This is a genomic window from Phyllobacterium sp. LjRoot231 (assembly GCF_964253365.1).
Classification (GTDB): domain Bacteria; phylum Pseudomonadota; class Alphaproteobacteria; order Rhizobiales; family Rhizobiaceae; genus Phyllobacterium.
Genome location: NZ_CAXUQT020000001.1, coordinates 2,040,458 through 2,266,440, shown reverse-complemented (window position 1 = coordinate 2,266,440; position 225,983 = coordinate 2,040,458). Strand labels below are relative to the sequence as shown.

General features: G+C 56.4%; 212 protein-coding genes, 2 tRNA genes, 2 other RNA genes, 4 pseudogenes and 1 riboswitch (2 of these 221 running past the window's edge). Of the genes and pseudogenes, 80 read left to right on the top strand and 140 right to left on the bottom strand.

Annotated elements, in window-relative coordinates:
* Window positions 1-1,386 carry the 3' portion of an ATP-binding protein gene (locus tag ACSQ3H_RS11110; protein ID WP_436117110.1) on the top strand. Its footprint begins 498 nt before the window's first position, so only the last 1,386 of its 1,884 coding nucleotides appear in the window; the start codon falls outside the window, past its left edge; the stop codon is at window positions 1,384-1,386.
* A 1-nt stretch (window position 1,387) separates the two neighbouring features.
* Here the strand turns inward: ACSQ3H_RS11110 and miaA are convergent, their stop codons facing one another.
* Window positions 1,388-2,284, bottom strand: coding sequence for a tRNA (adenosine(37)-N6)-dimethylallyltransferase MiaA (miaA, locus tag ACSQ3H_RS11105; RefSeq protein WP_436117109.1), 897 nt, complete (start codon window positions 2,282-2,284; stop codon window positions 1,388-1,390).
* Window positions 2,285-2,298: 14 nt separating this feature from the next.
* Here miaA and serB point away from each other — a divergent pair, with 14 nt between their 5' ends.
* Complete coding sequence (gene serB, locus ACSQ3H_RS11100; protein WP_436117108.1) at window positions 2,299-3,186, top strand: phosphoserine phosphatase SerB; 888 nt, start codon at window positions 2,299-2,301, stop codon at window positions 3,184-3,186.
* Between the two features lie 255 nt (window positions 3,187-3,441).
* On the opposite strand, the gene ACSQ3H_RS11095 is transcribed toward serB, so the two are convergent.
* The 3 genes from ACSQ3H_RS11095 to ACSQ3H_RS11085 all read right to left on the bottom strand — a co-directional run bounded on the left by ACSQ3H_RS11095 (window position 3,442) and on the right by ACSQ3H_RS11085 (window position 6,478).
* Window positions 3,442-4,989, bottom strand: a complete 1,548-nt coding sequence (locus ACSQ3H_RS11095; protein ID WP_436117107.1) for a DegQ family serine endoprotease — start codon at window positions 4,987-4,989, stop codon at window positions 3,442-3,444.
* Between the two features lie 144 nt (window positions 4,990-5,133).
* Window positions 5,134-5,511, bottom strand: coding sequence for a BBE domain-containing protein (locus tag ACSQ3H_RS11090; protein WP_436117106.1), 378 nt, complete (start codon window positions 5,509-5,511; stop codon window positions 5,134-5,136).
* 103 nt (window positions 5,512-5,614) lie between these two features.
* On the bottom strand, window positions 5,615-6,478 hold the full coding sequence (locus tag ACSQ3H_RS11085; RefSeq protein WP_436117105.1) for an FAD-binding oxidoreductase: 864 nt from the start codon (window positions 6,476-6,478) through the stop codon (window positions 5,615-5,617).
* Window positions 6,479-6,833: 355 nt separating this feature from the next.
* On the opposite strand from ACSQ3H_RS11085, the gene ACSQ3H_RS11080 reads away from it, so the two are divergent.
* Window positions 6,834-6,937 (top strand) — tRNA-OTHER (locus tag ACSQ3H_RS11080).
* A 195-nt stretch (window positions 6,938-7,132) separates the two neighbouring features.
* Here the strand turns inward: ACSQ3H_RS11080 and ACSQ3H_RS11075 are convergent.
* The 8 genes from ACSQ3H_RS11075 to ACSQ3H_RS11040 all read right to left on the bottom strand — a co-directional run bounded on the left by ACSQ3H_RS11075 (window position 7,133) and on the right by ACSQ3H_RS11040 (window position 12,141).
* A complete protein-coding gene (locus ACSQ3H_RS11075; RefSeq protein WP_436117104.1) occupies window positions 7,133-7,327 on the bottom strand; it encodes a DUF2065 domain-containing protein in 195 nt (64 codons plus the stop codon).
* 14 nt (window positions 7,328-7,341) lie between these two features.
* Window positions 7,342-8,301 (bottom strand): protease modulator HflC, encoded by a 960-nt coding sequence (hflC, locus tag ACSQ3H_RS11070; RefSeq protein ID WP_436119419.1) that lies wholly within the window; start codon window positions 8,299-8,301, stop codon window positions 7,342-7,344.
* Window positions 8,301-9,407: an FtsH protease activity modulator HflK gene (hflK, locus tag ACSQ3H_RS11065; RefSeq protein WP_436117103.1), complete on the bottom strand. Its 1,107-nt coding sequence runs from the start codon at window positions 9,405-9,407 to the stop codon at window positions 8,301-8,303. Before hflK ends, hflC begins: the two co-directional genes overlap by 1 nt.
* A gap of 192 nt (window positions 9,408-9,599) precedes the next feature.
* Window positions 9,600-10,100, bottom strand: coding sequence for a dihydrofolate reductase (locus ACSQ3H_RS11060; RefSeq protein WP_436117102.1), 501 nt, complete (start codon window positions 10,098-10,100; stop codon window positions 9,600-9,602).
* A gap of 5 nt (window positions 10,101-10,105) precedes the next feature.
* A complete protein-coding gene (locus ACSQ3H_RS11055; protein ID WP_436117101.1) occupies window positions 10,106-10,501 on the bottom strand; it encodes a hypothetical protein in 396 nt (131 codons plus the stop codon).
* Complete coding sequence (locus ACSQ3H_RS11050) at window positions 10,480-10,899, bottom strand: HEPN domain-containing protein (RefSeq protein ID WP_436117100.1); 420 nt, start codon at window positions 10,897-10,899, stop codon at window positions 10,480-10,482. The genes ACSQ3H_RS11055 and ACSQ3H_RS11050 overlap by 22 nt, the downstream gene beginning before the upstream one ends.
* The gene (locus ACSQ3H_RS11045; RefSeq protein ID WP_436117099.1) at window positions 10,896-11,690 is read right to left on the bottom strand and encodes a thymidylate synthase; all 795 of its coding nucleotides are present in this window, start codon (window positions 11,688-11,690) and stop codon (window positions 10,896-10,898) included. The genes ACSQ3H_RS11050 and ACSQ3H_RS11045 overlap by 4 nt, the downstream gene beginning before the upstream one ends.
* Before the next feature lie 139 nt (window positions 11,691-11,829).
* A complete protein-coding gene (locus ACSQ3H_RS11040; RefSeq protein WP_436117098.1) occupies window positions 11,830-12,141 on the bottom strand; it encodes a DUF2853 family protein in 312 nt (103 codons plus the stop codon).
* Between the two features lie 161 nt (window positions 12,142-12,302).
* Between ACSQ3H_RS11040 and ssrA the strand changes: the two genes are divergently transcribed.
* From ssrA to ACSQ3H_RS11015, 5 genes are all read left to right on the top strand, one after another.
* Window positions 12,303-12,660: a transfer-messenger RNA gene (ssrA, locus tag ACSQ3H_RS11035) on the top strand.
* Window positions 12,661-12,776: 116 nt separating this feature from the next.
* Window positions 12,777-13,130, top strand: a complete 354-nt coding sequence (locus ACSQ3H_RS11030; protein ID WP_436117097.1) for an ArsR/SmtB family transcription factor — start codon at window positions 12,777-12,779, stop codon at window positions 13,128-13,130.
* Complete coding sequence (locus tag ACSQ3H_RS11025) at window positions 13,111-13,584, top strand: SRPBCC family protein (RefSeq protein ID WP_436117096.1); 474 nt, start codon at window positions 13,111-13,113, stop codon at window positions 13,582-13,584. The genes ACSQ3H_RS11030 and ACSQ3H_RS11025 overlap by 20 nt, the downstream gene beginning before the upstream one ends.
* Window positions 13,585-13,624: 40 nt before the next feature.
* Window positions 13,625-14,395: a DUF899 domain-containing protein gene (locus tag ACSQ3H_RS11020; RefSeq protein WP_436117095.1), complete on the top strand. Its 771-nt coding sequence runs from the start codon at window positions 13,625-13,627 to the stop codon at window positions 14,393-14,395.
* Window positions 14,396-14,404: 9 nt separating this feature from the next.
* A complete protein-coding gene (locus ACSQ3H_RS11015) occupies window positions 14,405-14,650 on the top strand; it encodes a hypothetical protein (RefSeq protein ID WP_436117094.1) in 246 nt (81 codons plus the stop codon).
* Window positions 14,651-14,717: 67 nt separating this feature from the next.
* On the opposite strand, the gene ACSQ3H_RS11010 is transcribed toward ACSQ3H_RS11015, so the two are convergent.
* On the bottom strand, window positions 14,718-15,926 hold the full coding sequence (locus tag ACSQ3H_RS11010; RefSeq protein ID WP_436117093.1) for a multidrug effflux MFS transporter: 1,209 nt from the start codon (window positions 15,924-15,926) through the stop codon (window positions 14,718-14,720).
* Between the two features lie 219 nt (window positions 15,927-16,145).
* Here ACSQ3H_RS11010 and ACSQ3H_RS11005 point away from each other — a divergent pair, with 219 nt between their 5' ends.
* The 5 genes from ACSQ3H_RS11005 (at window position 16,146) to ACSQ3H_RS10985 (ending at window position 18,680) form a co-directional block, all read left to right on the top strand.
* On the top strand, window positions 16,146-16,841 hold the full coding sequence (locus tag ACSQ3H_RS11005; protein ID WP_436117092.1) for a TetR/AcrR family transcriptional regulator C-terminal domain-containing protein: 696 nt from the start codon (window positions 16,146-16,148) through the stop codon (window positions 16,839-16,841).
* 209 nt (window positions 16,842-17,050) lie between these two features.
* A complete protein-coding gene (locus tag ACSQ3H_RS11000; RefSeq protein WP_436117091.1) occupies window positions 17,051-17,632 on the top strand; it encodes an SspB family protein in 582 nt (193 codons plus the stop codon).
* Between the two features lie 7 nt (window positions 17,633-17,639).
* Complete coding sequence (locus ACSQ3H_RS10995; protein ID WP_436117090.1) at window positions 17,640-17,852, top strand: DUF4169 family protein; 213 nt, start codon at window positions 17,640-17,642, stop codon at window positions 17,850-17,852.
* Window positions 17,849-18,079: a ribbon-helix-helix domain-containing protein gene (locus tag ACSQ3H_RS10990; protein WP_436117089.1), complete on the top strand. Its 231-nt coding sequence runs from the start codon at window positions 17,849-17,851 to the stop codon at window positions 18,077-18,079. Before ACSQ3H_RS10995 ends, ACSQ3H_RS10990 begins: the two co-directional genes overlap by 4 nt.
* Window positions 18,080-18,194: 115 nt before the next feature.
* The gene (locus ACSQ3H_RS10985; protein ID WP_436117088.1) at window positions 18,195-18,680 is read left to right on the top strand and encodes a VOC family protein; all 486 of its coding nucleotides are present in this window, start codon (window positions 18,195-18,197) and stop codon (window positions 18,678-18,680) included.
* 21 nt (window positions 18,681-18,701) lie between these two features.
* Here ACSQ3H_RS10985 and ACSQ3H_RS10980 read toward each other — a convergent pair whose 3' ends face one another.
* The 6 genes from ACSQ3H_RS10980 to ACSQ3H_RS10955 form a co-directional block, all read right to left on the bottom strand.
* Entirely contained in the window at window positions 18,702-22,517 is a 3,816-nt protein-coding gene (locus tag ACSQ3H_RS10980; RefSeq protein ID WP_436119418.1) for an AsmA family protein, read from the bottom strand.
* A 130-nt stretch (window positions 22,518-22,647) separates the two neighbouring features.
* Window positions 22,648-24,057 carry an FAD-binding oxidoreductase gene (locus ACSQ3H_RS10975; protein WP_436117087.1) on the bottom strand — a complete coding sequence of 470 codons (1,410 nt, stop codon included), beginning with the start codon at window positions 24,055-24,057 and terminating at the stop codon, window positions 22,648-22,650.
* Between the two features lie 121 nt (window positions 24,058-24,178).
* On the bottom strand, window positions 24,179-24,550 hold the full coding sequence (locus ACSQ3H_RS10970) for a DUF2185 domain-containing protein (protein ID WP_436117086.1): 372 nt from the start codon (window positions 24,548-24,550) through the stop codon (window positions 24,179-24,181).
* Between the two features lie 8 nt (window positions 24,551-24,558).
* Entirely contained in the window at window positions 24,559-25,509 is a 951-nt protein-coding gene (locus ACSQ3H_RS10965) for a hypothetical protein (protein ID WP_436117085.1), read from the bottom strand.
* A 97-nt stretch (window positions 25,510-25,606) separates the two neighbouring features.
* Window positions 25,607-26,482, bottom strand: coding sequence for a dienelactone hydrolase family protein (locus tag ACSQ3H_RS10960; protein ID WP_436117084.1), 876 nt, complete (start codon window positions 26,480-26,482; stop codon window positions 25,607-25,609).
* Between the two features lie 46 nt (window positions 26,483-26,528).
* Entirely contained in the window at window positions 26,529-27,440 is a 912-nt protein-coding gene (locus ACSQ3H_RS10955) for a DMT family transporter (RefSeq protein WP_436117083.1), read from the bottom strand.
* Window positions 27,441-27,586: 146 nt separating this feature from the next.
* Here ACSQ3H_RS10955 and ACSQ3H_RS10950 point away from each other — a divergent pair, with 146 nt between their 5' ends.
* The gene (locus ACSQ3H_RS10950; RefSeq protein WP_436117082.1) at window positions 27,587-28,057 is read left to right on the top strand and encodes an Lrp/AsnC family transcriptional regulator; all 471 of its coding nucleotides are present in this window, start codon (window positions 27,587-27,589) and stop codon (window positions 28,055-28,057) included.
* A 172-nt stretch (window positions 28,058-28,229) separates the two neighbouring features.
* Here ACSQ3H_RS10950 and ACSQ3H_RS10945 read toward each other — a convergent pair whose 3' ends face one another.
* Window positions 28,230-30,563: a glucose/quinate/shikimate family membrane-bound PQQ-dependent dehydrogenase gene (locus ACSQ3H_RS10945; RefSeq protein ID WP_436117081.1), complete on the bottom strand. Its 2,334-nt coding sequence runs from the start codon at window positions 30,561-30,563 to the stop codon at window positions 28,230-28,232.
* A 248-nt stretch (window positions 30,564-30,811) separates the two neighbouring features.
* On the opposite strand from ACSQ3H_RS10945, the gene ACSQ3H_RS10940 reads away from it, so the two are divergent.
* A complete protein-coding gene (locus tag ACSQ3H_RS10940) occupies window positions 30,812-33,256 on the top strand; it encodes an ATP-dependent helicase (protein ID WP_436117080.1) in 2,445 nt (814 codons plus the stop codon).
* Between the two features lies 1 nt (window position 33,257).
* Here ACSQ3H_RS10940 and ACSQ3H_RS10935 read toward each other — a convergent pair whose 3' ends face one another.
* From ACSQ3H_RS10935 to ACSQ3H_RS10915, 5 genes are all read right to left on the bottom strand, one after another.
* The gene (locus ACSQ3H_RS10935) at window positions 33,258-33,680 is read right to left on the bottom strand and encodes a type II toxin-antitoxin system VapC family toxin (RefSeq protein WP_436117079.1); all 423 of its coding nucleotides are present in this window, start codon (window positions 33,678-33,680) and stop codon (window positions 33,258-33,260) included.
* Window positions 33,680-33,934 (bottom strand): type II toxin-antitoxin system prevent-host-death family antitoxin, encoded by a 255-nt coding sequence (locus ACSQ3H_RS10930; protein ID WP_436117078.1) that lies wholly within the window; start codon window positions 33,932-33,934, stop codon window positions 33,680-33,682. Before ACSQ3H_RS10930 ends, ACSQ3H_RS10935 begins: the two co-directional genes overlap by 1 nt.
* A gap of 79 nt (window positions 33,935-34,013) precedes the next feature.
* Complete coding sequence (locus tag ACSQ3H_RS10925) at window positions 34,014-34,859, bottom strand: N-acetylmuramoyl-L-alanine amidase (protein WP_436117077.1); 846 nt, start codon at window positions 34,857-34,859, stop codon at window positions 34,014-34,016.
* A gap of 112 nt (window positions 34,860-34,971) precedes the next feature.
* Window positions 34,972-35,454 (bottom strand): CreA family protein, encoded by a 483-nt coding sequence (locus ACSQ3H_RS10920; protein WP_436117076.1) that lies wholly within the window; start codon window positions 35,452-35,454, stop codon window positions 34,972-34,974.
* 85 nt (window positions 35,455-35,539) lie between these two features.
* Window positions 35,540-36,172 (bottom strand): DapH/DapD/GlmU-related protein, encoded by a 633-nt coding sequence (locus ACSQ3H_RS10915; protein ID WP_436117075.1) that lies wholly within the window; start codon window positions 36,170-36,172, stop codon window positions 35,540-35,542.
* A 68-nt stretch (window positions 36,173-36,240) separates the two neighbouring features.
* Between ACSQ3H_RS10915 and ACSQ3H_RS10910 the strand changes: the two genes are divergently transcribed.
* The 4 genes from ACSQ3H_RS10910 to ACSQ3H_RS10895 all read left to right on the top strand — a co-directional run bounded on the left by ACSQ3H_RS10910 (window position 36,241) and on the right by ACSQ3H_RS10895 (window position 39,840).
* Window positions 36,241-36,402 carry a hypothetical protein gene (locus ACSQ3H_RS10910; RefSeq protein ID WP_436117074.1) on the top strand — a complete coding sequence of 54 codons (162 nt, stop codon included), beginning with the start codon at window positions 36,241-36,243 and terminating at the stop codon, window positions 36,400-36,402.
* Window positions 36,403-36,430: 28 nt separating this feature from the next.
* Window positions 36,431-37,021 (top strand): SCO family protein, encoded by a 591-nt coding sequence (locus ACSQ3H_RS10905; RefSeq protein WP_436117073.1) that lies wholly within the window; start codon window positions 36,431-36,433, stop codon window positions 37,019-37,021.
* Between the two features lie 13 nt (window positions 37,022-37,034).
* The gene (locus tag ACSQ3H_RS10900) at window positions 37,035-37,919 is read left to right on the top strand and encodes a 50S ribosomal protein L11 methyltransferase (protein WP_436117072.1); all 885 of its coding nucleotides are present in this window, start codon (window positions 37,035-37,037) and stop codon (window positions 37,917-37,919) included.
* Between the two features lie 82 nt (window positions 37,920-38,001).
* The gene (locus tag ACSQ3H_RS10895) at window positions 38,002-39,840 is read left to right on the top strand and encodes an aminopeptidase P family protein (RefSeq protein ID WP_436119417.1); all 1,839 of its coding nucleotides are present in this window, start codon (window positions 38,002-38,004) and stop codon (window positions 39,838-39,840) included.
* A 27-nt stretch (window positions 39,841-39,867) separates the two neighbouring features.
* Here ACSQ3H_RS10895 and ACSQ3H_RS10890 read toward each other — a convergent pair whose 3' ends face one another.
* Window positions 39,868-40,161 (bottom strand): AzlD family protein, encoded by a 294-nt coding sequence (locus tag ACSQ3H_RS10890; protein ID WP_436117071.1) that lies wholly within the window; start codon window positions 40,159-40,161, stop codon window positions 39,868-39,870.
* On the bottom strand, window positions 40,161-40,907 hold the full coding sequence (locus tag ACSQ3H_RS10885) for an AzlC family ABC transporter permease (protein ID WP_436117070.1): 747 nt from the start codon (window positions 40,905-40,907) through the stop codon (window positions 40,161-40,163). The genes ACSQ3H_RS10890 and ACSQ3H_RS10885 overlap by 1 nt, the downstream gene beginning before the upstream one ends.
* 150 nt (window positions 40,908-41,057) lie before the next feature.
* Here ACSQ3H_RS10885 and ACSQ3H_RS10880 point away from each other — a divergent pair, with 150 nt between their 5' ends.
* A complete protein-coding gene (locus ACSQ3H_RS10880) occupies window positions 41,058-41,402 on the top strand; it encodes a cupin domain-containing protein (protein ID WP_436117069.1) in 345 nt (114 codons plus the stop codon).
* A 53-nt stretch (window positions 41,403-41,455) separates the two neighbouring features.
* Here the strand turns inward: ACSQ3H_RS10880 and ACSQ3H_RS10875 are convergent, their stop codons facing one another.
* The 3 genes from ACSQ3H_RS10875 to ligA all read right to left on the bottom strand — a co-directional run bounded on the left by ACSQ3H_RS10875 (window position 41,456) and on the right by ligA (window position 46,787).
* Window positions 41,456-43,726, bottom strand: a complete 2,271-nt coding sequence (locus tag ACSQ3H_RS10875) for a TonB-dependent hemoglobin/transferrin/lactoferrin family receptor (RefSeq protein ID WP_436117068.1) — start codon at window positions 43,724-43,726, stop codon at window positions 41,456-41,458.
* 215 nt (window positions 43,727-43,941) lie between these two features.
* A complete protein-coding gene (locus tag ACSQ3H_RS10870) occupies window positions 43,942-44,646 on the bottom strand; it encodes a DUF2461 domain-containing protein (protein ID WP_436117067.1) in 705 nt (234 codons plus the stop codon).
* A complete protein-coding gene (gene ligA / locus ACSQ3H_RS10865; protein WP_436117066.1) occupies window positions 44,643-46,787 on the bottom strand; it encodes an NAD-dependent DNA ligase LigA in 2,145 nt (714 codons plus the stop codon). Before ligA ends, ACSQ3H_RS10870 begins: the two co-directional genes overlap by 4 nt.
* A gap of 32 nt (window positions 46,788-46,819) precedes the next feature.
* On the opposite strand from ligA, the gene ACSQ3H_RS10860 reads away from it, so the two are divergent.
* Window positions 46,820-47,356, top strand: coding sequence for a hypothetical protein (locus tag ACSQ3H_RS10860; RefSeq protein ID WP_436117065.1), 537 nt, complete (start codon window positions 46,820-46,822; stop codon window positions 47,354-47,356).
* Here the strand turns inward: ACSQ3H_RS10860 and ACSQ3H_RS10855 are convergent.
* From ACSQ3H_RS10855 to ACSQ3H_RS10840, 4 genes are all read right to left on the bottom strand, one after another.
* A complete protein-coding gene (locus tag ACSQ3H_RS10855; RefSeq protein ID WP_436117064.1) occupies window positions 47,350-48,168 on the bottom strand; it encodes a phage minor head protein in 819 nt (272 codons plus the stop codon). The genes ACSQ3H_RS10860 and ACSQ3H_RS10855 overlap by 7 nt on opposite strands.
* Before the next feature lie 117 nt (window positions 48,169-48,285).
* The gene (gene recN / locus ACSQ3H_RS10850) at window positions 48,286-49,965 is read right to left on the bottom strand and encodes a DNA repair protein RecN (protein WP_436117063.1); all 1,680 of its coding nucleotides are present in this window, start codon (window positions 49,963-49,965) and stop codon (window positions 48,286-48,288) included.
* A 28-nt stretch (window positions 49,966-49,993) separates the two neighbouring features.
* Window positions 49,994-50,830, bottom strand: a complete 837-nt coding sequence (locus ACSQ3H_RS10845) for an outer membrane protein assembly factor BamD (RefSeq protein ID WP_436119416.1) — start codon at window positions 50,828-50,830, stop codon at window positions 49,994-49,996.
* Between the two features lie 267 nt (window positions 50,831-51,097).
* Window positions 51,098-51,487, bottom strand: a complete 390-nt coding sequence (locus tag ACSQ3H_RS10840; protein ID WP_436117062.1) for a tautomerase family protein — start codon at window positions 51,485-51,487, stop codon at window positions 51,098-51,100.
* 466 nt (window positions 51,488-51,953) lie between these two features.
* Here ACSQ3H_RS10840 and ACSQ3H_RS10835 point away from each other — a divergent pair.
* Window positions 51,954-52,211, top strand: a pseudogene (locus ACSQ3H_RS10835) (transposase); the annotation flags it as partial.
* Between the two features lie 12 nt (window positions 52,212-52,223).
* Here the strand turns inward: ACSQ3H_RS10835 and ACSQ3H_RS10830 are convergent.
* From ACSQ3H_RS10830 to ACSQ3H_RS10810, 5 genes are all read right to left on the bottom strand, one after another.
* The gene (locus ACSQ3H_RS10830) at window positions 52,224-53,387 is read right to left on the bottom strand and encodes an IS30 family transposase (protein ID WP_436116132.1); all 1,164 of its coding nucleotides are present in this window, start codon (window positions 53,385-53,387) and stop codon (window positions 52,224-52,226) included.
* Between the two features lie 184 nt (window positions 53,388-53,571).
* Window positions 53,572-53,967 carry a hypothetical protein gene (locus ACSQ3H_RS10825; protein ID WP_436117061.1) on the bottom strand — a complete coding sequence of 132 codons (396 nt, stop codon included), beginning with the start codon at window positions 53,965-53,967 and terminating at the stop codon, window positions 53,572-53,574.
* 77 nt (window positions 53,968-54,044) lie between these two features.
* Window positions 54,045-54,377, bottom strand: coding sequence for a hypothetical protein (locus ACSQ3H_RS10820; protein ID WP_436117060.1), 333 nt, complete (start codon window positions 54,375-54,377; stop codon window positions 54,045-54,047).
* Window positions 54,378-54,460: 83 nt separating this feature from the next.
* Window positions 54,461-54,604 carry a hypothetical protein gene (locus ACSQ3H_RS10815; protein ID WP_436117059.1) on the bottom strand — a complete coding sequence of 48 codons (144 nt, stop codon included), beginning with the start codon at window positions 54,602-54,604 and terminating at the stop codon, window positions 54,461-54,463.
* Window positions 54,591-54,713 carry a hypothetical protein gene (locus ACSQ3H_RS10810; RefSeq protein WP_436119552.1) on the bottom strand — a complete coding sequence of 41 codons (123 nt, stop codon included), beginning with the start codon at window positions 54,711-54,713 and terminating at the stop codon, window positions 54,591-54,593. Before ACSQ3H_RS10810 ends, ACSQ3H_RS10815 begins: the two co-directional genes overlap by 14 nt.
* A 115-nt stretch (window positions 54,714-54,828) precedes the next feature.
* On the opposite strand from ACSQ3H_RS10810, the gene ACSQ3H_RS10805 reads away from it, so the two are divergent.
* Together ACSQ3H_RS10805 and ACSQ3H_RS10800 are read left to right on the top strand one after the other, a co-directional pair.
* Window positions 54,829-55,251 (top strand): hypothetical protein, encoded by a 423-nt coding sequence (locus tag ACSQ3H_RS10805; protein WP_436117058.1) that lies wholly within the window; start codon window positions 54,829-54,831, stop codon window positions 55,249-55,251.
* Window positions 55,252-55,487: 236 nt separating this feature from the next.
* On the top strand, window positions 55,488-56,384 hold the full coding sequence (locus ACSQ3H_RS10800; RefSeq protein WP_436117057.1) for a LysR substrate-binding domain-containing protein: 897 nt from the start codon (window positions 55,488-55,490) through the stop codon (window positions 56,382-56,384).
* A 3-nt stretch (window positions 56,385-56,387) separates the two neighbouring features.
* On the opposite strand, the gene lpxC is transcribed toward ACSQ3H_RS10800, so the two are convergent.
* From lpxC to ACSQ3H_RS10765, 7 genes are all read right to left on the bottom strand, one after another.
* Window positions 56,388-57,329, bottom strand: coding sequence for a UDP-3-O-acyl-N-acetylglucosamine deacetylase (lpxC, locus tag ACSQ3H_RS10795; RefSeq protein ID WP_436117056.1), 942 nt, complete (start codon window positions 57,327-57,329; stop codon window positions 56,388-56,390).
* Between the two features lie 278 nt (window positions 57,330-57,607).
* Complete coding sequence (gene ftsZ / locus ACSQ3H_RS10790) at window positions 57,608-59,299, bottom strand: cell division protein FtsZ (protein WP_436117055.1); 1,692 nt, start codon at window positions 59,297-59,299, stop codon at window positions 57,608-57,610.
* Between the two features lie 167 nt (window positions 59,300-59,466).
* Window positions 59,467-60,789: a cell division protein FtsA gene (gene ftsA, locus ACSQ3H_RS10785; RefSeq protein ID WP_436117054.1), complete on the bottom strand. Its 1,323-nt coding sequence runs from the start codon at window positions 60,787-60,789 to the stop codon at window positions 59,467-59,469.
* Entirely contained in the window at window positions 60,786-61,727 is a 942-nt protein-coding gene (locus tag ACSQ3H_RS10780; RefSeq protein WP_436117053.1) for a cell division protein FtsQ/DivIB, read from the bottom strand. Before ACSQ3H_RS10780 ends, ftsA begins: the two co-directional genes overlap by 4 nt.
* The gene (locus tag ACSQ3H_RS10775) at window positions 61,715-62,641 is read right to left on the bottom strand and encodes a D-alanine--D-alanine ligase (protein WP_436117052.1); all 927 of its coding nucleotides are present in this window, start codon (window positions 62,639-62,641) and stop codon (window positions 61,715-61,717) included. Before ACSQ3H_RS10775 ends, ACSQ3H_RS10780 begins: the two co-directional genes overlap by 13 nt.
* A gap of 217 nt (window positions 62,642-62,858) precedes the next feature.
* A complete protein-coding gene (locus ACSQ3H_RS10770; protein WP_436117051.1) occupies window positions 62,859-63,197 on the bottom strand; it encodes a type II toxin-antitoxin system HicB family antitoxin in 339 nt (112 codons plus the stop codon).
* Complete coding sequence (locus ACSQ3H_RS10765) at window positions 63,194-63,340, bottom strand: type II toxin-antitoxin system HicA family toxin (protein ID WP_436119415.1); 147 nt, start codon at window positions 63,338-63,340, stop codon at window positions 63,194-63,196. The genes ACSQ3H_RS10770 and ACSQ3H_RS10765 overlap by 4 nt, the downstream gene beginning before the upstream one ends.
* Between ACSQ3H_RS10765 and ACSQ3H_RS10760 the strand changes: the two genes are divergently transcribed.
* Window positions 63,278-63,499, top strand: coding sequence for a hypothetical protein (locus ACSQ3H_RS10760; RefSeq protein ID WP_436119551.1), 222 nt, complete (start codon window positions 63,278-63,280; stop codon window positions 63,497-63,499). The genes ACSQ3H_RS10765 and ACSQ3H_RS10760 overlap by 63 nt on opposite strands.
* A 25-nt stretch (window positions 63,500-63,524) precedes the next feature.
* On the opposite strand, the gene murB is transcribed toward ACSQ3H_RS10760, so the two are convergent.
* From murB to ACSQ3H_RS10675, 17 genes are all read right to left on the bottom strand, one after another.
* Entirely contained in the window at window positions 63,525-64,499 is a 975-nt protein-coding gene (gene murB, locus ACSQ3H_RS10755) for a UDP-N-acetylmuramate dehydrogenase (RefSeq protein WP_436117050.1), read from the bottom strand.
* A gap of 46 nt (window positions 64,500-64,545) precedes the next feature.
* A complete protein-coding gene (murC, locus tag ACSQ3H_RS10750) occupies window positions 64,546-65,946 on the bottom strand; it encodes a UDP-N-acetylmuramate--L-alanine ligase (protein ID WP_436117049.1) in 1,401 nt (466 codons plus the stop codon).
* A complete protein-coding gene (gene murG / locus ACSQ3H_RS10745) occupies window positions 65,943-67,070 on the bottom strand; it encodes an undecaprenyldiphospho-muramoylpentapeptide beta-N-acetylglucosaminyltransferase (RefSeq protein WP_436117048.1) in 1,128 nt (375 codons plus the stop codon). Before murG ends, murC begins: the two co-directional genes overlap by 4 nt.
* Window positions 67,071-67,073: 3 nt before the next feature.
* Window positions 67,074-68,231 (bottom strand): putative lipid II flippase FtsW, encoded by a 1,158-nt coding sequence (gene ftsW / locus ACSQ3H_RS10740; protein WP_436117047.1) that lies wholly within the window; start codon window positions 68,229-68,231, stop codon window positions 67,074-67,076.
* Window positions 68,224-69,630: a UDP-N-acetylmuramoyl-L-alanine--D-glutamate ligase gene (gene murD, locus ACSQ3H_RS10735; RefSeq protein ID WP_436117046.1), complete on the bottom strand. Its 1,407-nt coding sequence runs from the start codon at window positions 69,628-69,630 to the stop codon at window positions 68,224-68,226. The genes ftsW and murD overlap by 8 nt, the downstream gene beginning before the upstream one ends.
* A gap of 8 nt (window positions 69,631-69,638) precedes the next feature.
* The gene (mraY, locus tag ACSQ3H_RS10730; RefSeq protein ID WP_436117045.1) at window positions 69,639-70,721 is read right to left on the bottom strand and encodes a phospho-N-acetylmuramoyl-pentapeptide-transferase; all 1,083 of its coding nucleotides are present in this window, start codon (window positions 70,719-70,721) and stop codon (window positions 69,639-69,641) included.
* 25 nt (window positions 70,722-70,746) lie between these two features.
* Window positions 70,747-72,180, bottom strand: coding sequence for a UDP-N-acetylmuramoylalanyl-D-glutamyl-2,6-diaminopimelate--D-alanyl-D-alanine ligase (locus ACSQ3H_RS10725; protein ID WP_436117044.1), 1,434 nt, complete (start codon window positions 72,178-72,180; stop codon window positions 70,747-70,749).
* Entirely contained in the window at window positions 72,177-73,646 is a 1,470-nt protein-coding gene (locus tag ACSQ3H_RS10720; RefSeq protein ID WP_436117043.1) for a UDP-N-acetylmuramoyl-L-alanyl-D-glutamate--2,6-diaminopimelate ligase, read from the bottom strand. Before ACSQ3H_RS10720 ends, ACSQ3H_RS10725 begins: the two co-directional genes overlap by 4 nt.
* Before the next feature lie 67 nt (window positions 73,647-73,713).
* Complete coding sequence (locus ACSQ3H_RS10715) at window positions 73,714-75,453, bottom strand: peptidoglycan D,D-transpeptidase FtsI family protein (RefSeq protein WP_436117042.1); 1,740 nt, start codon at window positions 75,451-75,453, stop codon at window positions 73,714-73,716.
* Complete coding sequence (gene ftsL, locus ACSQ3H_RS10710) at window positions 75,453-75,911, bottom strand: cell division protein FtsL (protein ID WP_436117041.1); 459 nt, start codon at window positions 75,909-75,911, stop codon at window positions 75,453-75,455. Before ftsL ends, ACSQ3H_RS10715 begins: the two co-directional genes overlap by 1 nt.
* Window positions 75,912-75,914: 3 nt before the next feature.
* Window positions 75,915-76,922, bottom strand: a complete 1,008-nt coding sequence (gene rsmH, locus ACSQ3H_RS10705; RefSeq protein ID WP_436117040.1) for a 16S rRNA (cytosine(1402)-N(4))-methyltransferase RsmH — start codon at window positions 76,920-76,922, stop codon at window positions 75,915-75,917.
* On the bottom strand, window positions 76,922-77,380 hold the full coding sequence (gene mraZ / locus ACSQ3H_RS10700; protein ID WP_436117039.1) for a division/cell wall cluster transcriptional repressor MraZ: 459 nt from the start codon (window positions 77,378-77,380) through the stop codon (window positions 76,922-76,924). The genes rsmH and mraZ overlap by 1 nt, the downstream gene beginning before the upstream one ends.
* Window positions 77,381-77,767: 387 nt before the next feature.
* Window positions 77,768-78,201: RNase P RNA component class A (gene rnpB, locus ACSQ3H_RS10695), an RNA gene on the bottom strand.
* Window positions 78,202-78,292: 91 nt separating this feature from the next.
* Entirely contained in the window at window positions 78,293-79,045 is a 753-nt protein-coding gene (locus ACSQ3H_RS10690) for a transglycosylase SLT domain-containing protein (RefSeq protein WP_436117038.1), read from the bottom strand.
* 213 nt (window positions 79,046-79,258) lie between these two features.
* Complete coding sequence (locus ACSQ3H_RS10685) at window positions 79,259-80,023, bottom strand: peptidoglycan recognition protein family protein (RefSeq protein ID WP_436117037.1); 765 nt, start codon at window positions 80,021-80,023, stop codon at window positions 79,259-79,261.
* Window positions 80,010-80,729, bottom strand: a complete 720-nt coding sequence (locus ACSQ3H_RS10680) for a TerB family tellurite resistance protein (RefSeq protein WP_436117036.1) — start codon at window positions 80,727-80,729, stop codon at window positions 80,010-80,012. The genes ACSQ3H_RS10685 and ACSQ3H_RS10680 overlap by 14 nt, the downstream gene beginning before the upstream one ends.
* 149 nt (window positions 80,730-80,878) lie before the next feature.
* The gene (locus tag ACSQ3H_RS10675) at window positions 80,879-81,253 is read right to left on the bottom strand and encodes a hypothetical protein (RefSeq protein WP_436117035.1); all 375 of its coding nucleotides are present in this window, start codon (window positions 81,251-81,253) and stop codon (window positions 80,879-80,881) included.
* A 238-nt stretch (window positions 81,254-81,491) separates the two neighbouring features.
* Between ACSQ3H_RS10675 and ACSQ3H_RS10670 the strand changes: the two genes are divergently transcribed.
* The 4 genes from ACSQ3H_RS10670 (at window position 81,492) to ACSQ3H_RS10655 (ending at window position 87,826) form a co-directional block, all read left to right on the top strand.
* Window positions 81,492-85,133 (top strand): hydantoinase B/oxoprolinase family protein, encoded by a 3,642-nt coding sequence (locus tag ACSQ3H_RS10670; RefSeq protein WP_436117034.1) that lies wholly within the window; start codon window positions 81,492-81,494, stop codon window positions 85,131-85,133.
* Between the two features lie 2 nt (window positions 85,134-85,135).
* The gene (locus tag ACSQ3H_RS10665; RefSeq protein WP_436117033.1) at window positions 85,136-85,648 is read left to right on the top strand and encodes an N-acetyltransferase family protein; all 513 of its coding nucleotides are present in this window, start codon (window positions 85,136-85,138) and stop codon (window positions 85,646-85,648) included.
* Window positions 85,649-85,911: 263 nt separating this feature from the next.
* Complete coding sequence (locus ACSQ3H_RS10660; RefSeq protein WP_436117032.1) at window positions 85,912-87,165, top strand: DUF3419 family protein; 1,254 nt, start codon at window positions 85,912-85,914, stop codon at window positions 87,163-87,165.
* 4 nt (window positions 87,166-87,169) lie between these two features.
* Window positions 87,170-87,826 carry a class I SAM-dependent methyltransferase gene (locus tag ACSQ3H_RS10655; RefSeq protein ID WP_436117031.1) on the top strand — a complete coding sequence of 219 codons (657 nt, stop codon included), beginning with the start codon at window positions 87,170-87,172 and terminating at the stop codon, window positions 87,824-87,826.
* A 7-nt stretch (window positions 87,827-87,833) separates the two neighbouring features.
* Here the strand turns inward: ACSQ3H_RS10655 and ACSQ3H_RS10650 are convergent, their stop codons facing one another.
* The gene (locus tag ACSQ3H_RS10650; RefSeq protein ID WP_436117030.1) at window positions 87,834-88,856 is read right to left on the bottom strand and encodes a hypothetical protein; all 1,023 of its coding nucleotides are present in this window, start codon (window positions 88,854-88,856) and stop codon (window positions 87,834-87,836) included.
* Between the two features lie 314 nt (window positions 88,857-89,170).
* Here ACSQ3H_RS10650 and ACSQ3H_RS10645 point away from each other — a divergent pair, with 314 nt between their 5' ends.
* The 5 genes from ACSQ3H_RS10645 to ACSQ3H_RS10625 all read left to right on the top strand — a co-directional run bounded on the left by ACSQ3H_RS10645 (window position 89,171) and on the right by ACSQ3H_RS10625 (window position 93,090).
* Complete coding sequence (locus ACSQ3H_RS10645; RefSeq protein ID WP_436117029.1) at window positions 89,171-89,293, top strand: hypothetical protein; 123 nt, start codon at window positions 89,171-89,173, stop codon at window positions 89,291-89,293.
* Window positions 89,294-89,422: 129 nt separating this feature from the next.
* Entirely contained in the window at window positions 89,423-89,719 is a 297-nt protein-coding gene (locus ACSQ3H_RS10640; RefSeq protein ID WP_436117028.1) for a hypothetical protein, read from the top strand.
* Between the two features lie 154 nt (window positions 89,720-89,873).
* Window positions 89,874-90,185: a hypothetical protein gene (locus ACSQ3H_RS10635; RefSeq protein WP_436117027.1), complete on the top strand. Its 312-nt coding sequence runs from the start codon at window positions 89,874-89,876 to the stop codon at window positions 90,183-90,185.
* Window positions 90,186-90,940: 755 nt separating this feature from the next.
* Window positions 90,941-91,759 (top strand): glycoside hydrolase family 25 protein, encoded by an 819-nt coding sequence (locus ACSQ3H_RS10630; RefSeq protein WP_436117026.1) that lies wholly within the window; start codon window positions 90,941-90,943, stop codon window positions 91,757-91,759.
* A 116-nt stretch (window positions 91,760-91,875) separates the two neighbouring features.
* A complete protein-coding gene (locus tag ACSQ3H_RS10625) occupies window positions 91,876-93,090 on the top strand; it encodes a lytic murein transglycosylase (RefSeq protein ID WP_436117025.1) in 1,215 nt (404 codons plus the stop codon).
* A 2-nt stretch (window positions 93,091-93,092) separates the two neighbouring features.
* Here the strand turns inward: ACSQ3H_RS10625 and ACSQ3H_RS10620 are convergent, their stop codons facing one another.
* Entirely contained in the window at window positions 93,093-94,319 is a 1,227-nt protein-coding gene (locus ACSQ3H_RS10620; protein ID WP_436119414.1) for an alanine racemase, read from the bottom strand.
* 182 nt (window positions 94,320-94,501) lie between these two features.
* On the opposite strand from ACSQ3H_RS10620, the gene ACSQ3H_RS10615 reads away from it, so the two are divergent.
* Window positions 94,502-95,401, top strand: a complete 900-nt coding sequence (locus ACSQ3H_RS10615) for a DMT family transporter (RefSeq protein ID WP_436119413.1) — start codon at window positions 94,502-94,504, stop codon at window positions 95,399-95,401.
* A gap of 854 nt (window positions 95,402-96,255) precedes the next feature.
* Here the strand turns inward: ACSQ3H_RS10615 and metF are convergent.
* Together metF and ACSQ3H_RS10605 are read right to left on the bottom strand one after the other, a co-directional pair.
* A complete protein-coding gene (metF, locus tag ACSQ3H_RS10610) occupies window positions 96,256-97,182 on the bottom strand; it encodes a methylenetetrahydrofolate reductase [NAD(P)H] (RefSeq protein WP_436119412.1) in 927 nt (308 codons plus the stop codon).
* A complete protein-coding gene (locus ACSQ3H_RS10605; RefSeq protein ID WP_436119411.1) occupies window positions 97,182-98,189 on the bottom strand; it encodes an ArsR/SmtB family transcription factor in 1,008 nt (335 codons plus the stop codon). The genes metF and ACSQ3H_RS10605 overlap by 1 nt, the downstream gene beginning before the upstream one ends.
* A 125-nt stretch (window positions 98,190-98,314) precedes the next feature.
* Here ACSQ3H_RS10605 and ACSQ3H_RS10600 point away from each other — a divergent pair, with 125 nt between their 5' ends.
* Entirely contained in the window at window positions 98,315-98,632 is a 318-nt protein-coding gene (locus tag ACSQ3H_RS10600) for a DUF2293 domain-containing protein (protein WP_436117024.1), read from the top strand.
* On the opposite strand, the gene bluB is transcribed toward ACSQ3H_RS10600, so the two are convergent.
* The 3 genes from bluB to ettA all read right to left on the bottom strand — a co-directional run bounded on the left by bluB (window position 98,565) and on the right by ettA (window position 101,944).
* The gene (gene bluB / locus ACSQ3H_RS10595; protein WP_436117023.1) at window positions 98,565-99,317 is read right to left on the bottom strand and encodes a 5,6-dimethylbenzimidazole synthase; all 753 of its coding nucleotides are present in this window, start codon (window positions 99,315-99,317) and stop codon (window positions 98,565-98,567) included. The two genes, ACSQ3H_RS10600 and bluB, sit on opposite strands and share 68 nt — an antisense overlap.
* 46 nt (window positions 99,318-99,363) lie before the next feature.
* A riboswitch (cobalamin riboswitch) is annotated at window positions 99,364-99,540 on the bottom strand.
* A gap of 26 nt (window positions 99,541-99,566) precedes the next feature.
* The gene (locus ACSQ3H_RS10590; RefSeq protein WP_436117022.1) at window positions 99,567-100,175 is read right to left on the bottom strand and encodes an MOSC domain-containing protein; all 609 of its coding nucleotides are present in this window, start codon (window positions 100,173-100,175) and stop codon (window positions 99,567-99,569) included.
* A 119-nt stretch (window positions 100,176-100,294) separates the two neighbouring features.
* Window positions 100,295-101,944 carry an energy-dependent translational throttle protein EttA gene (gene ettA, locus ACSQ3H_RS10585; RefSeq protein ID WP_436117021.1) on the bottom strand — a complete coding sequence of 550 codons (1,650 nt, stop codon included), beginning with the start codon at window positions 101,942-101,944 and terminating at the stop codon, window positions 100,295-100,297.
* Window positions 101,945-103,070: 1,126 nt separating this feature from the next.
* Between ettA and ACSQ3H_RS10580 the strand changes: the two genes are divergently transcribed.
* The 6 genes from ACSQ3H_RS10580 to ACSQ3H_RS10555 all read left to right on the top strand — a co-directional run bounded on the left by ACSQ3H_RS10580 (window position 103,071) and on the right by ACSQ3H_RS10555 (window position 109,699).
* Window positions 103,071-104,027 (top strand): alpha/beta fold hydrolase, encoded by a 957-nt coding sequence (locus ACSQ3H_RS10580; protein ID WP_436117020.1) that lies wholly within the window; start codon window positions 103,071-103,073, stop codon window positions 104,025-104,027.
* Window positions 104,028-104,030: 3 nt separating this feature from the next.
* Complete coding sequence (locus ACSQ3H_RS10575; protein ID WP_436117019.1) at window positions 104,031-105,218, top strand: CaiB/BaiF CoA transferase family protein; 1,188 nt, start codon at window positions 104,031-104,033, stop codon at window positions 105,216-105,218.
* Window positions 105,202-106,851, top strand: a complete 1,650-nt coding sequence (locus ACSQ3H_RS10570) for a thiamine pyrophosphate-binding protein (RefSeq protein WP_436117018.1) — start codon at window positions 105,202-105,204, stop codon at window positions 106,849-106,851. Before ACSQ3H_RS10575 ends, ACSQ3H_RS10570 begins: the two co-directional genes overlap by 17 nt.
* A 104-nt stretch (window positions 106,852-106,955) precedes the next feature.
* The gene (locus tag ACSQ3H_RS10565; protein ID WP_436117017.1) at window positions 106,956-107,687 is read left to right on the top strand and encodes a glycosyltransferase family 2 protein; all 732 of its coding nucleotides are present in this window, start codon (window positions 106,956-106,958) and stop codon (window positions 107,685-107,687) included.
* The gene (locus ACSQ3H_RS10560; RefSeq protein ID WP_436117016.1) at window positions 107,680-108,000 is read left to right on the top strand and encodes a lipid-A-disaccharide synthase N-terminal domain-containing protein; all 321 of its coding nucleotides are present in this window, start codon (window positions 107,680-107,682) and stop codon (window positions 107,998-108,000) included. Before ACSQ3H_RS10565 ends, ACSQ3H_RS10560 begins: the two co-directional genes overlap by 8 nt.
* Window positions 108,001-108,013: 13 nt before the next feature.
* Window positions 108,014-109,699, top strand: a complete 1,686-nt coding sequence (locus ACSQ3H_RS10555) for an ArnT family glycosyltransferase (protein WP_436117015.1) — start codon at window positions 108,014-108,016, stop codon at window positions 109,697-109,699.
* Between the two features lie 53 nt (window positions 109,700-109,752).
* Here ACSQ3H_RS10555 and ACSQ3H_RS10550 read toward each other — a convergent pair whose 3' ends face one another.
* From ACSQ3H_RS10550 to mgrA, 3 genes are all read right to left on the bottom strand, one after another.
* Window positions 109,753-110,385: an alpha/beta hydrolase gene (locus ACSQ3H_RS10550; RefSeq protein ID WP_436117014.1), complete on the bottom strand. Its 633-nt coding sequence runs from the start codon at window positions 110,383-110,385 to the stop codon at window positions 109,753-109,755.
* 87 nt (window positions 110,386-110,472) lie between these two features.
* Complete coding sequence (locus ACSQ3H_RS10545; protein ID WP_436117013.1) at window positions 110,473-111,819, bottom strand: UDP-glucose dehydrogenase family protein; 1,347 nt, start codon at window positions 111,817-111,819, stop codon at window positions 110,473-110,475.
* A 90-nt stretch (window positions 111,820-111,909) separates the two neighbouring features.
* The gene (gene mgrA, locus ACSQ3H_RS10540) at window positions 111,910-112,956 is read right to left on the bottom strand and encodes an L-glyceraldehyde 3-phosphate reductase (protein WP_436117012.1); all 1,047 of its coding nucleotides are present in this window, start codon (window positions 112,954-112,956) and stop codon (window positions 111,910-111,912) included.
* Between the two features lie 163 nt (window positions 112,957-113,119).
* On the opposite strand from mgrA, the gene ACSQ3H_RS10535 reads away from it, so the two are divergent.
* A complete protein-coding gene (locus ACSQ3H_RS10535) occupies window positions 113,120-113,368 on the top strand; it encodes a type II toxin-antitoxin system prevent-host-death family antitoxin (RefSeq protein WP_436117011.1) in 249 nt (82 codons plus the stop codon).
* Complete coding sequence (locus ACSQ3H_RS10530; protein WP_436117010.1) at window positions 113,361-113,756, top strand: hypothetical protein; 396 nt, start codon at window positions 113,361-113,363, stop codon at window positions 113,754-113,756. Before ACSQ3H_RS10535 ends, ACSQ3H_RS10530 begins: the two co-directional genes overlap by 8 nt.
* 4 nt (window positions 113,757-113,760) lie before the next feature.
* Here ACSQ3H_RS10530 and ACSQ3H_RS10525 read toward each other — a convergent pair whose 3' ends face one another.
* The 6 genes from ACSQ3H_RS10525 to ACSQ3H_RS10500 form a co-directional block, all read right to left on the bottom strand.
* Window positions 113,761-114,762, bottom strand: coding sequence for an ABC transporter ATP-binding protein (locus tag ACSQ3H_RS10525; protein ID WP_436117009.1), 1,002 nt, complete (start codon window positions 114,760-114,762; stop codon window positions 113,761-113,763).
* 28 nt (window positions 114,763-114,790) lie between these two features.
* Window positions 114,791-115,852 carry a Gfo/Idh/MocA family protein gene (locus ACSQ3H_RS10520; RefSeq protein WP_436117008.1) on the bottom strand — a complete coding sequence of 354 codons (1,062 nt, stop codon included), beginning with the start codon at window positions 115,850-115,852 and terminating at the stop codon, window positions 114,791-114,793.
* The gene (locus tag ACSQ3H_RS10515) at window positions 115,849-116,688 is read right to left on the bottom strand and encodes a carbohydrate ABC transporter permease (RefSeq protein ID WP_436117007.1); all 840 of its coding nucleotides are present in this window, start codon (window positions 116,686-116,688) and stop codon (window positions 115,849-115,851) included. Before ACSQ3H_RS10515 ends, ACSQ3H_RS10520 begins: the two co-directional genes overlap by 4 nt.
* A 10-nt stretch (window positions 116,689-116,698) precedes the next feature.
* Window positions 116,699-117,649 (bottom strand): carbohydrate ABC transporter permease, encoded by a 951-nt coding sequence (locus ACSQ3H_RS10510; protein WP_436117006.1) that lies wholly within the window; start codon window positions 117,647-117,649, stop codon window positions 116,699-116,701.
* 148 nt (window positions 117,650-117,797) lie between these two features.
* Window positions 117,798-119,057 (bottom strand): ABC transporter substrate-binding protein, encoded by a 1,260-nt coding sequence (locus ACSQ3H_RS10505; RefSeq protein ID WP_436117005.1) that lies wholly within the window; start codon window positions 119,055-119,057, stop codon window positions 117,798-117,800.
* A gap of 54 nt (window positions 119,058-119,111) precedes the next feature.
* The gene (locus ACSQ3H_RS10500) at window positions 119,112-120,023 is read right to left on the bottom strand and encodes an N-acetylmuramic acid 6-phosphate etherase (protein ID WP_436117004.1); all 912 of its coding nucleotides are present in this window, start codon (window positions 120,021-120,023) and stop codon (window positions 119,112-119,114) included.
* A gap of 199 nt (window positions 120,024-120,222) precedes the next feature.
* Here ACSQ3H_RS10500 and ACSQ3H_RS10495 point away from each other — a divergent pair, with 199 nt between their 5' ends.
* From ACSQ3H_RS10495 to ACSQ3H_RS10470, 6 genes are read left to right on the top strand one after another with little or no spacing between them, the layout of a single operon-like run.
* A complete protein-coding gene (locus ACSQ3H_RS10495; protein ID WP_436117003.1) occupies window positions 120,223-121,110 on the top strand; it encodes a BadF/BadG/BcrA/BcrD ATPase family protein in 888 nt (295 codons plus the stop codon).
* Entirely contained in the window at window positions 121,103-121,891 is a 789-nt protein-coding gene (locus ACSQ3H_RS10490; protein ID WP_436117002.1) for a GntR family transcriptional regulator, read from the top strand. Before ACSQ3H_RS10495 ends, ACSQ3H_RS10490 begins: the two co-directional genes overlap by 8 nt.
* A 17-nt stretch (window positions 121,892-121,908) precedes the next feature.
* A complete protein-coding gene (locus tag ACSQ3H_RS10485) occupies window positions 121,909-122,919 on the top strand; it encodes an SIS domain-containing protein (protein ID WP_436119410.1) in 1,011 nt (336 codons plus the stop codon).
* Window positions 122,916-124,076: an N-acetylglucosamine-6-phosphate deacetylase gene (gene nagA / locus ACSQ3H_RS10480; protein WP_436117001.1), complete on the top strand. Its 1,161-nt coding sequence runs from the start codon at window positions 122,916-122,918 to the stop codon at window positions 124,074-124,076. The genes ACSQ3H_RS10485 and nagA overlap by 4 nt, the downstream gene beginning before the upstream one ends.
* A 53-nt stretch (window positions 124,077-124,129) precedes the next feature.
* Window positions 124,130-124,729 carry a bifunctional nicotinamidase/pyrazinamidase gene (gene pncA / locus ACSQ3H_RS10475; protein WP_436117000.1) on the top strand — a complete coding sequence of 200 codons (600 nt, stop codon included), beginning with the start codon at window positions 124,130-124,132 and terminating at the stop codon, window positions 124,727-124,729.
* 9 nt (window positions 124,730-124,738) lie between these two features.
* Entirely contained in the window at window positions 124,739-124,921 is a 183-nt protein-coding gene (locus ACSQ3H_RS10470) for a hypothetical protein (protein ID WP_436116999.1), read from the top strand.
* Window positions 124,922-124,985: 64 nt separating this feature from the next.
* Here the strand turns inward: ACSQ3H_RS10470 and ACSQ3H_RS10465 are convergent, their stop codons facing one another.
* The 3 genes from ACSQ3H_RS10465 to ACSQ3H_RS10455 are packed head-to-tail and all read right to left on the bottom strand — an operon-like array spanning window position 124,986 to window position 127,489.
* Window positions 124,986-125,765 (bottom strand): MetQ/NlpA family ABC transporter substrate-binding protein, encoded by a 780-nt coding sequence (locus ACSQ3H_RS10465; RefSeq protein WP_436119409.1) that lies wholly within the window; start codon window positions 125,763-125,765, stop codon window positions 124,986-124,988.
* Window positions 125,766-125,793: 28 nt separating this feature from the next.
* Entirely contained in the window at window positions 125,794-126,459 is a 666-nt protein-coding gene (locus ACSQ3H_RS10460) for a methionine ABC transporter permease (protein WP_436116998.1), read from the bottom strand.
* Entirely contained in the window at window positions 126,449-127,489 is a 1,041-nt protein-coding gene (locus ACSQ3H_RS10455; protein ID WP_436119408.1) for a methionine ABC transporter ATP-binding protein, read from the bottom strand. Before ACSQ3H_RS10455 ends, ACSQ3H_RS10460 begins: the two co-directional genes overlap by 11 nt.
* 765 nt (window positions 127,490-128,254) lie before the next feature.
* Between ACSQ3H_RS10455 and ACSQ3H_RS10450 the strand changes: the two genes are divergently transcribed.
* On the top strand, window positions 128,255-130,597 hold the full coding sequence (locus ACSQ3H_RS10450) for a putative bifunctional diguanylate cyclase/phosphodiesterase (protein WP_436116997.1): 2,343 nt from the start codon (window positions 128,255-128,257) through the stop codon (window positions 130,595-130,597).
* 13 nt (window positions 130,598-130,610) lie between these two features.
* Here ACSQ3H_RS10450 and ACSQ3H_RS10445 read toward each other — a convergent pair whose 3' ends face one another.
* From ACSQ3H_RS10445 to ACSQ3H_RS10395, 11 genes are all read right to left on the bottom strand, one after another.
* Window positions 130,611-132,434 (bottom strand): acyl-CoA thioesterase, encoded by a 1,824-nt coding sequence (locus ACSQ3H_RS10445; RefSeq protein ID WP_436116996.1) that lies wholly within the window; start codon window positions 132,432-132,434, stop codon window positions 130,611-130,613.
* Between the two features lie 251 nt (window positions 132,435-132,685).
* On the bottom strand, window positions 132,686-134,098 hold the full coding sequence (locus ACSQ3H_RS10440; RefSeq protein ID WP_436116995.1) for a sensor domain-containing diguanylate cyclase: 1,413 nt from the start codon (window positions 134,096-134,098) through the stop codon (window positions 132,686-132,688).
* A 77-nt stretch (window positions 134,099-134,175) separates the two neighbouring features.
* Complete coding sequence (locus ACSQ3H_RS10435; protein WP_436116994.1) at window positions 134,176-135,651, bottom strand: HAL/PAL/TAL family ammonia-lyase; 1,476 nt, start codon at window positions 135,649-135,651, stop codon at window positions 134,176-134,178.
* Window positions 135,648-136,649 carry an ornithine cyclodeaminase family protein gene (locus ACSQ3H_RS10430; protein WP_436116993.1) on the bottom strand — a complete coding sequence of 334 codons (1,002 nt, stop codon included), beginning with the start codon at window positions 136,647-136,649 and terminating at the stop codon, window positions 135,648-135,650. The genes ACSQ3H_RS10435 and ACSQ3H_RS10430 overlap by 4 nt, the downstream gene beginning before the upstream one ends.
* A gap of 14 nt (window positions 136,650-136,663) precedes the next feature.
* A complete protein-coding gene (locus ACSQ3H_RS10425) occupies window positions 136,664-137,989 on the bottom strand; it encodes an LLM class flavin-dependent oxidoreductase (protein ID WP_436119407.1) in 1,326 nt (441 codons plus the stop codon).
* Complete coding sequence (locus ACSQ3H_RS10420; protein ID WP_436116992.1) at window positions 137,989-139,059, bottom strand: LLM class flavin-dependent oxidoreductase; 1,071 nt, start codon at window positions 139,057-139,059, stop codon at window positions 137,989-137,991. The genes ACSQ3H_RS10425 and ACSQ3H_RS10420 overlap by 1 nt, the downstream gene beginning before the upstream one ends.
* Complete coding sequence (locus ACSQ3H_RS10415; RefSeq protein ID WP_436116991.1) at window positions 139,059-139,805, bottom strand: DUF427 domain-containing protein; 747 nt, start codon at window positions 139,803-139,805, stop codon at window positions 139,059-139,061. The genes ACSQ3H_RS10420 and ACSQ3H_RS10415 overlap by 1 nt, the downstream gene beginning before the upstream one ends.
* A 39-nt stretch (window positions 139,806-139,844) precedes the next feature.
* The gene (locus ACSQ3H_RS10410) at window positions 139,845-140,777 is read right to left on the bottom strand and encodes an ABC transporter ATP-binding protein (RefSeq protein ID WP_436116990.1); all 933 of its coding nucleotides are present in this window, start codon (window positions 140,775-140,777) and stop codon (window positions 139,845-139,847) included.
* Complete coding sequence (locus ACSQ3H_RS10405; protein WP_436116989.1) at window positions 140,774-141,415, bottom strand: ABC transporter permease; 642 nt, start codon at window positions 141,413-141,415, stop codon at window positions 140,774-140,776. The genes ACSQ3H_RS10410 and ACSQ3H_RS10405 overlap by 4 nt, the downstream gene beginning before the upstream one ends.
* A 1-nt stretch (window position 141,416) precedes the next feature.
* On the bottom strand, window positions 141,417-142,037 hold the full coding sequence (locus tag ACSQ3H_RS10400) for an ABC transporter permease (RefSeq protein ID WP_436116988.1): 621 nt from the start codon (window positions 142,035-142,037) through the stop codon (window positions 141,417-141,419).
* Between the two features lie 113 nt (window positions 142,038-142,150).
* Window positions 142,151-143,032, bottom strand: coding sequence for a glycine betaine ABC transporter substrate-binding protein (locus tag ACSQ3H_RS10395; protein WP_436116987.1), 882 nt, complete (start codon window positions 143,030-143,032; stop codon window positions 142,151-142,153).
* Window positions 143,033-143,281: 249 nt separating this feature from the next.
* Between ACSQ3H_RS10395 and ACSQ3H_RS10390 the strand changes: the two genes are divergently transcribed.
* Window positions 143,282-143,776 (top strand): cupin domain-containing protein, encoded by a 495-nt coding sequence (locus ACSQ3H_RS10390; protein WP_436116986.1) that lies wholly within the window; start codon window positions 143,282-143,284, stop codon window positions 143,774-143,776.
* On the opposite strand, the gene ACSQ3H_RS10385 is transcribed toward ACSQ3H_RS10390, so the two are convergent.
* Window positions 143,767-144,270, bottom strand: coding sequence for a peptide deformylase (locus ACSQ3H_RS10385; protein WP_436116985.1), 504 nt, complete (start codon window positions 144,268-144,270; stop codon window positions 143,767-143,769). The genes ACSQ3H_RS10390 and ACSQ3H_RS10385 overlap by 10 nt on opposite strands.
* A gap of 122 nt (window positions 144,271-144,392) precedes the next feature.
* Here ACSQ3H_RS10385 and ACSQ3H_RS10380 point away from each other — a divergent pair, with 122 nt between their 5' ends.
* From ACSQ3H_RS10380 to ACSQ3H_RS10360, 5 genes are all read left to right on the top strand, one after another.
* Window positions 144,393-146,576 (top strand): ATP-binding protein, encoded by a 2,184-nt coding sequence (locus tag ACSQ3H_RS10380; protein ID WP_436116984.1) that lies wholly within the window; start codon window positions 144,393-144,395, stop codon window positions 146,574-146,576.
* Between the two features lie 980 nt (window positions 146,577-147,556).
* Window positions 147,557-148,720 (top strand): PAS domain S-box protein, encoded by a 1,164-nt coding sequence (locus tag ACSQ3H_RS10375; RefSeq protein WP_436116983.1) that lies wholly within the window; start codon window positions 147,557-147,559, stop codon window positions 148,718-148,720.
* Window positions 148,721-148,829: 109 nt separating this feature from the next.
* Window positions 148,830-149,228: a hypothetical protein gene (locus tag ACSQ3H_RS10370; protein ID WP_436116982.1), complete on the top strand. Its 399-nt coding sequence runs from the start codon at window positions 148,830-148,832 to the stop codon at window positions 149,226-149,228.
* Between the two features lie 69 nt (window positions 149,229-149,297).
* Window positions 149,298-149,438, top strand: a complete 141-nt coding sequence (locus ACSQ3H_RS10365; RefSeq protein WP_436116981.1) for a hypothetical protein — start codon at window positions 149,298-149,300, stop codon at window positions 149,436-149,438.
* Window positions 149,439-149,538: 100 nt separating this feature from the next.
* Window positions 149,539-151,425 carry a TPR end-of-group domain-containing protein gene (locus tag ACSQ3H_RS10360; protein WP_436116980.1) on the top strand — a complete coding sequence of 629 codons (1,887 nt, stop codon included), beginning with the start codon at window positions 149,539-149,541 and terminating at the stop codon, window positions 151,423-151,425.
* Here the strand turns inward: ACSQ3H_RS10360 and ACSQ3H_RS10355 are convergent.
* Window positions 151,364-152,281 (bottom strand): hypothetical protein, encoded by a 918-nt coding sequence (locus ACSQ3H_RS10355; protein WP_436116979.1) that lies wholly within the window; start codon window positions 152,279-152,281, stop codon window positions 151,364-151,366. The genes ACSQ3H_RS10360 and ACSQ3H_RS10355 overlap by 62 nt on opposite strands.
* A gap of 216 nt (window positions 152,282-152,497) precedes the next feature.
* On the opposite strand from ACSQ3H_RS10355, the gene ACSQ3H_RS10350 reads away from it, so the two are divergent.
* Together ACSQ3H_RS10350 and ACSQ3H_RS10345 are read left to right on the top strand one after the other, a co-directional pair.
* A tRNA-Ile gene (locus tag ACSQ3H_RS10350) sits at window positions 152,498-152,574 on the top strand.
* Window positions 152,575-152,639: 65 nt separating this feature from the next.
* A complete protein-coding gene (locus ACSQ3H_RS10345; protein WP_436116978.1) occupies window positions 152,640-154,283 on the top strand; it encodes a tyrosine-type recombinase/integrase in 1,644 nt (547 codons plus the stop codon).
* Here ACSQ3H_RS10345 and ACSQ3H_RS10340 read toward each other — a convergent pair.
* Window positions 154,252-154,494 (bottom strand): helix-turn-helix domain-containing protein, encoded by a 243-nt coding sequence (locus tag ACSQ3H_RS10340; protein WP_436116977.1) that lies wholly within the window; start codon window positions 154,492-154,494, stop codon window positions 154,252-154,254. The two genes, ACSQ3H_RS10345 and ACSQ3H_RS10340, sit on opposite strands and share 32 nt — an antisense overlap.
* A 96-nt stretch (window positions 154,495-154,590) precedes the next feature.
* On the opposite strand from ACSQ3H_RS10340, the gene ACSQ3H_RS10335 reads away from it, so the two are divergent.
* Window positions 154,591-155,223, top strand: a complete 633-nt coding sequence (locus tag ACSQ3H_RS10335; protein WP_436116976.1) for a hypothetical protein — start codon at window positions 154,591-154,593, stop codon at window positions 155,221-155,223.
* Window positions 155,224-155,317: 94 nt separating this feature from the next.
* Window positions 155,318-156,766, top strand: coding sequence for a hypothetical protein (locus tag ACSQ3H_RS10330; protein WP_436116975.1), 1,449 nt, complete (start codon window positions 155,318-155,320; stop codon window positions 156,764-156,766).
* A 128-nt stretch (window positions 156,767-156,894) separates the two neighbouring features.
* Here ACSQ3H_RS10330 and ACSQ3H_RS10325 read toward each other — a convergent pair whose 3' ends face one another.
* Entirely contained in the window at window positions 156,895-157,527 is a 633-nt protein-coding gene (locus ACSQ3H_RS10325; protein ID WP_436116974.1) for a recombinase family protein, read from the bottom strand.
* A 478-nt stretch (window positions 157,528-158,005) separates the two neighbouring features.
* Here ACSQ3H_RS10325 and ACSQ3H_RS10320 point away from each other — a divergent pair, with 478 nt between their 5' ends.
* Genes ACSQ3H_RS10320 through ACSQ3H_RS10310 form a run of 3 tightly spaced genes read left to right on the top strand, consistent with a single transcriptional unit; the run spans window position 158,006 to window position 162,260 of the window.
* Complete coding sequence (locus ACSQ3H_RS10320) at window positions 158,006-160,048, top strand: N-6 DNA methylase (RefSeq protein ID WP_436116973.1); 2,043 nt, start codon at window positions 158,006-158,008, stop codon at window positions 160,046-160,048.
* Window positions 160,045-161,463 carry a hypothetical protein gene (locus ACSQ3H_RS10315; RefSeq protein ID WP_436116972.1) on the top strand — a complete coding sequence of 473 codons (1,419 nt, stop codon included), beginning with the start codon at window positions 160,045-160,047 and terminating at the stop codon, window positions 161,461-161,463. Before ACSQ3H_RS10320 ends, ACSQ3H_RS10315 begins: the two co-directional genes overlap by 4 nt.
* Window positions 161,463-162,260 (top strand): hypothetical protein, encoded by a 798-nt coding sequence (locus tag ACSQ3H_RS10310; protein WP_436116971.1) that lies wholly within the window; start codon window positions 161,463-161,465, stop codon window positions 162,258-162,260. The genes ACSQ3H_RS10315 and ACSQ3H_RS10310 overlap by 1 nt, the downstream gene beginning before the upstream one ends.
* Before the next feature lie 266 nt (window positions 162,261-162,526).
* Here the strand turns inward: ACSQ3H_RS10310 and ACSQ3H_RS10305 are convergent, their stop codons facing one another.
* The 3 genes from ACSQ3H_RS10305 to ACSQ3H_RS10295 form a co-directional block, all read right to left on the bottom strand.
* On the bottom strand, window positions 162,527-163,027 hold the full coding sequence (locus ACSQ3H_RS10305; protein WP_436116970.1) for a hypothetical protein: 501 nt from the start codon (window positions 163,025-163,027) through the stop codon (window positions 162,527-162,529).
* A gap of 26 nt (window positions 163,028-163,053) precedes the next feature.
* The gene (locus ACSQ3H_RS10300; RefSeq protein WP_436116969.1) at window positions 163,054-163,830 is read right to left on the bottom strand and encodes a hypothetical protein; all 777 of its coding nucleotides are present in this window, start codon (window positions 163,828-163,830) and stop codon (window positions 163,054-163,056) included.
* A gap of 88 nt (window positions 163,831-163,918) precedes the next feature.
* Complete coding sequence (locus ACSQ3H_RS10295; RefSeq protein WP_436116968.1) at window positions 163,919-164,590, bottom strand: hypothetical protein; 672 nt, start codon at window positions 164,588-164,590, stop codon at window positions 163,919-163,921.
* 569 nt (window positions 164,591-165,159) lie between these two features.
* On the opposite strand from ACSQ3H_RS10295, the gene ACSQ3H_RS10290 reads away from it, so the two are divergent.
* A complete protein-coding gene (locus ACSQ3H_RS10290) occupies window positions 165,160-165,906 on the top strand; it encodes a competence protein CoiA (protein ID WP_436116967.1) in 747 nt (248 codons plus the stop codon).
* A gap of 1,387 nt (window positions 165,907-167,293) precedes the next feature.
* On the opposite strand, the gene ACSQ3H_RS10285 is transcribed toward ACSQ3H_RS10290, so the two are convergent.
* From ACSQ3H_RS10285 to ACSQ3H_RS10270, 4 genes are all read right to left on the bottom strand, one after another.
* Complete coding sequence (locus ACSQ3H_RS10285; protein WP_436119406.1) at window positions 167,294-167,443, bottom strand: helix-turn-helix domain-containing protein; 150 nt, start codon at window positions 167,441-167,443, stop codon at window positions 167,294-167,296.
* A 723-nt stretch (window positions 167,444-168,166) separates the two neighbouring features.
* A complete protein-coding gene (locus ACSQ3H_RS10280; protein WP_436116966.1) occupies window positions 168,167-169,555 on the bottom strand; it encodes a transposase in 1,389 nt (462 codons plus the stop codon).
* 392 nt (window positions 169,556-169,947) lie between these two features.
* Entirely contained in the window at window positions 169,948-171,468 is a 1,521-nt protein-coding gene (locus ACSQ3H_RS10275) for an FAD-dependent oxidoreductase (protein ID WP_436116965.1), read from the bottom strand.
* A gap of 514 nt (window positions 171,469-171,982) precedes the next feature.
* Window positions 171,983-173,764 (bottom strand): adenylate/guanylate cyclase domain-containing protein, encoded by a 1,782-nt coding sequence (locus tag ACSQ3H_RS10270; protein WP_436116964.1) that lies wholly within the window; start codon window positions 173,762-173,764, stop codon window positions 171,983-171,985.
* 186 nt (window positions 173,765-173,950) lie between these two features.
* On the opposite strand from ACSQ3H_RS10270, the gene nusG reads away from it, so the two are divergent.
* A complete protein-coding gene (nusG, locus tag ACSQ3H_RS10265; protein ID WP_436116963.1) occupies window positions 173,951-174,202 on the top strand; it encodes a transcription termination/antitermination protein NusG in 252 nt (83 codons plus the stop codon).
* 163 nt (window positions 174,203-174,365) lie between these two features.
* Here the strand turns inward: nusG and ACSQ3H_RS10260 are convergent.
* From ACSQ3H_RS10260 to ACSQ3H_RS10250, 3 genes and pseudogenes are all read right to left on the bottom strand, one after another.
* A pseudogene (locus ACSQ3H_RS10260) lies at window positions 174,366-175,753 on the bottom strand (transposase).
* A gap of 125 nt (window positions 175,754-175,878) precedes the next feature.
* Window positions 175,879-176,226, bottom strand: a complete 348-nt coding sequence (locus tag ACSQ3H_RS10255; RefSeq protein ID WP_436116962.1) for a hypothetical protein — start codon at window positions 176,224-176,226, stop codon at window positions 175,879-175,881.
* A 123-nt stretch (window positions 176,227-176,349) separates the two neighbouring features.
* Complete coding sequence (locus ACSQ3H_RS10250; protein ID WP_436116961.1) at window positions 176,350-176,817, bottom strand: DUF992 domain-containing protein; 468 nt, start codon at window positions 176,815-176,817, stop codon at window positions 176,350-176,352.
* A 284-nt stretch (window positions 176,818-177,101) separates the two neighbouring features.
* On the opposite strand from ACSQ3H_RS10250, the gene ACSQ3H_RS10245 reads away from it, so the two are divergent.
* The 4 genes from ACSQ3H_RS10245 to ACSQ3H_RS10230 all read left to right on the top strand — a co-directional run bounded on the left by ACSQ3H_RS10245 (window position 177,102) and on the right by ACSQ3H_RS10230 (window position 182,399).
* Complete coding sequence (locus ACSQ3H_RS10245; protein WP_436116960.1) at window positions 177,102-177,605, top strand: ion channel; 504 nt, start codon at window positions 177,102-177,104, stop codon at window positions 177,603-177,605.
* A 927-nt stretch (window positions 177,606-178,532) separates the two neighbouring features.
* Window positions 178,533-180,257 (top strand): arylsulfatase, encoded by a 1,725-nt coding sequence (locus ACSQ3H_RS10240; protein WP_436116959.1) that lies wholly within the window; start codon window positions 178,533-178,535, stop codon window positions 180,255-180,257.
* Between the two features lie 116 nt (window positions 180,258-180,373).
* Complete coding sequence (locus ACSQ3H_RS10235; RefSeq protein ID WP_436116958.1) at window positions 180,374-181,177, top strand: hypothetical protein; 804 nt, start codon at window positions 180,374-180,376, stop codon at window positions 181,175-181,177.
* Window positions 181,178-181,742: 565 nt separating this feature from the next.
* Complete coding sequence (locus ACSQ3H_RS10230; RefSeq protein WP_436116957.1) at window positions 181,743-182,399, top strand: hypothetical protein; 657 nt, start codon at window positions 181,743-181,745, stop codon at window positions 182,397-182,399.
* Window positions 182,400-182,593: 194 nt separating this feature from the next.
* Here ACSQ3H_RS10230 and ACSQ3H_RS10225 read toward each other — a convergent pair whose 3' ends face one another.
* The 3 genes from ACSQ3H_RS10225 to ACSQ3H_RS10215 all read right to left on the bottom strand — a co-directional run bounded on the left by ACSQ3H_RS10225 (window position 182,594) and on the right by ACSQ3H_RS10215 (window position 186,239).
* Window positions 182,594-182,989 (bottom strand): nuclear transport factor 2 family protein, encoded by a 396-nt coding sequence (locus ACSQ3H_RS10225; protein ID WP_436116956.1) that lies wholly within the window; start codon window positions 182,987-182,989, stop codon window positions 182,594-182,596.
* 434 nt (window positions 182,990-183,423) lie between these two features.
* The gene (locus ACSQ3H_RS10220; RefSeq protein ID WP_436116955.1) at window positions 183,424-185,505 is read right to left on the bottom strand and encodes a hypothetical protein; all 2,082 of its coding nucleotides are present in this window, start codon (window positions 185,503-185,505) and stop codon (window positions 183,424-183,426) included.
* Window positions 185,506-185,666: 161 nt separating this feature from the next.
* Window positions 185,667-186,239 (bottom strand): hypothetical protein, encoded by a 573-nt coding sequence (locus tag ACSQ3H_RS10215; RefSeq protein WP_436116954.1) that lies wholly within the window; start codon window positions 186,237-186,239, stop codon window positions 185,667-185,669.
* 293 nt (window positions 186,240-186,532) lie between these two features.
* Here ACSQ3H_RS10215 and ACSQ3H_RS10210 point away from each other — a divergent pair, with 293 nt between their 5' ends.
* A complete protein-coding gene (locus ACSQ3H_RS10210; RefSeq protein ID WP_436116953.1) occupies window positions 186,533-188,695 on the top strand; it encodes a mechanosensitive ion channel family protein in 2,163 nt (720 codons plus the stop codon).
* 130 nt (window positions 188,696-188,825) lie between these two features.
* On the top strand, window positions 188,826-189,167 hold the full coding sequence (locus ACSQ3H_RS10205; RefSeq protein WP_436116952.1) for a hypothetical protein: 342 nt from the start codon (window positions 188,826-188,828) through the stop codon (window positions 189,165-189,167).
* A 258-nt stretch (window positions 189,168-189,425) separates the two neighbouring features.
* Here ACSQ3H_RS10205 and ydiK read toward each other — a convergent pair whose 3' ends face one another.
* From ydiK to ACSQ3H_RS10170, 7 genes are all read right to left on the bottom strand, one after another.
* Window positions 189,426-190,502 (bottom strand): AI-2E family transporter YdiK, encoded by a 1,077-nt coding sequence (gene ydiK / locus ACSQ3H_RS10200; protein ID WP_436116951.1) that lies wholly within the window; start codon window positions 190,500-190,502, stop codon window positions 189,426-189,428.
* A gap of 285 nt (window positions 190,503-190,787) precedes the next feature.
* Window positions 190,788-191,696, bottom strand: coding sequence for a hypothetical protein (locus ACSQ3H_RS10195; protein ID WP_436116950.1), 909 nt, complete (start codon window positions 191,694-191,696; stop codon window positions 190,788-190,790).
* Window positions 191,693-193,120: a type I secretion system permease/ATPase gene (locus ACSQ3H_RS10190; protein WP_436116949.1), complete on the bottom strand. Its 1,428-nt coding sequence runs from the start codon at window positions 193,118-193,120 to the stop codon at window positions 191,693-191,695. The genes ACSQ3H_RS10195 and ACSQ3H_RS10190 overlap by 4 nt, the downstream gene beginning before the upstream one ends.
* Window positions 193,069-193,527 (bottom strand): hypothetical protein, encoded by a 459-nt coding sequence (locus ACSQ3H_RS10185; RefSeq protein WP_436116948.1) that lies wholly within the window; start codon window positions 193,525-193,527, stop codon window positions 193,069-193,071. Before ACSQ3H_RS10185 ends, ACSQ3H_RS10190 begins: the two co-directional genes overlap by 52 nt.
* Window positions 193,528-193,664: 137 nt before the next feature.
* Window positions 193,665-194,159: a hypothetical protein gene (locus ACSQ3H_RS10180; RefSeq protein ID WP_436116947.1), complete on the bottom strand. Its 495-nt coding sequence runs from the start codon at window positions 194,157-194,159 to the stop codon at window positions 193,665-193,667.
* Between the two features lie 320 nt (window positions 194,160-194,479).
* Window positions 194,480-195,127 (bottom strand): hypothetical protein, encoded by a 648-nt coding sequence (locus ACSQ3H_RS10175; RefSeq protein ID WP_436116946.1) that lies wholly within the window; start codon window positions 195,125-195,127, stop codon window positions 194,480-194,482.
* A gap of 561 nt (window positions 195,128-195,688) precedes the next feature.
* Window positions 195,689-196,153, bottom strand: coding sequence for a hypothetical protein (locus tag ACSQ3H_RS10170; RefSeq protein ID WP_436116945.1), 465 nt, complete (start codon window positions 196,151-196,153; stop codon window positions 195,689-195,691).
* Between the two features lie 742 nt (window positions 196,154-196,895).
* On the opposite strand from ACSQ3H_RS10170, the gene ACSQ3H_RS10165 reads away from it, so the two are divergent.
* Window positions 196,896-200,243 (top strand): PAS domain-containing protein, encoded by a 3,348-nt coding sequence (locus ACSQ3H_RS10165; RefSeq protein ID WP_436116944.1) that lies wholly within the window; start codon window positions 196,896-196,898, stop codon window positions 200,241-200,243.
* 183 nt (window positions 200,244-200,426) lie between these two features.
* Complete coding sequence (locus ACSQ3H_RS10160; RefSeq protein WP_436116943.1) at window positions 200,427-200,813, top strand: YciI family protein; 387 nt, start codon at window positions 200,427-200,429, stop codon at window positions 200,811-200,813.
* Between the two features lie 238 nt (window positions 200,814-201,051).
* Here the strand turns inward: ACSQ3H_RS10160 and arsH are convergent, their stop codons facing one another.
* From arsH to ACSQ3H_RS10125, 7 genes and pseudogenes are all read right to left on the bottom strand, one after another.
* Complete coding sequence (gene arsH / locus ACSQ3H_RS10155) at window positions 201,052-201,753, bottom strand: arsenical resistance protein ArsH (protein WP_436119405.1); 702 nt, start codon at window positions 201,751-201,753, stop codon at window positions 201,052-201,054.
* 1 nt (window position 201,754) lies between these two features.
* On the bottom strand, window positions 201,755-202,183 hold the full coding sequence (arsC, locus tag ACSQ3H_RS10150; protein WP_436119404.1) for an arsenate reductase (glutaredoxin): 429 nt from the start codon (window positions 202,181-202,183) through the stop codon (window positions 201,755-201,757).
* Complete coding sequence (locus tag ACSQ3H_RS10145; RefSeq protein WP_436116942.1) at window positions 202,180-202,887, bottom strand: aquaporin; 708 nt, start codon at window positions 202,885-202,887, stop codon at window positions 202,180-202,182. The genes arsC and ACSQ3H_RS10145 overlap by 4 nt, the downstream gene beginning before the upstream one ends.
* 11 nt (window positions 202,888-202,898) lie before the next feature.
* Window positions 202,899-203,006, bottom strand: a pseudogene (locus ACSQ3H_RS10140) (arsenical-resistance protein); the annotation flags it as partial.
* A gap of 9 nt (window positions 203,007-203,015) precedes the next feature.
* Entirely contained in the window at window positions 203,016-203,948 is a 933-nt protein-coding gene (gene arsN2 / locus ACSQ3H_RS10135; RefSeq protein WP_436116941.1) for an arsenic resistance N-acetyltransferase ArsN2, read from the bottom strand.
* Window positions 203,941-204,297, bottom strand: coding sequence for an ArsR/SmtB family transcription factor (locus ACSQ3H_RS10130; protein ID WP_436116940.1), 357 nt, complete (start codon window positions 204,295-204,297; stop codon window positions 203,941-203,943). The genes arsN2 and ACSQ3H_RS10130 overlap by 8 nt, the downstream gene beginning before the upstream one ends.
* A gap of 203 nt (window positions 204,298-204,500) precedes the next feature.
* Window positions 204,501-205,031, bottom strand: coding sequence for a DUF6428 family protein (locus ACSQ3H_RS10125; protein WP_436116939.1), 531 nt, complete (start codon window positions 205,029-205,031; stop codon window positions 204,501-204,503).
* 46 nt (window positions 205,032-205,077) lie between these two features.
* Here ACSQ3H_RS10125 and ACSQ3H_RS10120 point away from each other — a divergent pair, with 46 nt between their 5' ends.
* Entirely contained in the window at window positions 205,078-205,407 is a 330-nt protein-coding gene (locus tag ACSQ3H_RS10120; RefSeq protein WP_436116938.1) for an ArsR/SmtB family transcription factor, read from the top strand.
* 5 nt (window positions 205,408-205,412) lie between these two features.
* The gene (gene arsK, locus ACSQ3H_RS10115) at window positions 205,413-206,639 is read left to right on the top strand and encodes an arsenite efflux MFS transporter ArsK (RefSeq protein WP_436116937.1); all 1,227 of its coding nucleotides are present in this window, start codon (window positions 205,413-205,415) and stop codon (window positions 206,637-206,639) included.
* A gap of 148 nt (window positions 206,640-206,787) precedes the next feature.
* Here arsK and ACSQ3H_RS10110 read toward each other — a convergent pair whose 3' ends face one another.
* From ACSQ3H_RS10110 to ACSQ3H_RS10095, 4 genes are all read right to left on the bottom strand, one after another.
* Entirely contained in the window at window positions 206,788-207,660 is an 873-nt protein-coding gene (locus tag ACSQ3H_RS10110) for a LysR family transcriptional regulator (protein WP_436116936.1), read from the bottom strand.
* Window positions 207,661-208,120: 460 nt separating this feature from the next.
* Window positions 208,121-209,077 carry a S1C family serine protease gene (locus tag ACSQ3H_RS10105; RefSeq protein ID WP_436116935.1) on the bottom strand — a complete coding sequence of 319 codons (957 nt, stop codon included), beginning with the start codon at window positions 209,075-209,077 and terminating at the stop codon, window positions 208,121-208,123.
* A gap of 280 nt (window positions 209,078-209,357) precedes the next feature.
* Window positions 209,358-209,867, bottom strand: coding sequence for a peptide-methionine (S)-S-oxide reductase MsrA (gene msrA, locus ACSQ3H_RS10100; RefSeq protein ID WP_436116934.1), 510 nt, complete (start codon window positions 209,865-209,867; stop codon window positions 209,358-209,360).
* 107 nt (window positions 209,868-209,974) lie between these two features.
* Window positions 209,975-210,133: a hypothetical protein gene (locus ACSQ3H_RS10095; RefSeq protein ID WP_436116933.1), complete on the bottom strand. Its 159-nt coding sequence runs from the start codon at window positions 210,131-210,133 to the stop codon at window positions 209,975-209,977.
* Between the two features lie 111 nt (window positions 210,134-210,244).
* Here ACSQ3H_RS10095 and ACSQ3H_RS10090 point away from each other — a divergent pair, with 111 nt between their 5' ends.
* Window positions 210,245-210,712, top strand: coding sequence for a MarR family winged helix-turn-helix transcriptional regulator (locus ACSQ3H_RS10090; protein ID WP_436116932.1), 468 nt, complete (start codon window positions 210,245-210,247; stop codon window positions 210,710-210,712).
* 31 nt (window positions 210,713-210,743) lie between these two features.
* Here ACSQ3H_RS10090 and ACSQ3H_RS10085 read toward each other — a convergent pair.
* The 4 genes and pseudogenes from ACSQ3H_RS10085 to ACSQ3H_RS10070 form a co-directional block, all read right to left on the bottom strand.
* Window positions 210,744-212,042: pseudogene (locus ACSQ3H_RS10085) on the bottom strand (cytochrome c biogenesis protein DipZ); the annotation flags it as partial.
* Window positions 212,043-212,224: 182 nt separating this feature from the next.
* Window positions 212,225-213,544 (bottom strand): ATP-binding protein, encoded by a 1,320-nt coding sequence (locus ACSQ3H_RS10080; RefSeq protein ID WP_436116931.1) that lies wholly within the window; start codon window positions 213,542-213,544, stop codon window positions 212,225-212,227.
* On the bottom strand, window positions 213,541-214,281 hold the full coding sequence (locus ACSQ3H_RS10075) for a response regulator (RefSeq protein ID WP_436116930.1): 741 nt from the start codon (window positions 214,279-214,281) through the stop codon (window positions 213,541-213,543). The genes ACSQ3H_RS10080 and ACSQ3H_RS10075 overlap by 4 nt, the downstream gene beginning before the upstream one ends.
* A 213-nt stretch (window positions 214,282-214,494) precedes the next feature.
* Window positions 214,495-215,547 carry an alpha/beta fold hydrolase gene (locus ACSQ3H_RS10070; RefSeq protein ID WP_436116929.1) on the bottom strand — a complete coding sequence of 351 codons (1,053 nt, stop codon included), beginning with the start codon at window positions 215,545-215,547 and terminating at the stop codon, window positions 214,495-214,497.
* Window positions 215,548-216,067: 520 nt separating this feature from the next.
* On the opposite strand from ACSQ3H_RS10070, the gene ACSQ3H_RS10065 reads away from it, so the two are divergent.
* Window positions 216,068-216,487 (top strand): organic hydroperoxide resistance protein, encoded by a 420-nt coding sequence (locus ACSQ3H_RS10065; RefSeq protein WP_436116928.1) that lies wholly within the window; start codon window positions 216,068-216,070, stop codon window positions 216,485-216,487.
* A gap of 126 nt (window positions 216,488-216,613) precedes the next feature.
* Here the strand turns inward: ACSQ3H_RS10065 and ACSQ3H_RS10060 are convergent, their stop codons facing one another.
* Window positions 216,614-217,549 (bottom strand): sugar-binding transcriptional regulator, encoded by a 936-nt coding sequence (locus tag ACSQ3H_RS10060; RefSeq protein ID WP_436116927.1) that lies wholly within the window; start codon window positions 217,547-217,549, stop codon window positions 216,614-216,616.
* Here ACSQ3H_RS10060 and ACSQ3H_RS10055 point away from each other — a divergent pair.
* A complete protein-coding gene (locus ACSQ3H_RS10055) occupies window positions 217,542-218,552 on the top strand; it encodes a hypothetical protein (protein ID WP_436116926.1) in 1,011 nt (336 codons plus the stop codon). The two genes, ACSQ3H_RS10060 and ACSQ3H_RS10055, sit on opposite strands and share 8 nt — an antisense overlap.
* Here the strand turns inward: ACSQ3H_RS10055 and ptsP are convergent.
* Genes ptsP through ACSQ3H_RS10030 form a run of 5 tightly spaced genes read right to left on the bottom strand, consistent with a single transcriptional unit; the run spans window position 218,532 to window position 223,233 of the window.
* The gene (gene ptsP, locus ACSQ3H_RS10050) at window positions 218,532-220,514 is read right to left on the bottom strand and encodes a phosphoenolpyruvate--protein phosphotransferase (RefSeq protein WP_436116925.1); all 1,983 of its coding nucleotides are present in this window, start codon (window positions 220,512-220,514) and stop codon (window positions 218,532-218,534) included. The two genes, ACSQ3H_RS10055 and ptsP, sit on opposite strands and share 21 nt — an antisense overlap.
* Before the next feature lie 37 nt (window positions 220,515-220,551).
* On the bottom strand, window positions 220,552-220,929 hold the full coding sequence (locus ACSQ3H_RS10045) for a PTS glucitol/sorbitol transporter subunit IIA (protein ID WP_436116924.1): 378 nt from the start codon (window positions 220,927-220,929) through the stop codon (window positions 220,552-220,554).
* A gap of 30 nt (window positions 220,930-220,959) precedes the next feature.
* Window positions 220,960-221,976, bottom strand: a complete 1,017-nt coding sequence (gene srlE, locus ACSQ3H_RS10040; protein WP_436116923.1) for a PTS glucitol/sorbitol transporter subunit IIB — start codon at window positions 221,974-221,976, stop codon at window positions 220,960-220,962.
* A 22-nt stretch (window positions 221,977-221,998) separates the two neighbouring features.
* Window positions 221,999-222,757: a PTS glucitol/sorbitol transporter subunit IIC gene (gene srlA, locus ACSQ3H_RS10035; protein WP_340655502.1), complete on the bottom strand. Its 759-nt coding sequence runs from the start codon at window positions 222,755-222,757 to the stop codon at window positions 221,999-222,001.
* 41 nt (window positions 222,758-222,798) lie between these two features.
* Complete coding sequence (locus tag ACSQ3H_RS10030; protein ID WP_436116922.1) at window positions 222,799-223,233, bottom strand: transcriptional regulator GutM; 435 nt, start codon at window positions 223,231-223,233, stop codon at window positions 222,799-222,801.
* A 171-nt stretch (window positions 223,234-223,404) separates the two neighbouring features.
* On the opposite strand from ACSQ3H_RS10030, the gene ACSQ3H_RS10025 reads away from it, so the two are divergent.
* Window positions 223,405-224,043: a hypothetical protein gene (locus ACSQ3H_RS10025; protein ID WP_436116921.1), complete on the top strand. Its 639-nt coding sequence runs from the start codon at window positions 223,405-223,407 to the stop codon at window positions 224,041-224,043.
* On the opposite strand, the gene ACSQ3H_RS10020 is transcribed toward ACSQ3H_RS10025, so the two are convergent.
* Window positions 224,024-225,337 carry an acetoin dehydrogenase dihydrolipoyllysine-residue acetyltransferase subunit gene (locus tag ACSQ3H_RS10020; protein ID WP_436116920.1) on the bottom strand — a complete coding sequence of 438 codons (1,314 nt, stop codon included), beginning with the start codon at window positions 225,335-225,337 and terminating at the stop codon, window positions 224,024-224,026. The two genes, ACSQ3H_RS10025 and ACSQ3H_RS10020, sit on opposite strands and share 20 nt — an antisense overlap.
* A gap of 3 nt (window positions 225,338-225,340) precedes the next feature.
* Window positions 225,341-225,983, bottom strand: the 3' portion of a protein-coding gene (locus ACSQ3H_RS10015; protein WP_436116919.1) for an alpha-ketoacid dehydrogenase subunit beta. Its footprint extends 356 nt past the window's final position; 643 of the gene's 999 nt are visible here — the last part of the coding sequence; its start codon lies beyond the right edge, outside the window — the gene reads right to left on this strand; its stop codon occupies window positions 225,341-225,343.

The window sequence follows — 225,983 nt, the reverse complement described above, 5'->3', positions numbered from 1 at the left end:
CTCGGCAGCACCGGCGTCGGCAAATCGAGCGCCGTTTCCCTGCTTTTGCGCAAGATCATCGCCCAGCGACCCGATTTACGCGTGCTGATCCTTGACCCCCACAACGAATTTGCCAGCGCCTTTCCCCAGCACGCGATTTCAATCGATTACAACACGTTTGAATTGCCCTACTGGTTGTTCAGGCTAGAGGAATTTGCCGAAGCCGTCTTTCGGGGAAGGCCTACCGTACCCGCGGAAGTCGATGCTTTACGCGATTTGATCCCGATCGCCAGGGAACGTTTCGCCAGTTCCGAAGCCACAACCGCCGCGTCTCTTTTAAAAAAAGATCGCGATTATTCATCGATGACTGCCGATACGCCGACACCGTATCGTATGGCCGATCTTATCAAGCTGATCGACGAACGCATCGGCCAGTTGGAAGGCAAGACCGATCGGCCGACAATGAAAGCGTTGAGACAGCGTTTGCAAGCGCTGGTTGCCGATCCGCGCTATCGCTTCATGTTCTCCGCCCCGACGACAATGGACACGATGCGCCAGACGATCGGGCATATCTTCCGGATACCCAAGAACGATCGGCCCATTTGCGTCTTTCAACTGGCCGGATTGCCGTCGGAAGTGGTGAATTCCGTTGCCTCGGTGTTGTGCCGCATGGCTTTCGACCTTGCGGTTTCAAGCGATGGCCGGGTGCAGACACTCGTCGTTTGCGAGGAAGCGCATCGCTACATTCCAGCCGATACCAATGCAGGGTTCTGGCCAACGCGCCAGGCCATCGCCCGTATTGCCAAGGAAGGCCGCAAATACGGCGTTTATCTCGCTGTTATCACGCAGCGACCGGGCGAACTCGACGCGACGATCCTATCCCAATGCAGCACGGTTTTCGCCATGCGCCTCGGTAATGAGCGGGATCAGGAGATTATTCGCGGCGCTATTACCGGCGCATCCCAGAGTACTATCGGGTTCCTGTCGTCGATTGCCAACCGCGAAGCAATCGCCTTTGGTGAAGCCGTTCCGACGCCGATGCGTATGATATTCGAGACGATCGCGCCCGAGCAATTGCCAGCAGCGCATATGGCCAAACGCCAGGAAACAGTACGGCTCGGCGATTCTCATCTGTCTCTTGACACAATCCTGATGCGGATGCGTCAACTCAATGCTGCGGAAATCACCAGCAATGACGATGACACGTTTGACGCTATCGAAAGCATCAGCAAGCCCATCGCAGGTCAGCGCCCGACGGCTCCGTTGGCTCAGGAGCCTGTAAGGACACAGTGGCGCAATATCGATGCGGCAATTCGCAAAGAGGAGCCGTCAAAACCGCAACTGGAAAGTACCGATCGGTTCCGTGCCAGCGACCTGATCCGTACATTTCGCAACGACAAGACCTAAGTCACGGATAATACAGTCTTTCCCAATCGTCACCAAGTTGGTTACGGAACCATGTCATCTGCCGCTTGGCATACTGGCGAGTGGCGATGGTCGCGAGTTCCCCCGCCTCCTCCACACCGAGCCGATCAGCAAGGACCTCGGCAATCTCGCGCACTCCGATCGCTCTCATAGCCGGGAGTTCACTCGGTAGTCCCAATGATAACAATGACTTCACCTCGTCAATGGCACCGGTTTTCATCATGGCTTCGAAGCGCGATGCTATGCAGGCGCCCAGCCATTTCCGGTCGGGCTCGATGACGATCTTGCGGGCGGCTTCAGCGTCGACGAGTGCCCTGCCGGTTGCCTTTTGCCATTCGATGATCGACCGGCCCGATGCATCAATAACTTCGAGCGCCCGAATGATCCGCTGGCTGTCGGTCGGACGCAATGCAGACGCTGCCACCGGGTCTTTCTCATTGAGAATTGCGTGCAATTTCTCAGCGCCCAGCTCCGCATCCTGCTGACGCCAATACGTCCGGATATCCGCCGGAATGTCGGGCATTGCCGAAAGTCCTCCGAGAAGAGCACGAAAATACAACCCGGTACCGCCAACGAAAATCATAGTCTTTTCAGCTAGTTCAGACCTATTCAGAACCTCTTCGGCATCAGTAAGCCAGCGTCCGGTCGAATAGGCGATGCTCGGCGAAACATGCCCGTAGAGATAATGTGGCGCGGCCGTGAGATCATCCGGACCGGGACGTGCAGTCAACAAGTTCAACACGTCATAAACCTGCATCGAATCCGTGTTGACGATCACGCCGCCGGTTTCATCCGCCAAACGAAGCGCAAGCGCTGACTTGCCGCTGGCCGTCGGTCCGGCTATCAGGATTATCTGTCTTTTCGTCACGTCAACGCCCAATCGGAAATCGCCCTATGCCCTTGATGGCCACGCTCATCGCCAATCCCGCCACATCGAACCTCGCACCATCGCTCGGGATTAAAGCCTCGGCGGCGGTCAATGCAACAGGTCTTTATTGGTTGGCCGATGGGGTTGCCTGTGATTTGGCATTGAGAGAGGGCACCGATGCCGCTGAAGCGCATCGAGAACTGGCCCGTGCGATCGATGGCGCGCCCATAGATATTGTCGTGCAAAATCAAGACACTAGACGCAAAAAAATCCTGATCGCGGACATGGATTCCACCATGATCCAGCAAGAATGCATCGATGAACTGGCCGAAGAAGCCGGCCTGCGCGACAAAGTGGCGGCGATCACAGCACGGGCGATGAATGGCGAAATTGCCTTCGAACCTGCCCTGCGCGAACGAGTAGCGCTGCTGAAGGGCCTGCCCTATACGGTGATCGACAAAGTGATCGCCGGTCGCATCACCCTGATGCCCGGCGGGCCCGAACTGGTGCGTACGATGAAGAAACACGGCGCCTACACATCGCTCGTTTCGGGCGGTTTTACCGTGTTCACCCAGCGTATCGCCGACATGATCGGCTTTCATGAGAACAATGCCAACACATTGATTGATAACGGAAAAATCTTGACAGGCGAGGTCAAGGAACCGATCCTCGGCCGCGAGGCAAAGGTCGCAGCACTCACCTCGATCTGCCAACGTTTGGGCCTGTCACCCCTGGATGCGATCGCCGTGGGAGACGGCGCCAATGACCTCGGCATGTTGCAACTGGCGGGAACAGGTGTTGCCCTGCACGCAAAACCGATAGTTGCAGAACAGGCAAAGGTGCGGATTGACCACGGTGATCTGACCGCCCTCCTCTATATCCAGGGCTATCGAAAAACCGATTTCGTGGCTTGAACTCGCGTCGTTACACCAATTTTTCGCGCAATGGTTGAAAAACTTGAGCCAGAATCGACAACTCTTGCGTAAGATTCGCAAGTTCTTGTGCAAGATTGGATAGTTCTTGCGCAAACTTGCATGCGATCCTGAATCCTCTGAATGAAAAATGCCGGCTTATATGTGCCTGAGTTCATCCAAATAGTCTCTAGCCGTACCGTCCGGTACGGTTAGATCGTACTCTGCGGTACGGTTGCTTGCATCCATCCGTCTCAATCAGTCCATTTGAAGGGTGACGAAGCGGAGTTCCCCGGTTTTCGACGCCAACATCAGCAGCGCATTCTTGCGGCCTTCGTCGCGAAGCTTTTCGATCCGCGCCGCGACGTCGTTGGGCGTCGAGACGGTCTCCTGCGCAATGTCGACGATGACGTCACCTGCCGCGATACGCTTGCTGGCGGCGACCGACCCATTCTGCACTTCGGTCACGAGCACGCCCTCGACCTCCTTGGCAATGCCGAAGGTCTTGCGGGTGTTTTCATCGAGCTTTCCGAGGGTCATGCCCAGCACGTCGACACCCTGAACGGCTCCGTCCTCGCCGGTCGTCTGGTCGTCCTTCTTGGCAGCCTGTTGATCACCGTCTTCGAGACGGCCGAGCGTGACCTTGACAGTCTGCTCCTTGCCCTTGCGGATAACGACGACATCGACTTCCTTGCCGATCGGGCTCTCCGCGACGACGCGCGGCAGATCCTTGACGTTGTTGACTTCCCTGCCATCGAAACGGGTGATCACATCACCGGCCAGGATCGAGCCATTGGCGACAGGCCCGCCCTCGATGATCCCGGCAACCAGCGCGCCCTTGCTGGAGGTCATGCCGAGGCTTTCGGCAATATCGTCAGTCACTGGCTGGATGCGCACGCCCAGCCAGCCACGCCGTGCCTCGCCAAACTGGCGGATCTGCGCGATGACGCCCGAGGCAAGTTCGGCCGGAATAGCAAAACCGATGCCGATCGATCCACCGGTCGGCGAAATGATGGCGGTATTGATGCCGATGACCTGACCATACATGTCGAACAGCGGCCCACCGGAATTACCCCGGTTGATCGCGGCATCGGTCTGGATAAAATTGTCGTAAGGACCGGAATTGATATCGCGGTTGCGCGCCGAGACGATACCGACGGTCACGGTGCCGCCAAGGCCAAAGGGATTGCCGATCGCCATGACCCAATCGCCGATACGCGTCTTCGATGAATCGCCGAATTTGACCGCAACCAGCTTGTGTCTTTTCGGATCGACCTTGAGGACGGCAAGATCCGTCTTGGTATCCTTGCCAACGAGGGTCGCCTTCAGCTTTGAACCGTCATTGAAATTGACTTCGATCTCGTCGGCATCGGCGATGACATGATTGTTGGTGACAACGATGCCCTCAGCCGCATCGACCACGAAGCCGGAACCCAGGGATTGCACCTTGTGCGAGGGGTTGTTTTCGCCCGGTTTTTGCTTGCCAAAATATTCATCGAAGAATTCCTGGAAGGGCGAGCCTTCCGGAACCTTGGGCATCGGCACCGGGCCTGATTCCCCATCCTGTCCCTTGACTGTCTGCGAGGTCGAGATGTTGACCACGGCATCGAGGAGCCCTTCCGCGAGATCGGCCACGGAGGCCGGACCCTGCGCCCGGGGCTGCAGGCTGTTCGGCACGGCGGGAGCTTGCACCTGCGCTCGAGCGATGCCGACAAATGCCGGCGAGAGGCTTGTCGCGGTCAGCGCAATCAGCGCGGTAGCCGCGGTTGCGGAACGGAGAGCGAGGCGACCAGTCTTGAAAAGCATGCGTTCGGGCCCTTATCGAATTCAGAATAATACAACAGAACGGCGAGAGGTGACATAAATATGACCGAGTAGCTATTGCAGCACTTATTTCGGATCAGTCAATTCAAGAGTTGATGAATTGGCGGAACTCGGGTGCGTGGATAGCTACGGCTTCGGTTCAATATTCTGGTTTAGCCGGAAAAGGTTGGTAGGGTCGAAACGCGCCTTGAGCCTGGCCAGTTTGCGATACTTCTCGGCACCATAGGCGCTAAATGCAACATCCTTGCCCGCATCCGCCTGTTCATTGACGTAATTGCCGCTGAGTGAAAGTGCGGCCAAACGCGCGGCAGTTGATCGTGCCCATGCTATGCAGCGCGGATCATCGGTCTTGTCGTCCCATATTGAATCGGCGATCCAATAATACGATGCCTCCCGTCCGCTGTAGGCAGTGGCGCTTTCCGCAACGTCGGCTATGGCACCGCCAAGTTGCATCACATAAATTTCAGAGTCCGGCGAAGGGGATGACGCTATCGAGTCTTTCATACATTCGATCACGTTGCTGTTGATTTCGCTAAAATAGCCACCCTTGGCGTAGCAGCGCCGGCCCCAGCATAGATGGTCATCGTTCCGCTTCTGCAGGTCAACATTATGCCATGGAGCTGTGCGACCCCGACACGGCTCGGCCAAGGCGGCCAAACGGGGCGAGGATAGTGTCGGCCCGGTCAGACGACCCTGACCAAACTGCTGTCACAACAAGGCTGCTGGATGTCAATGTAAATGAAGTTGTCAGCTCGCGGGGTGCGTTGTGCGCTAGCTCCTGATATCCACGAAGAGCGCCCTGACAATCGCTGGTTTGATATTCCCAGATTCCAACGACAACCTGACCCAACGAATGCATGCGAAACCTGAATTTGGTCACAACACCGAAGTTGCCGCCCCCGCCGCGTATGCCCCAAAACAAGTCTGGCTCGGTATCCGCGCTGCTCTGAATCAATTGGCCATCAGCAGTAACAACATCGGCCGCCAACAAGTTATCGATTGTCAGGCCAAAGCGGCGGCTCAACCATCCCATGCCTCCGCCCAAGGTCAGCCCGGCAACGCCCGTATGCGACACCAGGCCCGCTGGGGTTGCGAGGCGAGCACGAGATCCGGCTGCATCCAGATGCTGCAGGAGTGCGCCACCACCCACTTCAGCAGTCCGTGCGATGGGATCAACGACAACTTCATTCATCGCAGACAGGTCGAGCACGATGCCATTGTCGCATGTCGACAGACCTGGCAGGCTATGGCCACCACTTCGGACGGCGAGCAAAACCTCGCGCTTCGCAGCAATTGCAATGGTTTTTGTTACGTCTCGCACATTTTGCGCACGCACGATGGCGGCGGGCCGCCTGTCCGCTATGGCATTCCATACTTTTCGGTGGTCATCATAGTCGACATGACCCGAACCCAGCACCGCGCCATCTATTCTCGTTTTTTCGAGTTCGCGAATCAGCAATGCTGCTTCCATGCCCAAGTCCCCCGCAGTAGCGCGAGGCAAAATCTGCACGAGAACTGGATCGATCGCGCAGTCCCCTAACCGCTGTGATCGAAACATCGCATAATTCTAGGTGATTGTCCCGATGACAAGGCGCATGGTCCGTTCATAATGTGGGCATCCCAAATAAAGATGGATTGGGATGGAAAAATGCGAGGGTATGAGGACCACGAAGCGAGAATGCTCCAGTTGGTCATAGAGTTCGGCTGTCGTCAGAGAGCCCAACGGACACAAAGTTGACGCCAATGAAGCGAATTTGGAGGATTCGCGTCAACAATGATCCGTTTGAACAGGGTAATTGGTACTCATCGATGCCGTTCGCATCGTGGACGTGGCGTAGCTCAATCGGAAGAGCAATTCGTTTTCTGCTCGGATGGCATCACATTCGAGGACGGATAGGTTGCGGGTTCGCGCCCCGCCGTCACGTCTCCAGCTCTTGGGCAAGAAACAAGCTTAGCGGTTATCTCCCCCTTGTGGGGGAGAAAGGATTTTTCCTGGAGGGGGATTTGGAAACTACTGCGCAAAATCCCCTCTCTTGCGATTTCTAGCATTTGAGCGAAGGGCTCAAGATGCTGAAATCGCTTTCTCTCCCGCAAGGGGAGAGATAACGCTGCATCAATGTTGACGTTAGATTGACGAGCCCCGCGCGAGCCACACTACCGCCACGCCGACAGCAACGGAAGCGACGCCGGCGATGCGCAGGAACCCGTCCGGCTGTTCGCTGACGTCACGCGCGACGCGTTTTGCGATGAGGGGGAAAAGGCCGTAGAGCAGTCCCTCGAATACGAGGAACAGCCCTACGGCATCGATGAAATCGATCATGCTTCGGCCCGCCCCTATTTAGGGGCAGGTGCAGGCGCTGCCGGAGCAGGCGTCCCGCTGACAGGCGGCGTCGCGCCGCTCACCGGAGGCAACTCGCCATTCGAATTCTGGAAATAACGGAAGAACTCGGAATTCGGTGAAAGCACCATCGTTGTTCCCGTATTTTCCAGAGCCGTGCCATAGGCGGTCATCGACCGGTAGAACGCAAAGAAATCCGGATCCTTCGAGAAGACATCAGCGAAGATGCGGCTGCGCTCGCCTTCACCCTGACCTCGGGCGATTTCCGATTCCTTGCGGGCTTCGGCGATGATCTCGACAACCTGACGGTCGGCGATCGCCTTGATGCGCTGTGCCGCTTCACGGCCGCGGGCACGCAGGCGCTCGGCTTCCGCCAGACGTTCGGCCTTCATGCGGTCGAAAGTCTGTTGCGAGACTTCCTGCGTCAGGTCCGTGCGCCGAATACGCACGTCGGTGATCTGCAGGCCGAGAGACTCCGCGTCGGGGCGTAGTTGCTCGCGCACTTCATGCATCATGCCTGCACGTTCGTCGGACAGGGCAGCTTCGAAGCCACGCAAACCATAAACACCACGCAACGCTGCATCGAGACGGGTACGCAGGCGTGCCTCGGCCAACGTCACGTCGCCTGAGACAGTCTGCCGGAACTTGCGCGGGTCGGTGATCTGGTAAACAAGGAAGGCATCGACCTCGTAGAACTTGCCGCCCGAAACCTGAACACGGATATTGTCGAGTTCGAAGCTCAAAAGACGATCTTCGATCATCTGGACATTATCGGCCTCAAGAAAGCCGAAAGGCAACTTGAAATAAATGCCGGGATTGGCCTTCACATCGACGATCTCGCCAAACCGCAGGACGATAGCCTGCTGGCCGGCCCTGACGACGAAGAGGGATGAATAGATCAGCAAGGCGAGGAACGCGATCAGGCCGACAATAAGAGGAACACGGTTCTGATTCATCATTTTGTCCCCTCTGTGGTGGTGGCGGGGGCAGGCTTAGCGGTCAAACCCGGCAATGGCAGATAAGGCACGACGCCCTGTCCGCTCTGATCGACAATCACCTTGTTCGAATCTTTCAGTACACGCTCCATTGTCTCGAGGAAGAGACGCTTGCGGGTGACTTCCGGCGCCTTGACATATTGATCGTAGACGGATGTGAAGCGCTGCGCCTCACCTTCTGCTTCCTGGACGATACGGTTCTTGTAGGCAGCTGCATCTTCGCGGATCTGCGCACCTTCACCGCGGGCCTGACCCAGCTTCTGGTTGGAATACTGGTTGGATTCCTCGACGAAACGATCTTCGTCCTGCTCGGCACGCTGAACTTCATCGAAGGCGTCGGCCACTTCGCGCGGCGGCGCCGCATCTTCGATCGACACGGCATTGATCGCAATACCGGCGCCATAATCATCGAGTGTCTTCTGGATGATCCCGCGCACATCATTGGCGATGCCAGCGCGGTTATCACGGAAAATGTCCTGGGCCGGGCTGCGACCGACGATTTCGCGCATGGCGCTTTCTGAGACCTGCTGCACGAGGTTCTCAGGATTCTCGACGTGGAACAGATAGGCGACGGGATCAGAGACGCGATAAAGCACGGAGAACTGCACATCGACGATGTTCTGGTCACCGGAAAGCATCAGGCCTTCCTTGGCGCCGCGGGCACCCTGCCCGCCAATGTTCTTCTGCTTCTCGACGATTTCGACCTTTTCGTAGGATTCGATCGGCCAGAAATGGAAATGCAGGCCTGGCTCGGCAATATCCGGCTTCGGCTTGCCGAAGCGCAGTTCCACAGCGCGCTCGTCCGGCTGGACTGTGTAAATGGACTGGAAGAGCCAGAAAGCCACCAGCGCCAGAGCAGCCAAGCCCCAGATCGCCGGACTGCCGCCCGTCCCACCCGGAAGCGCCTGACGCAAACGATCCTGACCACGGCGGAATATATCTTCGAGGTCTGGAGGATTTTTGCCTCCGCCCCCTTGCGGCTTTTGACCCCAAGGGCCACCGCCGCCGCTATTATTACCGCCGCCGCCCCATGGGCCGCCGCCGCCGTTCTGATTACTCCAGGGCATTCCTACCTCTTAATTTGAACGAAAAGCGCCACCCTGTGGCGTCCTCCCGCTAGTCCGATATCCCGTTTATAGGGATGGCGGGCCGCGCTTTCAACGCGTAGCGAAGCTTTTCAAGCGGAATTGGTAAAAAGCCAAACGATTATGGCTGTTTATCACGATATTTTCATACCGCTTGCGATCGAGCCGAGCATATCAACGGCGCTCGTAGATGACAAAACGCGTTGCATAATTGTCTTTTTCACCCGCCGGAAAATCTTCGCTGGAGATTTCCGCCCAGATTTTCGGATCGATTGGAGGAAAGTGAACGTCGCCCTCGACCTCGGCGAGAACCCAGGTGACATACAACCTATCGGCGCGGTTCAATGTCTGGCGAAAGATATCGCCGCCGCCAATGATGCAGATTTCGTTGACCTTGTCGGCGCCGGCATGGCTGCCGCCGATCATCAGCGCCTCATCGACGGAGCGGACGGCAATCACGCCTTCAACGGAAAAGGCCGGATCGCGAGTGATGACGATGTTGGTACGGCCCGGCAGCGGCCGGCCCAACGAATCCCATGTCTTGCGCCCCATGATGATGGGCTTGCCCATCGTGGTGGCCTTGAAACGCTTGAGGTCCGAAGACAGCCGCCACGGCAAGCCATTCTCACGGCCGATCACGCCATTTTCGGCAATCGCAACAACAAAACTGATCATATGAATTAGGCTGCCAGTCTATGGATAAGGGCATCCTCGACGTAGATACCATCGACTAGCCAGTTTTGAACCCGCACTTCGCCCGTCCCTTCGACATGGGTCTCCCGTTTCAAACCAGCGATGAGCGGATCAGTAGAATTGGTAACATGAAAAGTTGGAAAACGCAGGGCAGAATCATGGGGATGCGCTTTGCGCCATTCATGGACCAACGTATGAGCTTCCAAGGATTTCTTGCTAATATCTCTTCTCTCGCCCTCATAGGCAATGAGCAATTTCCATCTTTCATCGGTGGATAAATAGACCCAAAGTGCCGCGGCAACGCCGAAACCACCATGATCGAGAATCTCGATCAGTTTCAGTCCGGCATCCACATCCGATCTTACCAATGTTTCTGCAGCCACTGAAAAACTCCATCGTCTTGGTCCAACATTGCCCGACGCATGTCTGTAGCACGAAACACATCAATTGTATCGTATCTAGTCTCTTCAGACCATTCAGAAACAGCTGACCAATGGGTACCAAACCTTGGTCGCAGATTCCGCTCATCTTCGAGTACGACATTGAGCTTGGCGAGGCGCATGAGTCTGTCAAGATCATGACTGTAAATCTCATTGACAAATCGTTTGTCTGGAATTGTCTCAGGTGAGAAACTACGAGCGATGCAAGCTTTTAGGGCTATTTCAGCGGCATAGCCAAACAGATAATAGGAATTACTGAAACGTTCATGTTCGAATAAGAGCACGGCGTCATCAAGTTTCGTTTGCGCTATCTCCTGAAGATCACCACGGGATAACGTCATACCGCGATCGGTGCCTTGATGCTCGCCTCGGCGACATAATCTATCAGATGGAAATCGTCATATTTGAAGGCAAAGAGATCGGTAACATCCGGATTGATCTGCATCGTCGGCAGTGGGCCGGGCGTTCGGGTCAGTTGCTGCTTCGCCTGTTCGAAATGATTGGCATAGAGATGGGAATCGCCGAGAGTGTGGACGAATTCCCCCGGCTTGAGACCTGTCACTTGCGCCACCATCATCGTCAGCAGCGCGTAGGAGGCAATGTTAAACGGCACGCCGAGGAAGATGTCCGCCGAGCGCTGGTACATCTGGCAGGAGAGCTTGCCATCGGCCACGTAGAACTGGAACAGGCAGTGGCAGGGGGGCAGTGCCATCTCATCGACCAACGCCGGATTCCACGCTGAGACGATCAAACGTCTTGAATGAGGATTCTTGCGTATCTGACTCAAAAGATTCGCAATCTGGTCGATATGCCGGCCGTCGGGAGCTGGCCATGAGCGCCATTGAGCGCCATAGACCGGGCCAAGATCGCCGTTTTCATCCGCCCACTCATCCCAGATGGTAACGCCGTTTTCCTTGAGATAAGCGATGTTCGTATCGCCATTCAGGAACCACAGAAGCTCATGGATGATCGATTTCAGATGCAGTTTCTTCGTTGTCAGCACGGGAAAACCCGCTGCCAGATCGAATCGCATCTGATAGCCGAAAACGGACCGCGTACCGGTGCCGGTCCGGTCACCGCGATCGACGCCGGTATCGAGCACATGTTGGAGTAAATTTAGATAAGTGCGCATAATTTCTTTTAGCAGATTCGGCTAACGAAACACTAAAACTTGTCCGTGATCCACAGGGCCGCGCTGATCAAATCGATGCGCCCAATGAAAAATCCCCGGTGATTCGCCGGGGATGATTCGGATTGCCGGTTGAAAATGATCAGAGCTTGCCCAGCGCGCCGAGGGCCTTCGCGGTCAGGTAGTAAAAGGTAACACGGCTCTTGGTGTTGTCCGCCTTCATGGCCGTACAAACGGATTCAATCGCCGCATCGGCCTTTGCGGTGTCGGTGAAACCGAGCTTCTTTTCGACCCAATTGGTGCGAACACGCTTCAATTCGTCCGGATCCGTGCAGGAAACCAGCGAAGAATCCCTGTTGCGCAGAGCAATTCCGAGATGTTTGACGATTTTCGCGACAGTCGCCTCGTCGGCAGCCGCATCGTAATGACGAACATCCTTTAGATAGTCACTCATCGAAAAATCCCCTGATTGCTAGGCTCAATGCGTGGCATTGCAACCTCCCTGACAATGAAGACATCGCACAAATTGGCAGATGCAAGAGGCGATGGCTCTTTAGACACCTTGAAACATTCCCCAGCATAAGTTCCAAGTCAATCCACTGTTTCAATTCGGCCACTCTTTCAATTCGACTAAACAGCTCCTATATAAGGGCTGCTGGCTCCGGTCAGCTATGGTGATAAACGGACGATGCAATAAGCTCATTGGACCCGGGGGCGGTACCCGGCGCCTCCACCACAACGCAGCTGGTTTCGCTGCTTTGTGGCGGGGGCGAAATAGGATCGACAAGAGTGTAAAGATCGAACTTTTGCCCGGCATTGTACCACCGTTATCGGGCTAAATCTGTAGTTGCAAACGACAACTATGCGGAAGTACGTCTCGCCGCTTAATGCGGTGCGATAGCTTCAAATCAAGTCCTAGGGGTTCGCACTTCTAGGCGGGGTTCGGAGGCACCTGGCAACAGAAGCCTTCACTACTTTCCCCCTCCATTAGTCCCCTTCCCCGCATTCGGCCTCACTCAAGGCTTGACGTGCGCTTCATTGTGGCGTATCAAACCAAATAGTTAAATAACCGAATGGTTCAGCATTAAAATGACACCCGATCGTCTCGACAATATCTTCTCGGCACTGGCAGACCCGACACGCAGGGCAATCCTGGCACGGCTCGCGCTGGGCACTACTTCGGTGACGGAACTCGCCGAGCCCTTCCGCATGTCTGGACCGGCGGTATCCAAGCATCTCAAGGTGCTCGAACGCGCCGGGTTGATCATTCGCGGTCGCGAGGCGCAATGGCGGCCATGTAGTCTCGATGCGGCGCCGCTCAAGGAAGTGACGGACTGGCTCGAACATTACCGGCGCTTCTGGGAGACAAGTTTCGACCGGCTGGAAGAATATCTGCAGGAGGTTCAGACAAATGGAGACCACGATGGCCCAGACAAACATTGAAACGAACACCTCAGCCGGGCGCGTTCTGACCATAACGCGCATCTTCAATGCCCCGCCCACGCTGGTGTTCGATGCCTTCTCCGATCCAAAACGCATGCTGCAGTGGCTCGGACCCCGCGATTATCCGGCAAGCTACGTCGAAGCCGATCTTCGGCCGGGCGGCAAATGGCGCGCTTGCCTAGACTCCCAGGCCAGCGGCGAGAAGCTGTGGCATGGCGGCGTCTATCGCGAGATCGTGCCGGGCAAGCGCCTGGCATTCACCTTCGCCTGGGATCAGGCGGACGGCAGACCAGGCCTTGAAACGCTGGTCAACATCAATTTCGAAGGCCAGAACGGCAAGACGTTGATGACATTTCGCCAAAGCGAATTCGATACACCTGAAAATTGCGACGGTCATCGAATTGGTTGGAACAGCGCCTTCGATCGGCTGGAAGAGTTGCTCGCACAAGAATGAACCGATTTCCCAATGAAGCATTCCGCAACAGGAGGAAGCAATGCAACATGAGATCGTATCACGGGATGAGTGGCTAAAGGCGCGGGTCGCGCTGCTGGCCAGGGAAAAAGCCTTCACCCATGCCCAGGAGGAAATGAGCGCACAACGGCGCGCCCTGCCCTGGGTCAAGGTCGAGAAGGAATATACCTTCGATAGCCGATCGGGCAAAATGACGCTCTCCGATCTCTTCGACGGACGCAGCCAGCTTTTCATCAAGCATTTCATGATGGGACCGGGCCAGGAGCAGCAATGCGTCGGCTGTACGCTCGAGGTCGATCACGTCGAGGGCTTGCTAGAATATCTTCAAAACAATGACGTCTCCTACGTCGCTGTCGCGCGGGCGCCGATTGGAGAAATCGAAACACTACGCAAAGCCATGGGCTGGCGTTTTCCTTGGGTTTCATCGTTCCACAGCGATTTCAACTATGATTTCAACGTGTCCTTCACGCCGAAGGAAGTCGCGGAAAAGAACGCCTATTACAATTTCGAGCGCATAGATCCTGGCCTGGAAGACCTGTCCGGCGAGAGCGTCTTCTACAAGGACGATGACGGCCAGATCTATCACACCTATTCGGCCTTTAGCCGTGGCGGCGAACAGTTCCTCGGTATTTACGGATATCTCGATGTCATGCCGAAAGGCCGCAACGAAACCGGACCGCATTATAATCTCGTCGATTGGGCGCGGCCGAGGCCGATGTACGGCAAAGGCGGCATGGTCGGCAATAATGGCCGTTATCACGCGGCCGACTGCGCTTGTTCCGCCCATAAGTGAGACAGGCCGATGTGTTGCGCGCTCACGGCGTTGCTGATTGCCCTGATCACGGCGTGGCGAACCCGGTTCAAGACCGTGCTTGACTGGTGGCCGCGAGTCCGGACCGCTACAACCTTGGGCACCGCGACGATTGTTTTGATCGCGGGCTCAGCCCTGGCGGCAGAACATGTCTCCCATTACGTCGCTCGTGCCCATGCGAACGAACGGACAGTCCTCGCCGAATTCATGGCGCAGCCGATTTGCCGTGGGTACTGATTGAAGAGAAAGGCCCGGAACGATATCCCGGGCCTTTCTCTTCGTTTCTGATGGAGGATCAGAGCTCTTATTCTGCAGCGGCTTCCGCCCCTACAACGCGGCGACGGGCGATCGTTGTCTGCGTGACGATCAAAGCACCGACGGCGCAAAGGGCAATGCCCGCCGCCATTGGCAAGGCGGTGCCGTCAAAGAACACGCCGGCAATACCCATGGCGACAGCAGCGGTGACAAACTGCAGCGTTCCCATCAGTGCCGATGCCGTGCCGGCAATTTCGCCGTGGTCTTCAAGGGCAAGCACACCGGTTGTCGGAAGGACAAGTCCGAGGAAGCCATAGCCGATGAAGAGGAACGTCGCCATGACCGGCAATTGGTTGAAGCCGAGGCTCATGACAACGACCATCGAGGCCATGGCGAGCGAAAAGCCTGTCACAGCGGTGCGCATCACGCGAAGGAGGCCGAAACGAGCCCCGAGCCAACCCGTCAGCTGCGAGACGGCGAAGAACGATACCGCGTTGATCGAGAAGGCAAAACTGTACTGAGTGGGCGTCAGACCGTAATGGTTGATCAGCACAAAGGGCGAGTTCGCCAGATAGACCAGAAAGCTGGAGAGGCCAAGGCCGCCGATGAAGGTGAGCGTCAGGAAGTTACCGTCCTTTAACAGCAGACGATAGGCCGCCAACGCAGTGCCAAGACCGCTTTCCGAGCGTGCTTCCTTGGTCCGTGTTTCCGTCAACTGTGTCGACAGCAGGATCAGACCCAGAAACGCAGCGATCATCACCGCCCAAAACACGCCGCGCCAGCCAAAGAGCACAATGACGGCGCTGCCCGTCAGCGGAGCAAGGATTGGGGAGATACTGAAGACGAGCATCAACAGCGACATGAGCCGTGCGGCTTGTACGCCCGTATGCATGTCACGAACGATAGCGCGCGGAATAACCATGCCGGCAGCGCCGCCGATACCCTGGAGAAAGCGGAAAGCGATCAGGGTTTCGATATCGCTTGCCAGCGCACAGCCGATGCTTGCCACTGCAAACAGCCCGATGCCCATATAAAGCGGTGCCTTGCGGCCCCACATATCCGAGATCGGGCCATAGAAGAGCTGGGCGACGGCAAATGGAATGAAGAAGGCGAGCAGGCTCATCTGCACGGCATTATTCTCCGCGCCGAGATCCTGACCAATGGAAGGCATAGCCGGAAGATACATATCGATCGCGAAGGGACCGATGGCTGTCAGGAGACCGAGGATGAGGGCAGTACGAAAGAAGGAGCTCGTCATGATGGTGATCTTTCAGAAAACCGCGGCGCAAAAACCGGATTGTCTTCGCGCCACATCGCTCTCAAGAGGGGTTCAAACTGATTTCGGGAGCCGATATGAGTGCGCGAGCTTGGGAGGAAAGCACATCAACAAGGGCAAAACGCTGTGTCAACAAATTTGGACACAGCTGTAAAGTTAGACACTATTGTCTAAAACGTCAAGACGCATTATCTTCGCTCTATGAAAAATCGCAACGAACCGAAGGCAACCGGCCACACCCAGCGCGGTCAATGCTCAAAACGCATTTCAATATTGGATGCTGCCGCCGAGGTGTTTTGCCGTGAAGGCTTTTCAGGAGCGAGTATCGACGAAATTGCCGTAGAGGCCTGCGTTTCCCGCCAGACTATATACAACCACTACCGCGAAAAGGAAACTCTGTTCACGGCAGTGGTCGAGGATGTCATGGACCGTGCCAATGCCATGCTGTTTTCGATATTATCGACCTTTCCTGACAAGTCGGACCATCTTGAAGACGATCTGACCGCCTTTGCCGTTCGTCTCACAAAGAACTGCCTGTGCAATCAGGATGGTAAATTCCTCCGCAAGCTTGTGCAGTCCGAGGGCGAGCGCTATCCGCACCTCTTTGAAACATGGCGCCAGCATGGCCCCGGCAAGATTGGTACGGCTCTCGGCGCACTCTTTGCACGCCTCAGCCACAAGGGCGTTCTGCGGATCGACGATTTCGATCTGGCTGCCCGGCAGTTTCTTGCCCTGGTCAACGCCGATCTACAGATGATCATGCTGTTCGGTGGAACGCCGACTGATGAAGAACTCGAAAGCGCTGCACGCAACGCGGTGCAGACTTTCATCCGCGCCTATGCAGGGCCGGCAAGCGAAACCGCGCCGCGAACGGCGGCGCTCGCTGTCGTCAGCTGATACTCGCTGATATCGGTATTTTACCTTAAAATTTGCCGTAAACGAAACTTTAGATCGTATTTTACGTCCGTCAATTTTCTCGGGAAACGTTAAATTTTTTTGAGCGGCTGACAAGTGGTCGCAATTCCGCTAGCCATGCGCCATAATGGTTGAATGATGATCGCCATCTCCGCTTGACAGGGAGGGGTGAATCCATGGGATAAGAGTGCATGCCACAAGATATGATCCGCTACGATATACTTGCCCAAGAAGCGCTTCGCGGCGTTATCCGTAAGGTGCTTGGCGAAGTCGCCAAGGCAGGTCTTCCCGGCAATCATCATTTCTTCGTGACTTTTCTCACGGGTGCGCCGGGCGTTCGCATTTCGACACGCCTGCATGAAAAATATCCGGAACAAATGACGATCGTCTTGCAGCATCAGTTCTGGGACCTGCAGGTCACCGATATGCTGTTCGAAGTCGGGCTCTCGTTTGGCGATGTACCCGAACGCCTGGTCGTGCCCTTCTCCGCGATTCGCGGCTTTTACGACCCATCCGTGAATTTCGAACTTGAATTCGATGTCGAGGTCGAAGAGACCGTTGGCGACAATGATCAGGGCATCACCAGCATTGCTCCCGTCCCGCAGACCGACAAGCCCAAGCTTGCAACGCCCAGCGCCAAGCCGAAGCCACCGGTTAAAACCGTGAAGAAGCCCGCCAAGGCAGGCGAAAAACCGGAAGCGGGCACCGAGGAGAGCGGCGACAAATCCACCGCGTCGGTCGTATCGCTCGACTCCTTCCGCAAAAAGAAATAGCTCGACCATGGCCGAGATCGTCAATCTGCGACTGGTCAAGAAGCGCAAGGCCAAGGACGCCAGAGACAAGACCGCGGCTGAAAACAGGATCCTGTTCGGCCGGACCAGGGCCGAAAGGCAGTTCGAGCGCGAAACCAATCGCAAGACGGCGCGCTTTCTTGACGATAATCGCCTCGAAAAGAACCCTTCCCCAACGGAATCCGACACGGACGGCAAGTGAGCCGCGTCCGCAAACGATCTGTCACCATTCACGGACACCGCACGAGCTTTTCGCTCGAAGACCCTTTCTATGAAATCATTGCATCGATCGCGACAAGCCGCGGGGTGACGCTTGCGGGTCTGATCGCCGAAATCGATGAAGGCCGGGATCGCAATTCCAACCTGTCATCGGCGCTGCGCATCTATGCGCTGGACTGGGTGAGAAACGACAACAGTAATCGCGTCTAGGCGCCTGTTTTGACTCATCAATTGCTCATGCGATAAAAATTTGTCCTGCCGTGTCGGATCGGCAAATCCCCATTCGTCTTATAGATAGTGCAAACCGCTATGAAAGGGAAAAACGATGCCTGCCAAACAAAAGATCACCCCCTGCCTTTGGTTCAATGGAAACGCCGAGGAGGCAATGGATTTTTACATGCCCATTTTCGAGGACAGCAAAATTCTCAATACGACCAACTGGGGCAAAGAGGGGGGAACCAAGGAAGGCTCGCTGCTCGTCGCCACTTTCCAACTTGCGGGCCAGGAATATATTGCCTTGAATGGGGGGCCGGATTTCAAATTTTCCGAGGGTATTTCGCTCTCCATTGACTGCAGTACTCAGGAAGAAGTGGATAGCCTGACCGAAAAACTGACAGCCGATGGCGGGGAAGTTCGCCCCTGCAGTTGGGTTAAGGACAAATTTGGCCTGTCATGGCAGATCGTTCCTACTATTCTTCCCGAAATGCTGCGGGACAAGGACCAGGCGAAAGCTGACCGCGTCATGGCAGCAATGATGCAGATGAAAAAAATCGATATCCAGAAGCTCAAGGACGCATACAACCAGCAATAGCGACGTGGATCACTGCCGGCGTTACTGAATTTTCGGCTCCAGGGATTTGGGCTCGAGCGTTTTCAGGAATTCATCGACGGATTGCTTGTCGAGCGCACCGGCGCCTTGCGGTGCTGCTGCGGCTCCACCCGGCTGGGATGGGGTCTGCTGCGCTGGTGCAGGTGCCGGGGCTGGAGCCGGCTGGGATTGTTCGATCGCCTTTTGCGCCGCTTCTTCGGCTGCCCGCCTTTCTGCTTCAGCCCGCTGTTCTGCCGCAAGCCTTTCGGCTTCGGCGCGTTCAGCAGCTGCACGCGCTTCCTGCTCGGCCTTGAGCCGGGCTTCTTCCGCGAGCCGCACGCGCTCTTCCGCGCGAGCGTTATAGAGTTGCACCTCGCGGCGCAGCCGCTGCTTTTCGACGAGCGCGGCCTGCATGGTTTCCACGCGCTGTTGTTCGCGCTCCAGCGTGCGCTGTGTCAGGAACTGTTCCAGCGGCTGCCGGTTCAATGCCAATTTTGGATTTTCCAACGAACCGGCCAGACTGAATTCCACCACGGGATCCGCTCCTGCAACCACGGCCTTGCCGGGATCAAAGGCAAAACGCCCTTGCGACGCGACGCTCATATCCGAAAAATTGAGCCGCAGATCGGCGGCCAGTGTTGCAGCTTCGCTCCGGAGCTGGAACGTTGACGTCCGCGCCATACCCCCGGCAATCGTGAAGGCAAATTCCGCAGCGCCGGCATTAAACGTGCCTTCATGCAAATATTTGCCAATTGTGGCAGTCACCGCAGCAGCAGCTACCGGCCCCTCCATGGCATCCGCCTCTGCAAGAATTGGCTTCAGCGCGCCGGGATTAATTGCGTTGATTGCAAGATCGGCGACGGAAACCACGCCCGAACCGGCGACAGATTCCATCATCTCGGCAATTGACGTACCAGTCGCATTGACAGAGGCCGATATCTTCGCCTTGCCTTTCAGCGGCGTCCGGTCCTCATCGGGCTTGTAGAGCGACTCGAGAGCCGTCTGATCGAGCGTGAACTGTCCGGTTGCAAGACCTGTGCCGCTGGTGTTGCGCAACTCGAACATGCCGTGGACCTGGCCACCAAGCAGATCGCCTTTCGCATCGTCGAGACGAAGAGAGCCATCTTTCAAGACAGCATTCGTCTGGAATTTACCGATCGTGCCGAGAATCCCCGCAGGGGCTTCCGCGGCATTGATTTTCACATTGAAGTTGACCGGAAAAAGCGGTGCTGCCGCGAAGCTCTCCTTCGGCCAGGCATTGCGTCCGTCAGTATCGAGCGCATTCGTGCCCAGCATGAATTCCGCCAGCGACGGAAGATTGAGTTGCGCAAGTGTCAGGTCGCCTTGCGCCGCGGGTATACCGTTCTCGACATCGAAGCCCAATCGGCCTGCGATCTTCGTACCGCTCACTTCGCCGTTCAAATCGGGCAAGGTCAGTTTACCCTTCGAAAGCTGAAAACTGCTGGCGATGTCCACCGGCATGCCACTACCAAATCCGGGCAATGAATAGCCCGCAGTCGCGATATAGGATTCAAGATCCGCGGCCTTGATCGAGGCGCGGCCCTCGCCGCTCAACTCGCCACCGATGTTCCGAAAACTACCGTCGACGAGCGCCTGTCCATCGGAGGACTTCAGCGAAAGCTGTGTCTGCAGGCCGTCCTTCTCATTACCCTTCAACGCGAGATCACCCTCCAGTTCTCCTGCCATGCCGAGCGGCAATGCCGGAAGCCCTATCAACGCCATCAGCGTCTCCGCCTGTCCGCTGCGCGCATCCATCGTCAGCTCAAGCGTACGCAACTTGTCAGCGTTTTCCGTCATCGTGCCGGAAAGTGTCACATTCATTCCGCCAGTCTTCCCGGCCGCGCTCAGGGAGAATTCAGATCCACGTTTTCCATGCAAAGTGTTGGCGAGAACATTGAGATTGGTTTCTTCGAAAAGCCCCGGGAATCTGGTGGCGTTTTCACTGAGGGTCTTGATGAACGGAAAATCCGGAAACCGGGTAGCCATCGCCGTAACAAAGGGGGCGAGATTATCGGAGAGGATCGTCGAGTCGATCGAGCCGGAGGGTTCGGCCCTGAAAGGTTCAAGCTTGCCGGTTGCTGTGATGGTGGTACCTGCGACATTGCCGATAGTCAGCCGATCGATATCGAAAACGCCATCGCGCAAGCGGAAAGTTGTGTCCAGAGTTTCCGCAACCAGCCGATCATGCGTGACCGGTCCGGCCTTCAGATGCACGTCGAGATCCTGCCCGCGCAATTGCGGCGAACCGTCTGCGGATGGCTTTCCATTGTTGCCGAAGATCGCCGCGAAGGCCTCCAGCGCATCGGCGTCGAGCGCCCCACCCTCGAGCGTCAGCTGTGTCAGCGGCAGGGATTCGCCCTTGGCGCTACGCACCAGCGAACCTTTGAGCGATGCACCGCCAAGAGCCAGCTCGAGATTATCGACCTTCTGCAACTCGTCATGCAGGCTCACATCGCCAGAGAAACCCGCTCCGGGCAAGCGCCGGATCGACTCATCGACCGAATCCGTCAGCCATGCGGCGAGTCCGGAGGGCTGGCGCGAGGCAACGAGCAACCGCCCGTCAAAGCCAAAACCCTCGCCAACCTGCAACGTACCCTTGGCTTCGAACTGGGTCCGCCCCGGCAGTTCCGCCTTGACCTGATTGATCTGCCACGCTCCGTTCGACGGCGCCGCATCGATTGTTACCGAGCGGATCGTCGTATCACCGGCGACGATTGCTGGAAGTTTCAGATCGATCGTGCCAGGGACCGTCGGTATCGGCAGTTGATCCATCAGACGCCGGAAGACGCCCATCCGTTCTGACGCCGTGGCCGGTTTGGGTGTTGTGCCCTTGGATTGTTCATTCTGGTTGGCGAAGGTGACCTGCTGTCCGTCCGCCTTGATTTCGAAACGGGGATCATTGCCGTAGTCGAAGAGTGCGTTGCCGTTGACGATATAAGGATCATCGACGGTGCCCTGCTCCATACGGAATTCGGGAATGTTGATCTTCGCATGGTCGGCCTCAAAGCGGCCCGTCACGCGAACGCTGGAAAGCAGCGGCTTCTGGGTTTTCCCGGCAGACTTGGTACCGTCGGCAGCGGCCACTTCGTCGGCCGAACGAATGTCGATATTGCCCGCATATTTCAGCACACCTTCATTCACGGTCAATTCGCCGTCGGTTTCGAACGCCGCCGGGATGCGGTCCGGGGAAATTCGTGCATGCACGTTCAGCGTTCCATCAGGCTTCACAGCCCCCGTCGAAGCGGAAACAGCCGTCTTGGCACCGTTGAACAGCAGCGTGCCATCAAACTTCCACGGCCCGGAGAGATCCGTCGCTGACAATGATGCATCAAGATTGTCGATGGAGCGGGTGGTACCCGTAGAGGCATCGCGAATAATCACCGATCCGTTGGTGATCCGCATATCCTCAAGCCTGACCTGCGCCGAATGGAAAGGCGCGCGCGGACGGATCGCCCAGTCGATGATGCCGTTCTTGTCGATCGCCACCTTTGCCGTCGGCTTCTCGAGCCTCATGTCAAAGATGAGGATTTCGCCACGTACGAATGGCGCAAGTTCGGCATCCATCGAAAACTTCTCGATCGTCATTACCGGCTCGGAACCCGGATCGCCCACCTTGACATCCGAAAACGTCACCGACGGAAACGGCAGAAGCCGTGCGCTGGCGCTGCCTGCGACCGTCACGGGCCGCCCAAGCAGCGCCGAGGCTTCGCGTTCGAAGGAGGACCGGTAACCAGCCCAATCGACGAAGTAAGGCACGACCAGCGCTGCAGTCAGCACCAGTACCAGTATTCCGCCGATAAATACGAACAGGCGTGCCAGTGTCCTACTCCGATCGATACGTGCCGGGCACGATAAGCACCAGTTTTTGGCGACGACAAGACATGACAGTCTTTCTGGTCAATTTGCAACGTTGACACAATGGTTTAGTGCCCGGAATCAATCTGCGAGCCTAAATGCGTAAGATCTTGCCGGGATTCATGATATTGCCCGGATCGATTGCGCGCTTGATCGCTTCCATCACATCGACAGCGCCGCCGAGCTCTGCCCGCAGGAACTTGATCTTACCCTGGCCGATGCCATGTTCACCCGTGCAGGTTCCATCCATCGCGATCGCCCGGAGATTGAGGCGTTCGACAAACGCCTCGACCTTCTGGATTTCGGTTGGATCTTTCTCATCAAAGAGCACCAGCACGTGGAAATTACCGTCGCCGGCATGACCGACGATCGGCGCAATGAGGCCGCTTTCTTCGATGTCCTTCTCGGTCTCGACAATGCATTCCGCCAGCCGCGAAATCGGCACGCACACATCGGTCGAAAGTGATTGCTTCCCAGGCGCCAGCGTCATGCAGGCGAAATAGGAATTGTGCCGCGCCGACCAGAGCTTTTCCCGCTCTTCCGCATTGGCCGTCCATTTGAATTCGCCGCCGCCATTGGCAGCGGCAATTTCACCGAAGAGCTCCGCCTGTTCGGCCACACTGGTTTCACTGCCGTGGAACTCGAGAAAGAGATAGGGTGCAGGCTCATAATCCAGCTTGGAATAGACGATCATCGCCTGCATTTCCAGCTGATTGACCAGTTCGATACGCGCAACAGGAATGCCCATCTGGATCGTCTCGATCACCGCATTACAGGCACTTTCGAGATCGGGGAAAGCGCATATGCCACCGGAAATCGCCTGCGGAATGCCATAAAGCTTCAGCGTCAGTTCGGTGATGATCCCAAGCGTGCCTTCCGAGCCGACGAGCAGACGCGTCAGATCGTAACCCGCCGAGGTCTTCTTTACCCGCTTCGACGTGGTAATCAGGCGGCCATCCGGCATGACAGCTTTCAGCGCCAGCACGTTCTCACGCATCGTACCGTAACGCACAGCGTTGGTGCCCGAAGCACGCGTCGCCGCCATACCGCCGAGGCTGGCATTGGCACCCGGATCAATGGGGAAGAACAAGCCCGTATCGCGAAGGTATTCGTTGAGTTCCTTGCGGGTTACACCCGGTTCGATAACGACATTCAGGTCCTCGCTATAAACTTTGAGAATGCGATTCATACGCGAAAGATCAATGGAAATGCCGCCGGCGGGTGCGTTGACATGGCCTTCGAGGGAAGTGCCCGTTCCAAACGCGATAACCGGGACACCCCATTCACCGCACAGGCGCACGATCTCCTGAACATCTTCAACAGACTCAACGAAGACGACCAGATCCGGTGCCTGGTTCGGCACATAGCTCGTCGTGTGGGCATGCTGTTCGCGGATGGATTTGCCCGACTGCGCATTGTCACCAAAACGTTTCTTCAGGATCGAAACGACAGTTGCGATACCGTTCTCGTTGCGCAGCAAAGCTCCCGCGTCTACCAATGCCATTCCAGTCTCACCCCTTCAATATTCGTCTTCTACACATGCATTTTCGGGGAATGCACACGTCTTGTCCAGTTGTAACTCTATGTGATTAATTGAGGGCTTACCGCAAGCGAAATGGCCGGGCTTAATCGTCGTCATCGTCCTCATCAAACTCGCCCGGCTGCCAATCGGTGACGGCGATGAAGCGTTCCTGCTCGCCAGTCTTTTCGAATACGCTGCCGACCGGTGCATCCAGAAGCGGAATGATACTGGGATCGTAATTGGCGATGGTATTGACGTCGAAGATGCCGCTGTTTTCCGGGTCTTCCATATAGTCATCGCTCTCAAAACCAGAGAGAAAACGCCAGCCGCTATCCATCTCGTTGTCGGGATCTTCGCGGTACATGAAGCGGACCGGATAGCCATCGATCGTGATCGTATCCGTCGCGATACAGCCGCCATAGTTACGGATTAATGGCCGTATCTCATTCTTGGTGAGTCGGTAGCTTTTCTCCATAGCCAATTTTAGTTGATCGTCATGGATTTGGCTAGTTTTCGAAAGCGATCGGAGAACCTGTCTTTCTCGCTGTCCCGCACGATCAGGATTGCCCGCACGTAACGGCTTGTTTCAAAACGAGCAATCTGCGCGACGTAAAGCGGATCACCGCCGGCAGAATCCTTGGCGCTCCCGTCGATTTCGACCCACTCGGCGCCATCTGCTTCCGAACTCGTCTCGTTGTCCGACTGCACGTCCTTGATACCAGTCAATGAGGCGAAGGCCTGCTTGGCGAAATCCATCCGCGCGGAGGCTTGGGGCGCTGTATTAAGGTTCGACGCGATGATGATCATGGGCTGGGTCGAGTTTGTCGCCACATCATTCGGCCCCTCGGTGAGTAGGTAGGTTGCCCCCGCTATCACGCGCACTGGCCGGAAACCAGCCGTGTCGGACAGCTTGAATGGCAAGGCGGCAATCTGCTCGTCAAGGCTCGGCGGCGTGCGGATTGCAATCGTGCGCAGGGCCGTCTCGACATCCGCGTCGGATAAGCCTCCCGGGACGCCATCGGGAATTTGTACCGTCACCATCGCGGTTGTCGACTTGGCACCCACCAGCACGACCCACTTCCGGTATTTGATCCCGGCTGCGACCTGGCTGCCGCGAATGAGTTTCGATACGACAGCGCCTTCGACAGGCCAATCTTCCGGCGGCCCGGCCTCAATGCCTGTCTCACGCAACCCCTCCGGATTGAATTTTGCGGCAAGCGCAGCATAGGCATCCACCGGGAGTTCAGTCAGAACGATAGACGTACCCTTGGCGGCATCTTCGAACCCGCTGAAACTGGAAGACAGGGTCAGACCGGGCGGTGGCACGAGCCCAACGCCGGAGCCGCCCGGAAAGACCGGCTCCTGCGCAAAGCTCGACTGGACACCTGCCAGCAGATAAAGCGCAAAGCTCAAAGCGAGAGTAACAATTCGCATCGGGTCATTCCTTCTTTCAACCAGAAGTAATGGCCTTAGAACGATCCCGCAAGCAATTGGTTTCCCTTTTGTTTTTTGATGCTTCCAGGGTCAGGACCTATGCCAGATTCTTCTTGAAGAACGCTACCGTCCGGCTCCAGGCAAGATCTGCTGCTTTCTTGTCGTAGCGGGCTTCCGAAGTATCATTGTTGAAGGCGTGGTTCGCGCCGTCGTAAATATGGATCTCGAAGCTCTTGCCGTTGTCCTCAAGGGCTTTCTTGTAGGCATCGATACCCGCATTGATCCGCGTATCGAGGCCAGCATAGTGCAAGAGCAGTGGTGCCTTGATTTTGGTAACGTCTTCGGCTTTCGGCTGCTGGCCATAATACGCCACCCCGGCGTCAAGATCAGGCGCGTTGACGGCAAGGTCATTGACCACACCACCACCCCAGCAGAAACCGACGACGCCAACCTTGCCGTTCGTCCCTTTGTCCTGCTTGAGATATTCGATGGTGGCAACGCCTTCCGCGATCGCCGTTTTTCCGTCGAGCGCGCCGATCATATCCCGCGCCTTGTCCTCATCGCCCGGTGTACCGCCAGCAGATGACAGCAGGTCGGGTGCCAGCGCGACAAAACCTTCAAGCGCCATGCGCCGGGCAACGTCGCGAATATGCTCGTTCAGGCCGCGATTCTCATGGATAACGATGACAGCCGGGAGTTTTCCCGAACGTTCGGCCGGGCTCGCCCGGTAGCCTTTGATGTCACCTGAAGGTGACGAAAAAACGATATCCTTGGTGCGGAGCCTCGGATCATCGACCGCGATAATCCCGGCCTGTGCTGAATTTGCCGCCAACATCGGGGCGATGATGGCGGCAGCGGCTCCGGAGCCGGCAAGCCTTGTCAATTTGTCCATGAAGGCGCGGCGGTCGAGCGAAAGATGGGTGTATTCATCATAGGCTTCGACCATCGCCTGAGTGATTGTCGGCTTGTCCATTTGTTTCCTCCGGACCGGTGGAGGACGAGGCGCGCGTCCTTCCGCATCAGCCCCTGATGCGATGCGAAAGGATACCCGTTGAAAGGGCAACGCCAAGTCCGGTGATGAGTGCTGCCACAATCTCCCAGACACCGACCGGCTCGTCAAGGAATATGGCACCGCCAAGCGCAGCCAGCACCGGCGTCAGCGCGCTGAATGCGGCTGCCTGACTGCCACCGAGCGACCGGACGGCAATACCATAGGCAAGCATCGCGGCAAGACCCGACAGGACACCCTGGCTCAGGAACTGCAAACCGAGTTCGGGCAGCGGAACTTCGAGGATCGTGGTGCCGAAGGCAAGTGCCAGGCCAACATGGATGAGGAAAGACCAGACGGCGATCAGCGCACCACCCTGCAGTGCGGTCAGACCGGAGCGTTTGAACGCATGCGTATAGCCAGCCCAGAGCAGTGCACCAAGCGGCAGGAAGACGAAGCTGACCCATGTGATTTCATGATTGTTCAGCGCGAGCACGAGAAGGATGGCAAGACCGGCGACGGTGGAGGCAAGGCCCAGCCAGCGCGTGAAATCAGGCCGTTCACCGAACAGGAGAACACCGATCAGCGCGGCAGCAAGCGGCATGGAGCCACCCAGCAATACGCCAACCGCCGAGGCGGGTGTCGAATGAATGGCAAAGGTGGTGACCTGAAAGAACAGCGCACCAGCACCGCAGACCATGATCGTCAGCAGCGCGAGCGGAACGTCGCGAGGGATCAGGCCCGTCTTCAGCCAGACCGGCGCGAGGACCAGTGCAGGCAATCCATAGCGGATGAGGCCTAGATCGATCGTGCCAAGATGGGTGCCGCTACTGTGGCGGGTGGCAATGATCCACGTGGCCCAGATGAAAACGGTGACCAGTGCACCCGCGTAGCCTGTGGCGAGGGAATTGGATTTCCTGAATTCTGAGCTGAGAGCAACCATCGGAATTTCCTTTCAAAATTGCCCGAACATCTTCGGATGAAAGGCAGGATAGTCCTGATGGCACGAGCATGTCCTTGCAAGTTGATGCTACTCTGACTACTGTTACAGCAATATTCAGGAAGTTTAATAAAGATAAGAGGCGGTTTATGCCAAATCTGGATAAATTCGATATCGGGATCCTCGAAGCGCTGCAGGAGGATGCAAGGGCAACAAATGTCGAGATTGCCGAGAAGGTGAACCTTTCGCCCTCGCCTTGCCTGCGCCGCATCCGCAATCTGGAAAAAGCCGGCGTTATCCGTGGTTACCGTGCGGATATCGACCGAAAGGAAGTCGGACTGGGGCTAACTGTGTTCGTGGAAATCAAGGTCGGGCAGCACAGCCGCGAAAATTCGGACGCGCAACAGGCGGCGCTTATTGCCATGCCGGAAGTGACAGCCGCATTCCTCATCTCCGGAACGGCGGACTTTCTCGCCGAGGTGGTTGTCGAGGATCTAAGCGCCTATGAGCGGTTCCTGACCGAGAAACTGTTGGTTTTGCCGGGCGTTGCGGACATCCGCTCGAATTTCGCCATCCGAACCGTAAAAACGGCAGCTCCATTGAAGCTGCCGCAACGCTAAGAAACCTTTGCCAATCCACCCTGATGGGCATCTGATGCGGCTTTCTGCGCCTCCGGTGCTCATGGACGAAAATGTCCATTGCGCTCCGGTTCTCGAAAACCACACCATCTGCCTCATCAGGCTGAATTCTCAAAGGTTTCTGACAGCGGCGGCCCGACGCTGTCGAAGTTTTCTACTTCGGCAAGGTATAGGCAATGACATAATCACCGGGTTTGGTCCCAACCGAACCGTGCCCGCCGGCAACGATGACCACATACTGCTTGCCATTCAAAGCGAAGGACATCGGTGTCGACTGGCCCCCTGCCGGAAGGCGTGCTTCCCAAAGCTGTTTGCCGCTGGTCACATCATAGGCCCGCAGAAAATCATCCACGGCAGCACCGAGGAAGGCAACGCCGCCCGCAGTGATGATCGGACCGCCAATGCCCGGAACGCCGACCTTGAACGGTAATGGCAGCGGGGACGAGTCGCGCACGGTCCCGTTGCGATGCTTCCATGCAACCTTGCCGGTGCGCAGGTCAGCGCCGGCCACATAGCCCCATGGCGGAGCCTGGCAGGGAAGCCCAAGCGGCGACACGAACGGCCCCAAGAAAACCGCATAGGGCGCGCCCTCATTGCGATTGAGGCCTTGCTCACTGCCCTTGGTGCCAACGCCAGGAGCGGGAACATCGGCACGCGGCACGAGTCTTGAGGTAAAGGCCAGATAGGTCGGCATGCCGAACATGATCTGGCGCTCAGGATCGACAGCAACGCCGCCCCAGTTGAACACGCCGAAATTGCCCGGATAGATCAGCGAGCCCTGCAGCGATGGTGGCGTGTAACGGCCTTCATAGCGCAACTTCAGGAACTCGATGCGGCACGCTAGCTGGTCGAACATCGAGACGCCCCACATATCCTTGCCTGTCAAAGGCCCCGGCATGAAGCTGAGGTCCGAGACTGGCTGTGTCGGAGCGGTATGATCTCCCTCTATTGCACCTGTCGGCGCGGGCACTTCCTCTATCGGCAGGATTGGCTCGCCAGTGCGGCGGTCCAGAACATAGATATCACCCTGCTTGGTCGGACCGACCAGCGCCGGAACAGCGCCGGTCGCCGTATTGATATCTACAAGCGACGGCTGCGAGGGCACATCCATGTCCCAGAGATCATGGTGAACCGTCTGCCGCACCCAGCGCAACTGGCCGCTGTTGAGATCAAGTGCCACGATCGATGACGAGAACTTCTCGACATTCTCCGAGCGCCCTGCCCCAAGCTGGTCCGGCGTCTGGTTACCAAGCGGGACGTAGAGCAGACCGAGTTTCTCATCAACACTGGAAACTGACCAGCTATTGGGTGAATTGTGCGTGTAGGTTTGCCCCTCCGGCAGAGGCGTCGTCACAGCGGGATTGCCAGAATCCCAATTCCAGATGAGTGCGCCTGTATTGATATCGAAGGCGCGAATAACGCCGGATTGTTCGTGGATCGAGTAATTGTCATTGACCGCACCGCCGACAATGATCTTGCCCGCAGCAACAACCGGCGGCGATGTCGAATAATAGTAGCCCGCCGGATTATATGGCATGCCTTTTTCAAGATGCAGGGTGCCCTGGTCGGCAAAGGACGGACATATCTGGCCAGTAGCCGCATCGAGAGCGATCAACCGAGCATCGGAGGTCGGAAGATAGACCCGTTCGGCGCAGGGCTGGCCGGGACTAGCCGCCGGATCAGCATAGTAGGAAACCCCGCGGCATGTCTGATGCTGGCGATCGGGATTGAGACCGACATTCGGGTCGAATTTCCACTTTTCCTTGCCGGTTGCCGCATCGAGCGCGATCGCCCAATTGTGCGGCGTACAGAGATAAAGAGTGTCCCGCACCTTCAACGGTGTCACCTGGTAGGTGGTTTCGCCGATATCTTCGGGCAACTTCACATCGCCGGTCTGGTAGGTCCAGGCAACCTGCAGTGTACTGACATTATCCGGCGTGATTTGCTTCAGCGGCGAATAGCGCTGGCCATAGGGGGTGCGGCCATATTGGTGCCAATCGTCGGCGGGAACATTGCCGCCAAGGTCTGGTTCGGATGCGATGACCTCCTTGCTGAGTTCGCCCGTCGTCGCGAGCGGATCCTGTGTCATCGAATAACCGGCAACGGCCAACGCCGCCAACACGCTGATCAGCAAGGGGATCGCCGGACCCCAGGAGGACCGCTTGCCTGCGACTGTATTCAGTCCGCGCCGAATCCACGGTGTCAGTAACCATAGCCCGAGCAGCATGATAACACCGCCGCGCGGTGCAAGCTGCCACCAGTCGAGGCCGATTTCCCAGACGGCCCAGCCAAGCGTGCCGATCACCAGGATCGCGTAGACAAGCAACGCCGATGCGCGCCTTCGGAAGAGAAGATAGGAGGTGATCAGGAAAGCCAATGCAGCGAGAATATAGTACCAGCTGCCGCCAAGCACCGCGAGCCAGACACCACCGACACCAAGCGCCGCACCGATCAGGAGAAAAACAAGGGCGGTCGGAGTGATTGCCATGGGGTGGGAGTCCTTTTCCAAGCTCAATCAGGATCGAATGCGCTGGCATGCAGCCGCGAACGCGCTGGCGGTTGCCACAATCTTCTCTAATCAAAATGGGTATGCCCTAAATCAAAAGGACGCAATATCGGTGATTGAATATTTCAACTGCAAGTTTAGGTGCAAAAGATGCTGCCTAAACTTGGCCGTTCTCTTTTTGTATCGCATTTTTCTGGTTTTTCAGTACCGAATCACTACATTGGGGACAAATGTCCGGATTACCTGACGATATTCCTTTTTTTGACGAAGCTGATGTGCCGCGCCAGCCTTCGGGTATAGCCGCGCGCGCCATGCAGGCGCGTGGCGCACCACCCTATCTGAGTGGCCTCAATCCTGAACAACGACTGGCGGTTGAAACGACTGAAGGTCCGGTGCTCGTCCTGGCTGGTGCTGGTACCGGCAAGACCCGCGTTCTGACCTCGCGCATCGCGCATATCCTTTCGCTGGGCAAAGCCTGGCCAAGCCAGATTCTGGCGGTGACCTTTACCAACAAGGCTGCGCGCGAAATGAAAGAGCGCATCGGCGTTCTGGTCGGCGGCGCGGTGGAAGGCATGCCATGGCTCGGCACGTTCCACTCCATTGGCGTCAAGCTGCTGCGGCGTCATGCGGAACTGGTCGGCCTCAAATCCGATTTCACCATTCTCGATACGGATGATGTCGTCCGCCTGATCAAGCAGATCATCCAGGCCGAAGGCCTTGACGACAAGCGCTGGCCTGCCAAGCAGTTCGCACTGATGATCGACGGCTGGAAGAACAAGGGCCTTGGTCCTTCGGAAATACCTGAGGGTGATGCGCGCGCCTTTGCCAATGGCAAGGGCCGCGAACTCTACACCGCCTACCAGAACCGGCTGAAGACGCTCAATGCCTGCGATTTCGGCGATCTTCTCTGCCATCCGATCCGCATGTTCCGGGCCTATCCGGACGTGCTGAAAGAATACCACGCCAAATTCCGCTATATCCTCGTCGACGAGTATCAGGACACCAATACCGCGCAATATATGTGGTTGCGGCTGATCGCCCAGGGTTCGAAGAATGTTTGTTGTGTCGGCGATGACGACCAGTCGATCTATGGCTGGCGCGGCGCGGAAGTCGACAATATCCTGCGTTTCGAGAAGGATTTTCCTGGTGCTGTGGTCATCCGCCTCGAGCGGAACTACCGTTCCACGGCGCATATTCTCGGCACTGCCTCCTTCCTCATCTCGCACAACGAAGGGCGTCTAGGCAAAACCCTGTTCACCGATGCGCCCCATGCGGAAGATGCGAAGGTCAATGTGCATGCCGCCTGGGATTCCGAGGAGGAAGCCCGCGCCGTCGGCGAGGAAATCGAGCAAGCACAGCGCAAGGGCCACAAGCTCAACGATATGGCGATCCTGGTGCGCGCCTCGTTCCAGATGCGCGAATTCGAAGACCGTTTCGTCACGCTTGGTCTGAATTACCGGGTCGTCGGTGGTCCACGGTTTTACGAACGTCTCGAAATCCGCGATGCATTGGCCTATTTCCGTGTCGTGGCGCAGGGCGCCGACGATCTCGCGCTGGAGCGCATCATCAACACACCAAAGCGAGGACTCGGCGAAGCGGCAATAAGACAGGTGCATGATTATGCGCGGGCGCGCGATATCAGCATGCTCGACGCGGCCGCCGATCTCATCCAGACCGAAGAGCTAAAACCCAAGCCACGCTCAGCTTTGCGCGAAGTGGTGGAAAATTTCCAGCGCTGGCAATCGCTGATCGATTCGACGCCGCATACGGAACTCGCCGAGAAAATTCTCGACGAATCCGGCTATACGGCCATGTGGCAGGCGGATCGCTCGGCAGAAGCGCCGGGCCGGCTGGAAAACCTGAAAGAACTGATCCGCTCGATGGAGGAATATGAGTCGCTGCGCTCTTTCCTCGAACATGTCGCGCTGGTCATGGATGCCGAGCAGAACGAGAACCTCGATGCCGTCAACATCATGACACTGCACTCCGCCAAGGGCCTTGAGTTTGAAACTGTCATCCTTCCCGGCTGGGAAGAAGGACTTTTCCCGCATCAGCGAGCGCTGGATGAAGGTGGTCGCTCCGGCCTCGAAGAGGAACGCCGCCTCGCCTATGTCGGACTGACGCGCGCCAAGAAGAACCTGCACATCTGGTTCGTTTCCAATCGGCGCATTCATGGGCTTTGGCAATCGACGATTCCTTCCCGGTTTCTCGAAGAATTGCCCGAAGCGCATGTGGAAGTGGTAGCCGGCGGCGACTCCTACGGCGGCTATGGCGGCCGTGGCGGCGGTTATGGTCAATCGCGCTTCGACCGCGCCGACCCTTTCGAAAACACCTATTCGACACCCGGCTGGCAGCGTGCCCAGCAAAACCGCTCCGATGCAACCCGCAACAATTGGGGCTCGCGTTCCGGTGCAAAGGTGGAGCGCATCGGCTACGGCGAAACGGATTCTGTTCTTGGCGCAGGGCGTGGCTCAGTGAAGGGCCGAACCATCGATGGTGAACTCGTGGCGAAATCCGTCAGCGAGACGCCCTCGAATTTCGATGTGGGCGACCGCGTGTTCCACATCAAGTTCGGCAATGGCAATGTCTCATCGATTGAAGGTAACAAGCTGACGATCGATTTCGACAAGGCCGGCCAGAAGCGTGTGCTGGATAGTTTTGTGAAAGGGCTTTGAGTTACCGCTCAGTCCATGGGTTGAACGATCCGACACCGGTCGGCTCAAAATCCGACACATTCCGCGTAACAACAACCATGCCATGAACGAGTGCTGTTGCAGCGATAAGACCATCGCGAACTGGACGCGGGTTCGGCACATGAAGTCCGGCACTGCGTTGGGCGACCGTGGCATCGACGGCCAGAATGCGGTCCGCAAAGGCAGGCAGGACATGGTCGTCCAACCATGCGCGCAATATAGCCCCTTGTGATCTATCGCGGCGCTCGGTAAGCAATACGCCGATTTCGAGCTCCTGGATCGTAATTACCGAGAGATATAAATCGACAGCATCGACACTTTCTGCCCAAGCTGCAACGTTGGGGTCAGCTTTATTACTGCGGATTCTGCGCAATTCAGATACGACATTGGTATCAAGAATATACATCAGGAAAGATCAGCGGATTGTGCGAGATCGCGCATCTGAGGTATCTCGAGTTCAATGTCTTCGACCCCCGGCATCGCCAACAAGTCAGCGATTTTCATTCGAATACCACGGATTTTCTTATATTCCTCAAACGTCAACAAGACATGCGCCGGTCGCCCGCGATCCGTAATAAATACCGGCCCGGACTTAGCAGCTTTTTTCGCCTTGCTGGTATCCTGATTGAACTGGCGGCTCGAAAGGGTTGTGATCGTCATGATGGCACCTCGTATAGCAATGTAGTTACGTTACCACGAATATTCCAGTGGTTAAATATCTTGTTCGAAGCCGTCGCCCTCACCCCTCAAAGAGCCAATCGCCATGCACCCAACCGGAGAAGTCCGGCTGTCCCGAGTGCGTGAGCACCGACACATAACGCCATTTGCCGCTGGCTTCGTGCACCAGCACTTTTGTCCCATCGGCTAGCGGCGCAGGTCTGACCACCGGGAACGATGCACCGGCACCCGTGCGAATGTTAAGACCGCTGCTCGAGCGGACCACCATCACCGCGTCACCGCTATCGGCCTCGCCTTTTACTTTCGCCTTGAACGCCTCCATGTCCCACGCCGGACCAGGATCGGATTTCCGGCCCGGCGCGATATCGTCATGACCCATGATATCCTCGATGGCATATTCGCTGCAGATGGCTTGCGCAGCGGCAATCACTGTCTCGATCTGCGCCGTGGTGAAGACTTCCCAGCCGCAATTGGGTACCCCGAATTTGTGGCGGGCTTCGATGACCTTCGCTCCGTCGACAGCAGCGCCCGTCCACGACACCCAGCCTCCGGCACTCTTGTTAAGCGGTCCCCAATTTTCGATTTCTATGCCAATGGCCGAGCTGTTAAGCCCCGAATATTTCGCGCCGTTCTTGCCTGTCCACTGGCTCTTGCCCGCGTGCCAGGCGACGGTGTTGAAAGGCACGCATTGGGTGACCGACCCGTCGCGGCGGACGACGAGATGGGCCGAGACGTTGGCTGCTTTCTGTGAAAAATACTTGGCGATATCGGTGTCCGGTCCGCTCGCAGTGTAGTGGATGATCAGGAATCTGGGTTTCAATTCGCCACCGACATTGGGCGAACCGATGAAATCCACATTCGATGCACCGGCACCAAGCCTATGATTCTTTATGCGAAAATTCATCATCAAACCTTTGAAAAGCTTGATTTATTCTGCAACAGTGAAAATGAAATTGATATTCGTCAATAGTATAAGCGACCGCCCCTGGTTTAAGGGCAGCGCCGTGGATAGCGGCCTGTCATTCCGGCTTGCCCTTTGTCCAGCTGACATTTCCCGCAAAGAGCGGGATGGTCGAGATCGACGTCTTGGCCGAGCCATCCTGAACCTGCGTGGCATGGGCGAGATAGATCAGTGAATTGTTCGCCTTGTCGTAAATGCGGGTGATGACAAGTTTCTTCCAGATCAGACTGGTGCGCTCGGAAAAGACCCGCTCTCCACCTTCGCCTAGCTTGATATCGTCGATGGTAATCGGACCGGTCTGCTGACAGGAGATTGAAGCGTTGGACGGATCCTCGAACCAGTTGCCCTTCTGCAGCCTGTCGATAATACCCCGCGAGAACGATGCGAGATGACAGGTAACCCCCTGCACTTTTGGATCGGCAACTGCATCGATGACGATATCATTGCCGAGCCAGTCAACGCCGACCTTGCCGACTTCTTCGGCCTGAGCGGGCAGGATGGCTGCGCCCAAAAGGGCCAGTGCAACAAGCGTGCGCTTCATCAGAATAACTCCCGAGGGTTGAAATTGGGCAAGACAACAGTTGGATACTATGCGGAATGATTGCAAGCGAAACGGCGGCTAGTGGCTAACGTTCCCATTTGTCCAGGAAAGCCTCAATGCTCAGAGACTGGATATCCGGAATGGCTTCGAAGACAGTTTCCGGAGGCCAGTCCCACCAAGCGAGCCGCCGCAGCCGCACGGCAATCTCCTCGGGGAAGCGAAGGCGGATGAGCCGCGCCGGATTACCCGCGACGATCGTATAGGGCGCGACATTCTTGGTCACCACCGCATTGGCGCCAATGACAGCGCCGTGACCGATCTGAATTGCCGGCATGATCACCGCGCCATGGCCGATCCATACGTCGTGGCCGATGCTGACGCGCTTGGCCTGCCTGCGCGCACGGAAAGCGCTGTCGACGCCCTGATATTTGAAGAATTCATTCGGCCGATAGCTGATCTTGTGCGTCGTCAACCGCTCCATCGGATGTTCGAGCGCATTGATGCGAACATTCGCTGCAATCGAGCAAAACCGCCCGATATCGGCGTAAATGCCCTCACTGTGCCGTTCGAAGTAGGTAAAATCACCAGCCGTCACATCGCGCAGGATGACGCGCTCGCCCACTTCGGCATATTTGCCAAGCTTGACGCCTTTCAGCTGCGCGCTCGGATGGATGCGTGGTTGGTCGTTCTGGAAGCGCGGATCGTTGGTATCGGCCATGATGTTTTCTCTAATGTAACTCGGGCAATTCTTTTGCATAAACCCAGCCGAAATCCTATAATCAAGCGATGAAAACATCATCATCCATCAGCACACCGAGAATGATGCTCTACGCAGCACTTGCGCTCGCAGCATCCGTAGCCTCGGGGCTCACCTTTGCCGCGTGGTTCAACAAGGGCGATTCCATCTTCCTTTCCCTCATCAACGCGGGATTGGCCTGGTGCATGTAGACGCCTCGCCGTCCCTGAGTAATCATCCATGAACAAACGTCTGCTGCCTTTTTTGATCGTGGCGATTGCGCTTCTTGCTGCGGCTGCAGGCTGGATCACCTTCCAGTCGTCACGCCAAATGACGGCCAGCAATCAGGGGCCGTTCGGCACGTCCTTCCAGCTTACGACGATGAATGGCGAGCCAATCACGGAGGCGGCATTCCGGCAAAAGCCATCCGCCATATTCTTCGGCTTCACCCATTGCCCGGAAGTCTGTCCGACGACACTGTTCGAGCTAGACGGCTGGCTGAAGAAGCTCGGCACGGAGGGCGCGGACATCAATGCCTATTTCGTCACGGTGGACCCGGAGCGAGACACCGTCCCGGTCATGAAATCCTATGTCAGCAATGTGTCCGACCGCATCATGGGCGTGACGGGGGATCCTGATAAAATGGCTGCCATGCTGAAGGGCTATAGCGTCTTTGCGCGCAAGGTTCCCGTCGAAGGCAGCGACTATACGATGGACCACACCGCCTCGATCTTTCTTCTGGACAGCAAGGGCGGTTTCTTCGGCACCATTGCCTATGGCGAAAATCCTGATACGGCTGTCGAGAAATTGAAACGTCTCGCCAAGAGCTAGAGTACATTCCTGAATGACCACCCAGACCCGCCTTTTCGTCACTGCCGGCAAGATCGAAGCCGAGCGTGTCTTCACCATGCTCGAACGTGAATTCGAGGAGGACGGTCTGCCGGTCTCCAACGCCGAAATCGACGAAGATCGCGAAATATTCGAGGTTTCGGTCTACACATTCGAACCCGACGAGATTGAGCCCCGCATTCGCGATGTTCTCGGCAGCGACACCTTCAGCCTTGAATTGATGCGAGAACAGGTGCCGGATATCGATTGGGTAGCGCATTCGCTGGAAGGGCTGAGGCCGGTGCGCGCGGGACGCTTTTTCGTGCATGGCTCGCATGATCGCGACAAGCGCCGCGTCAACGAACTAGGCATCGAAATCGATGCGGGGCAAGCGTTTGGCACCGGCCATCATGGCACCACGTCCGGCTGTCTCGACATGATCAGCGAAGTGATCCGGCGCGAGCATCCGCGCAATGCGCTCGATCTTGGAACCGGCAGTGCCGTACTCGCCATCGGCATCGCCAAGCTTGCGCCTATCCCGGTTCTTGCAACGGATATCGATCCGGTCGCAGTCGCCGTGGCGCAGGAAAATGTGGTGAAGAACGGTGTTGCCGCCAGGGTGCAAACCGAAACCGCAACGGGGTTTCATCATCCATCGATGCGCTTTGCCGCACCGTTCGATCTCATCGTCGCCAATATTCTGGCGCGGCCGCTGATGCAGCTGGCACCCGAGATGCGCAAACACCTCGCGTGGGGCGGTTCACTCATCCTCTCAGGTATTCTGGAAACGCAACGGGAAAAGGTTCTCGCCTCGTACCGCGTCCAGGGATTGTTCCATCAGAAGACGCTGCGCCGCGAGGGCTGGGTTACGCTGCACCTAAAAGCTAAAGCGACGTATTAATCCGGTTGCTAAGACCACTCCTCCATTGCGCAGACGAACACAGAAAGATAGGTTTTGGCCTCTAACAGCAGAGGTCAAAGTCATCATGTTCCAGTCGTTTGAGGTCGCAAGCAATCCTGCCACCGGCGCACCCCGCGTTGCCAAGCTGCGAGCCGAACTCGAAAACCTTGGCCTTGACGGTTTTCTTGTACCGCGTGCCGATGAGCACCAAGGTGAATACGTGCCCGCCCGCGCCCGCCGTCTGGCATGGCTGACAGGTTTCACTGGCTCTGCGGGCGTTGCGCTGATCATGAAAAGCAAAGCCTATCTGTTCGTTGACGGGCGTTACACGCTGCAGGCAGCCGAGCAGACCGACCCGGAAGTCTTCACAATCGAAAGTCTGGTCGATACGCCGCCTCCAGTGTGGCTGCGCAATGTCGAGAAGAAGCTCAACATCGGTTTCGACCCTTGGCTGCACACGATCAGCGAGACCAAGTCGCTGCGCGAGGCTTTGGAGAAGAACGGCGGCAGTCTCGTTGCGGTCAAGGACAATCTTGTCGATCTGATCTGGGACGATCAACCGGCCCCACCGCTCGAAGCAGTGACAATCCAGCCCGAGAAATATGCGGGCAAGCTCGCCAGCCAGAAGCTGCACGAACTTGCCGAAGCCGTTGCCAAGGCAAAAGCCAACGCGACGATTCTCACCGATCCATCCTCTATTGCCTGGGCTTTCAATATTCGCGGCAATGACGTCAGCAATACGCCTCTTCCCCTCGCCTTCGCGCTGATTCCGGCATCGGGTGAGCCACTACTTTTCATCGACAAGCGCAAGCTGCCGATCGAGACCGAAGCTTACCTGACGCAGCTTTCGACATTGCGCGCCCCTTCAGCATTGGAAGGCGACGTTGCGGCCTTTGCCGCTGAGGGCAAGACCGTGATGCTCGATCCGGCGCTAACGGCGGAAAAACTGCGTCTGATCATTGAAAAGGCCGGTGGAAAGGTCGTGGACGGCCTTGATCCGGCGCGTCTGCCGCGCGCCGTCAAGAATGCAGTCGAGCTTGAAGGCGCACGCAAGTCGCACGAGCGCGACGGCGTGGCAATGGTTTCGTTCCTGTCGTGGATCGATGAGCAGGCGCCGGGCACGATTGATGAGATCATTGCGGCGACGAAACTGGAAGAAACCCGCCAGACTGTGGCGGAAAGCTTCCAGATGCCGCTGGAAAATCTCTCGTTCGACAGCATTTCCGGTGCGGGACCAAATGGCGCCTTTGCGCATTACCGGGTCAGCACGCAGTCTAACCGCAAATTGCAGGACGGCGAACTTTACCTGATCGACAGCGGCGGCCAATACCGCGATGGCACCACTGACATCACCCGCACGCTACCCGTCGGCAAGCCGACCGACGACATGAAGCGCAAATTCACACTGGTGCTGAAAGGCATGATCGCCATTTCAACTGCTCGCTTCCCGAAGGGAACACGCGGTATGGATATCGATGTGCTTGCGCGCATCGCTCTATGGAAGCAGGGATATGATTATGGCCATGGTACCGGGCACGGTGTCGGCTCATTCCTTTCGGTACATGAAGGGCCACAGAGCATATCGAAGCGTGGTGTACAGGAATTGCTGCCTGGCATGATCCTTTCCAACGAGCCCGGCTACTACAAGCCCGGCGCATATGGCATCCGCACCGAGAACCTGTTGATCGTCACCGAGCCGGAAGTGCCGGAAGGTGGCGACATCGCCATGATGGGCTTTGAAACGATCACGCTCTGCCCCATCGACAGGCGGCTGATCGACACCAGCCTGCTGGTACGGGAGGAGCTCATCTGGCTGGACGCCTATCACGCGCGGGTTCGCGAAGCGCTGCTGCCGCACACTAATGGCTCAGCACGCGAATGGCTGATCGCTGCGACAGAGCCTTTCGGTCACGGGAACTGAGACCACTTGATCTCTAACGGTCTGTAGTCAGGAGAACTGGCGCAGCAGGATGATCACGGCTGCGCCGGCGAGAAACATGGTCAGCGCGTTGAACCGCAGTGACACGAGACCGGCAAAGGCAAGCGCGATCAGTCCGCGCCAGTCGGCTTCCGCAGCTGCAGGAGCAACCAATGTCGTGAGCACGGCAGCGGGCACCGCATTGAGCGCGACTTCGACGCGAGGATGAATACGCTCAAAACGCGACAGCACCAGATGACCGCCGATACGTGTCAGGAAAGTCAGAACTGCGCCGGCGATAATGATCCATGTTATCGATGACATCAGCGTCGCTCCCGCGCTTTTTCCGGCTTGGCAACAATGACAGCCACCAGAATGCCAGCCAGGGCGCCGATACTGACGTGCCAAGGCGAGCCGATCGTTTTGTAGGCGATGATTGAAACAATGGCGCTGGCGATGACGATCGGTGCCCAGTTATCGCGCTTGCGAAACCCCATGACCAGGCCGAGGAAATAGATCGGCAGCAGCATATCGATACCGAGTGCATGCGGGTCCGAAATGAGATTGCCGAACAGTCCCCCTATCCCGGCTTCCGTCACCCACATTACGTAGATCGGCGTGGCCACGCCGAGATACCAGATGAATGTCACCGGTTTTCCAGATTCCGCGCGCTTTTCGGTTTCCGCATATTGCGGGTCGGTGAGCAGGAAATAGCTGAGAGCGCTCTGCAGCGGTTTGAAATGGCCGATGCGCCGCCCCACCGCAGCCGAATAGAGCACATGGCGAAAATTGACCGCAAAAATGGAAAAGACGATCAACCAGGCAGGAATATTGTGGCCGAACAGCTCAATACCGACCATCTGGCTCGCGCCGCCGAAAATCGCCGCGCTCATTAGCACTGCCTGGAATACGCTGAATCCGTTGTCGACAGCCAGCGCGCCGAACAGAAGGCCGAAAGGCGCCGAGGCGACCATGATGGGCAGGCCTTTGGCGAAACCTTCCCAGAATTGCGTGCTTGAACGGCCCGAATCGGCGGAAACCGATTCCCGTTGATATATTTGTTCGTCCATCGATTTGCTCTAGGACAGGATCGCCGGGCTGTCACGTCACATTTGTTGATTGATATCATCAATGTTGCTGCAATTGGCTATGGGACACCCATTCTTGTCACCGCTCTGCACCATGGCTACGCTGGATCAGAGGTAAGAAGGAGAGCATTCATGGCGCATGTGATCGATCGCGATGTCTGGGCGGAAGGACCGGAACACTGGCAAGGTGAAATCACCGGCAAGCCCTATGGCACCAACGTGTCGGTGGTCTTCTACAGCAGCGACAGGATTGGCGGCGGGCCGAAGCTTCACACCCATCCCTATACGGAAACGTTCATCGTCCGCAAAGGCAATGCCCGTTTTACTGTTGGCGACGAGATCATTGATGCGCATGAGGGCCAGATCGTCGTTTCACCCGCCAATACACCCCACAAGTTCGAGAACATCGGGCCGGGTAGGCTGGAAACAATCGATATTCACGCCAATGAGGTATTCATAACCGAGTGGCTTGAGTAGACAAAATTTCCCATCGGGCGATTTGCCCGACGGGATTGATGAGCCTGTTTTCTTTAAAACTTCTGCGTCAACGAAACACGGAAACTGCGGCCAACCTCCGTATAACGATCCGCGATCGCAGGAGAAATGCCATCCGGAACATCGAGCGCATTCCAGTATTTCGTGTCGAAGACATTGAAGATACCCGCCTGGAGTTTCATTCCGTTGGCGAATTTTGGTTCCCACCAGAAGGTGGTATCCACGACAGCATAGCCGGGAGCAACAAAGCCGCCATCGCTGACCTTGTCACGCCGTGAGGCCATGGTCAGCGAAACGTCACTGCCCCAATCCTCGACCGCGTATCCCAACCCGACGATGGCACGAACCGGTGGAACCGAATTCAGATATTCGTCATTTTCAGTATCTTTGCCTACTGTCCACGCCACTGAGGTCCAGGTGCGCCAATGTTCGGCGAAGTTCACATGGCCACGCAATTCCGCACCATAAATCTGCACGCGATCAAGATTGGCGTAGCCGGTGATGCCACCAACCGGATATTCGCCGCCTGGAGGGGCGATCGTTACTTCCTCGATAAAGTTGCGGTAATAATTGTTGAAGATGCTTCCGCCGAAACCATAGGTTTCGTTCTCGAATTTGGTACCGATTTCAAAGCCGTTGCTGGTCTCGGCTTTCAGATCAGGATTGCCGATTCTGGCGTAGGAGCCGGGCGCACCGTAGTTCTGGAAGAGTTCCAAAGCGGTCGGAGCACGGAAGCCCTGTGCCCACTGAGCGTAGAAGTCCAGGTCGGGAGCAGCATGCCACGTTGCCCGAAGCTTGGGAGAGAAGCGTGAATCGCTGTTGGAGGAAGGCAACGTACCGTCGAAATTGGGACCATCCTCGTAAGCGGCAGTCGACTGCGGCCGGTGCTCGTACCAGTCAAAACGCCCACCGGGTGTGAGTGTTACACGGCCGTTCAGGATATCGATATCGTCCTCAGCATAAAAACCAACCGCCAGGGATTCGACGTCGGGCATATCGGATGAATTGCTGTGCAGCATTCGGCATGATTGCGGACCGAACGGCTGCGGGATGATGGACCAATCGACATCCGGACAATTGTCGACGCCTGCTGAATATTGGTGGAGGTCCTGCCGATAGATTTCTCCGCCAACACGGAACGTGTGCGAGAGGTTGCCGATCTCGGTGCTTTTCAGAACATTGCCTGTGAAGCCGTAGCTGTCCTGCTTCAGCTCATTATCGCGCTGATAGATGCCCGACGGGTAACCGTAGAAGAATGGGTCTCCGCGGATTATTCGCGCTCGAGCATCAGGCACACGCACGCCATCAGTGGTTTTGGTCAGGATCTGCTGCTGCCAATAGGCTATGGCATGCGCCTCATCAATCCAGCCGGTCCTGTCCGGGGAAATGTAGTCATAGCTCGCGGATATCCGCTTGCGCTCGACATTGTCGCCCGATTCAAGACTGCCCGGTATATAGCTCGCGGTCGAACCGATCTTGTCGTCGATATTGGCATCGCGCTTGAAATATTCGCCGGTGATTCCAAAACGATGGCCGCCATCGAAATTCTGGTAGATTTTGGCGAGAAAGTTCCCCTGGTCGAAATCGACTGGATTGGCTTCGGTCCGCGTTGCACCGTAACCACCAACATCGCCCTGATTGTCTATCTCGTGGCCTTGCCGATACCCTCCCTGGATCAGGAATTCCGTGTCATTGGCGCGCGCTGCGACCGCGGCATTCGTACGCCAGCTCTGGTCAGCACTGTCATAGACACCCTTGGTTATAGCGCCGAAATTGCGTCCGTCAGTCAAAAGATCTTCCGGATCAAGCGTTTGCAGCTGCACGACGCCGCCCAATGCGCCTGAACCGTAGCGGCTGGAATCGGCGCCTTTTGTGATGTCGATCGCGGAAAGTCCGTCAAAATCCACAGCGTTCAGCCCGCCCGAATTGCTACGGGGGTCTGTCAGCCATGGAACGCGTATCCCATCGATCGTCGTCAGAACACGGGTTTGATCAAGGCCCCGCAGGTTGATGCTATTGTTCTGGGTATTGAAATTGACCCCGGCATCGACGCGGCGGCCAAAATCCTCGAAACTTTCGACCATGCGCTCCTGGATAACCTGCCGGTCGGTGGTTGTTGTCAGCGGAGATTTTTCTCCCTCGGCCGCCTTCGGTCTGGCGCCTTTTACAACGATCGTTTCGAGTTCGATATTATCGCCGGCGTTCGTTGTATTTTGCGCAATGGATGCGCCCGTGCTCAACCCAACCACCACCAACGTACCGGCGCCGCCACACATAAGGCGCGCAAGCAGAGTCTTCATAGCCATGTCCCAGTTCCCCAAACCCAAAAGAGAATGCCTGGCTGGCTTACGCCACACGAAAATATCGTGGTGGGTCAGTGGCTTGCTGAGCGAATGAAAAGCGTGTGTTCACGCTGTACAATTGTTCACTACTAAAAGTATACTATAAAAGTCAACATTAATTAAATGCGCGTTATCACAATCTGGCTCACGCGATTTTCCACCCACGCGAGCATAATGGATCAGGAGGTTGCAGTACCCTCGATCGCCCTGCCCCAATCGATCAGCGGCTTGGCCCGCACCGCAAAATCGAGGAGTTCATCGGCAAGCTTTGGCGAGGTGATATCAGCTGGATCGATCGGATGGCGGACGACGAAATTCCGGTTGCGCAAAGCTTCGATCAAATCGGGATCAGTTACCGTTTCAAACCCGCGCGGCGTCCGCTTCAAACAATTGGTATCCTTGAGTTCCAGCCCGTTCTTCTTGAGCGCCTTGACCATGGCACGGTAGTTCTCTGGCTTCTCCACAATAGCCTTGCGCATGGCGAGCAGGAGTTCCGGCTTCTGCTGCCACCAGGCGACGGCAGCATAGCAGCCGCGATAGTCCTCATGTCCAATGCAGACATAGAAACAGCCACTCTCGGCCCATTTGTTGCCATCGGGCGAAAGCAATGCCGAAAGATGCCGGTTATAGGGGCTCTTGTCCTTGGAAAAGCGCACATCGCGCTTGATACGAAACTGTGATTTCTTGCGGTCGCCCCGGAAAGGCAGGCCAGCTTTCTCAAAACGAGCCAACAGATCTTCGACCAGGTCGCCCAGCGGTTCGTAAAGATGAGCTTCAAAAATATCCTTGTTCTCCAGAAACCATTCGCGGTTCTGGTGGAAATCGAGCGCCTTGAGAAAGGGCAGTGCCTTGTCGCCAAAGCCTTTGAAAACAACCTCGGTCATGCGCCCACCAGTGTAAACCAGGAATCCTCATCGATCACTTCAATGCCGAGAGTCTGCGCCTGCGTCAGTTTCGATCCAGCGCCGGGTCCTGCAACCACGAGATCGGTTTTCTTCGAAACGGAACCTGCCGTCTTGGCGCCATAGCGTTCGGCCATGGCCTTGGCTTCGTCGCGCGACATTCTTTCCAGCGAGCCCGTGAAGACAATGGTCTTGCCGACCACCGGCGAGTCACTGACAGTTTTCACTTCCTCGTCGAGCGGTGTCACTTCGGCAAGAAGTGCGTCAAGCGCCTGGCGATTGTGCTCCTCGGCATAGAAATCGACCAGCGCCTCGGCAACGATACTGCCGATGCCCTCCACTTCATTCAGCTCGCGCCACGCGTCGTTACCCTTGTCGGCTTTATCCTTGGGTGGCACGGCCGCCATCGCTGCATTAGCGAGCGCATCATAGGAACGGTAGGCCTTTGCCAGCCGCTTGGCATTGACCTCGCCGACATGACGAATACCAAGCGCATAGATGAAACGGCTGAGCGAGACTTCGCGCCGGTCGTCGATGGCGTCATAAAGTTTCTTGACCGACGTCGCACCGAAACCATCGATATTTTCAAGCTTCGTCAGCGAACCGGCCTGACGCTTCTTCAAAGTGAAAATGTCGGCGGGCGTGCCAATATGCAGCGCGGGGTCGTCCGATTTGAAGAAGAACTCCACCTGTTTCTCGCCGAGCCCCTCGATATCAAAGGCATTGCGCGAGACGAAATGCCGGATGCGCTCGACAGCTTGCGCCGGGCAGATCAACCCACCGGTGCAGCGACGCACTGCCTCGCCTTCCTCGCGCACCGCGTGCGAACCGCAGGCAGGGCATGTGTTCGGGAAGACATAGGGCGAGGGTCCGCGCGGCTTGTCAGCAACGATATCGACGATCTGCGGGATGACATCGCCCGCACGCTGCATCACCACCGTATCGCCGACGCGCAGATCGCGTCCTTCGCGGATCGGCTGGCCATTCTGGCCGATACCCTTGATATAGTCCTCATTATGCAGCGTCACATTGGTGACGACCACACCGCCGACTGTGACAGGCTCAAGCCGGGCAACCGGGGTCAGCGCGCCGGTGCGGCCAACCTGAATGTCGATGCCCTTGAGGATCGTCATCGCCCGCTCAGCCGGAAATTTATGCGCGATCGCCCAGCGCGGACTGCGCGAGACAAAGCCGAGACGCTGCTGCAGCGCCAGATCATCTACCTTATAGACCACGCCATCGATATCGTAGCCCAGCAATGCCCGCTGTTCCTCAATCTGGTGATAGTGCTTCACCAGAGCTTCGACCGTCTCGAACCGCTGCATCAGAGGGTTGACGCGAAAGCCATAGGATTTGAACGCTTCGACCATGCCCATTTGCGTCTTGGCGGGCATGTCGCTGACCTCCCCCCAGGCATAGGCAAAGAATTGCAGCGGCCGTGAAGCAGTGATTGTAGGATCGAGCTGGCGCAGGGAACCCGCCGCTGCATTGCGCGGATTGGCAAAAATCTGCTTGCCATCCTTGGCCTGCCGCTCGTTCAGCGCAGCGAAATCCGCATGGCTCATATAGACCTCGCCGCGCACCTCCAGCACCTCGGGCGGTTTGCCGCTCAGCACATTTGGGATACTGGCAACTGTCCGGGCATTGAGCGTGACGTTTTCGCCAGTGGTGCCGTCGCCGCGGGTTGCCGCTGTCACCAGCCTGCCAAGCTCATAGCGCAGGGAGAGCGACAGGCCGTCGATCTTGGGTTCCGCCGTGATGCCGATCTTCGCGTCGGCACCGAGCTTGAGAAACCTGCGGATGCGGCCGACGAAATCCTCGACATCGCTGTCATGAAAGGCATTATCCAGCGACAGCATTGGAATTGAATGGGTGACCTTGCCGAACTTTTCCGATGCGACGGCACCGACTTTGTTCGACGGCGAGTCTTCGCGCTTCAGATGCGGAAAACGCTGTTCGATTGCGAGATTGCGGCGCCGCAGTGCATCGTACTCGGCATCCGAGATGATCGGCGCATCTTCCGTATTGTAGCGGTAATCGTGCTGGGCAATCTCGGCCGCAAGGCGGCCAAGCTCTTCGGCGGCATCCGCCTCGCTTAAGTGTTCTACGGGAGTATCTGCCATATCTAACGTCTAATTGTTGCGCATTGTCATCCGTGCAACGTTATCCATCCTTTGGCGGAAGAGAAAGCGATTCCAGCATCTTGGTGAATTATTGGTTCTGGCTTTTTATCATCCTGCCGCCTGCGCTGGTTTTCAGTGTCGGGCCTGAGGCGAAATCTTGGTTGCGTGCCGGGCGATTGGTGGCGGCCATTGGCCTTGGGTATGTGCTACTCGTTACTGCGATAGGCTGGTATCAAACCTTAGGATGGCACGCTTACAATTCCTGCCAATCACACTTTCGAGATGGTTTCGTTCAAGAGCATGTCGAATGCAAAGGTCTGGTCCCTCGCGGTCGCCCAGGTTTTTTCCTGCTGCTGGGTTGGATTCCGGTCATTGGATTTGTGGGAGGATTGGAATCACTATGGCGCATCTGGCACCGTCGCCGAATTCGAGAAACGGATGAATCAGTCGGTGAATGGATCAGCACTGTTCTGCTAGTGCTGAGCATTCCGACATGGGTATTAGGAATGTATATATTTTACCATTTTTTCATGGATATTTGGCTAAGTCCCAATCTGTCTAGCTATTGAAACATACTCTCGGCTGCATTCAACTTAACTTCACTTTTGAAGCTAGTGACCCAAGAACCAACGATCGGGAAATGTGTACCTCCTGCCTCTGTCCACTGCGAAGAGGAGGGTTTAAGGGTGGATGAGCCGAGTTCGACTTCGCGTATATCAAAAGGATCGGTAAATTCATCTGAATATTGGTATGATATCTCGCCTTCGATAATCATCACTCCATTCTCATGAAGAACATTTCCGGAAAAATCACCACTAACTACACTACCTCCAAAGACATAAAGATAACGCACGAAGTCATAGGAATTTGTAAAGCTCCAATGAAAATCACCCGACGAGACTTTTCTTGCCGCATCTGCAATTTGTGCATTGATACGATCATAGATATTTAATGTATAGAAGAAATAGTCGATTACGCCGGCCAAATGTCCTATTTCGGCCAACGTTAGTCCTCGGCCATGACCGAAATAATAGTGCCAAACCAAGTCTACGTCCGACCATTGATCCGGCCAGTCATTGATGTCGCTGGTGATTGTCTGATAGGCATATTCGCCTTCGCCGCGTTCATAGGGCTCAGCTATACAGCGGCAGCCATAATCTTCTCCCGGATGCCCGGTTTCGGGTGGATTGTCCCATTCGAATAGCTTCCCGTTATTTTCTATATGGGAGGGGCGTACCTGCGGATCTCCGCGCGTGCGCCAGATATAATGCGTGGTCTGATGGCCCAGGTCTTCCGCCTTTAGCGACAAGCGAATGGGAGTTCCCCGGCGCAGATAGTTGTTGAAGACCTTGCGGTATTCCAATGAATTGAGAGGGTTCATCGTGTCTTGTCCCGTTGCGTTGAGACAATGATACGGCCGCAAAAGTGAGTGTGGATAAGTGACCAGTGAGAAACCACTGGAATGCCGTCAATACCGCGCGCTCAGGGGCTTCGGCGCTTAAGGTGCGAGGGCAGCGTTTTCCCGAAGCAACCGCACCGCTGCGGCGCGCGCTTCTTCGGTGACACTCGCGCCGGCGAGCATGCGGGCGATTTCTTCCTGCCGATCATTGATTTCCATCGCGCGAATGGATGTCGCCACGCGGTCATTGCCGGCGGCTGCCTTGGCGATGAGGAAATGTGTCTGAGCCCGTGCTGCAACCTGCGGCGCGTGGGTGACGGAGAGAACCTGAACAGTACCCGCCAAGCGGCGCAGGCGTTGGCCGATGGCATCGGCTACCGCACCCCCGACACCTGTGTCGATCTCGTCGAACACCAGGGTCGGCGCCGAGCCGCGATCGGCAAGCGCCACTTTCAACGCCAGCAGGAAACGCGAGAGCTCACCGCCGGACGCGACCTTCATCATGGGCCCGGCGCGGGTGCCTGGATTGGTCCGCACCCAATATTCGACCGTATCGATGCCATCGGCTGTCCGATTCTGGGCATCCGTGGTCATTTCGACAATGAATTCTGCCCGCTCGAGTTTCAGAGCCGGCAGCTCCGCCATGACCGCCTGTTTCAAGTGATCGGCGGTCTCGTGGCGGTCGTTTGAAAGTGCCAGCGCCGCCAGATCATAGGCGTCGCGCGCTGCCAACGCCTCTTTTTCGAGCGCTGCCAGCCTCTCGGCCCCCGCGTCGATATCGGCAAGGTCTGCATCCATCCGGTCGCGCAATGCGGGAAGGTCATCGACAGCAACGGAATACTTGCGCGCGGCGGCACGCAACGCGAACAGCCGTTCCTCGGTTTGTTCAAGCACACGCGGGTCGAAATCGATGGCGCGGATCGCCTGTTCGATGCCGTTTTGTGCTTCCGCCAGCGCATTCAGCGCCTCATCGATGGCCTTGACGACCGGCTCCAGCAACTGCGGAGCCTCCGGCACCTTGCGCTCCAGCCTGCGGACGAGGCTGGCAAGTGACGGCACGGGAGAGGCGTTGCCTGATAACACCTCGTTAGCATCGTTGACATCGCCCGCTATCTTTTCGGATCGCATCATATCCGTGCGTTTGATCGCCAGCGTCTCTTCTTCCAGCGGTTCCGGATCGAGCTTGGCAAGTTCTTCGACTAAGGAGCGGAGATAGTCGGACTCGCGCGTCGCCGCTTCCACCTTGGCACGGTGACGGACCAGAGTGTGTTCCGTATCCCGCCAGGTCTTGTGAAGTGTCCGGACGAGCGTCGCCTTGGTTTCGAGCGCTCCAAAAGCATCGAGCAAGGTACGGTGGATATCGATATCGACAAGCGCGCGATCGTCGTGCTGGCCGTGGATTTCCACCAATCTGCCGCCAAGCTCTTTCAGCAGCGTCACACTTGCCGCCTGATCGTTGATGAAGACGCGGCTGCGGCCATCGGCATTCTGCACCCGGCGCAAGATGATATCGCCATCGTCGTCAATGTCGTTCTCGCGCAGCAGCGCACGCGCTGGATGGCCGCCCATCACATCGAAAACGGCGGTAACTTGCCCCTGCTCAGCGCCATGACGCACGAGCGAAGCATCGCCCCGCGACCCTAGCGCCAGCGACAAAGCATCGAGCAAAATGGATTTACCGGCACCTGTCTCGCCGGTCAGCACCGACAGACCTTCGCGAAACTCGATGTCGAGCCGTTCAATCAGAACTATATCGCGGATCGACAGATGCGAAAGCATGGTTGCTCAGGTTATGGGTTATTGTGGGTTAGACGCCGTCTTTACCACCAGTGATAGCCTCTGCAGCCTTCGATAGCCACGAGCCGGAATTCTGCCGCGGCTCAAGACCACCGCTCTGCAGCAGTTTGTAACTATCCTTGTACCACTCGCTATCCGGATAGTTCTGGCCAAGAACGGCCGCCGCTGCCTGCGCTTCGTTGGTTATGCCGAGAGCATAATAGGCTTCGGTCAGGCGAGCCAAGGCTTCTTCAACCTGACGCGTGTTCGAATATTGCTCGACAACGCCACGGAAGCGCTTGATCGCTGCCAGGTATTCCTTGCGCTCAAGATAGTAGCGGCCGACCTGCATTTCCTTGCCGGCGAGCTGGTCGCGGCCGAAACGGATCTTTTGCTTGGAATCCTCGACATATTCGGAGTCGGGGTAACGTTCGACCACCTCGTTGAACGCAGCAATCGAGCGGCGAGTCATGCTTTGCTCGCGTGTCACATCGGGGATCTGGCGGTAGTAGCAAAGGCCAGTGATATAGTAAGCGTAGGCTGCTTCCGGCTGCGTCGGATAAAGCGCAATGTAGCGCTTGGTCATCGCGATGGACTCATCATATTTGCCGGCACGGTAATTGGCGAAAGCGCCCATCACCAGCGATTTGCGGGCGAATTCCGAATAGGGATGCTGGCGATCGACGGCATCGAATTTCTTGGCAGCCTCATCGAGACGGCCGGAATTCAGATTAGCAAGAGCCTGATTGTAAAGGACATCTGCAGGTTCAATCGTGTCGACATAAGCATTGAGATCGATGTCATCGTCCTTCGAAGCACAACCGGAAATGGCGATAGCGCTGGCGACTGGAAGGAGAAGAAAGGCCATCCTGGCCTTGGCCCCAAAGCCTGTATTCATCGACATTCTGCTATTCGCCATGCTGTTTCCGGCCCCATATAATAATTTAAGAGCAATGATCGCAAACCCGATATCACGTTTGCGGCTCACACTCTAGGCATAGTCAATCTACCGTCGGTTGGGCGGTCATAAACCACAAGCGACGAGAATCAGCAATCTTATTGCCATGTAATCGTCCAATTTTGTGGCGGAGCCGAAAATGAGCCGGAAATCTCCAAGATTCGCTTATTTGTTCAACTAGGCGTTTTCAAGCAACTGGGCCTCACCATTACTGAAAGACCATTCATCCCGGGTTGAGGTGCTTATGATTATCATGACGTCCTCCGGTCTGACGCCGGGTGCCTCCCCAAGCAACGTGACCAGGCGTTTGTAGAATGCTTGCTTCGTTGCAGCATCACGGGGTCTGCCGATGGATATCGTGAACACAATGAAATCGTCCGAGCGCGGTCCGCCAAAATAATTCCGGTCGAAAATGAATTCGCCAGGACGATGCTGATGAATAGCCTGAAAGCGGTCATCAGCCGGAACATTGAAGGCTTCGACCATGGCTCTGTGCAGGCTATCGGAAACGGCTTTCAGGTATTCAGGGGATTTTCCTTCGAGAAGTGAAATGCGGATGAAGGGCATGGAACTATCCTTTTTCTATAGCGCCGAGTATGCAATCAGTTCAAATCGATTCAGCTAATCACCTGAAAAGTCTCGATTTGAAAAAAATTTGATTCACGAAGAGACAGAAAATCGATTCTCTGATCAAAAAACCGATTCACATAGATGTTGAGAGCCCGAAATGCTGTTCGGCCTCTAACCGCGGGAAATAATGACCGTGCAAGGGCTTAACGCCGGCTTTAATTAACTGGAAATATACGCGATTTACGTGGACGTATTCCCGTTGAATAAGGAGCCGGTCTGAAATCTCTCGAATGGATAATGATGTGCGATTGAAGTTGTAGACGTCCGTGAGGTTCATTCCCGCTGTAAGAGCGTTGGGTAAAAGTTGCCTTAGCTGTTTTCTCGAATAGTTGAGATAGAATGGCCTGCTGCCGGTTTCATAGACACTGAGTTAAGGTGTTCTGCATGAAACCGGAGAGTATGAATGCAAAGACGGAAGTTCAGCCGCGAATACAAGCTTGAAGCGGTGAAGTTGGTGAAGGAGCGTGGCGTGGCTGTTGCGCAGGCTGCCCGCGACCTTGAAGTTCACGAGAATATGCTGCGCAAATGGATCAGGGAGCACGGCTCCGATCCGGTCCAGTCCTTTCCAGGGCATGGACAGATGAAGCCGGAACAGCTTGAGATCGAGCGGCTACGTCGTGAGGTCGCGAAGCTGAAGGCGGAGCGCGATATCCTAAAAAAGGCCGCGGTGGGTTCAACCGGTCAACGCAACATCTTCGGCGAGTTTATCAGCGGGCGATCGAAAGCCAAGTGTCTTGCGAGGTCGAGTATTCAGTCGCATCGCGACCGCGTCCAGATCAGCCTGGCTATAACCTAACAAGCTGGTCCCCTTCGGAAAATATTGTCGCAGCAATCTGTTTGTATTCTCGTTGGTGCCGCGCTGCCACGGACTTTGAGGGTCGCAGAAGTAGACCTTCACATTCGTTGCCAGGCTAAATCGCTTGTGCTGCGCCAATTCGCTACCACGATCCCAAGTCAGACTCATCATCAAGTTCTCGGGAAGCTTTAACGCCTCTCTGGTCAAAGCGCCGACGACGCTGTCGGTGTCCTTTCCAGCCACATGCACAAGAACAATGTACCGGGATTTCCGCTCGACGAGAGTCGCAATATGGCTGTTGGCACTTCCAGAAAGAAGGTCTCCCTCCCAGTGGCCAGGAACTGCACGATCTTCAACGTCAGCAGGTCGCTCCCGGATCGAAACGGCGTCAATAATCTGACCGCGTGGCTGACCTTGTGTCGTCGATTTCCTGCTACGTCGCATCATGCGGTTCGTTCGCAAGTGCGCGAGCAGTTCTTTCTTCAGGACACCGCGAGCCTGAATGAAAAGGCTTTTATAGATCGTCTCATGAGACACGAGCATCGTCTCGTCGCAGTGGGAGAATTTTACTTTTAGCCATCCAGCGATCTGTTCAGGGGACCACTGGCACGCCAGTTTCCCGGCCACGATAGCACACAATGCCTGGTTCCGGGTCAGCAGGCAGGGTTTGGGACGGCAAGCCCGTTGCCAGGCGCGTTCGTCAGCTCTTACCGCTCGATAGTGCCTTCGTCCGTCATTACGGTTGATCTCACGGCTTACCGTGGATGCTGACCGTCGTAACCCTGCAGCTATGCTGCGAACGGACATGCCCGCAGCCAGCCCCCTGGAAATCTCTTCGCGTTCATATAAACGAAGTGACCGCGAGGATCGTTTACGATCCGTCGGCTGAATTCCACCTGTCGCGGACAAGACGCCGTGAACAGAGCCTGCATGTTTGCCGAGCGCACGCCCGATATCACTGAGAGACTGGCCATCTTTCCAGCGTTGCCAAAGCTCTTTCTTCTGTTGTTGCGTTAAACCTGGTCGACCTGTTCTCGCCATCGTGAGCCTCCGGATGCTTCATGAAATCAATCATGTTGCGTTGACCGGTTGAACCCACCGCAGCCGGCTTTAGCTTCGTCGAGATATTGACCGATATCGTCTATGGTTCGTCCGTAGGCTTCTCGCTCTCCGTTGAGAAATGCAATGAACACACACGTATCCCAATACAGATTGCTTGGAGGACTCAATTATTACCCCAATCATCATCCAAATCCGCACTCGTTATATTGAAAGTCCCCACCCAGCGGCTAAGGCGTTCTCCGGCCGTTATTTCGTCGAAGTGGAATATCTCAAACTTGGTCGGTAACGGAAATTCTGCTTTGTAATGTGCCAAGCCTTGAAATAGGCCACGTCGATCAAAAGCAGTTCTAAGCTGATCTACAGCCAACCGCCCTACATCACACTCTATCTCTAACGCTCCTGCGGTAAGAACTAGGACAGCCTTCTGGTGTCCACCACGCAAGTCAACGGCTTTCAAAACGCCATCAAAAGTTGTGTGCGCTGTTCCGGTAAAATATGTTTGCTGGTCTTTCTCTTCTCGTTCAATTTCTTCAAGAACGGTCTGGGCTCTTTGCGCCAAGAACGCGTCTATGAGAATAACATCTCCTGCTCCAATTTTTATTTCCCCAAACTTGAAGCTTGTGCCAATGCCATCGTTTAGCCGCGCAATAGTTCCACAACTTTTTTAGGTAGTATTTTCGCTTCGGGAGCACCTTCTCTAATTGCTCTCAAACCATCACGAAAATACACAATGCCGGATTGCGTTTGACCATCAGCAGTTACTTGTTCGCGAAAACTCGCTGTAGCGGTGTTCTTTTTCAATTCTGTAATGAAAAATTTGTGCTTACGTTTGCCATTCGTGGCGATGTCAGCCGCAGCCAAGCCAGCCATCAAAGCGGTGAGTTTTTTGGCAAAGACCTCCCCATCAACGTCTCGCTTGTTCTGATCGAGGCCGTGGATTGTCAGGGTAATTTGTTCGTTGTGCGCCATTCGCGCGATCCTAGCATTGTTGACCTGACCGATCAGTTAATCGATTGCAAGAAGCAGATTCTAACACGCGTGCGTTGCGTTCGCTACCCGAGGGCTTCCTTGATCTTCAGGGAGAGCACCCAGGCCGTCTTGTATTGCACGCCGAGTTCTCGTGAGAGCTGCAAGGCAGCCTTTCCTTTGACGGAGTTTGCCTTCCAGCGCTTCGTCTTTCCGCTAGAGAGACGCATGAAAGTGATGAATGCCCTTGGGCGTCGGCTCCCTGTCCTTGCCGGGAGATTCGTTCTGGACATAGAGCGTAAGGCCCCCGTCGGTGTCCTTCACCAATTGCCGCAGCATAGGCAAGGACGTCCTTCCATTGTAAAGGAACGCACAGCAAATAGCTGCCTCGGGGTCAAAAGCCGACTTTGGTGGCGGTTGCTACCTAATTCCGGAAATACGCCGCCGTCGATAAATGGAAAAATTGGGTGGAGGGCTTCGTCGCCGACAGCAACAGGCAGGAAGTTACCGCAAGCGTTTTTGGCAACTTCTCATAATGTTCTTCCTTGCATTCGACAGCATCTCTTTCGGGTCGATTGTTGGAAACAATCATCCCTTCCAACCCGAACGTTCTTCTAAAAACCGCAGAAGATGGGATGGACCAGACCGGCGCGAAATCCAGTCCGAAAAGAGAAAATATCGCGAGCGGATTTTTGGTATGCCGGAAAGATACGCATATACGATGCCGTTACGCCGCCTGGATCTCCGCGATAAGAGCAATCTATTCGAAGCACAGAGATTTCCGCTGTTATATTTCCCCAAGAAATTGATTCAGTTATGGCCAACCTCTTCCAAGTGCGCTTTATCGAGCACGCTATGTCGACAAATTAGCGAATAACCAATGTTCACTTTTTAACGCTTGAATGGAAAAATTGACTGATACATCCACTTAACTTTCAATGTGTTAGTTGGGAAAGTGGTGCTTATATTGAATTGAATAATTTCACATAAAATCGTTTCGAACTGAATGCATACCGAGGTTCAATGACTTGACGGCGTTTTTATAGAACGGCATGATCATCCTGAAAATCAGAAAATTATGGATCAATCATTCCAAAAATATGGATAATTAAAATGCGACGGATAACCTTCGATCTAGATGTGTTGCGCACTTTTTCCACCGGCATGGAACTTGGCAGTTTTGCCAAGGCAGCGAACCGGCTGGGCCGTTCCACCTCGGCGGTCAGCGCGCAATTGAAAAAGCTGGAACAGCAGGCGGAAACGCCGATCTTCGTCAAAGCAGGACGCGGGCTGGCCCTCACCGAAGCTGGTGAGACGATGCTGGCATATGCACGCAGGTTGCTCGATCTAAACGACGAAGCTGCCACGGCGATCCACGGCACCGAGCTTGAAGGCTGGGTGCGGCTCGGACTGCAGGAAGATTTCGGCGAGACCATTCTTCCGGAGGTCCTCGGACAGTTCGCCCGGGCTCATCCAAAGGTACGGATCGAGGCGCGGGTGGCACGCAATGCGGAATTGATCGATCGCGTAACCTCCGGCCGTCTCGACCTGGCATTGGCGTGGAGCGACGGATCTGTGACGACGCCTCACTATGAGCGGGTCATGGACGTGCCGATGTGCTGGGTTGGCCCGGCTGGGGAGACGCGGAACCGGCAAGCATCGGCGGACGAACCATTGCCGTTGGCGTCGTTGGAAGCACCATGCCTCTTGCGCACTGCGGCCACAAACGCGCTCGACCGCGCCGGCATTCCGTGGCGGCTGTCCTTTATTAGTCCAAGTCTTGCCGGACTGTGGGCTGCAACCGTCGCGGGCCTTGGCGTAACTATTCGCACCCCGATCGGGCTACCTGCAAGCGTACAACCCTTGGCGCCTACCGACAGCGGATTGCCGCCGCTACCTTCTCTCGGGCTTGTTCTTCATCGCTCGGAAGCACAATCAGAGCCGGCAACGGCGCGGCTTGCATCGATCATGCTGCAAGCGGTGCACAATGCGATACCGGCGTACCGGTAGAGGTTAGATCGCCCAGGGCGCGAAGACGGGAGCGTTCACGGCAACGAGCGAGGCGCCGCGAGACTGACCGCGCTTGCCTGCCATTTCGACAATCTCGAACGCCGTTTGATCTGAGAGCAGTGCGCGCAAGGCGGCTGCATTCAGCCGGTGCCCGCCGCGATAGGAGCGGAAACAGCCGATGAATGGCGCACCAGCCAGAGCCAGATCGCCGATTGCGTCGAGTGCCTTGTGACGGACGAACTCATCCTTGTAGCGCAGGCCGCCCGGGTTGATGACGGAATTATCATCACCGATGACCAGCGAGTTATCGAGCGATGACCCGAGCGCAAGACCTGCGGCCCAGAGCTTTTCCACGTCGCGCATGAAACCGAATGTGCGCGCCCGCGAAATTTCCTTGCGGAAGATCGCCTCATCCATATCGCTTGCGAATTTCTGACGGCCGATGACCGGCGTCTCGAAATCGATTTCGATCTCATAGCGGGTACCGTCATAGGGGCGGAATTCCGCCCAAGACGCGCCGGCCTCGATGCGTGAAGTCTTGAGAATGCGGATGAAACGGCGTTTTGCCGCCTGCCGTACAAAACCGGCCTGCTCGAATGCATCAAGGAACACGGATGATGTTCCGTCGAGGATCGGCACTTCCGGGCCGTCGATCTCGATGATCATATTGTCGATGCCGGAACCGGCAATGGCTGCCATTACATGCTCGACTGTGCTGATCGTCACCCCTGCCCTGTTGGCTAGAGTGGTCGACAGATCAGTCGTCCCGACCTCGGAGACAAGCGCCTTGATCTCGTGGCTCGTACCACTTCCGTCGAACCTGTGGAAAACGATGCCCGTATCAGGGTCGGCCGGCGTGAATGATATCGTCACCGGTGCACCGCTATGCACCCCCGCTCCTGAAAGCGATATCCGCTCGGCAATCGTTGTCTGGTAATCGCGCAATTAAAACCTCGTGCCCATGTACCGCCACGGATAATCTATCCGGTTTCGACATTTAACTTGCGGCGCTGCACGTTGTGGAATCAGCATCGCTCATCGTTGTTTTGCGGCGCAAGATACAGTCGGCATCCCCTGAAGCAAAATCACGGTTTTGCGACGTTTGTAACGAAACCACTACGCCACCAGCTAAGTCGTTTCTTTGGCCTTTCAATGGCTTGCAAGAAAAATTCCGCCATTGAGGCAATGGCGGAATTCATATCCGTTAACAATCCGTGATCAGATCAGTTGGCCTGGCGGCGAAGGAACGCCGGGATTTCAAGCTGATCGTCTTCAGAAGCCTGCCGTGCTTGCGGTTGTACCCGGCCCTGCTCATCGAGCTGTCCACGGCGCGGCGCATAGATCGACGCATCCTGCGAAAGCGGACGGCGCGGTTCGGCCGGGCGCATGGCGGGTTCCCGCGGCTGCGCTGGTTCGAGCCGGGCTGTCTCGTCTTCGCGGCGTGTCAGACCAGCGGTCAGGCGCTTCAGAAGACCCATCGGCCCACGGTCTTCCTGGCTTTCATAGGAAGGCTCGCGGCTGTTGTCACGCGCACCCATATCACGGGCATTGAGTTCCGCCTGAACGACTGGTGGGAAATCTGCGACATTCGGCATGCGTGGAGCGACCGCCTGCGGTGCAGGTGCAGCCTGCATCTGTGGTTGCGGTGCAGGCTGATGCACCGGAGCCTGAGGCGCGGCGAGCGGGGCATCGAAGACTTCTGGTGCAGGAGCCTGGAAAATGCGGCTCTGCGGGCGGAATTCCTGCTCAACCGGCTGTGGCGCACGCTGTACCATATCCTGCTCGGCAGCGCGGATCGCATCGGCTACCGGATCTGCCAAGCGAGCGGCCGGCTGCTGAACAACCGGACGGGCACCTGTCTCAACTCTTGCGGCGGCCTGATGTGCGGGCTTGGCAATGGGCTTCAGAGGCTGGCGAAATTCGATCGGCGCGGGCGCCGACTCTCCAATCTGCTTATCGATGCCAGTCGCCACGACAGAAACGCGGATGATGCCTTCGAGGCTTTCGTCGAAGGTTGCGCCGAGGATGATATTGGCATCCTGGTCAACTTCTTCGCGGATACGTGTTGCAGCCTCATCGACTTCAAACAGCGTCATGTCACGGCCACCGGTGATCGAAATCAGCAGACCCTTGGCGCCACGCATGGAGGTTTCATCAAGTAGAGGATTGGCAATTGCAGCTTCGGCGGCAGCCATCGCACGGCCATCGCCGGACGCTTCGCCGGTGCCCATCATCGCCTTGCCCATCTCGCGCATGACCGAACGAACGTCGGCGAAGTCGAGATTGATCAGGCCTTCCTTGACCATCAGATCGGTGATGCAGGCAACACCTGAGTAGAGAACCTGATCGGCCATCGCGAATGCATCGGCGAAGGTCGTCTTGTCATTGGCAATGCGGAAGAGGTTCTGGTTCGGAATGACGATGAGGGTATCGACGTTCTTCTGCAGGTCGGCGATACCCATATCGGCTGTGCGCATGCGGCGCTGGCCCTCGAAATGGAAAGGCTTGGTCACGACGCCAACGGTCAAAATGCCCTTTTCGCGGGCCGCCCGAGCAACGACAGGAGCAGCGCCGGTACCTGTGCCGCCACCCATACCGGCGGTGACGAAGCACATATGCGTCCCTTGCAGGTGATCATTGATCTCGTCGATGCATTCTTCGGCAGCAGCGCGGCCAACTTCCGGCTGCGAGCCTGCGCCAAGACCCTCGGTCACTGCAGCACCGAGCTGAACCAGACGTTCAGCCTTCGACTGCGACAGCGCCTGTGCGTCAGTATTGGCCACAACAAATTCAACACCGCGCAAACCGGCATTGATCATGTTATTGACCGCGTTGCCACCACCACCGCCAACACCAAATACGGTGATCCGGGGCTTAAGCTCGGTAATGTCCGGCTTTTGCAGATTGATACTCATTTGTTTCGTTCCTTTTCGTCTCTACCGCCTCGCCGCTGCGGTGTTTTTTTGGGTTTCCCCGATTGCGCATGACCCCAAAAATCATTTTCGATTTTTGGAAAGGTTCATGCGCCATTTAAAGTGCTACTGCGTCCTTTACGCGTCCCGGAGGACGCGTGGCGCAGTAGTCAAAAACTCTCTTTCAGCCATTGGCCGATACGCTGAAAACGCCCACCTGTGCCTGTCATCAGCGAAGATGAACCAGCCTTTACAGAACGCTCTTCAATTCCTGCCACTTGCGGATAAATCAGAAGACCAACCGCTGCAGAGAAAGCCGGACCCTTGGCGGCTTCGGGAAGCCCCGTGACACCGAGAGGACGGCCAATACGCACATTGCGAGCCAGGATGCGGCGCGCCGCTTCCGGCAATCCCGCCAACTGACTGGCACCGCCAGTGAGGACGACACGCTTGCCGACAATCTGGCCGTAGCCGGACTGGTTGAGGCGGTCACGCGCCAGTTCCAGCGTCTCCTCGACGCGGGCACGGATGATGCGGGTCAGCACAGCACGCGGATACTGGTTGGGAACATCCCGTGCGTCATTGCCGAGCGGCGATACGCTGATCATATCCCGGTCATCGGATGCGCTGGGGAGCGCTGAACCATGCATGACTTTCAGCCGCTCCGCATCGTCCATATGGGCCGAAAGGCCGCGTGCAACATCCATGGTCACGTGATTGCCGCCAATGGCGATGGCGTCGGCGTGAATGAACTTGCCTTCGGAGAAGACGGAAATCGTCGTCGTGCCACCACCCATGTCGATACAGGCTGCTCCCATTTCAGCTTCGTCATCGACAAGCGCCGAGAGACCGCTGGCATAGGGCGTTGCAATCATCGCCTCGACCGACAGATGGCAGCGATTGACGCAAAGCTCGAGATTGCGCAAAGGCGCTGCATCGGCCGTCAACACGTGCATTTCGACGCCGAGCGTATCGCCAATCATGCCAAGCGGATCGCGAATACCCCGTTCACCATCAAGACCATAGGCGATCGGGAGCGAATGCACGAGATGACGTTCGGTGGCCAGCGCCTGCTTGGCACCCGCCGCGAGCACGCGGCGGATATCGGATTGATCGACCTCATGACCGCCAAGGTTGATGCTGGCGGAAAAGCTCTCGCTCTTCAGACGGCCGGACGAAATATTGACGATCATCGAGTCGACTGTGAGGCCTGCCATGCGCTCGGCAGCATCGACTGCGAGACGGATTGCCTGCTCGGCGGCGTCCAGATTGACAATGACGCCGGACTTGATGCCGCGCGATTTCTGGTGACCAATCCCCAGAACCTCAATGCGATGCGTACGGCCGGGCAGATGTGCGCTTTCCTCACGCGGACGCAGACGCGCGATGATGCAGCAAACCTTGCTCGAACCGATGTCCAGAACTGTCAATGAGCGCGTCCGCTTGGCGGAGGGCGCTCCAGTCGACGTGCCTTTTCCGTTCAGAATACTCATGCACGCTTCTCCGAACGCTTGGGCGCCTTGTCACGGGCCTTCAAATACTCAACACGCTGTACCATTGCTTCTGGTGTCAGCCTCACAACCACGCGGTCTGTCAGACGCATATCAACGGACGCGATATCGCGGGACAGAAGCCCGGCCTTGCTGTCCATATTGGCGATGTCAGCCAAAGCTTCATCGATGCGATATTCCGGCAGCATCAGACTTACGCCGTTTTTCAGCAGCAGATCCCAGCGGCGATCTCCCACCCGCTGATACGCCTTGACCTCGCCAGCGATCTGCGGAAAAGCCGCCATTTGTGTCAGCAGCAGCTTCGCCTGCTTGTCGGCGCCTGCACCGATCACCAGCGGCAATGAAGCGCTGCGGCCACCGTTGAACGGTACGATTACGCGGCCATCGGCATCGATCACCGAAAGCTGGTCGCCATTCTGCCAGACCGCCATGGCGGTGCGCTCATGGATCGAAATCTGGATCGTGTTCGGATAGACCTTGAACACGTCGACGGATTCGACCCAAGGCAACCCCGCTACGGCCTTCTGCGCATCCGCAGCGCTCAAACCGACCAGCGATGTCTCACCATCGAGACCAAGCGCGCCAAGAACATCAATTTCCGAGGTCTCCATGTTCCCAACAACCTTCACGTCTTCAATAGCAAAGCCGAAGGTGGAGGTCGTGACTTTGACGACTTCGGGCGCATGACCGCCAAGGATCGCGCCATAGGCACCGGTCAAAGCCAAGAAAGCGATGGCACCGATTGTTCCCACATGGTTCGGAATGGAAACTTCGCCCTCCACCATGCGAGAGACGACGCGCACAGGCTTGCGCAGGAACTTCGGCAGGACAATGCGAAAGCGGCCAAAAGCAGCCGACCTGCCCGAAGACACCGGCTTTGCACCACGCGGGTGCGCATTTTTGCCCTTCAACGCAAACACGATGCGTCCTCCACCATCCAACTCAACAATTCACCGAAGGTATGCCCCGCAGCTTTGGCGATATCAGGCACGAGAGAGGTGGGAGTCATGCCTGGCTGGGTGTTGACTTCCAGCCAGATAAGCTCGCCATCCTCGGAAAAACGGTCGTCATAACGGAAGTCCGACCGGCTAATCCCTTTACATCCAATTGCCTGATGCGCCTTGAGTGTCAGTGTTTGTATTTTTTGGTAAATTTTTAGTGAAATTTTAGCGGGAACAACATGATTTGATCCGCCTGCAACATATTTTGAATCATAATCATAGAACTGATGCCCGACCGGGATGATTTCGCACACGCCAATGGCCACATCACCCATCACGGCACAGGTCAATTCACGCCCGTGGATGTAGCGCTCGACCATGACGGTGCCGCCGAATTTCCACTCTGCAGAGGTGATGATCTGCGGTGGATGCGATTGATCCTCCTTGACGATGACAACGCCAAAGCTGGAACCCTCGCTTACCGGCTTTACAACGTAAGGCGGCTTCATCGGGTGCTTCGAGGTAAAGTCCAGGCGGTTCATGACTTTGGCTTCAGCCACAGGAATGCCAGCAGCCTTAGCGACGATTTTCGCCTGCTCCTTGTTCATGGCGAGAGCCGACGCAAGCACACCGGAATGCGTATAGGGAATTTCGAGATATTCGAGAATGCCCTGGATGGTGCCGTCTTCGCCGAACGGACCATGCAAGGCGTTGAAGGCCACGTCGGGTTTAAGTTCATTGAGGACGCTGGCAATATCGCGGGTGACGTCGACGCGGGTCACCGCATAGCCTTCCGCTTCCAAAGCATCGGCGCAAGAGTTGCCGGAAGACAGCGACACCGGACGCTCCGATGAAAAGCCACCCATCAGCACCGCAACATGCTTTTTCGCCATGAAGGCAACCCCTCGTACACTTCCCCATCGAAGCCGAAAACAGACATGAGTCTCCACACATCCGGCGGCCAGGACCGCAGATACCCGAGACTGGTAAAAACCAGCCGACTCAAATCAGTTAACGCTTGTCCCTAAAGAATCAGAGAGTTGATTCGCTGACAAGTCCCCAATGATTCAACAATGGAAATTCAGGTAAAAAAATGTGTCAGGAGGGGAATTATTCGGCGCGAGCAGCTGCCTCGATTGCTTCAGCCACCCATTCATTCAGACTCTTGTTTTCTGCCGCTGCCGCTAGGACTGCTGCTTCGTGAATTTGCGCATCAAGTCGTACATTGAAACGTCCGGAAAATTCGCGAAATGGAGGAATGTCTCTTTCCGCGCACATCTCAAGAAAAACCTTAAGAGATTTGCGGCCCTCAATAATCAAATCATCAACACTTTTCACATAAAAATCCGCGCCACCGGATAGCCCGAGAAACTCTCCCCGGATCATACCAATCTCAGGATCAAGCGATACGATTGCTTTGTGCCCATCAATGTCGATGACATTCTTCATGGTTTCACTCCGTGGCTTTCCAGCCATTTTCTGATGCTTGCGATTGCGCCCTTGTCAGTATCCGGCGAAGGATGTGGGCGATGAAACACCCTGATTTCGCCGAACAGAAAAACGCCGATACGCGAACCTTCTCTTTCACTGATCTCAGCACCAAGACCAACAAACAACGCCTCGATATCCGCCCAGCGAACCGAACCACTCGTCGGACGGCTGAATATCTGGGACAAGGTAGCATGGTGCTTTCGCTTCATAAATTTAGTACCATATTTCAGTACCACTTAAAACTAAATATTGCGAGATGAAAATAATAAAATCGCCGGATCCAGTCTAAAGCAATTGGCCCATGAACTCGTGCACTTCCTGACCGGGGCGGAAAAGCCCGAGGCGCTTGATTTCCCAATGCAGGCGGATACCGGAATTCTGCACGACCCGCGAGCGGATCGTCTCGCCAAGCGTCTCAAGATCATGCCCTGAGGCCGTGCCGGTGTTGATCATGAAATTGCAGTGCATCGGTGACATCTGAGCGCCACCGATCATCAGACCGCGCCCGCCAGCTTTGTCGATCTCTTTCCAAGCCGATGAGCCTTCCGGGTTCTTGAAAGTGGAACCGCCGGTCTTTTCCCGTATGGGTTGCACTGTTTCACGGTGCTGCTGCACGGCATCCATCGCCGTCTGGATTTCGCCGCGATCACCCGGCACGCCCTCGAACAGAGCCGAGGTGAAGATCAGGTCGTTGGCCGCTCCCGAATGGCGATAGGCGTAGCCCATGTCGGCATTGGAAAGAATTCGAACCTCGCCCTTGCGATCGATCGCGCGCACTTCAACCACCCGCTCACAGGTCTCGACCCCATTGGCGCCGGCATTCATACGCAAGGCACCGCCAATGCCACCAGGAATGCCATGATAGAAATGGAAACCGGCAATGCCCGCTTCCAGCGCCGCGGCCGCCACACGTTTGTCGGGTGTAGCCGTTCCGGCCCGCAATTGTGTATCGCCAACGTGCTCGACTTCGCCGAAACCTTTGGCCGACAGGCGCACGACGAAGCCCCGAATGCCACCATCGCGGACCAGAAGATTGGAACCGATGCCGACTGTCAGTATCGGATATTCTTGCGGGACGGCTTTGAGGAACGCCGACAGATCTTCTTCATCCGCCGGCTGGAACATGACTTCAGCGGGGCCGCCGGCGCGGAACCATGTGACTTTTTCCATGCCCATATTGGGCGTCAGCCGTCCGCGCAGACCAGAGAACCGATTTCCCAGCTTTTTCAGCAGGGCTTCGCCATCGATAAGTGAAGACATTATATCCTTCCCGCCCGAACCATCCCCGTCGGAGCAACCGCCAAATCTAGAGCGCTGCGAGTTCCTTTGGCAAGGCATAGGCCCATTGGGTTATGTTGCCCGCGCCGAGAAAGATCACGAAATCATCCGGTTTGGCGATCTCGGCGATCAAGGGAGCCACCTCTTGCGGCCCGCCGATATAGCGTGCGTCGCGGTGTGCGGCAGTCTTGATACGCGAAACCAGCGCCTCCGAAGTAACGCCTTCGATCGAATCCTCGCCGGCCGCATAGACAGGAGCAAGGATAACCGTATCGGCGTCGTTGAAGCAGGCGGCAAATTCATCGAACAGGCTGGCAAGCCGTGTGAAGCGATGCGGCTGGACGACGGCGATAACGCGGCCCTTCGCAGAATCCCGCGCGGCCCTCAAAACTGCTTTGATCTCAACGGGATGATGGCCGTAATCGTCGAATATCTCAACACCGTTCCATGAACCAGTATGAGTGAACCGGCGTTTGACGCCGCCGAAAGAAGACAGGCCTTTCTTGATGTCTTCGGCCGATATGCCGAGTTCATGAGCCACGGCAATCGCTGCAGTGGCATTGGAAACGTTATGGCGCCCGGGCATTGGCAAACGCAGGCCTGCGATCTCGGTTATCTCCCCGGTCTTGCGCTTGGCAATATGAACATCGAAACGCGAGGCTGCGCCATCGACGACGAGATTGACGAAACGAACATCCGCTTGCGGATTTTCGCCATAGGTGATGACCCGGCGATCTTCGATACGCGATACGAGCGACTGTACTTCCGGATGGTCGAGGCACATGACGCCGAAACCGTAAAACGGCACGTTTTCAACGAATTGCCGGAAGGCTTCGCGAACCCGGTCGAAAGTGCCGTAGTGGTCAAGATGCTCGGGATCGATATTGGTAACGACGGCGACATCGGCAGGAAGTTTCAGGAACGTACCATCGCTCTCGTCCGCTTCGACGACCATCCAGTCGCCTTCGCCCATCCGCGCATTGGTGCCATAGGCATTGATGATGCCGCCATTGATGACCGTTGGATCAAGATTACCCGCATCGAGCAGAGTAGCAACCATGGAGGTCGTCGTCGTCTTGCCGTGGGTACCTCCAATGGCAACTGCTTTACGGAAGCGCATCAGCTCAGCCAGCATTTCTGCCCGGCGCACGACCGGGAGCAGCTTCTCACGAGCGGCTATCAGCTCAGGATTGGACTTCTTGATAGCAGTTGAGACGACGACGACTTCAGCGTCGTCTATGTTCTCAGCCTTGTGGCCCACGTAGATCTCAATGCCCTTTTCCCGCAGGCGCTGCACATTGGCGCTGTCCGCCTGGTCGGAGCCCTGAACCTTGTAGCCGAGATTATGCAAGACCTCGGCAATGCCGCTCATGCCGATACCGCCGATACCGATGAAATGAACAAGGCCGATGTTGAGCGGCATCTTCATGGACGCACTCCTTTTTTGAAATCTTCAATACGTTGACCGGACGCAATAGCTTCTGCGAGGTCCGCAAGCAACCTTGTGGCCTCAGGTTTGCCGGTGGTGCGGGCTTTTTCCGCAATAAATGCCAGACGGGTGGGTTCGTTCATAGCGCTCGTCAGGATCGCAACGATACGCTCCGGTGACAACTCCGACTGTTTGATGACGTCCGCTCCACCGGCAGCTTGTAGCGCCGCTGCATTCGCCGCCTGATCATGGTCAAGGGCATGCGGGAACGGCACAAGAATAGCCGGCCGGCCGATGGCCGCTATCTCGGAAACCGTGGATGCGCCTGAACGCGAAAGAACGAAATGGGATTCAGCGATGCGGCGCGGCATATCATTGAAGAAGGGGGCCACTTCCGCCTTGATACCAAGTGATTGATAGGCCGAGCGGACATATGACTCATCTTCCGCGCGAGCCTGCTGCGTCACGACGAGACGTGCGCGATCCTCCGGCCCCAGCAGCTTGACGGCAGCGGGAACGGCAGTGGAAAAGTACTGCGCGCCCTGGCTGCCGCCAAAAACCAGAAAATGAAATGGCTGGTGCGCCTGTGACGCCTTATAAGGCTTGCCGACTTCTGCCAAGACTGCCGGGCGCACGGGATTGCCGGTGACAATAATCTTTTGCGCGAATGGTCCAGTATCGTTGGCCAAAAAGCCGCCCGCGATTGCACTCACCCGCGCCGCCAGTGCCTTGTTGGCACGGCCCATAACCGCGTTCTGCTCGTGGATGAGTGTCGGTATTTTCATGCCGCTCGCTGCATAAAGCGGCGGCAGCGTTGGATAGCCGCCAAATCCGGCAACCAGTTTCGGCTTCAGTTCCCGGAAAAGCTTGCGGGAATCGAGATTTCCCAGCCACAAAGTCCAGAAGGTCTTCGCCAATGCAAGCGGATTGCGCCCGGCAATTGTGGCAGACCTCACGACATGTATCTGCTTGGCGGGAAATGCGCCCGTGAAGCGCTGGGCGCGATCATCGGTCGCCAGATGGATTTCCCACCCGCGCTCAATCAACTCATGTGCCAACGCCTCGGCCGGGAACAGATGACCGCCGGTTCCGCCGGCAGCGAGAAAGATAACCCCCTTGGACATCGGTCAGGTCGCACGAGCCATGGAATGCAACTTCGAATGGGCCAGTGTCGCCGATCGGCGACCTTCCGGGCGGCGGCGCGTCAGCGCCAGCAAAAGTCCTGTCGATATCGCCACTGCAATCAGGGACGAACCACCATAGGAGATGAACGGCAACGTCATACCCTTCGCAGGCATCAGGTGCAGATTGACCGACATATTGATGACCGACTGGAACCCAAACAGGATTACCAGACCCGAAACCGCAAGCCGGGTGAAATCATCGCGTTCTTTCAAGGCGATCGACAGGCCACGGATAACGATGAAGGCAAAAATCAGCACGATCAGAAGACAGAGCGCAATGCCGTATTCTTCGGCCGTCACAGAGAAGATGAAGTCGGTATGGCTGTCCGGAATGATGCGTTTGATCGTGCCCTCGCCCGGCCCCTGGCCGAACCAGCCACCCCGGACAATCGCTTCACGGCCCGCATCGACCTGGAAAGTATCACCTTCGCCAGTCAGAAAGCGGTCGATACGGCCAGCCACGTGCGGAAATACTGTATAGGCACCGAAGAACCCGCCAATTGCCAGGACACCGAGGAGAATAATCCAGAACCATGGCACACCGGCCATGAAGAACATCGCGCCCCAGGTAACAGCTGTCAGGATGGTCTGTCCAAGGTCCGGTTGCGCCACCAGCAATGCAGCAACAACCGCGAACAGCACCATCGCGAAGAAGTTGCCGGGGATATCCTTGCGGCGCTCGTTTTCGGCAAACAGCCATGCGCAGATGATGACAAACGCCGGCTTCATGAATTCGGATGGCTGAATGGATATGCCGGCAAGCGAGACCCAGCGCCGCGCGCCCTTGACCTCGATCCCGAAAAACAGGGCGCCAACCATCGCGACAAGCGAAATACCGAGCATGATCATGGCAAAGCGGCGAATGGTTTTTGGCGCCATGAAGGAGACAGCGAACATCACCATGACTGCCGGCACCATGAACAGCGCCTGCCGCTTGACGAAGTGAAAGCTGTCGAGGCCGATGCGTTCGGCGACTGCCGGGCTCGCCGCGAACGACAGCAGAATCCCGAGCCCCATCAGCGCCAGGCAGGCGGCAAGGAGAAAACGATCGATTGTCCACCACCAGTCGGCAACGGGACCACGGTCAACACGACTAACCATTCAAGAGCCCTCCAATAGGTGATGCGCCCGCAAGCGCGAGGACGGCGGAACGGAATGCCTCGCCGCGTTTTTCAAAATTCTGAAACTGATCGAAACTGGCACAGGCCGGCGACAGCAGGACCACGGGTTCACTCGAACCGTCCTTGGCTGCATCGCGGGCGGCATGATCCACCGCTGCGCCGATTGTTCCGGATATCTCGAAAGGTGCGGCGCCGCCTAGCGTTGCCGCAAATTGCGGTGCCGCCTCGCCGATCAGATAAGCCTTGGCGATACGCGGGAAAAAGGCGGATAACGAAGCGATGCCGCCTTCCTTGGGAAGGCCGCCTGCAATCCAGTAAATGCGCGGGAACGATGACAGAGCGGGGGCAGCAGCCTCGGCGTTTGTTGCCTTGGAATCATTGACGAACAAAGTCTTGCCGAGTCGCGCGACCTGCTCCATGCGGTGAGCCAGACCAGGAAACGTTCTCAACCCGGCGTTGATTTCTTCGGTAGAAAGGCCGACTGCACGGCAGGCGGCGAAAGCAGCCAATGCATTCTGCGCATTGTGCTCGCCGCGCAGGGATCCGATGCCCGCAAGCGATGCAACAACTTTTTTGTCACCATTTCGCGCAAAGATCAGGTCGACGCCTTCGGCGAAATAGCCATCGCGAATCGGCATGCGTTTCGAAATGCGGATGACGGGTTTCCCTGTCCGCTCCAGCCGGTCGGCCATTGTTGCTGAGAAGCTATCATCAACGCCGACGATAGCGGTGTCGCTCCCGGCAACCAGACGTTCCTTGATGTCGGTATAATGTTGCATCGTGCCGTGACGGTCGAGATGATCCGGCGTCAGGTTCAAGAGGATACCTGCCGTGGGATTGAGCGAAGGCGCGAGATCAATCTGGTAGGATGAGCATTCGACCACGTAATAACGTTCGACAGCCGGCGGATCGAGTGTCATCACTGCCGTACCGATATTGCCGCCAAGCTGCATGTCGCGGCCCGCACTGTTGATGATATGGGCGATCAGCGCCGTGGTCGTAGACTTGCCATTCGTACCTGTGATGGCGATGAACGGGCTGTTCTTATCCGCCAGATTGCGTTCGCGCACGAAAAGCTCGATATCGCCGATGATCTCGACGCCTGAAGCTCTTGCCAGGTCGACGGTCCAATGCGGACGCGGGTGAGTCAGCGGCACGCCGGGCGACAGGACGAATGACGAGAACTGCTTCCAGTCCACTTTCCGCAAATCAGCCGTCTCGATGCCTGCGTTCTGGGCGCGCGTTACACTCTCGGGATTGTCATCCCAAGCAATAACTTTCGCTCCGCCAGCGATAATCGCCTGCGCGGTCGCAACGCCCGAACCGCCGAGCCCGAAGAGCGCAACGGTCTGGTCCTTCATGGAGTGGGCAGCGATCATTAAAAAGCCTATCTCAGTTTAAGTGTCGAAAGGCCGATCAGCGCCAGGATCACGGCAATGATCCAAAAGCGGATCACGACCTGGCTCTCGGTCCAGCCCTTCTTTTCAAAATGGTGGTGGATAGGTGCCATGAGGAACACGCGTTTGCCGGTCATCTTGAACGATGCCACCTGGATGATCACGGACATTGCCTCCATGACGAAGACGCCGCCGATGATGGCAAGGACGATCTCATGCTTGGTAGCGACAGCAACGGCTCCTATAAGACCGCCGAGTGCGAGCGATCCCGTGTCGCCCATGAAGATAGCGGCAGGAGGCGCGTTGAACCAGAGGAAGCCAAGCCCGGCGCCGATAACCGAGCCAAGCACGACAGCGAGCTCACCTGTACCCGGAGTGAAGTGAATCTGCAGATAATCGGCAAAAATCGCGTTACCTGCAAGATAGGCGATGACGCCGAATGAGGCGGCCGCAATCATCACTGGCACCGTAGCCAGACCATCCAGCCCGTCGGTGAAATTTACCGCGTTACCTGCGCCGACCATGACGAAGGCGGCAAAGGGGATGAAGAATATGCCGAGATTGAGGATGAGTTCCTTGGCAAACGGGAACGTCAGCGACGAGGAAAAGGGCTCCTGCCCGGCCCGCATGATGGCAAGGCCGGCGATCGCGGCAACCAGGAATTCGATGCCGAGACGCGCCCGGGCGGAGAAGCCCTTGAACGACTGTTTGCTGACTTTGAGATAGTCATCGTAAAAGCCGATCGCTCCGAAGAACAAAGCCACCAGCAGAACGATCCAGACATAGACGTTCGACCAATTGGCCCAGAGCAAGGAAGAAAGAACGATGCCCGTCATGATCATCAAGCCGCCCATTGTCGGCGTACCTGCTTTCTTGAAATGCGTCTGCGGACCATCGGCGCGGATCGGCTGGCCGCGTCCCTGCCGGATACGCAGCGAGTCGATGATGCGCGGGCCAAACAGAAAAACGATCAGCGCCGATGTGATCAGCGCGCCGCCGGTCCTGAACGTGATATAGCGGAACACGTTGAGAAGCTGGATATGTTCCGCCAGACCGGCGAGATAGTAGAGCATTAGCTATTTCCCCATAAACCGCAGGCTACTCGGCAGGACCGAGCGGCTCTACGGTGTTGTATTTTTGCAAGAGCGTTTTCACGATCCGCGCGAATCCGGTCCCCTTGGATGACTTGACCATGATCACGTCACCCGCCCTGATCGTGTTCAGCAGTTGCGGCTGCAATTCGTCTACGCTCTGCCTGTATTCGGCATGAAATTCAACCGGCATGGCCGCTTTGAGCGCTGCCATCTCGAGTCCACCGAGAAAAACCATGTTGATAGGATTGGCAAGGATCACCGAAGAAAGGTCCGCGTGCAGCTTCGGTGCCTGCTTGCCCAGTTCCAGCATGTCGCCAAGTACCGCAATTCGTCGCCCCTTGCCTTGAGGCGTTGCAGCGGCCAGGAGTTCTATCGCAGCGCGCATCGATGCGGGATTGGCGTTGTAGCTCTCGTCGATCAGCGTGAACGTGCCATTGGCAACTTCAAGCGTATGGCGTGCACCGCGCCCGCTTTCCGGACGCAAGGACGCAAGTGCCAAGGTGACCTTGGCCATATCTGCACCGGTCAGGTGAGCGGCCCCAAGGACAGCAAGAACATTCTGTACGATATGCCTGCCGGGTGCACCGACCTTGACGACGGCCTCCTCGCCATCAAGACGCGCTGTCAGGCAAGAGCATTCACCGTGAAGCTTCAGTTTGATCAGGCGGTAGTCGGCTCGCGCGTTTTCGCCGAAGCTTTTGATGTGCTCGACCCCGGCGTCCCGCGCCATTTTCTCAAGCAACTTGAAATGCTTGTCGTCTCGATTGAGCAAAGCATAGCCGCCGGGCACGATTCCTTCGAAAATCTCGGCCTTGGCAATGGCAATTTCCTGGAGATTCTTGAAGTGTCCCAGATGGGCAGGTGCAATCAGGGTAATCATCGCAACATGCGGGCGAACCATTTTGACCAGCGGCCGGATTTCGTCCGGATGGTTCATTCCAATCTCGAAGATACCATAGTCGGTGTCCGCTGGCATGCGGGCCAGCGTGAGCGGCACACCCCAATGGTTGTTGAAAGAGGCCACCGATGCGTGCACCTTGCCGGCTTGAGAGAGAACATGCCTCAGCGCTTCCTTGGTGGTTGTTTTGCCAACCGATCCCGTGACAGCGATGATCTGTGCATGCGAGCGGTCGCGCGATGCGATGCCAAGCCGTGTCATTGCCGCCAGCACGTCATCAACGACGATCATCGGCGCTTTCAATTTGCCGAGCGCCGGCAGCTTTGCTTCTGCAACCACCAGTAACGCAGCACCAGCCGCTACGGCAGCCGTTGCATAGTCGTGGCCATCGAGGGCGTCTCCCTTGATGGCAAAGAACGCTTCACCAGATTGCAAGGTGCGCGTATCGATGGAAATCCCGGTGATCCCTTCGGGCAGTTTGCCGACGGGCCTGCCATTCATCGCTTCGACCATTGCATCGGAAGTCCAGAGCAGGCTCATGCACCTTTCTCCCGTGCGAGCCTGTCTTTAAGCGCCTGGGCGACTTCGACATGGTCCGAGAATGGGAGCACAACATCGCCAATGGTCTGGCCCTCTTCATGCCCCTTGCCCGCAACGATGAGCGTATCGCCAGTCTTCATCATGGCCACGGCTTCGTGAATTGCCTCGCGACGGTCAGCGATTTCCCGCGCACCAGGAGCCGCTGCAAGAATCTCCGAACGGATGGTGGCAGGCACTTCCGAACGTGGATTGTCGTCGGTCACAATGACGACATCGGCAAGCCTCGTGGCGATTTCGCCCATCATCGGGCGTTTGCCCTTGTCGCGATCACCACCGCAGCCAAACACCACAATGACCCGCCCCGTAGTAAACGGCCGAACCGAGGTCAGCACGTTTTCAAGAGCGTCGGGCTTATGGGCATAGTCAACATAGGCGGGAGCGCCATCCTCGGTTGCACCCACGAGATCAAGCCGTCCCGGCGCGCCCTTCAACCGTTCCAGGCCACGCATGGCGGCAGCAGCTGGAACGCCCGTCGCAATGGCAAGGCCCGCCGCGACCAGGCCATTGGCCACCTGGAAATCACCAGCCAGCGGCAAGGTGATCTCGTAGATTTCGCCAGCAATATGCACTTCAACGTGTTGGCGGAACCGTTCATGTTCCACCCGCTTCAAGGTAATGAAATCGCCCTTGCGGCCAACGGTCAAAACCGTGCAACCAGCCTCGGTAGCTGCGGCGATAGTCGGCTTGGAGAAGGGATCATCGGCGAAGATGATTGCAGGTGCGCCCTTTGGCAGAAGCTCTGTGAATAGCCGCAGTTTCGCCGCGTGATACTCTTCGACGGTCGCATGATAATCCATATGATCACGGCCGAGATTGGTGAAGGCGCCTGCCGAAAGCCTGACACCATCAAGCCGGCGCTGGTCGAGACCATGGGAAGATGCTTCCATCGCCGCGTGGGTCACGCCCTCTTCGACCAGTTCGCGCAGCAATTTATGGAGTTCGACCGGATCGGGTGTCGTTAGCGAACCATAATCATCGCGTTTCGGCGAGACGACGCCCGTCGTGCCAATGCTGGCAGAGGCAAAGCCCGCCTGCGCCCAGATCTGACGCGTAAACGAAGCGACGGAAGTTTTGCCGCTGGTGCCGGTAATGGCAACCATCACATCCGGCTGCAGCTTGTAGAAACTGGCGGCAGCCAATGCCAATGTCCGGCGCGGATCATCGACATAAATGATAGGTACGGAAATATTGCCGAGCTTTGCTCCCCGCGAAGTCACGATAATGGCTGCGCCACGCGCCACCGCATCGGCAGCATAGGCAGCTCCGTCTGCCTTCGAGCCTTTCAGCGCCGCAAACAGAAATCCGCGCTCGACCTGACGAGAATCCGACGTCAGGCCACGGATTGTCTTCTCTCCGAGTTCGGAGATAGCCAAGGCTGGAATGCCGTTCAGATCTTTCAGTTTCATGGCCGGACTGGACCCATCTTCATCTAGAACTCACCTAAAACGCATTGGTGATTCGCGTTTTATGGCTTTATTGATCAAAATTAACCATCAATGGAGCGGATTCTTGTTCTTCGCGGAAATCAGGCTGAACCCCCAGGAATGATGCCGATCTACGAATGATATCTGCAACCATTGGTGCTGCGTTAAAACCTGCCGTGGCGCCAACCTTGCCTTCCTCCGCTTTAGGCTCATCGATAATAGTCAGGACCACATATTCTGGCTTGTCGATCGGAAAGGCTGCGACAAAGGCGTTGAAGCGTACGTCGCTCGAGTAGCGGCCATTGATCACTTTTTCCGCGGTACCGGTCTTGCCGCCAACGCGATAACCTTTGACATTGGCGCGTGAACCCGAACCACCCGATCCTGTTTCACTGTTGAGACGATAGAGATAGCGCATATCCTCGCTGGTCTTTTCGCTCACCACCTGTTTTGCGACCTTGTCGGCCTCTTCGATCGTGCGTGGCAGGAAGGTAGGCTCAATGAGCTTGCCGCCATTCATCAAGGCGGCTGCACCAACCGCCGTCTGCAATGGCGTCGTAGCCATGCCGTGACCAAAGGCGATCGTAATGGAATGCACTTTCTTCCAAACCTTCGGTTCCATTGGGCGCGCGACTTCGGGCAATTCCGTCTGCATTCGATCAAGAAGACCCATGCGATGCAGGAATGCACGGTGTCCTTCGATACCAACAACGTCCGCTTCCTTGGCCGAGCCGATGTTCGAGGAGTAGATGAAGACTTCCGGCATGGTCAAGATGCGATTTTTCCCATGGAAATCGCGGATCGTCTGCCGGCCGATAGTGATCGGGCGTCTCGCATCGAACGTACTCTGCAGATTGACCTTGCCGGAATCGAGCGCCATCGCTGTGGTAAAACTCTTGATGGTGGAACCCATCTCGTATGTACCAGCGGACATACGATTGAGGTGGTCTTTATCCAGCGCGTTGAACGGATTGTTAGGATCGAAATCCGGCGCCGAGGCCATCGCAAGCACTTCGCCGGTATGGACATTGAGCACCACGGCGCCAGCTGCAATTGCCCGATACTTTTGCATCGCAGTCACGACGACATCGCGCACGACATGTTGGACACGCAGATCGATCGACAATTTCACCGGCTCAAGGGAGCGACTGTCGGCAAGACCAACATCGCGCAGGTCGGATAGCCCCTGTTCGTCGATGTATTTCTCCATGCCGGCAATACCCTGATTGTCGATATTGACGAGACCCAAAATATGCGAGGCGGTGGGGCCGCCGGGATAGAAACGGGATTTCTCCGTGCGGAAGCCAATGCCTGGAATGCCCAGAGCCATGATCTGGCTCTTCTGCTGAGGCGTCAATCCGCGCTTGAGCCAGGCAAAGCCCGTCCCGCTCTTGAGGCGGCTATAGGTCTGTTCGAAATTGAGATCCGGCAGAACCGTCGAAAGCAACTCAATGGCTTCATCCGGATCGACGATCTTGCGCGGCTCGGCATAGAGCGAGGCGGTCTTGATGTCGGTGGCCAGCACTTCGCCATTCCGGTCGAGTATATCAGGACGCGACGCAAGCACCGCCCCGGTCGGGCCGTTGTAGCCCGTCGTGTCTTCCTGCATCCCGTAATAAATGAGCCGTCCGCCGATGATCCCGTATATGCCGACGAAACAGGCTATGGCCATGACAACACGATTGCGGGCGCGATTGCCCGATTTCTTCTTCTTGGCATCCAGCGCGAAAACAGGCGCGATGCCCGTTACCAGTTCAGCCTTCTTCCGTTTGATCCAGATCGCAGCCATCAATAGAGCCCCGCTCCCTTTGGCGTTGCAATCGGAACAATTCGCTTGGGTGGCTTGGGCGCCACCTTCGGTTTGTTGATGCTGCCGGTCATGGTTGTGTCTGGTTTGATTTTTTCACCCGCATTTGCCTCGGTGATGATGTTCGCAACGTCGTCGAAATCTTGCGACACAGGTTTCGGCTGCGGCAACTCATTGATGTTGATGATCTGCTGCGCTTCCACCTGTTGCAGATCAAGCTGACCTTGAAACGTCTCAACCAGCTTTTGCAGACGGTTCGGCTGGGTCAGCAGGCTCCAATCAGCCTTGAGCAGGTCGATCGTGTCTCTCTCATCCGTGATCATGCGCTGGAGCTTGGTAACCTGCGTCATCTGCTTTTCAGCGTCGTGCTTGATCTTGTAGGTCACAGCGGCCGCCAGGATCATCAGCCCGATTAATATGATGTCAAAGGTACGCAGCACGGATCAGCTCCTCGCCGTTTCATGGAATGTGGGCAGATTGGGCAAACCATAGATCGAATGATCTTCGGCAAGCGGCGGATTACCCGTGCGGATTCCACCACGCAGCTTGGCCGAGCGCGCTCGCGGATTGCGGGCAGCCTCAGCCTCGGTCGGTGTGACGATGCCTTTGCCAACAGGGGTGAAGCTCGCCAGACGCCGTTCGAGTTGCGGCAGATGACGCGAGCCGCCGCCAGTACCTGAGCGGTCAGAGAAGAAGCGCTTGACGATACGGTCTTCGAGCGAATGGAACGTGACGACGACAAGCCGGCCGCCGGGTTTCAGGACCCGTTCAGCGGCATGCAACGCGCGTACCAGTTCGCCCAATTCGTCATTGACGAAAATACGCAGGGCCTGGAACACCCGTGTCGCCGGATGGATCGGCACTTTAGGGTTTCTGCCGACAAGCGCCTCGATGGCATTGGCAAGGTCCCGAGTGCGGTTGAATGGTTCAGTTGCGCGGCGCTTGTCGATCATGCGGGCGATGCGCCCCGCATGGCGCTCCTCGCCGAGAAAATTGAAGATACGCGCCAGATCACCGATCTTCAGACGATTGACGACATCCGCGGCGCTTGGGCCAGAGCTGGACATACGCATGTCCAGCGGGCCGTCCTTCTGGAATGAAAAGCCGCGTTCAGCCTCATCGATCTGCATGGACGAAACACCGATGTCGAGCACGATACCATCCGGCACCCCAAGCAAAGCCACTTGATCCAGTGTGGAAAACGTACCCTGCACAAGAGTCAGTCGCCCGGCATAGTCTTTTTCCATGGCGCGGCCGGCCTGGATAGCCGATGGGTCGCGATCGACAGCCGTGACGGAAGCCCCGGTTTCAAGGATGCGTCTGGTATAGCCGCCAGCGCCAAACGTGCCATCGATGATCAGCTGACCCTTTTCCGGCTGGAGGGCGGCAATCACCTCATCAAGCAGGACTGGAACGTGGCGGCCGTCACCGGCATCTGGCGAACCCGCCATCAGTTGTTCCTCGGGGGCAGGTTTTCCTGACGGCGCTTTTCCGCCAGTCGCTGCCGGACCTTTGCCCGATGCGCCTCGAACTGGTCCGGCTGCCACATCTGAAAATGCGTGTTGGCGCCCGCAAAGGTCACATCCGATGAGATGCCCGTATGCTCGCGGATGAAATCCGTAACCGTTATCCGCCCATCCCCGTCCAGCTTCAGAAAACCGCCATCCGCGTGGAGATAAAATGACATGTCGTCCGCTGTCTCCGCGAATGGATCCTCGCTGTCCAGCCGCTTGTCGAAGCGCGTCAAGAGCTCCGGCCCGCCTGCATCGAGCGCAGGCAGATGCAGAGAACGCAGAGCGTAGAGTTCCGTGTGACCGGCCGCCTGGATGATCGAACGAAAGTGCGCCGGAACGGACACCCGCCCCTTCGCATCGATCCTGTTCGTCACATGTCCGAGGAACCGGTTCAAAACGCAATACCGCCGTTTCCGCCCCTAGGGCTTCTGCCATCTCAACCTCTGCTCCGCCCTTCGATCGTTTCGAAGCGCGAGCCCCACCAATAGAAGTCCAAGCACCGGCAAACTGAGCCGAACGCCAGCCTTGGCATGCCAAATCGTATTTCGGGAAACACCGTGTCGACTGAACGCTACTGATGAAATCAATCGATATCATGGGGCACTATGGGCGTCAATGGGATTACAAGACACAGGGTGGGAATGAGCCGTGATTCCGGCACACTTCCGGCGATTCTGAATTTATCGCTCATTAAGCTTAATGAAGGGTTAGGACTCTCTGGGAAGTTGTAACCGAGCGCGCACGGCAGGACCGCACGAACGCAGCGAAATCAATGAATTGAAAATGCCAGCTGGCCTGTAAGCCGGGTTCTGTATGGCTGGACTTTCGTCCAACGCGGCAGCCATTCATCTTGGACGGATGTTGCCACCCGCCTCCTGCAACCCACCCGGACGACTGACCCGGAAACTGATCGCCAGACTTTCGCCCGGCACGCCGTCCCTATTCGGTTTTGCTCCCGGTGGGGTTTGCCATGCCGCCACTGTTACCAGTTGCGCGGTGGGCTCTTACCCCACCCTTTCACCCTTACCCCGTCATTCCTTGCGTCCTATACGAGCCGTATCCGGCGCAACGAAAGACGGGGCGGTTTCCTTTCTGTGGCACTTTCCCTGGGGTCGCCCCCGCCGGACGTTATCCGGCACCGTGTTTCCATGGAGCCCGGACTTTCCTCACATGCCGCCTTTCGGCTTATGACATGCGCGGCTGCCCGGCCAGCTGGCGATGCGTATAAATGCGCTTCGGAGCAAAAACGCAAATGAAAAAGGCCGGAGACTATCCGGCCTTTGGATTTAACAGGAAGATGGCCAACCTTACATGGAAGCCATTTGCAATTTCACCTTGCTGCAATAGTTGGCGGAAACCGGGTTCATCCGCGTCGCGCCGTGACCGGCATTGTATCGCAGGATCGTACCGCAGGTCGTGCCATTGCCGAGCTTGTGCGCTCCGGCAAGATACTTCATGCCCCAGCGAATATTGGTTTCCGGATTGTAGAGCGCCTGGCGCGAACCGGTATAACCAAGACCGCGGGCTGTCTCGAGCTTGATCTGCATCAACCCTATTTCACCTGCGCTGCCGGTCATGTCCGCCCGATAGTTGCTTTCGACCCTGACGACCGCATTCGCCAGAGCCACGGGAACGCCATAGGACGACGCGTAGGAGCTGATGATCGTCGAATAGTTCGTCGATCCCATCGCGGAGGCAACGCTGCCAGTGGTCATCGTATCGACACGGCCTATGGTCTGGTTGCGTACGACAGTTTTGACGCGGGCTTTTGCCTGAACCACCGGACGCTTGTGTGTTGAAACTTTTTTGCTCACCCGCTGCGGCTTGACCGCATTTTTCTTGACCGCCGGTGCCTTTGCTACATTGCGCTTGGCTGTGTCCGTTGCCTGCACTGACTTCGTAGACTTGTTAGCGGCTTTCTCTTTTTCCGCCTCGGCCCGCTTTGCCTTGAAGTAGTCGGAGAGGTTTGTGGGCTCCTTTGGGGCGCTGAGTGCTGAATTTGAGCCGTAGAAGGCCATCGCCCCAAGGAGGGCGAAAATCATACCAAATTTTTTTGTCATCTTTTTCCGTCTAGAAGCTTGGGCCGCACGAACGTGCGCGCCGGGATCGTTCCGTGCCAAAAAACACAAGGGCAAAAGCCGGAACACTGGGCAAGGATTTGACGGCCCAATGCAGCCGAATATTGATCGGCCAAATAACTTTGTGTAACCCATTGAAATATATATGCTGCAACGCACAAAGTCGGTCAGGAAAAGACTTTTTTGTTCAACGACTTATGCGACGAGCGTCGGTAGGGCAGAAAGTAGTTTATGCAGGGTTTCGATGGTTGACATGTCCGCGACTCCATCGACTTTTTCGGGGCGAAAGTGGCGCTGGAAGGCCAAAACGCCCAATTGTGTCGAAGGTCCAAACACGCCATCGATAGGAACACCATAGCCATAAAGCGCCAGCATCGACTGAAGCGCCTCGACTGGCTGACCCTGATCACCAAGCGAAATGAACCGTCCGCCGCGCACAGGCGAAGGGCTGACCCAATGTCCGACACCTGCGTCGTAAAGCACTGGCCATGGAAATTTTTCGCCCGGATCGATCTTGCGCGCCGGCGCGATATCCGAATGCGCCAGAACACTTTCCGGCCGTATGCCGTGGCGCGAAACAATGCCCTTGCAAAGATCGATCAGTGCGTCGATCTGCGGTCCGGGATAATCAGGAAACTCCAGCAGCGGACCGCCATTGACAATTTCGATACCGATTGAGCGGGAATTGATGTCGGTCTCGCCCTTCCATGAACTTTGCCCGGCGTGCCAGGCACGTTCGCTTTCCGGCACCATCTGAACGACGCGACCATTTTCATAAACGATGTAATGCGCTGAAACTTCACTTTTCGGATTGGCGAGCCAGCTTTCTGCCGCCTCGCCCGTCTCCATGCCGGTGTAATGCAGGATCAGGAAAGAAGGACGCTTGCCGTCCTTGCGCGGACCGAAATTCGGCGAGGCATGTACATCGGCGCGCAGATGGTCTGGATCAAACGCGCTCATATGCCTTGAGGTCTTTTTCGACTTTATCCCAAGCCGCGTTGATGGCTGCGATACGCTGGTTAGCGATGGCGATGAACTCTTCCGGCACGCCGCGTGCAATCAGCATGTCTGGGTGGTTCTCGCGAACCAGGGCCCGATATTGCTTGCGTGCAGTTTCAAAGCTGACATCACGCGGAAGGCCGAGAACGAGATAGGGATCCGCCTGACCGCGCCCGACGTGCCGCGCCAGGATGCGATCGAATTTTTCCTCATCAAGCGCAAAAATTTCAGCGACCGTGCCGAGAAATATCAATTCCTCGTCGTGCAGAGCACCATCCGACTTGGCAATGTGGAATAGCCCGTCGAGGATGTCTTCTAACATCTTGCAATTGGGCTTGCCCGAGCCGCACAGCGAAGCCAACTGGGCGGCATAAGCCTCATAGCCTGCCACATCCTGCTTGGCGAGGTTATAGAGGCGCGTCACCTGATCCTGATATTGTGGCGGCACGTGGAAAATGTCGTTAAAGGCATTGACTTCCACCTGCGTCACGACGCCGTCGGCCTTCGCCATCTTGGCCGACAGTGCAATCATGGCGATGGAAAATGCTACGCGCCGCCGCGTTTCCGGATCACCTTCGAACGCGGTTCGCACCGCTTCGATGATGCTCGAAAAGGCATCGATCGCAGTACTGGTAATGAAGTCGCTGATACGGCGCCAAATCGACATACCTTCGTTTTATTCAAATTCGTTCGCAATTGCGAGAGCGATATTGTGTCGAAAAACGCGTTTTGTCGGGACCGGTTGACGCAGCATTGCTTGCATTTGGCAAAAACGGCCAGCGCAAAGCTGGCCGCTTCATTGATGGGTATAATGCCTTACTGAACGCCGAGCGCGTCCTTGATGGCTTTTTCTGCAGAGTCCGCAGCCGCCTTGACCTGATCCGCCGTCTGACCAGCTGCTGTTGCAGCATCCTCAGCCGCCTTGCGTGCAGTCGCGATTGCAGCCTGCTTCTGTTCTGCTGTCATGGTCGCAGCCTGATCCTTGATCTTCTTCAAAGTCTCTTCTGCGTTCATTGGCGCTGCCGGCGCTTCCGTGGCCGCTGGAGCAGCGGGCGCTGGGGCCGGAGCTGGCGCGGGTGTCGGCTGTTCGGCTTTTGCCGGCGGCTGTTCCGATTTCTGCTCACTCTCGCCGCAACCGGCCAGCGCCAGAAGCGAAACCGCCGCCAGCGAAACAATCAATTTACTCTTCATGGTTTCCTCTCCGAAAATGCTAAATGGCCCCTCGATTCCACCTTATCGGAAACAAGGCAGATTTGGATTTTGTTTTCGCTTTCGGTTAATTCCTGTGTGGATAACGACACATACGCAGAAAATTTGTTCCAAATGCCACAGCCGATTGCACTTGCCAGCCGGGCCTGTCTATTGTCACCCCGCGGTACAAGACCGCCTAATTTTTGCAAATCACCAATTTTGAGATCGGACGAATATTATGAGCGACAAATGGGATTTCTGGATCGATCGCGGCGGCACGTTCACTGACGTCATCGCACGCGATCCTGAAGGCCGCCTGCGTGCACACAAACTTCTATCGGAAAACCCGGAAGCCTACCGCGATGCGGCTATTCAGGGCATTCGCGATCTGCTTGGCGTCAATAAGGGCGATGCCATTCCCTCGCAGCGGATTGGCGAAGTCAAAATGGGAACGACCGTGGCAACCAATGCGCTGCTTGAGCGCAAGGGTGACAGAACGGCGCTCGTCATCACCAAAGGATTTCGTGATGCGTTGAAGATCGCCTATCAGGCGCGGCCGGATATCTTTGCCAAGGAAATCATTCTTCCAGAACTACTTTACGAACGCGTGATCGAAATCGACGAACGCGTGCGAACAGACGGGGCGGTGGAAATCGTTCCCGACCCAGATCAAATCCGCACCGCATTAGCTGAAGTCAAGCAAGCGGGCATCGATGCGGTGGCGATCGTTTTCATGCATGCCTGGAATTACCCCGCACATGAGCAGACAGCAGCCAAAATCGCGCGGGATCTAGGTTTCGGCCAGGTTTCCGTTAGCCATGAAGTCTCGCCGCTCGCCAAACTCGTTGGTCGCGGCGATACGACAGTGGTCGATGCATATCTCTCGCCGATCCTCCGCCGGTACGTTGAACACGTTGCGCGCGAACTCGGCATAAGTGGCAAGTCCAACGACGGGTCTACGCCGCGTCTTTCCTTTATGATGTCTTCCGGTGGCTTGACCGCGGCAGATTTGTTTCAAGGCAAGGATGCGATCCTCTCTGGCCCGGCGGGCGGCGTCGTCGGCATGGTCGAGACGGCAAAGCTCGCCGGTTTCGACAAAGTGATCGGCTTCGACATGGGCGGCACCTCGACCGATGTCGCGCATTATGAAGGCGATTATGAGCGCGCTTTCGATACGGAAGTCGCGGGCGTTCGCATCCGCGCGCCGATGATGCGCATTCATACGGTAGCGGCGGGCGGTGGCTCCATCCTGCACTATAGCGCCAGGCGATTTCAGGCCGGTCCCGATTCCGCCGGAGCCAATCCAGGTCCTGCCTGTTATCGTCGCAGTGGCCCCCTGGCCGTGACCGATGCCAATGTCATGCTCGGCAAATTGCGGCCCGAGTACTTCCCCGCGATTTTCGGTCCCGGACAAAATGAGCGGCTCGACCGCGAGATCGTCGTCCAAAAATTTACCGCCCTCACCGCTGAGATTGGCGAAGGCAAGACACCGGAAGAGGTCGCCGAAGGTTTCATCACCATCGCCGTCGAAAACATGGCCAATGCGGTGAAGAAGATTTCCGTGCAGCGCGGCTATGACGTCACCCGGTATCTGCTGAATTGTTTCGGTGGTGCAGGAGGCCAGCATGCCTGTCTTGTCGCCGATGCACTTGGCATGGAAGCCGTGTTGATCCATCCCTTCTCTGGCCTGCTCTCCGCCTATGGTATCGGCTTGTCCTCCATTTTCGCCTCACGCCAGCAGGCGCTAGTGAAAGTCTTCTCCCCACAAACCGTGAGCGACATACGCCTGCTTTCCGACCGCCTCTCCGAAACCGTTGTCGCCGAGATTGCGGAACAGGGCGTGCCAAGAGAGCACATCACTTCACGCCCCATCCTGCATCTGCGCTATGACGGCACAGATACGACAATCCCGATCGATTTCAGCAGTTTCTCGATCGATGAAGCCCGTGCCGGCTTTGAAGCCGCGCACAAGGCTCAGTTTGGCTTCATCTACGATAATAAAGGCATCGTCGTCGAAGCCGTCGGTGTCGAGGGCTCCGACGGTCGCGGGCACAAGCAGGTTGAAAGCGAGCAACGCCAAGACAATTCGAAGCCTGAGCCGAGCGAAACCTGCATGCTCTATTCAGGTGGAGCCTTCCACAATGCTCTCACTTTCCCGCGCGCCAACCTCAAACCAGGACACAGGGTCAACGGTCCTGCACTGATCATCGAGACCCACCAGACGATCGTTGTGGAACCCGGCTGGCAGGCGGAAATCACCGCGCTCAACCACGTTTTGATGCGGCGGATCGAGAAGAAGGCGCGCGCTGCAGCGCTTGGCACGCAAGCTGATCCGATCATGCTGGAAGTGTTCAACAACCTGTTCATGTCGATTGCCGAACAGATGGGTCTGACGCTGCAGAACACCGCCTATTCGGTCAACATCAAGGAACGGCTGGATTTCTCCTGCGCGGTATTCGATCGCAATGGCGCGCTGGTAGCCAATGCACCGCATATGCCGGTTCACCTTGGGTCGATGGACCGTTCCGTCGAAACGATCATCAAGTTGAACGAAGGTGATATTCATCCCGGCGATGTTTTCGCGCTGAATGCGCCCTACAATGGCGGGACACACCTTCCCGATATCACCGTCGTTACGCCAGTCTTCGATGCAGCGGGTAAGAACATCCTGTTCTATTCGGCGTCCCGTGGCCATCACGCGGATATCGGCGGATCGGCGCCGGGCTCGATGACGCCGCTGGCGACGACTGTGGATGAAGAAGGCGTCTTGATCGACAATTTCCGTCTCGTTGAACGCGGCCGCTTCCGGGAAAAGGAACTGACCGAACTCTTGACCAACCATCCATGGCCCGTGCGCAATGTCCATCAGAACATCGCAGATTTGAAGGCCCAAATCGCCGCCAATGAAAAGGGCGTGAATGAACTAAAGAAAATGATAGCGCAGTTCGGACTCGATGTTGTCGAGGCCTATATGGGCCATGTGCAGGACAACGCAGCGGAAAGCGTACGGGGCGTCCTCGACCGGTTGCCGGAACATTCCGAATGTTCCTATGCGACCGACACGGGTCAGACGATCAAGGTCAAGATCACGGTCGAAAAGCAAGAGCGCCGGGCGACCGTCGATTTCACCGGCACCTCGCCGGTGATGAAGAACAACTTCAACGCGCCGGAACCGGTAGCACGCGCAGCGGTTCTCTATGCCTTCCGCGTCATGGTCGAGGGTGCGATTCCTATGAACGCAGGCTGTCTCCGGCCGATCGACATCATCATTCCCGACGGTTCGATGCTCAAGCCGGTCTATCCGGCAGCGGTTGTGGCCGGTAACGTCGAAACATCGCAGCACGTCACCAATGCGCTGTTCGGGGCTTTGGGTGCGATGGCCAATTCGCAAGGGACGATGAACAATCTGACCTTCGGCAATGATGAGTACCAGTATTACGAGACGATCTGTTCAGGCTCGCCTGCTGGCCATTTCAACGATGGGACGGGCTTTGCCGGAACATCCGGCGTCCACACTCATATGACGAATTCGCGCCTCACTGATCCGGAGATTCTGGAAATGCGGTTTCCCGTCTTGCTCGAGGATTTCCATATCCGGCCGAACTCAGGCGGCAGTGGCAAATACCCCGGCGGCGGCGGCACCAAGCGCACTATCCGGTTTCTAGAGCGCATGGATTGCTCGATCCTCTCATCGCATCGTAATCGTCCGCCGGAGGGCCTCGATGGCGGCGGTAACGGTGAAGTGGGTAAGACTGAAGTGCGCCGCAAAGATGGAACTGTCGAAACCTTGAAAGCCTGCGACCAGACGGTGCTTGAGGCAGGCGAAGCCGTTATCCTTACAACGCCAACGCCCGGTGGCTACGGCAAGATCGGAGCCTGACGATGGTGCGCGCCGTCATTCCTTCCATAAGGATTTTGGATGGCGCCGATGCCGAGGCCTTCCACGCACTGCGCCTGCATGGGTTGCGCAGTGCGCCCGAGGCTTTCGGTTCAAGCTACGAAGAGGAACGCGAGCTCGGTATCGAGGAGATCCGCCACCGCCTCGATGACCGGCCCAATGCCGCCTTTGGCGCCTTCGCCGACGATGTACTTCTCGGCGTTGCCGCGTTCGCCATGAACACCAAGGTCAAACAAAGGCACAAGGGCCTGCTCTGGGGTGTGTTCGTCGATCCCGATTGGCGCGGGCATAACCTCGGAAAGCGATTGACGGAGACCGTCATCGACTATGCTCGCCTGCATGTTGATACGTTACATGCAACGGTCATGGCGGCAAACGTATCGGCACGCACGCTTTATCTGGGGCTAGGCTTCACTGTCTTTGGCTTTGAAAAGGATGCCTTGCGCGTCAATGGACAATCCTATGACGACGAACTATTGCGGCTGGACCTGCGCTGACAGCATCACCCGGCCTAGTAATGAAATCGCCAGCACAAAATCGTCACATCAGTGTGGATTCGAGGAAAATCGGGAAATACAAGGAATTAGCCGAATTTGATCACTCATGCGGCAACGCTGTCACATAGCGCGAACGAGCAATCCCAATGAGTTGCTCCTAAAAGTTGAATCAACTTGGCAATTTGTTCCACCGGCACCGTCACGGGCCTGTTACATCGAAATGTTAGGCGGGCAGGAATTTCCAACAAAGGGGATTCGATTAGATGCCGTTTGCTAGACAATCCACAAGTGCCCCTCTCCCGCGCAACGCGAAGCTTAACAAGGCGGTCCGGCAAAACAGGTTTCTGTCGCGTGCGGGAATGTCCGAGCGGCTTTTCGCCCATGTCTTCAAGGGGCTTGTCTATCCGCAAATCTGGGAAGACCCGGAAGTCGATATGGAGGCGCTGCAGATTCGTCCCGGTCACCATATTGTCACCATTGCATCCGGCGGGTGCAATGCCATGTCCTACCTGACTGCTGATCCGGCCAGTGTCGAGGCCGTAGATTTGAATACGGCCCACGTCGCGTTCAACCGACTGAAGCTCGCCGCAGTGGCAAACCTGCCCAATTACGATGCGTTCTATCGCTTCTATGGCGCGGCAGACGACAAGGCCAACCTTGCTGCTTATGAGCGCTTCGTTCGCCACCATCTGGATCCAATCAGCCGTGCCTATTGGGAAAAGCGCATGTTGTCCGGGCGTCGCCGCATCACGATCTTCTCGCGCGACCTCTATCGCCACGGTCTGCTTGGCCTGTTTATCGGCATGGGGCATCGCATAGCAAAGCTCTACGGCATTGATCCGCGCGATATTCTGAAATCGGCGACCATGGAGGAGCAGCGCGCCTATTTCGACAGCGCCCTCGCCCCGCTTTTTGACAAGCGCATGATCCGCTGGGCAACGAAACGAAAATCGTCACTGTTCGGCCTTGGTATTCCGCCGCAGCAATATGATGCGCTGGCCACTGCCGGAAATGGCAACATGGCGCAGGTGCTGCGCGGCCGCCTCGAAAAACTAGCCTGCGGCTTTCCGCTTTCGGAGAACTATTTTGCCTGGCAGGCTTTCGGTCGTGGCTATAGCGACAATGCTGAAACCGGTCCGCTGCCTCCGTATCTCTCACGCAACAACTTCGCCACCCTGCGCGACCGCGCCGGGCGGATGAGCGTTGTCAACGCATCCCTGACGGAATTCCTTGCAGCCAAGCCCGCCTCATCCGTCGACCGCTTCATTCTCCTCGACGCGCAAGACTGGATGAACGACACCCAACTCAACGAACTTTGGCACGAAATCACTCGCACTGCTGCTCCCGCCGCGCGCGTTATCTTCCGCACCGCTGCCGAGCCAACCATTCTGCCAGGTCGTATCAGCGATGCCTTGCTTGATCGCTGGACCTATCAAGAGGAACAGTCGCTTGCACTTCACGCCCGCGACCGCTCGTCGATCTATGGCGGCTTTCATCTCTACACGCTCAAGGATTAGCCCGATGTTTGCCAAGATTGAACATGGACCGCTGATGGATCGGGTCTACCGGCATCAGCGTCATTTCTACGATGCCACACGCAAGTATTACCTTCTTGGTCGCGATCCCATGATCGCCGGCCTCAATCCTCCGGAGCGAGGCAGCATCCTCGAAATCGGCTGCGGCACCGGTCGCAACCTTGTTCTAACAGGCGAAGCCTATCCGAAGACTTCGCTCTACGGCATTGATATCTCAAATGAAATGCTGGCGACGGCCCGCAAGAAGATAGTTGCAGCCGGACTGGGTGAACGGGCGCGCCTCGCATACGCCGATGCTGCGGATTTCGATCCGGAAGCGCTTTTCGGACGGCATGAATTCGACCGGATTTTCATTTCCTATGCGGTTTCGATGATTCCACAGTGGCAGGCTGTGATGCGCGAGGCCGTGAGCCATCTGAAACCCGGCGGTGCCTTGCATATCGTCGACTTCGGCGATCTGAGAGACCTGCCCGGCTTTACCAGGACCGCGTTGTATAAATGGCTGGAGTGGTATCACGTCACACCGCGTAACGATCTGTTCGATGTGGCTGATACGATCGCTGTCGAAACCAAATGTGAAAGCGAAGCTGAGCGGCTTTACCGCGGCTTTGCCTGGATTTCGGTTATTCGCCGCAGGAAATGAACGAGCCCTACTTGCACAGATCGCTTTTGGAACCTTCCGAGTTAGGACCCGCAAGGCAATAGAGCATCGACATGTCCGCCGCCGAGCGTGTGCTTTGCGGATTTGCCTCCTGCGCATCGCCGCTGGTGGTCCTGTTCAACTCGCAATCGGGGCGAAGCAGGCACATAACGGATATCCGGGCCATCGCAACAGCAGCCTTTTGCATGCCTTGCTGACCGGCGAAGTCTCCAGCGTTGCGCACGCGGTACCATTGGTGGACGCGCGAAATCCGGAAGAATGCTCGCGGATTGGACAGGATTGCCAATCTTGACGGAAGAGCATTGTCGGCGAAAAGATCCACCACCTGCCCGTCATAAGGCTCCGCCAGACGGCGATTGTTGGATATAAAAGTCGAATTGAATACAATCGCAGCCGTACATGGGAACGCCGCAGCCATGTGGCGCGCGAGCCCGCCGCCAAGCCCATGCCCGACCATGATATATTCGACCGGCAGATCCGCCGCACTTTGTTGAGCTTCCCTGCGCACTCTGGCGAACTCCTTGCGTGCGGTGCGATATTGATCCCAGGGATTGATCATCTGCGTAAAATAAGTGTTTTCGCTGATGAGATCGGTAAAGCTCGTGGAACTGTCCTTGCCTCTAAAAACCATCATCACCGACAGGCGATCCGCGGCGCGGCGGTAATAGACTTCCGCGTAGAAACCACCCGGCCTCACGATCGGCTCGCCTTGCGGAGCCCAGCCGAAGTAGTCGGGCTGCAGTTTGAAGCGCTCGCGCGGGATCGGTTGATAAACATTCGACGCATAGGCAGCATAGATGCCGAAATAATCGGAAATGAGTTCATTGTCGTAGTCGGGAAAGCCGCGATAATTTCGCCAGAAGCTCGGGATGGTCGGGCGGATACAGCTTCCGGTCTGGCCGACGGAAACACCAAGGTCATTCCGGTCGATCGTTACCCAGGACCCCAAAAAGGCGTTTGCGAACGCGACGAGGCCAACGAGTAAAACCAGCAAGCCAAGTCTTCTGATCATTTCCTGTCCCCAAATGGCAATGCTGCAAGCCAATGCGTCTCAAACATAGGTTGCAACGAGTAACATGCGCCAAGAATTCGTGCAGCTAACAAAATGGCACATGATGTCTGCCAACAAACGCGTGACATGAGCGCATCCGGTCATGTTAAGCAGTGTGACTCTTTGCCAAAAACCCTATATTTGGCGGGCTTTTTGCCAGGTGATTTAAGCTTGTGCCAATATTGTGCCAATAAGAACTCAAGGCGCCCGGATCACATATGCGGCGGCCCTTTCTTCGCTCTGGCCGACGTTGCCTCACCGACGGTCCTTTTCTCATGCCAAGATTTGAAGTGCTTACCCACAAGCCGGACACTTACCAAGACCTGACGAACGACGAGCACCAGTCGATCAATTACGCCAACGCGAAGACTCTGTTCAAGCTGCTGGTTACGGCCTGAAATGTCCGCAGAGCGCTGAATGACACCCCTCTTATAGGGCTCCACACGTTCTCATGTCTTCAGTTATAGGTCTTAGAAAAGGAACGGGAAACATGCAGGACAAGACAAGAACCTGGCAGACTTCTCATCATGGATCCCGGCCATATCTTGGTTCGTGAGAGCCTGGCTTGGATAAACTTCCATTCTTGTTTCAACGGTTGGCTGAACGATCCCCTGCGCGGGTTTCGCGACGCTCGCGACCTGGCCATGACCGGGCACGAAGCCTTAGGGAACGCGCAAGCAGCCAAGGAGGATGTTTCATACGTCCGACAGAACGCGCTGATGCTGACAGGTCAATATCTCCAGCAACTGCTCCATGCGCGCAGCTCATTGTTCAAAGACGGACTATGGTTGCACCTCAGTGCAGCCGGCCTGCCATGGTCCTGATAAGAGAGGCGTTCTTGGATGAACACTCGTTCCTTACAACGGCACATAGATTTTTTATATAATTTGGACTGATTCCGTCTCGAATTCATATGCGGTCAGACATTATCTCAGTCACCTGCTTTGCGGGCTGACGCTTCGTTCTACAACCGCCCGCATGAATCCGATCGGTGATGAAATGGGTAAAAATCAGATTAGGCTAAAACTGGCTCCAAAAGTTAGCCGAAGTTTTCCAATAGAATACTTCATCCTTGCAGATCTTCAGTCAGAGGGCGGGATCATCGGCCACTTTGGCGGAAAGCCGATTGCGGAAACGGTGGTGGACCGAAACGGGTCGCGGTATCACTTTGCTGGTGTCGCACCGCGCTGCAGCGACGGACGTTTCGATGTCGAATCCCTTCGCACCGGGGAATGGATCGTTGAACCCGGACTGATCTATCTTATGGAGAATACAGCCAAGGCGGCCTAAACGCATGTTGCGCGCAGCAATACAGAGGCGAAGGCAACCGCAAGTGCCCCAGTTGCGTCCCGTCTCCCATCGCGAGGAGCACGGTCTCTCATTTTACCAGGCCGTTCCCCCAATTGTCCGGGTCGAGTCGTTATCTGGAATGCGAATCTACCTGAAAGGGTATTTGCCTGATGTCCTATGTTCCTGAAACCGGGCCCCGTTGCCCCAACTGCCACGCGTCATATTTCGCGCGAAAGCCTTTCCCTGCACCTGATGCTAACGAAAATGTGCAATGTCCTCTCTGCGATCATATGGCCCATCAAAGCGAATGGTTGGACACAGCGATTCCATGCACCGTCGATCGCTCGCCTTCCCCATGAACTTGGTACTTTCCACGGGGGACAATATGCCTGTCGTGGCTTCATGGTTATGACCGCTTAGGGCCAATGTGCGCGCTTCGAACGAGGAACGCGATCGCATCGCCTCCGACCTGATGGATGCGCGGCTGGCCGAATTCCTGCGCAAGATCGGCGAATGACCAGGGGGTTTGTGCCAATTTCGTGCCAATAAAATACTTGAAAAAATGGGAAATGGCCGAACTGGTGAAATTGCTAAATTCTAGCAATTCGCCGAAAAGCCCGGGAATATGGGGTATTTTACGGTTCCGCCTTTTTATTTTCTGCTGGTGAAAGTTGAAAAGCACTTTGTTAAGCATAATGACGCATCAGTATGGATGCATCAGTTGCCCCGCCACGATTCGATTACGGAACGCCTTTATGAAACGACTTGCAGCCAGCATGCTGACACTCCTTCTCGCCGGCTGCACCACGGTGGATTATGATTTCTCCGAAGCAAAGCGACCTGTGGCCGTTCAACAGATTGCCGCCCCATCCGGCAAAGTCAGCGCGCCACGTTTCGGCGATCGCGACCCGCATGAGTGGACGGGCAAGACGCCATGGCGTTACCCGATCCACGGAACTGACATTTCCAAATATCAATCCACGGTTGACTGGCAGGCTGTACGCGGAAATCGCATTTCCTTCACCTTCATCAAGGCGACCGAGGGCGGCAACCGGTTCGATGATCGTTTTGCCGAAAACTGGGCAGCGGCACGCGCTGCCGGTATTCCGCGCGGAGCCTATCATTTCTATTATTTCTGCCGCACGGCCAAGGAGCAAGCTCGCTGGTTCATCGAGCATGTCCCTAACGATCCTGGCGCGTTGCCTCCAGTTCTCGACATGGAGTGGAACGCCGCTTCTCCAACCTGCAAGCTCCGACCCAACGCCGCCGTCGTGCGCAGCGAAATGCGGACCTTCATGGATATTCTCGAGCGCCACTATGGCAAGAGCCCGATCATCTATACGACCGTCGATTTCTTCGACGATAACGATCTGAGGCAACTTGCCAATTATCCGTTCTGGCTGCGCTCGGTTGCGGGTCATCCCGATGAGAAGTACGGGCCGCATCCCTGGACGTTCTGGCAATATACCGGGACCGGAGCAGTCCCCGGCATCCGCGGCGATGCGGACATCAACGTTTTTGCGGGCAATGAAAGCGCCTGGAAACAGTGGCTGGTGCGCAACAAGGTGCGATAAAGCTCGGACTCGGTGTTTTCTCGCCATTCTTTGACTTCACGCCATCCATATATTCGTGCATTAGCAGGAAAAATCCGCGTGTACTGGATGCGCCCGTTATCAACGAGATTTCCCTGATGAACAAACTATCGATTGCTCTTGCCGCTAGCCTTCTTGTTATATCCAGCGCTGCCCATGCTCTGGATCAGGTGGCGCCGACGCAACCGGTAGTGGCAAAGCCCGCCTGCGGTGGTGAACTGGAGCCGTGGTTCAATGGATTGATTGTCGAGGCAAAAGCAGCAGGCGTCGCCGACAAGGGCATCAATGAGCTTTTCAAGGCTTCAATGGACGACAAGGTGCTGGAACGTGATCGCGCCCAAGGAGTCTTCAATCAGACTTTCCTGACCTTCTCCTCCCGCATGGTTTCCGACTATCGCTTGAAACAGGGCGCGGTGAACCTCAAGAAATACGCAGATACCTTTGCCAAGGCCGAAGCGGAATATGGTGTTCCCGGACCGGTGATAGCGGCCTTCTGGGGACTTGAGACGGATTTCGGTGCGGTTCAGGGTGATTTTGACACGCTCAACGCTCTCCTCACCCTCTCATTCGATTGCCGCAGGCCAGAGCTTTTCCGACCGCAGCTCATCGCTCTCTTGAAGCTTTTCGACGGCGGTGTCGTAGACGCGAAGACGACCGGCGCTTGGGCGGGTGAGATCGGCCAGATGCAGATGTTGCCGACCGATTATCTCGAGCGCGGCGTTGATGGCGATGGCGATGGCAAGGTCGATCTGAAGCATAGCGTGCCGGATGCGATCATGACCGCTGCGCGTGTGATGCACGATCTTGGCTGGCGCAAGGGTGAGCCGTGGCTGGAGGAAGTAAAGCTCACGGAGGAACTGCCTTGGGAGAACGCCATGCGCACCAACCGCCTGCCCCATTCCAAATGGGCCGCGTGGGGCGTTACCGGTATGAAGGGACCGCTCGGTCCCGACGATGGCGATGCATCACTGCTGCTGCCAATGGGCCGCAAGGGCCCCGCCTTCCTGTCCTACGCAAACTTCGACGTGTTTGTCGAATGGAACAAATCGATCATCTATGCAACGACAGCGGCCTATTTCGCCACCCGCCTGGCCGGCGCAGGCCCGCTCGAACCGACCAATCCTGAAGCCGGGCTCAATCCCGATCAAATGAAAGAACTGCAGAACAAGCTTGCGGCGCGCGGCCACGATATGGGCCCGAAGATCGATGGCGTGTTCGGCATTCTCACCCGCGATGCGGTGCGCGACGAACAGATTCGCCTTGGTCTGCCCGCCGATGCATGGCCAACACCGGAACTCCTCGGCAAGCTGTAACCCTATTGCGCCGGTGCCATCGTCTCGAGCGAGGCAAAACCTTCTGGCCGATCACCTTCATCGAAAGGCGTCTCAACCTCGACAAAAGTGTCGGGATAGAAGCCGTTGAAGCGGGTGCGCAGCGACAGGGAATAGGCGCCGATATGGCCGATCTCGATCCAGTCGCCAGTGTCGATCGTTTCCGGCAGCCAGAACGGGCGTGACAGGATATCGACGGAGTCGCACGTTGCGCCGCACACCCGGAACGGCACGATTTCCTTGGGATTGCCATTTCGATGCTTTTTGGCTGGATCGGGGATGAAGCGGGCAGGTAGCGTGATTTTGCCGGTCCATGAATCCGACAGGGAAGCCCAGATACCGTCATTGATGTAGAGCCGTCTGCCCTTGCGCAAAAGAACACGCACGATCAATGAAAACGCCCGAGCGACGATAACGCGGCCCGGCTCGGCCACCAAAGGTAAATCACCGAAACCGTACTCCGCGATATCGCCGCGCAGCCGCGACATCAGTTGGCCGAGTGATGGCATCTCGACATGTTTGCGCTTGGGATCATGGCCATACTCGGCGGGAAAACCGCCACCAACATCGAGACCCGCAAAGGGCATGCCCGCACGGTTCCGCACCCAATCCGCTGAACGCAATGCACGTTCATAGGTGTCAGGGTCTTCGATCTGGCTGCCGACGTGGAAACACAATCCGACTTTATAACCGATCTTGTCCGACCGTTGCAGAAGCTCCACCGCATGTGCCGGTGCTGCGCCGAACTTCTTCGACAATTCGTATGCGGCGTGTCCCTTGGTTTGCAACCGCACATAGAGAGTTATGCTGGCCGGATCGATGTCCAGCGCGCGCACGATACGCGTCACCTTGGCGATCTCATCTTCATGATCCACCGCCAGAACACGAATGCCATAGGTTTCGAGAGCAAGGCGAATGTCCGACTGCGCCTTGATTGGGTGCATATAAAGCATCTGCGCGTCTGGTGCGACCTTGCGCACCGCTTCGAACTCTCCCGGGGATGCCACATCGAAAATGCTGATGCCATTGCGTGCCAGAGTTTCGAGCACAAGATTTTCGCCATTGGTCTTGACCGCATAAGCCGTCTCGCCCGGGAACATCTTCATGAACTGGTGCGCGTCGTCGACCAGAACTTGCGGCCGGAAGCAATAGACGGGTTGATCTGGCCGCAGGATAAGCGCTGCATCACGGGCCGAGGCGAATCGTTGCATCTGTATGTTCTGCTTCATCCGGAAGTCTTAGCAACTGAAAGTGACGGGCGAAAGTCGGATATTGCTGCAAGAAACGGGTGGCTTTATATCGGCACGCGCGTAGAAGCGATTTCCACTGCACTTTACTTGAAAGGGTGAGATTTGTGTCCACTGCTGAAGTGACCCCGCGTGATCCCCTCGCCATGTCCGGTTTTGTCTGGTTCCAGCTGCTTCTGCTTGGCGCAATCTGGGGCGGTTCCTTTTTCTTTGCCCGTATCGCAGTTCAGGTTGTACCACCGCTGACGCTCGTCCTGTTTCGCGTGATCATAGCTGCCTTGGCATTGCACCTCTATCTCTTGGGTCGCGGCATCAAGTTTTGGGACTACCGCGAACATGCACTCGGCTTTGCTGGTCTGGGACTGCTGATGAACGTCATCCCCTTCTCGCTGCTTTTCATCGGCCAGACAGTCCTTGGCGCAGGCGTCGAGTCGATCCTCAACGCAATGACGCCAATCTGGACGGTGCTCATCGCGACAGTGCTTACGGTTGACGAGAAGGTCACGGCAAACAAGCTTGGCGGCATTCTCCTTGGCATATTCGGACTTGTGGTTATGATCGGGCCCGGCGTTCTGACCGGTTTGGGTGGTCCGCTTTGGGCGGAAATAGCGGTTATCGGCGCGACCCTCTCCTATGCCTTTGCCGGCATACTCGCCAAGCGGTTCAAGGGTGTGCCACCCACCGTAACATCCACCGGTCAGATGACCGCATCGACGCTAATCATGATTCCGGTCGTGCTCGTTTATGACGGAATTCCGGATGTGGCATCCATCGACAACGGCGTCTGGTCCGCCATCCTCGGCCTTGGCCTGCTATCGACTGCTTTCGCTTACATCCTGTATTTTTCAATCGTCCGAGCCGCAGGTGCGACCAACTCTTCGCTCGTCACGCTAATCGTCCCGGTCAGCGCCATTCTGCTTGGAACAATTTTTCTCGGCGAACATCTGGCCGCCCACGACTTCCTCGGTATGGCATTGATTGCTCTTGGATTGTTGACGATCGATGGCAGATTTCTCGCCGTCCTGCGAAAGCAGCAAAAAGCCTAAAGTTTTCAATATATCCTTAGTCCCATAGCTCGAAATCCGTGGCTTAATCCTGTCTTAAATGTGGCAGAATTTGGTAATGCTCATAGGGTGTGACCTTTTTGCTGCACTGCAAAAATATACCGAGTATGCGAACATTTTATCGTGATTTGAATATTTTTATGCCGCACTAAATGGGTTTAAATTCAAAAACTTAAGATTATTGGGCAAAAAATTTCTACGGGCCATGTCACAGGACCGTAATATTTGGGCTTTTTATGTGGCAAATTTGCGCTATGCTAGAGCGGTTAACTGCAGGAGACAAACGATGGGACTAACTCGATCGATGAATGTCCTTATGATCTGTGCAGCGTTCGCATTTATTGGTGCAATGGTCGTAGGACTAATACCCTGAATTTAAATAAGAGCGCTACGAAGATGGTCTCTGACCGTTAAGCGAGTGAAACAAAGTGGAGCGGCCCGGTTATAGCAACCGGGCCGTTTCCGTTGCTAGAGCCTTTCATGCCTAAATAGAAACAGTTCTGTTTCGCGGATGGCGAGACAATCCACGCGGAAGGTGGCGAGGCCGATGCTTTTCCATCGTCCGATGCCGCCTGACAAAGTGGTTGGCCGCCAGCCGGAAACCCAGCCGTTGGTTTGCATCCGCAAACCAACAAGCTTTCAAACCCACTGGTCGAATTATCCGCATTTCGAGAGAAATGCGGTTCGACCAGTGGGCCGGGTGAATTCGGGCCAAATCCGTCGGGCTCCGGCATCGTCCGATGGAAAGGCATCGGCCTCGCCAAATCCCTCGACCTTGTCCACGAATTCCCTCCGGCAGAACGATTCTATTTAGGCATGAAAGGCTCTAAATTCATTCAGGCAGCAGCACCAGCCAGATTGGCTTCCACCGCATTGCTACCCGGACGAATGCCGATCAAGTGGCAGATGGCAAAGGGTAGATCAGCCCGGTTCATCGTGTAGAAATGGAAATCCTGGATACCACGCTCGACCAGGTCGAGCACCTGCTCGGCGGCAACCGCTGACGAGACCAAGGCGTGCGTCTGTGGATCGTTTTCCAGCCCATCAAACCGTTCGGCAAGCCATGCGGGAATGTGCGTTCCAGCCTTCGAGCAGAAATTGGTAACCTGCGTGAAATTATGGATGGGCAGAATGCCGGGCAGGATCGGAATATAGATGCCAGCGCGGCGAACCTTTTCGACATAACGCTCATAGAGATCATTCTCGAAAAAGAATTGCGTGATCGCACGCGTCGCACCATTGTCGACCTTGCGCTTCAGCATGTCGATGTCGGTAGCAAAGTCTGGACTTTCCGGATGCTTTTCCGGATATGCGGAAACGGAGATGTCGAAATCGGCGAAGGCTTTGAGACCAGCAACGAGTTCAGCGCCGTTTTCATAACCACCTGGAGTTGGTTTATAGTAAGCGCCAACCCCATTGACCGGATCGCCGCGCAACGCCACAAAGCGCTTGACGCCCATGGCAGCAAATTCGCGCACAACGGTATCCACCTCTTCCTTCGTCGCATCGACGCAGGTCAAGTGGGCGGCGGCATTGACGTCGGTTTCCGTCAGGATGCGCTTGATCGTACGGGCAGTACGTTCGCGGGTGGAGCCGCCAGCACCATAGGTCACCGACACGAATTCAGGATGAAGCGGCGCAAGGCGCGTCACCGTTTCCCAAAGCCGCTCTTCCATCACCTCGGTCTTTGGCGGGAAGAATTCGAATGAAACCCGAATATTGGTGCCGAGATCGGAACGGCGGGATTGGCGGAAAAAACTCATCATGCACTCTCCGTGACGCGGGAGGATAAATCGGGATCAGCGATCAGCAGGCGTGGGTCGCGTGCCAGCCACAATTTGACGGTCAGTTTGTCCTTGTCCTTCGGCTCAAGTTCCTGGCTCTCTTCGAGCATCAAACCAGCTTCGGTAAGCCAGTCACGCATCTGCCCGTCGTTGAAGCCCAGACGCACGTGCGCATGATTGTCGCGCAGGAACTCAAGTTCATGCGGAGCAAAATCGACGATCAACATTCGCCCGCCTGCCCGCAATGCGCGCGCGGCTTCCCGAATTGCCTCGGCCGGATTGTCGAGAAAGTGCAAGACCTGGTGAATGGTCACCAGATCGAACGATTCCCGATCGACCGGCAGCGAATAGACGTCGCCGTGGCGAACCTGTGCGTTGGTAATTCCATCGCGGTCGAGGTTTGATCGGGCAATAGTCAACATGTCGCGATTGATGTCGATGCCGACACCCCGCACGTAAAGTGGTGCGAAGAGTTCGAGAAGACGGCCTGTGCCTGTCCCAACGTCGAGCATGGCCTGGAAGGGCTTGCGACCGACGATCTTGACAAGCGCGTCTTCTACCGCGCCATCCGGGACATGCAGCGAACGGATCGCGTCCCAGCTTGTGGCATTGGCACTGAAGTAGGCAGCCGCACGCTCGCGCCGCTGCAGTTTCACCGAGGAAAGTCGTTCAAGGTCACGATCCAGCAAAGGATCGGAATAATCGAGACGATCCAAAAGGGAGCGGGCAATGTCGCCGACGATCAGCGATTCCGCCAAACGGAAATAAGCCCAGGAACCCTCCTGATAGCGATTGATGAGGCTTGCTTCAAACAGCAGCTTGAGATGACGCGATACACGAGGCTGCGACTGGCCGAGAATAGTCGTAAGGTCTGAAACGGTCAGATCGCCGCGAGACAACAGCGCCAGAATGCGTAAACGGCTTGGCTCTGCCGCCGCTTTCAGCGTATCGACCATCAGATCAAGATTGAGATCACGTTTGTCCATCATTCACCTCAAAAGACATAAAGATATGTTTATGTGAGAAATAAAATTTTGGCAAGTTGTTTTTGCCGTTGACGACAAATTTTGCCGCGTCTGAAATAGGACCGAGAATCACGCAAGGAATCCGCATGAGCACAGGAACAAACCGCCAGCGTGCAATCAACAAGGCGCTGACGCTGCTTCTCCCGGCGGTACCCTATTCGGATTCGGAACCGATAAGAGCTGCCGCCGGCGCACCGCATATGAGAGGCCTGCCGCCCCCCATCGCCGTCTGGCTCGCGGCCGTGGCGCATGTCCGGCACCAGCATACGGATTACGATGCCTTGCGCGACGAGGGGTACGACAAGGACTCCGCGCGATTCTTCGTACTCGATGCCATCAATCGGAAGTTGACGGAATGGCGGGCAACACGCCTGCTGGACCCGGACGAGGAAGATCCGAGCTAATCTCGGCGGTTCCCTGCCACGCTTCTTCGAATATCAGTTCTTCCAGCTGTAGCCTGTTACGCCAGCCGCGCCTTTCCAGTTCCGGCGTGTCGTAGAGTTCATCGACATAACCGATACAGAGGTACGCAATGATCTCGACATGACCCGGAATGCCCAGGATACGGCGCATATCCTGATCGTGGTAAATGCTGACCCAACCGACGGCGATGCCCTCGGCGCGCGCTGCTAGCCAGAGGTTCTGTACGGCACAAACCGTGCTGTAGAGATCCATCTGGGGGTTATGTGTCCGGCCGAGAACGACCTTGCCGCCGCGGGTACGATCGCAGGTGATGCACAGATTGATCGGCGCTTTGAGAATACCTTCGAGCTTCAGCGAAGCATAAAGCGCTTGCCGTTCGTCACTGAACAGCGACTTAGCTTCCTCGTTGGCGCGAGAAAAAGCGCGATGAATTTCAACCTTTCGCGCCTCATCCCGGATAATGATGAAGTTCCACGGCTGCATGAACCCGACCGACGGCGCATGGTGCGCAGCGTCCAGCAGCCGCATCAGCACATCCTCGGGGACCGCTCGCGGCAGGAACTGGTCGCGCACGTCGCGCCTTGTATAGATGGCTTTATAGACCGCAGCGCGCTCATCATCGGAAAAGCAATCAGCGGTGACCGGACCATATGAAACATCGTGCATTGTTTACTCCCAACAACGCTTGAAACCCTCCCCGCCGTCCGCGCGGTTCGAGCTATAAGGTCCGGCCGGTCTTCTGACTGAGGTTCATCTGAACCGCGCGCCTTCCGGTATATCCGTGGCATCTGCGCGGCCCATCCCCTTTACAGCGTTGGGCACGTGCCGGATTCTCACCGGCTTCCCGATTCTCCCGCAAGCGGCAGGCACCGGACCTTCAATCTATTCGCCACAGAAAGTTTCCCGGCGCAAGCCTCAGGCCTGGTAAATCCATTGCTCGGGCACGCGCACATCGACCTTTTCACCGGCGCGAATGGTGCCCGGCTTCTCGACCCAGGCCACGATGCCGCGCAGGCGCCTCGATACCCGGACGAAATCAAGCGCCGTCGTCATATGATCCTCAGTTCGTGCATGTTCGCCGATAGAGCGTCCCGCGAGCTTGCAGGGCGCATTCTGCCCGTCGACCTTCAGTGTCACGCCACCTTCGAAGAACATCAACGTGCGCGGTGGCAGCATCGAAAGCGAGGCGATCCCGTCGATGACCATATTGCCACCGATCCATTCAGCTTTCAGTGCCGGCAGACCCATTCCAGCAGCAACTTCCGCCAATTCGTCCGAGGCGAGAATGGAAAGCTGGCGCTCATTGCGCATTTCTGTATCACGCGGATACCAAGGCTCACGCCCACCAGATTTACGCGTGGGGCCGGCATGGAAATCGCCAACGATCCCATCGAAAGTGAGCTCAAGCGAAGCTGCAGGCGTCGTGACGAAATCGCCTGCGAGAGCTTCGAACAGCCCGCCTACCCGGCCGCTAAGCTTGCGCGAGGGGAGTATTTCCGTTCTGGTTTCAAACAGGTCAGTCATTGCGCAACTCCATGAAATTCCCCGCATACTAGAAATTCAGGCCACGAAAACCAGCAAATAAGCCTGATGGGTTCGTCAAAAATGGTGATGGGAGGACGTCTCCACTCTCCCACGAACATCTAGCGTGTCAGCGGCTTGTAGCTCGGACGCTTTGGATTGACGCTGTCAGGGCCAAGGCGGCGGATCTTGTCGTTCTCATAGTCCTCGAAATTGCCTTCGAACCATTCTACATGGCTGTCGCCTTCGAATGCGAGGATATGCGTCGCCAGCCGGTCGAGGAACATGCGATCGTGGCTGATGATCACGGCGCAGCCTGCATATTTTTCCAAGGCATCTTCCAGCGCCGCCAGGGTTTCAGTATCGAGATCGTTGGTAGGCTCATCGAGAAGAAGAACATTGCCGCCAGCCTGCAGCATCTTGGCGAGATGCACGCGATTGCGCTGACCGCCGGAGAGATTGCCGACCTTCTGCTGCTGGTCGCCGCCCTTGAAGTTGAACGCCGAGACATAGGCACGCGAATTCATCTCGTACTTGCCGAGCTTGATAATTTCATTGCCGCCGGAAATTTCTTCCCAGACGTTCTTGTCCGCCTTCAGATGATCGCGGCTTTGATCGACATAGCCAAGATGCACGGTTTCACCAATACGGATGGAACCGGAATCAGGCTTTTCCTGCCCGGTGATCATCTTGAACAGGGTGGTTTTACCTGCACCGTTCGGGCCGATAATGCCGACAATGCCGCCGGGCGGCAGCTTGAACGTAAGGTTTTCGATGAGCAGACGATCCCCAAAGGATTTGGTGAGACCTTCCGCTTCGATCACGACCTGGCCGAGACGCTCACCCGCCGGAATGAGTATCTGCGCATCACCCGGACGCTGATCATTGGCCGCATCGACCAATGCGTCATAGGCTTTGATACGCGCCTTGGACTTTGCCTGCCGCGCCTTGGGGCTCGCCGAAATCCATTCGCGCTCGCGCTCCAAAGCCTTCTGGCGCGAGTCGTCTTCGCGGCCTTCCTGCTGCATGCGCTTGGACTTGGCGCCGAGATAGGCCGAGTAATTGCCTTCGTAGGGAATACCGCGACCACGATCGAGTTCGAGAATCCAGCCTGTCACGTTGTCGAGGAAGTAGCGATCGTGGGTAATCAGCAGGACTGAGCCCTTGTATTCGCGCAGGTGCTTTTCAAGCCAGGCCGTGGTTTCGGCATCCAGATGGTTGGTCGGCTCGTCAAGGAGCAGCAGGTCCGGCTGCGACAGGAGGAGCCTGCAGAGCGCCACGCGGCGGCGCTCACCGCCGGAAAGGTTGGTTACTTCGCTATCACCGGGCGGGCAGCGCAATGCCTCCATGGCCATTTCGACCTGCGATTCCAGATCCCAAAGGTTCTTGGAATCGATGATATCCTGCAACTTCGCGCCCTCGTCGGCGGTCTCGTCGGAATAATTCATCATGACTTCATTATAGCGGTCGAGGATCGCTTTCTTGTCGGCCACACCATCCATGACGTTGCCCATAACGTCCTTGGTGGGATCGAGAACGGGCTCCTGAGCGAGATAACCAACGGTCGCGCCATCAGCGAGCCAGGCCTCGCCGGTATATTCCTTGTCGAAGCCCGCCATGATCTTGAGGATCGTCGACTTACCTGCGCCGTTCGGTCCGAGGATACCGATCTTGGCATCGGGGTAGAAGGAAAGGTGAATGTTTTCAAGAACCTTCTTGGTTCCATATGCCTTGTTCAGGCCGGCCATATGATAAATGAATTGGCGTGCCATAACGCGCGTCACTCCGGTGTTCGGGATTTTAGGGACATGAATTTGCGCCGTATGTAGGCGAAAGGGGCTCCTGTGGCAATGGATGGGCGGAGTATTTCGGGCATCCGCTCAGGTTAAGCTACTCCTTTGCCACACCCGCTTTCGCGTCTGGCCATTGAATGGTGGTGGGAAGACGGGCGGTCGTCGAAGCGCGTCTTGGTAGAATAAAAATGCGATCCGAAGACCGCCCGTCCGGCGTTTTTTGATCCCGTCCGTTCCGCGTCGGAAACGCCAGCGGCCAGGACTGCGCCCAGCCAATCTGCCGCCCTCACAGTGCTCGTCCAGCACGCACCGGCCTTAGTACCGGCAGGGGAACCCTTGGACAGAACTTCCCCGGACGGCGGGTCCGTTACCCGCCATCGGAGGCGCCGATCCTCTCCCCACTTCGAACGGCTCCGGAAGCAGTTCCCCATGGAAAGGACCGGATTAGAATAACCGAGGTTTGGAGGTGTTGGATAAGTAGCCACGATTATTTTTGATCGGGTCGCTTTTAAGGGTGCTGATTTGCCGGATGGCAATGCTGCTGTGCGTGGTTCGACAAGCTCACCATGAGGGAGATTGAGGATTGCATGGATAGTCGCCGACCTTGCAGATCTTGACTCCCTGCCATGAACCACTTCCCTCATGGTGAGCTTGTCGAACCACGCACAGCAGCATTGCCATCCGGACAACAAGGATAGTGGAAAAGCGGGCGCCTTCCATCCGAAAGGGCGAGCCCAAAAACGAGCGAAACCGGGCGCGGATATTTCCGTCACCCGGTTTCCCCTCTGGTGCCGCATTTGGGGAGCGTCCTCTTCTCCCCTGAACGGCCATGTAACTTGCAGGAGCTCGATGCCATCCAATCATCGCCTTCCAGGCATTTGATAGCTTACCTGCGGTTGCAACAATCGTGCATTCAATCTCTTTCGGAGTGAAGTTCTGCGGCATGTTTTTATCGATTGCAAGAGGCTTTGCAAAATAAAATTGCATAGGTTTTTAAGTGATTATTTATTGTGCAGGAACGAAATAAATTAAGCGGATTTTATCGCGATTTATTCCGCATTGACTATTCGTGCGCCACCACTTCAACTGCGACGGGAGGCAGAGAATGGCATTCGAAGACGTAGGAACGGTTGTAAGCCCGACAGGGGCGGCACTTGCCATGCGGTTTTCCGCGGCCGAGGGTCAAGCGCGCGCCATCGTCCAGATCAGTCACGGCGTCAGCGAACATTCCCTGCGCTATAAGCGTTTTGCCCAATTCCTGAACGGGCAAGGCTTCAATGTCTATGCCCACGACCACCGGGGTCATGGACTGACCAAAGCGACTGGAGCACCAGCGGGACGTTTCGCGGAAAGCAGCGGATCTATCCATGTTCTAGGCGACGTCGATGCCGTTAACAGTGTTGCTCGCAACCGTCACCCAGGCCTTCCGCTCATTCTGTTCGGGCATTCGCTTGGTGGGTTGATCGCAATGAGTTACGTGTTGAAGCATCCGGACAAAGTGGACGCTGCGGCCGTCTGGAATGCCAATTTCTCCGCAGGGCTTCTAGGCCGGATCGCGCAGGGGGTTTTGCGCGCCGAGCGTATGTTTTTGGGATCCGACGTTCCGAGTATGCTCCTGCCGAAATTCACCTTCCAGCAATGGGGTCGCAGCATTGAGAATGCGCGCACGGCGTCTGACTGGTTGTCGCGCGACCCTGACGAAGTGGATGCCTATCTTGCCGACCCGCTATCGGGCTGGAACCCGACAGTGAGTATGTGGCGCGATATTTTCGGCTTCATATTCATGGGCGCGGATAATTCGTTGCTGGCCAAGGTGCCCCGCGAGCTGCCTTTCAATCTCGTCGGCGGTGCAGAAGATCCAGCTACTGCGAGGGGCAAAGCTGTCAGGGATCTTGGAAACAGAATGAGAAAACTCGGATTTACCAATGTCACGACAACGATTTACGAAGACACGCGGCATGAAAGCCTCAACGAGATCAATCGGGAGGTAATCATGCAGGATTTTGCGGATTGGGCGACGCAAACAGTTTCGAAACAAACAATAAATTTGGAGAGTGCTTGAAATATGCCTGATGCTCCTCTCAAGGGTGTGCGCGTCATCGAACTCGCTCGCGTCCTGGCCGGTCCATGGGCCGGACAGGTTCTCGCCGACCTCGGTGCTGACGTCATCAAGGTCGAAAATCCTGTTGGAGGTGACGAGACGCGTGGCTGGGGCCCGCCTTTCATCACCAGCAGCGAAGGCGAAAACCTTTCTGCCGCCTATTTCCACTCGTGCAATCGTGGCAAGCGCTCGATTACGGCCGATTTCACCACACCTGAGGGACAGGAAACCGTCAAGGCACTTTGCCGGACGGCTGATGTCGTGCTCGAAAATTTCAAGGTCGGGGGCCTGAAGAAATACGGGCTCGACTATGAATCCCTGAGCCCCGAAAATCCGCGCCTCGTCTATTGCTCGATCACCGGTTTCGGGCAGGACGGCCCTTACGCCGCGCAGGCGGGCTATGATTTCATCATTCAGGGCATGTCCGGGCTGATGTCCGTGACCGGAGAACCCGAGCGCGAGCCGCAAAAGGTCGGTCTTGCCGTCGCCGATGTCTTCACCGGGCTCTATTCTGTCATTGCAATTCAGGCGGCGCTCACACATGCGGCGAAGACTGGTGAAGGCCAGATGATCGACATGGCCCTGTTCGACGTGCAGTCGGCCGTGATGGCAAATCAGGCGATGAATTATCTGGCGACGGGCAAAAGCCCGCACCGCATGGGCAATGCACACCCGAATATTTCGCCCTACGAGGTCGTCCCGACATCTGACGGCCATATGATCCTTGCGGTCGGCAATGACGGGCAATTCGCCCGGTTTTGCGCGATCGTCGGCCTTGATAGTCTTGCCAGCGACCCGCGCTTCCTCACCAACAGGGCACGACTGGAAAACCGTAGCGAACTGACGGTATCGATCAGGGTCGAAACGCAGAAACGTACCCGTGCCGAATTGCTTGAAGCCTGTTCCCGAAACGCGGTTCCGGCAGGACCGATAAACCGGATCGGCGAGATGTTTGACGATCCGCAGATTATGTCACGGCAATTGCGGCTTGACCTCGAAGACAGTCATGGCAGCACCATACCTTCGGTGCGAACGCCGATCGTTATGTCGAAGACGCCGCTTTCCTATCAACGGCCTTCGCCACGTCTTGGCGAGCACAGCGTCGAAATTCTTGAAGAAATGAAGGACGTATCCAATGAAAACGGGCGGTGAATTGATTGTCGAGGCTTTGGCGGCTAATGGCGTCGAGCGGTTGTTCTGCGTGCCGGGTGAAAGCTATCTGGCCGTGCTCGACGCGCTTTACGACTCAAAGATAGGCGTCACCGTTTGCCGGGCCGAGGGCGGAGCCACGATGATGGCGGAGGCCTGGGGAAAGCTCACAGGCAAGCCAGGCATCTGCTTTGTCACACGTGGTCCAGGGGCAACCAATGCCGCCCCCGGAATCCACATCGCCAAGCAGGATTCAACGCCACTGATCCTTTTTATTGGCCAAGTGCAACGCGACGCACGTGAGCGCGAGGCCTTTCAGGAAGTCGAGTACCGCCGCTTCTTTGCCGATACAGCGAAATGGGTGGCAGAAATCGACGATGCGCGGCGCATTCCGGAATTCGTCACGCGAGCATTTTCGGTCGCGACCTCGGGGCGCCCAGGACCTGTCGTTCTGGCCTTGCCGGAAGACATGCTGACGGACAAGGTCGACACCGTGATTTCGCAAGTCTGGCAGCCGGTCGAGACGTGTCCTTCTCCGGCTAGTATCGAAAAGCTCGCCGATCTTCTTCAGGGCGCAAAACGGCCTTTCATGATCCTGGGTGGGTCGCGCTGGGATGAAAATGCCGTTCAGTCGATAGCGCGCTTTGCCGAAAAATGGCATCTGCCTGTCGGCTGCTCGTTCCGGCGCCAGATGTTGTTCGACCATCTGCATCCGAACTATGCTGGCGACGTCGGGATCGGCATCAATCCGGCTCTGGCGGCGCGCGTGAAAGAAGCAGACGTTCTACTGCTCGTCGGCGGGCGTTTCGGCGAAATGCCCTCTTCCGGCTACACGCTGATGGACAGCCCTTATCCCAAGCAGACGCTGATCCACGTGCACCCGGATGCGGACGAACTTGGACGGGTATATCGCCCAAGCCTCGCGATCAACTCAGCACCCGACATGTTTGCCGAAGCTGTCGAACACCTTGCGCCACCGTCCCACGTTAACTGGCCGGGGGAAGCGGAAACCGCGCATGCATCCTATCTCGCATGGTCGACGCCACCAAAAAGCGGCCCCGGAAAGGTGGCCATGGGGCCGATCATGTCTTTCCTCGAAGGTGTACTGCCTGAAGATGCGATTATGACCAACGGCGCCGGTAACTTTGCCACGTGGCAGCATCGCTTCCACCGCTTCCGCCGCTTCGGTACACAGGCGGCACCAACATCCGGCTCCATGGGTTATGGGCTCCCGGCAGCGGTTGCAGCCAAGCAGCTTTACCCTGGCAGAATGGTCGTGTGCTTTGCAGGAGACGGCTGCTTTTTGATGAATGGCCAGGATTTTGCCACAGCGGTCAAATACAGCCTGCCAATCGTAGTGCTTGTCATCAACAACAATATGTACGGGACAATCCGGATGCATCAGGAACGCGAATATCCCGGGCGAATATCTGCGACCGACCTGACCAATCCCGATTTTGCCATGCTTGCCCGCGCCTATGGCGGGCATGGTGAGACTGTCGAGGCAACTGAGGAATTTGAAGGTGCGTGGCAGCGGGCAATTGCAAGCGGCAAACCGGCGATCATCGAAATCCGTCTCGATCCCGAAGCGATTACGCCTGCCAAGACGCTCACCGACATTCGCAACAAGCGTTAATCAACAAGGTGACCATTACAGCTTCGTAACATAAATGAGGATGGCAAGGCGGCGCTTTCGATGTTATGCAGCGCGCCTGAAGAGACAATACGAAAGCTTGCAACTTGAGCAATCCGGCAATTACAATCGTTATTCCCTGCCGAAACGAGGCCGCCAATCTAGCCTTTCTCCTCGATGAAGTGGATGCAGCCATGGAAGGCCGCAGCTACGAAGTCATCGTGGTTGACGACGGCTCAACTGATATGACGGGCGAAGCGCTAGGCGAACGCATCAAGGCCGGGAAGCCGCTGCGCCATGTCCGCCACGACAAGTCCGCCGGGCAAAGCGCGGCTGTGCGTTCCGGTGTGTTTGCCGCCAAGGGCAAGGTCGTGGTCACCATGGATGGCGATGGGCAGAATAACCCGGCCTATCTTCCGCGTCTTGCCGATGCACTGTTGGACGCCGGTCCTGCAATCGGCATTGCAGCCGGGCAGCGCCTGAAGCGTACCGACACCAAGCTGAAGCAGATCGCGTCCAGATACGCCAACAAGCTGCGCAGCGCGATCCTCAAGGACAATACGCGCGACAGCGGCTGCGGTCTTAAGGCTATACACACCCAGCTTTTCCGCGAACTGCCTTTCTTCGACGGCTGGCATCGCTATCTGCCTGCACTGGTGCTCCGCGAAGGCTACGGCGTCGTTCATGTCGATGTCGTCGACCGCGAGCGCCGGCACGGCAAGTCGAACTACGGCATTCTCGACCGCGGCCTGCGCGGCATTCTCGACCTCTATGGTGTCTGGTGGCTGCGAAAACGCCGCAAGACCGTCCCAACGATTACGGAGATCAGTCATGGCTGATGCTATTACCAATTGGCTGCACTCGGTCTTCATCGCCCAGTTCGATGCCTGGATCCTGCTCGGATTTTTCGCGCAAGGCTGCTTTACCATGCGCTTCGTCGTGCAGTGGATCGCATCGGAGCGCGCCAAGCGCAGCGTCGTACCGGTGACATTCTGGTTCTTCTCGCTGTTCGGCGGTGTGCTGCTGTTCGTCTATGCGATCGTGCGCAAGGACCCGGTGTTCATTGCCGGCCAGGGGCTGGGCCTCATCGTCTATATTCGCAATCTCTGGCTGATCGCCAATGAAAAGAAGGCGATGACGCAGGACACGTGAGCAAGGGATGTTGATGACCTCTTCCGACCTGGCTCCCGGCGGCGGCACAAAACTTCGCGCCAGCCATTATTTGCTGCTGATTTTCATTTGCCTCGTCTCCTTCGTTCCCGGCATCGCTTCCATACCTCCGCTGGACCGCGATGAATCACGCTATGTCCAGGCCACACACCAGATGGCCGAGAGCGGCGACTATGTCGACATCCGCTTTCAGGATGCATCCCGCTACAAGAAGCCGGTCGGCATATACTGGTTGCAGAGTGCTGCGCTCAAGCTGATGGGCTACGACGACAACGCACCGGTCTGGGTCTATCGGCTCGTTTCAGTGACCGGCGCGACGATCGCCGTGCTGGGGACAGCTGCTCTCGGCGCATTCCTCTTTGGCCAGAGCGCCGGCTTCATGGCCGGGCTCGCCCTTGCCGCCATAGTCATGCTCGGCTTCGAGGCGCGCGTGGCCAAGACTGACGCGACGGTGCTGGCAACTGTCGTGATCGCGCAGGGTGCGCTTGCATCGATCTGGATGGCAAGCCGCAAACAGGCAGCCGAGAGATGGGCACCGGCCGTGATCTTCTGGGTGGCAACCGCAGTGGGCGTGCTGATAAAGGGACCGATCACGCCCTTTGTCAGCCTGCTTACGATGGGCTCGCTCAGCCTCTTTTACCGTGAATGGCGATGGCTCAAACGGTTGAAGCCACTAAGCGGCATTCTCATCCTGCTGGCGATTGTGCTGCCATGGCTCATCCTGATCACGATGAAAAGCGGCGGCGCGTTCTTCAATGAATCCGTCAACAAAGATTTCCTGTCGAAGGTTGGCGATGCACAGGAAAGCCATGGCGCACCGCCCGGCTACTTCGCCCTGATCTTCGTTGTCTTCATCTGGCCGTTCGGCGTTCTTGCCATTCGTGGCGGTCTGCAAGCCTTGAGCCGTCTGCGCGAGGATCCGCGCCTCGCCTTCCTCACCGCGTGGTATGTACCCTTCTGGCTGGTGACCGAGCTTATCCCAACCAAGCTCCCGCATTACATCCTGCCTGCCTATCCTGCCCTGTTACTGATGATGGCCTGGGCAGTCGACACCGGCATTGCCACGCAGCCGTATCGCGGACGTTGGCAAATATGGCTGGAGCGACTGACGCTTTTAGGCCTCGCTGCGGCAACGCTGGGCTTTATGGGAGCAGGACTTGTTCTGCCCTATGCCATGACGGGTTCATTCTCGCTCCCAGGGATCATCGCCTTCTTTACCGCCCTTGCCGCAGGCGTCTTTGCCAGCGGTCTGGTGTTGAATCACAATCTGAAACGGGCGCTGCAAGCCTCTGCAACCTTTGCGATTATTACTCTCGTCCTGTTGACATGGGGTGTCGTTCCGGCCCTCACGCCGATCTGGCTCAGTCCTGCCATCGCCAACGCGTTCAATGCCGCCAAGCAATGCGACAACAGCGTGCTTGCTTCGGCCAGCTATGCCGAGCCGAGCCTGGTATTTCTTGCGGGTACCCCGACGATCCTCACAGACGGTGCAGGGGCGGCCAAACATCTAGTTGACGACCCGGCCTGTGCGATTTCAGCCGTGGACGAACGCGAACACGATGCTTTCATCAAGGGCCTGCCGCAAGGCGAGAAGTCGGTTGCGGTCATCGCAACAGTATCCGGCATCAATTACAGCAAAGGCCGCAAGACGACCATAACGCTGTATAAGGCAACACAATAGTCAATTGACTTGCGAGTAGATGGCACTGTGAGGCGTTCGGAACAAGATTCAACCTAACGAGCCGCAAGGGGAAACTTCGTCTCAATCCAATTTCTAATCAGTTTTCGCTCGTCGTCATGCAAACCATGACCCGTGGGAAGTACGTGGGTTGTGACATCAGCCCCGCTTCTTTCTAATTGGACTGACATCAACTTCACATCGCCCGGAGAGCGCCGTATGTCTTTTTCGCCCGCGCTAATGAATACACGAAGACTAGCGAGCTCAGGGAAATCCTTGTCAGGTGCTGGAGAAAGAGGCCGTACTAAAATCGCACCTGCTACAAGAAATGGTGCATGAAAGAGGAGTGATGCCGCTGTGATCGCACCGTTGGAGAAACCTAGAAGAATAGGCTTGGATTTTAAGACGCCCGTTTCCAAGGCTGAAGCCAAGAATTCGCATAAACGGGACGTTTGATAGCTCAGATCAACGTAATCAAGGCTTCTGTCGGCGTTTCTTTTGAAAAAAGCATAGCCCGTCTCCCACTCGACACCTCCCCTCATGGAAATGTATGGTCTATTTTGAGCTATGGTCTCGGAAAGCAGAATTAGATCGTTCTCGTTGCCGCCGCTCCCGTGCATGAGAAGCAGCGGGGTGGCACCAGTCTGGTTGCCGGCATTCACATAGCGAAATCCGTTCAGCTCCTGCATAACCGTCTCCGCTTTCGATAGGACGGCCATTACGCTTGCCTCATGACATTAAAATGTCACATAACGCAGACCCTTTTACGGCGCGAACTATCGTCGAGAATTCTCGTCATATACTTGCGTGACGTCCCCCACCAGAGGCCGCCCGACCGAGTGGTATTCCAGGCCCGAGCCCTCGAGGTCCTGCGCGTTGAAGACATTACGCAGATCGAACAGGAGATTGCCGCTCATCAACGTTGAAACCCGTTTCAGATCCAGCGCGCGATAGACGTTCCATTCGGTCAGCAGCAGTGTGATCCCTGCCCCGTCAACAGCTTCATAGGCAGACTTGCACCAGGTAACGTCGTGCAGAACGGACTCTGCCGCTTCGCGTGCCTCCGGATCATGCGCCCGCACGGTCAGGCCAGCTTTTTGCAGCGCCGGAATAATGTCCAGCGCCGGCGACTCGCGAATGTCGTCTGTATTGGGCTTGAAGGCGATGCCCAGCACAGCAACGGATTTTGCGCCGCTCTGCTTTGCCGCTTCAATCACCCGCTCGGCCATGGAACGCTTGCGCTGTTCGTTGACGGTCACGACCTGTTCGATCAGGGTCTGCGGTGCATTCATCTTGCGCCCGGTAGCGGCATAAGCGCGGGTGTCCTTCGGGAAACACGATCCACCAAATCCTGGTCCAGCGTGCAGGAATTTCGAGCCTATGCGATTATCCATACCGATGGCTCGCGCCACATCCTGCACATTGCCTCCAGCCTTTTCGCAAAGGTCAGCCACCTCGTTAATGAAGGTGACTTTCATGGCCAGGAAGGCATTCGCCGCATATTTGATAATCTCGGCATTCTCCAGCGTTGTCACTATCATTGGCGTTTCACGCAGATAGAGCGGACGGTAGACACGTTTCATAGCCGCTGCGCCAGCATCATCATGAACGCCAACCACGACACGGTCTGGCCGGAGGAAATCTTCCACTGCAGAGCCTTCACGCAGGAATTCCGGATTGGAAACCATCGAAAACGGCACATCCGGCCGTGCCTTGGCGATGCGCGCCCGCACATCCGCATTGGTGCCGACGACCACGGTCGACTTGATGACGATGACCGCATTCGGCTTCATCGCGGCGGCGATCTCATCGGCAGCCGCGTGGATATATTGCAGGTCGGCCTCGCCGTCGCCGCGCCGCGAGGGTGTACCGACCGCAACGAAGATAACATCGGCATCGGCAACAGTTTCCGCCAATTCGGTCGTGAACGTCAGGCGCCCATCGCGCGCGTTGCGCACGAGCAGCTCATCAAGACCTGGTTCGTAGATCGTAACCTCGCCTGCCTGCAACCGCTCGATAATGGCTGGATTTTTATCGACACAGGTGACCTGAAAGCCAAACTCGGCAAAACAGACACCCGACACCAGACCGACATATCCGGTCCCGATCATCGCAATCTTCATTGAACGGTCCAATCCTTATCAGTTCTTGGCGAGACGTTTCGCATATAAGCCCCGCCATGCCAATCTCAGGTTTGCATTGAGGGTTGTGCCTTACTTGCGTTGCGGCCCCTTGCGTTCAGCTGATGCCGCCCAAAGATTGACGTTCGCGTCGCTTGCATAGCTATCGATTTCGGCAAGTTCCGCGTCGGTGAATTCGAGGTTGTCGAGCGATTTAACGCAATCGACGACCTGTTGCGGCTTGCTGGCGCCAATGAGCGCGGTCGTAATGCGTCCCTTCCGGAGGACCCAGGCGATCGCCATTTGCGCAAGCGTCTGGCCACGCCGGGATGCAATCTCGTTGAGCGCGCGAATATTGGCAACGTTACGCTCGTTGAGGAAATCCGGGTTGAGCGACTTTCCTTGTGCAGCACGGCTCTCTTCGGGCACCCCCTTGAGATATTTATCGGTCAGCATGCCCTGTGCCAGCGGCGAGAACACGATGGAGCCGATGCCGAGATCTTCCAGCGTATCGATCAATCCGTCTTCCTCGATCCAGCGATTGATCATCGAATAACTTGGTTGGTGGATAAGGCACGGCGTGCCGAGCTCTTCGAGAATAGCCGCGGCCTCGCGTGTGCGGTGGGAATTGTAGGATGAAATGCCGATATACTGAGCACGGCCTGATCGGACGATTTGATCCAGCGCCATCATCGTTTCTTCGAGCGGCGTGTCCGGATCAAAGCGATGGGAATAGAAAATGTCGACATAGTCGAGGCCCAGCCGCTTCAAGCTCTGATCGCAGCTGGCAATGACATATTTGCGGCTGCCCCATTCGCCGTAAGGCCCGGGCCACATATTATATCCGGCCTTGGAGGAGATGATCAGCTCGTCGCGATAACTTTTGAAGTCATTACGCAAAATCTCGCCGAAAGCTTCTTCCGCAGAACCCGGAGGCGGACCATAATTATTGGCAAGATCGAAGTGGGTGATGCCGAGATCAAAGGCCTGACGGCAAATCGCCTGTTTGACGTTGTGTGGCGTATCATGGCCGAAATTGTGCCAGAGCCCCAGGGAAATGGCCGGCAGATGGAGCCCGCTCCTGCCGCAGCGATTATATTTCATAGTGTCGTAGCGCTTGGAATCCGGTGTCCAGCTCATGGTATTCGTCCTGCTCTTGTCCATACATCAATAGCGCGGATACGACTCCGCGCGCGCCGGACTATGGCGCATACGCATGGTGATGTCATGACATGAATCGGTAAAACTAGTTGCCAACATACGTAATTTACGTATAATACGTATATTGAGAAGGGAGCCTGCGATGAAGCAATTTACTTTTTCCGATATTAATCGCCAGTCTGGCGAAATTCTCGAAGCAGCTTTGATTGAGCCCGTGGCCCTGACCAAACGAGGGAAAGAAAAACTCGTTATCATTACGGCCGAAAAATATCATCAATTGATCGGAAATTCTCGCGCAGTTGCATATACATTGGAGAAAGCGCCTGACGACATCCATAATGAGTTAATGGAAGGCTTGGACGCAATTATCGACGACAGCGACGATGCTTAAGCCGGGTGACGTGCTGCGATACTATTATCTCTGGGCACGCCAAGCGGATGATAGGGAAGAGTCAGGCCGAAAGGCGCGGCCTGTCTGTCTCGTGGTCAAGACCACAGCGGATCCCGCTAGCCTGTTTCTATTTCCTTTGACATCGCAGAGGCCGGACCGATCGCGTATTCATTTGGCAGTAAGCGAAATCGAGTGTCGCCGCGTTGGTCTCGATTTTCCTTCGTGGCTTATTCTCGATGAATACAATCGCGTCGATGTCGGTCAGGCCTATGATTTCATTTCAACCGAACCGATCGGAGCGTTTAGTCCCGCATTCCTTCGGAAGGTTGCCATTCTCATCAAGGAAGCGTCCACAAAACGTCGCGTCCGTGCCGTTCTGAGGACGTAAATCGTCACCCCTTCATAACCTGCCCGTCATTGTCGAACCGATACGTCCGCCCTGCGTCAGGAGTGACGTAGAGCACGCCATCCACATCATATCTATGCTCGCCGAAGAGGCGCACGGTCAGCGGGCCGAAATCGGTCTGGAGATAGATGATTGTATCGGCTCCGAGGTGCTCAACATGGATTACCGAGCCCTTCCATTGGCCGGAGGTCTTGCTGACCTGAATATGTTCCGGCCGGATGCCGATGGTCTTGGCGCCCGTTTGACCAAGCTTCGCCGCATCGATCAGGTTCATCTGCGGCGAGCCGATAAAACCAGCGACAAAGACGGTCTGCGGCGAATTATAGAGCTCCATCGGCGAGCCAACCTGTTCAATTTTGCCTTGGTTCAGCACAACGATCTTGTCGGCAAGTGTCATCGCCTCGACCTGATCATGCGTCACGTAGATCATGGTCGCCTTGAGTTGCCGGTGCAGGCGCGCAATCTCGATACGCGTGTTGACACGTAGCGCGGCATCGAGGTTCGACAGCGGCTCGTCGAAGAGGAACAATTGCGGTTCGCGCACAATGGCGCGGCCGATGGCGACGCGCTGGCGTTGACCACCGGAAAGCTCTGCCGGGCGGCGTTCGAGATAATCGTCCAGCGACAGCATGCTTGAGGCGATCCCGATGCGTTCCTTGATTTCCTCCGCTGGTTTTCCCGCCTGCTTGAGGCCGAGACCCATATTGTCGCGCACCGAGAGATGCGGATAAAGCGCGTAGGTCTGGAACACCATGGCAATGCCGCGCTTGGCCGGAGGGGTGTTGTTGACCTTCTTGCCATCGATCAGGATGTCACCCGAGGTGGCGTCCTCGAGCCCCGCAATAACCCGCAACAAGGTCGACTTGCCGCAACCCGACGGCCCGACAAAAATCACGAACTCGCCATCCTTGACCTCAAGGTCGATGCCTTTCAACACGTCCACATGGCCGAAGGACTTGCGGATATTTTCAATCTTCAAAGAACCCAATGTCTTGTTCCCGTTTCTTGATTCAAATTCATAGATTAACTGGCTTGCCGGTCCGTACGCTTTCATCTGCCGCGAGGCAGACGCTGAGCGAGCGCACAGCGTCCTGCATATGACGGTGCAGGTCGAGATCTTCGCGGATCGCCTTGAGGACAAACGCCTGTTCCAGATCGCAGAGCTCCTGATGCCCAGGTTCTCCAGCCATGTTCAAAAGTTCGTCGGGCTTGGCAAAGCGGCCATCCGGCCCGGTCTTGGCCGAGTGCAAACGAATGGTTGAAGTCTTGGTGTGCGAGTCGATATCGTCCGACTTGGCGTTTTGGTCCATGACGATGGAAACACAACCGTTAGGCGAAATCACATCTTTCACGAAGAAAGCGGTTTCCGACATCATCGGGCCCCACCCGGCCTCGTACCATCCGACCGTATTGTCATCGAACAGCACCTGAAGATGGCCGTAATTGTACATGTTCGGGTCGATCTCGTCGGTCAAACGCACGCCCATGCCGCGTACCTGCACCGGCTTGGCGTCGGTGATCTGCAGCATCACATCGAGGTAATGAACGCCGCAATCGACGATCGGCGATGTTGTCTTCATCAGCGACTTGTGGGTTTCCCATGTCGCACCGCTCGACTGCTGGTTGAGGTTCATGCGGAAGACATAAGGACCGCCGAGCTTGCGCGCTTCTTCGATCAGCCGCACCCAGGATGGGTGGTGGCGAAGGATATAGCCGATCACCAGCTTGCGTCCGTACTTCTTGGCCGCGGCGACGACACGCTCTGCATCGGCAACCGTCGTTGCCAGCGGCTTTTCGACGAAAACATCCGCGCCCGCCTCCATAGCGGCAACTGCGTAGTCGGCGTGGCTGTCGGAGTAGGTGTTGATGGAAACGAGTTCTGGCGTGAGTTCCGCCAAAGCCTTGGCGAACGACGGATGGATCGTGTAACCGCGTAACTCATCAGGCAGAGGAACGACCGAACGGTTGACCAGTCCGACAATCTCGAAACCCGGATTGTTGTGGTAGGCGAGTGCGTGGCTGCGGCCCATATTGCCGAGCCCCGCCACAAGAACCCGGATTGGCTTCTGTGCCGTCATTTAACTGCTCCCGACGTAATGCCGCGGATCAACTGCCGCGAGAAGATGAGATAGAGGACGAGGACCGGCACGATCGCCAGCGTCAGCGCCGCGAGTACCGCGTTCCAGTTGGTCACGAACTGGCCAATGAACACCTGTGAGCCGAGCGTTACCGTCTTGGTGGCATCGCTCGGCGCGAGGATCAACGGGAACCACAGATCATTCCAGATCGGAATCATGGTGAAGACAGCAACCGTCGCCATTGCCGGCCTTACCAGCGGCAACACCAGCCGGAAGAAGATGGAATATTCCGACAGGCCGTCGATACGTCCGGCATTCTTCAGATCGTCCGAAACCGTTCGCATGAACTCGGTTAGGATGAAGACCGCGAGCGGCAGGCCCTGTGCCGTGTAGACCAGGATGAGCGCGGTCAGCGTGTTGACCAATCCTGCCGCGACCATGCCCTGCAGGATCGCCACGGTGCCAAGACGGATAGGGATCATGATGCCGAGCGCGAGATAAAGCCCCATCAGAGTATTGCCGCGGAAGCGGTATTCCGACAGCGCGAAAGCAGCCATGGCTCCGAAAAGCAAAACAAAGAAGATTGAGACGCCGGTGACGATGAAACTGTTCTGGAAGTAAAGAGTGAAATCACCCTGTTTCAGGACGGTCTCATAACCAATGAGACTGAATGTGGCCGGCGTTGGCAGGCCGAGCGGGTCACGAAAGATTGACGCCCGATCCTTGAATGAGTTGATGACGGTCAGGAACACCGGAAAAAGCGCGATCAGCGTATAGATGATGAGCGCCAGATGGACGAGGCCGGTACGGACGGGCGATGCGGTTGCTTTTGCCATGATCTCGATCCTAGAACTGGTAGCGGCGCATGCGCCGCTGGATGGCAAAGAGATAAAGGCAAACACCGGACAGGATGATGAGGAACATCACTGTCGCGATCGTCGCGCCCATCGATTTATCGCCGATCTGCAACTGGAAGCCGAAGAACGTACGGTAGAGCAAGGTACCGAGAATATCGGTCGAGCCATCCGGTCCCGCCAGCGCACCCTGCACTGTATAAATCAGGTCGAACGCGTTGAAATTGCCAACGAAAGTCAGGATCGAGATAATGCCTATGGAAGGCAGGATCAGCGGCAGCTTGATTTTCCAGAACTGGCTCCAGCCGGTCACGCCATCGCATTCGGCAGCTTCGAGAACTTCGTCGGGAATATTCAGCATAGCGGCATAGATCAGCATCATAGGAATGCCGATATATTGCCAGACAGAGATCAGCGATACGGCGATCAGCGCACTGCCCGGCTTGCCAAGCCATGGCGAGAACAGCGCTTTCAGGCCGACCAGATCCATCAGGTAAGGCGAGACGCCCCAGATCGGCGACAGGATGAGTTTCCAGATGAAGCCGACAATCACGAAGGACAATAAGGTTGGCAGGAACATGGCAGTCCGGTAGAACGCGCCAAAACGCAGCTTCGGAACGGACAATAGCGCGGCGAGCGCGACACCGATCGGGTTCTGCACGAGCATGTGGATCAGGAAGAAAACGAAATTGTTGCGCAGCGCATTCCAGAAGCTGGCGGCCCAGCGCGGATCGCCAAAGAGCACACTGAAATTGCCGAGGCCAACGAATACGCTCTGGTTGTCCTTGACGTTGAACAGGGAAAGCCGCAGCGTTTCGATGAGCGGCAGGATCATCACAGCCGTATAGACGAGCAAGGCGGGAGCCAAAAACACCAGAATGTGCCAGCGCCGACGGGGTCTGTCCTCAGCTCGATCGATCGATACTTCTGCGACTGTGCTCATTAAATCCGGAACCCCTGCTTATGATTTTTGGTCGCTAATGGAGCGGCTTGCGACTGCCGTTTTTAGCAATGATAGCGCAACGGCGCGCCTTGCGCTCAGATAAAGAAATAGCCGGGGCGATCGTAAGAACGCCCCGGCTATCAATCACTTACTTGGCAGGCTTGTACCAGCTGTCGAGGCCATCCTGAAGCTTTTTGGCAGCAGCTTCCGGCGTATCGGTGCCGTTGATGACGTTGGCCGATTCAACCCAGGTTTCGTTCTCGAGGTTTGGCGTGCCGCGCGCCAGGATCTGATAGGTCGAACGGATCGTCGGCTTGCACTTCTCGCGCCATGAGACGAATTCCTGCGCCAACGGATCGGCCATCTTCACCGGCGTCGAGTTCAGGCTGAAGAAGCCTGGCAGAGCGTTCGCGTAGATTTCGGCGAAATCTGGCGACGCGACCCAGTCGAGGAACTTCTTGGCTTCTTCGGCATGCGCGCTCTTGGCATTGAGACCAACACCGATGTCGTTGTGGTCGGAGATGTAGCAAGCGTCACCGGCATTCTTTACCGGCGGCGGGAATGCACCCATCTTGAACTGTGCCTGCGTGTTGAACAGGCCTATTTCCCACGAACCGGCCGGATAGATCGCTGCACGCCCAAGTGTGAACAGATTCTGGCTGTCCGGGTAGGTCTGGGCTTCGAAACCGTCGCCGAGATAATCCTTCCACTTGGCAAGAACCTTGTAAGGCTCGACCCAATCAGCATCGGTCAGCTTCTCTTCACCCTTGATCAGCTTGGCGCGGCCTTCTTCGCCCTTCCAGTAGGTGGGTCCGATATTCTGGTAACCCATGGTTGCGGCTTCCCAGAGATCCTTTGTACCCATGGCCATCGGAATGTAGGTTCCGTCCGCCTTGATCTTGTCGAGTGCGGCGAAGAATTCGGCTTCCGTGGTAGGAATGGCGATGCCGAGCTTGTCGAAAGCGTCCTTGTTGTAGATGAAGCCATGGATAACCGAAGCCATTGGCACGCAGAAAGTGTCCTTTCCGTCGTCGGTCGTCCAGGCGGACTTTGCTACATCCGAGAAGTTCTTCATGCCCGGAAGGTCATTCAGGCTCGTCAGATTGCCGCGTTTGAACTGTTCCAGCGACTTGTCGAAAGGACGGCAGGTGATGATGTCACCGGCGCTGCCTGCATCGAAGCGCGCACCAAGGGCGGCATCATATTCCGTCGGAGGCGTCGGAGCGAACTTCACCTTTATGCCGGGGTTCTTGGCTTCGAAAGCTGGAATGAGCTTTTCCTGCCAGACGGCCAGATCGTCGGTGCGCCAGCTTTCGATCGTCAGCGTGGTATCGGCAGCATGAGCGAACCCGGCCGTAGCCAGAATGCTCGTCGCCATAAGCAGTGTTTTTAAAGTCGTGCTTCCCATTTTAGTCTCCTGTTGCACCCTTTTGAGCAGTGCCGTTAATGAGAGCCCGGATTCTTAACGAGAACCAAGACTCTCTTTCAGTTCCGAAAGCGCCGGGCGAAGCCTCTGTTGATTGCTTTCGAGAATTTTTGATGCATTTTCGGCGTTAGTCGCGCCAGCCGCGAGCAGGATCGCCGATTTGACCGAGCCGCCGCTCGCTTCGAGCAGGTTGGCCGCGTCCCTGATATCGCAAGCGCTGATAGCCGATACAATGCGCGCTGCGCGCTCGCGCAGCTTGATATTGTCCGCGACAAGATTGACCATATAGCCGTCATGCACGTGACCGAGCTGGATGGCCATCAACGTAGATAACAGATTGAGTGCGATTTTCTGCGCGGTTCCCGCCCCCATCCGTGTTGAGCCCGCGACCATCTCCGCCGGCGTCTCCAGCGTAATGGCGACATCCGCCTTTTCAAACATCGGAACGCCGGGATTATTGGCAATCGAGATGATTTTCAGGCCGCGTTTCTTCGCTTCGTCGATAGCGGTGAGTGCATAGGGCGTCGTGCCGCTGGCGGAAATCGCGATCAGGCAATCGCCCTTTACCAGACCCGCCGTTGCAATGTCGTTCGCAGCCTGGTTCGTGTCATCTTCGTAGGCGCCAGCGAGCCTGTTGAGACTGGCGATGCCGCCAGCAAGCAAGATGACGATACGGTCCGGGGCGATGCCATAGGTTCCGGGTAGTTCGAGTGCGTCGGCCATTGCCATCAGTCCCGAACTACCTGCGGCGGCGTAGGCAAGGCGTCCACCGGCGGCCAGCGTTTCGGCAGCAAGCAGGGAGGCTCTTGCGATGGAATCCGTGGCGTGCACAACCGAAGCGGCAGCTTCAAGCTGTGCTTCATGCAGCAACCGCAAAACATCTTCTGGCGACTTCTCGTCCAGTCCCAATGCCTTGTCGTTGCGCTGCTCGGTGCGGGTTAGTACCACTGCTCACTCCTCGTTGCGATAATTAATGCCAAAAAAATACCACTTGTCCAGCAATTCTTAAAATATTTCCGCAATGATTTAGTCTGATAGATTTTTATTCAATAAATTCAATAAGATTGAGAAAAGCACAGAAAGACAGAAATTAACGCTTGGCTATTGGTATTTTATTGGTATTCTGATTACTGGAGGACGATTGAACGTGACTTATCTCCTTGGAATTGATGGTGGCGGGACAGGCTGCAGGGCGGCATTGGCCGATTTGAGCGGCGAAGTTCTGGGCATCGGCAAGAGTGGTTCGGCTAATATCATGACCGACATGAATACGGCACGCCTCAACATCCTCGATGCAACAGAGGCAGCTTTCGCTGCTGCACAAATCGACTTCAAAGCAAGCAAATCAGTTCTCGCTGTGCTCGGCCTCGCCGGTGCCAATGTCGGCGGCAATGGCGCAAAGCTGGAGGCGATGCTGCCGTTTCAAAAATCGTTCGTCTATTCGGACGGTGTGATCGCACTTCAGGGCGCACTCGGCGATCATGATGGCACCGTGGTGATCCTTGGCACTGGTTCGGCCTATGTCACCCGGCTCGGAAACGACATTCGTTTTGCCGGCGGGTGGGGCTTCAAGGTAAGCGATCTCGGCGGTGGTGCACGGCTTGGCCGGGATCTGCTCGAAGAAACATTACTCGCCTATGACAAGTTCCATCCTGCTTCGCCCATGACAGAGGCAGTCATGGAACGGTTTGGCGGGAATCCGCACCGGATCGTCCAATTCGCACATTCGGCAGCTCCAAGTGATTTCGGCACGTTTGCTCCAATCGTGTTTGAGTATGCGTCACAGGACGATGCGGTCGCTCTTGCCCTTTTGCAGAAAACTGTCGGCCAGATCGAAGAAGGGCTTGACGCCATCATGTCTCCTGCCCCCATGCGGCTTTCCTTGTTGGGTGGCCTTGGTGCTTTTTATGGACCCCTTCTCTCGCCGCATTATCGGGCCATGCTGCAGGCACCGCTGAATGACGCGCTGACAGGCGCTGTCCAGCTTGCTGCACGCAATTTCGCCTCGACATCGGCGGAGGTTACCCATGGGTGACGGCCTGATCGATATCCTGCCCTCGCTCAACGACAGTACTGCTGCCGGTGGTCCGCTTTATGTGAAGCTGCAGCGGCTGATCGAAAATGCCGTGCGTGACGGAAAACTTCTGCCAGGAGATGCACTGCCGCCGGAGCGTGAACTTGCCGTCATGGCGGATATATCGCGGGTGACCGTACGCAAAGCCGTCCAGGGTCTTGTCAATGACGGCCTGCTCGTACAGCGGCATGGCTCGGGCACATTTGTTGCACCGCGTTCCGCACGCGTCGAGCAATCCTTGTCGCATCTCACTTCCTTTACCGAGGATATGGCAAGGCGCGGCATGATTGTCCGCTCGACGTGGCTCGACCGCGGCGTCTATGCACCTTCCCCCGAGGAAATGGTGACGCTCGGCCTGTCGTCCGGCGAAAAGGTGGCGCGGATCAGCCGATTGCGCGTTGCCAATGACACGCCAATGGCGATCGAACGTGCCGCCTTATCCGTTCATGTGCTGCCAAACCCGGAACTTGTCACGCTTTCGCTGTATGCGGTACTGGCAGAGAGCGGCAATCGCCCGGTCAGGGCGATCCAGCGCATTTCTGCGGCCATCTTGAAAGAGAATGATGCTAAACTGCTCCAGGTTCCGGCCGGCTCGGCCAGCCTGAACATCGAGCGCATTTCCTATCTCGAATCCGGGAAGGTGATCGAGTTTACCCGATCGATCTACCGTGCCGACGCCTACGAATTTGTCGCCGAGCTGAAACTCGGCGAATCTTCAGAAATTTCAGGAGCAGTGCTTTGACCACCAAGACGACCCTCATGCGGGAAGAAATCCTGTCCATTCCCGATGTGACGGCACGATTTCTCGACGCGTCGCGCGACACACTTGCTGCGGCCGGCGCGAAGTTGCGTGAAAAGAATCCGCCTTTCCTCGCGTCGATCGCTCGCGGATCATCCGACCACGTGAGTGCCTTCCTGAAATATTCGAGCGAGCTCACCGCTGGTATTCCCGTCGCCTCGCTCGGGCCTTCCGTGGCTTCGATCTACGGCGTGACGCTCAAGCTTGGCTCTGCTGCGACACTGTCCATCTCACAATCGGGCAAAAGTCCCGACATCGTCAGCATGACGAACGCAGCCCGCGAAAGTGGCGCGCTGACCATCGCCATCACCAATGTCATCAACTCCGATCTCGCTAGTGCCAGCGACTTTCCGATCGACATTCTGGCCGGGCCCGAGCGCAGTGTCGCCGCCACCAAATCATTCGTCAGCTCGGCCGTGGCCGGTCTTGCGCTGATCGGCCATTGGACCGAAGACAAGAAGTTGCTTGCCGCCATCGACGACCTTCCCGCCGCCCTGGCCAAGGCAGTCGCCTGTGACTGGTCGCCCTTTGCAAGCGCCGTGACCGATGAAAACTCACTGTTCGTTCTTGGACGCGGACCATCGCTCGCTATTGCCAACGAAATGGCGCTGAAATTCAAGGAAACCAGCGCAGTCCACGCCGAAGCCTACAGTGCTGCCGAAGTCATGCACGGGCCGAAGGCAATCGTCGGCAAGGGCTTCCCGATCCTCGTTCTCGCCGCGCGCGACGCAGCTGAGGACTCCCTCGTGGACGCTGCAAATCGCCTTGCCGAGCAGGGCGCCGCTGTGTTCCTCACGTCGGCCAAACCATCGAAAGCGATCGCCCTGCCCTTCGTGGCGACATCGCATCCTTTGACCGACCCGCTTGCGCTGCTTGTTTCCTTCTATGCTTTCGTGGAAGGCTTTGCACGCAGTCGCGGACTGAACCCCGATGAGCCGCCGCACTTACGAAAAGTGACTGAAACCATATGAGTACCGTTTATGCCCTCACCGGCGCCGAGATTTTCGACGGCGAAACCTGGCGCACCGATTCAGCGGTGGTTGTCGACGGTGATGTAATCAAGAGCATCACAGCATTATCAAGCTTGCCCAGCGATATTCGCCGGGTCGAGTTGAAAGGCGGCAAGCTTGTACCGGGTTTCATCGACATCCAGGTCAACGGCGGCGGCGGCGTGCTCCTCAATGATGGTCCGAGCATCGAGGCGATCCGCACCATATGCGATGCGCATTTCGCCTTCGGCACGACTGCCCTGCTGCCAACGCTGATCACCGACACGCCAGAAATAACAGCGGCTGCTATCGCTGCCGGCAAGGCTGCGGCGCAGGAAAAAGTTGCGGGATTCATTGGTCTGCACCTCGAAGGTCCGCATTTATCGCTGACACACAAAGGCACGCACGACCCAAAACTGATCCGGCCGATGGACGACGCCGATCTCCTTGCCATCATCGAGGCGGCGCAGGAATTGCCGGTTCTGCTTACCACCGTTGCACCGGAAACGGTCCCGGTGGACAAGATCAGGGCGATGGTCGATGCCGGCGTGATCGTCAGCCTCGGTCATAGCGGCGCTTCCTATGAAGTCGCTTTGGCGGCCAAGGATGCGGGCGCAACCATGGTGACTCATCTGTTCAATGCGATGAGCCAACTCGGTCATCGTAGCCCGGGCGTGGTCGGAGCGGTGTTGCAATCGGGCGAGTTGTCCGCTGGGTTGATTGCCGACGGCTTTCATGTCGATAAAGCCTCGATGGCGATCGCACTGCGTGCCAAGCAAGGTCCGGCGAAGATATTCCTCGTCACGGACGCCATGTCCACGATAGGCACTGACATTACCTCGTTCACGCTGAACGGCCGCAACATCACACGCGCGGGTGGACGTTTGACACTGGACGACGGCACACTGGCCGGTGCCGATCTCGACATGATTTCCGCCGTGCGTTTCGTTCATCGCGAACTTGGTCTGTCGCTCGACGAAGCGCTGCGCATGGCCTCGCTCTATCCGGCGCAGAGCATTCGCATCGATCACCATTATGGGCGCTTGGCGCAGGGCTATGCCGCCAATATCGTGCATCTCGACGACAACCTCGACGTCGATCATGTCTGGATCGACGGCGACGTTCACTACGCGTGTTGACGGAATAGTTCGACTGGTCATACTTATCGGCATCACCTCATTGGAGAACCGAGATGGCCAAGGACGCGCTGATCGTCATCGATGTGCAGAATGATTTCTGTCCGGGTGGCGCGCTAGCAGTGAACGGCGGTGATGAGATCGTCCCGATCATCAACAAGCTGATCCAACGTTTCGATCGCGTCGTCCTCACGCAAGATTGGCATACACCCGGACATTCGAGCTTTGCATCGTCGCATCCTGGCAAAGCGCCGTTCGAAACAATCATGATGCCCTATGGTGAGCAGTCGCTCTGGCCCGAACACTGCCTTCAGGGATCGGCTGGCGCGGATTTCCACCCGGATCTTGTATGGACGAAGGCCGAGCTGGTGATCCGCAAGGGCTTTCGGCCGCATGTCGACAGCTATTCCGCCTTCTACGAAAATGACCACACAACGCCGACAGGCCTTGCCGGTTATTTGCGCGAGCGCGAGATCACCAATGTAACCTTCGTCGGCCTCGCGACAGACTATTGCGTCGCCTATTCTGCACTGGACGCAGTGGAGCACGGTTTCGCCGCCGAGGTGTTGCTCGATGCATGCCGCGGCATCGATCTTGGCGGTTCGCTCGCTGCGATGACATCAAAGATGCGCAAGGCCGGTGTCACCCTCATCTGAACATCGAAAGTGAACAGCTGCGCATTTTTCGAGCCAGTTGGTGCGGAAAGCTATGTCTACGGTATTATCGGCGGCGAGCGTGTCGTGGTGCGGGTTCCGGGACGATCAAGTTCGCAGACCGACGATCCTTTGCGGGAGATCATCCCTAAGGACAAGCTGCATTTGTTCGGTGCAGACGGGAAGTGGGTTTAACTGCTTGTCCCCTCCCTGCAACGGGAGGGTTTGCTATAGTTTGCGCTCACCGCCTTCGACAAAATTACCAGCTCGGAACAGCAGCACCTTTGTACTTGTCCAGAATGAACTGCTTCACCGGATCCGAATGGTAGGATTCAATGAGTGTCTTGACCCACGGCTTGTCCTTGTCAGCAGTGCGAACAGCAATCAGGTTGACGTAAGGCGCCTTCTCGCCTTCCTTCAGAATCGTGCCGTTCATCGGATCAAGTCCTGCTTCGAGGGCATAATTGGTGTTGATCGCAGCCGCGTCCACGTCATCAATCGAGCGTGGTAGCTGGGCGGCATCAAGCTCGACGAATTTGAAATTCTTCTTGTTCTCCGTGATATCGGCTGGTGTGACCTTCAGGCCGGCACCATCCTTCAGCTTGATAGCCCCCTTGTCAGCCAGGATGAGCAAAGCACGCCCGCCATTGGTCGGGTCATTCGGAATCGCAATGGTAGCTCCATCCGCCAACTCATCGAAACTCTTCACTTTTTTCGAATAGACGCCCATCGGGAAATTGACCGTATAGGCGACGTCGACCAGATCGAACTTGCGGTCGGCGATCTGATTGTCGAGGTAAGGCTTGTGCTGAAAGGAATTGGCATCAAGCTCTCCATCGTTCAGCGCCTGATTGGGCACGACATAGTCCGAGAATTCAAGAATCTGGATATCGAGACCCTTCGGCTTGGCGACTTCAGCGACTTTTTCAAGAATCTGCGCGTGCTCGCCCGGCGTCACGCCGATCTTGATCGTTTCGGCCAGCGCACCGGTCGCGCTCAGAACTGCTGCCAACGCGGCAACACCAAGTATTTTCTTCAACATTTCAAACTCCTGCTTTCATAATAATTCAACGGGGACGGCTACGCTTGTCGAACTGCCGCGCCAGCCGGTCGCCAGCGCTCTGGACGAGTTGCACAAGCACGATGAGCACGACAACGACTATGGCCATGACGTCGGGCATGAAGCGCTGGTAGCCATAACGGATGCCAAGGTCGCCGAGACCACCGCCGCCGATCGCGCCGACCATGGCCGCATAGCCAATCAGGCTGACGATCGTCAGGGTCAGTGCCGAAGCAATGCCGGGCCGCGCCTCGGCAAGCAGGACCTTGAACACAATCTGCATAGGACTCGCGCCCATGGCGCGCGCTGCTTCGGTCAGGCCAGGATCGACCTCGCGGATTGCCGTTTCAACGAGACGAGCAACGAAAGGAATGGTCGCGATCGTCAACGGTACGATAGCGGCAGTGGTCCCGATCGACGTTCCTGCAACAAGCCGCGTGAATGGAATGATGGCAACGACCAGGATGATGAATGGCGTCGAACGCGTCGCATTGACGATGAGACCGAGCACCTTGTTGACCGAAGGTGCAGGAAAAAGCTCGCCGCGACCGCTCGTTGCAAGAAACACGCCAAGCGGAATACCGAACAGCGAACCGATCAATCCGGCAACGGCAACCATATATAGCGTCTGGCCTGTGGCCTTGATGATGAGAGCAACAATATCAGCGGACATAACCGACCACCTCCGATGACAGGCCATGATCGGCAAGGAACTGCCGGGCCTCGGCGATTTTTGCCTCATCAGCGCGCAACGAAACGACGAGCATGCCGAAGGGACGCCCGGCGATTTCATCCACGGCGCCAGCCAGAATATTGACCTCGATGCCAAGATCGCTGCCAAGACGAGCCAGCATCGGCTCTGTCGCATTCTCGCCCTTGAAGATGACGCGGAGAATGGTGCGAGAGCCGGGCTGCGGCTGGTCAGTCAGGCGGTTGGTCAGGAACTCCGGCAAATGCATGCCGGCGAGACCGCCGAGAAGCGCCCGGGTTGTGTCGTGCACATGGCCGGTGAAGACGTCGAATGTCGAGCCCTGCTCGACAATGCGGCCGCCATCGATCACCGCCACGTGATCGGCAATAGCCTTCACCACCTCCATCTCATGGGTGATCAGAAGCACTGTAAGACCCAGCTCCTTGTTGATTTTTCTGAGCAGAGCAAGGATCGAACGCGTCGTTTCAGGATCCAGTGCCGATGTCGCCTCATCGGAAAGCAGAAGCTTTGGCTCAGTGGCCAGCGCCCGTGCAATGCCGATACGCTGCTTCTGTCCGCCGGAGAGTTCGGAAGGATAGCGATCGCGCTTGTCGGAAAGGCCAACCAGATCAAGCAACGGCGTGACTCGCTTTTCGATGGCTTGCTTATCCATGCCGGCGATTTCCAGCGGCAGCGCAATATTGTTGAAGGCAGTGCGCGAGGACAGCAGATTAAAATGCTGGAAGATCATGCCGATCGAGCGGCGCACAGTGCGCAGACTTTTCTCGTCCAGTCCAGCGATATCCACGCCATCAACGAGGACACGGCCAGAACTCGGCTTTTCAAGCCCGTTGACGAGCCGGATCAGAGTTGATTTCCCCGCACCCGAACGGCCGATGATCCCGGTTACCGATCCACGCGGCACGACAAGGTCGATATTCTCTAACGCCACCACTTCGGCGCCAGTTTTCCCTGCCGCAAAGCGCTTGGCAACGCGTTCGAATACCACCATAGGATTGGCCGTCTCAGGTGCAGTCGCTTCATTGCTCGGAAGCACTTGCGGCGTGCTTGTTGCCGTATTTTTTAGAACAGTCATATTCATTTGCGGAGCTCGCACATCCGCCCTGTTGCCTTTTTAGGGTCGTCTATACAGACCATCTTCGATTTTCGATAGACCTTGACAACAGGCATGAACATTTCAGCTCGATTTGCGACAACATTTTGTGGTGGGGAGGCCCCTTAGACCGTACCGACAATAGAAAATGTTCTTCCGCACCGACACGCAGTACATTTCATATTTTGGCCAATTGCGGGAATGTCTTTCCAAAACAACTGCACCTGCTGCCTGGTTTCAATTCCAGGTCGCACCGCTTTGAATGAACCTTTCGATGCAGTGCTCCTCGGTTTCGAATCTGCGAGCTTGAATTCTAGGCAATTTGGGGTAATTCTAAAGAGCTACTATGCCCGTTCAATACTGAGCAAATTGCCGAATTGTCCGGATTGACCGGGCGAATACATTTAAATAAAAAAATGCTGTTTTGTGAAAAATACTTCGTGTTTGATTGCATAAATTGGTGATATACATACCGTTGAATAAAATTCTGGATTTTTTTGTCACTAATACCCTGTAGTCGCAAAACTCATCTTAACCACTGTAAGCCATTGGGACATAAAGACATTGGTAACTATTAGAAAAAATGCTAAGTATATTAACCAATGCCGAACGTAAAAAAACTAACATGGGTTAAAGATGAACTCACCTGCCTGAGGTCTGTGCGTGCGATTGTCCAATTTCCATACCTTTGACGCTATCCGGTCGATGTTCGGTATGCGGGGCGCGATCAACCCGGCAGTGAAGCGTCGTGTCTATGCCGAGCAAATGGACGTCGCACTGAGATTGGCGCCTTTTACGGTTCTCGTGGCGATGTGCGTTGTGTTTGTCGTCGCGTTCGTTTTCTGGGATCTCGGCCCCCGCCCCTATCTTGCCGGTGTGTCGATAATGGTCGCACTCATGACTGCGGGCTCACTTTTCGCCTGCTGGCAATGGTACAAGGTGCCCAAGGTCAAGGAGCTTGGCTTTGATGCGATCAAATACCTGATCATCATATCCGCACTCTATGGCATCTGCCTTGCCAGCATTCCCCTGATGCTGTTTCTCGATGCCGATCCCTACCACAGGCTTTTGATTGCCTGCACGGCGGCCGGGCTGATGGCGACCGGCATCGGCGTCGCCGTGGTGCCGCTTGCCGCGATTGCCTATTCAGGCACGATTATTACCGGTTCGTTTTTTGCACTCGCTTCAACCGGCGAGGATTTCTTTCTGTTCATAGCGATCCTGCTGGCGTTCTATGCGCTCTTCATTCTCTTCACCATTGTCCACATGAGCAATCTTATTGTCATGCGCACGTTGGACCAGATCAAGGTGGAGCAGCAGAAGGAAGTCATCAGCCTGCTGCTATATGACTTCGAAGAAAACGCCAGCGACTGGATTTGGGAAACCGACGCTGATCTCAAGCTTCAGCACACATCGCCGCGTCTGGCGCAGATTGCCGCAAAGACGACCAAAGAACTGCAAGGCATGCCCTTTGCGCAATTGTTCAAGATCGACCAGTCCCATGCGGAAGAAGCCGTCAAGGTCGGGTCGATCTGGCAAGCTATCGAAAACCGAACGACTTTCCGCAATCATATCCTGCCCATCAACATCAGGGGCGAGACCCGCTGGTGGTCGCTTACCGGCAAGGCCATTTTTGACAATGCAGGCCAGTTTGTCGGCTATCGCGGCGTCGGCTCCGATGTGACCGCTGCGAAGCAGTCGGACGACCAGCTGTCCTACCTTGCCCGCTATGATGTGCTGACCGATCTGCCAAACCGTACACTGTTCACCGACCAGCTTTCACAAGCTACCAAGGACCTCGAGAAGGGCCTGCGTAGCTTTGCCGTTTTCTGTATCGATCTCGATGAATTCAAGACGGTCAATGACAGTTTCGGCCACGGCATCGGCGACCAGCTGCTCAAACAGGTGGCGGATCGCTTGCGTGGTGCAGCACCCGCGACCTATGTGGTCGCCCGCCTGTCCGGCGACGAATTCGCCATTCTGGCGCGCGGCGCCGATCAGACCGCTGCCACCGAACTCGCCGAGCAGCTCGTCCAGAGCATCGCACAGCCCTTCTGGATCGACGGTATCCAGATCAACATTCATATCAGCGTCGGCATCGCAATTGCTCCGACCGACAGTGTCAATGACATCATGCGCTGCGCCGATCTGGCGCTTTACCGCACCAAGAACGAAGGCCGCAACAGCTTCCGTTTTTACGAGGTGGAAATGGATGCGCGCATCGAAGCCAAGCGCGCGCTTGCCATGGACCTGCGCGGCGCGCTGGCGCGGGACGAGTTCATCCTCCATTTCCAGCCGATCATCTCAGCGCAGACTTTGAAGACCGTCGGCTTCGAGACGCTGCTGCGGTGGAAGCATCCGGTGCACGGATTCATCTCGCCGACGATATTCATCCCGATTGCGGAAGAGACCGGCAATATCATTCCACTCGGCGAATGGATCATTCAGGAAGCGTGCCGCATCGCCGTGTCATGGCCGCAGGACATCCACGTCGCGATCAATATCTCGGCGATCCAGTTCCGGCATTCTGACCTTGCTTCGATCGTTCGCGATGCATTGACCAAGAACAAGTTGAAGCCGAACCGCCTGGAGCTCGAGATTACAGAATCGGTCTTCCTCGAAGCCAACGTCGCGGCAATTTCACTGTTGCGCCAGTTCCGTGCCATGGGCGTCAGCATCGCGCTCGATGATTTCGGCACCGGCTATTCCAGCTTGAGTTACCTGCGCAAGATGCCGTTCGACAAAATCAAGATCGATCAGTCCTTCGTGCGCGACCTCCCCCATAACAGGGGAAGCCTCGCAATCATTCGTGCAGTCATGGGTCTTGGAGCCAGTATGGGCATGAAGATCACTGCCGAGGGTGTCGAGACCCGCGAACAGCTTGCCTGCCTGCAGAAGGAAGGCTGTGACCAGGTGCAGGGCTTCCTGTTCAGCCCAGCCGAGCCCGTCGAGAAAACCTTCGAGCTACTCGCCTTCGACCGAGATCGTTATCAGGTCGCCAGCTAAACAAAGCAAAGCGTCAGGCCTGGCGCTTGACGGCTGCATCCTGAATGTTTGCTGGCCGGTAGCTCGGAGAGAGGCGCGAATCCTTGGGCCAATAGGCCAGGAAGCCTTTGATCACCTCACCCGGAATATCGAGCGGATTGTAGTGCTCGCGGTCGACGAACATCAGCGACTGCTCGCCATGCCCGAGCAGCCCCTGCGCAGCACTATGGATTTCATGCTGCAAGGTCACGAACTTCCGGTTGTGGCGCGCAATCTTGATGCGCACGGTGATCTGTTCGAATTCCTTCGACTCGCGCCGGTAATCATGGGTGAATGAGCGCGTGAGAATATAGAACCGCGTCGTTGCGAGGTCGAAGTCCGGCATGCAGACGTTGAAGAACAATTCGCGTGCCTTGCCCACCCAGCGGACATAATTGGCGAAGTAGACATTTCCGACCGAATTCGTATCGTCATAGGTCGGAACGAGCTGCATGACGAACCACTCGCCGTCGAAACCATGCGATGGTGTAATGTCGTCGCTTCCCGGGACACCAGCGAGCGGTGAAGGCGACATCATGCGAATAGGCTGGTCGACTATCTCGACGGGAATGGCCCTCGAGGCCGGTCCGAATAAGTCAATGATGACCGGCAAGGCACCAATCAAGCCGATGAACGGCGAGATGAGCAGGAAGCCCGGCACCGGCTGGATATAGCCGATTATGAATATGAGTGACGAGCCGCAACCGATCATAAAGCTGAGCACCGGATCAAACCTTGGCTTTGCACCCAGCGCCTCACACACCAGGTTGGCGGACGCACTGACGAACAAGGTCGCAAACGGCATCATGAAATACATCAGCGAAAAATTCGCAGGCACAGCGGTGAAGGCGATCCAGGCGGCACCGATCAACAGCCAAAGCGGTGATGAAGCAACGCTATCTGGAATCAGAGCCAGCAGTGGACTGTTGCTGCGCAGGTTTTTGCCCTTCAAGAACCACGATGTTGCGCAATAAAAGCTGTCCACGGTTGAAGCCAAGGCAATAACAGTCCAGATGACAAAGGCAACGGCCAGATATGGCTGGCCATTTTCTGCCGCCAGCACGGTGGCCGCGGACACAGATCCCTGTGCGCTCGGCAGGCCATCGATGGAAAGAATGCTGCCTATCGGGCCGACCGCCGAGGCCGTCAAGGCATTGAGAAACAGAAATCCGAAGAACATCAGGGCGCCGACCCCATAGGCCATGCCCACATCGCCACCTTCGCGCTTGATGGTAACAGCCCGTTGCCAATGCTGGATATCGAGCCAGGGTCCGAGCAGGAACCCGATCAGCGTTGGCATGATCAGCCCATAGAAGCGGCTATCGAACTGTTGAAGCGGCACACCCGGATAGTCCGACGTCTGACGCAATCCGACAAGCAAAACGATGCCGGCAGCGACGCCAATCACCGTATACACGATGTGCAATAGTTTCAGTTGCTGCAGCGAAAGCGCGTGGCCGATGGCACACGCAAACAACAGCAACAGGGCAACGCCGAGCGCCGAGCCCTCGCCGACGATAGGCTGCCAGAGATAGGCGACGAACCCGAAGATCGTGACGACCAGAGCGGCCATCTGAAACAGCAGGAACACACCGGCGTAACGGCCCTCAATCTCTTTTATGATCTGGTCAGGCGAGCGCTTGGTACGGCCGAGAATATAGCCGAACAGCCAGAGCCCGCCGACATTGGCTATGGCAAAACCGAAAAAACCAAGCCAGCCATAGGTCAGTGTGACGTGAATGGAGTAAAAGAACCCCAACCCCCACAGCCAGGATAAGCCTATTGTTGGCGCCCACAAAAGATTCCGCACGACCGTCATGACTATCCAGCTTTTCAAGAAACGCTGATTTACAGCACCCTACTTTAGTCGATGTTATTCGCTGAAATAAGTCAATGTTCCGCTCTTCGCACATCCGTAAAGAAATAGCGATTTTTTTACTGTAATCGCATTCTGGGTGTCAGGCGATGAGCGGGCCATGAACTTATCCGGTAACAAATATACAACTCGTTCACCATCATAGCGTGCAATGGTGTCCAAACCGTTGCGTTCTTCGATCAAACAATCGTTCCCTAAATGACATCGTGCGGATCGGCCCTGGTGGCAGCCCAGATGCTGAGCCTGCCGCGGCCGTTGCGTTTTGATTCATACAGCGCGCTGTCGGCAAGGTTGAGAAGATCATCGGGTCCCTTCACGGTCGCGCGACTTGCATCGTTGAGAGCTGCCATGCCGATACTGACCGAAATCATGCCAGTCGGACTGTCGCGATGTTCAAGCTGCATCGCGGAAATGGCATCGAGCATCTGCACAGCTATTTCGGACGCCTGGTCCGTGGCAACGCCGGATAGAAGGGCTGCGAATTCCTCACCGCCAAAACGGGCAACGGATCCATCGCTTTGTTTGATGACCTTGTTCAGAGCGCGTCCCACTTGGATGAGGCACTTGTCTCCAGCCAGATGCCCGTAGAAATCATTGTAGGCCTTGAAATGATCGATATCGACCATTAGCACCGTCAGCGTCTCCCCACTGTCGGTGGCGCGCACGAACTCGCGTTTCAGCAGGTGGCTGAACTTCCGGCGGTTCGGTAGATTGGTCAAATGATCGCGTTCGGACTGGTTCTTCAGTTTGCGGTTCGCTTCGAGCAATTTCTGTTCCAATTCCAGCCGCAACTGAACCGTCGTCGAGAGCTGTTCCTCGACAAGTTTCTGCGCACTAATATCGACGCTCGTCGCCAAGAGCCGCAGCGGTGAACCGTCTGGACCATATTCGACGATCTTGCCCCGGCTTAAAATCCATGCGTCGCCACCATCGCCACGCTGCACGCGGTAGACCGCTTCAAAGTGCGACTTGTGGCCGCTGACGACATCTTCAAACGCCTGAACGGCCTGGGCCTTGTCGTCGGGGTGAACGATATCCCAGGCAACACTGTCTTTTTCTCCGCCGTTCGGATCAAGGCCGAGCAGTGTTCTATATTGCGGCGAGCGCCAGACACGCATTGTCGCAATGTTCAAATCCCATATCCACTGCCCGGCGCTCTCCAGTGCGTAGGACGTGCGCTGCTCGATTTCCTGCAGCTTCTGGGCGATCTTCTTCAAATTAGAAATGTTGGTGTAGGCAACGGAAATACCGGTGAACTCATCCAGATCATTTGTCACGGGAGCGCCTGAAACCATGAAGGTTTCTTCGGCGCGCTGTACCTCCTGATCGGGAATCGTCGCTCCTGCCAGAGCCGCCTTCAGGCTCTCGCGCAAGAGAGGAGCATGATCGGGTAGAATGTCTTCGACGGGCTGGCCGATAGCTTTGTCGCTTGCAATACCAAGCATGCGCGAAAGCTGATCATTGATTGTAACGAAGATACCGTTGCGATTGATGTAGCAAAGGCCCACCGGAACCTTGTCATAGACCGCCTCGATTTGAAGCAGGCGATCACCTCCGCGCTCATTTCGAGTATCGAATGGTGATTCTCGCGACTTGCTGATTGGCATTACCCGATCTTCCGAATGGTCCTTCTACATTGGCGAGCGGATATCCAGATCGTCAAGCTAAATACTATGAGCTGAGGTTAACAATTCGTCGCTAAGCGGATGGCGAGTTCAGACACATCGCCCCCGAGCGCCCTGTCCTCTTCCAACCTGCCTGAAGTCTCGCGCACGTATTCATAGGTTTCCGTAGTTCCCTTGCCGCAACGATAGCCGGGCTTGAGATCAATTGCCTGCGCCGCAGCGAGCATCTCGCAGGCCACAAGATGTCGCCACAGATCGACAATGTCGGCGCATTTCGCCACCGCAAGCGGCGTCTGCGTCGCGTGGTCCTCGACCCCTTCGGACACAGCAAGGAAATCCAGCAGTACCGGATTCGCTTTGTGGCGGATGGCACCGACAAGTGCGGTCACCGTCTTTTGCAACGGCACGAAACCGGCCGAGGCTCCGCCGACTGGGCTGAGATAGCGCGGCAGGCCATTGCGCCCGGAGCCCGTCAGTTGGATGAAGCGCGCCGCACTGGCCAGCGCCGCTTGCGCGATGGCGAGCCCAAGCGTTTCGAAAGCCAACGCCAGCGACGGCGTGTGGAAATTGCCCGTCGACAGCACACGGTCTTCGTCGATGATTACAAGCGGATTGTCCGCCGCTGAATTTAGTTCGATTTCGACCGCTTCTGTTGCGGCTTTCAGGGCGTGAGCTAGCGCGCCTTGGATGGACGCAGCGCAGCGCAGGCTGAGCGGATCCTGAATGGCAGTCTTTGCCTCGAATAAAGGAGAGCCTTCCAGCAGGGCCAACAGCTTTTCCGCCTCTTCCACCTGACCGGCAGCGGGACGCGCAGACTGGATTGCAGGTGCCAGAATGAGCGGATTGCCGCCCAGCGCCTCGAAGCTCAAGGCCGCAGCCTGACGCTGAAACTGAAGCAGTGCGGTAGCATCCGCAGCAACCAGAGCGCCGTGGCCGACCGACACCGCCGATGCATTGAGCAGGGACAACCCATCTTTGGGGCCAAGCTGCGACGCTGCAAGACTGGCTTTTTTTAGCGCTTGAGCGGATGGGTAAACTTTACCCTGATACTCAGCAGCACCCTCGCCGATCAGCGTTTGTGCGATCGCTGATAGAAGGACAAGATCACCTGCGCCAATGGAGCCGATGGAAGGAACAACGGGATGAATCTGTTTGTTCAGCAATGCCAGCAAATCATTGAAAACAGGCGATGAAATACCCGACCCGCCGACGGCGAGCATCGAAAGCCGGGCGGCCATGATGGCGCGGGTGACATCGCGCGGCAATGACGGGCCAACGCCCATACCGCGTCCGCGCACCAGTTGCTGCTGGAATGCACCAATATCCTCGGTCACCGAGGTTTTCAGATTGGCGCCGAGCCCAGTATTCAAACCATATATCTGCTGTCCCGATGCTGCGGCCCTATCGAGGATCGTTCGCGCCTTTTCCAGCCTATCGTAGACATCGGGAGCGATTTCGACCTGCGCATCCTTGCGGGCGATCGCTGCGATATCAGCGACCGTGATATCGGATCCCTTGAGGACAATCGCGCTCATGCAAAACGCAGCCTCTGGCCAATATTGGATGCCTTGGCTTTTTCCAGCATCGCATAACCAAGCGCGATATCGCTCAATGATAGACCGCGGTGCCAGAACAGGATGGTCTCGCCATCATTCTCGCGGCCAGATTTGTGTCCGGCAACGATCTGTCCAAGCTCGGCATGCAAAGTCTGCTCCGACAGCTTGCCCGCCTCCACATGCGCGCGCAGCGAACCGAACTTGCCGCCCTTGCACTGGCCCCAATCATCGACCACCAGCTTGTCCATGATATCCGTCAACGACAGTTCTACTGCGCTCATCGTTCCGTATGGCACGACGAAAGCGCCGGGTTTGATCCATTCCGTCTTTAGCATTGGATGCGGCTCTGGCAAGCGCGACGCTTCAACGACGATATCAGTGCCCTCGACGCAGGAACGCCAGTCATCGGTCACGACGATCTTCTTGCCAAGGTCATGGGAGAGCTTCTCGGCAAAAGCGTTGCGGCTCTCGGGGCGACGCGAATGCACGCGAATTTCATCGAAATTGTAGAGATGGTCGAGCAGCCTTACGTTCCAATACGCCGTGCCGCGTGCGCCGATATGGCCGAGAATTTTCGAGTTCTTGCGCGCGAGATATTTCGCACCGAGCGCAGTAATCGCTCCGGTACGCATATCGGTGATTACCGTCGCATCGAGAATAGCGCGCGGTGCGCCGGTGCGCGGATCGAACAGATTGAGCACGCCAAATTCCGAGGGATAGTTCAGCTTGTAGTTGTCGACGAAGTCGCCAACTATCTTTACGCCAGCCAGATTCAAAGGCGCAACGTATCCGCGCAAGACGTTGAAATGGCCATGGAAAGAGGCATTCGGTTCAAGATGCACGCGCGGCTCTATAACAGTCTCACCATTGCCTTGTGCGGCAAGAGAGGTTTCGATTGCTGCGAGTATTTCGGCATCGGTCAACGCCAATGCGTCGATGTCCAGTGCGTTCAAATAGTCAATATAAATGGGTTTCATGCTGTTCTCTTTGCTCATGCTGCACGCGCCGGTATCGTGATTCCGAGATTCTCGCGCAATGTGCGCCCTTCATACTCTTCACGGAAGAGGCCACGGCGGCGCAGCTCAGGAACAACCAGTTCAATGAAATCCCGAAGAGCGCCGGGGAAATAAGCACCCATGACGTTGAAGCCGTCGGCCGCCTTGCTGCGGAAACGCTCCTCCAGCTCATCGACGATCTGCGCCGGTGTACCGATCAACTGCCAGTGCCCTCGTGCACCCGCGAAATGTCGCGCCAGTTGCCGGATGGACAGATTCTCACGCCGTCCGAGATCGATGATCAATTGCTGACGGCTCTGGATGCCATCGGTAGCCGGCATTTCCGGTAACGGTCCTTCGAGCGGGTACTGCGACAAATCCGTGACGCTCAGATAGCTTGCGAGCAACGCGACACCGACCTCGTCGGGGATGAGTTCCTGCAAGGCATCATATTTTGCCCGCGCTTCGCTTTCGGTTCGGCCGACGATCGGTGATACGCCCGGCAGGATCTTGAGATCGTCCGGATCACGCCCGAAGGCCGGCATGCGTGATTTCAAATCGGCATAATACGTCTGCGCCTCTTGCAAGGTTTGGGCCGCCACGAACACCACGTCGGCGGTTCGCGCCGCGAGGTTCTTGCCCGCGTCCGAGGCGCCCGCCTGCACCATCAAAGGACGTCCCTGCGGCGAACGCGGACTGTCGAGGAGACCCTTGACGGTGAAATGTGCGCCATGATGATCGACGGGATGCAGCTTGGCAGGGTCGGCATAGACCTGTCCGTCAACCAGATAGGCACCGGTATCAACACTGTCCCAGACGGCTCTGGCAGCGTGTTCGAATTCCTCGGCGCGTTCGTAACGTTGTGCGTGGGGCCGCAAGCCGCTCGAGACAAAGTTTTCCGCTTCAAGTTCACTCGCCGACGTCACCAGGTTCCAACCTGCCCGGCCACCGCTGAGGTTATCAATGGAAGCCAGCGTCCGCGCCAGACCATAGGGCTCGTTGTAGGTGGTGGAAGCAGTAGCGACCAGTCCGATATGCGAGGTATTGACCGCTAGCGCCGAGAGCAGGCTGAGTGGCTCGAACATTGTTGAACGTGCTGCCTGACTGGCTGTGTTGATGTTGCGTTCGCGAATTGCTGCAGCGTCCTCGAAGAAAACCATGTCGAATTTGGCGGCCTCGGCCATCTGCGTCAGCGCGATGAAATGATCGATATCGACACCGGCGTCTGCAACCGCGTCCGGATGCCGCCAGGCCGCAATGTGATGGCCGCCAGCCATGAGAAAGGCGCCGAGTTTCATCTGCGGAGATTTTGCCTTGCTCATCATGATTGCCCCGCTGCCTGACTGGCCGGATGTTGCGGTCGCTGTATTCCAAGGTGCTCGCGCAACGTGCTGCCCTCATAGGAACTCCGGAACAGTCCGCGCTCCCTCAATTCCGGTACGACGTGGTCGATAAATGCGTCGGTGCTTTCCGGCGCCAGCGGTGGCAGGACGGTAAAACCATCGACCACGCCTGACCAATTTTGCAAGGCATCTGCGATTTCGGCAGGCGCGCCGATCAGTTCCAGCCCAGCAGGCTTTTCTCCACCGGACGACAATGCATCAAGCCTGTCACGGAGTTGCTGCGCCCCAGCCCTGGTAGTGCTAATGAAGGGAATGACGTTTGCTAGGATTTTCACATCGGAACGTTGACGGCCATGGCGCTTAAGCCGCTGCATAAAGTCCGACACAAGCGCCTTCGCCTCATCCGTTGATGTCAGATCGATGAAAATCAGTTCAGCCGAGCGCGCGGCGATCTCCGCGGTATGCGGCGTCAACACGTGCGAAATAACCGGCTTGCCCTGAGGCGAACGATTGACGTTGAGCGGACCACGCACAGTAAAATGCTCGCCTTTGTGATCGAGCAAATGCATCTTTTCCGGCAGGAAAAAGCGCCCGGATGCTTTGTCATAGACAAAGGCGTCATCCTCCCAGCTGTCCCAAAGCCCGCTGACAACGTCGAGATATTCTTCGTCACGCGCAGACGCTTCCGGCGAAACCACCACATTCCAGCCTGCCCTGCCCTTGCTGATCGTATCGAGAGAGGCAAAGCGGCGGGCGAGGTTGTATGGTTCGTGCTGGCTGGTTGCAGCAGTCGCGATCAGTCCGATCCGGCGCGCAACAGTGGCGAGCGCCGCAACCAGCGTCGTTGGCTCGAACGGCACCGCCTGCGGGGACAGGTCACTGAGAGGGCGCTGGCCAAGCTGGTCGGAGAAGAATGCGAAATCAAACCCGCCTTCCTCTGCTTTCTTCACCTGTGCTGCCAATTGATTGAAATGAATCGCTTCTTTCGACTTTTTACGCCACGCGGCGGGATGATGACCGAATGGCGTGATCGAAATCCCGATATGCATTATACGGCACCGCCACTACTGACGCGGATTTCATCGATCTTCTCGTTGTAAAACGAGATCAGGCCTTTTATCTTGCCGCTTTCGGCAATCGGCTCGGGATAGTACCAGACGATATTTTCATGGCGTATGCCATCAAGATCGAAATGGTAATAGGACGCCGCGCCCTTGTAAGGGCAATAGGTAATCAGATCGCTTGGGATGAGCGCACCCGCCACCAGATCTTCGACCGGAAAATAATAGCGAGCGATCAGCCCCGTTTCGAACAGGAAGATTGCTCTTTCGGTCCGGGCCACCAGTTTGCCATCAACGAAGACTTCGACCAAACGCGAACTCGGTATGGTATCAATGCGCTTGTAGACATTGCGCGGATGACGGAAGATTTCCTCATCCTCCTCAAACCAGCGCACAGAACCCCAGTCCACAGTGACGTAATCACTCAGTTCAGACAGTCCGATCGCAGATCCGTCAAAGCCCCATGCCTGGTTCTCCTGTGCCGTGCCCTCCAGGGACCAGTACACCTTCGTTCCGAAAAGCGACGACGGCTCGGTCTTCGTCGAGGGTTTGAGTACACCAGCGATGAAGTCCGCTTTCGGCAGATAGTAGGTAGGGTGACCGCCATTCTCATAAATGACGATGGCCCCGGTCGTATCGGCAATGAAGCGGTCACCCAGCTTCAGACGTATCCTCCGATTGGTCGGTTCGATCAGAACGGCCGGTACTTCCGATGAACGATAGGCAATAGACATTGTAACTCTCCCAAGGTGAGCAACGTTTGTGGCGGTCGATCAGACCGAAAAGATGGCATCCCGCGTCAACTGGCCCTTTACTGTCCCGCCCTCGTCCACCACGGCGAGAACGTCGCTATTTGCGGCGACCATCAATGCCAGCGCGTCGCGCAGATTGCTTGCCGGCGAAACTGTACTGGCACCTGCGCGAGGTGCGTTGTTGTTCATCGCATCATTCACGGTGAACAGGCTGAGCCGCTTGATCGCACGGTCTATTCCAACAAAATTTTCGACAAAAGCGTCGGTCGGATGCGACAGCACCGTGTCCGGCGTATCATACTGGACAATCTTGCCGCTTTTCATGATGGCAATCCGATCGCCAAGCCGAATGGCCTCGTCGAGATCGTGGGTGACGAGCACGACAGTTTTGCGCACGCGCCGCAGTATCTGGCGAAATTCATCCTGTAGCCGTGATCGCGCAATCGGATCGATGGCACCAAAAGGTTCGTCCATGAGCAGCACCGGTGGATCCGCCGCCAGCGCGCGTGCCACGCCGATACGCTGGCGCTGCCCGCCCGAGAGTTGGCGCGGATAGCGCTTCAGCATTTCGTTTGGATCAAGCCCAACCAGATCCAGTAATTCTTCCGTCCGGCTTTTGATTTTCGATTCAGCCCAGCCGAGCAGTTTTGGCACGGCGGCAATGTTCTGAGCGATCGTCATATGCGGAAACAACCCGACTTGCTGGATCACATAACCGATATGGCGGCGGAGTTCGACAGGATCGACCTTGGTGACATCCTCGCCATTGACGATGATCTTGCCTTCCGTCGGGTCGATCAGGCGGTTGATCATGCGCATCGTCGTGGTCTTGCCGCAGCCGGACGGGCCGATCAGCGCCGTCGTCGTACCTTCCGGCACAACGAGCGACAGATCGTCAACCGAGGCAGGGCCGCCTTCCGCATAGCGCTTGGTAACATGTTCCATATTGATCATGCGGTAGATCTCTCTGCAAAAAAGACTTTTTCGGCCAGGCCGAGAATGAATTCGGTGGCGAGCGCCAGCAGCGCGATCGGAATGGCGCCGACGAGCAGACGCGACATGTCCATCATGCTGATGCCGACGGCGATGAAATCGCCAAGCCCACCGCCGCCAATGAAAGGGGCAAGCGTCGCACCGGCCAGCACCTGTACGGCGGCGGTACGCGCTCCGGCAAACATCGCCGGAGCTGCAAGCGGAATGCGAATCTTGCGCAGAACCTGACCCCGGCTCATGCCCATGCCGGTTGCAGCTTCCACAGCATCCGGATCGACATCGCGCAGCCCGATAAAGGCGTTGAGCAGGATCGGCGGCAAGGCGAGAATGGTCAGCGCCACGATCGACGGCCATAGCCCGATGCCGAGCAGCGGCATCATGATGGCGAGGATGGCGAGGCTCGGTATAGTGCGCAGAGCGTTGATCGTGTTGATCACCGCGAAGGCAAGGCCACCGCGATTGATGATAAGGATCGCCAACGGCAGACCAATGGCCAGAGCAAATGCCAAGGAAACGCCCGACATGACAAGGTGCCGGCCAAGCGCTTGGTAGAATTCAGCCTGGTGATTGATGATCCAAGTGAAGGCGGTAATCAACATTTCACACCCTCCCACGGACCAGAAGTTTTTCGGCCTGGCTCAGAAGGACATCGAAGAACGTCGCCATCAACGCCGTCAGAATTCCGCCGACGAGTATTTTTTCTGTGTAGCTCTGGTCGATTCCCATGAGGATGATCGTGCCCAGGCCGCCGCCATCGATGAACGCTGCAACGGTGGCAATACCGATGACCGTGACGAGTGCAATGCGAATACCGGAAACGATCAGCGGCAGCGCTAGGGGCAGTTCAATGCGAATGAGCCGCTGCCAGGCGTTATAACCCATGCCATCCGCCGCATCGAGCACGTCTGCGGGAACACCGCGTAAGCCGGTGACAACATTACGCAAAAGGATCAGCAGACAATAGGACGAAAGCCCGACAAGCGCCGGCTTTGTCCCTAGACCAAGCCAAGGGATCAAAAGCGCAAACAGCGCAAGGCTTGGAATGACGAAGATAATGCCGGTTATCGTCAGGACGACGGCGTATAGCTTTGGCCGGCGCGCGCAGATGATCCCCAGGATCAATGCAATCACCAGCCCGATCAGCACCGATGAAACCGAGAGCACCAGATGCTGCCACGTCGCGGTGAGTATTTCCGGAATGTTTTTGGGAGCCCAGTTCAAGGGTGCCGTCCTGCCTGCATGGTCGCTTCAGCAATGAAATAGCGGAGATGGGGTCATCTCCGCCATACACGTTCAAATGATCGGCGAAACGGTTGGGTTCCGCCAGGCTACAATCAAATACCTTTTTCTTTCAGGAACTCTGCAGCCACTTCTTTTGGCTCCTTCTTGTCCCGCTCGACTGCGGCGTTAAGGGCGCGCATGTTCTCATTGTTGAGCAGCGGACTGACTTTGTTGAGCACTTCCGCGATCTTCGGGTTCTTGGCCAAGGCATCCTGACGAACAACCGGTACGAGATAGTAGGGAGGGAACAAATGCTTGTCGTCATCAAGCACGACGAGATTGCTGTCAGCGATCTGCCAGTCGGTGCTGAAACCATAGGACACATCGATGTTCTTGCTCGTCAGCGCGCTGTAGCGGATACCGAGCTTGGCGAAAATGCGAAAATCCTTGAATTCGATGCCATAGACTTGCTTCAACCCCGGCAATCCATCCTTGCGTTCGCCAAAGCCACCTTCAGCACCGAAGGAAAGTTCCTTCGAAGCTGGACCAAGATCGGTCAGGGTCTTGAGTTTGTATTTCTCGGCAGTTTCCGGAAGCGTGATGATGGCATAGCCGTTATTGATCTGAGTCGGCTCCAGCAGTGTCAGCTGCAGGTTTTTCTCGTAGTAATCCTTGACGTCCTTGTAGATCTTGTCGGCCGATCCTGACAGGTCACCCTTGACGACTGCCGCCAGCGCAGTTCCCGTATACTCCGGATAGAGATCGATCTCACCGCTGGTCAGCGCCGAGTGCGCAATCAGCGTTGCTCCGAGGTTGAGCCTGCGCTCCACAGTAATACCAGCCTTCTCCAGCGCCTGCGCATAGATTTCGGCAACCACGAATTGTTCCGTAAAGTTCTTGCTGCCAATTTTCACGGTTTGCGCAAAGCCGGACGTCGCCGCCGTCAATGCCACCAACACGCCGAGCCCGATTGAGGCGACATTTTTCAAGATCATGATTTTCCCTGCAGCTACTGTAGGACCTCATCCGTATCCTACTGGTTTCGTTGTCGAATTCGCATGCTAGCAATCTCGGACGGCAAGTTCGCAGAAGAATTTGCCAATGTTTCCCGCAGAAGTAGAAATTATTTACTACGCGATTGCAACCGGCGATCCGCGCACATCCTGACAGCGGTTCGATCTCTGGCGTCATTCCGTCCTCCTCGCTACATTGCCCGTACAATCGCTAAGGTGCAGGAGGCATTCATGTCAGACGATCATCAACACGGCGACGCGCACGCTCATGACCATCCAATCGACTGGCGAGAGCATGGCGTCAAAATTATTCCAGGCGATGCCCTTGATCCGAACACGGCACAGACACCGGGCATGAACCGCGCAGCGGCGATCAATCGCGCCCGGGCAGGAGCCGAAAAAATCTGGGCGGGAACCGTAGTCATCGATGCCAATGCCAAGACCGGCGCGCATCATCACGGCGATCTGGAAAGCATCATCTACGTGGTCAAGGGCCGCGCGCGCATGCGCTGGGGTGAAAGGCTGGAATACGTCGCGGAAGCCGGTCCCGGCGATTTCATCTTCGTGCCACCCTACGTGCCGCATCAGGAGATCAACGCCAGTCGGGACGAAGCACTCGAATGTGTTGTTGTCCGCTCCGGTCAGGAGCCGATTGTCGTCAATCTCGATATCGAACCGGTCGAGAAGCCGGAAGGTGTTCTATGGAAGGACCCGATTCACCGCTGACTGCGCTGCAACTTCTCATAACGTTTGATCAGGCGGTCACGCTTGAGTTTCGACAAGCGGTCGATCCAGAATATCCCATTGAGCTGATCGATTTCGTGCTGCAGGCAGATGGACAGGAGGCCGGTCGCTTCCTCTGTCTGAGGCACGCCTGAAAGGTCCCGATAACCAACTCGGACGGAGGCAGCCCGCTCAATCTCATCCGACACACCAGGCATCGATACGCTGCCCTCCTCGTGCCTGATGGTCTCGCTCGAAGACCACTTGATCTCCGGATTGACGTAGAAGCGAGCTTCGTTGGTCGGATCAAGTTCAAGAACAACAAGGCGCTTCAAAACGCCAATATGCGCGGCCGTTATACCTATTCCCGGTGCCGCCCGCATTGTCTCCAAGAGGTCGTGAGCCAGCAGGCGAAGATCATCCCCAAACTCAGTAAGAGGTTCAGCCGGTGAACGGAGCGCGGGATGCGGAAATTTCAGGATTGGACGTACCGTCAAACTTGCACCTTTCAAATAAACACGTGGCACATCGGCAACGCTGAGGGACCCTGTTGCCTCAAACCACACTCGGAACGCAAGCTTCCTTTACAAGCAACGCTGTGACCGATAATCGACAGCAAATGAGCAAGACCATAGTCAAACCGCAGGTTCTGCCGAAAGGCGCGTTGATCATGACGCTCCTGGCGTTGGCGACGACGATCGTCTCGTTCATCATCATGATGGGCATCACCGACATCTCGCCCACGAAACGGACGACGCAGATCATTATTGCAGCCAATGCGGTTTCGATTCTGGTGCTGATCTATTTGTCCTACGCGACGCTCCGGAAGCTGTTTTTGTTCAAGAGCAAGGAAAAGCACCGGGATCTGCACACCAACATAACGATCATATTCGCGTTAATCGCGTCGATCCCTTCGATCATCGTCGCCTGTTTTTCACTCATTGTTCTCGACAATCGTTTGAACTCCTGGATCAATCCGGAGAACAACCAGATCATCGACATGTCGATCAAAGCCGCGCAGTCCTACACTGAGGACAATGCCCAGAGCCTTTTGACCACAACGCTTTCCATGGTGATAGATCTTGACCAGCGGCGAATGCTCTACAGTCTCGATCGCGGGGCCTTCGCCAATTGGCTGACTTACGACGCGGGCCGGAACAACCTGCTCGGCGCATCCCTGGTCAAATCCAACGGCGAGGTTGTCGTCAGCGCCCAGCTTTTCAACGATCATACCCTTCCCGAAGCGCCGCTAGAGGCGTTGAAAAGTGCGGCGGGCGACAAGCCGGTGCTGATACCGCCGGCAGCTACCAACCTTGTCGGCGCAATCATCAAAACGCAGGCGCTGCCGGATTTGTATCTCTATACGATCCGCGCTGTGGATTCTTCGGCGCTGGATAACATGCGCATCATGACCGACAATAATGCCGAATATCAGTCGCTGGCCAGCAACAGGAAAAATACCCAGATCGCCTATGCGCTGCTTTATATTGAGCTGACGCTGCTGCTGCTGCTGACCGCCGTCTGGACCGGCATTGCGGTCGCCAATCGCGTGGTTAAGCCCATTCGCCTGTTGATCAGTGCGGCGGGTGATGTTGCCACCGGCAATTTCGACGTGTCAGTGCCCGTCCGCGCATCGGATGGCGATATCGGTTCATTGTCCCACACGTTCAATAACATGGTTGAGCAGTTAAAAACCCAGCACAACGATCTAATCTCGGCAAAGGATGAAATCGATGAGCGCAGACGCTTTACGGAAGCAGTTCTGTCCGGCGTGACAGCCGGCGTTATCAGCGTCAACTCGCAAGGCGATATTGCGGGTCTGAATCGACCGGCCGAGCACATGCTGTCGATCGATGGTACACAAGCTATCGGCAAGAACCTTATTCATATCCTTCCGGAAATCGGTGCTGTATTCGAGGCGGCGCGTGAGAACGGCAGGTCTTCCAGCCGCCAACAGATCGGCATTACCCGTAATGGCATTGCGCGCTCTTTCAACGTGCAGATCACCCGGGAAGACGCCGATACACAGAACACCTCCTACGTGGTGACGGTCGACGATATCACCGATCTGGTCGCTGCCCACCGCTCATCCGCCTGGGCAGATGTGGCACGCCGCATTGCCCATGAAATCAAGAATCCGCTGACGCCGATCCAGCTCTCTGCCGAGCGCATTCGCCGCCGCTATGGCAAGGTCATCATCGAGGATCGCGAGGTTTTCGACCAATGCACCGAAACGATCATCCGCCAGGTCGGCGATATAGGTCGTATGGTCGATGAGTTTTCCGAATTCGCTCGTATGCCGAAGCCGCAACTCGCCGCAACCGACATCCGCGATGTGCTGCGCGACGCGTCCTTCCTCGTAGAAATCAGCAATAACCAGATCAAGTTCGAGCATGACTTTGCCGACGAGCCGCTCATCGGAAATTTCGACAACCGGCTCCTTGGCCAGGCTTTCGGCAACATTATCAAGAACGCTTCGGAGTCCATTGAGGCGGCGCTCCAGACAGGAGCGATCGAGGAGGGTTTCATTCTCGTTCGCGCTGCCAGCACCGGCTCGTCCATCATTGTCGAAGTGCTCGACAACGGCAAAGGATTGCCCGCTGAAAACCGTCATCAACTGCTCGAGCCTTATGTGACCACGCGTGAAAAGGGCACCGGCCTCGGCCTCGCCATCGTCAAGAAAATCATCGAAGATCATGGTGGACATCTCGAAATGCTCGATGCCCCTGAGAGCTTCCATACCGGTCGCGGCGCTATGGTGCGAATGACTTTTCCGAAGCTCGTCGAGGCAAGCGCGGCGTAAAACCATAACCCATATCGCTTTCCTTTCACTCGATATCAAAATGTGATGAAACCAAGGCACAGCGCAAATTGCAGTCTACATTGAAAGCGCTATAATCCTTTTCAGTGAAGCCGGGATGATGGGACTAAGCCTTCCATGGTTTTGGTTACGCACATGATCACGACAATTTGAATCGATCGCTGGCAAGTGAAATCAGCGACGGGTGTTCATGATTTTTTGAGAACGCGCCGGTCCTATCCGGCTACGCTCAGGAGGAGTCAGGCGATGCGACACACGAAAGAAAACGGCGATATCTCCAACTGGATGACATGCTCAATGATTTTGTTTGGCGCGCTGGCAGTTGCAGCCATCGTCTTTGCAGTTTGACTATCGGGTTTTGATCCGATCAAAGTAAAACTCGAAGAATTTATGTGCGTCTGACAGAACGCGCAACGGGTTGGTATGGGCTGGTTTCCAAGCGAAACCGGCCCATTGCATTTTGGACCTTTAATCTTCTCCCGGTACGAAGAGGGCAAGCGCGACCAAGAGCAGGCTGGCCAATCTTAAGGAATAAATCACAGCGATTCCTCCATCCACTAAGCTTGGAATGGAAACGCAAGAGCTGCTCCATTGATCCCTCATGAATTAGTGGAACCAAAATCATCGCAGACAGTTTGGAGTACGGGGTAAGTTGAAATGTTGTTGTCAACTGATGGCCTTGGTTCTAGAACCCCACTGGCAAGAAGTTACTTGAAGCAGGAAAAATAGTGGATATTGCGCAAAGCAACTTTAGTTCTTCACTTGCAGCTTTGCATAGCATGGACAGCTTCAGCCGTGACTCCTTGATCATGGCGCTTCCTATCCCCGTTTATACGACAGATAAATCCGGCATCATTACTTTCTACAATTGTGCGGCGGCAGAGTTTTGGGGGCGTGAACCGCGGATCGGCGAAGAGCAATGGTGCGGGTCATGGAAATTATATTGGCCTGACGGAACTCCCATGCGGCATGACGAATGCCCTATGGCGATGAGCCTGCGCGAAGGTCGGGATATTCGAGGGCTGGAAGCCATAGCCGAGCGACCCGATGGTAGCCGCGTCGCATTTCGTCCATTCCCCGTTTTGCTTCGGGACAACGTTGGCGAAATTGTTGGCGCCCTGAACATGCTTGTCGATCTCACAGATCAGAAACGCAATGAAGAGTCGGCGCAACACCTTGCGGCGATCGTGGAATCTTCCGACGATGCGATCGTCAGTAAAACCCTCGCAGGCGTCGTCCGGAGTTGGAACAAGGGTGCCGAACGTGTATTCGGTTACACATCCGAGGAGATGATCGGCCGTTCGATCACCACTGTCATTCCTCCTGAAAGATTGAGTGAAGAAGCGTCCATTGTCGGCAGAGTTCGCAAAGGCGAACGCATAGATCATTATGAAACAATTCGGTTGCGCAAGGACGGGGCGCGTATTCACGTCTCGCTAATGGTGTCACCAGTCAAGGATTTAACCGGTCGCATTGTTGGCGCGTCCAAGATTGCCCGCGACATTACCGAGAAAAAGGAAAAGGAAGAACGGATTGTGATGTTGATGCGCGAGGTAAACCACCGCGTCAAGAATCAATATGCCGTCATTCTGTCCATGATCCGAGAAACCGGCAATCGCACCGGAGATAACACCGAGTTCGAGCAGCAGGTACGGGAAAGGATCATGGCTCTCGCACGATCACATGATCTGCTTGTCCACGCCGAGTGGCGAGGAGCTACCATATCGGATCTGCTTTTGGCGCAAATCAAGCCGTTCGGTGATGAATCCAGTATCGCGATTTCAGGTCCCCTCATAGTCCTGCAACCCAATGCCGTTCAGTATCTGGGGATTGCTTTCCATGAATTGGCAACGAATTCGGCCAAATACGGTGTGTTTTCGGCGGAAAGCGGCAATATCACTGTCGATTGGCATGTCGGCGATGACGGCAGGACTTTTTATCTGGCATGGACCGAATCCAACGGGCCTCCTATAAAGCTCGGGCGCAACCAGGGGTTTGGCAAGATCGTCCTGGAACGCGTGACGCCGTTGTCCCTTGGTGGGGAAGGCATTCTTGAACAGACTCCCAAACACCTTGTCTGGACTGTGCGCGCACCAATGGAAAATATCGCCGCTTCCATCGTCTGACAAACCCTCTCCAACCTCATTCTTAATGTTTAATTCAGCTTGCTGGAAACCACTGCCGCTCGCGTGTATGGTGCGCGGCATAGTTGAATCCTGGTTCAGGGGGAGCCAAATGCCGCAGATTTCTCAGCTTTTCTTTAAGACGGCCATCATATGCCTCATCATCGGGCTGGCGATGGGCCTGCAAATGGGAATGTCCGGAAACCACACCGTGATTGCCGCTCACGCACATCTCAACCTTTTGGGTTGGGTTTCCAGTGCTGTATTCGGCGGCTATTACGCGCTTAACCCATCCAAGGCAGTCAAGAGATTGGCCATGGTTCACTACATCGTCTACACGCTCGGCCTTATCGCCATGCTGCCGGCGCTCTACTTCATGGAACTGGGCAATCCCCAGTTGGAACCGCTCGTCGGGATAGGATCGCTGATCGTTCTCGTTGGCGTACTGATCTTCGCGGTGGTGATGTTCTCGAAGGAGACAGCAGCCATTCCCGAAGCTACACGGGCCTGAACTGGCTCACCGTGTCAACTGAAACAATAGGCTCCGTCTCGTATTTAGTTACAAGACGGAGAGATACCCATGCCGAGACGAACAACGATTCTGATTGCGGCAATCATCGCGGTAGCAGCTATTGTTGCGGTTTTTCTAGTGGACAATCCGGCGGGGGACGCTGAGAACGCCGGGCAGCCCGCTCCGCACGCGCTGGATCAAACCAACTGAACATTTTCGACGTCCATACAGAAATGTAGTCAGGCGACGTTGTGAAAAGATTGAGATAGACTAGCCACATAATCAATAATTGTGATTGCCAGGGGGCCGCGTGGAACGTCGACTGACCACTATTCTTGTAGCCGATGTAGCGGGTTATAGCAGACTTATGAGTGCCGATGAGGCGGCGACCTTCGCCGCGCTCAATGGACATAGATCCGAATTGATCGATCTGAGAATTGCGGAAAATCAGGGCCGCATTGTCAAGATGACCGGAGATGGGCTGCTCGTCGAGTTTACCAGTGTCGTCAACGCCGTCTTCTGCGCCGCAGAGATTCAACGCGGCATGCGTGAGCGCAACGAAAACGTCCCGCCTGATCGCCGTATCGAGTTCCGCATCGGCATCAATCTCGGCGATGTCATTGTTCAGAATGGCGACATTTTCGGCAATGGTGTCAACGTCGCGGCGCGCTTGGAAGGCGTTGCTCCCCCGGGTGGCATTTCCGTCTCGGCATCAGTACGGGAGCACGTGGGCAGCCGGCTCGATCTTGCGTTCGAAGATCTGGGCGAACACGTCCTCAAGAACATCGAACGCCCTATCCGCATCTACAACATCGTCCTCAATCCTGGTTCGACGACGCGGCCCCGCCCGCCAGCGGCGGTTTCCGCCAAGGATATGAACGAATTTTCAATCGCGGTGCTGCCGTTCACCAATATGAGCGGCGATCCCGAACAGGAATATTTTTCCGACGGCATCACTGAAGACATCATTACGGATTTATCCAAGATTTCCGGCCTGCACGTCGTCGCTCGCAACACGGTGTTCACCTATAAGGGCAAGTCGGTCAAGGTGAAGCAGGTCGCGCAGGAACTCGGCATCCGTTTCGTTCTGGAGGGCAGCGTCCGCAAGGCGGGGCAGCGCATCCGCATCACTGGGCAACTCATCGACGCCAAGAACGGCGGACATATGTGGGCCGATCGCTACGACCGCAGCTTGACCGATATTTTTGCCATTCAGGATGAAATTACGCGTTCGATCGTCGATCAATTGAAGGTCAAGCTGCTTCCTGAAGAAAGCGCTGCTGTTGCACGCGCGCCAACAGAGAACGTTGAAGCCTACACTTATTATCTAAGGGGACGGCAGTTCTCGCATGAATGGACGAAAGCCTATCTGCTTTTGGCACGCCGCATGTTCAAGAAGGCAGTCGAACTCGATCCGCATTACGCCCGCGCCTATGCCGGCATCGCCAATTGCGACTCGGCTCTACACGGGTGGCATTCCGAGGAAGTCTCGCTTGACGACATTCTTGAGAATAGCGCGCGAGCCCTGGCACTTGATCCGGAGCTCGCCGAAGCGCACGCGGCCCGGGGGCTCGCCCTGCATAGCAACGATCGACATCTGGAGGCGATCACCGAATTCGAACGCGCACTTGAGCTCGAACCGGACCTCTACGAGGCAAATTATTTTTACGCCCGGCTCCTTTATACGCAGGGGGAAATGGAGGCCTGCGCTCAGTATTTCGTCAAGGCGGCAGAAATCCGGCCCGACGATTACGTCTCGCCGATCCTTCTGACGTCCGTCTACAGAAGACTGGGACTAGTCACCGAAACCGAAAACTGGGCGCAGCGTGGCATTGAACGAGCCGAACGCGCGCTTCTGTTGCACCCGGAAAACTCAAGTCCGGCACACCGGGGCGCACTCGCTTTGGCGCACCTTGGCGAAAGGGAACGGGCCCGTGACTGGGCCGCCCGTGCCCTGGCAATCGCGCCGGACGATATCTATGCCTATTACAATATCGCCTGTGCCTATTCGCTCCTCGGCGATGCCGAACAGGCACTTGATCTTCTCGAACATGTCGTCCCGCGCAATACAAGAGAGCAAATGCTGTGGTTCCACAATGATTCCGACCTTGACCCGCTCCGAAATCATCCGCGATTCAAGCAAATGTGTTCGATGAGAGCCAAAGAGCTGGGTCTTGAAACGGAAATGGACTGCTAGCAATCTTCGGTGGTTCGCCAGCAACAGAGATGCGCTCGATAAGTGTCTCCAGCAGAGTGGCCAGATCGTCGAGCTGAATGGTCTGGCCTAGAATGCGATGGTGACTGGAAAGCGTCTCATCGTGATTGAACAATTCGGTCAAAATCCGAAGGACATCCCGCAAGCTATCGGCATTCTCGGGCGATTGTGTGGTTTCGGGTGCCAGATAGTCCGCTGAATAGATGTTGAAATCCTTGATCATGGCACTCGAAACATTGGCGAGGCGATGATCCCGTTCGTCCGGGAGCGTACCAGGCTGAAAATTGATCATTGTCATCACGCCGCGCGGCGTATGAAATTCAAGCTTGCCGTTGATCCGGGTCAGCAGGGCGGTGTCCAATTGATCGAGCAACAGAGAGAAGTCTTCATCCAGATGGACTTTCCGTTGTGTTTCGAGCTGTTCTCGCAGGATATCGTTTTGTATCGCTACAGCTTGCGCCTGGGCATGTGCGGCCTTTGCCTGCGCCTCCGCAACGCTCTTGCTTTCAATGGCGACGTCGCGACTGAGTTCGAATTCAGTACGGGTAAGCTTGAGTTCCCTCCTCTGCTCCTGCAATTCTTGCGATTGGACGAGGACAGCCGCGACAAGCCAGAGAAAGGCCAGCGGCGCAAAAATTCCAGCGAGCGAGTCGCCGATTTCGCCGAGCGGCATGCAAGGGAGATAACCTCCAAGACATTTCGCATCTGCTGGAACGTCGACGAGAAATGCGATGATCAGAACAAGACATGCGCAGTAGAGAAGACTGATCACCGACATGATCGAGAGCCAGTTCCGGCTACTCCCTCCAGTTACGGTGTCAGCGTCATCATCCGCCATCGTCGTCCCGATCCGTTTCTTGATCCGGATGCTAATCCCGATTCTCGCCAATCAACAAGATGGCTGAGTCCGGTCATAGACGCAGACCTTATGCCTTTTCCATTGGAAATTAGTTTAAGAAAGCCAGATGAGCCAAGTCAGGGATTGCATTCGGGATTTTTCCCGTTATTGATCGCGGGCAGACTTGCGGGACCTTCCGCAGTCTGATTTCAGGTGGGGCCTGTAGCTCAATTGGTTAGAGCCGGCGGCTCATAACCGCTTGGTTGGGGGTTCGAGTCCCTCCGGGCCCACCATTCTCTTTAAAGTCAAAGACTTAACCCTTGGATTGCGCTGGTGGGACATCCAAGGGAGACATTAATTGTTAAATCCGGCCTATCTTGTGAAGTCGCGTAACGGCATTTTCTACCTGCGATGGCCTATACCCACTCAACTGCATCCACAGAACAAACAATCCACCCTCAAGCTGTCCCTACGTACCCGCGATCCACGAAAAGCATTGCGCTTGTCCCGTTCTCTAAGCCAGATAGGCGACCAGTTGAACGATCATGGAATTGTGCACGGAATGCAATACAGCGAAATACGGACTTTGCTTACGGATCATTTCCGCGAGCTATTAGAGCAGAGCCAAAACGAGATCGATGCGAAGGGTCGCCTCACGGAGGTGGATCGGCAGGTTCTCAAGAGCAGCATCATGGTCGCGAAGCAAGCGGCGAAAACAGATACGCCGCTCTCTCTCGTCAAATCGGATGACGACCTGCTTGATAGATTTATCGAAAAATACCGGCTTCCGATACAGACGGGCAGTGATGAATACGGATGGTTAGAACAGGAGATCAAACCATCCTACCGCGACTATCTGAAAGCTGTTCTGGCCTACGATAAATCATTGCAGAGCTACAGTTTTGAGAGCCGTGCTGCACCAAGCACGGGCGAACCAGTCAAGACAGCCACGCCAGCCGGGATGACGATCACCGAAATCGCCGACGCTTACACGAAGGAAAGACTTGTCGGGAAAGCGTGGGCTGCAAAAACCACCATCGAAAAAGCAGACCATATTCGCTTACTAAAGGAAATCCATGGCAGCGAAACCGATGTTCGCACGCTCACAGCCCTGCACGTGAAGCGGGTAAAGGAAACCTTGCTTGCCTATCCTCGCAATAGGAACAAGAACCCGTTGACCAGAGATAGGCAGCTTGAAGAGGTGTTGAGCCTACCGAACATTGAGACCATACGGGTGCCGACGATCAATAAGTACCTTCAGACCTACAGCGATTTGTTCGAATGGGCGAAACAGAACAATCATACAGACGCGAACCTTTTTTCCGGACTGACAGTCCGTCAGGGCAAGAAGGACAGGGAGGGAGCGCGAGACCCGTACACGGATGAGCAAATCCGCCTGATACTGACCACCATACTGCACAACGAAAGAGGGTTGGTAACGAAAGACTACCAAAAATGGGCCTCGCTTATCGGTATCTATACAGGTGCACGCCTTGGCGAAATCTCCCAGTTGCATTTGAAGGATATTCGTCAACAGGATGGTATCTGGTGTTTCGATATGAACGAGCAAGGTGACCGCAAGAGCCTCAAGTCATCTGCTGCTCGTCGTCTAGTTCCCATCCACAGCCAGTTGATACAGGCCGGATTATTGGATCATGTGAACAGCATGCGAGATAGAGGAGCACTGAAGTTGTTCCCCGACTTTAACTATGATCCAAAAAATGGATGGGGCAGGCACCAAAGCAGATGGTTCAACAACACACTGCTAGTGAAGCTAGGGCTAAAATCGAAAACACGTGTTTTTCATAGTCTACGGCACACAGTAAATACGCGACTGCTACAAGCCGGTGTGCCAGACCCTATCGTAAAGGCAATCATCGGCCACGAGCAGCAGGGCATGACGCAGCAACAGTACTTCAAGGAAGGTTACAAACTCCAACAGATCAACGCTGCGCTGCAACTACTGAATTTCAATCCGGAACTTGTTGCAGCCGCTCAATAATGGCGTGCACGTCCAGATCAATGATACGGGCTATCGTCAGCAGCTCAAGCACATCAACCCGCCGTTGGCCGCTCTCAATATTGGCAATAAAAGGCTGATGCCTTCCGAGAGTTTTGGCTACTTGAGCCTGCGACAGACCTTTGGCACGGCGTTGCTCAGCAATCGCCGCTACTAATAGTTCATGACGCTTTGAGTGCAGAGTTTTCGACATGACCAGTTGACTGTTCCTTCAATCGTGCGTTAATCCGAAAATCGGATTATCCAAAAATCGGATATTTCGCATTTGTCACGATACGGGGATGAAAGCATGGAACTGATACTGTTGGGGGTACTGGCGTTTGCTAGCTATAAGGCATTCCGTTTTGTTACGATCAGAATGGGAGCCGAAGCAGTCCGGGCATACGTCTATTTGGAACTACTAAACATTGGAGAGACTGCGGACGAGGCGAACTTTTATGCGGATCGCGCCGTTACGGACACTTCATCATCCTTGATGCGGAAAGCAATCGAGCAAGCCGATTATGCATACAGGATGGTTCATAGCGGAAAGAAACTACCAGTCATCGGGCGGGCCTACAGAGATGGGATGCAGTCCACCATGCCTGTTTGGTATCGCACCGTCGCCTTGGCAGCACCGGATACCTTATCGGTAGAAGTGTCCTACGGTCGGCTCCGGCCACCGCCTCAGGCAGGAGCGTTCGCACCGACAGCACATGCCGGACCAAGCAAGTACAATACGTACGAGGAATACCACGCTGCTTTTTTGATTGAGCTACAAAAGTCCTTTACAGACGACGAGGAAGTCCGGCGCGTAGTGAACGCAATGCACGACGACCGCATAAGAGCCGGTTACGACCAGAGCATATCTCCCGTAGCCATCGCAAACCAGTATCGGGATTTTCTCGGCAGTACCGTTCTTTACACAAGCTTGCGAGATTGATGAGTAGGCAACGCCTCTCACTCTTCGAGCCTTGATTTCAATATCCTAGTTTCCTAATACGGTCAGGAAGCAAACGCACAGAAACGAGCTCTTCATGACCGCTGCTGTAATCGCCGGGCAGCACAACGTTGGACCCGTCTCAAGGCCATTAGACGTTCACCGATGGTCCGATTATCGCGAATTGAATGACTGCCTCACAGAGCTTGTGACCGAATTAGAAGCCCGCGAGCAACGCCAGCGGAAGCGTAAGGGCGACGACGCCAAGCGTTTCCGCGAGGCAGTACGCTGCCTTGTTCTTGACCTTTACGTTGCATGGAAAACTGATCCGGAACTTGAAGTCAGCATCCATCTCGATAATGGCCACTACTCACGGCGGACCCGATATCGCTCCCTATTCATTAAATGGAGTAGTTTTACAGCAGCATATTACGCGCTGGTTGCTGTCGGCTACATACGAGTGGTCAGACCCGGTTTCCATGACCGCAAGACCGGTATAGGACGCGTCACTCGCATAGCAGCCACGGAACGCCTGATACAGTTGTTGACAGATCAAGCTTGCCTCAACATACCTGCTATCAGCAGCAGGCTTGATGACATGGAAGTCATCTTGCTGCGAGACAGTTCCAAGAAACCGATGGAATATCAGGATACCGATGCAACCCGGTCGATGCGCTCTGATTTGCAGCGGATCAATACACATCTGCAGAACCAATGGATCGACATTCGGCTATCCGATGCTGAGTTTCGCGATTTGCAGCTGAGGATGCAGCTGGATTACGAACACGACGATCGGGAACGCCCATTCATCGATTTTACGCAACGAGCACTTGTACGGATATTCAACAACGGTGATTGGGAACAGGGTGGTCGCTTCTACAGAGGTTGGTGGCAGAGCGTACCGAAGGAATACAGGCGGTTCATAACAATCAACGACAAACGAACCGTAGAAGTTGATTACTCCACCCTTCATCCGATCTTACTCTATGCGCAGGTTGGGCACCCGCTTCAAGGTGATGCCTATGACATCGGACTACCTCAGATACCACGCTCGCTAACCAAACAGACGTTCAACAAAATGATCAACGCAACGGGAAGGATGAACAAGCCGCCGGAGTTCGATGCATATGACATCGGGTTAGATTGGCAACAGTTCCGGGATGCAATTGCCGCGAGACATGAACCTATCAAACATTTTTTCAATACCGGTTACGGAATGGAATTACAGCGCATTGATGCCGACATCGCGCAACGGGTTATGCTCCGATTTATCGAAATGGGGTATGTCTGTCTTCCTGTGCACGACAGTTTCCTTGTCCACTATGCTCTTGCCGACGAACTGAAGTCAGTCATGGTTCAGGAATTTCAATCAGCTACCGGACAGCATATTACGGTCAAAGCGATTGAAGGACATGAAGTCATACAGAACACCGGGCTCGTTACTGCCGATATAGCCGATCTGCTAGATGAGACCGGTACGTATGCAGGCTATGAGAAGCGAATGCTTGATTGGTATCGGATTGCTAACCCGGCGGGATCGGCTTGAGGCCTCCCCCCGCCATTACTAGTGCAGATAAGATTGCCTGTTTTAAATATCGTTTATATTCAGTGAGATAGTCGGAAGTCATTGGGTGCTGGCAGAGCCGTAGTTTCGACAAACCTTGGTTCCTTCGCTTACATGCCCCACTTTCCCAAGGCCTTTTCCGCTCCGGCTTGGTCCGCTTTGATCCGCAGGACTGTCTGCCGGGTGAGGCCCGTCGCCTTGGAAATGGCTGATGCTCCTGCACCTGTTGCAAGCATGTCCGTCACAACAACCAAACCTTTCCGGTCATAACTGGGCTTCTTTCCCCGGTAGCGTTCGGCGTCACCTTTCCTTGCCTCGATACCGGCCCGTTGAGCCTCTTTCGTCGCTTCGGCCTGTGCTTGAGCCGTCGCAGCCATAAACGCTATCAGCGCGTCCCTGACGGCCTGCTGCATCGGATCAGTCGTTGCCCCGTCGAAAGTCATATTGTTGATGACTGTCTGAACGACGACGCCTTGACGCATGAAGTGCCGGATGGTGTCCGTCACGTCTTGATAGTTGCGGCCTAGCCTGTCCACCCAACGAACGACCAGCGTGTCGCCATGCCTTAGTCGGTCGAAGAGGCGTTTGCCCTGCGGCCTGTCGGCAAGTTTGGTACTGACCCCTGACACGCCATGGTCGGCAATCACCTCGTCAATGACAAAGCCTGCGGTCTCCGCTTGGCTCCGCTGATGATCAATGTTCTGGTCGATGGTTGACACACGCGCATAAAGGATTGTGGACATGACTTGCTTCCGTTCGTTAGGGTTATGTCCGTTAGAATACACGTACGTTCATTCGTGTCAACCCTTACGTACATCTGTAAACGCACCAATCAGAGTGTCCGTTGGCGTATACCTTTATGTACAGTCCTCCCCGTATCCGGCCTTATGCGTACCGCCATAGCAATGGGTTGTCCGGTTCGAATGCATTGAATGCCTGAGGTGGGATTTCTGTACTCGGCAATTGCGGCGGGGTGTGGGGGAAAGCGGCACGCAAAGTGTGTTAAATACCCCCTCGCAAAAATTTCTGGTTTCGCCACGGCCTGTCATCTGCTTCTCAAAGTTGCAGCTCTGGCTGCGGCTCCCGGCGGGTTTAGTTATTGTTACCTATTGCCATTTTCATCCTTGTTGGTTTTGTCCGGAGTGCGCTACAGAGTGAAAACAAATCACTGCCAATGTACGTACCACCTATCCGCGTGGATGCGCTTGAAGAAAGTAAATCATGAAGTCGAAGCTTGTCGCTGAGTTCAATGAATACGTCCTCTTCTCTGAGGCTGAGAACCAAGCCTTGGATACCAGAACTATTCAACGGGACGTGAAAGGTAGGCAGACAAGCTACATTACATGCTTAGTTCGCGACAAAGAGGTCCAGCTCAAATCGGAGGAGCGAACACGCCAACTGTGGCTGAGCCGCCTCATAAACGAGTACGGGTATGCACCGTCGCGAATAGCCGTAGAGTACCCTATTACTTTTGGACGCGACAGTTCCAAGCGTGCGGACATTGTGGTTTTCGACGCCGACCGCCCAACGGTTCCTTACATCATAATTGAAGTAAAGCAGGCCAAGTACAAAGACGGTAAGGAACAGCTTCGGTCCTACGCGCATGCCACCGGTGCACCCCTGGCATTGTGGAGTGATGGCATCCTCGCCGAAGTATGGCACCGTAAGAACCCCAACTACTTTATGCCAATCCACGAGTTGCCTCGTGCAGACCAGACAATCGAACAGGTCGTGGATCAACCGTGGACCGTCCAGACCCTGATCAACCTTGAGGACGAGCGGGTGAAGGAGGGTAAGTTCGCCCGCTCCCTTCGTGACCTCATTGAGGACATGGAGGACGAAGTTCTCGCCAATGCGGGAGTCGATGTCTTTGAGGAGGTCTTCAAGCTGATCTTTACGAAGCTCTACGACGAGATGACATCGCATCGCCGGGGTACCTCCCTGCGCTTCCGCAACCAGAACACGGCGGCCCAGCTTAAAACCGCGATCCAGAACCTGTTCGACGATGCCAAGAAGAAATGGCCCGGCGTTTTCCTTCAAGACGAACGTATTCGACTTTCGCCCGACCACTTGCAAGTCTGCGTTGGCTCGCTGGAGGAATGGAAGTTATTCAACTCCAACCTCGACGTGATTGACGACGCCTTTGAATACCTGGTGTCTAAGTCGTCGAAGGGCGAGAAGGGCCAGTATTTTACCCCCCGCTGGGTAATTGACATGTGCGTGCGCATGATGAATCCGAAGGAAGGCGAGACGGTAATCGACACCGCTTGCGGTTCGGCAGGCTTCACCGTGCATGCCATGTTCCACGTCTGGCGGCAGATCATTAGAGGCATGGGCAAGGGGGAAAGCCACCTCTTCACCATGGAGGAAAAGCCCGCGCGTTGCGTAGACTACGTCCGCGATAACGTGTTCGCCATCGACTTCGACGAAAAGAGCGTCCGCGTCTCTCGCTGCCTCAATCTGATCGCCGGAGACGGGGAAACCAACGTCCTGCACCTGAATACACTCGATTGGCCAAAGTGGGACGAGACCGCTAAACAGAACGAATGGTTAGATACCTATGGCGATGGATGGCGACGTTTGCGCAAGCTGCGTCTCAAAGCAAAGGGTGAGCCATCGGACAAGCCCAGCTACCGTAACTTTAGCTTCGACGTGCTTATGGCTAATCCGCCCTTTGCTGGTGACATTAAGCAGTCCGACATGCTGTCGCCCTATGAGTTGGCGCACAAGAAGGACGGCAAGCTTGAACGCTCCGTAGCACGCGACCTCTTGTTTATAGAGCGTAACCTCGACTTCCTAAAGCCCGGCGGGCGGATGGCAGTCGTGCTGCCGCAGGGACGGTTCAACAACTCTTCCGATCAGCGGCTACGCGGGTTCATCATGGAACGTTGCCGCATTCTCGCGGTCGTGGGCCTCCACCCGAATACGTTCAAGCCGCACACCGGCACCAAGACCAGCGTGCTCTTCGTCCAGAAGTGGAACGAGGATGCAAGCTCGCCCGACTACTGCCCGAAGGCCGATGACTACAATATCTTCTTCGCCACCCAGCAGGTCGAAAGCGTGGATAACTCGGGCCGCAAGGTGTATCGCAAGAACCCCGATGGCACGTTCCTCCGCGACACGCACGGACATTTCATTGTCGAGCACGACCTATTCAACCACGACGGGCTCACGCAGAATGGGATCGCCGAAGCTTTCGAGGAGTTTGCAAGGGGTGAGGGTCTAAGTTTTTTTCAGAAAGCCCCTTCGACGAAGGCCGCTTGAACGGTCTGTTGAAGGGGCTTGAAGCCACCGTCCTTACACTATCAGAGGTAATGACAGATAATGAGGTGGGCCGTCTCGACTCGACCTATTTCTTAAAGGACGATCTGGAACGGCTGCACCGGATTCAAGCACAGGATCACACGCGCATCGGTGACCTCTGCTATGTCACTGACGGGATTCACACCTCCATAGATTTTGAGGAAGGAAGCGGGATCAAGGTGATCTCGGCCAAGCACCCGAAGAACGGGTTCCTCGACTTGAGTTCAGTTGAAGAGATATCGTCTAGTTCCCACACCATGAACCCACGGACCGCACTCCGCGAGAACGACGTTCTAATCTCTACCGTTGGCACTATCGGAAATGCGGCGGTCATCCGCAATGAGGTCCTTCCCGCGAACTCCGACAGACACGTCGGGATCATACGAACGCTACCCTTAAAACGGCCGATATCGCCTGAATATCTTTCGGTCTTCCTGAACTCAACTTACGGACGAATGCAGTCACTGCGCGAGACTACTGGAAACGTTCAACCGAACTTGTTCCTCGTGAAGATCAGGGAGATGAAAGTCGTAAGGTTATCGGACCACGCCGAGGGGCGGGTCCATGAATGGTCGTTGCGTTCACTTACGGCGTTTCGGGCCGCAGGCCAAGCCTTCGAACAAGCCAAATCTCTGCTTTTGTCAGCTCTGGACCTTGTTGATTGGACTCCGCCCGAGCCATTGAGCTACACAGCCCGTGCCAGGGAGGCTTTCAGCTCTGGGCGCATCGACGCTCAGTATTTCCGGCCGCTCTTTGCCGACGTCCAAACTCGTCTGCGTAAGACCGGAAGTGCCCGCGAACTGGGTTCGATCCTTATAACTAACGCGCGAGGGCGGCAACCGAACTATGCAGACGACGGCCTGCCCGTCATCAACTCTAAGCATGTGCGCACCAATCGAGTGGTCCTGGGCGATAACAGAACAGCGATCGAGGCGGGATCGCCGGTCGTCATCCAAACCGGCGACGTTCTACTGAACGGAACCGGCGTCGGCACCATCGGCCGTGCTGCCCCGTACCTGCATGAGCAACGCTCCCTGCCTGACAACCACGTCACAGTCCTCCGCACAAGTCAGGTTGATCCAGTGTACCTTTCCGTCTTCTTAAATAGCCCATTGGGACAATGGCAGATTGAGCGGCACATCAAAGGTTCGTCTGGGCAAATCGAACTGTACCCTACCGACATCGCTCGGATCGTCGTGTGGGATGCGCCAGAGGATGTGCAAAAGGGAGTGCGGGATGCGGTTATGTCTGCCTTCGGTCAGGAGCGCCGCGCAAACGATCTACTAGAGGCAGCTAAGCGGGCCGTCGAGATCGCGATTGAAGACGGGGAAGCCGCTGCCATGGCCTACCTTGCTCAGACAGAAGAGGCTCGCTGATGGCTCTACCACCCCATGCCCAAGAATGGATGAAGCGGGCTGAGATCGACTACATTGGCCCCTTCGTCAAAGCCTGGGCTGCGTTCAATGCTTGGTACCGTCACGACAGCGGTCAAGCTACCGAACGCGCGATGCTGGATTTTGCCATTCGCCATCACAACAGCAGATTACGTAGGCACGCGCTACCCTTGCTGAACAACGGCAACGGCACAGCAGAAGCTGAACGCCTGAAGCTCGCCATATGTGACTTACAACAGAAGTTAGACGCTATTCAGTTCGAGGTGACACCCAAAGGTCGGCTAGAGCGTATTTCCCTGCGCGAAGTCTGTATCAAGCCGCTCATCAACTGGCAGCGTGACCAATTAGATCGAAGCGGCCAACGATATGTTGCTGCTAAAATACAGGGCGGTCAATACGAAATCACCGTCACCTCGATCAGAACAGCACAAGTCAAGTTCCAACATGTGCAGGCGCAATACGATGCAAACAATGTTTATGAGCATCCAAACTTCACCAACAATCTTTCGGAGCCACAACGCACCGCGCTTCGACAGTTCTACGACGCCTGCAACCCACGCCCGATGACTGACCTAGTGCAGGGCGGTGGACCTGCGTTGGACATCTCGATCATGCAGTTCCAGTGTACAGCACAAGACCTGTTGGCTGGGCTAGTCGAAACGCTCTACGCAATGCGCAACGCTTTGCTGCACGGTGAGGTCGATCCAGACCCACAGGTTCTCGCGTGCTATGAACCTGCTTACCGTATCGTGATGGCATTCCTTGCTCGCGTGGCATGAACAAGCTCCCAATTTGGTTGTGGTTTAGTTCTGGACGCTAAGGGGGAACATTGTGTTCCCCTGCTCTCTGGCAGATGCCCGGTTTTCAAGGCTTTGACAGGATGGTGGCAGCTCTCTCATCGCCCACCATTTATCCCAATAAAATCAATTACTTATACCAACAACCCTGCCCTGCCGTGTAGCAGTTTTGTGTGTGCACCATGTGTTGCAGTTTGAGATATCGGATATCTGGGATTTGAATCTAGCGCTCTTTAACGGCATATATTTCATTCGCTAATGTGTTTTTCGTTCTTGAATCCGGACAAAACCCAAGCCGATGCCACCCCAAACACCATCACAATCAAGGGAACGCCCAACGCTAAAGCGGCAATATTGGCTATTGTTTCGAAGAGGCTCGAAACGGCATTCTCGTTGAACTCCATATTCAGCCCTTTATGCGCCTCGACCATCAACTGCCGATCACTTAGTTGCTTCATTTCAGGATGGATAATTCGGAAATGCTCTATAGGTAAGAGACAGGTGGCAAATGGATTTGGATTGTTTGGATCAATCAATGATCCGTCCGCAAGACGTTGTCCCTCTATGACGAACGCATGGACTTTTTGGTCGCCGGTGGCTCCACAAAGCAACGGCACCATGACTACGGCACGCCCGCTCAAATAATCCCACTCACGATTTAGTGCTTGGTAATTCGAATAAATCACGAAGATTGCGAACAATGCGGAGCAGAACACCCACAAACGAAAAAAACCTCGACTAAAGCGCATTTGCCCCCCGGGTTACGATGCTCATACTACCAGATTACACCAAGTTGGTGTGCCCACGCGTTGGCTGAAGACGCTGCTTGATTTAGGGCGTGCTGTATCTCATTGGGGTGGTTATACGCCCAAACGACACCTGCTACCACACCCGCTTCAACTAGCGCGTCGGTGGCGACATTGGCCTTTTGAGCAATCCAGTTCCCGACAGCGCGAGCTATGCTGCTCAGAATAGACGCTTGAGCCGTGATATTGAGTGGATCAGGCTCGCCTTTTACCGCCTCGGCCCTCAACTGCACAACAGCCTCAATGATTTGTTGAATTTGCGGTTGCGTTAGGGGGTCGTCTTCTATCAATTCCGGCGGATTGTTGTGCCCTCTATGCGGCCGCGCTTGCTCGTAATTATTGACAACGCTTTCCAACTCATCCAACCGGCCCAACATTTCCGCCCGAAAGTCGCGTTCTTGCCTCCCAAGTACAATGCGATTGCCATTTTCGTCCGTTAGTGCGTTGCCCTGTTCATCGGTAAGAAAATCCCGAAAATCCTCATCCTCGGGCGGCGGGTTATTATGGTGCACCGGAGCCCAATCAAACAGCCCCTCCCTCGTAACTTCAGCGACTGCTCTTTGCATGGTTTCGTAGTCTGCAACTTCAGAAAACTCTTCTTGGATGACCTCGTCTGCATCGTAGGGGCCGCCCCAAATCCATTGATAGCCACCCTCGGCACTTTCATGGGGTGTTTGCACGGCGGGATCCTCATAATTTTCGTGAAACCATTGAACCATTACTTCGATTTTTTGCTGTTTTGACACTCTCCGGAGCGACGAAGGCGTAAACCGTCGATCCTCTAGGTAGTATTCCCGCGTCCTTGCCATTGCCCCTCACAGAATGATCCAAGCCTTAAGGTATCGAAACCTTGATCTTGGGAACATCATATCTTTTCTTCCATAGATCAAAATCTAAATGCTCGCCGGTCATTTCATAATGTGTGTAGGCGTCGAGCATTTGCCGTCGAATCGGATCGGTGTCGCCTGTTTTGTCCAAGAACTCTCGAACCCTCTCGGGCGATGGCACGGAATTGAAGTCTCGGAGCGATTTCCATTCAGCTTGCAGTGCGGCATCGCTACCTTCAGGCACGTAGCCGTTTCCAAGAACTGCCGACACATAGTCAAACAGGACGAACTTGTCCCAATACTGCCTTTTCATCGCGAGAATCTTCGCTTCGTTAAAGCCAGACTCCCTTAGCGTTGCCATGATCCTGTTTAGGAAATACTTCTTGTTATCATCATCGCCGCTCGACCACCGCCCTATAGATTGGAGCGAGTGCAATTGGAACTCGGATATGACTTCGAGCAAGTTTTGCAACTCGTTTATCTTCGTCTTCGCGTCCTTGATCTTGGCCGAGATTCCGCTCGTAGTCGCCGATACCTCAGTGAACCGATCCAAGTTAGCAATAAAGACACAACCAATTGCGGAGATTGAAAGTGGCCATGCGCCTTCCGGGCTATAAAATGCCGCAACCGCCATCGTAACGAGTAAAACAGCCGCAACTATGTGAAGAGCGATTTTCATATGCCAGCAAAGTCCTCTGTTTCGATCAGTCATCTGTAAACAAAAAGCGCCGGATCACTGCGGTGCTTTGGGTTCATCCCCTGTTGAATCACTTGCTTTATAATTGAAAGAGGCTTCGAAAGCCTGACTTACCCGAATCGCTTGGATTTAACGAACTATTCGCAAGAGTTGTAAAGATCGCCGGAGCCGTTATTCGCAGCTGTCGAGACAGTAAGGCCATCTCGAAGTGTTCCCCACCCAAAGCTTAATCATCGACCTAGCCGTTACCTTGCTCGACTGATTGGCAGTATCTCTCAAACACCAACAGACTCTGTTCGGTTGATGGCTGCGCATAAACGTCAGAGACACCAACGCCTTGGCCCACCACACGAAAACGCATATAGATCATCCACAGCAGATAATTGATTTCTGCCGTGAACTGAATATAGTCAACGCATCGTCACGACGGACCAGACGATCAAGGAAGCAATAAGAGCAGCAACTAACTGCCAAGAACCCCTAAGCGGTATCCAAGCCGCCCGTCAGATATCCTCAATTGTTGTTATTCCGCGTCGGTAAGGCGCGGCGATATGATGTCTTGGAGATCGAAAATGAAATTCGCAATAGTCGACGGGCTTCGCTGTGAAGCTCAACCAAAACTGCGTGGTCAATGCCCTTGCTGCAATGCCGAAGTGGTAGCCAAATGTGGCACCAGGAAGGTTTGGCACTGGGCTCATGTCAGCATTCGGAACTGCGACCACTGGTGGGAGCCGGAAACTGAATGGCATCGCGCTTGGAAAAACGAGTTCCCCGTACAGTGCCAAGAAGTTCGTCAGACTACGCCTGACGGAGAGTTACACATTGCCGATGTGAGAACAGAAGAAGGAACCGTGTTGGAGTTCCAACACTCGAACATTTCACCCAGCGAAAGGATGTCTAGGGAGCATTTCTACGGGCGCATGGTATGGGTGGTGGACGGTAACCGTTTGCGACGAGACTTACCATCGTTCCAGACGGCGCTTGTTGCTGCTTCACGTATAAATGTTGCGCCCCTGACACTGCTGCTGCAAGTTCTAGCCTGTCCCCTTCTGGAACGTTGGAGCGGTAGCCGCTGCCCAGTTTACGCAGATTTTGGCAATGCGGCATTCGGCAGATTACAACAAATCAATGAACCCGTTCTATGGCGGCTTGAATATCTCAAACAAAACAGCCGTGTGACTGCAACCCCGGTGTCGCGTAGGAGCTTTATCGAGCATCACCGTGATAACGGGCGGCTGCGTGGATACCGGCTACCCAGTTTGCGTGGGCAAGAGGCCCGTCGGAGAAGGAGATTTTGATTAGCTTCGGGCATCTCCGCCGAGATGCAGGTTGCTTATTGAACTCGAATAGGGAATTTATCAGGCATCAAAGGGGAACATTGTGTTCCCCTGCCTCTGGCTCAGCCCAAGGATTTCAAGGCTTTGACCGGATGGTGGACGCTCCCTCCGGGCCCACCACTTGCTTCCCGTCCGGCCAAGCCGGAATATGCAAGCAATTCACAAGTTTAACCGCGACGCTGCTGCCGACGCCCGCCGGAGCAGCCGGATTTGACGTGGCCGCTCCGGCCAGCCCATCCCGTACCGGTGCACCGAAATGTAGACCGTCGCGCTGCCGATACCCCGTCATCGTCTGGACCCCCAGCCGCGGGAGAGTGCGTCACGGTGGGCGTAGATTTCACGGCGTATCCACCGCAGCGTGCGCACCGACCACACCAACGGCCCCGGAAACTTCCCATCTTGCACCAACCGGCGCAGGTGGCGTTCGCTGAACGGCACCCCGAATTCTGTCTTCAGCTGCCGCAGCGTCACGTCGGCAATGTCCCGGTACCGTCGCCCTCTTCTCCGTCTTCCTCTCCGGTTCCGCATCATCGTCCGCTCCCTTCTTGTGCCGGTTCCCTGGTCGATTGGAAACGGGGAATATAGAAGGCAAGACAAATATTGTCAAGTAACAATTCTATATATTAAACAAATGATAGGAAATATGCGAGTCTATTCAAGCATAAATCCTGATATACATCGTGATCTGCAATAAGAATTCAAATTACACCGAAAAGTATTCGTTGATACGGACGTATAATTGTGGGCACTGTCTTTGAAAGAAACTCTTTACATACTCCGTTAGAGCAATTGTTGACATATATGGCGTATATAATTGTCGACATTACTTCAACAGAGTTCCAACGCTTGGCTCGCATCGGGGGCTCGCCGGGTGCATGCCGGCGACGGCTGGCCACCGCACGTGACCTGCCGCGTATGCCGGAAAAAGCTTGGCCGTCCGGCGGAGGATTCGCGGCGCGACAGGCACTGGAACCTGGCGTGACGAGCCTTGGCGAGTCCATCGGATAGATGCTGTTCTTTTACAAGGCGCTCGGTGACAGGAATTTAAATTACACAGGAAGGATTCAATGTTAGCGGCACATACGTTGAGAATAATCTGCCGTCCCAATTGTTGGCCTACTTTTTGTCGTCCGCGATTGCTGACATCACTTCGTCGCAAATCGACACGGTTGCATCCACAATTTAGCGGCGGACGCGCCCCATGCCGACGAATTCCGGAAGGCTTGGCCGTTTAATGAAGGGTTTGCTAAATTACACCGCCGGAGCGGGGTCTGGAGCCGACGCTATTCGCCGTCCGCAGGTTCGCTACGGAACGTTCCGACGTGCGGCCCGTACCATTCGGACGAGCCTATGAAATGCGCGCCGGCGCGCTCGAGCGCGGTGCGGACCTTCTCGATCTGCCGCACAGGGTGATCCCGTCGTCAGCGTTCTCGATACGGCTGATCGTCGCGCGGTTGATGCCGGCGCGCCGTGCCAGGTCATCTTGGCTCAGGGCCAGAAGCGCGCGCAGCCCGGAGAATCGCCCTCATCGCATGGTTCGTGTCCATAGGACAATACGGAAGGGCCCGGCGAGATTGTCAATTTTGTCGAAAATTGATGCATATGTGTACATTTTGAGTCGTATAGGTGACGTTTAGATCATTGGCGAATCGTGTGAGTCGATTCGCCGTATGCGGAGCCGCTGACCGCACCGGGCATGGTTCTGCCGCTTCAGTAGTCGGGCCGCGGTACGGTTCAAGTCCGCCACGAAGACGGTCTTCCCTAGGGCACCCCCCGGGAGCGAAGAAGGTGGGTACCCCCTTCAATCACCTACGCAATCGGTGACGTTCACGGCCGCGCTGATCTTCTCAAGCCTTTGCTCGCCGCAATTGGACATTATTGATCATGGACCCGACAGCCGACTGGCTATGAATCTTGTGTGTCTCACGCTGGAGGAATGGCCGACTCACGCCTGATCCTCGGCAACCGACAACTTTCTGCTTGATAACTGCCGAAGTGATCGATGTCGCGAGGTGCGACAACTGGGTGCAGCGTCACGTGCGGACATTCATCATGTCCGCCGCTTCGCGCCAAGAGGGGACATTTCATAGTGTCCGCTTAGCGCCGATATCGTTGAAAAACTCGGAGTTTGAGCATCCTCGACGCTCTGCGCGAGGTTTTTCAGGACGTTTGCAAGGCGGCCCTGGCTCTGACGCGGCTGATGGGAGTGTGCCGCAGGCCATCAAACTGCCATGGCGGCCGTTGGCAGGCGTGAAGGCCTGAGCTTTGCCAGCCTTCGGAGATTTTGTGCTGTTGCAGCGAGAAGGAATTCATCGCGTGCACCGCATGGGCCTCGCAGCCTCAGTCGCGCCATTTTTAGAATGCGCTTGAGGTGAGCAAAGAGCATTTCCACCTTTTTGCGCCGATGCCGCGAACGCTCGTAATCCGGTGTCTCTGTGATAGCTCTTGCGACATCGCGCGCATCCTCATTGCGATCGCGTGGGACTTTGCGAGCAACTGCATTCGGGCAGCAACGCTGTTTGAGTTCACAGGCATCGCAATCCTTCTTGCGGGCCCGGTAAAGCCGGGTGCCCTCGCTCGTGATCCCTGATCTGGCGGTCTCATAGGTTCGGTGGAACTGCTTCAGTTCCTTGCCTGCAGGGCAGATGTAGCGATCATTCTCGCCGTCCCAGACAAAATCGGCACGCGAGAAGGTCCCGTCCGTCCGGTGCGATTTGTCGAACACAGGAATGTGCGGCGCGATCTTCTTATCCTTGACCAGCCAGGCCAGATTGTCGGCAGAGCCGTAGGCGCTGTCCGCCACCACATAGTGTGGCTTCAGGCCAAAGCGGTTCTCGGTTCTGTCGATCATCGTGCGGGATGCGCCAACTTCCGCCTGGCGGATGGCACGGGTGGCTTCAACATCGAGAATGACGCCATGGTCGGTGTCGATCAGATAGTTGGTGGCGTAGGCGAAGAAGGCGTGGCCTTTATGTGCTCCGGTCCATTGGGCTGCCGGGTCCGACGGGGAAATGAACTTCGGCATCACCTGCGAAGCCGCGCCGAAGGCGGCATCATCGAGGACCGCCAGATATTCCTGCACGGAACGCCCAGCATTATCCTTCGCCTCCTGGACACTCCATTCCGAGCCGGGCACCGAGCGCTGCTTGTTGGCGTCGGCAGCAATCAAGCTGGCATCGACGGCAAAGCCCTCAGCACCAACCAGTCCCTGCGCCAGGCAGCGCTCCACCACCGTCTCGAACAGATGCCGAAGGATATCGCTTTGCCGGAAACGCCCGTGGCGGTTCTTCGAGAAGCTGGAATGGTCCGGTACCTTGCCGTCCAGTCCAAGCCGGCAGAACAAACGGTAGGCGAGATTGAGATGAACCTCCTCGCACAGCCGGCGCTCCGACCGGATACCCATGCTGTAGCCGATGATCAGCATTCGCATCATCAGTTCTGGATCAATCGAGGGCCGACCCGTGCTGCTGTAGTAGGGATTCAACTGCGTGCGGACGCTATCGAGGTCCAGGTGGTTGTCGATCCGGCGCAGAAGATGATCGGCCGGCACGTGCTCATCGAGGCAGAAATCGTAGAAGAGCTGCGCCGGAGCCGCCTGAAATCCCATCATCGCCTGATCCCCTGCCAAATCACTCAGAGGATTGAATCATGCGTCCCAAGCGCCTGCAACAACGAGTTTTTCAACAGTATCCGCCAGAAGCGAACATTTAGTGGCGGCAGGCAGGCTCGTACATCGAGGCCCCTCTCACCAATGCCAAAGGCTCCATCAATAGCCGACGTCAAATTCAATGGCGGCCACCACCAAAGCGAATGGTTGGACGCAGCGATTCCACGCACCGGCGATCGCTCGCCTTCCCCATGTCCGCTTTGCGCCACGACGCCATCCACATTGCAGAACAGATCGAACTGTGGGCTGAGACCGGTGGGGGAACCAGCGGTCGCTTTGCGCCAAAACCCGCCATCATCGCATAAGCAAAAGGATGACGGTCACTGAGTGGCACTTTAAGCGATTTCGCGCTCCATCCGGACTTCGGCCTCTAGACTTTCGAAATCCCGGTAAATGGTGACTGTGGCAAGAACCCGTCCACCGCTTTTGTATTGCAGCGTGCAGTCCTTCGCTTTGATATCGCCGTCGATGACAATCTCATCCCATGTTCCTGCATGACCAACGTAGTTGATCGGGATGTCATAGTGCTGGCTCCAGAAGAAAGGCACGGCCTCGAACTTTTCCTGCCGTCCAAGCATGTTGAGTGCAGCGATCTGCCCTTGGCGTTGCGCGACCACCCAATGCTCGACACGAATGCTTTGACCGGAATGCGGATCAGGCCAGCGCGCAATATCGCCTGCCGCATAAATTCCCGGCACGCTTGTTTCTAGATAGGCGTTGACCACGACACCGTCGTCGATAGCAAGGCCAGCCTGCTCGGCCAGTGCAAGGCGCGGCCGTACCCCGATGCCGGCAACAACGAAATCGGCTTCATGCACGGCTCCGCTCCGGAGCCGAACATTTGAGCCTTCAATTGCCACTACCGTGTCTTCGAGATGAAAAATGACGCCATGCTCTTCATGAAGTGCTCGGATGAAATCCCCCATCTCCGGCCCGAGAACTCGCTCCATCGGCCGTTTGTTCGGAGCGACGACGTGAACTTCGATATCGCGTGCGCGCAGGGCAGCGGCGACCTCGAGTCCGATAAAGCTGGCCCCTATCACGACGGTACGTCGAGCGCTCTTAGCGGCAGCGATGATGGCGCGGCTGTCATCGAGCGTGCGCAGCGTATGGACATTCGGCTGATCCGCGCCGGGTATGGTCAAGCGCACTGGTTCTGCGCCTGTTGCCAAGAGCAGTCGATCATAGGGAATCTTGTCTCCGCTGGCAGTCACGACATCTTGTGACAAAGTGTCGATGGAGGTGATCTCCGCCCGAAGGCGAAGGTCGATTTTCGCCTTGCTATAATACTTGTCCGACCGCAGCGGCACCCATTCTTCGGGCGCGCTGCCCGCTAGGTAATCCTTCGAAAGGTTCGGTCGATCGACGGGAGCGGCAGAGTCCGCGCTCAGCATAACAATGCTGCCTTGGAAATCCCGCCGGCGAAGCATTTCTGCCGCGGCAAAACCCGCTGCACCACCACCGATGATGACGATGCTTTCCGGCGCGGCCGATTGCGATGGCTGTGCCTGTTTTTGGTCATCGCGTTTGTGCTGAATGAAGATGTTCCCGTCTTGCTTGTCGACGCGCCAGCACGACAATGAGCTTAGAGCTGGCGCGCGGATAGCTTCGCCGCTGCTCAGATCGAAACATGCGTGGTGCCAGGGACAGCGCACCGTGCTTTCCACCACCAGCCCGTCGATGAGGGGTCCGTGATAGTGGCTGCAGTAAGCATCGATCGCGAATATCTCGTCCGCCACGCGCAAAAGGAGAACATCCTGTTGCCCGACATGACCGAGGAGCTTCCCTCCGTCGAGGGCAGTAACAGGAACGCCCTGTGTCAGGTCGGGGCCGCTTGGGGACTGGTTTTCAACCATGGGTGTCTCCTCGATAGCGAACAGGTGGCAGCCTTGAAGCCGATACAGATGGCTGTCAGTTAGGCCTTACCATATTACGACCTGTTATGCTGGGATAAAAGCGCCCCTACAATCGATCAACCGTCCGTGCTTTCCGATCGGAACAGTCGGTATCGGTACAGCATAAAGAATGAATGTCCGCTTTGCGCCGATAGTGTTGAAAAAGTCCCCAATCGGGGCTCGCCGAAAAGTCCGCCATTTCGCAGTCTAAGGGGACGTTGCCGCTCGATGCAGTCCCAATTTGGCTACGCGCCTCACACGCTGCTTGCTCGCAAAATTGGTGGGTCCCCCCGTCAATTTTCAGTATCAGCCTCTACGGCCCTCCAATAAATCAGACGCTATAGAAAATCGACTTTTTCAACAATATCCGCCACATGCGGACCTTCGGCGACGGAGGCCAACGCATGCGAATTCCAAACATCGGTCTGCAGTGGCTCGGCAAGGCCGGTCCGCCGGTGGACTGTCCGCCGCCGGGTTATTCGGGTAATCCCACGATGCGTGCGCCTTCTGCGAACCTGTCGGCGAGATTCTGCACCAATCCGACTTCGAAGATCATGCGGAGCCGAAATCCCGGTTCCAGTTCAAGCAGTCGCTGCGCGATCGGCCCCGCTTCTTCATAGCGTCCGGCCAGCGCCAGCGAAGCGGCCTCAAAGAAATAAAGTGTGCTGAAGCGGGGATTGGCTTGAACGGCCCTGGCGAAGTGCGGTGCCGCCTCGTTGTAACGCGTCTCCTCCACGGCCGCCGCTCCGAGCGCAAGATGCGCTCCATACGCCATCGGATCGAATGGACTGAGCCGCAGCGCTCGGTTGGCACTCGAGGTCGCCTGGGCGGGGTCGCCGGCGAAAGCGTAGATAACAGAGCCGAAATAGAGCGCCGTGGCGCACGAGGCGTTCAGCGACAAGGCGCGTTCGACGGCGCTCAGTGCCGCCTCGCGCTCCTTGCTGAGCATGGAAATTGCAAAGGCGGCAATGGCCAACGCCGTCGCGTCATCGGTGCCGCTCGCGACCACAGCGCGCGCGTGCTCCATCCCGGCGGCCTTGTCGGCCGCGCCGAACCCGCCGCGCGAGAAGAAAATCTCATGGCACCACGCAAGACGGGCGTGGGCGGCGGCGTAGTTCGGGTCCAGCCTGAGCGCGTCCTCCAGAAGCCCCGCTGCTATCTTGGCGTCCGCGGGCATCACCGTTGCCATGTGGGGGACAGCGCGCAGATAGAGGTCGTAGGCGTCGAGATTTTCCGGACGCTTTTGCCGCGCGCGCTCAATCTCCGACCTTTGCAGACTCGGCTCAACGATGCCGACGACCTTGTCGGTGATCTGGTCCTGCAGATCGAAAACATCCTCCAGCGCGCCGTCGTATCGCTCTGCCCACAGATGCGCGCCGGTCTCGGCTTCGATGAGCTGGGCGCTGATGCGCAATCGATCGCCCGCCTTGCGCACGCCCCCCTCCAACACATAGCGCACGCCGAGTTCGCGCCCGACCTGCCGTATATCGACGGCCTTCCCTTTGTAAACGAAGCTCGAATTGCGCGCGATCACGAACAGCCATTTGATCCGCGACAGCCCGGTGATTATGTCCTCGACCATGCCGTCGGCGAAATATTCCTGCTCAGTGTCGCCGCTCATGTTCTGGAACGGCAAGACCGCGATCGACGGTTTGTCGGGCAGCGCGAGACGCGGCAAAGGCTTTTCCCTCCCTGCGGGGTCCGCCGATGCCGCGGGCTGCTCCTGGGCGCGGACGCCGACTTGCAGCGAATAGACGTGAACCGGATCAGCGATGTTCTTGAGCTGCATTGCGCCGCGATCGTCGATCGCGAGATCGAGCCTTGCCTTGACCTGCCAGTACGCTTGCTCGGACAGACAGATACAGCCAGGCTCGCAAATGCCTTCGAGGCGCGCGGCGATATTGACACCGTCTCCCATGAGATCACCATCGCTCTCCTCGACCACATCGCCCAGATGGATGCCGACGCGAAACTCGATCCGGCGATCGGGCGGCAGACCGGCATTGCGCTCAACCATGCTTTTCTGCACTTCAATGGCGCAGCGCACGGCATCGACGACGCTGCGGAACTCGATGAGGCTTCCGTCTCCTGTGCGCTTGACCACGCGGCCATTGTGCACGGCGATCGTGGGATCGATCAGATCGCTGCGCAGCGCCCGCAGCCGCGCCAAGATGCGATCCTCGTCCGCGCCAGCGAGACGGCTGTAACCGACCACATCCGCGACCAGGATCGCCGCGATTTTCCGCATCTCGCTCATAGCGCCAGTCCACCTCGACCCAGATTACCATAAAGTCCCCGCCAATGCTTCCCGAGCTTGGTTTGGCTCGCTAAGAAAGTCGCCCAACAGCCATCGGCCGACGATCGCTTTGGGACTCCCGATCCACGGGAGAAAGGCCCGCTCATAACCGCGATAGTCGGAGCAATCTATCTCGCAGAAGTCGACATGCAGTTCGACGACACCCGAGCTGCTCGCATTCACCGCAAGGAAGGGGCCAAGTCGAAGAAGGCAACAACGGAGATGCGTTTTCCGAAAGGCGGAAGCATTTGGGTTGCCAATAGCATGAACCCGTTCGTGAGTTTCGGCGGTACGATTCAGGAGGTAACCAGATCAGGAAGGATCAAAGCACTTCTTGATATTTTCGGCCGCATGACCCCTGTGGAATTCGAAGCCGGACAATTGTGTCCCGCGGCTTGATTTCCAAATCTGTGAGTACGTTGCAGGATTGTGTCCGCTTTGCGCTGATATCGTTGAAAAACTCGGAGTTTGAGCATCCTCGACGCTCTGCGCGAGGTTTTTCAGGACGTTTGCAAGGCGGCCCTGGCTCTAACACGGCTGGATGGGAGTGTGCCGCAGGCCATCAAATTGCCATGGCGGCCGTTGGCAGGCGTGAAGGCCTGAGCTTTGCCAGCCTTCTGAGATTTTGTGCTGTTGCAGCGAGAAGGAATTCATCGCGTGCACCGCATGGGCCTCGCAGCCTCAGTCGCGTCATTTTTAGAATGCGCTTGAGGTGAGCAAAGAGCATTTCCACCTTTTTGCGCCGATGCCGCGAACGCTCGTAATCCGGTGTCTCGGCGATAGCTCTTGCGACATCGCGCGCATCCTCATTGAGATCGCGTGGGACTTTGCGAGCAAATGTATTCGGGCAGCAGCGCTGCTTGAGGTCGCAGGCATCGCAATCCTTCTTGCCGGCCCGGTAAAGCCGGGTGCCCTCGCTCGTGATGCCTGATCGCGGGGTTGCGTAGGTGCGCCGGAACTGCGCCAGTTCCTTGCCTGCCGGGCAGATGTAGCGATCATTCTCGCCATCCCAGACAAAATCGGCACGCGAGAAGGTCCCGTCCGTCCGGTTGGACTTGTCGAACACCGGAATATGCGGAGCAATCTTCTTGTGTTTGACGAGCCATGCAAGATTATCGGCAGAGCCGTAGGCGCTGTCCGCCACAACATAGTGTGGCTTCAGGCCAAAGCGGTTCTCGGTTCTGTCGATCATCGTGCGTGAAGCGCCAACTTCCGCTTGGCGGATGGCACGGGTGGCTTCAACATCGAGAATGACGCCATGGTCGGTGTCGATCAGATAGTTGGTGGCGTAGGCGAAGAAGGCGTGGCCTTTATGTGCTCCGGTCCATTGGGCTGCCGGGTCCGACGGGGAAATGAACTTCGGCATCACCTGCGAAGCCGCTCCGAAGGCGGCATCATCGAGGACCGCCAGATATTCCTGCACGGAACGCCCAGCATTATCCTTCGCCTCTTGGACACTCCATTCCAAGCCAGGCACTGAGCGCTGCTTGTTGGCATCGGCAGCAATCAAGCTGGCATCGACGGCAAAGCCTTCAGTCCCAACCAGCCCCTGCGCCAGGCAGCGCTCCACCACCGTCTCGAACAGATGCCGAAGGATATCGCTTTGCCGGAAACGCCCGTGGCGGTTCTTCGAGAAGCTGGAATGGTCCGGTACCTTGCCGTCCAGTCCAAGCCGACAGAACAAACGGTAGGCGAGATTGAGATGAACCTCCTCGCACGCCGGCGCTCCGACCGGATACCCATGCTGTATCCGATGATCAGCATTCGCATCATCAGTTCTGGATCGATCGAGGGCCGACCCGTGCTGCTGTAGTAGGGATTCAACTGCGTGCGGACGCTATCGAGGTCCAGGTGGTTGTCGATCCGGCGCAGAAGATGATCGGCCGGCACGTGCTCATCGAGGCTGAAATCGTAGAAGAGCTGCGCCGGAGCCGCCTGAAATCCCATCATCGCCTGATCCCCTGCCAAATCACTCAGAGGAGTGAATCATGCGTCCCAGGCGCCTGCAACAACGAGTTTTTCAACAGTATCCGCTAAAAGGGGACGTCCAGCTATATTCGATAGCGCAACTCTGATTATCGCTGGCCGCAGTAGCGCGCTGTTGCCGTTCCGATAGTTTGAAACTTCCCGTTGCTGGTTACCGTCGTTGCGCAGATTGTCGTTTTGGGATTCCACCAGTACGTGGTCGAACCTTGCTGCTGGGTGAACGCGTAACCGCGTGCCTGCATCTGGGCTTGAGCGCCGGCGGCAGAGGCATTTACCAGATCGGCAAGGTCGGCCGGCGCGCCCTCCGTCGTGGTAGCGGTCGCATCCATAGCGGGCGGCACGGCTGAAGCTGGCACGCCGTCAGCGTCGTTGCCAGTCGATTGACACCCTGCAAGTATTATTATCGCTAGTATCGGTATTGAAGTTGCAGTGCGCATTCTGTTTCCCCCATATGCATTGCCCGTTACTTGATCCTGCCGTTTGACCAGCTGCGCGCGCAGGTGCTCCACGGCTTTACCAACAAGCATTCGCTTCCCCCAGCTGAATGCGCCATGGTCACATCAAGGTGCCGGATTTAAAGTGACAGTCGTAACCCCTCCGGCGAAGTTAATGCCCTCCTGGCCCTCCACTGAAATGGGCTGCAAGGAAAACGCTTTGCCCGTGCCGCCTACAAGAATGTTTGCACCCGCGCCGGGGCCGACCGAGGCGTTTGCTCCAACACCGCCATAGGTACCTGCGAGCGCCCCTGCTGGAAGTCCGCTGGTCGCCGCAACGACGCCCCAGATCAAGTGCCCCGACGCGACTTCGCCGAGTGCGATCCCATATTCGTCGATCGATCCGGTGTAATTGTCGGTATCACCGCCCTTGTCCTGCTTGAACGTGCAGGAGAGTTTTTGCTTCTCCACGACAAACATTCCTATCCCTTTGGACACATCGCAGGCGAGCGTTCCAATTTGGGCAGATTCCGCACTTGCGTCAAAAGGAATGAACGCGGCGGCACACCCAAGAACCTTATGGAGAAAAGTCATTTGTAACTCCTATTCTTCTTCGATCAGCTGGGAACAACGTTGAGGCAGCTCCGGCGATACACTGAAAAACAACATAGGTTCGCTCCAGACCGAAGAAGGGAAGTACGTAACAGTTACAGGGGGATTGTCTGGAGTACGCTTGACACCAGAAATTCGCACCTGACTTTCAGCTTGGGACTGATTGGACCGGGCATTGCGAGTCGTCTAATTAGGACAAGCTGACTTCGTCACAGGCGGCATCGCACCAAGGCTGCAACTCTTCTTGAACTCATAAGGACAAAAGGATGGACGAACTTTCAACCCCCAAGCCTGTTCTGGAAATTGCGGTCGGCACGCTGATCTTGATCATTGTCATTTTCGTACATGGCGCGGGTATCAGAGTCATAAATCGACGCTTCAGCAAATCCTGGATTCATATGACAAGCAGCACGCCACATTGGCAGCCCAACCTATTGCTGGCGGTAACCATCGCCTCCCTGGCAACATTGCATTTCGCCGAAACCCTCATCTGGGCCATTCCGATATCTGCGCGAGGTTTGATACCCTCGATGCGCGACAGCTATTATTTCGTTTTGGAAAACTACACCACACTCGGCGAAGGCAACATCAGACTGCCTGATCAGTGGCGGTTGCTCGGACCAATCATAGCGATATCGGGTTTGTTCACCTTTGGTTGGACAGGCAGCGTGCTCGTGAGCATTATGACCGAGTTTGGTAGACTTGACAGGGCGCGGGCCAAGGAATCGGACGACTGCACTTTTTCAGACGATACCGACGCGGACCGATGATTGGTGCAGGCATGCTGTCAACCGAAATAGCTCCTGGCGGCCTGCCCGTATAGGTTGAACGCGGTGCAATGTCCGCTTTGCGCAACAGCGGGCATCCGCCAATCAATCCGGAATTAGGTAGCAAACCACCAAAGGTAATCTAATTGAGAAACAAGCATTTTACGGCTGTGTTCTTATATAGCGGTGAGGATAGCTACGAAACCGAAGGACCGCGGTGGTCGGAAGCGCTCGCCCGCCCGTCAAGCCAAGCCCATGTCGGTTCTACTGCGCCCGTCTGCGGACATTCGTGAAGGATAGGGGCCGGGAACTATGTGCGCGATCACCCGATCGCGACGGGTCCGTACCAAAAACCTAAAACCTTGTCATGTTCGCTGCTGGCGGGTTAGGCGATCGCACCAAGGTGGACTTGAATTCCTCCACGGCTTTTCAGCAGCGGCCCGAGCATCCAGTTGTACATCTCGCCGATATTGCGCTCTTCCTGTCGGTCGCATCATGCGGGACCAACGTCGATTCGATGAGTGCGTATTTCGTGCCCTTGATGCCTGTGGCAGATGCTTGTCGACTAGCATCCCTCAAGTGAAATGCCGACCAAGCGCGAGAACGAGAGTTCATCGGACTAAACTTGTAGGAGTTGAATAATTAAAACTTTACGGGTTTGTCGAAGATGTCCGTGCTTTGTAACTGTTACGTACTTCACTGGCAGCTGATCTACGAATAATTTGTAATAGCAGGCATACCCGCGAAGAAAATACTTAGGCGGTTTTTAAACGGACGGCACCTCACTGCCCGATTTGCGTACGCTGCGTACCATCGAACACTTAATCAGCAATTGCTCACATCGTTGTTTTATACAGCTGGGGAAGGACATTTCGAGCCGCCAAACGCGGTGCTTGTTTAACAATAAGTACTTAAACGGAGGAGCTAAAAATGACCGGGAGAACCCTGAAGTTCGGTCTTGGCGCTTTGGTAGCCGGGACGATGTTATGCGGTGCGCTCGCACCCGCCGAGGCGCAGGACGCGCAAAACAAGCCCAACATCCTGTTCATCATGGGCGACGACATCGGGTGGATGCAGCCCGGTATATATCATCGCGGTTTGATGGTCGGGGAAACACCCAACATTGATCGCATCGGTCAGGAAGGTGCGATGTTCACGACCTATTATGCCGAGCAGAGTTGCACGGCGGGGCGGAACGCATTCTTGACAGGGATGCACCCGCTTCGCACTGGCATGATCCCACCACAGCTGCCGGGCAGCCCCTCGTATTTGCGGCCTGGCACGCCGACGCTGGCGTGGTTCCTGCGTGACCTCGGCTATAACACTGGTGAGTTCGGCAAGAACCACCTTGGCGATCACACCGAGGCTTTGCCGACCGCTCACGGTTTTCACGAGTTCTGGGGATACCTTTATCACCTCGATGCCATGCAGGGAGTAAGCTTCCCCGACATCAACAAGACGCCGACAGAGCAGACGGTCGCACCGCCCTGCAAGAACACACCGATCCCTGGGCTTCAGGAAGATCCCGCTGCGGTCGACCCTGCGAAGACGACTTGCCTGACGCCGCCGCGTCCGATGCTGGCCTGCAAGTCCTCCGACGGGACTGCCGCCAACCAAAGCTGCAAGGACGAAGGCCCGCTGACGCTGGAACGCTCGAAGACGGTGGACGAGGAGATCTCCAGCCACGTCATCGACTTCCTCGACCGTAATGACCCGAAGAAGACCAACAAGCCGTTCTTCGTCTGGTACAACCCGGCGCGCATGCACGTCACCACCGTGCTGCCGGACAAATACATGGGCATGGTGGGCGAGCCCGGCGGCAAGGACTGGGGCGTCAATGAAGCCGGCATGAAGCAGATGGACGACAATATCGGCTACGTGCTGAAAAAACTCGATGAGATGGGGCAGCTTGACAATACTATCATCGCGTTCACGACCGACAACGGCGCTGAAACCATCACCTTCCCCGACGGCGGCACGACCCCGTTCAAGGGTGGCAAGCTGACTACTTGGGAAGGCGGCATGCGTGCTCCGCTGGTGGTACGCTGGCCCGGCCATATCGAGCCTGGAACGGTGAAGAACGACATATTCGCCTCGCTCGACTGGCTGCCTACCCTGGTCGACATAGCCGGCGGTCCGAAGGGTAACGAACTGAAGGCGGAAATCGAGAAGGGTGCCTATCCCGGGATAGTCAAGACCACACTCGATGGTGTCAACCAGCGTGACTATCTTGAAGGAAAATCGGAGAAATCCGCCCGCGATACGTTCTTCTACTATTCCGGCAAGGACCCGTCTGCCGTGCGCTATAAGAACTGGAAGATGTACTTCGCGATGGTGTCCGATGCGCCGGAAGGCTTCCTCAACGGGGTGGTTCCCTATCACTGGACCCAAGTCGTCAACATCAAGCGCGACCCGTTCGAAACCTCGGTCGGGCAGCAGATCAAGACCCTCTTTGGCCAGGGCGGGGCTCTTGCCGGGCCGGTGACAGCCTACATCTACGACTGGAACCTCCTGCCGATCGGCCAGGTGCTGTGGTTGAAGGAACTCCAGAGCTATGTCGACTTCCCGCCAATGCAGGACCCGGCCAGCTATAATCTGGAGCAGGTCGTCCAACAGGTTAAGCAAATGCGATCGGAGCGTCGAGCCGGCGAATAGCGAGCCATTGGGAGCGGATGCCCTTGGGGCGTCCGCTTCACTTCCGTCCGTGTGCCGAGGCACACGATGCTCAGGCGGCTTGCCCTTAGATCTCTAATTTTGGAAGGATAACTGACATGAATATCGATCGCATTGCAGGCTTTGTCGCTTTCGTCGGAGGCTTGGCGCTGGCGACATCGGGAGCACCAGCCCAGGAATCCGCCAAAAAGCCAAATGTACCCCTGCAAAAAACCATCGGGACGGTCACGCCGACTGGCCCGGTGCCCTCACTTGCAGTCATCAATTCGGCAGGGGCCAGGCTTGATGGTGGGAAGCTTGTTCTCACCGGGGTGTCGGCAAATTCCATCGTCTTTGCCGATCGCCCGGTGCGGGCCGCCGGGCATGTCACCACCGAGCAGTTCATCATGCAGTGGGATGACGGCAAGGACAACTTTGCCATTGATCCTCCAAATGCCACGGTATCCGTGCTGGGCGGCGACGGATCAGGGGTCAGTGACGCTGTGGTCACGCTCAAATCTCCCAAGTTGGAGGGCAACACTCTCACCTTCGACGTTGCCGTGCTTGAAGGAAGTCTGGATGGTGGGACTGGACCAGCAGCACTTTTCATCGATCATTTCGGTGGGGGCTTTGGTGGGGGCGGCTTCCGCGGCGGTGGATTTGCTGCAGGTGGATTCCAGGGTGGCGGATTCCGTGGTGGTGACTTTGGGGGCGGGTTCCACGGGAATTTCGCCCACGTCGATGACACCAATATCACCCGTGTCGGCGGGACCTACTGGCATGCTCCGGTCTACCACGGAGCCTGGTATGGCAGCGGTGCGGTAGCAGCCGGAGCGGTAGCGGGTGCGGCCATAGGTGCGGCAGCGGCCAATCCATACTACTACCCGCAATGCGGCTATTATCCGCTTCCACCTTGTTACTGAATTGATTGATCTAAAACATGGACGCAGTAGGTCATGACTTAGGGTGGGAAGCTCGCCCGATCCGGATGATTTCGGCCACGCTGCTTGGCACGGCGGCAGCGCCTGAACGAGGCGGAGAAACTGTTCCGCCAAGCGATTGTGCTCGATCTGGCGCTTTCACACCAGAGCCGCAACAGCGCCAAGTAGAAGTGCCAGCGCTACAGCGTGAGAGAGGGCATTTCCGAACTTGCCTGCTGCTATCCAAAAGTGGCTTGTCGACATCGAACATGCCACCGATTGATCATCTCGGCAAACAGGTGGCTGGCATCGGCTCAAGATAACTGGGCTTGTCCGCCAGGCCCAGCACAGCGGCCTTGTGACATCTCCGTGGCAGGTTTACGCTGCCGGTGCAGTTCTTCCGAGCAACGTATAGGTTTCTCATCAGATCTCACGTTGAGAACGGCTAGGCGACGAGAGGAAATATGGAACCAAGGATCACACTTGAAGCCGACCTAGCCGGTCGTGTGAGCTTGCGATTCGCCCGCCGTGAGACGGAATATATCGTCGCTGAACCGATCCAATGCCCATGAACGAGCGCGCCCAATCTGTTCGCGACGAACCACGATGGGCTCCCGCTCTCGCGATACTGGTCGTGCTTGGTCTTTTGGCAGTGCTGCCCCACCATGTGCAGGTCATGCCGGTGTGGGTTTCCTACGTCGTAGCGCTTGTGGTTATTGTGCCCATGATTGTGGTCACACTAACTGCAAACACTTTGTGGATGCGTATTGAGCGGACCGTAATCATGCTTCTTGGTGCGGCCTACATCGCCAACACGGCAGCGGAGTTGGCAGACATGATCGGGATCATCACGCTTCACCCACCGGAAACCCGCGCTGTCTCACTGCTCTCCTCATCGCTTGCGATCTGGGTCACCAATGTTTTGACCTTCTCATTGCTTTACTGGCAAATCGATCGTGACGGCCCATCCGCTCGGGCGAGTGGGGCGACAACAAAGCCGGACTGGCTCTTTCCACAGACGGCGGCACCCGAAGTCGCATCACCGGATTGGCAGCCAGTGTTCCTCGACTACCTGTTCCTTGGGTACAACACGGCGACGGCGTTCAGTCCTACCGACGTACTTCCGCTCACTAGACGTGCAAAGATGCTGATGATGCTGGAGAGCACGATCTCGCTGTTGACGCTCGTCATCGTCGCCGCTCGCGCGGTCAACGTTATCCCGTAGCGGTGCACAAACTCAGCGGCCGCTTCAAGATATAGTTTACGTGGAAGGGCTGGATGCAACAACGAGAGGTGCGTAAACGAACTGGCTCAAATGACCGCTTAGGGCCGCAAAGCAGTCGTCGAAGACAGGGGGGCCAAGCCGTACTGAAATCTCATCTACATCAACCCCGATCCCGGTTCTCCTCGGCGGTGTATTTACAATGACGTGTTTTCACCCACCCGCTCAACAAGATGCGCACGCGAGGGTGCCGGGTCAAACCGATCGGCGAAATATTGCGTTTCGTTGACCACCAGTCCTTCGCGGAATTCCATGATGCTCACCGAATAAGATGGTACGCCGTCATAGGTAAGTACGAATTCAGTGACCCAGAGATCGCCGCTACCGATAATTCGCCGGACCGTAAAACGCTTTTTGTTTGGCTGGACGAAACGGCTCGCTTGAATGTTGTGCCGGCCGCGAATCCGTTCGCCCGACTGCGGATAATAAAGGACAGCATCCTCGCGGTAGATTTCATGTTCGACCTTGAAATCGCTCGCGTCCGAAGCATCCCAATGGCGCTCCAGCGCCATCCGCACGGTTCGATCATCCATCTCAATCTCCCACCTACGCTTCCGGCTATCATTTCGAAACCACTGAATTCATTGTGCTGTACGCTATTCTGAAACGTGGGGCGCTATTGCCGATCGCGCCAGTCGTGTGTCGCCTCACGATGCGGGCGATTGCAGTTTGGTTTAAGGATACGCCTGTGGGGAACCCCCGACAATGTGCGATTTCGTCGGCCAGTGGCGCGAAGAACCTCTCGCCTCGATTTGGACAAGTGGCCTAACCGAATGTCACCTTCGGGCCAACTCGCGACGCCAGCAGAGGTCGCAAACGCGCCAACAGTGGCCATCATTGCGCTACAAGCTTCCGTGGAGACCAACCCGACCAAGGCAAACACTTTCGTAGTGTTCTTCATCGATCTCGTGTTGAATTTCCGAGCCCCTGTCGTCCTGCACAAAACGCTGTTTCGAAAGCGTCTTAGTCAAAAGAGGTCGCGCAACGTTTCTATCGGATTGTTCGTGGGACCGGGAGTAGGCGGTAGAGGGGACGGTATATTCGGAATTGCGGGACCGGGAGTAGGCGATATTGGGGATGGTATATTCGGAATTGTGGGATCGGGAGTGGGCGGTAGAGGGGACGGTATATTCGGAATTGCGGGACCGGGAGTAGGCGATATTGGGGATGGTATAGTAGGACCTGTGCCGGGAATGCCGGGCAATCCACCTAGTATCTGCGGCAAAGGCAGTCCTCGTTCCCGGAAGAATTTCACAAGCTCGTCGTTGCTGCCGAACTCGAGATCGCCGATCGTCAGGGCAAAGCCGGGTTCGCCCGGGCAGTTGACCCTGACCTGTCCTTCGGTCGCCGAGGCAGCCAGTTTCTTTTCGGCAGCAGCGCGATCGTAGCCTGCCGTCTCGGAGTCAAGGAATTTGGTGATCAGTTTGGCCGCTATCCAGAGACCCGCATCGTCACCTTCGACCCGCTTCGGGACGAGTGCGTACTGTACCTCGGTCCAAGCTGGTGTGAATAGGAAATGGTCGGCCCCATTTTTGACCTTGAGGGGTTTGCCATCCGGCCCGCGACCCTGTCTTTGAAAAGGCAAATCACTGAAGAGCAGGATATCGGGAGCAGTCCGCAGGCCGACCGGTAGGGTGATGTTTGCTCCGACTGACGGAACCGATACCCAAGCTTCCTCAAACTTCGCTTTTCCGTCTGTCTTAAGCGCCAGCTTGACGTCGCGGCAACCGATGTCGGGCTTTAGCATCACGACTGTATTGCCACCCACCTCCCTTATTTCGATGCCTGCATCGACCCCGGACTCTATGCCTGTATTTCCGGGCAGGCCGACCGTCGTGCCGATGCCTCTTCCTATCAAGGGGTCGACATGCAGATGTACGGATGCCTTGGCGTCGGCCTGGGCATTGAGCGAAACCTTCAAGCGTCTTCCTTTAGTCCAAGACATGCGGACTGCATTCACCACTACCGTTGCCGCGACCGCGCCTGGGTTAGCAAGCTCGGCGAAAACCCCACCCTCGCCGAGAACTTCGTCTCTCCATTTTTGGTCAGCAAGCCGGCCTTTGATTTGCACCGATTTGACGGTTGCGGTCCTGTTCGCAGCAGGGAGTCGGTTGAACCTATCCTGAAGCAGGTGAGCAACGGTCCCGTTTATCCAAAGGGCTATATCGGCGTCGTTCAATTTGGGAATCCGGATTTGCTCCAGATTTTTTCGCATCCTGACGATGTCATCCTGAATTTCGGAGGGAGGCTCATCGATACTGGTTGCCATAGGCTTTTCGTTGAAATCAGTCAGTAGCCATATTCCGCCGTCGAGGACGACAGCGTTGGCGGCTTGAATTTTTTGCGACAGCTCATATGGCGGGACGGTGATCTGAACCTTGATCCAGTTTTCATCTTTCGGATCGCGGACCGGAAAAGTCCTCGTGAGAACTTGCTTCAAATCATAAGTGAACGTGTTTTTGAAGGGGAGCTTCATGTTGAAAGCTTCAGTGAACTTCAGCATGAGACCCGTTTCGATGAGGTCGCTAGCATACCCCCTCAACTTGATATTGAACCATCCCCATCCGAATTGGGGATCGAGTTTCAACAGAGAGATCGCGAAGACGGCTTGCCCGTTCCCATTCTCCCCTTCTTCTATGCCTTTGAAAACGAGGGAGGCTTGGCCATCAAACTTTACAGTCAGATCGCGTTTCTTCGAATAGGCGTCGAGGCGAAGGTTTGCCAAGGCAATACCCGGTTGAAAGTAGACTGTAACGGCCCGCAGGGTTACGACGGTGTCCTCATCTGCCCTAAATTCGGGGTCGTAGGCAATTTGTGCATCTTTTAGGCTTTCCAGTGCGGTGTTTAATCCCCGTTCCGAAACAAACACGCCCGCTGACCACGCTTCTGGAATAGGCTTCTGCTTCAGGAGGTTTTCCGTCTCGGACAGCGATCTCCACTCCGATATGGTGCGGTCTCGCTCGAAATTTGAATGTTGAAGCGCCAGCCATCCGACACCGATGGCCGCAAATAAAGCAATTGCAATAATGACCCGTGCGCCCGTTCCCATGGCATGATCCCAACGCCAGATGAATGCAGTGTCAAATTAATGATAACACTATTGTCGGTGCGGATAGTCTACTACTTTGATCCGGCAGCTAAGTGCGCGGTGGAAAATAGCCCTGGGGAATTTCTCCGTTGTAGCCCGGTAGAGTGAAGAGATACATGCCGTCAGGCTGCACCTGTCATATGCATTCTGACGACATCGTTGCCTACTGGGCTGGACGCGAATTTCTGCTTTGGGTGGAAAGCGGACATAGCTGAGGCTGCCCAAGATGGCGCATATGCGCCAACATCGGACATCGAGCTGGAAAAGCGAGTTTCATCTAAGGGAATTTTGCGTTGAGGGTTCGCGTTGACATGCACGCGACGCACCAGGCGGCTAGTCCAACATGGGCCAAGGCAGCAGGCCAAAGAGCGATGCCGAACAGCCCAAGGCGCAACCACGCAAGGACAAGGACCGCTGCCACCCCAATGTTGTAGAGAAACATTGCCACGACCAAGACCTTTCGCGGCATGGCTCGCCGCGTCCGCTCGGGCCAGCCAGCACGCAACGCCAAGGGCAAGCAGCGCCACGCCGGCCACGCGACTGACCGTCACGCCGGCAGGCGTACCGGGCGCGGCACCGAGCAGCAGCTCGACCAGTACCGAAGGCGTCACCAGCAGCACCAACCCGGTCGCTGCCTCAAGCGCACCCATGACCGAAAGCAGCAGCTTCGGATTCGGTCCTATCGTCCCGGGCATTTCGGCTCCTTTATTCCTGCAAGGTCGGCCGAACTCATCTATACTAGTACTCGGCCGCCCGCTTGCGCTTAAGGTCGCGAAGGTTGTAGACGCGTACAACTTGCAGGAGTATTTCTGATTAGGGGCCACCGGTGAAGTAGGTTACAGTAACATACAGTGCGCTGCGGTCGTGGGTATTCAGTTAGGCACGCCAACAACATCAGCCACCCGCCAATGTCTGCTTAGGGCCGCCAAAAGGAGACTTCGCAGAAGCTCCGGCGTATAGTGTTAAAACTGCATGTCAGGGGATTTGAATGCACATTGCTGCAACCCGGGACTTGACCGCCAAGGTAAGCATCCTGCTCGTATTGAGCCTCGCTTTATTGTGGGCGTTTCTCACGCCTTCGGAAGCGCAGAGCGCAGCTACGCCGCCCCCTCCGGCCAAGGTTGAGGAACTGATCAAACTCCTGGATGATCCGGAAGTCAAAGCGTGGATCAACAAAAAGGGTGCGCCGCCAGCGGAAGAGATTTCTGTTGCGCCTTCAGCGAGCGACTTCATGCTCTGGTCGAACGCCATTCGAGCGCACTTGCGCGGTATCGGACAAGCCATTCCGGCAGTTCCCGGTGAATTTTCGGGCGCGCGCTCTACGATCATGACCGAAATCAACGGTCGAGGGCCGGGAGCGATCCTGGTGCTCTTCGCCGCATTTGCTGCACTCGGCTTCGGGGCCGAACTTGTCTTTCGGCGTGTACTGAGCCAAGCAAGCCGACAAAACGCGCCCGCCACGACTGAGGCAGGTTCGCCCGCACGGCATCACCTGATCGGCCGCTCGATTTTCGTCGCCATCGCGCCGCTGGTGGTCTTTGCGTTAGCCAGTATCGGGGCTTTCCACGCCTTCACATGGCCGCCACTGCTGGCCATGCTTGTCCTTCCCATGCTCGTCGCCCTTATCGCCTGGCGCGTGATCATGCGAATGACAGCTATTCTGCTCGGAATAAACCGTCGGCAGTTGAATGATGGCAGCCAGGGCACCATGCGTCTCATTCCGATGGATGACGTGAAGGCCGCCTTCTGGTATCACCGTGTTGCCTTGTTCACAGGTATCTTCTTTACGGGATGGGCGGTGGCGCGAGTGATGACGGCGCTCAATTTTACACCCAACGTCAAGAGCCTGATCGTTTACATACTCGGCCTCGGTCTTCTGGCCGTCGCACTCGAAACCGGGTGGCGCCGCCCCGAAGCCCCTGTTGCTTCCCGGGCCTATCGCGTCAAGGAATGGCTGCTCACACTCTATCTGTGCCTGCTCTGGCTGTTGTGGGTTGCCGGCATGAGCCTTGCTTTGTGGGTCGGCATATACGCCCTGATCCTCCCACCGATCTTGAGAACGACCAGCACAATCGTGAAGTCGTTCTTCTCCGGCCCCGACGATGCGCCAAAGGCCGGGAATCCCGTATTTGAAGTGCTCATCGAGCGGGGTGCGAGGGTAGTTATCATCATCCTTGCAGTCGCCTGGCTCGCCACGGTCGTTCGGCTTCGCGCAAGCGGACTGATGGACGACGAGGCCGCCAGTCGCATGATCCGCGGCGTCTTGAGCGGCATAGTTATCCTGCTGGGAGCTGACCTGATCTGGCACATGGTCAAGGGCCTCATCAACCTGCGCATTGAACGTGCCCGCATTGAAGGCGGCGATGAAGCTGCGCTGGCCCGCAGCGGACGGCTGATGACGCTGCTGCCGATCCTGCGCAACTTCCTCGCCGTGCTCATCGCGACTGTTGCGGTTATGATGGTTCTGTCAGGACTAGGCGTGGCAATCGGCCCATTGATCGCGGGCGCAGGCATTTTTGGCGTCGCGATCGGTTTCGGCTCGCAGTCGCTGGTCAGGGACATTATCAGCGGCGTCTTCTACATGACCGATGATGCTTTCCGGGTGGGTGAATATATCCAGAGCGGCAGCTACATGGGCACCGTTGAATCCTTCGGCATCCGCTCGGTCAAACTGCGCCACCATCGCGGTCCCATTTTCACCGTTCCGTTCGGTACGCTGGGAGCGGTGCAGAACATGAGCCGGGATTGGGTCATCGACAAGTTCCTTCTATCGGTGAACTATGACACGGATATCGCCAAGGTCAAAAAGCTGGTGAAGGGTGTCGGTGCGGCGCTGCTCGAAGATGAGGAATTCGGCCCGCAGATCATCGAAACGGTCAAGATGAAGGGCGTGGAGGCCTTCGGCGACTATGGCATCAACCTCAGCTTCGCCGTGATGACCAAACCCGGCCACCAATCCTCCATTCGTCGTCGCGCCTATGCGATGATCCGGGAAGCCTTTGCGTTGAACGGCGTCGGCTTTGCTTCACCGACCGTGCAGGTCGCAGGCGGCGAGGATCACTCGGCAGGTGCCGTGGCGGCTGCAACAGATACCATTGCACGCAAGAAGGCTACTGAAGCAAAATTGAAATTGGTGGAGGGCGAAGGTTGAGATGAGCGCAACACATGGTGCGAAGTGTGCTGGAAACAAGACTTCTGAACCCAGACCTAAAGGCGCTGGCTTTGCACTGTACGTTTTCAGCCATCGGAGGCCCATAAACCCAGCTCTGAGAGGATCAAAGATGACCTTATACGTGGCCGAGATTTCAGGACGAGGGATTGTCGCTTTTGACGCGGCAACTGAAGATGATGCCAGGGCGCGTCTGTCGGACAAGGCGTTACGGCGGGACCTGCATGTGTTCCAAAACCAAGGCCGTTCCCTCTGGGACGGTGTCTCGGAAATCAATTTGCGTGGAGCGCTCCCGAAGGAGGCCGAAACCTGGCAAGCTAGCCGAGCGACGGCTGGCCAGTCGGGCGAGCCTGGTGGTCACGAGGACTGGCGTGTCTTCCTGCTCCCGGTCGTCGATCCTTCGAGATTCGACGATGACGATGATGATGATGATGACCGAGACGATGGAGACTGAAGCTCAGACGTTCACAATACGATTCTTGGTCTTCTTTGATCTGTTCCGCTGGGTCATCGACGTGAATTCGTGGATTGCGTCATCGCCAGCGCGAGGCTCTATTTGCTGATGTACGTTGCGCAAGCGCGGCGATCATGGCGTTAATTGCCACACTGGTGGCCACCATAGCGGTTGTTCCGCGCGGTTCAGTGGAGTGCTGATGCTGAAAGTATACCTTACTTTCGCCATGACACTTTATACGTTTCCACCTCCACCGAATCAGGTGCCTACGGACGACGACTGTTCGTCATCGGTTTCCGCCATCCATGCTTGCAAAAGGGTATAGGCGGTCGCCAGAAGCGTCGGGCCAACAAAAATTCCCAACATCCCAAATGCCACCAAACCGCCGATGACGCCCGCAAAAATAAGCAATAACGGCAAGTCTGCTCCCTTGCGAATTAGAAAAGGGCGGAGAAAGCCATCCATCGTCCCGGCGACAACTGTGAACGCCAGAAGTACCGTTGCCCATGTCGCATCGCCAGAGTAGTACATCCAAATGACCGCCGGGACTAATACCAACCCCGGACCAATCTGGATCAGGCACAAGATAAACATAACTGCGGTCAGCACCGAAGCAAATGGCATACCGACAACAAGCAGCCCGATACCGCCCAACGCGCTCTGCGCAACGGCGGTAACCACCACGCCGAGTGCCACGCCACGAATGGCTTGTCCGGCCAGGCGCACTGCCATCTCTCCGCGATCGCCAGCCAGACGACGACCGAACCGAATTGCTGTAGCAGCTCCTTGTTCGCCACGTGCGTACATCACCGCGGCTATTGCGGTTGTTAGTAGAAAGTGTACGAACATGCCGCCCAGACTTCCTGCTGCGGATACGAACCATTGAGCCACCGCGCCAGCATAGGGATCAAGCTTTGGTGCCAGCTCGTGCATACTGGCAGCGGCTAGTTTACTCCAAGCTTCACCCACGCGTGCCCCGACAAGTGGCACCCGATCCAACCATTCCGGAGCGGGAGGTAGCCTAAGCGTGAGGGCGCTTTGTATGAGACCTTTGATATCGTCGATGTTGTCGACGATCATAGTGATGGCAAGCCAGAATGGCACAATCAACACCAACAACAGAACGATTGTCATCACCAGGACGGCAACACCGCGCCGATTGCCAGCACGACGTTCCACCCAAATCATTAATGGCCAAGTGGCAATAACCAAAGTCAAAGCCCAAATGATGGCGGGGAGGAATGGAGACATTACCCAAGCACTACTAACAAGCAGGCCACCTATGAAAAGCACCGCGAGAGTCACCCGAGTAATATCTTGACGCGGTTGGACCATTTCTTCCCCCCTCATTCAAATGCATCCAGGATCGATGCAAACAGAACTGATGTGGTTCAATTGTTGCGGAAACGTTATCCTGCCTTGTCGATCCAAAGGTAATTTATTTGATCAATACGCGCCATAAGCCAGAAGCGTTATTAAGACTGGACCGTTATGGGCTACATCACAAAGAATCTCTCCCCCACCTGCCATGGAGGTTGCAGGGAAGCCATCGATGGGAACTCGATCTGAGGCGCAGTGATGCGGCATTTGGGGTTGCGCTCATACCCTTCCTCTGCAAGATTATCGAGCATTTGGGGGGACTGGCATGAATGGAGAGTTGCGGCGTGTATCGAAGATCTTGACCTGCCCGGCCATGATTGTCGCAAATTCCGGATTGCTCTCGGTAATAGGGCCGGAGGGTCGAGGAAACTGGATCGCCTGTTGGCCATCGCGTTCCGCCAGCAGTCGCGCCTCCAGCGCCTGTGCTTCCCAGAGCTGCATCTGGAGTACGAGGACGTTTGCCTGGGCCCGCATGTCGTCGAGGTTTATGAGTGGTTGCCCCGCTGTGACCTCATCGCCATCCTTTACCAGAATGCGCCCGACAATGCCACCTTCCAGATGTTGTATGGTCTTGCGGCTCGACTCGGCCACGATCGCACCGCCCGCTATCGCGGCGCTCTCCAACGGGGCGTAGATTGCCCAAACGCCAAGCCCGATCACAAATATGCCCACAAGCGCGAAAGCACCAATGGCAAGGAAGCGCAGCTGGTGGAATGGTGTCAGGCTGGGCTTCGGTTTGGTCGCCTGACGAGACGCGACCTGGGCGGCGGGGCCGCTTGCAAACGTGCCAGAGGCATAAAACGCGCTCCCGGGAAGAAGACGCAGACGATCGGGCGGTATTTCCGCTGACGGAGACAGGATCAGCGCGAAGCGGTGTCTGACGGCGATGCCACAGCCTTTCGCGAAAGGGCCAACGGCAGCAACGGCTTGTTTGGCAAGGAGGCGGAGAGGATCAAACAGCTTCATGCGGAGCTTTGCCATGATACTTGCAAGGCGCCGTTTGACGGCGATGCCGGAACGCCATGCAATTGCTCCGGTTGCAGAGAAGGTTCGACTGGCGAAGCGGTGCAGACGATAAAAGGGCCTCATACGCGGCCTTGCCGCGACTACTGCAAGATGGCGCACCACGGCGTGATTGGAAGTAGTCATGGCGCGTTCCCCCCGGATTTCTCCCCCGCAACGGCACCCTTTGTCATCGTTTCCGACTGTTCTGACCGCCCTTTGGAGCCCAGTCGCTTGACGCTCCGCGCAGCTGCTGTGATCCGCGGCCGCCTGACCGGAATGCTGGTACGTCCGTTCCTGATCTTTTCTGCAATGTCACGGCGGTTGCCGAAGGCATTGATGGTGCCGTTGTCGAGCACCAGAACCTTGTCTGCCATGTTGAGAATGCCAAGGCGCTGGGCGATGACAATGACGGTTGAACCCCGGTTGCGCATCTCCTGGATCGCCTGTCGCAAGGCATCTTCGCCCTCCGCATCAAGGCTGGCGTTGGGCTCGTCCAGCACGAGCAGGCGCGGTTGACCGAAGAACGCCCGCGCCAGCCCAAGCCGTTGCCGCAGTCCGCCCGACAGCCGCATGCCGCCATCGCCGATATCGGTCTCGTAGCCCCGGGGAAGCCCCATGATCATGTCATGCATTCCCACCATCGAAGCAGCGGCAATCACGTCATCCGGCTGCGCCTCCTGCAGGCGGGCGATGTTTTCACGGACCGTGCCACCGATCAGTTCGATATCCTGGGGAAGATAGCCAAAATAGCGGTGACCGCCAGAGGCAAGCCAGATGCCGACGTCCGCATTGTCGAGACGGACATGCCCTGCCGTGGGGGCGATCGTGCCTGCGATGAGACGCCCGAGCGTCGATTTTCCGGCTCCCGACGAACCGACCACGCCAAGAACCTCGCCGGGATTGATAACGAAGGTGAGCCGGCGCAGCGCCGGAGCCTCCGCGCCGGGCGGCAGGAACGTCAATTGCTCGACCGAAAGCTGTCCATTGGGACGCGGCAACTGCATCGACTTTCGAGACTTCGGGGCAGTCGCCAATATTCTCCTGAGACGATCATAGCTCAGGCGTGCACTGGTAACCGCCTTCCAGGTGTTGATTGCACCTTCGACCGGCCCGAGCGAGCGGCCAAGAAGGATCGAGGTCGCAAAGATAGCCGCCGGATTGATGTCGTGAAGGATGACAAGCCAGGCAGCGCAGGCCATGACAATGACCTGGGCGAGAAGCCGCACAAAGCGGGCGACGGCCTGGATCACCGTCGCACGGCCCGAGGCGGCGAGTTGTGCCTCCTTGGCTTGAAACTGGTCGTCGTGCAGCAGGCGAGCCACACCCGGGAGCATACCCATGGCGCTGATGGCTTCGACGTTGCGCAGGAGCGATCCAAACCGGTGCTGGCTCTGGACCCAGGCGGCGCTCGAACGGGCAAAAAGCTTGCGGGTCACCATTTCGTTGAGCAGCGCCAGCGCAATCAGGACAACCGATGCCGCAAGCCCGATCATGCCGAGGAGCGGATGCACGAGAATCATCGCGAGAAGGAAAATCGGTGTCCAGGGAAGATCGAACAGGCCGTGCACGCGGTGCCGGCGAAGAAGGCGCGCAGTCCACCGATATCGCGCCAGGCTTGCGCCGCCGCCGCTGAATCGCCGCGCAGCGCCGATTGTACGGCTGCAATGAGAACCGGAGCCTGAAGACGATCGTCCAGCCATGAACCAACCCGGCTGAGCATGGAACGTCGCAGCGCGTCGAGAGTGGCGTTCACCGCCAGCGCTACGATGACGATCAATGTCAGCATTGTCAAAGTGTCGAGACTGCGGCTCGACAGGACATGATCATAAATCTGCAGGAGATAGAGTGGAACGGTGAGCGCTAGAAGATTCACGAAGAAACTCAATACAAACACCAGAAGCAATGACGGTTTGCAGAGATCGAATGCGCGCTCTATCTCGGTCGTTGCGCGCGTTTTCATCCAGGTGAGAGCCATGGGCAAAGTGTCTCCATGCAGTGTCACAACGATAGAATGTGCCCAAGCTGCATAATTCCAGCACGGCTGGAATCCGCCGAAAGGGTCATCCGAGCCGACGCCCGGACACGTCCGGGCGCCGCAATTCAGCGAAGCGATCAACCGAAGTCGAAATCGAAATCGATGTCTATATCGGCATTCTGTTCGGCTTCTTGTACCTGATCGACATCCACGTCGACGTTCTGTTCCTGATCGACGTCTACGTCATTGTCGTTGGATTGGTCGACGGTGTTGTCGGTATCATTGTCGTTGCTGGCATCACCATCGGCGTCCGCATCAGCGGTAGCCTCTGAATCAGCATCACCATCGGCATCAGCGTCGGCATCAGCGTCGCTGTCATCGTCCGCATCTGCGTCTGCATCAGCGTCGTTGTCAGTATCCGCATCTGAATCAGCGTCCGCGTCAGCGTCGTTGTCCGTGTCTGCATCCTGATCGGAGTCATTGTCGATATCCGAGTCATTGTTATTGTCGATACCGACATCAGAATCCTGGTCGGTATCCACGTCAACGTCTTGATCCTGATCTTGGTCGAGGTCCTGATCGATGTCAGCATTGATGTCTATCTCAAAGTCATTGTCTTCAAATTCGTCCATGAGATTGCACTCCCACATTAGAGGAACCCCGCTCCATCAATCCAACACCAGGAGCGGATCGATGGCTTGACGCCGATCCATGCGGTACAACGTACCCATCGATGCGCCGAAGCATGTCTTTTCAGGGTGGTGGAAAATAGCTGCCAATTGGCATGCAACCGAAACGGTGATGCCCTGTGCTGCTTGGCTTATCTGAATGGGTGATGCTCACCTCAACTGGTGAGCCACTTTGGGTAGTCCGGCACCGAAATGGTCAGGCGGATCGCAACCGGCGCCGAGCACGCTCTCCTTCCAGCTTGCTTGTTCCGGCGAATGGAACTTCAGGCGACGAGCTCGCCGAGATCAACGATCACATCGACATCGCCATCAATAGTGGCGGCCTCATCAAGGTCGACATAGAGTGCAGTCAGGTCATCATCATCCTCCAGATCGACGATACCTGCCACTAAGGTCCCGATGAGCGAGGCGATATCGACATCGACATCGGCTTCGATATCATCGCGAATTTCCACGTCGACATCGATGTTACTATCACTTTCCGTGTCCTGATCGATCGCGGCATCAATGCTGTCTTCGTCATCATCACCCACATCGACATCCGCATCGCTTTCAATTTCGATATCATCTTCCACATCGATACCGATCTCTACGAGGATAGTTCCGTCATCCCCTTCGCTGACCTCGATATCCACGTCGATTCTCTCGTCGACCTCAGGTCTCTGATTGACATCGACGTCGATGTCCCGGCCGCCCGAGCCGTCCGTATCTGTTTCCACGTCGGCATCCTGATCCATTTCCCCTGCCTGATCGATCTCCGAATCGAGTTCGACGGTGACGGGCCGTGAACCGATGACGGCCACGTCTGTGTCGACGTCGTCGTCGATTTCCGAATTCTGGCCGACGTCGATATCAAGATCGTCGTTCTCGGTTTCGGTTTGATCTTCGGTGTCTACATCATCGGGTTCCATCGTGCGTCTCCCTTGCTGGCCGCCAGCCTTGCAAACAGAATCCCACCTTTCGGACATCAAACATAGACGCCAAGACGGGCGATAATTTGTGGCCACAATCGCCGGGTAGAAGCGCTATGAATTAATTGGAATGGGTGAAATCAAGCGGCCTATCGGTATGAGCTTCTGCATGCGGAGATCGTCGATGACGCCATTGAAGCAGTCCAGCGTGCCGGCCGGTGCGCGGTTGCACGATCAGGGAACGGAAGGTTCTGTCGTTTACGAGCCTCCCTTGCGCCAACATCTTCGCTGCGGTCACGCCCTCACCGCCCGAATGGATCAGTCCGTAGGGCATGGAGCGAGGCGTAAGGACGCTCGTCGAACTCGCGAGAATCTGAGAGGAGCGCACCGAGTCGCGCTCCACCACAATTATCCGAATGCCATATTAACATTGAAGCGCGTCCACTTTGCGCCAATAGCGCCGGTTGGCTGAACCTGCGTAGCTTCCTGTGGACCCACCTCTCAGACAGCATAATCCGCGTCAGCAAGCCATGTTGCGAACAATGGCAAATATAAGCGTCGTTATTTTGACCTGTTGTTATCGTTCGACTTTATTGTACTGAAACGTTGCAACGTGTTGTAGCGTAAATTCCTGATTTCGACGATGCCACCTTCTAGAACGGTGTAAATAACTTCCCCGTTCTTAGCTGTAGCGGTTTCACCGGGCTTTCCCTCACCTCTTATGATCTTGTTGATGGTTGCGCGCTGCGATGCACTGTCCTCTTCGGCAAATGCAAACGGGGAATGCAAACCGATAGTTAAGACCAAAGGAAGAAGAGCCGTTGTTGGTCTGTTCATGATTATTCCTTCAGCAGAGTTAGCGGAAAACAAAGCGTACCAATCTAACTCGATTGGTGCTCTCATGGCGAATTTCATGTTCCAAAACGACAATGTGATGCGACTTTCAGAGCCGGTGTGAAGGAAAACGAACGGGATCGACAGGCTACGAGCCATCCGCCCGGTCGCCTCAGCGGCAGCTATGTTCAAAGCGCGCTCGTGGTCCAGCAAAGGTTCAGCAAATATTTTTTACTGGAGCGGAAGAATCGGCTTGCCCGACAGTTCAAAATCGAAGCTCCAGCCATTGTCTGCTGCAAAGTCCACGACGTGTCAGTTTAGGCTCGAAGAACGAAGCCTGACCTCACCCCACGAATGCTGATCGATCCCCCGCAGGTCCTCCATCGCTGTGTTCCGGTGTAGCCCTTATGCAACTTTCTAAGCACATAAGGAGAACGACGCTTGTGTGATGAAGGTGAAGGTCTGCTTTGCGCCGATACTGTTGAAAAAGTCGGTTTTCTACAACGTCTGATATTTTGGAGGGCCGTAGAGGCCGACACAGAAAATTTACGTGGGGGACTCCCAATTTTGCGAGAAAGCAGCGTGTGAGCCGTGTAGCGGAATTGGGGCAGCATCGAACGGCAACATTCGCTCAGATCGCGAAATGGCCGACTTTTCGGTAAGCCCCGATTTTGGACTTTTTCAACTGTATCCGCCGCAAGCGGACATTCGCCTGCAATGTATAGGTTCCGCGGAGCTGATGGAGCACTCGGTTATTTCTTGGAAAAGAAGGGATCGGTTGCGTTGGCGCAGATGGTGTGAAGCGTCCATCTTTGAAGAAAATATTTAAAGTATACCCGTGGGCACTTGAGCTAACCACTTCGCGCTAAAGACTAACACGAACCGCGTGTGCTAGAATTAAGCCCAACGCCTCATTTGAATGGGGGTCCACACCATGATGACCGCGAGGGAATACGCCAAGAACGCGACGGCCGTTCTGCATCATATCCTACACATCCCGGCGGACGAGTTCGATAACGACGGCACCGCCGCCGTCATCGAGCAGGCCATAAGAGACGCCACGCGCGACCGCGACAGCAGGGTCGGCGAACAATTGAAGGAAGCGCATGCGGCTGCGCAGCATCGTTTGGCGCGGCTGCTGAGTTCGTCACCCGCCGTGATCTACAGCTTCAAGGCGACCGGTGATTTCGCGCCCACGTTCGTAAGCGAAAACATCAACGCCGTGTTTGGCTATGCGCCGGGCGAGTACCTCGAGCACCCGTCATTCTGGCGCGACCGGGTCCACCCCGACGACCTGACCCGCGTCGAGGAGGCGATTTCCAAATTCTTCCAGAACGGAATCCACACGGTGGAGTATCGCTTTCGCCGCAAGGATGGCTCTTATTGCTGGGTGAATGACGAGCAGCAGCTGATCCGTGACAAGCAGGGCCAGCCGCTGGAGATCGTCGGATCATGGAGCGATATAACGGCGCGCAAGGCGGCGGAGGAAGCGCAGGCGGCTGCGCAGCAGCGTTTGGCCCGGCTGCTGAGTTCGTCACCTGCCGTGATCTACAGCTTCAAGGCGACAGATGATTTCGCGCCCACGTTCGTAAGCGAGAACATCAGAACCGTGTTCGGCTATGCGCCGGGCGAGTACCTGGAGGACCCGTCATTCTGGCGCGACCGGGTCCACCCCGACGACCTGACCCGCGTCGAGGAGGCGATTTCCAAATTCTTCCAGAATGGAATCCACACGGTGGAGTATCGCTTTCGCCGCAAGGATGGCTCCTATTGCTGGGTGAATGACGAGCAGCAACTGATCCGTGACAAGCAGGGCCAGCCGCTGGAGATCGTCGGATCATGGAGCGATATTACGGCGCGCAAGGCGGCGGAGGAAGCGAAGGCGGCTGCGCATGCCCGCCTGTCCCAGTTGCTGATCAGCTCGCCGGCCGTGATCTACAGTTACAGGGCGACAGGAGATTTCGCGCCGACCTTTGTCAGTCAGAACATCAAGGACTTGTTGGGCTACGAGCCGCAGGAATACCTGGAGAACGCGGATTTCTGGCGGCGCTGCGTGCACCCCGATGAGCTTGCCGCGGTGGAGGCCGAGTCTGTCCACTTGTTCAAGGAAGGCCACCATACGGTCGAGTATCGATTTCTCAAGAAGGATGGCTCCTATTGCTGGGTAAATGACGCACAGCACTTGATCCGGGACGCAGACAGTCAACCGGTGGAAATCGTCGGCTCGTGGAGCGACATCACCGATCGCAAGCGGGCGCAAGAAGCCGCGGCGGCGGCCCAGGATCGCGTCTCATATCTACTCACCTGTGTGCCGGCGGTGATCTACAGCTTCAAAGCAACGGGCGACTTTTGGCCGACGTTCATCAGCCCGAACGTAAAGGACCTGCTCGGATACGAGCGTGAGGAATATCTCGAGAGCCCGGATTTCTGGCGCAGCCGTGTGCATCCCGGGGATCTGCCGCGCATCGAGAAAGATTATGCGAGGCTTTTCGAGGAAGGTCGTATCGCCAACGAGTACCGGTTCCGCAAGAAGGACGGCAACTATTGCTGGATCAGTGACGATCTGCAGCTGCAGCGTAACGCTGCAGGCGATCCGATCGAGGTGGTCGGTGCGTGGAACGACATTACAGCCCGCAAGCAAATCAGCGAAGCTTTGGTTGCCTCCCAGGACCGCCTCGTGCGCGTGTTATCGTCTGCGCCTGCGGTCATCTACAGCTTCAAGGCGACCGGCGACTACGCGCCCATCATCATCAGCGAGAATATCAAGAGCTTGCTCGGATATGAGCCGAGCGAGTACCTGGAGAACGCCGATTTCTGGCGCGACCGGGTGCACCCCGACGACCTGGCCTGGGTGGAGTCCGAATCCGTCCACTTGTACAAAAAAGGCCGCCACACGGTCGAGTATCGATTCCGCAAGAAGGACGGCAGCTTTTGCTGGGTGAACGACGAACAGCAATTGATCCGCGACAAGGATGGCCAGCCGCTTGAAGTCATCGGCTCGTGGAGCGACGTGACCGCGCGCAAGCACGCGGAGATCGTTTCCCAGCGCAGCGAGCAGCGCCTGACGGACGCGATCGAATCAATCTCGGAGGGGTTTTCGCTGTACGACGCGGAGGACCGGCTGATCGTCTGCAACAGCGCCTATGGTGAACTCCTCTATCCGGGACTGGGCACGCCAGCGCCGGGTACACCGTACGAAATGCTCATCCGCAACGCGGCGGAACAAGGCCTTGTCGAGGACGCGAAAGGACGCGTTGACGAGTGGATCGACGAGCGACTGGCGAGACACAGGCAACCGGGCCAACCCCATGTACAACAGCGAGCCAATGGCCGCTGGATTCAAATCAACGAGCGCAAGACGACAGAGGGCGGAACCGTTGCCGTGTACACGAACATCACCGCAATCAAGCAGGCCGAAGCAAAGATCCGTAAGGCCAAGTCCAAGGTTGAGCTGGCGAATGCGCTCGTGACCGAGAAGAACGAGACGCTGGAGGCTTTGTCGAACAAGCTGTCGAAATATTTGTCACCCCAAGTCTATTCATCGATATTCGCGGGTACACAGGAAGTAAGGATAGCCTCGAGCCGCAAGAAGCTCACCATATTCTTTTCTGACATCGCCGATTTCACCGAGACGACAGATGATCTGGAATCCGAGGAACTGACGGCTCTGCTCAACCACTATCTGACGGAGATGACGAAGATCGCTTTGGCGCACGGCGCGACCGTTGACAAGTATATCGGCGATGCGATCCTGGCTTTTTTTGGCGATCCTGAGACGCGGGGCGTCAAGGAGGATGCGATGGCCTGCGTCAACATGGCGATCGCGATGCAGCGGCGGATGTGGGACTTGCAGACAGAATGGCGTGACAGGGGATTACAGAAGCCGTTCCAGTTGCGGATCGGCATCAACACGGGCTATTGCACGGTCGGCAATTTCGGCAGCGAAGACCGCATGGAGTACACCATCATCGGCGGTGAAGTGAATCTGGCCGCCAGGCTGCAGTCCCATGCCGAGCTTGGCGGCATTCTTTTGAGCCACGCGGCCTATTCGTTAGTCAAGGACAGGGTCCTGGCCGAGGAGCGGGAACCCATAAAGGCCAAGGGCATCGCCAAGCCAGTGCGAAACTACAGGGTGCTCCAGCGGATCGACGACATGGTCGAAGATGGCAAAGCGATCCGGGAAGAGCAAGACGGGCTGAAAATCCTCATAGACTTGCAGAAGCTTGACAAGGCAAGCGCCGTCAAGACGTTGGAAGGCATCCTCTCGCGCCTCAAGACCTGATTTTAATCGGGACGCGGTCGTTCGACGAATATTGCCAGTGCTTGCTCGTCGACTATCGAACCTATCCAATCAACCGAATCCAACGAGTTGCCACGTTTCGGTCGAGTCAACCTGGACTCTGCGGAGTATATGCAATGAGGTTCGATTCGCGGAATTTGATTGATGCACAAGGAGGGACAATCCATGTTCTACGCCATCTTGGCCTATCACGAAGAGCAAGTGGTCGAATCGTGGACCAAAGAGGAGGACGCGGCGCTGATGGCCGAACTGCTCCAGGTCAATGATCGCCTCGTCGGGGAAAAGTGTTTGGGCCCGGCCGCACGGCTTGGTCCGACGCGCCGCGCCGTGACCTTGCGTGGGAAGGATGCCGGCATGGTCACCGACGGCCCCTTTGCCGAGACCAAGGAGCAGTTGCTCGGCTTCTATGTTGTGGATTGCCCAACGCTCGAGGCAGCAGTGGCGGCCGCGCGCGACCTGCGTCGTGCCAATCCGACCGCGGTGTATGAAATCCGACCAATTTCGCTCTATCGCCCTGGTGCGCCGCTGGCGGCCCAAGAGGAGAGCTATTAAGGCTTTCATACACGAGGAACGTCGGCACAGTAGGTCCAAATGTCCCGGCTCAGACTGGGCTTTCTGACTCATCAGAAGATTTCATGCCGTACCCGGCATCCGGCCAGAGACGTGAAACCGTAAGCATGGAGTCCCCTTACGAACTCAGAATCCTCAATGGGCTGACTGTCACTGTTCCGCGGGAGGATTGCTCTCGGGCAGACCAGTGGCTGCTTAGCGCCAAAACCGGACAAGAAGTTCAGACCGCGGACTTCAGGTTCACACGTTTTTCGAGCTCGGCTGCACTCTCTTTGCGTTCGCTGTACCTGTCTGTGAGATATCCGGAAACATCCCGGGTCAGCAACGTGAACTTGACCAACTCCTCCATCACGTCAACGACGCGATCATAGTAGGAGGAAGGTCTCATGCGGCCGTGCTCATCGAACTCCTGGTAGGCTTTCGCCACCGAAGACTGGTTGGGTATCGTGATCATCCGCATCCAGCGTCCGAGCACCCGCATCTGATTGACGGCGTTGAACGATTGCGAACCGCCAGACACCTGCATGACGGCAAGCGTGCGTCCCTGCGTTGGCCGAATCGAACCCATTGCGAGCGGTATCCAGTCGATCTGCGACTTCATAACGCCGGTCATCGCGCCGTGCCGTTCGGGGCTGGTCCAAACCTGACCTTCCGACCACAGTGACAGTTCGCGGAGCTCCCGTACCTTCGGATGATCAATCGGCGCATCGTCGGGAAGCGGCAGTCCGGCTGGATCGTAAATGCGGGTTTCCGCGCCAAAATGCTCCAGCAGCCGCGCCGCCTCCTGGGTCAGAAGGCGACTATAAGAGACCTTCCGCAACGAGCCATGGAGCAGCAGGATACGCGGAGGGTGGGTCGAACGTGGACCCGAAAGCTTCGAAGGGTCCAGTGCTTGCAGCGCGTCCGGGAGAACATTAGGCAGATCAGACAACACGTTTTCCTTCGGAGTCGATAACAACTTCGCCGTCTTCCTTGGCGAACGCTCCCTGTTGCGGCGTGGGCAGAATGTCGAGGACCAGTTCCGATGGCCGGCTCAGCCGTACACCCAACTCGCTTACAACAAAGGGGCGGTTGATGAGGATCGGATGGGCCTCCATGGCGTCGAGAAGTTGGTCGTCCGTCAACGACCGATCATCGAGGCCGAGCTCAGCGTAGGGCGTTCCCTTTTCCCGCATTGCCTCGCGCACCGTCAGTCCTGCCCGCCGGATCAGATCTTTAAGTTTCTGGCGAGCGGGGGGTGATTTCAGGTATTCGATGATTGTCGGCTCGATGCCGGCATTGCGGATCAGCGCAAGCGTGTTGCGTGACGTGCCGCAAGACGGATTGTGATAGATGGTGACATCCATGGTTATTCAATACCCTTCAGATTGTTAAGCGCTTGGGACGCGGGTTTCTGATCCGCCAGCATCCAGCTGGCCAGCGCCATTGCGAGCAATGCGCCGAGAAACTCTGCAATGATAAAGCCGGGTAGGTCGACGGGCCGGATTCCTGCGAAAGTGTTCGACAGTGCACGCGCGATCGCGACGGCCGGATTGGCAAACGATGTCGAGGCGGTGAACCAGTAAGCGGCGGTGATGTAGAGTCCGACCAGCCAGGGAATTGCATCCGGCCGGAAGCGCAGGCCGGCGAGGATGGTAAAGACCAGCCCGAAGGCTGCCACGGCTTCCGCGATCCACTGTCCCGTTCCGGTGCGAACCGTCGTCGAAATTTCGACGATGGGGAGCTCGAACATCGCGTGAGCCGTGAGCGATCCGGCTATACCGCCCGCGATCTGCGCAACGATGTATGAGAGTGCTGCGTTCGCCTCGATGTCCCGCCGGAGCGCGAAGACCATCGTCATTGCCGGATTGAAGTGTGCGCCTGAGATTGGTCCCAGAATGGTGATGAGCACCACCAGGATCGCGCCAGTGGGGATCGTATTGCCGAGCAGGGAAAGCGCCACATCGTTGGTCAGTCGGTCGGCCATGATTCCCGAACCGACGACGGTAGCAACGAGCATCGCCGTTCCGAGTGCTTCTGCCGCGAGGCGGCGGGACAGGTCTGGTATCACAGCCATCAACCCACCGTCGGTAGATTGCGGCCAATTTCGGCGGAATCGATGGCCCGGAACGCACCCGGGCTGAGGGTGATGCACAAAGCCACCCAAAGGGTGAGAGAACGCTCAAAAATGGACATAGCTTTTCCTTAGATGGAAACCGACCGCGACAGGACAGACGCCGTTGCAGGGCAAAGGCTCGTGGCCTGCGGCGTTGCCAGGATCGCGGCGGGCACAGCGGTTCGTTCAACTGGATGGAAGCCGAGCCTACCGAAAAACGGAGCGGCATTCGTTGTCAGTAGATAGCCCGTTTCCGCTCCCTGAATGTCGGCGTAGCGTAGCAACAGACGTGTGATGGCGCTGCCATGCCCATGCTTTTGCACCTCGGCTGCCACTGCGATCGATCGAATGAGCGCATCCTTTCCGTAGAATTCGATACCGCCGTATCCGACGGGATTGCCCTGGCGGTCGGAGAAACGGAAGAACTTCCCTTTTGAGTGGGCCAGATCCTCTGTCGGAAGCGATGCCGCCTGAAGGGCCGTCTCAAATTCTGTGTCGACCGGATTGATTTCTTCTGCTTCCAGTCCCTCGCGGCGACCGATGGCCTGTAACTTCGTCGTCAACCACAGTCGGTCGACGGAATCGTGCGACAGGTTGAGGAATGCCATGATCCTGTTCTTCATATAGCGGGCAGCCAGCGAGAACGCCCTTTCCTTTTCGATATCCGTACCTTCCACGGTTGCGGGGTCTTCGATACCCCAGTGTGCGGTCATGGGATGGCCGGGCCAAATCGGACACGCCTCCCCGGTCGCGCTGTCGCAGACCGTGAAAATAAAATCCATCTGCGGTGCGCCTGCAACCGCGAATTCGTCCCAGCTCTTGGAGTGAAATCCTTCCGTGGGGTATCCAAGCGCCTCAAGAACCTTCAAGGCAAAGGGGTTGACGTCGCCCTTGGGCTGGCTGCCTGCGGAAAATGCCTGGAAGCGACCTTTACCTTCGGCATTGAGGATGGATTCAGCCAGAATAGACCGTGCAGAATTTCCGGTGCAGAGAAAGAGGACGTTGTAGACACGATCATGCATTGAAGTTCTCCTTGGGTGAACAGCATGGGACGATGTCGGCGATGAGCGGCGCACAGATGTCGGGATGCCCCGCACAGCAATCCTTCAGGAGGAAATTGATCGCCTCGCGCAGGTTTTCGAAGCTCGCCCGGTAAATGATCGAACGGCTTTGTCGCTCCGACGAAATCAGCCCGGCCCGCGTCATGATGGCGAGGTGGGTCGACATCGTATTCTGAGGAATGTCGAGTATCCGGGACACCTCACCTGCGGCGATGCCATCGGGTTCGTGCATGACGATGAGTTTGAACGCGTCCATGCGCGTTGGCTGCGCAAGAGCCGAAAAGGCTTCAATAGTTTTATCTTTTTCCATATATCGGGATTTACAGATATTTTAATGTCTTGTCAACGTTACCTCGGCCGATTTCCCCTCGGTCCGATCAAACATCAACCCGGCGATTCGCATTACGAAGCTGCGGTCGGCGACGGATGCCGTATGTTCAGAAGAAACGGAGAGTCAGAGCTGCTGAGAGATCCGTAAAACCACAGGCGTGCGACGCCAGCCGCAGAGCCATCTCAGGCACAACATCCTGTCTGGTTTCGCGCCGCGATGCCGCAGCATGAACTCTTTTCCGCAATAAGCACTGCCCGATGCCTCGGCTTGCAGATGGCAGGACGCGCTGCGAGGCGCAAGACGGCGCGTTCGCCGTCGACCTCGAGCGCGTGTACGTCGAAGACCTGCATAGGTGTACCTGGGACGCCGACCTCAAAGGTCAATCGGGCCCCAGCGTCAAGTTCGATCCTGGTTGCCACTTGGGCGAGGATCTTGCGGAATTTTTCTACTTTCATGAAATCGCTGCCATCCTGCGAAGGAATGTCTTCAACCTGCAGAATCGTTTCGTGCCATTGGTCGGGATTGCCGCCGCAGTCGAGCGTGACGAAGGACCCCGCCTTGACTTCGGTGACGTGATAGCCGGGTTGAATGGTGCGCCCTCCGTATTCGATGACAAGGGATTTGTCAGCGTGCGGCTCCAGTTCCGCAAGCACAACTCCAAGGGAACCGTCGTCATAAAAATCGGTGACAGATGGGCTGGTCATAGCGTCCATGTTGGTCTATCCTTATTTCAACATCTTTTGAGATATTGAGGTAATTATGAACGAAATGCAAGCCCTCGATGCATTTGCGTCGCTCTCCCAGGAAACCCGGCTGCGCATCGTCCGTCTGCTGGTCATGGCCGGACCCGACGGCATGCCCGCTGGCGCGGTCGGTGAAGCAATGGGGGCGTCCTCGTCGAAAATCTCCTTCCATCTGAGCCACCTCGAGCGTGCCGGACTGGTCCAGTCACGCCGGGAAGCGCGCTCGATCATCTACAGCGCCGTCTATCCCGCCCTTTCCGGCTTGATCGAGTTCCTCATGAAGGACTGCTGTCAGGGACGCTGCGATCCGGTGGTCGATACCTGCGCCGAAACCTGCGAGGCATAGGACAAGTGACGACATCAACCATCTCTGCAACCGGCAGCCGCCTCGCCGTGACCGCGCTCGGCCTGACCCAGATCATCGGATATGGCACCCTGTACTACAGCTTCAGCGCTCTTGCAGACTCCATGGCGAAGGACGTGGGGTGGTCCTCGGAATGGGTGTTTGCAGCGTTCTCAATTTCGCTCCTTGCGGGGGGCTTTGCCGCGCCGATCGCAGGAAGCTGGATCGACAAGTATGGAGCCGGACGGGTGATGGCGCTCGGCTCGATCGGCGCGGCCTTGGCTCTCGCCTGTTGTGCGCTCGCCCCTACCCCATTCACGTTTGGGATAGGACTGATGGCCGTCGAACTGGCCTCGACGTTCGTCCTCTATAATGCTGCGTTCGCGCTTCTGGTACAGATCAATCCGAAGACGGCACAGCGGAGCATAACCCACCTGACGCTGATCGCGGGGTTTGCCTCGACTATTTTTTGGCCGCTGACGTCGGAGCTCCATCAAGACCTGACTTGGCAAGAAGTCTACTTTGTCTTCGCCGCCGCCCATCTGTTTGTATGCTTGCCGGTCCATTTTTGGCTGTCGCGCATGTCGGGAAATTCGAGCTCCTCTGCAGAAGTCACTGCCGCGGCAGGCCATGTCGTCGTGGGAAGCGTTCCTGTAGAACGAACCAGATCGGCCTTCGTCTTGATGGTGTCCGGCCTTGCCCTGATCAGCTTCATCGACGCAGCCATCTTGATTCACATGCTGCCGATGCTTGGAGCTCTTGGACTTGGAAGCGTGAGCGTTCTTGTTGGAACTCTATTCGGGCCCGCCCAGGTCACAAGCCGCCTGCTCAGCATGTTGACCGGAAACCGGATTCAGCCGCTTGGCCTGGCGCTGACTTCCAGCTTGTTGGTTCCAGTGTCGATCGCCGTGCTGCTTTGGAATGGCACATGGATGGTCGGCGCTGTGGGATTTGCGATCCTGTTCGGTTTGGGCGTTGGACTTTCAAGCATCGTCCAAGGCACGTTGCCCCTCGCTCTTTTCGGCAGCAACGGTTACGGAAAGCGCATGGGTAAGGTCACCTCGGCACGGTTAGTGTCGTCTGCGGCCGCTCCGTTTGCCTTTGCGTTCATGATGCAACACGTTGGCACGGTCGTCACATTGGTGATCTTTGCCGCCCTCGGATTTGTTGGGCTGGTTTCGTTTGCAGCCATCGGCCGCCCGATGCAGCGAACCTTGGTACGCGAACCATCATAAGCTTCCGAGTGAGCTACGCCGTCAACCCCTCCCGAGGCAATGTGTTCAATCTCATACCTGTATTCGGGGGGCTCTCCTTTTACTTCCTCGGCGAAACGCTCTCCCATTCAATGGCTTGGCCCAGCATGTGGACAAACGTCGTTTCCATTCACAGGGCTTCAGCATTAATGGGCCGAAAGGCGTCACGTATCATTGTGGCCATACCGTCGATGGCAGCGCTGTTCATCCGGGGATTGCGTCTGAGCACCACATTCGAGGAATCAATCTGGGGGAAACCGTCTGCTTCCGTCAGGGCGCAACAACCTGCCGGGATATTGCTGCTGGCAAGCGGCGCGATCGCCAGACCCGAAACGGCGGCGATTTTTAGTCCGCCGCTGGTGTCACAGCTATAGGCGATGCGGTAGTTGATCTTGGCTTTTTCCAATGATCCGACAGCAAATTTCTTGCACCAGCTGGAGCGCTCATAGATCGCAACCGGTACAACGTCGTTCTCATGGACGCAGTGCACTTCCGAGGTCACCCAAACCGTCGGGTCGACAAACAGCACCTCACCGGTCGTCGGCTCTTCCTGATCGAAAATTACCGCGAGGTCGAGTTCGTCTGCGTCGATCGCCGCCAACTGAGCAGCCGAATATCCGCATTTCACGGTGACCTCCACATGCGGGTGCTGGCTCGCGAAGGCCGCCAGGGCACGCGGCAAGACGGTGTAACCATACTCTTCCGGAATACCAATCCGCACAGGACCGCCGAGCGGTTTCGCCCTTATCGTAGCTGCGGTCTCATCCAGCAAACCAATAATCCTGTTGGCGCTGACAAGCAGGATCCTTCCTTGTGGCGTCAGTGTCACGCCACGTGAACCGCGCTCGAAAAGGCTTTCGCCCAGGGTCTCTTCTAACCTCTTGATCTGAATGCTGACTGCCGACTGCGTCCTGCCGACTTGTTCAGCGGCGCGGGTGACATTTCCGGTCGCTGCCACGGCCACAAACGTACGTAGCAGTTCACTGTCCAACGGCAGGTGCACGATGAAGGCTTCCGATAAAAATTTCAGATGGCAGGCATGATTTCTATTCGTTTGTTAAATGTCAAGTTCTGGCGAATCCTGTCTCCTTGTCCGGGAGCGCCAGATGAAGAAGGTCCGACATCGTTTGATACAATTCTTTCGTGCTTGGCGGGCCGCGAGACAGGAGCACGAATTGTTGTTGGATATCTTGAGCAAGCCGAGCGACCGATTACTCCTCGACGCAGGCATCACCAGGGAGGAGGCAGTTCACATCATTGGCAGCCATAAGACGTGGCTTTGGTGGAATGTGCCTGAACCATTGGACCGGAAAGATCACTTTGAATGGTCCGCTTCTGCGTATCCGCGCAATGTGTTGTACTGATCTATCTGACTCGCAGTCAGCAACGCCGTTGTTTCCAGATACGCTGACAAATGGACCATTGTTTCAGAGACTTATGTACTCCGGCCTCGTGTTGATGTCCTATGGTCGGGCAATCGGCAGCAACGTCTTTTTCTCAATCCGCCCAGCGACCGAAAATACAAGAAGTTCAGTGTTATGTCCGATCTTGTCGCCATCCATCAATCTTACGATATCGTCAACACCACCGACGGGCTTGCCATCGATCGCAAGAATGTAATCGCCGTCCCGCAGGCCACCGCGCTCGGCCGGTCCGCCGGGTTCCACGCGCCTGACGCGCACTGATGTCGTCTGGGCAGTGCCTGCCTCGAGAGCGATCCTTCGCGGTAGCTCAATTGTGTCACCGGCAATTCCGATGAACGCACGTCTGACCCGGCCATAGCGGAGTATTTCCGAAATCACAAAGTTCGCGGTATTGGAAGCCACCGCAAATGCGATGCTCTGCGCACCCTGGATAACGGCCGTATTGACCCCGATGACCTCGCCGTTTGAAGAGACCAGCGGCCCTCCCGAGTTGCCGGGGTTGAGTGCAGCATCGGTCTGAATGACGTCGTCCATGAGGCGGCCGCTCGCAGATCGCATCGAGCGACCCAGCGCCGACACGATACCAGCGGTCACTGTCCATTCAAAGCCGAGCGGATTCCCGATCGCGATCGCGATATGACCCCTGCGCAGACGCTTGGAATCTCCGAGGCGAGCCCAGGCTCCGACACTCGAGTTTGCCCGGATGAGCGCTATATCAGTGTCGACATCACGACCGAGTACCCGCCCTTCTGTAACGAAACCATCTGGTGTAGCGATGCGGACGACCTTGGCGTCATCGACAACGTGGTTGTTTGTTACAATCAGCCCGTCCGGCGAGACCGCAAAGCCAGACCCATGCCCGGCTCTGCCTCCCACGCGCTCAATTCGGCTGACCGCCGGCCCGACAATATCGACCGCACTTGCAATGGATTGCGAATATGCATCCATCAGCGCGCCGTCATCAACGGGCACTATGTCCTTGTCTATGAAACCCATCGTTTGATCCTCAAACAGCCGCGCCCTCGCTGCTGCCGCCAGCGCGCCGGCGACAGTCGTCCCGGCTCTGCCATGACACTTTGTTAAGAGTTAAATGGATTGGCATCGATTTGCTTTCAAGTCTCGTGCAGAACGTAGTCGTCGCTCTGGCAGACTTCTTGAACCGCTGCAGAAATTGCTCGGGCCCGAGGCGTCCGAAATGAAAGAGCCGGTGGAGACACCGGCCCTTTATAGCAATCACCACCAATAAGGTGGTTCTCGCCGTGCCGTGTCCGATTGCTCAGATGGTCTTTTCCCGAACCGGGAGCTTCCAGCCCGGACGGATGAAGTGGCACGTGTAGCCGTTCGGAATGCGCTCCAGGTAATCCTGATGTTCAGGCTCTGCTTCCCAGAAATCTCCGGCTGGCGTGACTTCGGTCACGACCTTGCCAGGCCACAGTCCAGACGCATCGACATCTGCAATTGTCTCCTTTGCAACGCGCTCTTGCTCATCTGACGTGTAGAAGATTGCCGAGCGATAGCTCAGTCCAACGTCGTTGCCCTGGCGATTACGCGTGCTCGGGTCGTGGATCTGGAAGAACAACTCGAGAATTTGCCGATAGCTGATACGGGCGGGATCGAAGATGATCTCGATAGCTTCTGCATGGGTCCCATGGTTGCGGTAAGTCGCATTCGGCACGTCGCCGCCAGTGTAGCCGACGCGCGTTGAAATCACGCCGTCATAGCGGCGAATAAGGTCCTGCATGCCCCAGAAGCAACCACCGGCAAGGACTGCACGTTCTTCGGTCATTGGATGTCCTCCATTTGATTGAGATAGGCTTTGTAACAGTTTCCAGCTGTGAGACACATTCTGTTACGCTCTGATTTCGATAAAATGAGGTGATGTACTAAGTCACGTTATTGGATTTCCGCGGCTACGAGCTCGGTCGAGCCCTGCGGCGAATACGCTTTGGCGATTATTGCAGCCACCGCCGACGGTTCGCGAGGATCGGTGTCATAGGTGCATGGCGATACCAGCACTGCGATGCCGATCAGGCATATCGTGACAAACTGCATGACAAGTCTCCTTTGTTCAATAACGATTATTATAATAATTGTATGATGAGCCACTTACAAGTACGATAATCATTCGTGTCATAATCATTGTGCTTGCTGCCGGAGAATCCGATGAACAAAAGAGCCCTTCCCCGTACCGAAGCTGCGAAGCTCGCAGACTTCATGTGCTTCTCGATCTACTCGGCCAATCTCGCCTACTCCCGGGTGTACAAACCCGTCCTCGATGAACTCGGCCTCACCTATCCCCAATACATAACAATCATCTCTCTGTGGGAAGAGGACCAGCAAACAGTCAAAGGCTTGAGCGAGAAGCTGTTTCTGGAACCAAGCACCATGACACCCATGCTCAAACGGCTTGAAGTCATGGGTTATCTCACGCGCACAAGAGACACCGAAGACGAGCGCAACGTGCGGATTTCGCTGACCGATGCTGGCCGTCGGCTTCGCGAGAAGGGTTTAGGCTTTGGCGAGGTGACGGTGAAAGCCTCGGGCCTGACGCCCGAGGAATTCCCGATCCTGCAGAAGGCTATCGCGAACCTTCGCGACAATCTCATCAAGGCAAGCAAGGGAGAACTTTGATCCTCCGTCAGCCTTGGTTTGCGACCGGTCGCGCACTCTTGCCGTCCGGGGTTATCGCCTGATTATCAGCCTGCTGGCTTTTCGCTTCGGCCAATAGATCCTGAATGACCTTTTCGGACGTGTCATAATCGCCCTCGCCGAAATGGTGGTACCTGATCTGCCCCTTCGCATCGATGAAGTAGTGGGCTGGCCAATAGCTGTTTTGGAACGCCTTCCAGATTTCGAAGTTGTTATCGACTGCAACCGGATAGCCGATCTTGAAATCGCTGATCGCTTGTCTGACGTTGTCGATCTTGCGTTCGAAGGCGAATTCGGGCGCGTGCACGCCAATTACCACGAGGCCCTGATCCTTATATTTTTCCGCCCAGGCCCGAACATAGGGAACGGTGTGAATGCAATTGATGCAGGAGAAAGTCCAGAAATCGACCAGCACGACCTTGCCGCGAAGCTGTTCGGTGGTTAGCGGCGGCGAGTTCAGCCATTCAACTGCCCCATCGAGCGAAGGAAACTGACCCTCAACCGGAAGATCGCTTCGGAAACCTTGGGGGGCCTTGACCGCCATTACCCCGCTGTCGCTTGCAATCGCGGCAACCGGTGCCAACTTCTTCGCGTTGAACTCATCGAGAAGTGCCTGCTCGATCTTGCCCGCGCCAACGCTGGAGAGGCGCGCGAGAAAACCGGTATCGGCACCAAGTCCGATGGCAACGACCCCTGCAAGGACGGCGATGCCGAGGCCACGGCGTACCCATTCACCGGCACCCAGCGTTTGCTTCATTGCCGCAAAGACCCGGCCGCCAACCAGAAGAGCCAAGGCGAGCGAGGTCGCAGCACCCGCCGAATAGGCCAGAAGAAGCAGCGTTGTCTGAACGTTCGCACCCTGAAGAGCGGCTCCCGTCAGCACCAATCCCAGAATCGGCCCAGCGCAGGGCGCCCAGAGCAGACCAGTCGCGATACCGAGAACAAGCGAACTGCCGGCAGTCGGAACCGAGCGCGGTCCGCCGGTCGCGTTCAGCAGCCTGTTTGCAAACGCAACGACCGGCCTCGTCAGTACTGTGGCAAGCTGCGGCGAAACAAGCGTCAAACCGAAGACTGCGAGCAGCCCGATTGCAGCGTAGCGGCCATATTCATTGGCATGAACAGCCCAGTTGCCGCCGACCGCAGCAAGCGTGGCTACCACGGCAAAGGTAATTGCCATGCCGGCGAGCATCGGCAGTGTGCTTTTGATGAAAGGCTGCTCGGCGCGTGCAAAGACGAACGGAAGGACGGGCAGGATGCACGGACTGAGGATCGTCAGCACACCTGCGAGGTAAGCAATAACCGAAAGGGTCATTATCATATCCTTTGAGGTGATTGATGGAGCGCCGGGGCGCAGCGGCTGATGACCAGCCGTTGCCGGAATAAGGCTTCACCGACGTATCCCGCATGTGTCTGGAATGGCGCGAAACGTAACGAAGTGTCGAAGGCAAGCTGCCCGTTACACTGCGATACAAGTCGAGCGCACATCCCCTCGCATCAAGGGAGCGAGATTTCCGCCGAGAGCCCGCCGCCATCGCGATTGCGCAATGTAAGCGTGGCGCCTGTCGCAAGCGCAAGCTGATGTGCGATAGCCAATCCCAGTCCAGTCCCGCCGGTTCCCCGGTTTCGCGACTGCTCGAGCCGGAAGAATGGTTGGAGAACTGCTTCAAGCTGGTCTTCCGGAATGCCGGGGCCACGGTCCTGCACCTTTATGATGACCGAGCCTCGGAGATCCTGTTCCAGATGGACTTCTGCGCTTCCGCCGAATTTGAGGGCATTGTCGATGAGGTTGGTGAATATGCGCCGCAAGGCGTGCGGCCGCGTCTCGATTGCTGCGTTGATCTTACCGATTATCGTGACGCCCTTGCCGGTGTCCTGATAATCGTAGACGAGACTTTCCATGAAGGACGCGATGTCTATCCTTGAGGATTTCTCGGTATTTCCATGGGCGCTGCGGGCATAGGCTACACCTTCGTGAACAAGGCGCTCGATCTCGGTCAGATCCTGGACCAGCTTGTCCTTCTCGACCGAGTCTTCGGCAAATTCGGCGCGAAGCTTCATGCGTGTGATCGGCGTTTGGAGGTCGTGAGAAATAGCCGCGAGTATCTGCACCCTCTCTTCAAGATAATGTGCGATCCGGTCGCGCATCGCATTGAATGCGGTCGCGGCATAGGCAACTTCAGTCGGCCCGGTTTCGCTCAGCCGGGGCGCTTTCTTGTTGGGGTCAAGCGCATCGGCGGCATTGGCAAGATTGACCAGGGGACGTATCGCTTGGCGAACGGCCAGCCAGCTGCAGAGAATAAGAAGAATAAGTTGTGCCACGAGAACGTATGGCAACCACTCGGCCAGCGGCATCAGCGCCGGGTTCACATCGATCGTCACCGGATTGCCGTCGCTCAAGGTCAGGTGGGCCTGAAGGCGTTTGCCATCCCCCGGTATCGATTCGACCCGGATAGGAAAACGCTGGCCGCCCGCGTCCTGTATTTTTGCGGCGATCTCGGCACCCCGGTTGCTCATATCGGGAACGCCGGCCAAGCCTGGGCCGAGTACAAACCGGTACGTTCCCCGATCGAGCCGCGTAAGCCAATCTCCTCGCTCAGCGGCCGGCAGGCGATCCAGTATGGCGATCGAGGTTGCCACATCGCTTTCGAGCGTGTTCAGCATCACGGTCTTTGTCGCCATATAGCGTTCAAGAAACAGGACGCTGAAGGAAAGTCCATGGGCTATCGTCAAGCCAGCCAGAAGGATCAGGAACAACCTCCATCCCAAGGTTCGGGGCCAGAGCCGAAAACGCCGGGTTGCCGCGATGCCGGTCATTGCCGGAGCTCGGCAATCTCGACGGGCATCGAGAATACATAACCCTCGCTGCGAACAGTCTTGATGTAGGCCGGTTCGCGCGCATCGTCGCAAAGCCGCTGGCGAAGCCGGCTCACCAAAAGGTCGATAGACCTGTCGAACAGCTCGGCTTCGCGTCCTTGAGTGAGATTCAACAGTTGATCGCGATTGAGGACACGTTGCGGATGATCGACGAACACACGAAGCAAGCGATATTCGGCACCGCTGAGCGCAATAGCGGTCCCATCGCGGTCAAGCAGATGCCGGCCGGACGTATCGAGCTGCCAATCGCCAAAGCTCAACAGTTGGCCGACCTCGCTTATCTGCAGGTTCGGTGGAAGCATGCGGGTCCGGCGCAGGACTGCCTTGATCCGCGCCAGCAATTCCCGCGCAGCGAAGGGCTTTGCAAGATAGTCATCCGCACCCATCTCCAGGCCGACAATCCGGTCGGTTTCGTCGTTGCGGGCCGTCAGCATGAGGACAGGAATCGCCTTGTGCTTGCCGGCTCGCAACTCGCGGCACAAAACCAGGCCATCATCCCCCGGCATCATCACATCGAGAACAATGAGATCGACCGCATCTGTATCGAGAAATGCCCGCATGTGGCGCCCGTCTTGCACAACAGTGACGCGCAGGCCGTTCTTCTTGAGATAGCTCGAAACCAGCTCGCGGATTTCGCGATCGTCATCGACGATCAGGATGTGATCGATATGATCCATCGCAGGTGCCTTTCCATATAGCGGGTCGACTTCACCAGAAGCGCTCGATGTTCAAATTAATTATCACAATAATGATTATGACAAAATTCATAATTTAATTCGTTGCCCGGCTGTGGCAAGCCTTTACGGCGCAATGGGAAACTCCGTTGATCATGTTCCGGTAGTTCCAGCCTGCGGATAAGCCATCCGCAGGGTTACGCAGATCGAGGCCAATCAATAGGTATCCACATCGACTACGGCTTGGGCAAAGTCCCGGGGTGCTTCCTGTGGCAGATTGTGGCCAACACCGCCCGTGATGGTCCGGTGCATGTATTTCCCCGAGAACTTGTTGCTGTAGGATTTGGGATCCGGGTGCGGGGCACCGTTGGCATCACCCTCCATCGTGATCGTGGGCACGGTGATCACCGGAGCTTTGGCGAGCCTTTTTTCCAGATCGTCATATTGCGGCTCACCCTCGGCCAGGCTTAGTCGCCAGCGATAATTATGGATCACGACCGCGACATGATCCGGGTTGTTGAAAGCTTCAGCGGATCGGTCAAACGTGGCATCGTCGAAGTTCCATTTCGGCGATGCGAGTTGCCAGATGAGCTTTGCAAAGTCGTGCCGGTTGTTTTCATAGCCTTGGCGGCCACGTTCGGTGGCAAAGTAGAACTGGTACCACCAGGCGAGCTCCGCCTTGGGCGGCAGCGGTTTCTTGTTCGCTTCCTGGCTGCCAATCAGATAGCCACTCACCGAGACCATCGCTTTGCAGCGCTCTGGCCAAAGCGCCGCCATGATATTCGCCGTGCGCGCGCCCCAGTCATAGCCAGCAACGATTGCCTTGGGTATCTTCAGCGCATCCATCAACGCAATGATATCGGCAGCGACCACGGATTGTTGGCCATTGCGGATAGTATCGCTCGAAAGGAACCGCGTGGTGCCGTAGCCGCGTAGATACGGGATGATCACCCGGTAGCCTGCGCCGGCAAGCAGGGGAGCGACGTCGGCGAAGCTGTAGATATCGTACGGCCAACCGTGCAGAAGAATGACTGGGGAGCCATCGGCGGGGCCCGCTTCTGCATAACCGATATTGAGAACGCCGGCGTCGATCTGCTTCAGGGGTCCGAAGGAGATGTTCGTCCCGGGCCTGATCGAGGGCAAGGCCGCGGCCTTCGTCTCTTTCGCCTGTGCGTTCGCAGCACCGATCATGCCGAGTTCAGTTGCAGCAATGGCTACCGCTGCAATACCGAGAAATCCGCGACGATGGTGGTTGATTTCTTCTGACATACCATTCCCTCTCAATTGAATTTCGATAGCCGGGATAGAACGTCCCTCATGTATCGGCCATGTGTCCCGATCCGTCCAAATTGCATGTTGATGTAACTTTCAGGTGTGCGGACACATTAGCTTACAAACAGCTCTGCCGGGAAAGATCGGGCTCTCGATCCACCATTCTCAGCCAATTTTTGGCGGATTCAGATAGATTGGCAATTCATTGGACAAGCTATTGGCTGCCAGTCTGCTCCAATTCGCATCCATAAACTTGCCTTGGACCTTTCAACGATTTGCACGGTCTTACAGAACTAAACTCGCATGCCAATCGACTTGGCGGGATACTCCTCCCGGTAAGCGGGGCGCGCCGCTTTGTATCGTAATGTACCGGTTCGGCTTTCTTACACAGTTCGTTTCAATTCCCGTCAATCCAGACACATGCGGGATACGTCTTTACCGCCTTATGCGGCGCAAATGGCTGGTCTTCAGTCATTGCGCCGCCCCGGCGCCACAACCACGCAAAGGGACCAATACGATGACCCAAGTCGAAAATGTGCTTTATACAGGCAAAACCCATACAACCGGCGGCCGGGACGGCGGCTCTGGCCGCAGCGATGACGGCCATCTTGACGTCAAGTTTTCGGCTCCCGGCAGCTCGGGCAGCGGTACCAATCCAGAGCAGATGTTCGCTGCCGGTTGGTCAGCATGTTTCATCGGAGCCATTGGGCTTGCAGCGCGCAAGATGAAGGTGACTATGCCGGCGGACACTGCCGTCGACGCCGAAGTGGACCTGTGCCAGGTTGATGGCGCTTACTTCCTCCAAGCTCGCCTCAACGTCAGCCTGCCCGGTTTGGAGCGCGAAGCCGCCCAGGCCCTGGTGGACGCTGCGCACCAGACGTGTCCGTATTCCAAAGCCACACGCGGCAATATCGACGTCGTCATCAACCTCGTCTAGGCCGCATCTATTGCAGATCTGACCTGCCCGCTTCGGATTGGGGTTCTGTCGTCTCGGACAAGATGGCGCGTCAGTCCCTGAGGGACTGCTCGGCATCCAAGTCAATATGCAGGCGACTGTGCCAGCCTAGCCGCCTTCCTTCTCCGCCATGATCAACAACTGCCGGGCGCTTTCCTCGTCAGTGATGAATACGGTCGGGCGGATGAGCTTCATGGCTCCATACAAGGCGTTGATCTTTTCCTTGCCGCCCGAAGTCAGCACCCGGACAGGCACGCGCTGAACGGTGTCGATGCCAACCGACATCACCAGATCATGGATCGGATGATCGACGAGGCGGCCCTGCTTATCATAGAAATGGAACAGGAGGTCGCCGACGGCGCCGCGTTCCGCCAGGGAAGACTGGTGACCCTCGTTGAGAAAACCGATGCGGTACGGCGTGCTCGATGCCGTTTCGATAGCGCCGACACTAAGCAGAACGAGATCGAGATCCTCGGCCATCTCAAATACGCTTTTCAAACCGCAGCGCTCGATCAACGCTGTTTTTGTTTCGATGCTATCCACCATGGCCGGCGCAGGAATGAGGTAACCGTCCCCCTGGAACAGTTGGGCAAACTGCCAGGCGAATTCCGCCGGGTTGAACCGGCGCGGCTGGCTGATGCCGCCGAGCAGCGAAATCACCGTGAAATCCTCGAGAGCCCGCGCCTCAAGATAGGACAGTGTGCTGAGAAGCGTCCGTCCCCAGCCAACACCGACCCGCATACCATTGCCAACGACCCCGGAGAGATAGTCGCCGGTCGCCGCGCTGATTGCCGGGATCGGATCGTTATCCGGGTGGGACAACGGCGCTATTATCACCTTGTCCAGGTTGAATTGCTGTTCAACCTGCCGTTCCAGTGCAATGAGATCCGACAAATAGCCCTGGATACCGATCTTGACCTCGTTGCGTGCCCGAGCTTCGGCCAGCATGCGCACGATCGTCACACGCCCGACACCAAGAATCTCGGCGATCTCGTTCTGCGTCATCTGCTCGATATAATACATCCAGGCGGCGCGCATGCGCATCCGGCTGATCTTGGTATCTGGCTGTCCCACATCCAACCCAGCCTTTTTGGTGTTGTTCGTCGTGCTGTTGGTTCGCTTGCGTCGGTCGCTCAATCGTCCCCCCCTTTGCTCGCTCCGTTCTCCCGCGGCGGCAAATGCCGCATCGATGACGGCGCGACTTACACACTACACCTCACGAGAATGTTGTTTAGCAAGCCAAGAAAAAAAGGTACAACGATTATCCACTTGCGCGCAGAGGTTTGCCACTATGATCCGGGACATTTCGAGCGAGATCGTCGTCAGTCTGAAGGACCGGTTGCGCGATGTGCGCCACCTGATCAGGGCAAGCCGACAGGATAGCAAGCCTGCCCCTCAGGACTTGCCAGATATTCTGTTTGGCAAGGCCGCCCGCGTTATGGACAAGGCTTTGACCGCTGCCGAGACAATCTCGATCTCTCTGGTTTCGCAAGATCCGGCTGCCCATTCGACGACCATCGAAGCGCGCAGCCTCGATGTCTATTTTCCTGCTGACACCAGCAAAGGCGAAGCGTTGTTCCGACGCGATGTCTATTACCTGACGAAACGCCTGTTGAACGTTTTGGGATCGCGCAATGCGCTCATCCACGAATCAACATTCGCATCCGTGCACGCCACAATGATTCGCCGCCACGCTAATTTGCTGTTAGCCGCAAAGAAAGATGGCGATCTGAACGACATCGCGGAAGCGTCTGCGAACCTCGCGACAGAGTTGCAATCGCAATACCAATCGGCGCATTTACCGCTGCCGGGCTATAGTGGGCAATTGCCGGACCGGGATACGCAGTATCTGTGCTTTTCCGCCATCGCGCTCGCGATCGGCCTTGCTAGCTACGCTGATAATGAACCGGGCGAGGAAAAACTCATCGAGAGCGCGCTCCTGGCGCTGCAGGCCCGCCAGGATAAGTTCGATCAAGCGTTCGAAACATCGGATAAGGTCAAAGCCCTGTCAGATCTTTTCGCCTTCTTAATTCCCCACCTGCCCTAAATCGAGAACGCATTTCTTGGCGCGCTGGATGGATGACGGACTCATGCTGAGTTCGGTCAGACCCATCTTGACGAATGCCGGAATGAGGTCGGCGCGACCGGCTGCCTCACCGCACATGCCCACCATGATGCCGGCCTCGACGCCGGCTTTTGCCGTCAGTTCGATCGCCGCCATCACGGCCGGATGCGTTACGTCGTTCAACTTTGCGACGGTCGGATTCAGCCGGTCCGCCGCCATGATATATTGCGTCAGATCATTGGTGCCGATGGAGAAGAATGCCACTTCCTTGGCGAGAGCTGGCGCTATCATCACGGCTGCTGGCGTCTCGACCATGACACCGAGATCGAAGTTCGAGTATTCCTTGCCCTCTGCCTTTAGTTCTGCCGCGCATTCGTCGATCAGCACTCGTGTTGCGCGGACTTCGCCAAGGTCGGAGACCATCGGCAGCATGACCTTGATGTTGCCGTGAACGGCGGCACGCAGCAGCGCGCGCAGTTGCGGTTTGAACACGTCCGGCCGGTCGAGGCACATGCGAATACCGCGCCAACCGAGGAAGGGATTTTCCTCGTCAGGAAAATCGACGCCGGAGATCGGTTTGTCGCCGCCGATATCCAGCGTGCGGACAATCACCGGATGGGGTGCAAAGGCTTTGGCAAGCGTTGCATAGGTTTCGGCCTGCAAATCTTCCGATGGCAGATGAATATGGCGCATAAACAGAAGCTCGGTGCGAAACAAGCCGACGCCCATGGCCCCCGCTTCCTGTGCCGCTTCAATTTCTTCCAGCGAGCCAAGATTGGCAGCAATCTCGATGACCGTGCCATCGGCGCGTTTGGGTACTATGTCCTTATATGCCTTCAGCGCCTGCTTTTCAGTTTCTGCCTTGCCGATTTGCTCATGGAAGCGATCAGCCGTCCTTTGATCAGGATCGGCGAAGACATCGCCACTATTACCGTCAAGCGCCACAGCCTTGACTTGCTGCAATTCGTGCACAGCACGGCCGAGCCCGAGAACAGCCGGAATACCGTGCGCGCGGGCAATGATCGCGACATGCGACGTAGCGCCACCATGGCCGCATATGACACCAGCAATATGCTTCAGGGGCGCGCGAGCCAGATCCCATGCGCCGATATCGTCGGCGATCAGAATTGCACCCGGTGGAATGGCATCGAGTTTGGCATCATCTTGCCCCAGCAGCGCAAGGCAGATCTGCCGCCCCACCGCGTTCACATCGTCAGCGCGGGCATTGAGGTAAGGATCATCCATCGACGCAAAATCGGCCGAAATCCTGGATGTGGCGCCAATGACGGCTGACACTGCATCGATCCCCTCCTTCACCAGCGCTTCCGCCGCGCTGGTCAATTCGTCGTCAGAAGCGATGTCCTTTAAAGCGGCGATGATACCGCGATCACTTTCTGCGAGGTCCGTCGCAGCCAGTGAGGTGTCCATGCGATACTGTACGGTGGCAAAAGCTCGTGTCAGCCGTGCCGTTTCGGCCGGGATTTCTTCTGCTGCGAGCAGGCGGTGTTCGTGCTTGATTTCTGCGGGGAAAAATCCGAATGCCGGTCCGATGGCAAAGCCTTCACTCGCGGCAACGCCGCGCAATTTGCCTGCATTCGACGTAATGGACGGCGTAGAAGGCGTTTGAGGCTTGACCGGTGCAGATTCGGCGGAGGACGCTTTTGCAGCGCCACCCTCTTCAGCTGTACCAGCATGCGGATTTTCGAGATAACCAATTAGCGCCTCGATGGCTTCAATCTCGTCGGCGCCGGTCGCACGGACGGTGACTTCCTCGTTCTCCTTAACACCAAGCAGCATCAATTTGACCGAGCTTTTGGCACTGACGGACCTATCCGCCTTGATCAGCTCGATATCCGATTCGAAACCCTTGGCGAGTTTGACAAATCGGGTGGCTGGCCGTGCATGCAATCCGTCATGCACCCGCACTATAGTCGAGCGTTCCATTTAGGTCTCTTTCGGTAGTTCATTCTGTTTCGGATCATTACCCGATGGTAATCATCGTTCCAACCTTCAACGCCGACACCAATTTGGCCGTATCGATTTCAGAGGCGCAAATCTCGCCCGGCCGTTCGACCTGTTCGGAACCGTTGAACGTAATGACCACATGCCCAATATCTTTGACCTTCTGCCAGGCATAATCGCCGATACCGGTGATGCTGGCAGACACATCACCGATGCGGATTGCCGATCCTACCGGAGGCGTTGCGTCGGAAGGCTTGCCCTCCACGGCATGCAGGATCGAAACTTCCGCAAGTTCAGGCGGCGCGCCATCCGCAAACAGGATGACGACGCCTCCCTCAGCAAGATCCGCCACCTCAGGCCCGACGGCTGTTACCCGTGTTTTCAATAGGACTGACATAATGGCGAACCTCTTTTCTTTTCGTTGAACTCAAAATACGATCAGACTGACAACCCAGGCGATCAGCACCGAGACCGGTCCCATGATCTGGCGGCTGATCAACACCGCCGGAACACCGATCTCGATGGTCTTGGGCTTGGCTTCACCGAGGGCCAGGCCCACCGGGACGAAGTCACAACCTACCTGTGTATTATAGGCAAACAGAGCAGGGAGGGCCATTGCCGGCGAGATCGTGCCATTGGCAATCTGCGGACCGATAATCGCGACACCAATGACCTGCGCGATAACCGCACCAGGTCCCAGGATCGGCGACAGGAACGGCAGGCCGCAGATGGCCGAGATGATCAGCAAACCGACAATGTTGTTGGCAAGCGGCCCCATGGGCTGGGCCAGCACATCACCGATCCCGGTATAAAGGATAAAGCCGATGAGCATGGTAACGAACGCCATGAACGGCAGAACGTTACGCACGACCTGGTCGATGGTACGGCGACCGGCATTGAAGAAAATGCCCACCACACGGCCCATAGCACGCCCAATTGTGCTGATGAAGCCTATCAACCCACCCTCACCTGCATCAGAAGATGCCTGCGTGCGACTCGCCATGGAGGCCGCTAATTCCGCCGGTGTCGGATCTGACCTTGTTCCGGCGACAACTGCGGGCTGTGATCCGTCGGCGAGCTCGATATTGCCCTCCTTGACGCCGGAAACATAGATGTCCTCGGTGATGAACTGAGCAAGGGGACCCGCCTGACCGACGGGCGTCAGATTGACAGTCGGGATACGCTTGCGCGGATAGACACCGCAACGCGCCGTACCGCCGCAATCGACGACGACGACGCCCATTTCACCTTCGACCGGCGGTGCCTTGAAGCCGTCTACTGCCTCCCCGCCAGTGAGTTCGGCAATGCGGCGTGCAACGGGATGGATGCCACCACCGGTGACGGATACAACCTTGTTGCGCTGAGGCGTCAACTGGATGACGAGCGGGCCGCCCCAACCGTTGGAGCCCCTGGAGATTTTGACCGGTTTGTATGTCTTTGACATTTTACTGTTCCCCACCCTTAAATTAAAGCTCGATGCCCTGACGGCGCGCCATAATGGCAGTGATGCGCTCAGTCAGCATGCCCTTGAGCAGGATGACGACCAGACCAACAAGCGCATACCAGATCGCGACATTGATGTGATAACCGGTGGGAACAGCACCCTTCTTCTCCAATTCGAGAAGCGCGACGAGAATACCACCCCAAACGAAATATTCGCCGGGATTGATGTGTGGAAAAAGGCCGAGCGGCGGATGTACGTAGGAGACTGCAGCATCATAGAAGGCTGGCTTGTACTTTTCTTCGAGGAACGAACCGAATGTGTAAGCCATCGGGTTGGTCAGGAAGAATACCGAAAGCACGGGGAGAACCGTGTAGCGCGTCAGCGCAATGCGCCCTGCACCTCGTGCGATACCATGCACACGCTCTTCGCCGACAAGCTCGGTCAAAGCGTAGAATGCGGTCATCAGCACGACAAGCGTTGGGATGATGCCCGTAACGAAACCGGCGAAAACCTCGCCACCCTTCTGGAAGATACCGATAAAATATTTACCCGCGCTGGTCAGCCAGCCGAGTTGCTCTTCCTGCTGGACGTTCTTCAGCTTATTTTTGAATTCCTCGACGGAAATATCGCCCGTCGACTGAGCGAGCACCACGAGATCATTGCCCGCATGAGTTATGGCCTGTTTGCCATGAAGCGCAGCATCCGAAACCATCGATCCGGCCACCGAAATATGGTGTGCGGCGATGTCGGCATGTTGTGCCAACATTGTTAGAATTGACATGTTCCCTCCTCCTTATCGACCGTCTTCCAAAACGGTCGTCCCTATGCGTTGACTGCCTTAATCCCGACTAGACCCGGCTGCTTCGGCTCTGCCCTGGCCTTGTCTATCTGTTCAATTGCCCGCTCCACCGCCTTGGCGATATTCGGCTCTTCCACACCCGTCATCACCGGATCGGTGCGCAATGCACTGAGGGAGATGCCCTCGAATTCCGTGCGCCGCTTGAATTTTGCAAAGACCGATCGGCCGCTCATCACGAGGAAACGTTGAACCACAAGGTCCGGCGTAACGAGAATGAGAACGATCACGCCTTTGCCAAAACGGCCGCGAACATTGCCCGCGCCAACAAATCCGTCATTATATTTGGAAGTGATGCCCTTCATCACATCGCTGTAGTGGCGCATCTGGTACCAGACGCCCAGTGATTGCAGCGCCCACAAAAATCCAAGGGCCAGCAATCCCCATTGCCACATTGCCATGTCTTCAACCTCCCAACGCCCGATCGCAAACATATGCTATGATCGAACGAAAAAATATAGAACATTTGTTTTTCGCAATGTCAATATGTATGATTTCCAAGGCCATTAAAACTTGGCTTGTGCTGCATCACAGCGTATGACGTGATACAATGAATTTGAAGGTGAGAAGGCATGGATTTTCTGTTCAGAGACGAATTGGTCCACATGCCGGATTTAAGGCACCGGCTACGCCAACTGCGTTGGTTTCGCATGGCTTTTCGCAAGAATGCTGCGCTGATTGCGGAGCATTATGGCTATCGCTTTACCATCGATGAAACCAGGCTGACGCGGGCTTTCCTCAACTGGGTCGAGACGGTCGAGCAGCAGAAATCCTACGCGCAGGTCGATCGTAAGGATTTCATTATCTTTGCCGCGGGCCTTGTGCTGAAGGAACTGATCACCGAAGCACCGGCAAAGGTGCGAAGCCAGCCGAAACAGAGCGATTCGCAGCTAACAGAAATGCAGAATATTATCGCATTCTGGCCTGAGGGTTTCTTGTATACCAATTACTGCGTTGGGGCGATCGCCGCGATCTGCGAACAGGAATTCGGCACGGCACCACAGATCGACAAATGCGCGGATGATCTGCGCACATGGTGGTCGTATCGCGAGAACGTTGGTGAAATGCCGGACTATGCCATCGCATTTCTCGACAAGTTCCTCGGTGCCGAGCCCAACTGGATCATGCCCAACCTGGCTTCCGCCCGCAGCGCCATCCAGCGGGCGATGGTTTCCTCGAAGTCAGGTAACGCTACGCTACCGACCGGCTGACTTCGCGCAGGATTCGGATAATCTTTTCCCGCTGTTCGAGCTGCGGCATATGCCCGGTCCCGGCAAAGAAATGCACAGCAATCTCGCCCGGCAGCCCGGCTGCATGCGCTGCCGGGATAACGCGATCGGCCGCTCCGAAAATAACACGAACAGGAATGGTCAGATTGGCCAGGCTCTGCCTGATATCGATGACCTGCGTTCCATCGGCGAAGAAGCGGTCGACAACCAGTTGTTGTGCGTCACGCAGTGCCACGTCCTGCGATTGCGCCAACGTGGCGTTGACAAATGGCTTGGTCAGCAGACTTTCTTCCTGAACCAGCTGCTTCATCCAGGCGACGAGGCTCGGCTCAGTTCGTGCGCGGATAAAACCCGAAAGAAATGCACCATTGATTTCCGGACCGAGCCCGGCCGGTGCGATCAAGACCAGCGCGCGAATGTCGAGATGACTGCGGGCAGCCACTTCCGTTGCGACCGCGCCGCCAAAGGAGTGCGCGACCAATATGATTGGCCCGGAATGATAAGCCGCAACTGTTTGTTCTACCTGGCTGGCGATCGCATGGAGATCATCCGGAATAGTGTGCGTCGAAGCGCCATGGCCTGGCAGATCGATAGCAAGGATCGGATTGTCCAGTGTTCCACCGCCAAGCATTGGCCTCCAGCTATTGAGATCGGCGCCAAAGCCGTGGATCAGAACAAGCGGCGCAAGTTCTGAATTCTTGCCTTCACGCAACCACGTCGCGTAAAGCGGGGCGTCGGCTTGAACGGCCGGCGAGCGAACCTGCACAACTGGCTTAGACTTGGAAACCCCGGCTTCGACGTCTTTCTTCTGGATACGTCCCTTTGGTCCGGACCCTGAAACGGATGACAAATCAATACCGGCTTCCTTGGCGATGCGTCGTGCAAGGGGCGTTGCGCGGACACCATTGGTTTCTCCAGCGGCAGGAGCCTGCTCTGCCGATTTGACCTCAACCGGTTGGGCCACTGACTTCGCTTGGTCGGCGGCAGCTGCCGTTTCCGTTTCGGCCTTGGCCGGCGCGGTTTCACCATATGCCTCGCCCTCGGCATAAATCCACGCCACCGCCTGCCCGACAGGCACAGTCGCGCCTTCCTGTGCCTTCACGTCGCGCAGGATACCAGACGATGGCGCATCCACTTCCATGGCGGCCTTGTCTGTTTCGATTTCGAAGAGCACCTGGCCCTTCGTGACCGTATCTCCGTCCTTGGCGTACCAGCGCGAAATCTGGCCGCTCTCCATATCCATATCGACCTTGGGCAGGATCACTTCGACGGGCATGGCTTAACGGATCCCTTTAACGAGATCGCGGGCGCTCTTCAGAATTCCCGGCACTTGCGGCACGGTAGCTTTCTCGAGCTCCGGATTATAAGGGATCGGCGTCTCTGCACCGCCAAGGCGCACGATCGGCGCATCGAGATAATCGAAAGCCTCGCTTTCGGCGATCATCGCGCTGACTTCCGCACCGATTCCGAGGGTTTTGACGCCTTCGTAGACGCACATCAACTTCGATGTTTTCTTGACGCTGGCGATGATCGTGTCCTTGTCCATCGGGCGCACTGTGCGGAGGTCGACCACCTCGACATTGATGCCTTCTTTTTCAAGCTCGCGCGCCGCTTCCAGTGCCTTGTGCACCATGATTGCAGACGCAACGATGGTCAGGTCTGTGCCTTCCCGTACCACCGCCGCCTTGCCGATCGGCACCGTGTAGTGGCCCTCAGGAACTGGGCCCTTCATCTTGTAGAGCAGCTTGTGCTCGAAGATCATCACCGGATCCGGGTCTTCGATAGCGGCGAGCAACATGCCTTTGGCATCGTAAGGGGTCGAAGGCTGGATCACTTTCAGGCCGGGAACATGACCAAACCAGGCTTCCAGGCTTTGGCTATGCTGTGCAGCGGCGCCTGTACCGGAGCCCGCAGGAAAGCGC

What these genes read in the sequence shown, in the direction of transcription:
- serB (WP_436117108.1), top strand. Translation starts at nt 2,299, where the DNA reads ATGCCCTTGATGGCCACGCTCATCGCCAATCCCGCCACATCGAACCTC.
- ACSQ3H_RS11095 (WP_436117107.1), bottom strand. Translation starts at nt 4,989, where the DNA reads ATGCTTTTCAAGACTGGTCGCCTCGCTCTCCGTTCCGCAACCGCGGCT.
- ACSQ3H_RS11090 (WP_436117106.1), bottom strand. Translation starts at nt 5,511, where the DNA reads ATGAAAGACTCGATAGCGTCATCCCCTTCGCCGGACTCTGAAATTTAT.
- ACSQ3H_RS11085 (WP_436117105.1), bottom strand. Translation starts at nt 6,478, where the DNA reads ATGGAAGCAGCATTGCTGATTCGCGAACTCGAAAAAACGAGAATAGAT.
- ACSQ3H_RS11075 (WP_436117104.1), bottom strand. Translation starts at nt 7,327, where the DNA reads ATGATCGATTTCATCGATGCCGTAGGGCTGTTCCTCGTATTCGAGGGA.
- hflC (WP_436119419.1), bottom strand. Translation starts at nt 8,301, where the DNA reads ATGAATCAGAACCGTGTTCCTCTTATTGTCGGCCTGATCGCGTTCCTC.
- hflK (WP_436117103.1), bottom strand. Translation starts at nt 9,407, where the DNA reads ATGCCCTGGAGTAATCAGAACGGCGGCGGCGGCCCATGGGGCGGCGGC.
- ACSQ3H_RS11060 (WP_436117102.1), bottom strand. Translation starts at nt 10,100, where the DNA reads ATGATCAGTTTTGTTGTTGCGATTGCCGAAAATGGCGTGATCGGCCGT.
- ACSQ3H_RS11050 (WP_436117100.1), bottom strand. Translation starts at nt 10,899, where the DNA reads ATGACGTTATCCCGTGGTGATCTTCAGGAGATAGCGCAAACGAAACTT.
- ACSQ3H_RS11045 (WP_436117099.1), bottom strand. Translation starts at nt 11,690, where the DNA reads ATGCGCACTTATCTAAATTTACTCCAACATGTGCTCGATACCGGCGTC.
- ACSQ3H_RS11040 (WP_436117098.1), bottom strand. Translation starts at nt 12,141, where the DNA reads ATGAGTGACTATCTAAAGGATGTTCGTCATTACGATGCGGCTGCCGAC.
- ACSQ3H_RS11030 (WP_436117097.1), top strand. Translation starts at nt 12,777, where the DNA reads ATGACACCCGATCGTCTCGACAATATCTTCTCGGCACTGGCAGACCCG.
- ACSQ3H_RS11025 (WP_436117096.1), top strand. Translation starts at nt 13,111, where the DNA reads ATGGCCCAGACAAACATTGAAACGAACACCTCAGCCGGGCGCGTTCTG.
- ACSQ3H_RS11020 (WP_436117095.1), top strand. Translation starts at nt 13,625, where the DNA reads ATGCAACATGAGATCGTATCACGGGATGAGTGGCTAAAGGCGCGGGTC.
- ACSQ3H_RS11015 (WP_436117094.1), top strand. Translation starts at nt 14,405, where the DNA reads ATGTGTTGCGCGCTCACGGCGTTGCTGATTGCCCTGATCACGGCGTGG.
- ACSQ3H_RS11010 (WP_436117093.1), bottom strand. Translation starts at nt 15,926, where the DNA reads ATGACGAGCTCCTTCTTTCGTACTGCCCTCATCCTCGGTCTCCTGACA.
- ACSQ3H_RS11005 (WP_436117092.1), top strand. Translation starts at nt 16,146, where the DNA reads ATGAAAAATCGCAACGAACCGAAGGCAACCGGCCACACCCAGCGCGGT.
- ACSQ3H_RS11000 (WP_436117091.1), top strand. Translation starts at nt 17,051, where the DNA reads ATGCCACAAGATATGATCCGCTACGATATACTTGCCCAAGAAGCGCTT.
- ACSQ3H_RS10995 (WP_436117090.1), top strand. Translation starts at nt 17,640, where the DNA reads ATGGCCGAGATCGTCAATCTGCGACTGGTCAAGAAGCGCAAGGCCAAG.
- ACSQ3H_RS10985 (WP_436117088.1), top strand. Translation starts at nt 18,195, where the DNA reads ATGCCTGCCAAACAAAAGATCACCCCCTGCCTTTGGTTCAATGGAAAC.
- ACSQ3H_RS10975 (WP_436117087.1), bottom strand. Translation starts at nt 24,057, where the DNA reads ATGGCATTGGTAGACGCGGGAGCTTTGCTGCGCAACGAGAACGGTATC.
- ACSQ3H_RS10970 (WP_436117086.1), bottom strand. Translation starts at nt 24,550, where the DNA reads ATGGAGAAAAGCTACCGACTCACCAAGAATGAGATACGGCCATTAATC.
- ACSQ3H_RS10965 (WP_436117085.1), bottom strand. Translation starts at nt 25,509, where the DNA reads ATGCGAATTGTTACTCTCGCTTTGAGCTTTGCGCTTTATCTGCTGGCA.
- ACSQ3H_RS10960 (WP_436117084.1), bottom strand. Translation starts at nt 26,482, where the DNA reads ATGGACAAGCCGACAATCACTCAGGCGATGGTCGAAGCCTATGATGAA.
- ACSQ3H_RS10955 (WP_436117083.1), bottom strand. Translation starts at nt 27,440, where the DNA reads ATGGTTGCTCTCAGCTCAGAATTCAGGAAATCCAATTCCCTCGCCACA.
- ACSQ3H_RS10950 (WP_436117082.1), top strand. Translation starts at nt 27,587, where the DNA reads ATGCCAAATCTGGATAAATTCGATATCGGGATCCTCGAAGCGCTGCAG.
- ACSQ3H_RS10945 (WP_436117081.1), bottom strand. Translation starts at nt 30,563, where the DNA reads ATGGCAATCACTCCGACCGCCCTTGTTTTTCTCCTGATCGGTGCGGCG.
- ACSQ3H_RS10940 (WP_436117080.1), top strand. Translation starts at nt 30,812, where the DNA reads ATGTCCGGATTACCTGACGATATTCCTTTTTTTGACGAAGCTGATGTG.
- ACSQ3H_RS10935 (WP_436117079.1), bottom strand. Translation starts at nt 33,680, where the DNA reads ATGTATATTCTTGATACCAATGTCGTATCTGAATTGCGCAGAATCCGC.
- ACSQ3H_RS10930 (WP_436117078.1), bottom strand. Translation starts at nt 33,934, where the DNA reads ATGACGATCACAACCCTTTCGAGCCGCCAGTTCAATCAGGATACCAGC.
- ACSQ3H_RS10925 (WP_436117077.1), bottom strand. Translation starts at nt 34,859, where the DNA reads ATGATGAATTTTCGCATAAAGAATCATAGGCTTGGTGCCGGTGCATCG.
- ACSQ3H_RS10920 (WP_436117076.1), bottom strand. Translation starts at nt 35,454, where the DNA reads ATGAAGCGCACGCTTGTTGCACTGGCCCTTTTGGGCGCAGCCATCCTG.
- ACSQ3H_RS10915 (WP_436117075.1), bottom strand. Translation starts at nt 36,172, where the DNA reads ATGGCCGATACCAACGATCCGCGCTTCCAGAACGACCAACCACGCATC.
- ACSQ3H_RS10910 (WP_436117074.1), top strand. Translation starts at nt 36,241, where the DNA reads ATGAAAACATCATCATCCATCAGCACACCGAGAATGATGCTCTACGCA.
- ACSQ3H_RS10905 (WP_436117073.1), top strand. Translation starts at nt 36,431, where the DNA reads ATGAACAAACGTCTGCTGCCTTTTTTGATCGTGGCGATTGCGCTTCTT.
- ACSQ3H_RS10900 (WP_436117072.1), top strand. Translation starts at nt 37,035, where the DNA reads ATGACCACCCAGACCCGCCTTTTCGTCACTGCCGGCAAGATCGAAGCC.
- ACSQ3H_RS10890 (WP_436117071.1), bottom strand. Translation starts at nt 40,161, where the DNA reads ATGTCATCGATAACATGGATCATTATCGCCGGCGCAGTTCTGACTTTC.
- ACSQ3H_RS10885 (WP_436117070.1), bottom strand. Translation starts at nt 40,907, where the DNA reads ATGGACGAACAAATATATCAACGGGAATCGGTTTCCGCCGATTCGGGC.
- ACSQ3H_RS10880 (WP_436117069.1), top strand. Translation starts at nt 41,058, where the DNA reads ATGGCGCATGTGATCGATCGCGATGTCTGGGCGGAAGGACCGGAACAC.
- ACSQ3H_RS10875 (WP_436117068.1), bottom strand. Translation starts at nt 43,726, where the DNA reads ATGGCTATGAAGACTCTGCTTGCGCGCCTTATGTGTGGCGGCGCCGGT.
- ACSQ3H_RS10870 (WP_436117067.1), bottom strand. Translation starts at nt 44,646, where the DNA reads ATGACCGAGGTTGTTTTCAAAGGCTTTGGCGACAAGGCACTGCCCTTT.
- ligA (WP_436117066.1), bottom strand. Translation starts at nt 46,787, where the DNA reads ATGGCAGATACTCCCGTAGAACACTTAAGCGAGGCGGATGCCGCCGAA.
- ACSQ3H_RS10855 (WP_436117064.1), bottom strand. Translation starts at nt 48,168, where the DNA reads ATGAACCCTCTCAATTCATTGGAATACCGCAAGGTCTTCAACAACTAT.
- recN (WP_436117063.1), bottom strand. Translation starts at nt 49,965, where the DNA reads ATGCTTTCGCATCTGTCGATCCGCGATATAGTTCTGATTGAACGGCTC.
- ACSQ3H_RS10845 (WP_436119416.1), bottom strand. Translation starts at nt 50,830, where the DNA reads ATGGCCTTTCTTCTCCTTCCAGTCGCCAGCGCTATCGCCATTTCCGGT.
- ACSQ3H_RS10840 (WP_436117062.1), bottom strand. Translation starts at nt 51,487, where the DNA reads ATGCCCTTCATCCGCATTTCACTTCTCGAAGGAAAATCCCCTGAATAC.
- ACSQ3H_RS10830 (WP_436116132.1), bottom strand. Translation starts at nt 53,387, where the DNA reads ATGGCGAGAACAGGTCGACCAGGTTTAACGCAACAACAGAAGAAAGAG.
- ACSQ3H_RS10820 (WP_436117060.1), bottom strand. Translation starts at nt 54,377, where the DNA reads ATGGCGCACAACGAACAAATTACCCTGACAATCCACGGCCTCGATCAG.
- ACSQ3H_RS10815 (WP_436117059.1), bottom strand. Translation starts at nt 54,604, where the DNA reads ATGCGTCTCTCTAGCGGAAAGACGAAGCGCTGGAAGGCAAACTCCGTC.
- ACSQ3H_RS10810 (WP_436119552.1), bottom strand. Translation starts at nt 54,713, where the DNA reads ATGCTGCGGCAATTGGTGAAGGACACCGACGGGGGCCTTACGCTCTAT.
- ACSQ3H_RS10805 (WP_436117058.1), top strand. Translation starts at nt 54,829, where the DNA reads ATGGAAAAATTGGGTGGAGGGCTTCGTCGCCGACAGCAACAGGCAGGA.
- ACSQ3H_RS10800 (WP_436117057.1), top strand. Translation starts at nt 55,488, where the DNA reads ATGCGACGGATAACCTTCGATCTAGATGTGTTGCGCACTTTTTCCACC.
- ftsZ (WP_436117055.1), bottom strand. Translation starts at nt 59,299, where the DNA reads ATGAGTATCAATCTGCAAAAGCCGGACATTACCGAGCTTAAGCCCCGG.
- ftsA (WP_436117054.1), bottom strand. Translation starts at nt 60,789, where the DNA reads ATGAGTATTCTGAACGGAAAAGGCACGTCGACTGGAGCGCCCTCCGCC.
- ACSQ3H_RS10775 (WP_436117052.1), bottom strand. Translation starts at nt 62,641, where the DNA reads ATGGCGAAAAAGCATGTTGCGGTGCTGATGGGTGGCTTTTCATCGGAG.
- ACSQ3H_RS10770 (WP_436117051.1), bottom strand. Translation starts at nt 63,197, where the DNA reads ATGAAGAATGTCATCGACATTGATGGGCACAAAGCAATCGTATCGCTT.
- ACSQ3H_RS10760 (WP_436119551.1), top strand. Translation starts at nt 63,278, where the DNA reads ATGAAACACCCTGATTTCGCCGAACAGAAAAACGCCGATACGCGAACC.
- murB (WP_436117050.1), bottom strand. Translation starts at nt 64,499, where the DNA reads ATGTCTTCACTTATCGATGGCGAAGCCCTGCTGAAAAAGCTGGGAAAT.
- murC (WP_436117049.1), bottom strand. Translation starts at nt 65,946, where the DNA reads ATGAAGATGCCGCTCAACATCGGCCTTGTTCATTTCATCGGTATCGGC.
- murG (WP_436117048.1), bottom strand. Translation starts at nt 67,070, where the DNA reads ATGTCCAAGGGGGTTATCTTTCTCGCTGCCGGCGGAACCGGCGGTCAT.
- ftsW (WP_436117047.1), bottom strand. Translation starts at nt 68,231, where the DNA reads ATGGTTAGTCGTGTTGACCGTGGTCCCGTTGCCGACTGGTGGTGGACA.
- murD (WP_436117046.1), bottom strand. Translation starts at nt 69,630, where the DNA reads ATGATCGCTGCCCACTCCATGAAGGACCAGACCGTTGCGCTCTTCGGG.
- mraY (WP_436117045.1), bottom strand. Translation starts at nt 70,721, where the DNA reads ATGCTCTACTATCTCGCCGGTCTGGCGGAACATATCCAGCTTCTCAAC.
- ACSQ3H_RS10725 (WP_436117044.1), bottom strand. Translation starts at nt 72,180, where the DNA reads ATGAGCCTGCTCTGGACTTCCGATGCAATGGTCGAAGCGATGAATGGC.
- ACSQ3H_RS10720 (WP_436117043.1), bottom strand. Translation starts at nt 73,646, where the DNA reads ATGAAACTGAAAGATCTGAACGGCATTCCAGCCTTGGCTATCTCCGAA.
- ACSQ3H_RS10715 (WP_436117042.1), bottom strand. Translation starts at nt 75,453, where the DNA reads ATGGCTGCGATCTGGATCAAACGGAAGAAGGCTGAACTGGTAACGGGC.
- rsmH (WP_436117040.1), bottom strand. Translation starts at nt 76,922, where the DNA reads ATGGCGGGTTCGCCAGATGCCGGTGACGGCCGCCACGTTCCAGTCCTG.
- ACSQ3H_RS10690 (WP_436117038.1), bottom strand. Translation starts at nt 79,045, where the DNA reads ATGACAAAAAAATTTGGTATGATTTTCGCCCTCCTTGGGGCGATGGCC.
- ACSQ3H_RS10685 (WP_436117037.1), bottom strand. Translation starts at nt 80,023, where the DNA reads ATGAGCGCGTTTGATCCAGACCATCTGCGCGCCGATGTACATGCCTCG.
- ACSQ3H_RS10680 (WP_436117036.1), bottom strand. Translation starts at nt 80,729, where the DNA reads ATGTCGATTTGGCGCCGTATCAGCGACTTCATTACCAGTACTGCGATC.
- ACSQ3H_RS10675 (WP_436117035.1), bottom strand. Translation starts at nt 81,253, where the DNA reads ATGAAGAGTAAATTGATTGTTTCGCTGGCGGCGGTTTCGCTTCTGGCG.
- ACSQ3H_RS10670 (WP_436117034.1), top strand. Translation starts at nt 81,492, where the DNA reads ATGAGCGACAAATGGGATTTCTGGATCGATCGCGGCGGCACGTTCACT.
- ACSQ3H_RS10665 (WP_436117033.1), top strand. Translation starts at nt 85,136, where the DNA reads ATGGTGCGCGCCGTCATTCCTTCCATAAGGATTTTGGATGGCGCCGAT.
- ACSQ3H_RS10660 (WP_436117032.1), top strand. Translation starts at nt 85,912, where the DNA reads ATGCCGTTTGCTAGACAATCCACAAGTGCCCCTCTCCCGCGCAACGCG.
- ACSQ3H_RS10655 (WP_436117031.1), top strand. Translation starts at nt 87,170, where the DNA reads ATGTTTGCCAAGATTGAACATGGACCGCTGATGGATCGGGTCTACCGG.
- ACSQ3H_RS10650 (WP_436117030.1), bottom strand. Translation starts at nt 88,856, where the DNA reads ATGATCAGAAGACTTGGCTTGCTGGTTTTACTCGTTGGCCTCGTCGCG.
- ACSQ3H_RS10645 (WP_436117029.1), top strand. Translation starts at nt 89,171, where the DNA reads ATGCCAAGATTTGAAGTGCTTACCCACAAGCCGGACACTTACCAAGAC.
- ACSQ3H_RS10640 (WP_436117028.1), top strand. Translation starts at nt 89,423, where the DNA reads ATGGATCCCGGCCATATCTTGGTTCGTGAGAGCCTGGCTTGGATAAAC.
- ACSQ3H_RS10635 (WP_436117027.1), top strand. Translation starts at nt 89,874, where the DNA reads ATGAATCCGATCGGTGATGAAATGGGTAAAAATCAGATTAGGCTAAAA.
- ACSQ3H_RS10630 (WP_436117026.1), top strand. Translation starts at nt 90,941, where the DNA reads ATGAAACGACTTGCAGCCAGCATGCTGACACTCCTTCTCGCCGGCTGC.
- ACSQ3H_RS10625 (WP_436117025.1), top strand. Translation starts at nt 91,876, where the DNA reads ATGAACAAACTATCGATTGCTCTTGCCGCTAGCCTTCTTGTTATATCC.
- ACSQ3H_RS10620 (WP_436119414.1), bottom strand. Translation starts at nt 94,319, where the DNA reads ATGCAACGATTCGCCTCGGCCCGTGATGCAGCGCTTATCCTGCGGCCA.
- ACSQ3H_RS10615 (WP_436119413.1), top strand. Translation starts at nt 94,502, where the DNA reads ATGTCCGGTTTTGTCTGGTTCCAGCTGCTTCTGCTTGGCGCAATCTGG.
- metF (WP_436119412.1), bottom strand. Translation starts at nt 97,182, where the DNA reads ATGAGTTTTTTCCGCCAATCCCGCCGTTCCGATCTCGGCACCAATATT.
- ACSQ3H_RS10605 (WP_436119411.1), bottom strand. Translation starts at nt 98,189, where the DNA reads ATGGACAAACGTGATCTCAATCTTGATCTGATGGTCGATACGCTGAAA.
- ACSQ3H_RS10600 (WP_436117024.1), top strand. Translation starts at nt 98,315, where the DNA reads ATGAGCACAGGAACAAACCGCCAGCGTGCAATCAACAAGGCGCTGACG.
- bluB (WP_436117023.1), bottom strand. Translation starts at nt 99,317, where the DNA reads ATGCACGATGTTTCATATGGTCCGGTCACCGCTGATTGCTTTTCCGAT.
- ACSQ3H_RS10590 (WP_436117022.1), bottom strand. Translation starts at nt 100,175, where the DNA reads ATGACTGACCTGTTTGAAACCAGAACGGAAATACTCCCCTCGCGCAAG.
- ettA (WP_436117021.1), bottom strand. Translation starts at nt 101,944, where the DNA reads ATGGCACGCCAATTCATTTATCATATGGCCGGCCTGAACAAGGCATAT.
- ACSQ3H_RS10580 (WP_436117020.1), top strand. Translation starts at nt 103,071, where the DNA reads ATGGCATTCGAAGACGTAGGAACGGTTGTAAGCCCGACAGGGGCGGCA.
- ACSQ3H_RS10575 (WP_436117019.1), top strand. Translation starts at nt 104,031, where the DNA reads ATGCCTGATGCTCCTCTCAAGGGTGTGCGCGTCATCGAACTCGCTCGC.
- ACSQ3H_RS10570 (WP_436117018.1), top strand. Translation starts at nt 105,202, where the DNA reads ATGAAAACGGGCGGTGAATTGATTGTCGAGGCTTTGGCGGCTAATGGC.
- ACSQ3H_RS10560 (WP_436117016.1), top strand. Translation starts at nt 107,680, where the DNA reads ATGGCTGATGCTATTACCAATTGGCTGCACTCGGTCTTCATCGCCCAG.
- ACSQ3H_RS10555 (WP_436117015.1), top strand. Translation starts at nt 108,014, where the DNA reads ATGACCTCTTCCGACCTGGCTCCCGGCGGCGGCACAAAACTTCGCGCC.
- ACSQ3H_RS10550 (WP_436117014.1), bottom strand. Translation starts at nt 110,385, where the DNA reads ATGCAGGAGCTGAACGGATTTCGCTATGTGAATGCCGGCAACCAGACT.
- ACSQ3H_RS10545 (WP_436117013.1), bottom strand. Translation starts at nt 111,819, where the DNA reads ATGAAGATTGCGATGATCGGGACCGGATATGTCGGTCTGGTGTCGGGT.
- mgrA (WP_436117012.1), bottom strand. Translation starts at nt 112,956, where the DNA reads ATGAGCTGGACACCGGATTCCAAGCGCTACGACACTATGAAATATAAT.
- ACSQ3H_RS10535 (WP_436117011.1), top strand. Translation starts at nt 113,120, where the DNA reads ATGAAGCAATTTACTTTTTCCGATATTAATCGCCAGTCTGGCGAAATT.
- ACSQ3H_RS10530 (WP_436117010.1), top strand. Translation starts at nt 113,361, where the DNA reads ATGCTTAAGCCGGGTGACGTGCTGCGATACTATTATCTCTGGGCACGC.
- ACSQ3H_RS10520 (WP_436117008.1), bottom strand. Translation starts at nt 115,852, where the DNA reads ATGACGGCACAGAAGCCAATCCGGGTTCTTGTGGCGGGGCTCGGCAAT.
- ACSQ3H_RS10515 (WP_436117007.1), bottom strand. Translation starts at nt 116,688, where the DNA reads ATGGCAAAAGCAACCGCATCGCCCGTCCGTACCGGCCTCGTCCATCTG.
- ACSQ3H_RS10510 (WP_436117006.1), bottom strand. Translation starts at nt 117,649, where the DNA reads ATGAGCACAGTCGCAGAAGTATCGATCGATCGAGCTGAGGACAGACCC.
- ACSQ3H_RS10505 (WP_436117005.1), bottom strand. Translation starts at nt 119,057, where the DNA reads ATGGGAAGCACGACTTTAAAAACACTGCTTATGGCGACGAGCATTCTG.
- ACSQ3H_RS10490 (WP_436117002.1), top strand. Translation starts at nt 121,103, where the DNA reads ATGGGTGACGGCCTGATCGATATCCTGCCCTCGCTCAACGACAGTACT.
- ACSQ3H_RS10485 (WP_436119410.1), top strand. Translation starts at nt 121,909, where the DNA reads ATGCGGGAAGAAATCCTGTCCATTCCCGATGTGACGGCACGATTTCTC.
- nagA (WP_436117001.1), top strand. Translation starts at nt 122,916, where the DNA reads ATGAGTACCGTTTATGCCCTCACCGGCGCCGAGATTTTCGACGGCGAA.
- pncA (WP_436117000.1), top strand. Translation starts at nt 124,130, where the DNA reads ATGGCCAAGGACGCGCTGATCGTCATCGATGTGCAGAATGATTTCTGT.
- ACSQ3H_RS10460 (WP_436116998.1), bottom strand. Translation starts at nt 126,459, where the DNA reads ATGTCCGCTGATATTGTTGCTCTCATCATCAAGGCCACAGGCCAGACG.
- ACSQ3H_RS10455 (WP_436119408.1), bottom strand. Translation starts at nt 127,489, where the DNA reads ATGGTGGTATTCGAACGCGTTGCCAAGCGCTTTGCGGCAGGGAAAACT.
- ACSQ3H_RS10445 (WP_436116996.1), bottom strand. Translation starts at nt 132,434, where the DNA reads ATGACGGTCGTGCGGAATCTTTTGTGGGCGCCAACAATAGGCTTATCC.
- ACSQ3H_RS10440 (WP_436116995.1), bottom strand. Translation starts at nt 134,098, where the DNA reads ATGCCAATCAGCAAGTCGCGAGAATCACCATTCGATACTCGAAATGAG.
- ACSQ3H_RS10435 (WP_436116994.1), bottom strand. Translation starts at nt 135,651, where the DNA reads ATGAGCGCGATTGTCCTCAAGGGATCCGATATCACGGTCGCTGATATC.
- ACSQ3H_RS10430 (WP_436116993.1), bottom strand. Translation starts at nt 136,649, where the DNA reads ATGAAACCCATTTATATTGACTATTTGAACGCACTGGACATCGACGCA.
- ACSQ3H_RS10425 (WP_436119407.1), bottom strand. Translation starts at nt 137,989, where the DNA reads ATGAGCAAGGCAAAATCTCCGCAGATGAAACTCGGCGCCTTTCTCATG.
- ACSQ3H_RS10420 (WP_436116992.1), bottom strand. Translation starts at nt 139,059, where the DNA reads ATGCATATCGGGATTTCGATCACGCCATTCGGTCATCATCCCGCCGCG.
- ACSQ3H_RS10415 (WP_436116991.1), bottom strand. Translation starts at nt 139,805, where the DNA reads ATGTCTATTGCCTATCGTTCATCGGAAGTACCGGCCGTTCTGATCGAA.
- ACSQ3H_RS10410 (WP_436116990.1), bottom strand. Translation starts at nt 140,777, where the DNA reads ATGATCAATATGGAACATGTTACCAAGCGCTATGCGGAAGGCGGCCCT.
- ACSQ3H_RS10405 (WP_436116989.1), bottom strand. Translation starts at nt 141,415, where the DNA reads ATGTTGATTACCGCCTTCACTTGGATCATCAATCACCAGGCTGAATTC.
- ACSQ3H_RS10395 (WP_436116987.1), bottom strand. Translation starts at nt 143,032, where the DNA reads ATGATCTTGAAAAATGTCGCCTCAATCGGGCTCGGCGTGTTGGTGGCA.
- ACSQ3H_RS10390 (WP_436116986.1), top strand. Translation starts at nt 143,282, where the DNA reads ATGTCAGACGATCATCAACACGGCGACGCGCACGCTCATGACCATCCA.
- ACSQ3H_RS10380 (WP_436116984.1), top strand. Translation starts at nt 144,393, where the DNA reads ATGAGCAAGACCATAGTCAAACCGCAGGTTCTGCCGAAAGGCGCGTTG.
- ACSQ3H_RS10375 (WP_436116983.1), top strand. Translation starts at nt 147,557, where the DNA reads ATGCGGCATGACGAATGCCCTATGGCGATGAGCCTGCGCGAAGGTCGG.
- ACSQ3H_RS10370 (WP_436116982.1), top strand. Translation starts at nt 148,830, where the DNA reads ATGCCGCAGATTTCTCAGCTTTTCTTTAAGACGGCCATCATATGCCTC.
- ACSQ3H_RS10365 (WP_436116981.1), top strand. Translation starts at nt 149,298, where the DNA reads ATGCCGAGACGAACAACGATTCTGATTGCGGCAATCATCGCGGTAGCA.
- ACSQ3H_RS10355 (WP_436116979.1), bottom strand. Translation starts at nt 152,281, where the DNA reads ATGGCGGATGATGACGCTGACACCGTAACTGGAGGGAGTAGCCGGAAC.
- ACSQ3H_RS10340 (WP_436116977.1), bottom strand. Translation starts at nt 154,494, where the DNA reads ATGTCGAAAACTCTGCACTCAAAGCGTCATGAACTATTAGTAGCGGCG.
- ACSQ3H_RS10335 (WP_436116976.1), top strand. Translation starts at nt 154,591, where the DNA reads ATGGAACTGATACTGTTGGGGGTACTGGCGTTTGCTAGCTATAAGGCA.
- ACSQ3H_RS10330 (WP_436116975.1), top strand. Translation starts at nt 155,318, where the DNA reads ATGACCGCTGCTGTAATCGCCGGGCAGCACAACGTTGGACCCGTCTCA.
- ACSQ3H_RS10325 (WP_436116974.1), bottom strand. Translation starts at nt 157,527, where the DNA reads ATGTCCACAATCCTTTATGCGCGTGTGTCAACCATCGACCAGAACATT.
- ACSQ3H_RS10320 (WP_436116973.1), top strand. Translation starts at nt 158,006, where the DNA reads ATGAAGTCGAAGCTTGTCGCTGAGTTCAATGAATACGTCCTCTTCTCT.
- ACSQ3H_RS10310 (WP_436116971.1), top strand. Translation starts at nt 161,463, where the DNA reads ATGGCTCTACCACCCCATGCCCAAGAATGGATGAAGCGGGCTGAGATC.
- ACSQ3H_RS10305 (WP_436116970.1), bottom strand. Translation starts at nt 163,027, where the DNA reads ATGCGCTTTAGTCGAGGTTTTTTTCGTTTGTGGGTGTTCTGCTCCGCA.
- ACSQ3H_RS10295 (WP_436116968.1), bottom strand. Translation starts at nt 164,590, where the DNA reads ATGAAAATCGCTCTTCACATAGTTGCGGCTGTTTTACTCGTTACGATG.
- ACSQ3H_RS10290 (WP_436116967.1), top strand. Translation starts at nt 165,160, where the DNA reads ATGATGTCTTGGAGATCGAAAATGAAATTCGCAATAGTCGACGGGCTT.
- ACSQ3H_RS10280 (WP_436116966.1), bottom strand. Translation starts at nt 169,555, where the DNA reads ATGATGGGATTTCAGGCGGCTCCGGCGCAGCTCTTCTACGATTTCTGC.
- ACSQ3H_RS10275 (WP_436116965.1), bottom strand. Translation starts at nt 171,468, where the DNA reads ATGGTTGAAAACCAGTCCCCAAGCGGCCCCGACCTGACACAGGGCGTT.
- ACSQ3H_RS10270 (WP_436116964.1), bottom strand. Translation starts at nt 173,764, where the DNA reads ATGAGCGAGATGCGGAAAATCGCGGCGATCCTGGTCGCGGATGTGGTC.
- nusG (WP_436116963.1), top strand. Translation starts at nt 173,951, where the DNA reads ATGCAGTTCGACGACACCCGAGCTGCTCGCATTCACCGCAAGGAAGGG.
- ACSQ3H_RS10255 (WP_436116962.1), bottom strand. Translation starts at nt 176,226, where the DNA reads ATGCGCACTGCAACTTCAATACCGATACTAGCGATAATAATACTTGCA.
- ACSQ3H_RS10250 (WP_436116961.1), bottom strand. Translation starts at nt 176,817, where the DNA reads ATGACTTTTCTCCATAAGGTTCTTGGGTGTGCCGCCGCGTTCATTCCT.
- ACSQ3H_RS10245 (WP_436116960.1), top strand. Translation starts at nt 177,102, where the DNA reads ATGGACGAACTTTCAACCCCCAAGCCTGTTCTGGAAATTGCGGTCGGC.
- ACSQ3H_RS10240 (WP_436116959.1), top strand. Translation starts at nt 178,533, where the DNA reads ATGACCGGGAGAACCCTGAAGTTCGGTCTTGGCGCTTTGGTAGCCGGG.
- ACSQ3H_RS10235 (WP_436116958.1), top strand. Translation starts at nt 180,374, where the DNA reads ATGAATATCGATCGCATTGCAGGCTTTGTCGCTTTCGTCGGAGGCTTG.
- ACSQ3H_RS10230 (WP_436116957.1), top strand. Translation starts at nt 181,743, where the DNA reads ATGAACGAGCGCGCCCAATCTGTTCGCGACGAACCACGATGGGCTCCC.
- ACSQ3H_RS10225 (WP_436116956.1), bottom strand. Translation starts at nt 182,989, where the DNA reads ATGGATGATCGAACCGTGCGGATGGCGCTGGAGCGCCATTGGGATGCT.
- ACSQ3H_RS10220 (WP_436116955.1), bottom strand. Translation starts at nt 185,505, where the DNA reads ATGGGAACGGGCGCACGGGTCATTATTGCAATTGCTTTATTTGCGGCC.
- ACSQ3H_RS10215 (WP_436116954.1), bottom strand. Translation starts at nt 186,239, where the DNA reads ATGCCCGGGACGATAGGACCGAATCCGAAGCTGCTGCTTTCGGTCATG.
- ACSQ3H_RS10210 (WP_436116953.1), top strand. Translation starts at nt 186,533, where the DNA reads ATGCACATTGCTGCAACCCGGGACTTGACCGCCAAGGTAAGCATCCTG.
- ACSQ3H_RS10205 (WP_436116952.1), top strand. Translation starts at nt 188,826, where the DNA reads ATGACCTTATACGTGGCCGAGATTTCAGGACGAGGGATTGTCGCTTTT.
- ydiK (WP_436116951.1), bottom strand. Translation starts at nt 190,502, where the DNA reads ATGGTCCAACCGCGTCAAGATATTACTCGGGTGACTCTCGCGGTGCTT.
- ACSQ3H_RS10195 (WP_436116950.1), bottom strand. Translation starts at nt 191,696, where the DNA reads ATGACTACTTCCAATCACGCCGTGGTGCGCCATCTTGCAGTAGTCGCG.
- ACSQ3H_RS10185 (WP_436116948.1), bottom strand. Translation starts at nt 193,527, where the DNA reads ATGGCTCTCACCTGGATGAAAACGCGCGCAACGACCGAGATAGAGCGC.
- ACSQ3H_RS10180 (WP_436116947.1), bottom strand. Translation starts at nt 194,159, where the DNA reads ATGGACGAATTTGAAGACAATGACTTTGAGATAGACATCAATGCTGAC.
- ACSQ3H_RS10175 (WP_436116946.1), bottom strand. Translation starts at nt 195,127, where the DNA reads ATGGAACCCGATGATGTAGACACCGAAGATCAAACCGAAACCGAGAAC.
- ACSQ3H_RS10165 (WP_436116944.1), top strand. Translation starts at nt 196,896, where the DNA reads ATGATGACCGCGAGGGAATACGCCAAGAACGCGACGGCCGTTCTGCAT.
- ACSQ3H_RS10160 (WP_436116943.1), top strand. Translation starts at nt 200,427, where the DNA reads ATGTTCTACGCCATCTTGGCCTATCACGAAGAGCAAGTGGTCGAATCG.
- ACSQ3H_RS10145 (WP_436116942.1), bottom strand. Translation starts at nt 202,887, where the DNA reads ATGGCTGTGATACCAGACCTGTCCCGCCGCCTCGCGGCAGAAGCACTC.
- arsN2 (WP_436116941.1), bottom strand. Translation starts at nt 203,948, where the DNA reads ATGCATGATCGTGTCTACAACGTCCTCTTTCTCTGCACCGGAAATTCT.
- ACSQ3H_RS10130 (WP_436116940.1), bottom strand. Translation starts at nt 204,297, where the DNA reads ATGGAAAAAGATAAAACTATTGAAGCCTTTTCGGCTCTTGCGCAGCCA.
- ACSQ3H_RS10125 (WP_436116939.1), bottom strand. Translation starts at nt 205,031, where the DNA reads ATGGACGCTATGACCAGCCCATCTGTCACCGATTTTTATGACGACGGT.
- ACSQ3H_RS10120 (WP_436116938.1), top strand. Translation starts at nt 205,078, where the DNA reads ATGAACGAAATGCAAGCCCTCGATGCATTTGCGTCGCTCTCCCAGGAA.
- ACSQ3H_RS10105 (WP_436116935.1), bottom strand. Translation starts at nt 209,077, where the DNA reads ATGGGTTTCATAGACAAGGACATAGTGCCCGTTGATGACGGCGCGCTG.
- msrA (WP_436116934.1), bottom strand. Translation starts at nt 209,867, where the DNA reads ATGACCGAAGAACGTGCAGTCCTTGCCGGTGGTTGCTTCTGGGGCATG.
- ACSQ3H_RS10095 (WP_436116933.1), bottom strand. Translation starts at nt 210,133, where the DNA reads ATGCAGTTTGTCACGATATGCCTGATCGGCATCGCAGTGCTGGTATCG.
- ACSQ3H_RS10090 (WP_436116932.1), top strand. Translation starts at nt 210,245, where the DNA reads ATGAACAAAAGAGCCCTTCCCCGTACCGAAGCTGCGAAGCTCGCAGAC.
- ACSQ3H_RS10080 (WP_436116931.1), bottom strand. Translation starts at nt 213,544, where the DNA reads ATGACCGGCATCGCGGCAACCCGGCGTTTTCGGCTCTGGCCCCGAACC.
- ACSQ3H_RS10075 (WP_436116930.1), bottom strand. Translation starts at nt 214,281, where the DNA reads ATGGATCATATCGATCACATCCTGATCGTCGATGACGATCGCGAAATC.
- ACSQ3H_RS10070 (WP_436116929.1), bottom strand. Translation starts at nt 215,547, where the DNA reads ATGTCAGAAGAAATCAACCACCATCGTCGCGGATTTCTCGGTATTGCA.
- ACSQ3H_RS10065 (WP_436116928.1), top strand. Translation starts at nt 216,068, where the DNA reads ATGACCCAAGTCGAAAATGTGCTTTATACAGGCAAAACCCATACAACC.
- ACSQ3H_RS10055 (WP_436116926.1), top strand. Translation starts at nt 217,542, where the DNA reads ATGCGCATCCGGCTGATCTTGGTATCTGGCTGTCCCACATCCAACCCA.
- ACSQ3H_RS10060 (WP_436116927.1), bottom strand. Translation starts at nt 217,549, where the DNA reads ATGCGCATGCGCGCCGCCTGGATGTATTATATCGAGCAGATGACGCAG.
- ptsP (WP_436116925.1), bottom strand. Translation starts at nt 220,514, where the DNA reads ATGGAACGCTCGACTATAGTGCGGGTGCATGACGGATTGCATGCACGG.
- ACSQ3H_RS10045 (WP_436116924.1), bottom strand. Translation starts at nt 220,929, where the DNA reads ATGTCAGTCCTATTGAAAACACGGGTAACAGCCGTCGGGCCTGAGGTG.
- srlE (WP_436116923.1), bottom strand. Translation starts at nt 221,976, where the DNA reads ATGTCAAAGACATACAAACCGGTCAAAATCTCCAGGGGCTCCAACGGT.
- srlA (WP_340655502.1), bottom strand. Translation starts at nt 222,757, where the DNA reads ATGTCAATTCTAACAATGTTGGCACAACATGCCGACATCGCCGCACAC.
- ACSQ3H_RS10030 (WP_436116922.1), bottom strand. Translation starts at nt 223,233, where the DNA reads ATGGCAATGTGGCAATGGGGATTGCTGGCCCTTGGATTTTTGTGGGCG.
- ACSQ3H_RS10025 (WP_436116921.1), top strand. Translation starts at nt 223,405, where the DNA reads ATGGATTTTCTGTTCAGAGACGAATTGGTCCACATGCCGGATTTAAGG.
- ACSQ3H_RS10020 (WP_436116920.1), bottom strand. Translation starts at nt 225,337, where the DNA reads ATGCCCGTCGAAGTGATCCTGCCCAAGGTCGATATGGATATGGAGAGC.